Below are 230,686 nucleotides of genomic sequence, written 5' to 3'. Positions count from 1 at the left end.
CAAAATTGGAGCAATACGAATAGTAGTAAATATGATTATATTTATGTATTCCTGAATCCTCAAACATATATGGCGCCGGGATGACCTTCGCTTTGCCAACGACGCTGATCATATCGTCTCCCAATCGCATAACCCTTGCCGTATCCGGTCTCTCGGCTTTACCTTCGGGTATACCGCCTCCAAAATAGAGATAGGCTTGATGATCGTCATCTACGAACACAGCAGGATCGAATAGCCAAGTTACTTCTTCTACTCCCGGAGTCTCTCTTGTAACAAGTGCTTTTCCTATTGGATCTACCCATGGACCTACAGGTGTTGGTGCCGATAATACACCGATTCCACTGGCATTGTTTGCAAAATATAGAAAGAAACAGTCTTCGCCTTCTATTATTCGATGAGCAGCTGCCGGAGCCCAGGATTGGGAAGCCCATTTCGCTGCCCCCTGAGGTCCAGCAACCCTGATCTCACCATGATCGGTCCAGTTAATCAAGTCATCTGAAGAGATCACTGTGATCCGGTTGATTGAATTATAGCTGTTTTTCTGAGGAGTACCGTCCTTACCATATTCGAGCTTATCACTAGTCATATATAAGTAGACTCGATTGTTAAATACCAAAGCATAGGGATCGGCTCCAAACTTGTGGGCAATCAGAGGATTTCCGTTGGGACGAAGCTTCCCAATCTCCTTTGTAAACTTCTCCAGTTTGGCAGACTGGACTGGGTTTTGCTCACCAGCTTGTGATGTAGAATGATGATTCATCGAAAGAATTCCCCCTATAATCGTTATTAGTTATCTTTTTGTGCGAAAGCGTTTGCAATACAAAGGATACCATGATAGGATGATTACATTTTAAGGTAAGCTGAGTACAATTTCATTGCGTTATCCGCTCTATTTATTGCGTGAAATGACGGGAGGTGCTTCATGAGTGGGTCCTCTGAGTATTTTTATGATCCCATCCAGCCAGAACTTTTGTACCTGCATCGAGTAACGACGTATAAGCTGGAAACGATCTATCATCGCCATAATGCATACGAGATCTACCTGTTTCTTCGTGGCAATGTTCACTTTTATGTAGAAAATCGATGTTACCATGTGCAACCGGGGGATTTAATTGTGATATCACCTGCAGAGATGCATCGAGCCTTTATTTTGGATGAATCTGAATATGAGCGAATTACAATTAATCTAAAAAAAACGTACCTTCATCAGTTGTCTACTACATCAACCAACCTGTCGTCTTGTTTTGATCATCGTTCAAAAGGAACAGGCAACATCGTTCACCTCGACGATCGTAGTCTGAAGCAGATATTGCAATGGACGAGCGAGCTGGAAGGATTACTTGCTTCCGATGCTTATGGCGCGGATATCAAAATGAATGCAGTGATAGCCCAATTGCTGGTCATGATTAACGTCTGTTTTCACAACAATTCCTTTGTTCCTCATGACATTATGCCTGAACTGGTACGTGAGACTATGGATTATATTGAGACACATCTGAATGAAGATATTACACTTCGCAAACTTGCGGAAGCATTCTATATGAACAGTACTTATATCAGCCGCCAGTTTAAAAAGCATACCGGATTGACGATCAGGTCCTACATCTTGGGTCGTCGGATTGAACGGGCCAAATTCCACCTGTCTGAAGGAATGAGTATTACGGATGCTTGCTTTCAATCGGGCTTTAGTGACTATGCTAACTTTATTCGGAGTTTTACCAAAATGGTCGGCATCTCTCCAGGCAAATATAGCAAACAACGACGTGACGCCATTGAACTGTTATCATGATAATAACAAGCTAATGTATTGAAAAAGCCAAAAAACATCAAGCCATGCAGGATGGCTCGATGTTTTTTTTATTGCGATCATAGCCGCTCGTTAATTGATCTCTTTTCCCGTCCACAATCGAACGCGATCCTTAATCCATTCCGTATACTGTTGTTCCATGGCTACCGCACCCGCATCATCCAGTTCAGCAATCATATTGTCATATATGCCTTCAAACGCACTTGGAGAAGATGTGATCGCTTCGGCGATCCGTTTCTGAATAATATCCTGCGTTTTCTGATACACCACATTATAATCCCCGCTATCAGATGGAATCGGCATGTTGTAAGCCGCGCCCCACTCTTTCACCGGGAACTCTTCTTCAGAAGGGAACAAATCTTTCCAGGTTTTGATACCATACCCTTTCAGCGCTTCTTTTTCCTCATCGGAATAACTTTGCTGAATCTGTTCAGGATAATTCGTCGTGTAATAGTTGTCCGTTGAATCTTTAACACCATCCCCGTAATGGGCACCAAAAATGTAGTACAAGCCTACACCGGTTTCTTTGGTAAACGTGTTATTGTCTTTGTTTTTACGTTCCTGTACATCTGCCGGAATGGTGCGAACACCGTCTTCCACGTTGTAGTGTTCCCCTTCAACGCCCCAGTTTCTCAATACTTGTCCTTCCTCAGAAGACATCCAGTCCAAAAATTTGATGGCTCGAACAGGATCTTCACAATCGACCGTTATCCCAATGCCATAGCCGTCAAAGCCGATATTCTGAAAGTCTTTGCGCTGAAAACTATCGTCTAGTGTTACCGGATAGAATCCGTAGGTCATGTCGTCTTTCCCTGCACTTTTCAGCGCATTTTCCGCATCACTGAATCCCCAGTTCGGATCAAGCAACGAAAGCACGCGTCCGCTGGCGATTTTGGACTTATACTGATCATCTTTTTGAACAAAACTGTCTTTGTCTAGCAAGCCCTCATTGTACATCTTGTTCAACCAGCGGAAATATTCCTTTTCCTCTGGGCGTTTGTAATGCAGAACGGCTTCATATGTGTCTGGATCGATGAAATACTCGCCATCTCCCGGGCCACCCGTTGACATGGCAGCGGGGTCAGTCACCGTAATCATGCGTCTCCATCCATCCGCACTAAGCGTTAGTGGAATCGTTGGCTGACCATCGTCTGTTGTCGGATGCTTCTCGTAAAAGTCACGTAGTACATTTTCGAAATCGTTTAAGGTTTTGATCTCAGGATACCCGAGTTCCTTAACTACACGATGTTGAATGGCTGCACCGTTCGTGGCGTCAAAGCTGACCTGATCGATCGCACCGTTCGTCGGAATCCAATATATTGAAGGATCATCATTGCTGTATTTCAACCGATTAAAATGCTCTCCGTAAATCTTTTTCAAATTGGGCGCGTGTTCTTCGATCAGATCCGTCAAATCTACCATCGCACCGGCATCTACAAGTCGGGTCAAATTGCCTTTGGGGAAGATCAGATCCGGATAATCGCCACTGGCAGCCATCAGGGAAATGCGGTCATTACCTCCTCCGCTCGAAATATCAAATTCTGCATTAATGCTGACACCGGTTTTTTCCGTAATTTTTTTCCCTACGGCATCCTGCATTTTGTTCCAATTGGGACTTGCGTCTGCTCCAAAGAAAGTAAACGAGATCGGGCTGTTCGGATCACTGCTATTCGACTCGGCATTCTCTGCAGCATTTCCGCAACCGGCGGAAACCAGCACAACACTTGTTACAAGGCATGCTCCTAGCAATTTTGAAACGGCTCTCATTATTTCTCTGCCCCCTAGATGGTGTTAGTCGTGATAAACAATCCAGACATTACGATAACTCGTTTCGGAATAGTATACGCTTACATAATCAAGCGTTAATAAACGATTAAAATCCTGCCTATCCTATTCCATGCTTAAAGTATAAGGAAGTCTTTTAACCCGAACCTTGATTATTAAGCCATGAAAATAGCATGATCTAGACATGATCCACAATCAACTGAGAAGACCAAAAAAGCGATGGTTGCCCATCGCCTCATAACGCCAATATTACATTTCAATAATATAATTCCAACGTAAATCCTTGGATCTCGCCTTCCACATCCCGCATCAATTCGATGACTTGGTCAGCGTAATCTCCAAGAATTTCTTTGCTTTTCTCGAATCCAAGCCATTGAACAGTAAGCGGCATGCTTACAGCCCCAGTCAAGACATCCCATAATGCGTCCAAATTGGCTCCATAGCTCTCGTCTAACTCAAGCTGTTTCTGGAGCACTTGATGCAACTCTTCCTTGGTGTGAGTGTGGTTTCCGTCAATCTGAATGATGCTCATCTCATTCCTCCGTTTGTTTGATCTGTTCAAATGACTTGTAATGATCTGTCGTCTGGTAGATTAGGCCATCATTCGAGTATAGAATTCGGTCGCTTCCGCGTCGTCCTCCTGAATAATGTATATCAGCTTCGTACCATATCCGACCTTTTTTGTTAGGTAATAAGCCTTCCCGGTTCCTAAATACATCGCCGCCGATGCTTTTGCCAGGAGCTACTTCATGCAGATTCCCTTCACTTGGTACCCAGCCCAATTCTCTGGCCTCTTTCTTGGTCATGTAATTTGGTGGGAGTTCATTGTGCTCCGAGATATAATTGGCAACCTCATCAAATCCCATTTCCTCCGATACTGCTTGAGGAGAGCCGGTATCAAACAAAGACTGTGAAGTACAACCTGTGAACATTAATGCGGCAATGATGATAAATAAAGTGTAAGCCATTTTTCTGAAAAACATAATCTTTTCTCCTTTTGATGTTCTTGCTGCTATTCGTATTGTTGTAACCATGAACAATGACTCTAATGTTAACGACTTGTGGTCATTAAATCAATTCTGTTGAGACAAAAAAAGCCGCTATTTAGCGACTTTATTTCCGATGATAACCGATCATAGCTGAGCATAAGATTAATCCAATACATTAATTCAGTGTATCTAGCCATCTTTCCAATGCTACGACAACCTCTTCCAACTGCTTTTCTTCCGTAACTTTAGGCTGAATATCTCCTTTTTGCATGCCGTATGAGCCAAATTGACCGTGATTTCCACCCTCAATACTCACATATGTCGTGTCTTCCGGCAGATTAGCTTTGGAGTTCTCCCAGTCTTCCCTGTTAAGCACTCCGTCATCCGAGCCTGTAATCTGTAAGATAGACAAGTCTGTATTCTTCAAGCTACCGCCTTCATCAGCATAGGATGCCAGGAAAAAGACGCCTTTCAACTTCTCCGTGTGCTCGGCAGCATACCGTGATGCAAATGATCCTCCCAGTGAATGTCCGCCAATAACAAATGATTCATCAGGATGTTCCTCGATAAAAGAATCAGCCTTGTTCTGACCGAAAATGGCCAAGTTTATTGGCATCTTCGCGATGTATACGCGATGACCCTCTTCTGCCAGTTCTCTGGCAAATGGAGAATAGCTTTCAGGTTCGACTAGACCGCCGGGATAGAAAATAATATTCGGCTTTGTTACCTCTGTACCCACGGGTTCAAACCGGTAACCATCCTTAATCTCGGTGACATTAACCTGACCATCACTTGTAAACGCCGCTTCCGCTCGCTCAGACGGACTATACGTGACTGATTGAAGATATACGAAAACTCCGGCCATGATGATAATGATGGCCAAAATAGTCCACATGATTATCTTTTTCCATTTGTTTGTACGTTGTGCTGTGTTCAACTCTAAAACCACCTTGTCATGAGGATAATGTTTATGTTTTTTCAACCCTCAATAATTATACTTACCAGTAAGTATAATTATAAGATGATTTTGCTTACTATCGTTATTTGTCATAAAATATTCATGGAGGGAAGTCCAATGACAGAAAAATCAACGAAACGTTTACTTGGAAGACCCAAACATGCAGACGAAGATATCTCTATTCAACAAACCATCATTCAAACGGCTTCAAAGCTATTCATGGAGTACGGATACGAAACGGTCACACTTCAGCAAATTGGAAAAAGTTGTAGCGTATCCAAACCGACCATCTATTATCATTTCACCAGCAAACCAGAGCTATTTAAGGTTGCTTTTACAACCATGTTACAGAATGTTAGCCGTTTAACCTCGCATATGCTTGATCAAGCTGAAGATCTGGAATCAGGACTTGTATGTTTGGCTGAGGCCAGATTGGGAAATCCACATGCGGAGATTGAAACGATGCTCAGAGAGGCTGAGCCTTTTCTTGACCACGCTCAGATTCAGGACATACGTGCAGCGGAGCATGGTATTCACGAAGTGTTAGCCACCCATTTCCAGCGGGCAATGGATCAAAACAGACTGCAGACGGATGATCCGTTTTTCCTGGCAGAGACCTTCTCCTCCATGATGCTCATGGGGAATCGGGAAGATAACCTGCACAAATATGGTTCCAATCTTTCATTAGGAAAAAAACTAGTAGATCTCTTCCTTCGTGGGGCGCAGTAAAAATTCAGGGTAACAAGGAGAACTGATATGAATATTCCCAGAGGAACCTATGGTTTTCGGTTCGCTGAAGACAAGGAGCTCCAACTATGTTCACTATTTGCGGCCGGATCTGATTCTATAACGGACCCTTCTTATCTCTGGGATGGACTCGAACGTACGGATGGGCCTCTCCTGTTATTCCAGTATACGATCTCGGGTGAAGGTGTATTTGAGTCAAATAATTGCATCCACCATGTCACTGCAGGACAAGCTTTTTTGGCCGAAATCCCAGGTCCGCATCGCTATTACTACCATTCGGAATCGAAAGAACCTTGGGACTTTCTCTTCCTGTTGTTCCGACCCACGCTTGTTCTGCCCCATTGGCGAAAATTCCTTCGCGAAGTTGGAGAAACACCCTATCTCCCCGCTGACAGTACACCAATCCGGTTGTTGCGAATGATCGTGACCGATGCGGCGACAGGCAGAATCACGGATCCTCTAATTGCATCATCCAGTGTGTATCAGTTCATGACAGAACTGGTTAGATTGCAGAAAACAACGCTGAGCAACAGAGAAAACTGGTCGGGGAACATCCAACGGGCCGTTGAATACATAGAAAGCAACTATTCTAAGATGATCAGTATGGATCATCTTGCGGAACATGTTTGCCTTTCCAAATATCACTTCATACGTCGTTTCTCTTCCAGTACAGGTCTGACCCCGGGCGCTTATCTGACCCGTGTGCGCACTGAGAAAGCGATGGAATTGCTGCGTGGAACTGTTCTTAGTATTGAAGTCATTGCCGAACAAGTCGGGTATTCCAGTGGAAGTTATTTTATCAAAGCCTTTCGTAGTATAACTGGTTTTACGCCAGGTGAATTCCGCAGTGGTGGCGAAAGCCTTGTGTATCGTAAATTGTTCTTCGACTAACCGCAATATTATGCTATTCCACATGTAAGATTACTGTAGATATTAATAAAATCCTTTATTATGATGAATTTAGCGAGAGCAATAATTAATCAGTAGAGGAGTATTCCCATGAATCATACGCTTGCAGCATCAACTCCACCGCTTGGCTGGAATAGCTGGGATTGCTATGGCGCGGCCGTTACAGAAGACGAAATTCGTGGTAACGCCGAGTACATGGCAGAACATCTTAAAGACTTTGGCTGGAGCTACATTACGGTCGATATTCAATGGTACGAGCCTTATGCCAATTCTTCTCAATACCGTCCGTTCGTTCCACTAATTATGGATGAATATTCACGGCTTATGCCTGCCGAGAACCGCTTCCCCTCCGCTGCGGATGGACAGGGATTTAAGCCATTAGCCGACTATGTTCATAGTCTCGGACTGCAATTTGGCATTCACATCATGCGCGGTATTCCACGTCAAGCTGCACATGCCGGGACTCCGATCCTGGGCACAACCGCCACTGCGCGTGATATTGCTCATCCGAACTCCATCTGTCCGTGGAACACAGATATGTACGGTGTTGATAGCTCAAAAGAAGGAGCACAGGCATATTACGATTCGCTCTTTGAACTGTATGCACAATGGGGCGTTGACTTGGTGAAGGTGGACGATATTGCCGCTTCCAGACTCTATGATACCCATCAGCCCGAGATCGAAATGATATCCAAAGCAATTGACCGCTCCGGTCGGCCTATGGTACTTAGTCTGTCTCCTGGACCTGCTCCCGTGGAATACTCGGAATTCTTAGCAGAACATGCGAATATGTGGCGTGTCACGGATGACTTCTGGGATCTTTGGCCGCTGTTATTGGATATGTTCGACCGCTGCCGGACATGGCAAGGTGTCCCCCAAGCAGGTTGCTGGCCAGACTGTGATATGCTGCCTTTAGGTCATATCGGTATCCGTTCTGTAGACGGAGGTGGTGCGGATCGCTGGACTCGGTTCACACCTGACGAGCAGTTGACCATGATGTCGCTGTGGAGCATCTTCCGTTCCCCGCTTATCTTCGGTGGTGAACTGCGAGATAACGATGATTGGACACTGTCCCTGTTAACCAACCGAGAGGTTCTTCGAATGCATCGCGAGAGTTATGGAGCCAGAGAAGCCTTACGTCAAGAAGAACTTATCGTATGGACAGCTCAACATGGTGATGGCTCGTCCTACGTCGCTGTATTCAATACTGGCGAGAAACCTCTGCCCGTGGATCTCAATATAGAGGAAATCAGCCTATCAGGCATTACTGAAGGGACCGAATTGTGGAGCGGAGAAGCAGCTGGATTCACAGAGAACTCCTTAATTGCTAATGTACCGGCGCATGGTGTACGACTCTATCGGTTTTCCTAGGCTTACAAAAGACAAAGAGAGGTCTGTCATTAATTAGACAGACCTCTCTTTCATTTCGGTTTCATCGTTAAGATTGGTTACAAAAGATATCTTTCTACCATTTAAACGTCCCTTTTTTTGATGGAAACGATGACTTTTCCTTTCACACGACCTTCTCCAAGATCTTGAATGGCCTGAGCTCCTTCACTTAATGAGTACTCCTGATCAACAATCGGTAAAACTTGGCCTGATTCAACAAGTTCTTTCCATACCTCTTGATCTTCATGATTCGGTTTATGAACGAGAAGTTTTATTTGCTTATGCTCAAGCCGCGCAATAATCGGTGCCCACAGCAGATTGAGAAGAATACGCCGCATTGGACCTCCGACCATCACATATATGCCTCCGCTGACTAATGCACGCTTCAAAGCAAAAACAGAATGCTTACCGATGACATCCAGAATAAGGTCGTATTGCACTCCCCTTGCAGTAAAATCCGCTTTCCTATAATCCAACACATGGTCAGCTCCAACAGCGTTTAACATACTTAGCTTGTCAGCGCTATCAACGCCAGTCACCTCTGCCCCAAGCAATTTGGCATATTGGATGGCAAATGTTCCGACTCCGCCACCGGCGCCATTAATCAGAACACGTTGCCCCTTTTGCAGATCTCCCCGATCACGCAGGCCTTGCAACGCCAGTACGGCTGCCTGAGGGATGGCTGCTGCCTGCACATAGTTGATACCCGCAGGTTTTGATGTCAAGGCACTTTCCGTAGCACATACATATTCAGCGAATCCGCCCCAGTTGCAGCCGGAAAGATCTCCGAACACCTCGTCTCCTGGTTTGAATCGTGTGGCAGCAGCCCCAACGGCGATTACCCGACCTGCTACATCTGCTCCAAGAATTCGATAACGAGGCTGCCGGACCGCGCCGATGCGGGTAACGAATGGTTTACCACGAAGGAGATCCCAATCCCAGGAGTTTACCGAGGTTGCATGGACCTCAATTAATACTTCATGATCCTTGGGCACAGGGATGGCTACTTTTTCTAATCGAAGGACTTCTGGCGTTCCGTAAGTATCATATACCAATGCATTCATGCTGTTATTACTTTGTTCGCCGGGCAATCCAGCATCATTCGTTTTTTCTCCCATGATCATTCTCCATTCGACAGACGTATGTGTATCCATGGTCATTTACCCAGTGTTCCCGTCAAAGTAGGCAGACTGCAGAAATGAATAATTAATTTTCCAGATCATCCATAGCTTGAACAGCTAGATGAAATGCTTTAATTCTTCTTTCCAGAAGAGTTTTTTGAGGGCTACCTTCTTTGGATTTAGCATACATGCTCTCAAGAGATGGGAACAATCCAATCAAAACAAGGCGAGCCCCTGCTATGTCTTGTTCGGTGTACGGATGAGATTTTCGGTTCCAGACAAATTCCAACATGGCTAAGCCGATGTATAAAGCTTTGAAGCGTTTCTGCACTAGAGTCGTGTTATTACCTTTCTGAGTCATATTCGCTAAGGCATTTTCTGATTTGCGGATTGTTGATTCAAAGGCTTGGATGGATTGCAATTGTTCTTCATGAGACATCATCTCCATGGAGTATGGACCTCCTTTTTTCCCTGAACGATTTCACTTGAACACTTGTATTCATTCCACTTATTGAATATTATCTTACGCCACTTAAAGAGATCGAGCAATTAGAACAACAATCCACTACTCAGAACCAGTTCTAGACAAAAAATGATTTGTTTTCGCTAACCCATTGAGCAAACGTTGAATTGATTCAGCCCAACCATAGAGGGAATTTTTTCTCCTGAGATTAAAGCTGATAATGGATACAGATACTATTCGATGAATCAAATGGATGTCTTTAAAGTCATCACCATTCTTAAAGAATTGGATATGCCTTTGAAGGAAATTAAGAATTATCTGGATCAAAGATCCCCAGAGAAACTAATCACTTTGCTTGAGGATGAAGAGGCTCTTCTAGAATTGAAAATTAATAAACTGATTAAAATGAAACAACTAATCTCAGAGAAAAAAGAAATCACTGCTTCTGCGTTAAAAATCAATCCAGCCTTCATTGGTTTTGAAGACATGTCGGCGGAAGCCCTGGTTATTACCGCGGCCGACCCTTACACCAATGACGAGAGCTTCTATGAATCAATGCTTAAGCATGACAAGTATTTAGAGAGTCATAATCTGAACGCATCTCATACGGTAGGCTGGATGCAAGATACCAAAGCGGTATTAGCCAATGAAGCGTTCAATTACGATTATCTGTATACCCGAATCAGTAACGATTCAATGCATGCCAATTTCAAAAAGGAGAACGGTACTTACTTAATTGCCTATCATACGAATGGGTATTCCAGTGTGGAGACAACCTATGACCGAATGCTAGAACACTGTTGAACGTAAGGGTTTAAACCTTACTGGATATTTTTATGAGGATGTTTTGTTAGATGATCTTTCGGTGAGAGGTTATGAGCAATATACGATTAAAATTTCTGTTCGCATTTCAAAATAAGGAGTAAACCATAAAACAAAAAAAGCCGCTTAAATAGCGACTTTCAATGTTTTACCTGTATATGTTCTAGAGTACTTTTTCCAAGAAGCTGATCGTCCGCTCATTCTTCGGATTCCCAAATATCTCTGCAGGAGTACCCTGCTCGACAATATAACCACCATCCATGAAGATCACGCGATCAGCTACCTCACGGGCAAAACCCATCTCATGGGTAACGATCATCATCGTCATGCCTTCGCTCGCGAGGTCTTTCATAACACCTAGGACTTCTCCTACCATCTCAGGGTCCAGCGCCGAGGTTGGTTCATCAAATAACATGACATCCGGATTCATGGCAAGTGCACGAGCGATAGCTACACGTTGTTTTTGTCCACCTGATAGTTGCGTTGGATAGCTGTCTGCTTTGTCAGACAGACCCACACGTTCAAGTAATTGGAGTGCTGTATCACGCGCCTGCTGTGCATTTAATATCCCGAGTTCTCTGGGTGCAAACATGATGTTCTTAAGTACACTAAAATGTGGGAACAAGTTAAAATGTTGAAATACCATTCCAATATTTTCACGAGCTTTGTTCAAATTGGTTTTAGGGTCATTTAGATCCTGATCATCCACGATCACTCGGCCTGCCGTAATGGCATCTAATTGATTGATGCAGCGCAAGAAAGTACTTTTCCCTGAACCGGAAGGTCCGATGACACAGACGACTTCTCCTTCGTTGACCGCCACATCAATTCCCTTAAGGACCTGATTCGTACCGAAACTTTTTTTTAAACCTTCAACTTTTATTTTAGCCACGACGAACCTTCACCTCCAGATAATCAGCAATTTTGGTCAATGTGATGATAACAATCAGGTACATAATCGCAACCGTTAACCAAATGTCAAAAGAGGAGAACGTTCTTGCAATTACGATTTTACCCGATTGTGTCAACTCTACGAGACCAATAACGGACAAGATTGACGTATCCTTCAATGTGATAACCATCTGGTTAATGAAAGAAGGTATCATAACCCGTACAGCCTGCGGAATGACGATTTTTATCATTGCTTTACGATAAGGAAGTCCCAATGAACGGGCAGCTTCCATCTGTCCACGATCAATCGATTGAATACCGCCACGAATAATCTCGGTGACATACGCTCCTGCATTCAAACTAAGTGTGAGTATCGCTGCCAAGAACAACGGCATCGTGAATCCCATAGCCTGTGGTATCCCGAAATAAATAAAGAATGCCAGGACAATCAGCGGAATGCCGCGGAAGATATCCACAAATACGGTGGCAACACCACGAAGGAATTTGTTCTGTCCTACCTTCATAAATCCGAAAATCAGACCAATGATAAATGCGAAGAACAGTGATACTATTGTGTATAAAAGGGTATTTCCCAACCCTTTAAACAGGGCAGGAAGAGATTTCTGAATGAGCTCCCAACGACCCTGAGTAGCAACTTGGGCATTCTCTCCAACATATTCCTCTATAATGCGCTCATACTCACCGTTAGCTTTGATATTCACAAGGCCAGCATTGAACATCTCCAGAAGTTCCTGATTTTCACCCTTACTTACCGCAAATCCGTAGGAAGCCCCGTCTTCTTTGTCGGTAACGACTTTTAAACCATTATTCTGTTTTACCCCAAACCTTAGAACAGGTTCATCTTCAAAACACGCGGCCGAATTACCGGTCTTAACATCATCATACATTTGTGAAGAATCGTCGAAAGGAACAATGGTAAAGCCATATTTCGAGGCGATGGACTCAGCAAAGCTGTACCCCTCTGTACCCGTTTTGACGGCGACCTTTTTACCGCGAAGATCTTCGTAGCTTTTAATGGTGTCATTACTGGCGCTAATCCCCATAACTACACCTGAATCATAGTATGGCTCTGAAAAATCAAATTTTGCTTTTCTTTCATCCGTAATACTCATCCCTGCGATCACACCATCGACCTGGTTGGCCTCAAGCGCTTGCACAGCTGCATTAAATCCAAGAGCTTTAATTTGGTACTTGAAATTCTGATCTTTGGCGATTGCTGCCAATAGATCCATATCAATACCTACATAATCACCATTCTCATCTTGATATTCAAATGGAGCAAATGTGATATCGGTTCCAATAACATACGTTTTACCGGAATTGGATGTTGCTTCGGCGGACCCCGCCCATCCTGACAGACCGCTCACCAGGAGCAGCATCAGTGAAAGTATAAAAAATGAGATCTTCGTTGTTTTCATGTGTCCTCCCTGTCTCGGTGTGTCCGAATAATCATTATTTTCTTTGGTATCGGTATTACTGCCCTGCTTTTAATCGATCTTTTGCACATTTGATTGTTATTATTTACTGTATATTAACAATCAATGCTCTGCCTTTCCACTTGCAACATTTTCCTCCGCAAAATTTTTTCCAACCAGTAAATGCCCTCATATACTTACCCTTAAGGTAAGCTTTACGAAACCTAATATTACATCGCAAATCAGAAAAAAGGTACATTTATTTTTAAATAATATCATTTAAAATTTAAAAAAAACGCGTTTTTCCGCGACTTTTTATAGTACAGATTTTTTATTTGACGGATTGTCAAACCAAGTGCGAAAGTGGAATACGGATCAGCGAATTAAACGTGCAGGTTATGCGTGGTTTCCAGACTGCCGTAACAGGCAAACTCCTTTCCTCGGTCGGTCAGTCGTGGCTGTGAGAAAGGTCCCTGTGGGTACTGCGAGATCGCTACATCGAGCACAATCTCCATCGACAACACGGTACAGTCGGGCATGTGGACAGCGGTATAAAGACGTGTATTACGTTCAATCAAAGTGTCCCGGCAGCCTTTCTTTCCCACGACCCGATACGACGGTATCCAGTTTCACATTCCCAAACGTTTCACGGGATCTTACTCTTTGGGGCGATCAGAACCCTTGTGCCGAAGAAACTGTGATAGCCTTGAACCAAGCGCCCAGTTCGAGTCGGGGATGTCGTGAAGCGTTCCCATGCTCCATGTTTTCTTCTCTCTGCATCAAGCGCAAGTGGCGACCTCAAATCGCTTCTCGCTTCCGGATTGACTTCAGGCAGTTACATTCGACGAATGAACCTGTTATCCTTCAAACCTATTACCCGATCTACCTTTATACAAAAAAAGCAGTCTAAGCTAGACCCTTGAATTAGATATAGAAGCAAGTTCTGCCCTCTTATTTTCAAGCTCCAGCTCAATCCGATGTAGTTCATCTTTCGCTTTCCGATATGCTTTCTCAGCTTGTTCAATCTGCTGCTCGTATTCCTTCCTGCGCAGTATGGGAATTAAGACACAATCGTAAACCGTCTCCTCTCCCCGTTCTCGAATCACAGCATTTAAAAGAACAGGAAGTTTTCCGTTGCTAACAGTTTTCAATATTAAATACATTTCATCAACGTGGTGATTAAGATTAATCAACGACAAAAAATAGATCCGAAAGAACACTTGGCTGGATCGGGTCAGCAGGGATTCAAAGCTGATGCCGATTATCCCTTGTTTTTCATATTGTAGCAAGTGACAAAAGGTATCGTTGACGTTGCGTATCGTCCGATTTTGATCCATCGACAAATAACCGCAGGGGGCGTAATCCAACCGTTCGTCCATATTATGTGTACATCTCGCTTTCCTGTATCGATTCGATTGAGGTGATATATTCTTTGATGTGTCGAATGGTTTCATTTGGATGACTAAGGTGTGGACAATGACCGGTTGCTTCCATCAGTCGGAATTCGCTCCCCTTCACCCTCTGATGGACGTAGGCTCCAGCTTCCAGCGGAGCAATTGCATCATCGGAGCATTGCAGGATCAAGGAAGGCACCACTACCTTGTCGAGTTCCTTACGATAATCAGAGAAAAAAGTTGCCTCCGCAAAACGACGGGCCACCTTAGGATCGGTTGCGCAAAAACTAAGCTCCAGCTCTTCGGATAATTCCGGCCGGTCTGTATTTCCCATGATGACAGGAGCCAGATAACTCGCCCAACCTTGAAAGTTTTGATCCATCATGTCCATTAAAGCAATCAGATCTTCCCGATCAAATCCGCCGATGTAATCCGGTAGATCGTTCAAATAGCATGCAGAAGGTCCGATCAGCACAAGCCGCTCAAAGTATTCTGGTCGTTGAATAGACGCCAGCAAAGCGATAGTTGCACCAACGGAGTGACCTACTAGAATGGCATTCTCTAATTCAAGTGCTGAACATATGTCCAAAATATCCTGGGCATAACCGTTCAGATCATGATAACGACAAGGATCATAGGCTTGAATGTCGGACTTTCCCGAACCTACAAAGTCAAACAATACCACCTTGTACTTCTCTTCGAAAGCTGGCACGATAAATCTCCACATATTCTGATCACACCCAAAGCCATGGGCGAATATAAGAGCCTTGGAACCATGGCCTGTTACTTTGACGTTGTTTCGGATGAGAATCTGTTGATTATCCATTGACTCTTCCTCCCGGTTATGCTGAATTTATAATTACAATCTAATACATCATACAACTATATCATATATAATGTCCTGAAAGTCTAATCGACCTTCTTCATTTGCAGCAGAACCTTCGCGCTATCCGTTGGCCTCCCTAGGTCATCTCCAATGTAATGACTATGAAGTCAATATGAACCTTTTATGAACCAGCCTATAATTAAAGAATCCATTAATAAAAAAAGCCGCTAAATAAGCGACTTTTAATGAAAATACACGAAACCTTACATTCTGTACTAATTAAGGCTAATCATTATTTATTCGTTAACATTTTCCTTGGTTACCAGTTTCAATTCAGCGGGGATCGATGGCTCCACCTGCTTACCACTGAGCACATCCAGAGCAGCTTGCAATGCCAATTCGCCAATCAGTACGGGCTGCTGAGCGACCGTAGCCGTCAACTTTCCATCCTGAATGGATTTGATTGCATCGTCATTGCCGTCAAATCCGATGACCGGAATGTCCTTACCCGAGCTTTGGATCGCTTCAATCGCACCAAGTGCCATCTCGTCATTATGAGCAAATACAGCCTGTACGTCAGGATTACCCTGAAGCAGGTTCTCCATGACATTTAACCCTTTGGACCGATCGAAATCGGCAGACTGTTTGGAAACCACATCGAGTTTCTGGTCAGCCACTTCATGGAAGCCTTTACCCCGCTCTCTTGTTGCGGAAGCACCAGGCACACCCTCAAGTTCAATAACTTTTGCTCCCTCACCCAGTTGTTCCACGAAGTATTCTGCTGCCATGCGTCCGCCCTTAACGTTATCAGACGCCACTAATGCCGCTACTTCGCCTTTATCTGCGGAGCGATCCAGCGTGATCACGGGAATGCCCACGCTGTTGGCGGATTGAACCGCTGTAGAGATCGCTGCGGAGTCTGCAGGGTTAATCAGAAGTGCACTAACTCCCTGTTGAATGAGATCATCCACATCATTCGTTTGTTTGGCAGAATCGTTCTGGGCATCAACCACGATGACCTGTATTCCTTGTTTTTTAGCTTCAGCAACTACCCCGTCCTTCAATGATACGAAGAATGGATTATTGAGTGTTGATATCGATAAACCTATTTTCTTCTGTCCGTTACTTTTGGAAGGGTCAGGTTTCGCCCATTCCGGTGGCTCCAGAGAGCATCCGGCCAGAACGATGATCATCAGCATGCTTACGAGTGTTATAGTCCACTTTTTCATATTCGCTTCTCTCCTTATGCTGTTTTCTTGCGGTCCAACAGGACAGCAATAGCAATTACGACGCCTTTCACAACCATTTGGTAAAAGGAGTTTACTTCAAGCAAGTTCAATCCGTTATTCAATACGCCGATAATCAGAACACCGATCAGTGTACCGACGATACGTCCGCGTCCTCCAGCGAGGCTTGTGCCACCCAATACAACGGCTGCGATGGCATCCAGCTCATAGGATGTACCTGCTGTTGGTTGTGCTGAGTTCAAACGCGATGTCAGAATTGCACCCGCCAGAGCAGCGAGCATACCTGTCAGGGAGTAAATCATAATTTTCACGCGATTTACTTTGATACCCGAGATAATGGAAGCTTTCTCATTACCACCAATAGCGTACGTTTTGCGGCCAAAAGCCGTTTTATGCAAAATAATCCACAGAATCATAAAGGTAATCAGCATGGTGATTGCAGGAACCGGAATGCCCAGCAGGTAACCGCGGCCAAACAGTTGGAACAATAGATTATCGCCGAGTCCTGTAATTGGATTACCATTCGTGTACACCAATGTTAATCCCCTGAATATGGTCATGGTAGCGAGTGTAGCGATAAACGGAGCCATTTTGCCTTTGGTAATCATCAGTCCGTTCACCATACCCATGACACCACCGAGCGCTACACCGATAATGATGGACAAGATTGGATCCAGGCCGGACAACATCATATTCGCTACAAAAGCACTGGATAAAGCCAGGATCGAGCCGACCGACAGATCGATTCCGCCCGTCAGGATAACAAACGTCATACCGAAGGCAATTAGTGCATTAATCGAAACTTGTCGTAATAAATTCAAAATATTAAGCGGTTCCAAGAAACTTGGATTCAACACCGATACGATGAGAATAAGAATGATCAAGCCGAGTAGCGGTCCCAATTTTTGTATCACATTTGAGAAACGGAAGCCGCTTTTAGCCGTTTTGTTTTCCTGCATTGTTGTCATATCACTGTCCCCCTGTGGCCAATGTCATAATGTTCTCTTGTGTTGCTTCTTCCCTCGAAACCTCACCACTGATGTGCCCTTCATGTACAACCGCAATTCGGTCACTCATGCCAAGCACTTCAGGCAGCTCTGACGATACCATGATGATGGCGACACCGCGGTCTGTCAGCTCATTCATCAATTCATAGATTTCTCGCTTCGCGCCGACATCCACCCCTCGAGTAGGTTCATCCAGAATTAGTACACTTGGACCGATTCCAACCCATTTGGCGATGACCACCTTCTGCTGGTTGCCCCCGGACAGATTCCTAGCTGCCGTTTCTGAGGATTGTGTTTTGATCTGTAGACGTTTGATCAGTGTATCTACGAATTCTTGTTCTTTTGGAGCTGAGATGAATCCTTTGCTTGAGAAACTGAACAGATTCGGCAATGCCATATTCTCGCGAATCGAGAAGTCTAATACCAGGCCCTCATCCTTGCGGTCTTCTGTGATAAACCCAATACCATGTTTCACGGCATCCGCCGGTTTACGGATGTTCGCCTTTTTGCCACGAATGAAGATTTCACCGCTATCCAACGTATCCAAACCGAAGATTGTTCTCATAATCTCTGTCCGTCCAGAACCCATAAGTCCTGAGAAACCGAGTATTTCTCCCGCTCTAACAGTGAAGTTGATATTTTCGAATAACCCTTTGCTGCTTGCATTCCTTACTTCCAGAACGACATCACCATAAGAAGGTTTCCGAACGGGATAACGCTCCGTAAGTTCACGACCTACCATTTTTCGCACCACTTCATCAAAGCTTGTCTGCGGAATGGGCTGGGTGTCTACCGTTCTGCCATCACGCATAATGGTAATCCGGTCACAGATCGTGAATATCTCCTCCATCCGGTGAGAAATATACACAATGGATACTCCGTTTTTCTTTAGCGAGGTAATTACACCAAACAGCTTCTGTATCTCACGCTCCGTGAGAGCTGCCGTTGGTTCGTCCATAATGATGACCTTGGCATCCGTCATGAGTGCTTTTGCGATTTCAATCATCTGTTGCTGCCCGACGGAGCACTCTCCAGCAGGACTTTCGAGCGGAATGTCTACGGAAAGCTTCGCGAACTGTTCTTTGGCGAGCGCTTTCATTTGTCTCGTGTTGAGCAATCCGAAGGATGACGTCAGTTCTTTACCGATGAATAGATTATCCAGCACCGTCATTTCAGGCCATACGTTCAGCTCCTGATGGATAAATGTGATACCCAGCTTCTCTGCTTCCTTCGGACTCACAAAATAGTTTTCTTCTCCGTCTATGGTGATGGTTCCCTGATCTCGCTGATGGAGACCAATCAGAATGTTCATCAATGTGGATTTGCCGGCTCCATTTTCCCCCATCAAGGCATGAACCTCACCATCTTTTAGTTCAAAATCCACTCCGCTCAGCACCTGATTGGTGCCAAATGCCTTATGAATGTTTTGCATCTGAATGTGCATCATGCAACCTCCTTTTAACCGAAATGGACTCCCGATTGTAAAATGCAATTGGCATAGGGTGTGGCTTCGCCAGTGCGAATAACCGCCTTCACCTGCCGGGTTAATACTTTAAATTGTTCGTGGTTGATGGAAGCATCGATTGCTTCTCCACCGAATCTCTCCGTAATGAATTGCATGGCTACGGGATTACCTTCATGAATTTCTTCTGCCACAATGACTTTCTCAATGACCATATCTTCAGCGATCAATTCCACAACTTCGCGGAAACTTGGTGTGCCCAGTTTGAGGGCCAGATCGATTTTGAGCACGCCGTCTGGTACGGGTAGACCCGCATCCGCAATCGCAATCATATCCGTGTGACCCAGATCAGACAAAATCTTGGAAATGTGACTATTCAGTATGCCATTTTTTTTCATTACAAGCTCACCTCTACTTCATCACGCGTTGGCATGCCGCCCTGTGCTCCGAACTTGGTCACCGACAAAGATGCAGCCCGATTGGCGAAGCGTATACTCTCTTGCAGCGGTTTGCCTTCAGCCAAAGCGACTGCAAATGCGGCGTTGAACGTATCCCCTGCCCCAGTAGTATCGACAGCCTCCACTTTATAAGTTGGGACTAGAATTTCTTCTGTACCATCAAAGTAACGTACACCCCTACTGCCCTCCGTAATGAATAACTTGTTCGGATATTGACGCAATGCCTGTGCCGGACTCATGCCCTGAAACAAAATCTCGGCTTCATGCTCGTTCGGCGTGATATATGCGGCGTTGTCGATCACTTCTTGCGGCAATGTTCTCGCCGGAGCGGGATTCAGCAGCAGCGGTGTTCCGAATTCTGCACACAATGCGCTCACATGAACAACCGTTTCCTCCGGAATTTCCTGCTGAATCAGCACGATATCTGCATTTCGAATGACCTCAGCCGCCTCATCGACATATGCAGGAGTGACTTCACGATTCGCCGCTTCAACAACTATGATACTATTATCACCTTCTGCCAGAATGATATGAGCCGTTCCACTTTCTAAATGTGTAACCGGTTTCACATTTTGCGTATTTACAGCATTTATTTTGAAGTTCTCTAAAATATCTTTGCCAAAGGCATCGTCGCCTACCCGGCCGATCATCGTAACCTCGGCACCCAGCCGTGCAGCGGCAACAGCCTGATTGGCCCCTTTGCCCCCAGGAACCGTTTTGAAACTGTCGCCTAGAACGGTTTCACCCGCTCCCGGCCGTCTTGCAGAAGTAACAACCAAATCCATTGAACTGCTTCCTATTACACATATTTTAGCCATCTGATCTCACCTTTCTCGTAGTGCCCCGTTCGATGAAGCTGACGGGCAGTTGTATGTTTTTGTTCTCTATTGCAGCTTGTTCCACAAGCTGTATAAGTAATCCCGCTGCTTCTCTTCCCATCTCGTATGCTGGCTGATGGATGGTGGACAATGCCGGCGATAACAGGCTGCTCATTGGAATATCATCGAAGCCGATCACTTGTACATCATCAGGAACTTTTCTTCCGATTCTTGCTGCCTCATGCAGTACCGCCATGGCTGCAATGTCATTGCTGGCAATGACTCCGTCCGTATCCGCATATTCCCTGAATAACTCCTCAGCCCATAACCCGGCCTCGTTAAACGAAAATGAGGTCGTCTGGATTACCCGGTAGTCTAGCCCGGCTTCACGTATAATTTCAATCGCTCCTTCGAAGCGATCCTGAGCGGGCCTGATCTGTGACGGTCCTTGCATAACCGTAATCCGGCGACTACCGCGGTTGATGATCTCCCTTGCAGCTAATCTTCCACCTTCCCTGCCATCCGCATACACGGATGGACGATCCAGTGAAGTTCTGTCCAGAAACACCACGGGAATCTTCAGGTTTTCATATATAGAAGAATGAGGGTAGTTCGTTGAAGAGATTACACCGACCACGTTATTCTGGATAAACGTCTGGATGTAATCCTGCTCCTTCCGTTCCTCCTCATCACTATTTCCGAATATTAATCTGTAATCCTGCTCCTGCATCCGATCCTCTACGCCGCGGGCTAACTGCGGGAAGTAAGGGTTTGCAATATCCGGGAGCAACAGGCCAATCAGTTTGGACTTGCGCTTATATAATGAGCGGGCCACTTCATTCGGCGAAAAGTTAAGCGCCTTCACAGCATCTTCCACTTTCTTGCGTGTGTCCGCATGAACATAACCTCTATCGTTAATGACCCTTGATACGGTGGCTACGGATACGCCAGCCCGTTGAGCTACGTCTTTTATTGTTGTCATAAGATGCTCTCCTCTATGTGTAACCGGTTACAGATATTAAATTATCATATTCTTTTCAGTTTGACAAGCGTTTTCATTCTGGAAATTACTCCAAGTCTATTGCTAATGTACTGAAATACAGGCATATCCAAGGTTTAATGCCAATCAGACGTCCCCAAATTGCATGCTGTTAAACATAGAAAATGACGAGATCGTCAGATAACGCCCTCGTCATTTCTTTATTTCAATTACATTATTCACCGTTTATTTTGTAGCATCTCCGTACACTTCATCTGTCACAGGTTCTAACCACTCCGGTGTACCTGCAGTGATTGCAATGTGTTCAAACCAACTATCTTTAGCGGCTCCATGCCATTGCTTTACACCATCATGAGTCACAATAACATCGCCGGCTTTTAAGAACTGAGCAGGTTTGCCTTCTTCCTGATACCATCCTTCCCCACCTGTTACTAACAACAGTTGAAATCCACCACGATGGATGTGCCAGTTATTTCTGCATCCCGGTTCAAATGTAACATTCCCAACACCCACGTTCACTTTGGGATCAGCAACCAAGGTTTGGAGATAACTTTGTCATTTCACCTCCAATATATTACACACATACGTGCGATATCGCACATTCGTGTATAATATAAGATAATTGTACTTCGTCTGCAAGGATCATAAGAATCTGACCCTTATTGAACAAGGTGACGATATCTGTGCAATTACTCCCTGGAAAGAATGGTGATTCGTATAAAGCCTACCCTAGATCGAAGAGTTCTTAAGTCTCAGGAAGCGATCAAATCCGCCTTTATCAAACTCATGAACGAGAAACATTTTGATACCATTACGATGCAAGACATCTCTGATTATGCGAATGTCGGCCGCAGAACAATATACCATCACTATTCGGACAAATTCGACTTGTTGGATAAGTTAATAGAAGAACATATCAATGAACTGAGGAGATTGTGTAAGCATGCATCCGATCTGGATCTTATAGAAAGCAATGTACTTTGGTTCGATTATTTTGAATTTCACTATTCCTTCTTTTCGGCTATGTTACAAAGTAAAGGAGCCCCTTTTTTCCGCAGCCGCTTCCTCCCTCTGGTCATCGAAGAACTGGAAGATGAGGTGAATGTATCGGAGGGTAAAAATAGAGGACTAAATAAAGATGTTATTCTCATGTTCTTTGGTACAGCAATCGTTGGTATAGTGGAATCCTATTTCACAAATGGGTTACCCCGGCAACCTCACATTATGGCAGAACAAGTAGGAATATTGTTGGAAAGGAACCTATAACAAAGACATCTCAAGAACCGTTTCTTCATCTAAACGTACCTTCCGGAGAACGGTTCATTCATTTTTCTGATACAACGAGTGATGATATGTGATATGGTCAGTGAGGATATTAGATTCGTACATATATATGTGCAAGAAATGCGAGGAGAAGATCGAAAGTGATAGAGAGAAATACCCTTGAGAAACCGAGTAAATTCAGTGACCCCATTTTTGTCATGCTCATAGCAAGCCTTTGTTGTTTGTTATGGGGTAGTGCGTACCCGTCCATTAAACTTGGATATATCGCATTTAACATTTTGCCAGAAGAAATTGCTTCCAAGTACGTATTTGCCGGATACCGATTTACGTTGGCGGGCTTGATGCTCTTGCTTCTGTCTCGTGTTATCAGAAAACAGAAGCTGCAATTGTCCAAGCCACAGTGGACAAGTCTCATCATGCTAGGTGTGTTACAAACCGGCTTGCAATATATGTTTTTCTATGTGGGCGTAGCCAATACAACGGGTGTCAAAGGCTCGATTATGAATGCAACAACGACCTTTTTCAGTGTTGTTCTGGCCCATTTCATCTATAAGAACGATAAATTAAGCAGGAATAAAATCGTTGGCTGCTTGCTGGGATTCGTCGGTGTGATCATCGTGAATTTCCATACGGATCTGCTTGCATTCTCCTTTTCATTCACAGGCGAAGGCTTTGTGATTATAGCAGCACTTGTTTTCTCCGTCACAGCCATTTACGCCAAACGTCTAACCGCCACCATCGATGTTCTAATTATAACGGGAGTCAGCCTGTTCGTCGGAGGGCTGGTACTTACTCTGTTAGGTTTATCGCTCGGCGGCAGGGTCACCCATTTTACCATGGAATCCACCAGTAACTTGATCTACTTGGCTTTGCTGTCATCCGTCGCATTTTGTCTGTGGAATATGCTTCTCAAGTACAACAAGGTCGGAAGAGTGTCTGTCTATAACTTCCTTATCCCTATATTTGGCGCATTGTTATCAGCGTTATTCCTGGGGGAAACGATTTTGGAAATGAAAAACCTGGCCGCATTGCTGTTCGTGTCAGTTGGTATTTACCTAGTCAATCGTGTGCGTTCTGTGCAAAGCTCTAATAACACTCCAATAAAATAGACTACCCGTCCACTTCGATGGATAACAAAAAAAGCCGCTAATTAGCGGCTTTTTTTGTAAGTTCGTATACGAATACGTTCAGTTCTCGCGATGTTATACCTTAATATATATTTGTAAAGTCAATTAAGTCTTCTTCTTCCAAATAATTAAAAACTATAGTGTGCTTACCCAGCTCATATACCATCTCATAACCACCCACAACTTCATTATAATATTCCGAGGTGGGTTTTCCCATCCATCGTTTCACATTCCATGGTGAGAGATACTGCTTTTCATTGTACAGCTGGATAACCGCAATACGTGATTTCTTGCTAAGCTCGTGCATGTATGAATCAAACCCGATGCCGAATTTAGAATAATAATAGTACGCTCCCCATTCCCCGTTTGAACGAGAATTGGGTTTCCCCAACTTTTTTTGCATAGTTTGAAGCGTCATGCCAATCTTGATGTCCGTCCGACCTGGCAATACACCCTTTAAAGCAGCTTCCTTCAGGCTTTTCAGGTAAGCGCGATCGCCAACACCCGAGTTCGGCCAAGCTTCTGAACGGAGGTTACGTGTATCTTCCAACCGCAATTCCAATTTGTTCACATTCAGCTTAAACGTATCAACTCCATAGACGAATTGAAGGTTGTTGTAATTTTTGAACTGCACTCGGGCACCTGGAAGAGTACGAATTCCACCATCTCTGATCGCAGAATAGGAATCGTCGATTTTTTTACCCTTATTATCGACATATGTTACACGGCGCAATTCCCCGGAACGAACAATATACGTTTTCACCTCATTGAAATTAGAAGTTCCCCAATCGGTGATCATCAGCATATCTGGTGTACTAGCCTCTTTGCTTTTCACAACGAAGTTCCAGGTTTGAGGCAAAATAATCGTATTCAGATCCAGTTTTGCTGCCTGAACAGTTCCGTATGCTGCACCTTTTTTTAGTAAGGCTGCACGATACGTGCCTGAATAACTCTTGTCGCCTTTTTTATTGTTGGTCCAACCATTTTCTTCGGTCAGCGTGCTCTTCTGTTCATCATAAGCAAAAATATAAACGGTGTAAGCCGTTTGCTTGGCATCACGAAGCGTAAATGAAAGCCGGCTCATACTTTCGAGCTGTTTGGCGGAGATTTGCTCTCCTTTGGCAGCAGCATTGGGTGGTAGCAGAAGCACTGCGCTCAGAACATAGGCGATTAAGGTAAGTAAGGCCAGAGAAGCCCATTTTGCATTGTGTTTAGGGTGTATCATCGTTGACTCTCCTTTGAGTAAAAAAAATAACAATCTAACAGTTCTTTTCTAATTTTAAATTGTGCACAATCTCAACATTCAAACAGGTACTTGCTAGCGTGTAATCTTGATCAAACTATGTAATTAAGTTCATGTTCAATAAGCACATCCTCCTACTAGTACTATTTTCCTAAGAATGATAACATACCCTTTCTAATAAAGAAATAACAATCTAATGAATAGATTCGACTCATATAACATAAAAAAGCCGCTATTTAGCGGCTCTTAAAGTAACTTTGAATACGATATGATTTATAGACAGGAGTAAACCACGTTACGTAAACGTCGTTGAACGTACGGCTCCTGACTGTTCAGCAGATGCTGCGCATACATGACCGTAAGCTCTGAATCCGGATCAATAATAGCCATACAACCAGCAGCGCCACTCCATCCAAATTCACCAATGGGGCTCAGCGAGCCGCTTCCTGCTTTGGAGATATGTGTGCGAACACCCAGTCCATAGCCGTATCCATACATATGATCCCAGGAATAATCAGGACGAGTCATCTCGTTCAAGTGATCCGTCCGCATCAGTTCCACTGAAGCTTGTGACAGAATGCGCACGCCTTCGGGACTCGTACCACGCCCAGTAAGTGCGTTCAAGAAAAGTGCATAGTCACTAACAGTTGACAACAAGCCTGCACCGCCGCTTTCCAACTCCGTACCTACCCGGAATCCGTTGCCGTCCAGACGTACAGCCTTCTCAAGCTCATCATTATAAGCATACTGCGGAATCAGGCGTGTCTGCTGCTCATCATTCAGATTGAACGCTGTATCGTTCATGCCAAGTGGTCCGGTGATTTCGTCACGCAGATATGTACCAAAGCGTTTACCACTTACAACTTCCACCAAGGCCCCCAGCACATCATGACACATGCTGTAGTTCCAATGTGTTCCTGGTTCAAACAGCAGTGGTTCTTTGGCAAGCGCTTTCGCGAAGTCTCGTGTCGGTAATGTTCCGTCGGTGCTTTTTACGGCTTCCTGAATGCTTGGAGAACCAACGTCATAGGAGAACCCGGCAGTCATGGTGAACAAATCGCGTACTGTAATAACTCTTGTCGCCTTCTCCAGTCGGATCTCCCCGTTCGCCATCGTTTTCTTTACCGTCATCTCAGCATACTCTGGGAGATAATCGGACAACGGATCGCTTAACAGCATCTCCCCTCTCTCCACCAGTTGCAGAGCTGCCACGCAAGTCATAATTTTTGTCATGGAGTATAGATTGAAGATCGCTCCATCACCAATAGGTGTTTTCTCTTCCAGATTGGCGTATCCATTACGATAATGGAAAACGGTATCATTTCGATGCATCACCAGCACCTCTGCCCATGGAATGCGCCAGGATGTAATGCGGTCAATAAATGAAGCAAGTGGTTTAAAATCCATATTTTTTTCCTTCTTTCTATGTATACTCATTATATTTCGAATGTGATCTACGGTATGTCCCATAATCCACATACTATTAATATACGACCATTTGCTTGCGCTGACTACCACCAGGTTTGGTAATATAATCATCTTCGTTGCTACATTAGAAAAGAACAAGCAGCCAGAGTAGCGACCTATACAACTATAAAACATAAAAATCCCCTTTCGCTCAACAAGAATAAATCCATCGGAGCCGATGGAAGTACTTGTCTACTGAAAGGGGATCAAACAACGTTATTTCGATCAAGCCCGCTTGTTCTCAACAGACTTCATCCGGTTTTGGTTATCAGGCTCTCGATCATTACTGAATTCCTGACCAGCTTCAATCTGGCCATTGCCGGAAACGGCTCGTGAGAAATTAGTGAATTGACTTTTATGCTCATCCTGCTCATGTTTTTGCTGTAGAAGCTCTTGCGGGTCCTGTTGTGGCATCCATTAGCCTCCTTTGAAATCAAAAATAACTTCCGAGTTTATTGTTGATGTTTTGCTTCATCTTTAATTTCTTCACGAAAGCCGGAAATACTATGTTTGCGTCGTTCATTTTTTTCCTCGATTTGAGTCTTTTCGCGTTCCGGGATTTCATCTCCAAATTCCTCAAGATAATCCTCTGCTTCCCGGTAGTTCTCGATTGTGTTCACCACTGCATTCTGCAAATGATCCACGTTATCCTTACGATTATCCGGTTTGCTCATAATAGTCACCTCCCAAAATGGAATCATGCAATATATATGCACTACAGAAGTTTTCCATAAGTAAGCTTGGCTTATGCACTTCGATCAAAATCAGCCTTTTTCCATGATCCACAAGGTAAAAAGCTAAGTGATATTCCAATAGACGACTTTATTTTTACTCATCCAACAATCATCGATATTCCCAAAAGTTATGATCCAACTGATCACCAAAGCTGATCAGACATCGGTGTTGTCTATGCTGTGCCTTTGTTTATTGATGCACTCTGGAATCGCCATTAGGTTTCCCTTCTCACACAAACATAACCTGTATAAAAAACGCGCCAGAGAAGTTACTCTCTCTAGCGCGTTTTTTTGTAGTGAGTAAGGAGTTACTCAGTGAATATCTTTCTTTTTGAAATTGCCGCCTCTCACTTCTGCTACATCGTATACAACTACAAAGGCAGTCGGGTCAATCTCATGAATGATATCCTTGATCTTACTCTCTTCCATTCGGTTGATGACACAAGTGATTTCCTTGAATTGCTCATTAGAGTAACCACCGTATGCATCGGTATACGTTGCTCCACGACCTAATCTGTCCCGAATGGTTTCAACCATGATCTCAGGCTGATTCGTAATGATTTTAAACGTTTTGGAGCCGCTTAAACCCTCTTCTACGATATGTATTACTTTGGAAGCAATAAAATATGCAAGCCCTGACAAGATCGCACCTTGCAGACCGAACACGGTAGAAACGACAATAAATACAAACATGTTAAGGAACAGGATGAGATCACTGGTTCCAAAAGGTACTTTTCGTGAAAGTAGTACAGCCAACATGTCTATACCATCCAATGCCCCGCCGTTACGCAATGCAAGTCCCATACCAAAACCGATGATAATCCCGCCGACAACCGTAACGAGTAAGGTATCACCTTCAATGATGGTTGGTACATGGTGCATCAGACTCGTGCTAATCGCCAATGAAGCAATACCGATAATCGAATATAACGCGAAACTTTTACCGATTTGCTTATACCCTAGCCATACAAATGGAATGTTAATAATCCCAATGAGCATCCCGAGTGGTAACCCGAACAGCTGTGAACCCACGATACTCAGTCCTGTCACACCACCGTCGGAGACATTATTCGGAATTAATATGGCTTCCAGACCATATGCCGTGATAAATCCCCCAATGATAATCAATAATACTTTGGAGAGGATCTTCAGCTTGTTTGATTTTTGTTTCCTGATTTGATTCATTCCATTTCCCCCTTGGTGAACAACCGATAAAAAACAGTCTATAATAAAAATCACTGTTTTGGCAATAGATCGTCATTTGTGCATTGCATCATTGCCCGATGAACGTTCGATACGACGCAATTTTATGCTCAAGCATCTCATCGGCTGTGTTAAGCATTAAATAATGTAAACAAAGTTCGGGCACGACTTCACAATCATATCTTGACATGTTGTGCTCTGTACTGACAACTCACCTGAATACAAATACTGGGGACGTAGCATATTACAACAATTGATCGATATCAAGAAGGGAATAGTTATTGTGATTAATAAGTTTAGAAATTGGTTATTTAATCAACCTTCACGATCCAAAACTGAAGGGAAACATAAGCAAGTCGATAACGGAAAGTCAGCGATATTACCGAAGGCGCTGAGTTGTACGCTTGAGAACAACGTGGCCATGCTGAAGCAAGAGATGGGACATAGTACAGATTACGTACTTCGTTGTTGGAATAATGAACACGGCCATCCAGTACTGGCTGTAAGTTTCTTTGATGGCCTGGTCGATCAGCAACTACTAACAGCTCTGCTGGAGGAGCTTACTGCAGGTATTCGAAATGGCGTTATTTCTGATCAAAATGTCGAAACCTGGTTGATGGATCATATTCCTATTGGAAGTATAACCTGTCTCGAAAACGAGGAGACACTTATCCATGCTGTTCTTCATGGACAAGTTGCTCTTCTCGTCGAAGGAAGCCCCAAGGCCTTTGCTGCTTCGATCAGCGGTGGCGCTAAAAGAGCAGTTGAGGAGCCGTCATCACAAACAGTGATTCGCGGCCCTAAAGAGGGGTTTACTGAGGATATATCCACTAACATCGCACTTCTCCGGAGAAAGATTAAATCAACTGAACTCCACATTGATTCTCGAAATATAGGAACATACACTCAGACGAAGGTATCAGTGGCGTATATACGAGGCATTGCAGACCCGGAGGTTGTCATGGAAATATCTAGACGATTAGACTCCATCCACACCGACAGTATTCTCGAAAGTGGATATATTGAGGAATTTATTCAAGATGGTGTATGGACTCCATTTCCAACTATGTACAACACCGAGCGTCCGGATGCAGTAGCTGGCAGCTTACTTGAAGGGCTGGTGGCCATATTAGTTGACGGTACCCCATTTGTGCTGACTGCACCCGTAACTTTTTTTCGGTTTATGGCATCCAGCGAAGACTACTACCAGCGTTATGATTTGGCATCTTTCCTTCGGATCCTTCGAATCGCATCCTTTTTCCTGGCATTGCTGTTGCCCTCGTTCTTTATAGCAACAACTACTTTTCACCAGGAAATGCTGCCTACAACTATGCTTATTACTCTGGCTGCACAGAGAGAGACCACTCCACTGCCAGCACTGCTTGAAGCGATAATTATGGAATTGACCTTCGAGGTTATACGTGAAGCAGGAACGCGGATGCCGCGGGCCATTGGGCCGGCCATCTCGATTGTTGGTGCGTTGGTCATTGGACAGGCAGCAGTTCAGGCGGGAATGGTTTCCGCTGCTATGGTTATCGTGGTGTCCTTTACGGCCATCTGCAACTTTGTGCTCCCTGCTATCAATATGTCGGGTACGGTTCGTTTACTCCGGTTTGTTCTTATGCTGTTGGCAGGTTCCTTCGGATTATATGGCGTATTGGCTGCCATGGTCCCCATTCTCGTTCGATTGGTATCTTTGAATTCGTTTGGTGTTCCTTATATGATGCCGATCGCACCTTTCAATAAAAGCAATTTGAAAGATCTGTTTATACGTGTACCTTGGTGGAAAATGAAGAATCGACCTGTGATGTATGGTGATGCAAATATAATGAGGCAGACCACGGAACACGAGTCCTTTGCAGAACAGGCAGGGGAGCACGGGAAAGATCCTATGGCATAAGGAGGTAAGATGTGGCTCGATTAGGTAAGTACATGATGATTATAGCCTTGTTATTCGGTTTGACGGGATGTTGGAACCGTGTCGAACTGAATGAGCTGTGGGTAACTGCTGCTACTGGAGTAGATATGATGGATGATGGCCAGTGGTTGGTGTCGTACCAGATTATTCTTCCATCCGCCATTTCAAGTGGAACAGGAGGAGGAACGGGAGGGTCATCACAACCGGCATTTCATGTCTACTCTGTAAAAGCCAAAACCTATAATCAGGCTTTATCTTATAGTAATTTGCAAACATCAAGACGAATTTACGTAGCTCATAACCGTGTTATCTATATTGGGAAAAAAGCGGCTGAAAATGGGATGGACCGGGTAATCGATTTTTATTTGCGCAATACGGAAGCCAGAGAAATGGTATCTATGATTGTAACCGACGGCCTTGCATCCAATCTAATAAAGAAGTTAGCCGTGCCAGAAAAAATTCAAGGTGCTGCCATGTCCGATATGATCGACAAAGAGAGCGATTATCTATCGTTATTTCCAAAGGTTAGAGTTTATGATTTCGCATTGAGCATGAACTCGGATTCCAAATCCATCGGAGTACCGGTCGCAGAGCTGGTTGGAGAGAAAAATCCTAAGAATGAGAAGGAAGCAGAGAATATGGACGCTTTCAAGACAACATCAGCCCCGCTCAAATTGACGTTGACTAAACTGGGAGTATTCCAAAATGGAAAACTCAAAGGGTTTCTCGACAAGCAAGAAAGTCTTGGCGTTTCTTATCTCTCACAGAAAATTAATAGAACCGAAATTTCATTCCCATGCAGCGAGCAAGCCGGCAGGAAAATGTACTCTTCCCTTAGAGTGGACTCAGCAGATGTAAAGCTTACACCTAGAAAAACGAATTCTCATTACACCATGCAGGTTAAAGTGAAGTTAAGTGGAGGGTTAATTGATACTACCTGCACTAAGGATATTTCCAAGACAAAGACCATACATGAGATGGAAAATGAGATTGCAAAGGAAGTAACCAGTACGATTAATGAAGGCTGGGTTAAACTCCAGGAACTTGGTGTGGATGCAGTTGGATTTGCTGATCGGATTCATCGCAAGTTCCCGAAAGATTGGAAAAATAAAGAAAAAGAATGGGGTCAGGAATTCAAGAAGATGGAGCTGGACATTCGAGTGGATGCACGAATAGACCGTCCTGGACTTCTACAAAACCATATTGGAAGTGAAAACTAATCCATTTGTAATGAAGGGGATCAATTATATGGATAAAACAGTTGCCCGGGTATCCGGGTTAGCCATTGCCTTCTCCCTGTTTCAGGTTGGCAGTACAACGTTATTCTTGTTGGGAGCTACAGCCAAGCAAGATGCTTGGCTGGCCATGACGATAGGTGCACTTGCAGGGTTCGTACTCCTGATGATGTACCTATCCATTCACAGTCTTGACCCGGAGCGGGATTTGTTCGAGCTCCTATGTCATTATTGGGGCAAATGGATTGGCAAACTAGGTGGACTGTTGTTCATCGGTTACTTTACATACGAAGCTTCCAGGACAGTCAGGGACATTGGCGAGCTCGGAACACTGACATTGCTGAACAGGACACCAACTGAAGTCGTTACGTTGATTGCATTGGTTGTTTGTGCCGATGTAGTTCGGTTTGGACCCAAAGTCTGGTTCCTGTTATGTCATCTATTCTTGATTCTTTTAGCGTTTGGCTATGGCGTTATCCTAGTGCTTACCCCTTTTACGAAACTCATTCACTTTGAATTTTTGTTCCCTGTATTAGAGAATGGCCTAACTCCCGTAGTAAACGCTGCTATTCCCGAAATCATGTCCTTTCCCTTCGGCCAGACGATTCTCTTTCTTGTGTTGTTTAAGATTGTCACGAATAAACGTAAACTAAAGCGGTCGATCATTATTGTCTACTGGAATCACTGCGGTGTTCCTAGTAATTATGAATGAATTAACCGTTCTGGTTCTGGGCCCAGAATTGGCTGCATCAATCACCTATCCTTTATTTGCAGTCACTCAAATGATCCAAATCCCGAAGATCATTGAGAGAGCTGATGTCCTGTTTACGTTGGTTCTATTTATTGGGATCGGAGTCAAGACAGCGGGCTTTATGTTCGGTGCCGTCATCGGGCTGCAAAAGATCTTCCCCTTGAGATATAAGCCTGCGTTGCTGTTATTAAGCATAATCATATACGCGCTTACGTTTCTCAGCCCAAGGTTGACCGAATTTTTGTGGTTTGGTTTAAGTGTAGCTTTGGTTTATGTCTGGCCCATCTTTCAAATAGCTCTTCCTGCCCTTCTTTTCCTGACCATGCTAATTCGGAAGAAAAAAAGAAGGGCGTAATGCGATCCCCCGTCGTGTCGCGCTTGGAGCATGAGCTACGGTTTATCCAAACTATGAAATCGCTATACATTCAGTAGTACACTTGAAGTTGCACAAAAAAATACCGGATTCCTAATAGCGGAATCCGGTTTAATATTCAAACATATAAATAAACAGATAATTAGGCCAACCTCATTTTGAAATCCTGATATCCGAACTCGCGAACAACTTCGCAATCGCCGTCTTTTCTTTTGACAGCAATCGCTGGAAGCGGCATTCCGTTGAACGTATTGGTTTTCACCATGGAGTAAATCGCCATGTCCTCGAATACCAGACGGTCGCCTTCTTGCAAAGGCTGATCGAATGAATAATCCCCAATCACGTCACCAGACAGACATGTTTGTCCACCAAGACGATACAGATGAGCTTTCTCGCCCACTTCTCCCGAACCGATCAGCGGCGGGCGATATGGCATTTCAAGCACATCCGGCATATGACACGTTGCGGAAGTATCCAGAATGGCAATGTCCATACCGTTTTTATGGAAGTCCAGTACAGATGTCACCAGATAACCCGCGTTCAGCGCAACAGCTTCTCCCGGCTCCAGATATACTTCCAGGCCATAGTCGTTCTGCATACGCTTGATGCAAGCTTCCAGTCTTGGAATATCATAATTTTCACGCGTGATATGGTGACCTCCGCCGAAGTTGATCCATTCCATTTGCGGTAGCCATTTTCCGAATTTCTCTACAACTGCGTTCAACGTAGTCTCCAGATCATCGGAATTTTGCTGACACAGTGTGTGGAAGTGTAGTCCGGAGACGCCTTCCAGCAGCTCTGCTTGGAAATCTTCTTGCTTCGCGCCAAAACGGGAACCCGGAGAGCACGGATCATATATCTCGTGCCCCTCCTGGGTAGAGCATTCAGGGTTGATGCGCAAGCCAACCTTACGACCAGCCTGAAGCGCCTTATCCTTGAATTTTGCAAGCTGTGAAAATGAATTGAAAATAATGTGGTCGCAGATGGAGAGAATCTTGTCAATCTCTTCTGCGCGGTATGCCGGAGCAAAGACATGATTCTCTTTGCCCATTTCCTCGTGACCCAGGCGTGCTTCATACAAGCCGCTCGCCGTTGCACCGCTCAGGTATTCTCCAATCAGCGGATACATCGCAGTCATGGAGAATGCTTTTTGAGCGAGCACGATTTTGGCACCTGTACGCTGCATAACACCGTTCAGGATTTTCAGGTTTTTCTCAATAAGCCCCTCGTCAACAACAAAACATGGTGTCGGTAATTGCTCGAACTTCATTTTAACGAACAAGCTCCGATTCTTTAACTTCTTCTGGCAGCTCATCAACGAGTACCGGGTTGAAGTCTTCTACCCATGGGAGGCCCCATTTGTTCAACTCTTCCATGAATGGATCCGGGTTAAACTCTTCTACATTGTATACGCCTGGTTTGTTCCATTTGCCTGTCATGACCATTGCCGCACCAATCATGGCTGGAACGCCTGTTGTGTAAGAGATCGCTTGGGAACCAACTTCTTTGTAGCACTCTTGGTGATCACAGATATTGTATACATAATATGTTTTGTCTTGACCATCTTTTTTACCTTTGAAAATACAACCGATGTTCGTTTTACCTACAGTACGTGGTCCAAGGGATGCAGGATCAGGCAGTACTGCTTTCAGGAATTGCAGTGGAATAATTTGTTTTCCTTCATATTCGATAGGCTCGATTGAAGTCATGCCTACATTTTCAAGTGCTTTCAAGTGAGTCAGGTAGCTTTGACCAAATGTCATGAAGAAACGGATACGTTTCAGACCTGGCATGTTTTTCGCCAAAGATTCCAGTTCCTCATGGTACAACAGGTACATGTCTTTCTCGCCAACTTCTTTGAAGTCGTAGACACGTTTGATTTCCATCGGTTTCGTTTCGATCCATTCACCATTTTCCCAATATCTTCCGTTCGCAGAAACTTCGCGAATGTTGATCTCAGGGTTGAAGTTGGTTGCGAACGGATAGCCGTGGTCGCCGCCATTGCAGTCGAGAATGTCGATGTACTCAATTTCGTCAAAGTAATGCTTCAGGGCATAAGCGGAGAATACGCCTGTCACGCCTGGGTCAAATCCACTTCCAAGCAATGCAGTAATGCCTGCTTTTTCAAAGCGCTCTTTGTAATCCCACTGCCAGCTGTATTCGAATTTCGCTGTATCATGTGGCTCATAGTTCGCAGTATCCATGTAATTCGTTTTGGTTGCAAGGCATGCATCCATGATTGTCAGATCTTGATACGGCAAAGCCAGGTTCATTACGATATCCGGTTTAACTTCGTTGATCAGGGCGATCAGTTCGTCAACATTGTCAGCATCTACTTGCGCTGTCGTAATTTTCGTTTTTCCGCCGTCCAGCTTTGCTTTGAGTTCATCACATTTGGATTTTGTACGACTCGCGATGCAGATTTCCTCAAAAACTTCGCTATTTTGAACGCATTTGTGTACTGCCACGGAAGCAACGCCGCCGGCGCCGATGATTAGTGCTTTTCCCATTTTACATTCTCCTATCCCAATATGTATTTTTTTTATTGGATTAATACGGTGACAACAAGACAACAAAAAAAGCAAGGTGAAAAATGCCCGCAATCGCGCATCATCACACTTGCTTGTTGATATACATCATAAAAAAGACGTGAAGTCTCCATGACCAAAAAAGTTCATAAGAATTCCTTTGGCGGGAAGCTCCTTCATGTATATCAATATTGGATCAGAGTCTATATAGCAAATAATTCGCCTTTACCACTCTTATTGACCGTTTCACAAGTTGATGTGCAATTGCACTGGTTGTAAAGTAACCAACTTATAAAATTTGAGCTTTGAACTCAATCAATAAAGCAACGTAAGTTGCCAATCGGCGTTTGACCCGGCTGTCCGTATGGCCTTAACTTCCTAGTGAAGTGGTCAAAATTATCTGCTGGAAAGCTCTAATTCATATTGATAAATCAACTTCCCAAAATCACAGGTCTTACACTATCAGACGTTGAAAAAAAAATCAAGCAATAATTAAAAATTAATTTTTTTGTCCGAATGAGGACGTCTCTCAAATACTTCTTCACACGCGATCATAATGTTGCTGCCAGCAATTTCCGCTAATTGATCATGGGCCAAATGGTTCGTTTCCTTCTTTGCGAGCTTGCGGAGCAATTTCAATGGCTTTATGCATAAAAAGTTCATCTTTATTCATTAGCTTTACCTCCACAACTAAAATTATGTATCCAACTTCAACGTCGTATTAAGCGTTTTAATTCCTTTTTTGTACCTCTTCTTCATTCCATTCTATCATCATTACAAATAAAGAGTATGACGACAAGTCGTCATACTCCAGTGAGTCATATCCAGATAAACGATTAGAATTTTACGGGCAATGCTGCCAAACCCTGTGATGACAACGCGGAGTGCCAATGAATCTCTTCCTGAGGAACACTCAGATGAAGACCGGGAAGCCGACGTAAAAGCGTAGTGAACGCTACATCCCCCTCCACCCGAGCAAGCGGAGCGCCAAGACACATATGAATACCGTGCCCAAAGGCCAGATGTCGTTTTATTTTGCGTTCAATATCCAATTCTTCCGGATCACTGAATTGCTGTTCGTCCCGATTCGCTGATTTCAAAAGAGGAATCACGACATCTCCCTTTTGAATCGATTGTCCATCCAGTTCCGTGTCCTGCGTTGCATAACGAGGACCTGAAGAAGTGGCGGGTCCGTTATATCGTAGCAACTCCTCCACCGCAGAAGGAACCAGATTGAGATCTTGTTTAAGTTGTTCCAGTTGTTCGGGATGTGTCAGAAGAAGATAAGAGCCGGTTGCAATCAGATTGGAAGTTGTCTCATGTCCAGCAAATATTAATAATGTGATCATGGATATTAATTCATCTTCATTCAGTCGATCTCCCTCCTCCTCAATCGCAATTAATTGACTGATAAGGTCATCGGAGGGTTCCTCTCGTTTGTTCGCCACAAGCTGTGAGGTGTACTCTGCGAATGATCGCAAATGCTGCGCTACTGCAGGGTCCTGTTTACCAAAACCAAGACCTTTGGCAATGGCTTCGGACCATACATGGATCTGAGGTCGGTCTTCCTGAGGTATACCCAGCATCTCGGAAATGACGTTGATTGGGAACGGATAGGCATAGTCTTTTACAAGATCCATCTCTCCTTTCCCTTCAATCTGATCGATCAATTCATCTGCAATCTCTTGAACACGTGGACGCAGGCTTTCCATATATCTTGGCGTGAACGCTTTGGAAACCAGACTACGCAGCCTCCGGTGATCCGGTTCATCAACAAAGAGCATCGACTTTCCCGTAAAAAAGGTCTGGGGTTCCGAAGAACCAAGATCTTCTGAGAGATTCTTTCGAATATCATTGCCACTATCCATAGAGTTCAGATCTACCGTGAACCGGGAGTGATCTTTCAGCACTTCCATGGCTACATCCATACGGGTAACAATCCAGGTCTGCCCTGCTCCACCCATCGGATTAGGAATAGGGACAACGGAGCCTTTGGAGCGCATCTGTGCAAACATGGCAAATGGATCAGTAATATTTTCTTCGCTAAACAAATTAAATTCTGCTTTTTCGGATGTTTGGTTACTCGAATGATTCATAAAAATCTTCCTTTCGAAGTGAATTTTTTCAAATCTATGGAAATTTATGTGCAATCCGATTATATACTACTCGTATATTTAATATCAAATTTCACTATTTAAATTACAATAAACAACCGCTATAACAACTTATTACTAATAAACGAATCGTATATTAATATTTTAGATAGAAATAAAAAGAGGCCGGCTTTAGGCCAACCTCCAATTTAATGCCGTTGTTTTACAAGTTCCAAATACCACCAACAGGTTTCAGTCAGCCTATTCGCTTCCGAGTGAAAAGCACTGGATTTGTACTCTTTGTGAAATGCTTGAAGTACCACTTCTATCACAGAAATATTTAATTCCTCTTGATCCTGTAATAACGCTAAAAGCCCTTTCGAAAGTTGCTTCAATGGTGCAGATTCCTTGGATTTTTGAACACGTTTGTTGAACTCATTAAATTCCTCCAATAGAGTGTCGACGTCCATACCAAAATCACGGTTACGCTCATCCGCATTCAGGAAATAGAGAGACTGAAAGTCAAAAATATGTTCATTCCTTTGGTGCATTGTTTTTAATATCACTTCAATATATGTTAAAACTTTTGGAACCACTTCGCTCCATATCGGTTTTTGTGTATTTAGACTTCTTGCTGTGTTGGCAATCTGATGCAATATGCCATAACACAATATGGCGCCTTCGTTGGCATATAAGCTGATGTCTTTTCCGTACACCTGAATCAATCGTGTAGACAACCATTTTAACTGAACAGTAGCCAGTTTGGCTGAATTGATCTCTCCTGAATAAAAGCCAGTCCAATATAATTCCCATACTCGCTCTTTATTAGGTACAGACATAGGGATGGCAATCTGATCAACGAGCAGGTCATAATCCGATGTGTAGTGATTTTGTTCAAGCTCTTTGCGAATGAAAACATCCTCTTGCATACGCTGATCAATAATTGAATATAAACAGTCTTCTTTCGAGCTGAAGAATTTGTAGAATGTGCCTTTGGATACACCCGATTGATCCAGAATCATCTGGATTGTTGTATTTGCATAGCTATGCTCTAAAAATAGAGCAAGTGCTGTCTCCAATAAACTTTGTTTCCGGCTACTCATGTCCCGTCATCGCCCCAAGTTTTTCTATTGATTTTAACATTCATTCCTTTGGAGTTGAAGCATTGATTCGCAGTATGGCCGTCACATAAAATAATTGCACAATGAGTAAATTTGCACAATGTGCAACTTGTTGTTATGATAAACCTCACAGAGTGCATGCTTACGAGTATGTTCTTCATTAAACTACTTTAACCATCGTCATTGGTGTTGGAGGTGAACGCTTAAGCGGAGAATGATGATCAAACGAAACTTGCGACATTTGAAAAAAGAAGCGACTGAAAAAGCGCTTGCTGGTGCTGCATTTGAACTGACTCTTGAACACGGACTCGATGGTTTTACGGTCGAAGATATCGTGCATCAAGTGGGATGTTCGCGCAGAACATTTGCAAACTATTTCACATGTAAGGAAGAGGCTGTAGCCAGAGGCGCAATATCTGTCCAGAATACAACCGAACTAGAAGATTTACTTACCGAAATGCCCGACCATGCCTCTTTGCTTGACGTACTGTATAGCCTGATCAAGATGCAGCTTACAACAGAACTCTTAGGAAGGCTTCACCAACTATTATCACTATCTCATACCTATCCCGTGTTAGAACCACATTATCTTGGAGCCATGCACCGAATGCAGACGCAGGCACAAGACACCCTATTAGACCTATCTAACGGAAAGTATGACGAGATCTATACTTATCTTTTGATTAACGCACTATATGGAACGATACTGCCATTAATTGATGGAAGACTCAATGTGTTGCTGCCCGGACAAGTCATTACTGAAGATACCAAGCCCGGTGCTATCACCTTCGATCAATTTTTGGAGACCACGTTTGGTCATTTGCGGGCAGGATTCGAACATGCCAACCATCCACATTCATCATAGAGGGAGTGTAAAATAGAGAAATGTCTACATTATTATACAGAGTGGGGAAAACCGCTTTTAGCAAACCTGCAACCTTCATCATTGGCTGGGTATTCATTCTGGGAATTGTCATTTCCATGATCAGCATCAATGGTATTCACATCAGTTCTGAAATGAAGATTGAAGGCACCGAGTCACAGAAGGTCCTGGATCAATTAGCAAAAGAACTGCCAGCCGCTTCCGGTGGTCAAGGAAGTGTTGTGTTCAAGGCACCAGACAACGAACGTCTGGATACACCTGAAAATATGGCTGCTATGATGAAAGGTGTTACTGAGGTTTACGGATTAGATAAAGTCATTAACCCTGCAGACTATGCAGCTGAAGCGGGCAATTCGGGTGCTGCCGCTGAGATGGCCCAGAATGCTCAGTCTACCGATATGGCGCAATCCTCAACAACCACTCCTCCACCCTATGGACCTTTGATGGTGGATGGGGTTCCAGTACCAGGCATGCTGATCTCTTCGGATGGAAGCATTGCACTGTTCCAATTCCAATTTACAGTGGAGCAGTCTGCCATAACCCAAGATGTGTTTGATTCCGTTATTCAATCCGTTATGACGGTTGAGCAAGGAACCCATATTACGGTATTGCCAGGCGAAACGCTCAAAACGGTATCCATTGGGGTCGGCTCGGCAGAGATTGTCGGATTGGTCATTGCTGTCATTGTATTGCTGATCACTCTTGGCTCCGTTGTTGCCGCAGGTCTTCCTCTCCTCACTGCACTCCTTGGTGTTGCAATCGGAGTAGGTGGAGCATTCTCCATCTCCAAATTTATCGAAATGCCTAGTGTCACTTCCGTGCTGGCTCTCATGGTTGGATTGGCGGTTGGAATCGATTATGCTCTCTTCATTGTTAATCGCCAGCGCCGAATGATTATTGATCAGGGCTTGAGCGCAAAAGAAGCGACGGCAAGAGCTATTGGCACATCGGGCAGCGCAGTATTTTTTGCCGGATTAACCGTCATTATTGCACTGTGCGGTATGCTTGTCATTGGTCTTACATTCTTGTCTACGATGGCTTTGGTTGCAGCAGCTACCGTGCTCATCAACGTGTTCGTTGCTTTAACCCTGTTGCCAGCTTTGCTGGGATTGGTAGGAGAACGTATCTGTTCCGCCAAAGCTCGTGAGAAAGGCGCACAACATGCCAAAACCGCTAATCGTGGATTTGCAGACAAATGGGTGAAATTCGTTATCAAGAATCGTTGGGCTACCATTATTGCCATCATCGTCATTCTTGGGTTCGCCGCAACGCCGATCACCAAAATGGAAATGGGTATCCCTGGCGCTTCCTCAGCGAATCTGGATACAACCGCAAGACAAAGCTATGACGCCATCTCCGAAGGCTTCGGAGAAGGATTTAACGGACCCCTTATTCTGGTCGCAGAGCCTAATCAATCTTCCGCAAAAGTTACACCGGAGCTCTTGGGCGGTCTGGTGATGGAACTCCAAGGTCAAAATAACGTTGCACAAGTCACACCGCTTGGTATGACAGAAGATTTAGCTATTTTCAGTCTCATTCCAAAAACAGGTCCTAACGATCATCTCACTAAAACACTGGTCACTGATCTGCGCGCGGCTGATTCCAGCATTGCACAGACCTATGATGTGAAACTCGGAGTTACGGGACTTACAGCTGTTAACATTGATATGTCAGCCAAACTGGCGCAGGTGTTCCCTATTTATGTAGGCATCATAATCCTGCTCTCGCTGATCATCCTGTTACTCGTATTCCGTTCGATCATCGTTCCAATTAAAGCCACCATCGGGTTCCTTCTTAGTATCCTCGCTACATTCGGGATCACTACTGCTGTATTCCAATGGGGCTGGCTGCATTCGCTCTTTGGTTTCGATACCGGCGGTCCGCTGCTTAGCTTCATGCCAATCATCGTGACAGGTATCCTGTATGGCCTTGCGATGGACTATCAGGTCTTCCTGGTCAGCTCCATGCGCGAATCCTATGTTCATGGTCATCGCGGAACCGAATCCGTTGTTCATGGGTACAATCAGGTAAGTCGCGTGGTTGTTGCCGCAGCAGTGATCATGGTCTCTGTATTTGCAGGATTTATCTTCACTGATGATGTCATGATCAAGCAGATTGGCTTTACCTTGGCGGTAGGTATTCTGATTGATGCGTTCATTATCCGGATGGGATTGGTTCCAGCCATCATGGCTATTTTCGGTGACAAAGCTTGGTCTCTTCCGAAATGGCTGGATCGTATTCTGCCGAATCTGGATGTTGAGGGCGAGAAACTGATTGCTTCCCTTAATGCAAAAGATCAAGTCAACACCAAGTCAGGGTTAAAATAATACTACGCTAGCATGGTGATATCACGACTCCATTCACCACGACAAAGACCTCCTCTGTTTGTATAAACAGGAGGTCTTTTTTCTGTTCCATATCTTATGCAGTTATGTCTTCAATATGGGTATCATAGCGTGGGGATTGAGCAGCATGAACAAACGCCGAAAATAACTTTTGACTATAATGATCCACAGTGTAACTGTACTCCGGGTGCCATTGTACCGCCAAAACAAATGTCTGGTTCGGCATAACCACCGACTCAACGAGTCCATCTTCGGCAACTGCCACGGCAGTTAACTTATCGGATAACATCTTGATCCCTTGATGATGATAACTATTCACTTTTATCGTGTCTGCTTGCAAGATATCGTATAGTAGATTATTTGTCTCAATATGTACATCATGTACAAGATTCGTATACGGCGGGTTTTGCTTATGATTAACGATCTCGTTCACATCAAGTTGAAGGCTGGTAGGAATATCTTGATACAACGTACCACCCAAAATAACGTTGAATAGTTGGAGTCCACGGCATATGCCAAAGGCAGGCTTATCAAGCTCAATTACCTTTTGTAATAATATCGACTCCATCTTATCGCGTTCAATACATAACTCCCCACAGGTATCCTCTGTCTGCTCATGATATAGATCAGGATTGAGGTCATGTCCTCCTGTGAACAGGAACCCATCGAACTCATGAGCCAACGTAGCAAGGATCTCGATATCCGTTGTCAGAGGTAGCATGATTGGAATCCCACCAGCACCCTCGATTGCGTTCATATAATCCGGAAGCATCCAGTAACTTTTTTTGTCAGTATCATATAAAGGCAGTACACCGATCATGGGCTTTTTCATGGCTTTCCCTCCTAATGAATTCATTTTATCAGATCTCCTTATATATAAACTCACTAAATTGTTGCATTTTCCTACCTCTATCATCTGTGAATCCGTTTCATCTGGAGCGCTGTAAACTAAAAAAAACAAAGCCACTGGAACAGCGACTTTGTTTGTAATTCTATTACCATCTATATGGATTCATCCATTTTAATAAAAAACATCTGATCTAGGCTGCGTTCACAGTGGTCACTTCATCCGAATTCAATTGAATGGAACGTTGGCATATCCGGGTAATGACAAAAGCCAGCAAGGCAAGCATTACAGCAACTGGAGGCACCCACTGTACACCACCTATATTGACGGCAATCCCCCCGACACCAGAGCCTAGCGCTATCCCCACATTGGCCGCCACAGGCAGCAGTGTAGATGCGAATGCTTTGGATCCCGGCGCGATCGCTCCAGACACATCAAACAAATATAACTGGGACGCCGCGCTCATGGAGGATGACAGACATCCAATCAGGAACAGGAATGCCAAGCCGATCCACAAGTTGGAAACGGCAAAACTCATGCCCAGGAATAGGATCGCTTGGATTACGAAAAGCCGCTTGAGCTTGGGCAGGAAATCACCCTTGGCTATTTTGGCACCAATCCAGTTACTCAGGATGCTGCAGGCACCATAGATCAGGAGTATGGCACTAATCCACTGTACAGGCACACCCATTGTCTCACTTAGGAGTGGCGTAATGTACGTAAAAACGACGAAAATACAACTGTTTCCCAACACCGGGATCAGACAGGCGAGCAATATCCGCGGCTTCAAAAAGAGAGACATCTGATCACTGAACGAACCGGCGATCGTTGTTGTTCGGCGTGGCAGAATACGGAACATAAATACCAACGGCACAAAACCTATGCATGCCGTAACGACAAAAGTCATGGACCAGCTCAGATGTTGTCCGATAAATGTACCGAGCGGAACACCCAGTACATTCGCGATTGAAAATCCACCCAGAATCCAAGCGATAGCTTCCCCTCTTCGCTCCCGGTTCACTGCGTCGCTTACGATCGAGATCGAAAGCGATATCGTAAGTCCACAAGCAACGGCCGAAACGATGCGAATGGCCATCAGAGAAGAGAACGTTGTTGAGAACACGGTCAATAGATTTAATGCCAACACGATCGTGAATCCAATCAATATGGAGCTTCTTCTGGATATTTTGGCCAAGAAGGCTACGGCAAATGGTGTACCCACTGCGTATGCAATAGCAAAACCGGAGACGAGCATACCCGCGGCAGCAAGCGATACTTTCATGTAACTTTCAATTTCCTTCAACACACCCACAATGACATACTCGGTTGTTCCCAGTACAAAGCTAACTAGCGTAAGCGTTAAAATAAGTAGGTTCTCTCTATTTCTAGTCATAAATCAATACTCACTAATCCTTTCTATTGTTGCAAGCGCTTCAATTCTTTTTACGATCAGTAATCATGTATTTTCTGCTTTCCCATCCCTTCACTTTCGATATATAGTTACATTTTGGATAGTGAAATTGTACTGTCAGATACGCCATGGCGACAATCAAGGTTGTTGTGCTTTTATTGCAAAACATTATGTATGTTGTCATTTCAGCACAGACTATCATTACAATTCTGAAGGGAAGACATAGATGAATACACACCACGAATCCGGCCAACTGCATCCAAATCGAGATTGCACCATTATTTATGTAGGAAAGCTGGCAGACAATCCCCATTGGAGTTTTCCGACGCATAAGCATGACGATCTGCATGAAATTATTTACGTAACTGAAGGCAAAGGATTATTCACCATTGACGGTACCAAACACTGGGCTGAAAAAGGTGATTTGCTCATTTATAACAAAGGTACTCTTCACGAGGAGAAGTCCAATCCTGAATTCCCGTTATCCACCTTTTATTGCGGCTTTCGTTTTATGGAAGATACTCAGCCTCATAAGGATTGGGTCATCCCTCCCTCTAACAAACCGATCATTCGAGCCAACCGATATTCCGATGAGCTCCATTCGTTGATGCAGACTCTCTTCAATGAATTTTCAATCCGAGAACATGGATACGAGTCGATCTCTGGGCATGTGCTGAAAGCTATACTTCTGATCATCGATCGACAGTCCCGTCAACAACTTCCTGATGGGGAGAGCGTTGGGAGGAATACCCTTGCTGAGAGCATTAAGGACTATCTGGATACCCACTATCGGCAGAACATTAAACTTAAGGAATTGGCAGATCAATTTCATATCGATTTTTATTACTTAATTCATATGTACAAAAATCACTATGGCACTTCTCCATATCACTACCTGATCCAACGAAGAATGGGTGAAGCTACCCGATTATTAGTCTCAACCAATAAAAAAATATGGGAAATTGCCAAACTGGTCGGGTACGATAACCCCAATTACTTTACGATTCTATTTACAAAAACCGTCGGTGAATCACCACGAAGTTTTCGAAAGAAGAATCAAAAGGATATGTTCGGAGATGATGCATCACATTCTTTCTAACCTCACTAATATCATTAAACGCAAAAAGGCGCTCCATTGGGGGAGCGCCTGGTACTTTACACGTTTCCTTACACACATACAAACTTACTCTAGAGCTTAAACCGCTGTTGTTTATATTCCGTAGGACTGAAACCCGTATATTCCTTGAACACCTTCGAGAAATAGTGCTGGTCACTGAATGACAGCAGGTCGGATACTTCCTTGAACTTCATGTCCGGTTGGCATTCCATCAGTCTGCATGCTTCCTGTATGCGAAGCCGTGTGTAATACTGAACAAACGTTATTTGTGTGGCATTCTTGATCACTCTGCTGACATACGACGGGCTGACGTGGAACTTTATTGCAATGTCATTAATCGATAATTGAGAGTATTTATTCAGTTTTACGTAATCGTCAATCTGCTCGAACAGAATCGCCTTGCTTTTTCGAACGTGGGATTGCAGCATATCGAAGCACTGCCCCGTCCATTCCGTCAGTTCCCGGCAAAAATCAGCGTAGGACTGTGCCTGAGTTAATTGTCTTGCCCGAAGCTCCAGACCCAATCTCATGCCCGATCCTTGTTCCTCGTACAGATGAGCAAACGTGTCTACGACCAATCCGATAAACCGCTCCACCTCGGTCATAAGTGCATTGTCCTCTGCCCATCGGTCCAGCAGCTCAGACAGCTTGAGAGCAAACTGCTCTTTCCGCCGATCCTGTATCATCTGTACAAAAGTAGATTCAAGCACCGAATCCAGACAACCTGTCTCGGATCTCGCCATCGACACCGGATTCCCGGTATCGAGCGCTATGCCTTGTTTCAACCGTTGGTGCTCAGACACTATGGACGACATGCGGTGATAGAGTTCTGGCAGATTACGAGACTCAGCGTACAGCAATTGTCCTCCGATTATCGCATCATAGTTATGTGCAAGCAGATGCCGACGCAACGATTCAAGACATTCATGTATGGAAGAGTACAAGTCAAGTGCACTCTTGTTGACGAAAACGACATATTGATAAGGGGTTTGACTTGTGTATACACGACATGCATGGGATGTAAAAAAATCCTGCATGATAGCCTCAAGTTCCACCTGCATCCATCGTTCATGTCCTGCGGTGAAGGATTGTTTGTTCATAATAATCATCATCTGGCTGAATAAAGGAGGAAAATCATCCGCTTGTTTCGGTGTAGTCTCACATTGGGGATGAATAAATTCTTTCAAATCCAGCAGGTCCTTGGACATCTGTTGATCGAGTTGCTCAATTACCCGACCCATGACCTCTTCTAATGCGTCTCGCTCCACGGGTTTTAATAAATAGTCAAACACTTTCAGGTTCAACGCTTTTCTCGTATATTCAAAATCACTATAACCACTAATCAGAATGACCTTCAGATCTGGGTTGGCAAGCTTGGCTTGCTCAATCAACGATAGGCCATCCATTTTCGGCATCCGAATATCTGTCAATAGCAGATCAATCGGTTGCTGCTTGATCGCTGCCAAGGCTTCCTCTCCATTCGTTGCCGTAGCCGCTACGCGAACCGGGAAGTTGAGCGTTTCCAAGAGCATTTTAATATTGCGTAATATCGGTTTACTATCCTCAACGATCATAACGTTATACATCGCCTGTTCCTCCTAGTTAGTAAAAATCTCTCGTCAGTGAGCCGATGATCTGAATCGTTGCTCCATGTTCCTCTTCCGCATGATTGTTAAATATATTAATAAAAAGCCGGTTGTTATACATGAGTTTGAGTCGATTGACACTGTTGAGAATCCCCATGTTACCCAGGGCTGTTGGTCGATTGGACGTTGAATTTATTCCCGATCCAGATGACTGGATATTGGCTAAAATCTCCTGGATCTTATCCGGTGGAAAGCCTTCTCCGTTATCCTTAATCTCCAGAGCCCATAATCCGTTATATTGCTTCACGGTAATCCGGATACGCCAAGGTGGTGCGGTGTTGGCAAAGGCATGTTCGATGCAGTTTTCCACAAATGGCTGGATGACCAACCGTGGTAACTTAATTTCACTCGCCAGCTCGTCCGCACGGATGTCCCACTCCAGATCCTCTTCGTACTTTTGTTGTACAAGCGACAGGTAATGTCTTGTATGTTGAAGCTCATCAGCCAAGGTCACATGGGCGTAGGGCGAAGAGACGATGTAGCGCAGACTGTCCGAAAGATGTTTGCACATATCCGATACGACTTTGGTCTTCCCCTCTTGTGCAGCAATACTGATCAGATACAGAACGTTATGAATAAAATGTGGAGCGATCTGAGCTTGCAGCGCTGAATTACGCGCCTTTACTTCTTCATGAAGTGCTGATTTTTCGCGGTCAATGGATTGCTGCAGCCGCTCCATGAGATCCTGAAAGGCTTCGTTAAGCAATAACAGATCGTTGTTCTTCGGCGTTTCATCCACTTTCAGATTCATATTGCTGTAGTTCATACGCCAGATTTGACTGCGGAGCTTACGGATTGGAAGCAGCAGGTTACGCGTTGACAGGAAGATATACACAAAGGAAACCAGCATCAGCGCCGTTATGAGCAGGATGGACATGGTCTGAACCGAATGGATCGAACCCAGAACGGATTTTTTGGGTGTTATGATATACGTGATCCAACCTGTACTGGGTGATGTGGAATGCGTGATATAATTGTCGTCTTTGTCGACTACCAGTCCCTCGTCTGATGCAGGCTTCGACCAATTGGCAAATGTCACCCCCGCTTCCGAACCTGTCATCTGCTCCCCTTGTTCATTCAGAATATAGACATCTCCAGCAGTAATGCCTTCTGTAAGATTCTGTATATAGGCCTGTTCCATCTGAATGCTAAGATAACCGTACACCTTGCCGTTCTGATCATTGATCGTTCGCACAAAGGAGATCGTATCGAGTTGGCGCAGCAAGACAAAACCGCTTTCCGTCCAATCCCGCCCGACCTGGCTACTCTCCATCATCGTGTTCAAAATCGCCGGAGGATTGCCTGAACCCAGATATGACGTAAGAAGAACACCTTGCCTGTCATAGATGGACATGTCCTTGATATTCATGCTTGGCCCAATCGCCTGAAACATGATGTCTTTGATGATTCGAATTTGCTTCAGTCTTTCATAGTTACTATGAGCTGAGGAGCTCTTGTCCATGGCTGCAAAGATATTCTTGCTGGACAATATTCGCTGCGACATTTGGTTCTGTTGTTCTACGTATAGATCGACCTGCTCTCTCACCTTCGTAGCAGTCACGAGCGTATCTTGCTCCGTTTTCAGTTTGAGCGGGCGAATAACAATCACATTTACATACACGATAAAACAGCCCAGCACGAACAAAAGCAGGGCCAGAAACGTCAAAAGCACCTTCGTCTGCAAACTGAATTGAGTTGCCTTATGTATGAGCTTCGCCATTCTCAGAGTTACCCTCCTGTTCTGACATGATGTGAAATCCCTTAGATTTATGTCCTACTGTATCACGGTACTCCATGAAATGATAGCGATTTCAAGTTCAGGATTTTACACATCAACGTTCAAGCACAGACATGTACCGGGGCGATAAAAGAATCTATAATCGAACTTGTAAACGGATTCACTAAACGTTTTAGAGGGGGATTTGCATTGAAGACAATAAATAGAAAAAAGGCTGTATCCATTATTCTGGCTAGTCTATTATCGATCTCGTTAACCGCTTGTGGATCAGGAGGTACAGACTCCGGTGCTGCTGGCGGGGACAGCAAGAGTGGTAAGGTCACACTGGAACTGGCGATCTCTAAAAGTTCTCAGGACTCTGCCTTCATTCAGCAAGACATTCTCGATGAATTCGAAAAACAAACGAATATCCGCGTGAATTTGCAGCTGATTCCAGCGGAACAAACAACAACGGTATTGCAAACCAAACTGGCTGTAGATGAAACACCTGACATTATTCAATATAATCTGGCGAGCGCAGTCACGGACCTGAACCTAGAACGTAACTTCGAGATTCTCGATAACGAACCTTGGGCGAGCAGAATCGTGAACAAAGATGTCCTCTCTTCTGGTGGTCACCTCTACAGTTTCCATGTTAGCCAGGATACAGGCATGCAAGGGGTCGTTTATAACAAACAAATCTTTGAAGAGCTCGGATTGTCGCTTCCAACCAACTACGAAGAATTCTTGGCAATCTGTGAAAAAATCAAAGCGAGTGGCATTACACCTGTATTCATGCCTTACAAAGATGCCTGGGCTGCCAACATCTGGCCTGCTGCAGCTTTTGCCGATTTTGTAGCCAAAAATGAACCGACGTTTTTTGATGACTTGAACAACAATAAGAAAAAATGGTCCGATATTCCGGAATTCAAAACATTCATGGAACAACAGTATGAAGTGTACACCAAAGGTTACACCAACACAGATGTGCTTAGCGACAGCTATGACATGGCAGTAGGTAAATTCCTGAACAAGGAAGTGGCCATGATGTTTATGGGCGATTGGTTAATTGAAGGCGTTGCCGAGCAAGATCCAAGCATGGAACTGGGTGTTTTCCCGATTCCATCGTCGGATAATGCCAGTCTGGGTGCAAGTCCACTGGGTGGACAACTGTTCATTCCGAAGAAATCCAAACATTTGGAAGAAGCCAAACAGTTCCTGGACTACATCGCTTCCAAGGATGTCGCACAACAGATCGTGGACTCCAAAGGCTACGTATCCAATTTAAGTGACGTCACAACACCGGAATTGCCAGCCTACAAGCAGGACATTGTAGACAACTACATTACGCCGAAGAAAACCGTGCTGACCACGGATGCATTCATGCTGGTTGATCGCAGTGAACTGTACCGATTGTTACAGGATCAATTTGCAGGCGGATTGTCACCGGAAGAAGTGTTGAAATCCTGGGATGAGAAGTTCAGTCAACTGATGCAGGATAAAGGTGTAGCGGGTTTCTAAGAAATAGGAGTGAAATACAAGGCAGCATAACACGGATGATTGTTGTGCTGCCTAGCTATAACGGAGTGTGAGACATGAAAAGGACTAAAAATTTGTATTCGTATTACATGATCTTTCCCGCACTGATTATCTACTCCATCTTTTTCGTCGTGCCTGCTCTTGCCGCCTTCTATTACTCATTCACGGATTGGCGGTTGGACCGGCTGGAGTTGAAGTTCATTGGGTGGGACAATTTCAGAAAAATTTTCTCGGACAAAACGCTTATTCTGGCATTGCAGAACACAGCAATATTTGCAATCGTCACTGTAGTGGGCAAAAACGTTATCGGTCTATTGCTGGCTGTAGGACTTAACATGCGATTAAGAACCAAGAATCTGCTGCGTGCCATCTTCTACTCCCCTTCCATACTCAGCATTCTTGTGATCAGCATTCTGTTCACTCCCATGTTGCGTACCGAAGGTACAATTAACAACCTATTGGAATCTGTTGGCTTACATTCGTTAAGCCAAGCTTGGCTGACCAACCCATCCATTGTCATCTGGACGATTGCTATCGTCTCGATCTGGCAGAGTGCCGGTTTCCAGATGGCCATCTATCTGGCCGGCCTGCAGTCCATTTCTCAAGAGTATTACGAGGCAGCCAAGATTGATGGCGCAAGCTCGTGGAGAAGTTTTTTCAAAATTACACTGCCGCTCTTGCTGCCAGCCATTAACATTAACCTGATGCTGACATTAATCGGTGGACTCAAAGTATTCTCCGAAGTGTACGTCATGACCGGTGGTGGCCCGGGTAACGCTTCCCAGGTCGTTGGTACGATCATTCTACGATCTTTCGGTGAAGGCAACTGGGGACTCGGTACCGCGGTCAACACACTTCTGTTCGTCGTCGTTACCATTATTGCTATACCGCTATTGATCTTCATGCGGCGTAAGGAGGTTACGGAATAACATGGGCTATACACGCAAACTCGCCATCCGCAACTATATCGTGGAAGGTTTCCTGATTCTGGCCTCTCTCATCGTTCTGTTGCCGCTTGTCATTCTGATCTTTGGTTCATTTAAAACCAGCGCCGAGGTGCTCAGCTTCTCTCTAAGTTTGCCTGAAACATGGCAGTTCTCGAACTATGTTCGTGTCTTCCAGGAAGGCGGTCTGTCACGAGCATTCTTCAACAGCATCTTGATTACTGGCGTCTCATCCATTATTAACATCGTTGCTTCTTCGGCAGCGGCATTCATTCTGGCACGTCGGGAAACCAAACTATCCGGCACCATCTACATGTATTTCTTCATGGGATTGATTGCGCCGATGTCGATTATTACGACCATTCGGGTTGTACAGGGATTAGGATTCTACGGCAGCATCACAAGTGTCATTCTGATCTACGCCGCGTTAAATACAGCCTTCAGTGTATTCTTGTATAGTGGATTCATCAAAACCATTCCACGAGCGCTGGACGAAGTGGCATTTCTGGAAGGTGCAAGTGTGTTCGGCGTGTTCTTCCGCATCGTCACACCGCTCATCCTGCCCGTTAACGCAACGGTAGCGATCATGGTGTTCATGTCCGTTTGGAATGACATCACAATTCCGGTGTACTTCCTGACAGACAGCTCCACCTGGACGATGCCACTATCGATCTACAATTTCTACGGCAAATATAGCCGGGACTGGAATCTGATCTTCGCCAATCTCGTGCTTACTTCACTGCCTGTATTTATCCTGTATCTATTCGGGCAAAAATATATTGTCAGCGGCCTTACTGCCGGTGCAGTTAAAGGCTAAACCTCATATTCTCACCGTTCTTAAGGGAATGGAATTGGAGGATTCATGACGAACTTAACCCCCGCCAGATCTGGTGGGGGTTGTTTTATTTATAGCGTGAAAATGCATCTACACTTCTCTATTTTTGAAACAATTGCGGGTAAAGGGATCGTCTCGTAACTCCCAATAACAATCTAACAAATTGGGAACGATCAGCATAAAAAAGAAAGATGCCCGTTAACCTTTGAAAAAGGCTATGAGCATCTTTCTTGGTCCTTCATTTAAATTGGATTTACTTATGGATTATGATCTTATGTCATACAGATTCGCAGGTAACGCCTGCACAAACGGTGACCAGTCACTCGTTGTATATAGATGAAGTCGGTGCATGGCTCGTGTGCAGGCCGTATACAGAAGCTTGCGGTCATATTCCTGGCTGTAGGCGTCTGGTGAAGCATCATAGACCAGGACAGCGTCGAACTCGACGCCTTTGGCGAGGTACACAGGAATAACCATGATTCCTTTTTCAAAAATCTGTGTGTCCTTCGTTATGAGCTGCAGCCCTTCGCCTCCTTGACTACGTAACCATTCATGGGCTTCCCGGCTTTCAGCCGCCGTCTTCGTAATCACAGCGATGGAATCGAACCCCTCCGCCTTGAGTGCGGTAATATCTGCGAGAATCTGAGAACCACGCAGCGTATTGTCCTTCAATCTTGTTAAAAGAGGCTTCTGATCTCCCCGTTCAAACGGTCTGATCTCTTCTCCCCCTGGCAGCATGCATTTGGTGAATTCAACAATCTCCCTGGTTGAACGATAACTGCGTACTAGGCGTATTAATGTGGTTTCGGCTTCTCCGTAAAGGTGAACCAGTGGCGAGTTGGATGCTGCTAAATCCGTAGCCTGCATAAAGATCGCTTGCCCGAAATCACCAAGCACCGTCATGCGGGCACGAGGAAACAGCTTTTTGAGATATTCATATTGAAACGCCGAATAATCCTGGCCTTCATCCACGAAGACATAACGGATATCCGTGTTTGTCCGGACGCCTTCGATCATCTCTTTTACATATAGAAAAGGAGTAGCATCCTCATGGAACAGCTTGTTCTGAAGGATCATTGCCTTGGTCTGTTTACAAATCTCAGGCCAGTGCTGTGGGGGGATTGCCCCATTCGTTTGTTCCCGATAAGCAACTTCATCTGCAAATAGTTGTTCATATATACCTTTCACATCCACGAACTGGAATTTCCGCACACTCTTTCTTAAAGGTTTAAACATGTCTTTCACCAGTTTCTGACGAAGCAACCCCTCTTCCCGCACTGCAAAGTTAAAGGCACCCTCGTCTTGCACTGCCTTGTTATTTCCGTTCTCGCGGGCTGCATATTCTTCCGCCACATCAAACACAGGCTTTTCTTTGTGCAACATGCGGAAAGCTTCCACGTACTCTTCTGTGTCCAGATAATTCAACTCCTCCAGAACCCAGTCTGCTTCCCGCTCCAGACGTTCCAGCGCAACGAGTTCTCTCAGCAACCATTCCTGCACAAGAAGAATTCGGTTGGACAATGTAAGATTTTGATCTAAACTGTAAAATTTAGTCTTGATTCGGTCCGCAGAGATGAATTCACGGTCCCGAAATTGAATCCCGTTGAACCGCATGCCCTTTCTTTCCAGCCACGTGCCGTAGTTTTGGAGCACTTGAAGGAACGTCTCGGAAGCTTTGTACTTGATCGCCTCCAGGCGAGCTTCATAACCTGGGTCTCCTTGGGCTGTCAGCACATATTCAATCTGATCAAAGGCATCCTCTGGTCTTAAGGAGGAATCCAACCAATAGTTCAGATATTCCTGAAAAGTGGTTTGCTGCATGTTCTCTTCACCAAGTTCCGGGAGTACGGTGGAGGTATAGCTGGTAAACATCGGATTCGGCGAGAAAAGCACAATCTGATCTGCTTTGACGGTCTGGCGGTGTTTATAAAGTAAGTAAGCGACTCGCTGTAACGCTGCCGACGTCTTGCCACTGCCAGCTGCCCCTTGAACGATGAGCATCCGGCTGCGGTCATCGCGAATAATCGCATTTTGTTCCTTCTGAATGGTTGCTACAATGCTCTTCATTTGTGAGTCTGCACCCTTGGCGAGTACTTGCTGCAACAACTCGTCACCAATGGTTTCATTCGCGTCAAACATGCTATGAAGCTGCCCATGTTGGATCTGGAATTGACGCTTGAGCTCCATCTTTCCCTCGATTCGTCCTGAAGGTGTGTCATAGCCTGCTGGCCCGGGAGAGTGATCATAGTACAGACTCGCAATTGGTGTTCTCCAGTCATAGATTAGAAAGTTCAGTCCATCCTCATCCATGAAAGATGATACCCCGATGTAGATCTGTTCAGTAATTGTCATGCCTTTTTCCTTATAGTCAAAACGACCAAAATACGGCGTTGGAAGCAGTCTCTTTGTATTTTTCCATTGTTGTGTTAATAGCTTGTGCCCGCGCTCCCTCTCGGCCAATACCCTCGACTGCTGATTGATGGTATAGAATGCATCTTCAAAATCCGTGTACGAACCCGTGTTAATCGTCACGTCTTCCCAGAACCGTTTACGAATTTCGGCAGCCTGTTCATGCAGTCCGGCAACCTTCGGTTCTAACTCGTCGAGTCGTGCCTGAAGTTTGTTCCTCACCTCCACTAGTCTTTCCTCTTCCAACTTCCATTCAACTGTTTTATCCATGAATAAGTCCACTCCCTTTTCCATTTATTAGGACCCAAAAAAAGAGCATTGACAAATCGGAATGTCGGATGTAAAATTAAATTAGGAGAAATAATGATTAACCCTTTACATTCAAATCAAATGTCAATTGCGCTATAGATTATATCATGGCTTTTTTTTGCGTTCAATCCTTTTTTTTCTCTTCTCTGTCTGAGTTGAACCATACTTTATATGGAGTAAGATGTCCCTTGAGCTACACTCGGGGCATTTTTTTTATGTTCTATATCCAACCGATTTGGAGATAATGATAGGATTAGGCAAAAGTTTGATAGAAATGTGGTACAGGCTGGTTCGTTCGTTATGACATAATAAATGAAAATAGGTCACCATACAGGTGGCCATAATAAATATTAGAAAGGATTTGAACATCATATGGAATATACAAAACTTGGTAACACAGGCTTGGACGTATCTCGATTTTGCCTGGGATGTATGGGATTCGGGGACGCCAGTAAGTGGGTTCATCAATGGGTATTGAATGAAGAGAACTCCCGCCCTGTCATCAAAAAAGCGCTAGATTTAGGCATTAATTTCTTCGATACAGCGAATGTATACTCTTTGGGTACAAGTGAGGAATATCTTGGTCGGGCATTAAAGGATTATGCCAATCGCGATGAGGTTGTCATTGCAACCAAGATACACGGACAGATGCATGAAGGGCCTAACGGTTCTGGCCTTTCGAGAAAAGCCATCATGAGTGAAATAGACAAGAGTCTGAAGCGTTTGGAAACGGATTATGTTGATCTGTATATCATCCATCGTTGGGATTACAATACCCCTATTGAAGAAACCATGGAAGCTTTACATGATGTGGTGAAGTCCGGTAAAGCGAGATACATTGGAGCTTCAGCGATGTTCGCATGGCAGTTCCAAAAAGCATTGCATGTGGCCGAGAGAAATGGTTGGACCAAGTTCGTTTCCATGCAAAACCACTTAAACCTCATCTATCGCGAAGAGGAACGCGAGATGCTTCCTCTGTGCAAGGAAGAAAAGATTGGAGTGACTCCCTACAGCCCTCTGGCTTCAGGCAGGTTAACCCGTGACTGGTCTGTAACCACGCTTCGTTCCGAGACAGACGAAGTGCAAAAATCCAAGTACAATGGAACCAGTGATGCGGATCGGCTTGTTGTCGAGCGGGTTGCATCCATTGCAGAAAAGTATGGTGTACCTCGCACACACATTGCACTTGCCTGGTTATTACTAAAAGATACCGTAGCGGCTCCGATTATCGGTGCCACCAAATTATCGCATCTGGATGATGCTGTAGGTGCTCTGTCTGTTAAGTTGACCAGCGAAGATGTTACGTTCCTTGAAGAACCATACGTACCTCACCCTGTAGTAGGTCATAAATAATACTGTAATATACCAAAGACCCTTAACTTCCGAATCTGGAAGTTAGGGGTCTTCTTTTTCTATCGTGATTTATTTACGCCAAAATGTTGAACAGTCTGCCTTATCCGCGATATTGAACTCAATCATTCGCTCAAGTAACGAAAAATCAATTTCCTGTTTCCACTTCATCCGAACCAATTCTTTGGTGTGATCATAACCCGCCTGAGTGATCTCTTCCGAAAAGCGATTAATTCCTGCCTTCTCGGGAGCAACAGCCAAATGTTGCTTGGATACACTAAAACCAATGATAAAAGTCTCGTGATCGGTAAACATCGGTTGATTCCATGCTATTTTTTGCTTTAGATTCGGGAATTTTTCAGTAACCCAGTTCAAGACTTCTTCCGTTCGTGCCTGATGTTCCGGATTATCGATGCGTGCTATAAATTCTGCAAAGGTCTCCATTGCTTTCCCCCTATATCAATAAATATTCTACTTCTTTTGCCCCATTAAATCTCATTCTATCATGAATCCATCAACCGAATCTAACCAGATCATAAGAAAACAAGCAAGCAATTGACCTTGGTGGCCAGCTGCTTGCTTGTCTACTTATGCATCGAGTTATATTACTTACTTCACAATTACATTGTGTTGATATCAATAACAAAGCGATATTTCACATCGGAAGCCAGTACACGTTTGTAAGCTTCGTCAATCTGGTCAGCCGAGATGACCTCAATGTTAGGCGCAATATCATGTTCTGCACAGAAATCGAGCATTTCTTGCGTCTCACGAATGCCACCAATCATGGAACCTGCGAATGAGCGGCGATGACCGATGAGAGAGAATACATTAACAGCTAATGGCTCTGCAGGAGCACCCACGTTCACGAGAGTACCATCCAGCGTGAGCAGTGAGAAATAAGCGTTAATATCAATATTCGCACTTACTGTGTTAATCATCAGATCAAAAGTCCCTGCAAGTTTTTCGAACGTTTCCGGTTCGCTTGTTGCGTAGTAGTGATCTGCACCAAATTGCAGTCCATCTTCTTTTTTGCTCAAGGACTGGGAGAGAACCGTTACTTCGGCACCCATCGCATGTGCAATTTTAACAGCCATATGGCCTAGACCACCCATACCTACAACGGCAACCTTCTTACCTGGGCCAGCTCCCCAGTGATGCAGCGGTGAATATGTCGTAATACCTGCACATAGCAAAGGTGCAGCAGCGTCCAGTGCAATGTTATCCGGGATGCGAACGATGAAGTCCTCGACTACAACAATGTGGGTAGAATATCCACCTTGCGTAGGCTCACCATATTTGTCTACCCCAGCGTAGGTAGGAATATTTCCTTTGAGACAGTATTGTTCTTCACCTTTGCGGCAGTTATCACATTCTCCACAAGAGTCGACCATACATCCAACCCCTACTCGGTCACCGACCTTGTATTTGGAGACTCCTGTTCCTATATCGGTTACAATCCCGGCAATCTCGTGTCCAGGAACAAGCGGATAATTCACAGGACCCCATTCACCGTGGGCAGTATGGATGTCAGAATGGCAAATACCGGCATATTTAATCTCGATTAATACATCATTCGTATCCAGATCACGTCGTTTAATTTCAGCACTTCGGAATTGTTGGTCTGGTCCGTCAACTGCTCTGGCTTTAGCTATAATCAATGTAATAACCTCCTAGTAATTTAAAAGTTCAAAATAATCTTACCCCCTCTAGTTAACTCTAGGTCAAATATTATCTTACTTTTTTATCTCCACCCCACTTTGACATGTTGTAATGCAGCATGGTAGAATTTCACTCGGATCAATCCTAGAGTTAACTCGAAGTCTACCCCTAATAGAAAGGAATTCATTCTAAATGACCTATTCAATCGGTGAAGTTGCCAAAAAATTAGACCTTACGGTATATACATTGCGTTACTACGATAAGGAAGGACTTATGCCTTTTGTAGAACGTACCACGAGCGGAACACGTTTGTTCAAAGATTCTGACATTGACTTTCTAAAGATCATCCAATGTCTGAAGCTGACCGGGATGCCTATAAAGGATATCAAAGACTTCATTGAATGGTGTTCTGAAGGGGACTCCACCCTGAAGCAGAGATATGACATGTTCTCGGAACGAAAAGCTAGCGTAGAAGAACAGATGGAGGAATTACGAAAGACCATGGAGGTCATTGAGCACAAATGCGCATACTACGAGACTGCTTTGAAAGCCGGGACTGAAGAGATTCACAAAATTAAATCAATAGAAAATGCCATTACCAATTGATTGATCAGTCTTTTTTCTTATAAAGTTGTGCAAAAAAAGTAGTAGCTTGAAGTCCTCTAACGGATTCGAGCTACTACTTATATGTGTAAAATGATGCATCAATTTCCCAAAAGTTTCATTGATACATTGATAATGCGATTTAATTTCTCTTTATCCATCGAAGTTCTTGCCATGGCCCGTATGCCCACGGAAATATTGTGCAGGTACTCTGCCATTTCCTTCGCATCCTGAGTTGAGGAGAACTCTCCATCCCGCTGTCCCCATTCAATAATCTGCTCGAACATCCGCTCTGTTACATTAAAAGATTCAAGAGATCGGGAGTCCACATCCGTATCACGGGGGCCCAGCTCCACCGCCGAGTTCACGATCAGGCAACCCGATGGCGTATCCTCTGATTCGCTGATCATTACTCCGAAAATTTTTTGGAGTGCTTCCACTGCCGTCTTGGACGCTTTGATCTCTGCGAGCAATGTGTTGCTGACCTTTCCATTGTAACGATCCATTGCCTGCAAAAACAACGAATGTTTGTCGTCAAACGTATCATATATACTTCTGCGATGAATCCCCATATGTTCAACCAGGTCACTCATCGACGTCTTCTCGTAACCTTGTTCCCAAAAGATCTTCATTGCTTTATCCAATACTTCGTTCACTTCAAACTCTTTACTCCTAGCCATGTTGACTTCCCTCCCAAAATCAATCTAACACATCGGGAACGATCAGTAAATAAAATAAGGACTTGTGAATATTCATCCGGCAAGTAACATAACTTATCCATTCACCTCAAATGTTTGCCTATTCCTATCTGTTTTCTACCGCCTTGGGTCAATATACGATAGAATGTGGTTATTATGTTGTGAGGAAAAAAGGAGAACTTCGCATGTCTGATCAAATACAAGAACAACAGAACGAATTAGCCACACTCATTGACCGTTATTCTGACAAGGACGGAGTGCATTCTACGGCTATCCCCTCATTATTTTTAATCCGCGAATCCGTCGTTACGGAACCCCTATTCAGAGTTAATGAACCGTCCTTCTGCACTATCGTTCAGGGCGAAAAAGAGGTACTGCTGGGACAGGATCGTTTCCGTTATGGTCCAGGAAGTTATATCGTCGCAACCGTTGATTTGCCAGTTAGTGGACAAGTCATTCAGGCCTCGCCTGAAGCTCCTTACCTGGCGCTAAAACTTGAGTTTACATCCAGTGAAATTCTGGAGGTATTAAACCATTCCGACTTCCCTACAAAACCGCTGAAAAATGCGAGAAGGGCAATGTTTGTCAGCCAAACCGAACCGTCTCTGCTGGACGCGGTCGTCAGGTTGGCCCGACTACTGGAAGAACATTCGGAAGATATCCCACTACTCGCACCTTTGTTCAAGAAGGAAATTCTCTATAGAGTATTGAAAGGTCCCCATGGGGTCGCCCTGGAACAAGCTACAATGGAGGGCAGCCACACATATCGAGTCAAAGACGTCATTCAATATATTATGAATCACTCTGATCAGAATTTCAGGGTTGAGGAATTGGCCGACTTGGCGAATATGAGCACTGCCTCGCTGTATAGACACTTTAAAGAAGTGACTGCCATGAGTCCAATTCAGTTTCAAAAACAACTGAGACTTCAGGAAGCTCGGCGCTTGTTATTATCAAAATCCACCGATGCAGCAGATGTAGCATATCAGGTAGGTTACGAGAGTCCTTCCCAATTCAGTCGTGAATATTCCCGCATGTTCGGTTTTCCGCCAAGAGAAGATATTAAACGTCTGAGAGGTAAAACCGATGAATCGACTACCCTCTCCTGACTCTTACTCGTTAATATCATACCTTCACTTCGTTTAGTTTAACCATAAAAAGGACTCCTTCTGTTTTGTCAGTCGGAGTCCTTTCTTATCCATATATTTAATGCTGAACATTAAAAACCAGTTGTATATTGTTTTGGAACGTCCGTTGTCTTGCGCAAAGCAGACGCTGCTTCCAATGCCCAGTAAGGATTTCTTAACAGCCCTCTTCCGACTGCAACGAGATCAGCTTCTTCATTTCCAATGACTGCATTCGCTAATTTCGGGTCGTCCAGTCTTCCAACAGCAATCACGGGCACATCAAGAGCTTCTTTGATTGCTTTAGCGAGAGGTACTTGATAAGCTGCGTGAGTTCCTGGTCTGCCCGATGCACCAATAGGTCCCTCGCCACCAGATGAGATATCGAATAGGTCCACGCCTGCCTCTTGATATGCCTTGGCAAACTCGGAACTTTCGTCAATTCCATAGCCACCTTCGACGTATTCTTTTGCTGAAATACGCATCATCAGGGGCATGTCTTTTGGCATCTCTGCCTTTGCAGCCTGAATGATCTCCCGGCCGAATAACGTTAAATCTTGTCCATATTCGTCTTCTCGCTTGTTCGTTAGTGGAGAATGGAACTGATGAATCAAATAGCCATGTGCGCCATGAAGCTCAATCGCATCAAATCCAGCTTTCACAGCACGCGCTACTGCACTCCGGAATTTCTCAACCATTCCTTTTACTTCATCCGTTGTAAGCGCACGAGGTTGCTTGGAATTCTCATCAAAGGCGATTGCGGACGGAGCTACTGGAACTTCGGCATCTTCTGCTTTGCGGCCCGCATGAGCAATCTGAATGCTGACCTTGGCACCATAACTGTGACACGCATCTACGATCCGCTTCAGAGCTGGGATCTGTTCATCTGACCATAACCCAAGATCATAATCTGAAATTCGGCCATCCGGTTCCACATCTGTCATTTCAATGATAATAAAACCTGTTCCCCCCACAGCACGACTAACGTAGTGCATATAATGCCAATCTGTTGCGATACCATCTTTTTGCTCAACTGAATATTGGCACATTGGAGCCATTACGACACGGTTTTTAAGCTCTAGGCTTTTAAAAGAATATGGACTAAACAAATCTGTCATCAAAATAAAACTCCCCTTTTCATGAATCAAGTTTAATAAAATGCATGCGCAAGCATCGAAACAGCCCATATTTAGAACTCACACGTAACTTTACTTCATCACATAAAGACATTCAAATCCATGCTTTCGCAAAATACGTACAGCCTTTTTGGATTGAAGCATACCAGGAGACATTATAATTACGTTATCTTCTCGAAGAAGGTATTTTTCCCAGGTGAAAGCAAGACGTCCCAGTGAGATGTTAATCGTATCCGGAGTGGGATTAGCCATATAATCCGTTGCATCTCGAATATCGATCACTTTATACTGCCGAAAATCACGCTCTTGTCTAAGAAATACTTGATAATCTATATATTCAAGATTACGCAGTGGCCAAAATTGACGTACAACGATGAAGATACCTAATATGAAGGTCAAAAGCATCAACATGATCATTGTATAGCCCTCTCTTAACTCATCTGATTTCGTCGAAAATTTCGTTTTGGATCAAAGTCTGCTCAATGCCTCAGATATTACATCCTCACCAGCAGAAACTTTACCTATCCCTGGTTCATTTATTAGTATCCCGGGGCGTATGATGGTATATGTTAATCCACTGATCTCTAACAATTTATCAGCATAGTGCTTGGCTGCATAATATGGAAGGATGTTATCATGCCAGTTCTCACGATTATTGGCTTGAATCGCACTCACCATGATATATCGATCAATACCCGCTTTTTGAGCCGCTTCAATGGTTTTCCCGGCACCATCCAGATCAATCAGAAGTGTTTTGTCATATCCCGTTGCAGCAGCTACAATTGAGTCAACCGTCCCTTCCAAGTCGGTAAGCACCGTTTCTACACCCTGTGTTGCAATTCACAATAAAAGCATGCGCATGCATTTAATTTAACGGATATATTAATGAGTGTCAAGTCTTCTTATAGGGTAAATGACTACATTACCCTATATTCACCCTAGCCTTAGAACAATTTTTTAGTGAGGTTCTCTAATCGAGTCTCAAATCCATCCTGTTCCAATTCAGTTTGCAAGACCTGATTAAACGTTTGAAGTGCTTTCTTGTATTTATTCTCTCCAAGCTCCGTAATACGAGTGTAAATGCCACGCCGGTCATCTTCACATGCATGTCTTTCCAGAGCCCCACAGTCTTTGGCTTCCATCCTAACGACAAGCCTGGAAGTAGCACTTTGGCTCAACCCCACCAGTTCTTGAAGTTGCTGTAGGCGTAATTCCTTACCCTCCGCATTATATATGAAGTTTAACACATAAAATTCCTTCAAAGATAAGTCATATTGTTGAAGCAGAGCTTGTTCCAGCTTCTCGTTCAGATGGGTATGCATGTTAGAGAAAGCCAACCAAACATTCAAACGTTCACTTTTTTGCTGCAATTTAGATCACCCCACTTGATATTTAATGTTCATCAGCAGTTATCCTATTGTATCAAGCTTAATTACATTGGTCAAAATCCATCCAAGATCGACGTATATAACATTCTACGCTCATAAGAAGAGCATTTCCCCGTCTTGTAACGACGTTTTGGAAATGCTCCAGTATTACCATGTATATGGTTCGATGTTACTTCGCCGAAAGCAGGCTGTCCGTAATAAACTGCAACTGACCTTCCAGCGTTACCGGATCGTTATACGTATCAGAGGTTGGGTCAAGCTGGAACACATGATTTGCCTTCAACGCAGGCAAGGTCTTCCATAATGTATTATCATATACGATCTTGGGATCGGTTGTATCTCCCGACCACGGACTGGTGAAGATAATATCACCCGCATACTCCGGCAATAGTTCCATGGAAATCGAAGCCCATCCGGTCCCGCTGTCAATTGCTTCAGCTTGAGCCTTGGCTGGTGCCTCGAGGCCAAACTCCCCGTAAATAATCTCACCGCCTCTACCGTAGTTATGACCGAATACAAATAACCCTTTTGCGTACGGATTCAGGATAGAGACTGTCCGATCACCGACAACCTCCTGAACCTTAGGCTTCAGTTCATTGATGCGCGCTTCCCATTTAGCATTCCAGGCTATAGCTGCATCTTCTCTATTGGTCAGCTTACCCATTTCGAGCATTAGATCTTTGAAATCACGCTTGCCAAATGTAATCTGTACGACAGGCGCAATCTGCTCCAACTTATCGATGCCCTCTGTGCCCGTATATACGATAAATAGGTCTGGTTTTAAGCTGATTAGCTTCTCTGGAGTAGGTACTTCACCCAAGTCACTGGTGCCCGCTGCTGCCAGTTGATCCTTGATATACTTGTTGTTCATCGCTCCGGATAAAGCACCGACTACCGGTGCATCCAGGGCAACAAAGTACCCTGTCGAGAATGACGTCAGATCAACGATACGTTGTGGATTCTTGGGCACCTGTACTTCGCCGGCATCCGATTGATATGTAACGAGTTCCTCATCAGCAGTTGCATTGGTTTCAGGAGAAGCAGCTGCATCCGAGTTATTCTTGGATTCTGTCTCTAAAGCTGCATTCGCGCTATCAGCGGTTGTAGTATTAGTCGTGCCTGACTGTCCACATGCACTAAGTACAAGCAGCAAGATGAGTGCCATCATAATCCATATTGGTGTTTTCTGTTTCCGCAAAATAAACCCACCTCTCCATTGATATTGATAATCGTTATCAACGATATCATGCTCTGAACGACATGACAAGACAAGTTAATTTCACTCTCTCTATGAATTCTAACTTGCAAGTCATCTAGTTAAACAGCTATCATCTATAGAGTAAATAAAAACTTCAAAAAAGAGAAACACATTGGAAAGCCAATGAAACTTATCCAAGGAGGACAACATGGAAGAGATTATATTGTGGTTAAAGTATTTGTTTTTAGGTATTGTTCAGGGGGCAACCGAACCGATCCCTGTCTCCTCAAGCGGTCATCTGATCATCGCCCAGAGACTCATGGGCATGAAGCAGAACGGATTGTCATTTGAGATTTTAACGAACACGGCATCGCTTATCGCTATTATTTTTATATACCGGGAAGATATCAAAAAATTGATCATTGGTGCACTAGGTTACCTGCGTACTCGTAAAGAAGAATATAGAGCTGACTTCATGTTTTGCTTATACATAATTATTGGTACGATCCCTGCTGGGGTCATTGCGGTCCTCTTCAAGGATCGGATTGAAGAAATCTTCTCGTCCGTATATACCGTTTCAATCGCGCTATTGATCACCGGGGTTGCCTTATGGCTGATTCGTAATCTCCGTGGTCGCAAGCAAGATGGAGATCTGTCTACGAAAGATGCATTACTGGTAGGTCTGGCTCAGGCGGTCGCTCTTATTCCAGGGATAAGCCGTTCAGGAGCGACTGTAATCGCCTCGATCGCTGTTGGCATGAAACAGGAAACGGCTCTGAAGTTCTCCTTTATGCTGTATATTCCAATTAGTATAGGCGGACTTATTATGGGTGTATCCGACATTGCCAATGATCCGAACCGGTCACAGTTGGCTATCCCTTATCTGATTGCATTTCTCACAACGCTCTTTGTCACCTATTTCTCCATGAGATGGTTTATGGGCATTATGGCCAGAGGCAACCTGAAATACTTTTCGTATTACTGTTTTGCCGCAGGTACCTTGTTACTGATCTTTTTATAAAAATAAGCATGTATAACAAAAGGAACAACCAGCGATGGTTGTTCCTTTTGTTATGTAATGAGGGAACCACCTTCCGTGACCGCAAGGGCTAGAGTGTCAGGCGGGCATCCTTGTTGCTTCTGTTAACCAGCTCTGTAGCCACGAACATGACACTGAAGAGCATAAGAAGAATCAGGGGTACCATCGACATTCCCCAGTGGCTTGCAATCAGGCCCATACCTAAAGGAATTAATGTTGAACCCGTATAGGCACTTGCCATCTCAAGTCCAGTTACACTTGGGGAGGCCTTCTCTCCGAACCGTTCTGGTGTCGCGTGAACAATACTCGGATAGATCGGTGCTCCACCCAATCCCACAACAAACAGCGCGCCTGCTGCAATCCAGTAAGGAATCGGCATAACCAGGATGACTAATCCCAAACATCCAACGATTCCACCATACCTGATGAGATTTTTGCTCGATACATGAGTCGATAGAAACCCTGAGATTACACGTCCTACGATGATTCCGATAAAGAACAAGGAAGATAACGCTGCAGCAGTGCCCGGAGATACGCCTTTACCACCTATGAAGAAAGAAGCCATCCAAAGACCAGCAGCTGTCTCCGATCCGTTGTAACAAAGCATGGCTAGCATCGACATCTTCACACCGGGTATGCGTATAGCCTCCCTGTTGCTCACACGTTTCTTCTCATCGCCGGATTCTTCTATTCTCCCCTTCTCGAAGATCTTCCATAGAGACAACGTTGACAATAAGATCACCGCGATCCCAAGGAGAATCAACCCTACAGTAACGTATCCTGCACGCCAGTTGTTTGCTTGATTCAGCCAATATGCCATTACGAGTGGACCTGTCACCGCGCCAATTCCCCAGAAACAATGCAGCCAATTCATATGCTTCGCCTTGAAATGTAATGCTACATAATTACTAAGTGCCGCATCCACCGAACCTGCACCTAAGCCGAGAGGGATCGCCAGAATCAGGAAAAACACAAAATTCTCAGAGATCGAAAAGCCCAACAGAGCAACGGTTGTTGAAAGGATACTGAATAATGTGACCCTGCCCGTTCCGAATCGGTGTAACAATCGACTGGCCGACAGACTGGACACTACTGTACAAAATGAAATGATTAAGGATATGTAACCTGCCATTTCTGTCGTCGCATGTATATCGTATTTCATCATGGACCAGGCACTGCCAAGTAAGGCATCTGGCAGTCCCAGTCCTATAAATGCGAGATAGATAAGGATTAGCAATAACGTGACCATCTGGGTGTACTCTCCTCAGTTTGTTTGAATTCTGATTCGCATTGAACCACCCATATAATAATATTGATATTTCCATCGCTGATCTTCCTCAATATTGACTTATTATATCAGTATTCTGATATATTAGGTGGCGACTTATAACCTATTTCACTGGTTCAAAATGGGAATTTCTCCAAGCAAATTCTTCAAGTTAATGGCATCCCATGGCATATGCTCGGTTATCCCTAATCCAACTACATCTGTTTCTTCAGACAGTTCTTTGATCAGATGAAGCAAGTGAGGTATTTGCATGGTTCCCGCTGGTGAAAACACATAAGGTTCCCCTGGTTTGGCGAATAACAATGAACGAAACATGTTGGGATCAAGCACATCCAGATCAAGGTGAATTGCCAGGTGTTTGATACCATTTTCTTTAATCCACTCCTTAATCGAATCCGTGCCATGGGTTAATTCTTCAGTTCCAGCCGTTCGGATACCCAATCTTTGAATCACTTCGGTTTCCTGTTCCGTGGGGGTCGTCAACCCGGCCATGAAGACATGTTCCGGCTTCAAAGGGACTCTCACATGTTTGGCAAACTCCGGATCGCCTTCCCCAAGAAGGTTCCCAAGCGGTAAAGTATGACCGTTGTCATAGCCCTCGTATCTAACCAAATCACCGTGCGCATCAATCCATATCAAACCAAGTTCTCCGCCATATCGTTCATTTAAATAAGCAAACGGGGCTTGTTCTACCAAACAGTCACCGCCAAACATGACTATGCGATCAGGCTGGTGAGCTTGAATAATATGATGGGCCGCCTGCAATTGCTGAAGAAGCTGTGTTCTGCCTTTTATCCCGTTCTCGCCTACCAGAAGTGTTCCATCATAAGCCTCAACAGGAACATGAATGAGAGGTTGATTATTGTCAGGTGCGAGCCAAGCAAGCAGCTCTGCTCCAAAAGAGTAGTTTGGATTATCCCCACCTTGCCATTGTGGCATGAGCAAACGTATTGTTTTTTGAGTCATCGTAATTCTCCTTTACTTCAAAGTAAGGTTAGTATAAACTGAGCCCAAACAAATAAATAGTACGGTCTTTTATGATAGGTACTACCCGGAAGGATAGTGTAAATGATGAGTATGGCTGAATACCACGGTAAAGTTAAAAACATTCAAGATACCCCTTTTGGATATACGTTGTCTGTTATTGGTGGCAAATGGAAAATGGTGATTATGTATCTTCTGGCGGATAACCAGCCCGTCCGCTTCAATGAGCTAAAAAGACAGATCGGAGCCATCACGTATAAAACGCTGAGTTCACAGCTCAAAGAATTGGAAGCAGATGGTATGGTTGAGCGAAAAGAGTATCCCCAAGTCCCTCCTAAAGTTGAATACCGTCTGACAGCCAAAGCTGAAACGCTATTGCCCGTTTTGGAAGGATTATGCGAATGGGGTGTCCAACATCAAGACCCTTCGATCATTCATTCCGCAAAGGATTAAATCTTTGGTCTATGCCTTTAGAAAAGTAGGATAAGTTAAAGCGTAAAAAAAGTCGCCCATAGGCGACTTTTCTTGTATCTTCTTATGCTCATCTGTCCGTTCAGTTGTCCGTTCAGTGAAAGAGGCTTTAATTCGTTCGTAGATTTATACTTTCTCGTGCACCAGATCTTTCTGGTAGGCTAACACGCTGTCCCAATTACCACTAAAAATAGGGATTCGATAATATCCTACCCGCTCATAGAGTGCTGCCGCTTCCGGCTGCAAGGGACCTGTTTGCAGTTTCAGATTAGTGTATCCAAGTTCGTACGCAAGACGCTCCGCCTCAGCCAAAATGGCCTGAGCAATGCCCTTCCGACGGTAGCCACTGCGTGTATACATGCGTTTAATTTCTACAGAAGTTTCATCAAGGGGCCGAAGTGCTCCGCAACCAACCGGATACCCATCGATTCTGGCGACGATAAAGGCCGCACGTGGTACTTCAACGTCTGACAGTTGAAAACCCGCCGTCCCATCACCACCATAGAGCAAACCGAGTTCTTCGCTCAGTTCCTTAATTAATTGCAGCGAATCCTCGCTTCGAATATCTTCAGCTGCCGCATGCACGATGTGTGTCATCCCACATACCCCCTTTATCTTATTGGACTTGTTGGTTTTTATGATATATATAAATTATCATTCCCAACATCAAGCGTCAATTCCCCCATCCATTGAATATTTCTATACGTATCTTTTTGCAGTCTTTATTCGTTTACCTAAGAAATGTAATGACCCATTTTGTATATCAATTTATTTTTGGAGGTCGCATTATGGAAATTTCAAAAGGAATAGAGATGCATCAGCTCGATTTTGAAGGGAATGTGATTCACCCTATTCTGATACGGGATGAAGAAACAGCTGTGTTAATAGACACCGGTTTCCCTGGGCAGTATGACGATTTACGTATTGCGTTCGAAAAGATAGGCATGCCGATCAGCCAGCTTAAAGCAGTGATTTTGACGCATCAGGATATGGACCATATCGGGTGTCTTCCCGAGATTTTGCAGGAGTGTGGCTCGCAAGTCAAGACATATGCCCATGAGCTGGATAAGCCGTATATTGAGGGACAGCTCCCTCTTCTCAAAGACGGTCACCTTGAGCATCCTCCAAAGGGCAAAGTAGATGAAACGGTGACTGATGGTCAGGAACTCTCGTTTTGCGGTGGAATTCGCATTATTCACACACCTGGTCATACGCCAGGTCATATCAGTCTTTATCTGAAGCAAAGCAAGACACTCATTGCAGGAGATTCAATGTACAGTGTAAACGGCATGCTTGGAGGCATTCATGAACCAACTACACTGGATATAGAGACTGCCCGGTTCTCTTTGAAAAAATATACCGAACTCGACATTACATCTGTGGTTTGTTATCACGGAGGACTAAGTCATAGGAATGTAAACGAACAGATCTCAGGACTATATAAATTGAACTAACGAATATTTACACTGCACACTCCGATGACAGAACAACCTTCCGATCGCTGTTATCCCCAGATTTTTTTGATTCCTTTTATTAAGGTTAAATCCGGGGATAGCGTATGCTTCCGATGTAGCTTTCTTGCAGAAAGCTTGTAGGCGAACGCTCCGCTTCTTCAGGTTCTTTCTGTCCTCTTCGTTTTGTGTAAATGTTTAGTTCAATTTATATAGTTAAGGGTTTATAATATTTTGAATTTGCTGTTGCGCGAATAATTCCTGTACATGCCACTACAATTCTCTATCATTATGCATAGTTCTATGATTTGGCATACTGCAAAATGGCTGTAGCCGCACGAATTCGCAGCTCTTCTTCTTCACTGTGTAACGCTTCTCTAAGCACATGGAGTGCGGTTTGAATCGTCGCTTCATCTACCTTTACTGGGGGAGGACTAGTTGCACCCGATGCTGCGGTGACTGCAAGTCCGCGATCCAGTTCTGCTAGTGAAACAGGATACTCAAACTTCGCAAGAATGGATGAGTCCTTTTGCAATGCTTGCACTTTGTCATTTAACTCAGCAAGTGGTATACGCCCCAACCATGTAACTCCGCGACGATGGCAGATCAAGTCCTCATCAGTACCAGCGGAATCGTCGTAATAATAATCCCCGATATCTCCCACGTACGTCCACTCATCATCACTAATTAAGACATAATCTCCATCCTGCATGAGGTTAACAAACATATGTAGTATCGCTAGTGTGTTCGCCAATTCCCATTCATCAAAACCATAGTGCTGGACCAACTTTTCCTTCCATAGCTCCGGGGGCGTATGCTCCAGATCCCCTGTACCTGACCATGCGATACCAATAAAATGTTCTTCCAAAAAGGACTTTACTCTGTTGATTCCATGCACGGTCGACTGGATATGATACAGATTCACGAGTACCACCTTCCTTTCAATCATTCGTATGAACATAGTTAACCATTGTAACATTAGTGGTGTCTATTTCAAACGTAATGACTTCTTCAAGTTCTATGCTTCATGCAAAAAGATCCTTTTCGATATAGCCCCAGGCTATAACTAGGTATAATTTAATGGAATTACATTATAACTCCGGATCTGTGATAAATTTTGTGTAACATAAAAGCAGAGGGGTTTTAAGCGATGACGAAAAGTAGTGTATTGGGATATCCGCGTATTGGTGCTGATCGGGAATGGAAGAAAGCGTTGGAAACGTTCTGGGCAGGCAAGCTGGAGGAAAATGAATTTCACGCACGTTTGCAAGAGATTCGTATCGATCATTTGCGCAAGCAGCAAGCGAAAGGCATCGACCTCATTCCGGTGAATGATTTCAGTTATTATGATCATATCCTGGATACGGCCGTGATGTTCGGCATTGTTCCCAAACGATTTGCTTATACTGGCGGTTCCGTTCCGTTGTCCGTATATTATGGCATTGCCCGGGGAACGAAAGATGCCGCAGCAAGCGAAATGACGAAATGGTTCAACACTAACTATCACTACATAGTGCCTGAACTGGACGGGGCTTCCCCAACTCTGACGGAGAACAAACCTCTTCTCGCTTATCGTGAAGCAAAAGAAAAACTCGGTATTGAAGGCAAACCGGTAATCGTTGGACCGCTAACCTTCCTGAAACTCTCCAAAGGTTATGACAAATCCGAGACGGACGCTTGGCTGGACCGCTTACTGCCACTTTACACTCAATTGCTTCAAGAACTTGCAGGCGAGGGCGTTCAGTGGGTGCAGATCGACGAGCCTATTCTGGTAACCAAATTAATCGATGAAGATGTACAGCGTCTGAATAAAATATATGAGACATTTGCAGCAGCCGTTCCAGGCCTGAATATCATGTTGCAGACGTACTTTGAATCTGTTGAAAATTACAAGGATATTGTTGCACTGCCAGTTCAAGGTGTCGGACTTGATTTTGTACACGGACTCGCTGGTAACAGCCAATCCATTCAAACATCCGGTTTCCCGGCGGACAAAGTATTGGGGGCAGGTATTATTGATGGGCGTGGAATCTGGAAAGCTTCCCTTCAAGGAAAACTGAAATTGCTGAATGAACTTGCTGAAGTCGTGACGCCTGAACGTATTATCGTGCAATCGTCCTGCAGCCTGCTGCATGTGCCAGTAACGACAGAACGGGAGACAAAACTTACATCCGAACTCAAAAATGCTCTTGCATTTGCAGATGAAAAGCTGGATGAGATTGTTCTTTTGACTACAGCCTTATCTTCACCAAATGCAGAAATCACCGCTTCCATAGAAGAAGCAGAGCTTACCCTTCAAGCCCTTCAGCAATCTGAAGATCGGAATCGTACCGCAGTTCAGAAAGCCGTTGCTTCCATTAGTGTTCAACAGCCGGAGCGCTCCCGTCCTTTTGCCGAGCGTCATGAAGCCCAACAGGCCAAATGGCAATTGCCACTCTTCCCGACGACAACGATTGGCAGTTTCCCGCAATCTGCTGAAGTCAGAAAAGCACGTCAGTTGTGGCGCAAGGGCGAGTTGAACAACGAACAGTATGCTACCTTTATCCGGGAGCAGATTGATATCTGGATTAAGATTCAGGAAGAGATCGGAATTGACGTGTTGGTGCATGGTGAGTTTGAGCGTACCGATATGGTTGAATTCTTTGGCGAGAAACTTGCCGGTTTTGCCTTTACACAGTTTGGCTGGGTACAATCGTATGGTTCACGTTGCGTGAAGCCACCTATTATCTTCGGCGATGTTGCATTTACGGGTGAAATGACGGTGGAAGAAACGAAATATGCCCAATCGCAAACAGAGCGCCCTGTCAAAGGCATGCTGACTGGCCCGATTACAATCATGAACTGGTCATTCGTACGCGAAGACATTGCTCGTGAGCAGATCGCCTATCAATTGGCGTATGCACTGAGACAGGAAGTCGAAGCACTTGAACAGGCAGGCATCGGCATGATCCAGGTTGACGAGCCGGCTGTTCGCGAAGGGCTTCCACTGAAGGAAAATGAACAAGCCGATTACCTGGCTTGGGCTGTTAAAGCTTTCCGCATCTCCACGTGCACAGTGCACGAAACGACCCAAATTCATACTCACATGTGTTATTGCGAATTCCATGACATGATTGATTCCATTGAAGCCATGGATGCCGATGTTATCTCCATTGAGACATCCCGTAGTCACGGTGAACTGATTCACAGCTTTGAAGAAAATACGTATGAGCTTGGTATCGGTCTTGGCGTATATGATATTCATAGTCCACGTGTTCCAAGTGTGGATGAGATGAGCAGCATGATTGAACGCGCCCTGCGTGTTCTTGATCCGAAGCTGTTCTGGATTAACCCGGACTGCGGATTGAAAACCCGCGGACAGGAAGAAACGGTTGCTTCCTTGCGCAACATGGTTGATGCAACCAGAATCGCTCGCACCAATTATGCTGCAGCTGCTGTACTGTAATCGGCTGTGAAGTCGCATATTATTCAAAAGCAGAAGCCGGACACCCTAGATTTAAGGGGTGTCCGGCTTTTGCTTTTGTTACTTTTAACATACATCCGTTACGCTTGGAAAATGGGCACCCCCGGCATCCCTGCCCCTTCTCTCACCACCAAACGCTTACGACTAGATACTTTCTTCGAGCCATTGCTGTAACGGGATATCCTCCGTCAGTTCGCCAAGCAGTATGTGACGGAACTCCCCTTCTTTATCAATAACCATCGTTGCAGGCAAACCCGTAATACGATACATGGCTGATATGTTGCCCGTCACATCAATGATCACCGGAAAATTAAACGCTTGCTCATCCATAAACTCACGGATCGTGCCCTTCGACTCCCCCACGTTAACAAACAGGGTTTCCACATCGTTCTGATAGTCTTGAGCGATCTGGTGAACGAGCGGCATCTCCCTTACACAGGGCGTGCACCATGAAGCCCAAAAGTTAATCATGACGGCTTTGCCTCGATAATCGGACAGTCTGACTTGTTCGCCTGCTGAATTAACCGCTGTGAACTCAGGGGCTTTTGCACCTGCTTGAATAGTGTTGCCTCGTTGCGCATCGGGTGTCGATACATTTTCGAAAATGGCCCATGCACCTGCGAGCAATGCGACCAAACCAATCAAAATTGTAAGTGTACGTCTGCTTTTAAAACTCTGCTTCTGCAATAAACTCACCTTCACTTTAGGCCAAGACTTTGATGAAATGCTGCATGGAGCGAACCGAATTGATCACGAAAGTCGTGAGTCGATCCCTCTCCAACATGACGTCCTTGATTCATGAATATCACCTGATCCGCAATATCGTCTGCGATCTCCAGCTGATGGGTCGAGAACACGACCATATGGCCATCCTGCTTGATTCCCTTGAGCAGCTGAGCTAATTCTTGCATCCAGAATGGGTCCAATCCATTCGTTGGCTCATCCATGATGAGCAGTGGAGGTTTGGACAGCACAGCCTGAGCGAATAACACACGTTGGCGCATGCCTTTGGAGAAGGTCGTAACCCGCTTGTTCTTTTGTTCCTGCAACCCTACCATGGTCAGTACTTCTTCTACCCTCGCCTTGGGAACTTTCCTCAGAGAAGCCCAGAACAGAAGGACTTCTTCTGCACTCAGCCCCTGGTTAAATTGATAATCGTCCGGCATATATCCAATCTGTTGCGAATAACGCTTACGCTCCTTCAACCATCGCACATTGTTCACCACAACCTCACCGGAGGTAGGCCGAAGAATTCCCGCGATCATACGCAGCACTGTGCTCTTCCCTGCGCCATTCCCTCCACAGAGGGCAAGCACTTGGCCTGAAGTTATGCGAAAGGAGATATTCTCCACAATCGGTTGCTTTTTAATGGATTTGCACAATTCCATCACTTCGAGTTCCACCTTATGCATGGGAACGCCCCCTCTCCCAGATCGCGTATACCGCCAGAACAGAGCAGATAATCCAGAACAGGCATATCCCGATGAAAATCCAACTGCCACTGGGTTGCTGCACCCACTCCACCCATCGATAATATTCCGGTCCCAGAATGGAGCCGCCCCCCAGTTTGATCACTACATACAAGCGCACCAACTCAGCCGGATTGATAAGAGTCAGTGTAATAAGCAGTGGTTTGACCCATAGATAAGGCATCAGTCCCAGCACAGAGAGCAACAGCGTCGGCCATCCAATGACAGCGAAGAACCACACGGTAACGGAGATCGTTAACGCCTGCCACCGATTGCCTGACAATGAACCGATAAATAGAGCGAGTGTCAAGAATAACAACACCAGTCCACAGGAAAATGCCAGAAAGAGAAGGTATGTCATGGCATCCAGTGGATTCCCGATCAAGCCGCTAATTACCCCCATCAGGCCGTATCCAAATGCAACAATGGTTATCAAGACAACCGAGAGCCCGAGATACTTCCCAACAATAAAGGACATCGTGCCGATGGGATACGTGGACAGCAGTTGCCAGCTGCCGTCTTCTTTTTCGGATGTTAACGAGAAGGAACCCAGAAACAGCGTCATTAATGGCATAAGGTAGAGAATGAGATTCAACATGGAACCTGTGGTGCCCGAATATCCTTCAACCAGATTCTGTGAATTCAGAAGTAACAAGCTTAAGCTAAAGAGGCAAAACAGGATCAGAAACGAATACGCCCAAGGATTGCGAAATCCCATTTTCACTTCTCGTCTTGCAATCTGTATCATATCTGACATCATTGATCACCATTTTCTATTGTCATTCCTAGTGGCCTGACTCTTCTTTCATCTCACCTTCCTGATGCATCTCATTACCGTCTCCTTCTTCACCATGCCCATGATGCCCATGTTCACCCATCATGTCCATATTCTCTGTATTTTGTTTCCAGTCATGAGAAGCAAGATCCTCAGCGGTCATAATGGTTCCCACACCTTGCTCTGCAATGAAAGCTTCAGCCGAAGGCTTGTCCTTAAAGTTAAGAATGCCGTAGGCCATAGGCGTTCGCAAAGAAGCGTCGTACACGTACGTGGCTTTGCTGTATTCAATCCATTCCTTATCATTGTAATCACGCACATAGTCCATGCCGATGTTATCGGTGCCATTTTCTGTTTTCCACTGGTTCATGCAGCCGATATCATCGAACTTGTAATTTTGACCGTCTTTGGTTGTGAGCTGCGTTGCATACGCATCATCCTTCACCTGCATTTTACATATCACGCAGATATCCACGTCTTCATTGATCGGCAATGCCGCGTATTTTGGTCCGCAAGCTGTTAACAGTATAATTCCAAACATAAGTACCATGACCGTTGTCCATCTTCTTCTCAAGCTTTTGTTCATTTTCGCAATACCCCCATATAGATGATTATAAAAGTTGCCAGACCCAACAGAACTAGCCCAAACATCCACACCATATTGGAACCTGTAGCCGTTTCCACTGACATGTGGAGATCAGATTCCATATCCATGCTCATTCGTGGCGACTTGTCGGTAGTCCATTGATCTCTGCCCTCCGTAAACAAGTCACTCAGAAAGACCATGCCCGGTGATTGAAAAAAGAGCTGATACGCTGAATTTCGACTAACCAGTTGCTCATAAAATGGATTGATGGCATAGGAAATTTCACTGATCCCATCCTGATTCAGGTCGAGTCCCTGAAAAGAGTCCCAGTAATTCTCCATCATGACATTATTCGGGCTATCCAGTGCGGAAGCCTCAATGACGTTAGAAACCAATCGGTTACGTGTAAACTCATTAGCTTCTGCCAGGACCAGCTGGATTCCAACAAAATTCCGAAGCACCGCATTGCCACGGATCTCATTGCCTGAGGATTCTGCAATATTCATGCCGACACGATTACCCTCCACTACATTGTTGTGAACAGAGGACTGATGTACGTCATACAACAGAATTCCTTGGGAATGAACATTGCTACTCTGTTTGCGAAAAGAATTCCCCGAGATAACCGTATTCTTGACGCCCATAATCATGGCACCTGTCATGTTCTCTTCTCCTGTATTATCCATGACAGAAGAGCCGTCAATGTACATACAATGAATGCCATACCTTGTATGTAACAGCCTGTTATTTTGCACCGTAGACTTGCGACTGTTCTCCAGATAGATTCCATCTCTCATGCCGGTAATCTCATTGGCTTCAATGTAGCTGTCATGCGAGTTGTACAGATCGATGCCATTCCCCTTCTGGCTGCTGGAAGCAGTATTCGCCCCGATCCAAGTAATGTTGTTCCGCTGAATCGTCGCCTGAATCGAATTCCGGATAATCATTCCAAAGCCTTGGGTCTGAATATGCAGATCGGTGATCTCACTGTTTTTTGCTTCCACCTGAATCGCTGCGGTCGCTTCATTTGCATCATGTTCAATCGTAAACCCACTCAACTTCACCCCATCCGAACGAATGGTTACCGTAGAAGTGGCCTCCGTATTCATTACGATGACCGTAGAATCGCCCTGAATGGTAATGCTCTTATCAATGATTACAGGGCCCGAATAGCGACCTGCTTCAAGCTGAATGACGTCTCCAGGGACAGCACGGTCAATCATCGGTTGCAAGGGAATGAGGTCCCGATGTCCAGAAGAGGCCTTGATCGCACCGTGCGGAAGAAAGAGTAGAAGTATCATCATTCCTATCAGAAAAATCAAAACCAGAACCCTTCTTTTGTTGCATATGCCGAACTCATCTAGCTCTGTCCAAGGATTACCCATGAATCTTCACGCGCAATTCTGGCTTCTTGTTACAGTTGCTTATTGCTGTGGCAATGCATTCAACGAGTCTTGCGTTAATCCCATATATACGTTGGTTGTACACACCATCCCTCCATTCCACTTAAAATCTAACATCTCATGACTCTCATCCATTGAAGCTCAGCAACAAATGAAGCGTTACCACATTCCTGATCATAGTGTACTTAAAACGATATTTTTTCCATATAGCTCAATTAGGCTATAGACGCCCCATTTATGTGTCGATATTGTGATGTAAACCAAAAAAAAGCCGCCATATAGGCGACTTCTAAGCAATTATATTATTCAAATGGATAGGTCCAAAATGTTTCTTTGCCAAAACGTTTCTTGATTTCTTCATTATTCAGCTCACGGTCTCCTACAAGCTCTGCTGCCTGGAACTGTGAACGATGGGCACGAATGGATGCCATTTTTTGGTCCAAAAATCCAGTTACGTCAACGAATACATCCGCTTTGCCAATATACTGTTCCTGATTGTTAGCGAACGCCGCACAGTGAACCACCGGACGCTCAGCCACAGGAAGTTGAGCAATGGTACGAATGACAGCGGCTCCCGTCGCATCATGGTCGGGATGTACGCTGTACCCTGGATAGAAAGTGAAGACCAGCGTAGGGTTTAACTCCTTAAGTAGCGCCATGATGGTGCCTTCCAGTAACTGTGGATCTTCGAACTCCAGCATTTTATCGTGGAAACCCAGCATCCTGAGGTCCTGAATACCTATCGCTTCAGAAGCTGCGATGAGTTCCTGTTTACGGATGGCAGGCAACGTTACTCTGTTGGCAAATGGAGGAATCCCCATGTTTCGCCCCATCTCGCCAAGTGTTAGACAAGCATAGGTTACATGGGCACCGCCATCTATGTATTTGGCTAACGTTCCCGATACAGAGAAAGCTTCATCATCTGGATGTGGATACACTACCAAGATGCGCTCATGCTCGTTATGTGTAGTATTCATGGTTATTCCGTCCTCCGCTTTCATTAGAACATCTCCCGACTCAGTTGTAACGCCACAACCAGCTTGCCTTGGCTGTCGTGACCAGCTAGAATCAGTCTTTCTTCTTCCTGCTCATCAATGTGTGTAAGGCCTTCGGCGTAGATCCAACCTTGAGTTGTTTTCAGACCAACCCGGTAAGGACCTGTACCTGAGATGGAACCCTTCGTATATCGAATGGCCGCATTGGTAATGAATGCCGATGCTGGATGTCTTGTACTGTCCATGTGTTGTGCGTAAGCACCTGACGTGAGTTCTAGATGTACGTATAAGTCCTGATCAGCAAGATTATTGATCCGGAGCTGAATGTCTTGAGGTTTTATCGGTTGCATGGCGGCCTCCTTGTCTAATGTAATTGTTCGAATTTCATTTTAACATAACCACGAGAGAATATACATGGAAGGACCATGCCACCTGATCATAGAGCCTTCTATTAGAATCGGGCAACTCTGGGATGAACTACCTATAGTCCTTGTTCAGAACTGCCGCTGCCTGTCTTCACCGTCTGTACCTGATACATATTTACAGTTGTGCTTATCAGATAATCCGGTTTCTCCTGTGTTCTTTTCTCACGGTGGCCTTTGAGATGTACATCACTTTTCTCCCAGTTCTTCCATGCTTCTTCCGATTCCCAGCGTATGATGACCATCACTTCTTCGTTCTCTGCATTTTTCTTGTTAACCATGACACTGAAATCAATCAGACCGGGCATGTCCACAACCGGAGTTGGACCACTGAAACGTTCCACGACCTTATCGCTATTTCCCTTTTTGACAATGATGCTTCGAGTTTGAATCAACATAATAACTCCTCCTGATAGTCGCATGCCTCACATTATGCAAGACATGATAACATGTTTTATTCTCTTATTTTAATCTAAATGAAAATCATTATCAATGAAGAGGGTTCATTTACATTTGAAAACAAGAACAGATCAGCGTGTTTTTTTCTCTTTTTATTCATCGATGATCTCTATATGATGGAGTGTAGGCAAAAAAACGCCCATGATGAACACCCTTAATTCATATCATTAAATTGTGCTCAAACATGTTTGGAAAGGAGTTAAACTTGACTTGAAATCTCTAATACAACTACTTCATTTCGGCTATCATCAGGCGATGAGCTGCATATTTCCCGTAGCGATCTTTGGAACACTGGCCCTATCCAGCGTAATTCCGATCCCTTTCCTTCATCGATATGATGCCATTCTGCTTGTATTGCTCGCTGTGCAGTACCTGATGTATCGAAGCGGCTTGGAGACTCGGGATGAAATCAAGGTCATCTGTGTATTTCACATTATTGGCCTGGTGCTGGAGATCTATAAAGTATGGATGGGATCTTGGTCTTACCCTGAGCCAGCTTACACCAAAATCCTGGGAGTCCCTCTTTATAGTGGATTCATGTATGCAAGTGTAGCCAGTTTTATGTGTCAGGTGTGGCGAAGACTGCGAATGGACATGACCGGATGGCCTGGTTTTGCACCTTCCATTCTGCTCGGAGCAGCGATCTATATCAACTTTTTCACCCATCATTTTATTCCTGATTTTCGCTGGTGGCTGACTGCGCTTGTATTTATTGTCTTCTGGAAAACCTGGATTATCTACCGGGTACGAGCAACGACCTATCGAATGCCGTTATCGCTCGCTTTTATCATTGTCGGTTTCTTCATCTGGACTGCAGAGAACATCGCTACATTCTTCAATGCCTGGAAATATCCAGATCAGCATGATGCGTGGCAGCTGGTTAGCTTTAGTAAGATCAGTTCGTGGTTCCTGCTGGTCATCATCAGCGTCATCATCGTTGCTCAGCTCAAATATGTGAAGGCCAATCGAACCGCAGGTGATTCAAAGTCCAGTTAACTATTCATTCTCTAACCGTAAAACAGCAGCAATCTTAGACTCGTACATAAAGTCTTCGAATGCCGCTGTTTTTTTGCTGTGCTAATGTACTCGTCAACTGCTCACAACCTTAAAAGTATCCTAATCAACTATCAACCTACACGTAGAAAAGGCTACCAAAATGGCGACTCTTTATACGTCTTATGCATCAAATACTGCTATCTGTTCCAGCACTAGTTCCCCTCCAGCTTCAATTTCAAGCTCATAGATGCCATTCTCATCAAGTTCACATAGGCAGGCAGTTCTGCTGAGCATCTCGCCTCCTTTCACCCATTCAGGAATATGAAGCTTCGTATTGATCCGCCGATCCGCGACAAGTTCTGCCCGGAAGAAGCCCGAGCTCCGATTCCATGTACAGGATATTCTACCTCCTGGTAAGCACCAGTCATGAATGGAACCTCGTACCCACCGTTCTGGCAATGCCGGCAGCAGCTTGATGCGATGTTCTGACACATAGAGCAGCATTTCTTGTACTGCATTAACCCAGCCCATGTTGGCATCCAGCTGAATCGGAGCTGCAGGCATGGACATACATACCCCCATATTGCGCCAGTCATTATGCAAGGTATACCCATTACTCAGTACACAGGAGCGCGCAAGAATATCGAGACTTTCCAGCGCCCGCTCACCATTGCCAAGTCGAGCATATATGGACGACATATGTGCAAGGGACCAGCCACTCTGAGCACCAAGCCTTCGCTGATCAACTGCTATCTCGAAAGCCTGAAACAATTCTGGCTGTTCTTCACGGGTGACCTCCTGTCCTGGAAATACAGGATACAGGTGCGATAGATGACGATGATCACGTCGATCTTCAAAAGCAGGATGCAGCCATTCTTTCACAGCTCCCTCCGATTGAAGAAGATAATCAGGCATACGCTCTAGCATGGCTTCCCAACACGGAATCATAGTCGTATGCACACTGACTAGTCGGCTGGCTGCAATGACATGCTGTAGCAGTTCTTTAATAATGGCAACGTCCATAGTCGCATTGATGGCTGTAGGCATAGGGTGGGCCAGTGGCTGTCCATGCTTAGGCATAAAATTCTCAGGTGTATTCTCTGGCGAAACAGACGGGTATATTTTATACTTTCCGTCTTCACCCAGCACCAGAAAATCTTCATAGAACTGAAGGGCCTCCTTCATGAAGGGCAAGGCTTCCTCCAGCAGAAACTGCTTATCCCCAGTGAACTGATAATGTGCATAATAATGTCTGGCGATCCATCCTGCTGCTCCCGTCCAATTCATGATTACCGGAACAATCTGGTTAGGCACCCCGATACCCGGTGTTGTTCCAGCGGGAATGTAAATCCCGCGGCAGCCATATAGCTTGCGGGCATTGTCCCGAAAGTCATCCATTAATCCGTTGTAATAGCGGAACAACGAACGATTCAGATTGGATAAACCACCTACCGCAGTGTGCCAGTACATCATTTGCACATTCTCATTCGCCATATTGTGGCCCCAGATCAAACGATAATCTCCACCCCACAAGCCGTATAATCCAAATGGCAATCCGCTATGTTCAGAGGTTCCGCTGATAAATAGATATCGACCATAGGCCCACATTTTGCGCACGAACCCTGTAGGTGCTTCACCTTCATAGGCTTCCAGAAGCAAGTCTTCATTACAGCGCCCGTCATCCGTTTCATCATCCAGATCAAGATCAGCGGACCGAAACAACGGTTGATGCAGTGAGATATGCCGATTCAGCAACGTATTGTAGTCGCTCTCAAGCGATGCGAGTTCCTGCTTCAACCGTGTCCATTCCTGCGCTCGTCTGCCCGTAGCAAACATTTTAACAAGTACAAGCACTTTTCCAGAGGTATGGAAATGAAGTTGCCTGCTAAGCATGTCTTCGTTAGGTTCGCTTTCCTTTTGTTGATCATGACTCGCACCAGGTATTTCGTTCAATTGGATCAGTCGCAGCACTGCTCCGTAGTCCTGTCCATCGTCATTCTGCCCGCCATAGCACAGGTATTCTCCACGATCATCCTGGTCGTTTCTCATTGTAATAGACGACTTTAGTACGTTGAACTCATCGTCTTCTCTCACCCGGTCGCCCTGTGGGAATAGCAGGCCTATCGTCCCCGACAGCAATGAATGCCCAGCCGAACCTGTTCCCTGCGCACTTACTCCATCTTTCACTCTATGAGTCTGGATCTCATAGACAATACAATCGTCTGCACGTGAGACGAACAGACTTCTTGTATAGTTGTGACTTCCGTCCTGCCAGCGCACATGAACTTCCCCTGTGTCCATATCCAGTTCCCGGTGATATTTGCGAAAAGCGTTATTACACGTCATGCCCACCGTCATTGTAGCCAGTGGATATCGGGAGGACAACCTGGACGTGTAACCTTCTGCTTGCAGTGTACGGGTCAGATGCCAGCTTGCCTCCAAATATTGTTCCTCATCCATTAACTTACGGGTTTCTGATAAGGTATGACTGACATCGGGCAGCTCATCTTTGCGCCCCCAATGCCATAATTCACTGTGCTGCAAGAGAACGGTCTCCGCTTGAATTCCGCCTTGCACTGAAGCACCAAGTTTACCGTTTCCGGAAGGTAGCGCTTCTCGCCACATCCCTTTCCACCAGGAAGAGGGATATTTCAGCAACATCTTGTTCCTGTCCGACCGTATGCCTGTTGTATCTGTATGGTCTGTGTGTTGATTCACGCTTCTTCCGCCCCAAGTCTCTCCATCTCAATACTGGCTAGCAGGAATGGGGCTACGCCCATCTGCACATCGCTAACGACCTGTTCACTGATGTAATATTCATAAGAACCGTCCCGATACTTCTTCCCACCGAGTCCGGCACCATGACAGATGTGGTGCAGATGCACCCCTTTTTCATCTTCAGTGACCAACCGCTTCAATATGCCTGCATAGGCATGATCAACGACTTCACGGTCCAGTTCAGCCAGATAATGTAATCGGAGGCCTTTGGCGAGTGCATAGGTCAGCATACAGGAAGCAGAGGCTTCCAGATAATTTCCTGCTCTTCCGTTCTGATCCATCACTTGGTACCAGAGTCCACTATCATGATCCTGAGCATGAGCAATCGCATGGGCCATTCGTTCAAATATGCCCATGATCTGTCCGCGCTGTGGGTGATCCACGGGAAAGTGCTCCAGTGCATCCACCACGGCCATTGCATACCATCCCATGGCCCGGCCCCAAACATGAACGGATCGACCAGTATCTTGAGCGCACCAACGTTGTTCCCTGCTCTCATCCCAGGCATGATGGAGTAGGCCATTACGCGGATTACGAGTCTTTTGCTCGATCAACAAAATCTGTCGTGCCACTTCATCGAAGCTCTCGGGATGATCGAAGGTGCTCGCATATTCCGCCAAAAAGGGTGAAGACATATAAATGCCATCCAGCCACATCTGAAACGGATATATTTTCTTATGCCAGAATCCACCTTCACTTGTCCGGGGCTGTCCTTTAAGCTGGTCAACCAGGTGCTGAATCGCCTTAACATATTTGTCATTGCCGGAATTCTTCCACTGGCTGAACAGATTTTTGCCTTCATTGATCATATCCAGGTTGTAATCATTCAACCGGTAGGTCCGAATGGTGCCGTCATTCTCGATGAGCTCATCCATGTGACGCGAAACAAGTTCCGCGTAGCGGGATTCTTGATTCCATTCGGCGGCGCGTTCCAGTGCCATCAGCGTCATTCCGCCCACATAGCCCCATTTGCCTGCAATCTTGGGATGATTGCCATTCTGACATTCGGAAAGCAAGGTATCTGCTATTTTGACAGACATTCTTCGTTCCTGTGTCACTGACTTTGTCGAAGTTCCAACCATATCGAAATCCTCCTTCTGATGGATTAGGCCATCTGTACCGTTCTTTCGGGGTTTAACGTTCTGATGATTACATCAAAGGATGAAGACCTTCCCACTTCACAGTCCAGCTTCCATCCCGTGGAAATCCTGGATTCGCTTGTTCTCCTGCCCCTGTCCAGCCGGCAGCCATCATGGCGACAGCGGTTAGGAGACCTCCGTTCCCGGGAAGATATGCCCACAACCCCGCTCTCTGATAGTTGTGTCCATTAGGCAAATACGTGTTCTTCGTGGCATCCATCAACAGGAAATCCACCGCAAGCTCTGGTTCATTCAATCTGGCTGCGGTCATCGCGCACATTGGAAAATCCCAACCCCAGGCGGATTCCCAGTCCCAGCACTCTTTGACCTTGAGCAACGTATTTCTCATGATTTCCGGATCGATTAATGAACCTGGCAATAGTCCAAGTGCTCCAACCATCGAGGGATGATCGTGGTTCTTAACGGTGTAAGTGTCCGGACAATTCTCGTGTGCGAGATACACGCCGTTCTCATGTCGAGGTTTAGCCATGTGCGAAGCCACTCTTCGCCAGTCTGGATTGACTGGATGATTCAAACGCTCTGCCCACAAGATGGCTATCTCCAAGCCGAATTTCCAGTACTCCAGTTCATAGGGTGGATTCAAACTATCGTTCATGGCGTGATTCTCCTGCGCAGGGATAAGCGGCGGACCTAGCACATACGCTTGCCTTTTCCCATCCCAGTGGGCATAAGACACCATAAAGTCAGCCGCTTCAAATACGATATCCTTATATCTTGTTAACATGGCAGGATCAGGCCGGGACAGATAACACATCTCAGCTAGTGCCGTGGGATGTGGTTGTTGCCAAATCAATCCCGGAGCTACCGGCGACGGAGTCTGATGCCCGTTATAACCCACCATTTTGGGCCATCGCGCGCCGACATAACCTTGAGAGCGTGCCAGTTCGCGGGCTTCTGGCAGGATGGTGAGGTACCAGTCCATACTCTTGCACAACAAATCGGTCCGATTCCAGAGCGGAAAATGCGCTGCATGCCACCAATGCATCTCCAGATGCATTTTGCCGAACCAGCTGTTGTACATATATCCGGTCTCCTGTGGCGGCAAGGAACCACCGCTGTGCACCGCACTCAGGAACTGGGATAGGACTACTCTGCGCTCCAGTTCGGCGGCACGCGGATCTGAACTGCCTTCAAAATTAATCACTCCGCCATCGTTCCAGAACTGATTCCAGTGGACCGAGCTTGATCGCAACACTGCATCTGCTGGCAAGGTTTCCGGCTTATGTGCAGCAAAAGATACACTGCACGACCAGATGTCCGAGTCTGGTACGGCCTCGGGAGATAGTGTGAATTCATGAGTTCCCGTCTGTTCCAGCTTGCCTGCGTCCCAGATCCATTCCAATGCATACTCATCTTCATCCAGCACACGTTTCAATGATGCGGAAGTCGAAGTGACCGGTGTCAACACAGTAGAATGTCTGTCATGTTCATTCCAGTCGGGGAATACTGATTTTGACCAGCTCCGGTGTGTCATATCAGGGGATGGAAATACAATAAACAGTTGCAGACGCTGTTTACGGATTAAGCCGGATTGTACACGAATGGCGATACAATCTAACCGTGGGTCACAGGCTGTCTCTACACGCACTTCTTCCCCCTGCACGGTAAATTCACTGTGCAGAATTCCAGTCCATAGATTCAGTTCCTGACGTACCGGGAGGACATGGGTGACGTCCGTCTCCCGGCCATCTTCTCCTAGCAAACGAAATGAAATGCGTCCAAGCTGAAGTCGATGCGGGTTCTGCCTAAGCCAGTGATAGGCTTCATCCTTGTCTTCCGGCTTCATGGGATATAAGACTTTGCGGCCATATGTCTCAAATACCTGATAGACAATATCCTCATCTCCGAATACGTGATGACCGCCTGTATAATGCCAACCCCAGTTGGATTGTGTACCGAGAGGTATTTCATACAGATCTGGAAACGTCTGAAGTCCCGTAAAATCAGCGCTGAACGCAAATTCTCCATTACCCACCGATAAAGGCGATCTCGGCTCAAGCTGCGTTAATACCGGATGATTTCTTCTGACAACTGATTGTCGATCCATCAATGGGTCTGCCTCCTTGTCATTCTATGGGTTCAAGTATGGGTCAAGATTCCCGTAGTACACCGCTGCGGCTTCGCATTATTTCTCTGTACTTACCTGGTGTAATGTCTTTGTATTTTCGATACACACGAATAAAGCTGTTCTCATGCTGATAACCCACCATCGTTGCGATCTCGGAAATTCTGTAATCCGTATCCAGCAATAGTTCACAGGCACGTTCCATCCGAAGTTTAGTGAAATATCCGTGGATGGTATCACCCATCTCCTGCTTGAACAACTGGCTTGCCAAACTGCTTCCGATCCCGGCATGCTCGGCAATCTCCTGAATGCTTACCGGGTCTTCCAGATGCTTGTTCATAAACGTAATCATCTGTTGGCACAGTATGAAATCCTTGCTGAGCATAAGGCTACCGAACCAATCAGCCAAACCTTCGATCTGGCTTCGCAGCACTTCACAGACAGCCTCCAGATGCATGGTCCGCATATCCACCATTTCGAGTCCGCAACCTTCTGTCTCCCGCTTTAGGCGAATTCGTTCAAGTGTAGCTGCAACAGCTTCAAGAAAAGCCAGCGCTGATGAAGGTTGCCATTGCTCGTGCGTCATTCGACCGATTATTTTGTCAAAATTCCTTAGGGCTTCTTCGCCTCTGCCTGCTTCAACGGTCTCCGTCAGTTGAGTCATGAATTCATGTTCTTCCGATGTATTCCCGGTCGGTTGCAGACCCGAGATCTCTTCAAACGAAATAACTCGCTCATACCCCCGGTACAATCTGTAATCCAGCGCACTCTCCGCCTCATGCATGGCTCGCTGAAGTCGCATGAGTCCGTCGTGCCCCCCGCTTACACCGCTCGACACCTGAAACTTGAGTAAGCGGGGAATCATGCCAATCGTCTCTCGTATTGCTGTCGCTACGCTCATTCCCCCGCCAGAATCAAGTGGTTGCAGCATTACGAGCATCCGGTCTCTGCCCAGATCGGCAGATAACACTCGCCACTGTCCAGACAACAGTTCAGCAATGATGTTACCAATGGCAAATTTCAGCAGGGAGTGATCCGACTTCGTAAAGCGTTCACACCAAGCCTGATAATTGTCAATCGACAACATGGCAATAGATAGTGACTCATCGCTCCAATCCTTGAAGTAACGGCACCATTTCTCGTTAATTTCCCGACTTCCTGTCATATGTCCGTTATAAATATCCGTCAGAAATTTGGATGAAGCTTCCGGAAGGGTCTGCCTGAGATTAATGGCCTGCTGAGCATGATCCGTTAACAATTGACCCGTTATTTTCTCCAGATCGATCTGTTCCGGATGGATTCTCTCCTGGTCGTACCCACTCAGTAATTGCCTCATGCGTCTTACCGGTCTAAAAGCAGCTGCATTGTAAAATGTGATCGTAGCCGCTCCTGCTGCAAGAGCCAACAGAGATACGATAAAGACAATATTGCGGATCTTCTGTGCATTAGCCAGCAGACTGTCTTGTGATATCACGGACAGATAGCGCCATCCGGTGTACGGTGAAATGACCTGTGAAGCCAGTAAAAGCTTACCTTCATGCTTAAACTCACCAAGCTTTTCACCGTCCAGTTGGGTGAGCACATGACTGACCGCTTCCTCTCCAACAGCATAGTTGCCGAGATCATATAAAGGCTGGTTGTTGGTGTCGAGGATGAACCGATGGCTGTCAAGGTCGGAGACGGATGAGAGCAGCATGTGCTCGAACATCTGCTCTGTCTTGAAATTGACTGCGATAATCCCTTTCAACTCGCCAGCGATCATTATTTTTCGGTAAAGTGTAATTTGCGGCATGGACGCACCAGAAGAAGTGGAAATCTCACGTTGCTTGACCAGCATGGGACGCTCTTCAAGTTCATCCGCAACGCCAACCCAATCCGAATCCGGGAAATAAACCTTGCTGGAGCTGTAACCTTGTGGGAAGGCAACGATGCTCTCCCGATTCATATCATAAATGTAAGCGCTCTTAATAAAGGACGTACTACTGATTAAGGTTTCCAGAAATTGTACCAGTTCCGTAATATTGCGGTATGATCCCTGTACTTCATTGGTGAGAAATCGGTATACATTACTGTTCAGTGCAATTTTCACTGCAATCTGGTCACTTTCCCGGATCACTTCATCAATATCATTCATGCTGATACGCAGCATCTGGTGTTGCGGCTCACTTAATTCTTGCTGTAACACCGACTTGGAAGAATAATACGTCGTCATCCCCACCGCAATAATAATCATGAAGACAACAACAGTCAGAATCAGCAGCAGCCGGGTCTGGGTATTAGTGACATTGAATTTTAGCCACTTCAAGAAGGAAAGGGTCACAATTATCCCACCTCATATGCAATATACCGATATTATACCGTTCCCATATGCCCAATACGACCCGGTCCAACAGCCTATTTTCTCCCTCTAAAAAGATGATTCCTCCAATTTCTCCGGTGTTCCGACCCTTTCCGCTGCGAAAATCGGCGTGTTTGTCTGCCATTCCTGCATGGAAATAGTTTCAAGCCCAGCAAGAAGTACAATGCCGATCCCATGGGTATCATTCAGATTCCATCCCAGTTCATGCTTGTAATAGTGATTCGTGAAGGAGTAGCTGGAGCCACGACATACGCCGTATACATTGCCTCTTTTATCAATTGTGCGCTCTGAAAGCCCCTTCCACCCTTGATGCGCCGCTTGTGCATACGGTTTCGGATCTAAAAGCCAGCCCATTCGAACACCCCGGGCATATGCATAGATGAACATGGAGGTACAGGATGTTTCCTCATAAGACTCCGGGTCCGTTAATACCTGATGCCACAATCCGTTTCTGCCCTGCAATGCCAAGTACCCTTCACACAATTCCCTGTAAAAATGAATGAGAGCTGTATACGATGAATGCTCTTGAGGAAGCACCGTCAGCAGCTCCGACAAAGAGAACAGCACCCAGCCATTGCCACGGCCCCACGGGGTCTGTGTTGGCTCACCTCGCTCCACATCGAATACATGAGACATGATTTGACGTTCTGGAATGTACAGATACTTTTTATACAAAAGAACCTGTCTTGCCGCTTCATCCAGCAGCTTATCGTCACCCGACCATTCGGCGTACCTGCACAGGAACGGGGTGCTCATATACAGATCATCACACCACATCGTGTTATCCATTGATCTGGAGACACCAATCTTGCGGTATAAAGTGCCATCTTCCAGACGGGACTGTTGATGCAAAATATAGTCAGCGATATGAGCTGCCGTCTCTGAAACGCCGTCCAACTTGCGTTCCCGATCGGCAAGCAGCATGGTGGCACCGAAAGAACCACAATCGTCCAGGCTGTCGATATGGGAGAGCTGATTATTCAGCCCAGCTGCACCATAACGTTCTCTGTCCCATAAGGAGTAGCTGAAACGTGAAGAGGCAAATTCAATGTGATTCAGCACGTAATCTCGAATATCCGATCGCTGACCCACTTTGCCAAGCTGAAGTAATCCGTATAACGTGACGCCTAGAGGATAGTTCCATCGGCCGAACCATTCATTTTCCAAAAATGGACGTACCTCTCCGCCTGGTAGCTCTGTTCGCCAGTATACGTCTTCACCTGTTCCACTAAGAATAGTCCGTTTCATTTTCTGGCAGGAACCCAGATCAATCTCCTGTTCCGCTTGAAAAGGACCTATGAAAAGCCACTTGCCTCTGTGCCCTTTCACATCCAGTGCAGGCATCAACATCTCATCTGTAGTTGTATCCATACGGAATCCCCAATCCCGATCTCCACATGTACAGTTCGCTGTCAGATCTTGCACGGCAGCAGACAATGGCAGCTCGAAACGGAAGCGTCCTGCCTGCTTTTGATGGAATACTACCTTGCCGTCCACCGAGAACTCAATCGGGCTGTAGGCCTCGCCGGAGATTAGCACAGTCTCCTTGCCACAATTCCTACCATTTATCTTCGTCCAAGCATAAGCAGACATGCCACTCGTCAGTCCATACATCCGTGCCAACTGTCCATAAGACGATGGCTTCTCGGGGTCTTCCTCCCGAGGCAACCAGTTAACGCCAGTGGCCTTCTCTCGCATGGGGCCAGATGGGATTTCCGACAACGGAATATCCAATGGCGCTGTGTAAAGCCAGCCTTCTTCCCCATCACGTTCGAGTGTAGGCACAATAAAGTGAAGTGGTCTGTTCTTCCGGGAGCCGGTGCCAAACTGGCCACCTACCCCTATTTTGCCTGATTTGAATTCAAGAACGAAATGATTCCAGCCTCTGACCAGTCCACATTTCAGTTTCAGAACAGGAACCGCTGGATATTCCTCTTCAGGTGCAGAACCATAGATCAGCACCCCATTATGATATAGCCTAACAGGTCCGAAGCAGGTGATATGAAAAACAAAATCCTGATCACTGTCGCTCCAAAGTTTCGCCCAAGTATAGACCTGTTGACCTTTCCTCATGTTGGGAAACATATCCCCCAGTGGGAAGACGTAGCGGTGATCCTCACACTTACGCACCGGTCCTGATCTGCTTACTCTGTAGACCGGGGGATGCGGAGGATTGGCTCCAATATACCTTCCCGCAATGCTCATCAGGGCGTGCATAACGTCTTCACCACTCTGATAAGCCATACTCTCCTCCGGTTCGAAATAAACATGTCTGCTCATGTCACTTCTCCCTCCCTTTGTGCGTGGGCACTCTGCTGTTCCAACCACCCAGCACTTCGTCTATGGAAATAGGCCGATGCTCTTCCACAGATCGCCATACTGCTTCTCCAGCGGCAACGGAATAAGCGCCGTCTTCAGCACCAGACAGAATTCGGTAAGGGCGTCTCTTATCTTCGCCGAGGAAAATATCCTCCAGCAGCAGTGGATCTCCTCCTCCATGTCCGCCTTCACGATGAACAACATGGATCGTTTCTTTTGAACCAAAGAGCGGAAAGTAATCGATCGTCTGGACAGGTGTGGGAAAAGGCGTCCGGGCCGGCATATGATACTCCAATGTTTCTAGCCTGCCCTTCGTGCCATTTACCGCCAACCGGTACCCTTCGTATGGAAGGGAGAAATTGACCGAATAACTCATCAGCGCGCCGCCGCTATATTTCACGGTTGCGGCATACGTGTCTTCAATCTCAATGGTGGAATCGAAGATACACTGGTCGGGACGGTATGAAGTGTACGGAAACTCCTGCTGGCTTGCTGTACCGAGTTGGTTCAGATGGTCATCCGGTACCCGGATCTGACGACTGCGGGACGTCCATCGGGAATAATAGGCGCAATCTTCTGAGACATGGCATGTACGGCAATGTCTTCCGTCCTCCTGTGCCGGATTCCATTCGCCTTCAGCCCCGTAATAGTTCAGTGCTCCATAGGCAAAAACTTCAACTGGCTTTTGATTGATCCACCACTGGACCAGATCAAAGTGGTGGGTACTTTTATGGACCGACAGACCGCCCGAGAATGCCCGCTCACGGTTCCAGCGTTTAAAATAACTGGAGCCGTGATGGGTATCGATATACCAGTTAAGGTCTATGGAAGTGACGCGACCGAGTTTCCCCTCCTGAATCAATTCCTTAATGCGCATGTGGATCGGCATATACCGATAATTAAAAGTTACGATGACTTTGCCCTTACTTCTTGCTTCTGCTTCCAGAATGCGTCTGGCATCAGCGCCTGTAGTCGTCATTGGCTTTTCGGTGATAACATCGAGATCCTGCTCCAACGCGGCAACAATATAATGGGCATGGGTATCGTCCCTGCCAGCCACGATGATACAGTCTGGCCGAGTCTCATCGACCATGACCCCAAAATCCGATGCGCCATATACCGCTACTTCTGTATGCTGAGGGAAACGGGTACGATAGACTTCAAACCGTGCAGGATCGGTATCCAGCAGAGCGACAACCTCTGAATTATGAGAGAACAGCTCATGAATTGGTTTCGCAAATTGTCCCAATGCTCTGCCGCTGACCCCGCATAGGGCATATCTCTTTTTCATTTTCTCACCTTCTCATACCATTCCTGTACACGCTGGGTGACCACTTCGCCCCCGGAAGCATTCCATTTCTTCACATATTCATCATAAGCCTCGATCGGCAGCTCGCCGATGACAATCTTGGTCAATACCTCCTGGAACAGCTTGTGGGATTGAATATCAGGAAAGCCTTCATACACAGAGGCTGGCAGACCGTCACCTGCAATTTGCCGTGCATCGGCAGTACTGACTTCGAACATGTCTTTGACCATCTGTTGCTGATCTTCCGGATATGTCTCTTCAATCCGCTTATTCATGTCTTCTGCTGTAGTGAGATTCTTCATACCGAGGGCAAGCGGTTTGTTGTCAGCAGGTGGAAGAATGACTTTGCGTCCATCCTTGACTACATGCTGCTCACCTTCAATACCGAAGCGACCAAACTCATCATTTTCAGGATTATAAAAGAAGTCCAGTAACTTCAGCGCATTTGGCGCATTATCCTGTTTGGTGGCCGGAATCATCCATTCCGGTTCACCCATGCTCTTCTGGGTGACAAAAGCTTCAAATCCTTCGGCTTTGGGCAGCGGCATTGCTGCAATGTAAGCATCTGGAGCCTGGGTCAGCATCGCATTGTACCGATCTCGCACATTTGCAGGCAAATGGTACCAGCTGCCTACGAGGTTGTTATTGATTTTGGCCTGCCACACTTCCCCTTTGTTCAGGAAGGTTTCATTGTCCAGCAGTTTTTCCACATATAACATGCGAATGAACTTGATGGCTTCCCTCATATTGTCGGTAGTCCCTGCGTACTGGATTTTTCCATCGTATTCATCCCATTCGGGATACCCTTCCCACATCGCTACCCCGAACATCGCAAACAGATGGTCCATCCATCTGCCGAATTCCCTGCCGCTTGTTGGCAGTTCATCCGGTTTGCCGTTGCCATTCGGGTCCTTGTCACGGAAAGCTGTAAGTAGCTCGACATATTCATCAGTGGTCTTTGGCATCTCCATGCCCACCTTATCCACCCAATCCTGACGAATTAACGGTGAACGTTCAGGCACAAGGAATACCTTGGGCACATAATAGATTTTGCCATCAGGGGAAGCAGAGCGTACGATATCCCAAGCTTCCTGAGGAATACTTTCCCACACATGGGGTGCATATTCAGGCAGCAGTTCATCCAGTGGCAACGCGCCTCCCTGCTGAATCAGTGTCTGCTCAATGCCTCCAATCGGACGCAGGATATCTGGCAGTTCATCCGAGGCAATCATCAGGTTCAAGTATTCGGATGGCTCCGAACCGGGAGGCGTTGTAATGAGTTCATACTGGACTCCCGTCTGTTCAGCGATGTATTTCACATGCGGATTATCCGCAGTTGGCAAGCTACCAACGCCCATATGGCTTTTGAATACTTTGACTTTTACAGCTCCACCACTGCCTTCGCCGTTACCAGCGTCATTTCCGGAATTCGTAGTAGCGGAGCCACAACCAGCGACCAACAGCATGGCTAGACTGAGCATTAGCGGCACCATCTTGCGACTCAGTTGTTTTCTCATGGAATCATCCCCCTGGACATGGTTTATTCTTTCAGTGATCCGAGCAATGAACCTTTCACAAAATACTTCTGTAGATAAGGATACACCAAAATAATGGGAACGCTTGCAAAAAGTATTGTCGCTGCCTTTAACGTGGTTGTATTGAAGTTGTAATCCCCAAGAAACATATTTACCTGGGCCAGTTCCTCCGGGCTGGTTAAATACGCTCGCAGCTTCATCTGCAAAGGCCAGAGCCCTGGATCACGGAGGAACAGTACCGCACGCTGGAACGTGTTCCAATATCCCACCGCATAGAACAGACTGACCGTAGCCAGAACCGGCTTGGATAGCGGCAGATAGATCTGAAACAGAATCCGGAAGTCATGGCAACCGTCAATTCGGGCTGTGTCATCAAGTTCCTTGGGTAAGCTCATGAAAAAGGTACGCAGAATGACCATATTAAATGTACCAATTACACCAGGAATGATCAGGGACCAGATGGAATTCATCATGCCCAGCTCCCTTACCGTCAGGAAGAATGGAATCATCGGGGCATTGAAAATCATCGTAATTACGATGCCCAGCATGACTTGTTTGCGAATCATGAATTCTCTGCGCGACAACGGAAAAGCGGTCAACACAGAAAATAACATACTAAGCGCAGTACCCACTACCGTAATGAATACGGTTACACCAAACGATTGCCATAAGCCTGAGCTCTGAAGGATGTGTTTCCATGACGCGAAAGTAAAGCCGACGGGCCATAGAAATACTTCTTTGGAGTCTGCCGCAACCGGCGAACTCAGGGAAACTGCAAGCAGATGTAGCAATGGAAGGAGCATCGTAAAGGCTGCAAGCGTCAGGAAGATATAGTTGGCGGTTTGGAACAGCCTTTCTCCAATCGTCTGCTTGATCATTACCACAACCCCTCTCCTGATTTTCTCGCAAGCCGATTGAAGACCCAGAGCAGAATGAAGCCAATCACCGATTGAAATAGACCAATCGCTGTTGTTACGCTATATTGCCCTTGCAGGACACCAGAGCGGTATACATATGTTTCAATGATATCCCCTACCGAGTAGGTCATCGGTGTCAGCAGGTTATAGATCTGATCAAAGCCAAGTTCCAGAAAATTGCCAATATTCAGCAGGAACAGGGTTAAGATCGTCGGGAACAACGCAGGTAATGTAATGTAGAGCGTCTGCTTCCAGCGATTCGCTCCGTCCATCACTGCCGCTTCATATTGCGTGGGATCAATGCCACTTACCGCAGCGAGATATATAATCGTTCCCCAACCTACCTCTTTCCAGATAGAGGACAGCACAACAATAGGTCGGAAATATTGCTCCTGCTGCATATACAGGATCGGTTCGAACCCGAACCATCCACGGACAGCGTTTACAAAACCACCTGAGGCCAGCACCTCAAACACGATCCCCCCGACAACGACCCAAGAGAGAAAATGAGGCAGATAAAACAGACTCTGCAAAAAGCGTTTGGCAAGCATTTTTCTCACTTCGTTGAACAATAGCGCCAGCAGGATGGGAGCCGGAAATCCGATCACCAGTTTGTATAAGGCAATCAGAGCTGTGTTCCGAAGCACATGATAGAAATCCTGATACGTAAAAATAAACTTGAAGTTATCCAGGCCTACCCATGAGCTACTCCATATACCTTTCATAATCTGAAAGTTCTGAAATGCGATTACGCTTCCGCCCAGTGGAATGTACTTGAAAATAATATAGAACAAAATACCGGGCAGGATCATGACATACAGCATCCAGTGTTTTCGAATGTTACGCAGATAACTTGGTTTGACAGGTCTATTGACTGTAACCCCGGGTTGCAGCTTTGATGTTTCCGACAGCTCAGCCATACGATCGCGGGCCCCCTTTGACAGAATGATGGTGAATGACGAGCAGGCTCCTCTGTTCACATGTTAAGCGAGAGCGGGGTCAGCAACAATCGTTCAATCAGCCACAGCATGAGCCAATCCCTTGCGTGACACGGGTTTGCAGGATCGGTTCATTCGCTGGCGGAATGGTTGGTACTACATTGGACAAAAAAAAGCCGCCATAGGCGACCTCAGAAGTGATTATGCTGTTGTTTACATTTCACTTTATGTCTTTGAGAGTCCCTATCTCATTTCCCAGAGTTAACGATCCGCTGTCATTGGCATCTTTAATTTGTTCATGGGTAATGAGCTTCTCTTCTTCGTTAAATCCCTTAATTATATATGGGATAGCCGCTGACGAAGGAAGGAAAACATACCAGATTAAATGTCCCGGACTCACCTCAACCAGTTTTGCTTCGGTCGCGATTACTGTTCCATTTTCCTGGGTCTCTACGGATACACGTTTAATGGATGAATCTTGAATATTACCAAATAACATGGGAAACGGAGTGGAGACTTGCTCCAGTTTCGGTATACTCATATAATGCAACGCAAACTTGGATTCAACTGATTCTTCAATGAAGTATCCTCCGCCCCATACCCATTTCCATCCGAAAATATTCTTTCGAACATACTCCATCTGAAGATTACTGCTATTTTCCCGACCCTTTTTGTGCGTAAACAAAATCACGCCCCCGTCCACAGCCTCCTTATGAATGAATTGGGAGGTATAAAATTCGCCTCTAAATTCTTGAACGGCCCCTTCAGGACTGTTCGCTATAGGAATATGTATAGGTTCACTCAATCCCCAAACTTCGGATATCCGTTGATCGGCTAGTCCTCCAGCTCGTTCATTCATATACATATAAGTACCAACTAACAGGGGCGACAGTAAAATCACCATTGCAGTGATTAGCAAAATTCTTCGCTTACGCTTAAACATCTCCATGTACACTCCCTTATGATAACGATGAAATATTACTAAAATCATTCTAATATTACCATAATTAGGATGTGAATACTTGTTTCAGTACCATTCCCACACGTAAAAAGGCCGCCAAAGGCGACCTCCTAATGATTCCAATAAAATTATTCCCCCAAAAAGATCACTTCGGTTTCCAATTCAACATGGAACGTATCATATACTTTCTGCTGAATAAATTGGATCAGGTCCATATAATCCTGGGCAGTAGCGTGATCCACATTCACGATAAAACCTGCATGTTTCATGGAGATTTCAGCGCCTCCAATACGAGTGCCCTGCAAGTTACAGTCCTGAATCAGTTTACCGGCAAAATGTCCTTCAGGTCGTTTAAATACACTTCCACAAGAAGGGAACTCAAGCGGCTGCTTGGATTCTCTCAGGAACGTTAATTCCTTCATTTTGCTTGCAATCTCATCCTTATTACCTTTTTGGAGTTCGAATTCGGCCTCCAGTATGATATAGTGATCCATCTTGAAGAGACTATTTCGATAACCAAATTTCATCTCATCTCGAGCGATCTCCACTACTGCGCCGTCTTTGTTGATTACAGTCGCACGTTTGACCACATCGGCAATCTGACCGCCATACGCACCCGCATTCATATACAAGGCGCCTCCTGTACTGCCAGGAATGCCACATGCAAATTCCAAACCGGTCAAGCTGTGGTCCAAAGCAAGTCTGGAGACATCAATGATGTCAGCGCCACTTTGCGCAATGATGTTGTCCTCACTAACATTAACCTGATCAAAATGACTTAGCGAAACAGTGACTCCTCTGATTCCCCCGTCTTTGATAATGACGTTTGACCCTTTGCCAATAACCGTCAGAGGTAATTGATGTATGTTGGCAATCTCTACGATTTTTTTAATTTCGTCTATCGTCGTTGGATGAACGAGAATATCTGCGTTGCCCCCAATTTTAATATACGTGTGTTCTTTTAGCGGTTCATTAAATTTCACTTTTTCCATAGGTATCTGATGCTCAAAAATATTCATGATTTTCTCTCCCTGCGTTCTCAAAAGAACATGATTCTTCTATTGTAAATGGAAATGTACCCTCATTACAATCCATCATATCTTTTTTACTGTCCAGACCAGCAGTTTGCCGCCTTACTTTCCTGTAGTTTGATATATGATATTCATCTAGCCATTAGGGATGTGACTAGTGGTTATTGGGGTCACAATGCTCCAGCTTGTACAAATGCACCTGTCGTCTCCAGCCCCAGTTGATGTTGCCTCCCTATTTCTGCGTGCAATCTGCTAAAGCAAAAAAGTCGCCAAGTTGGCGACTTTCATGGATCTTACGTATCGAGCTGAACGGTAGATAAGGTCACAAGAACCGGACTGGCAAAATCAGAAGCTTCTTCTCCTTTGGGGTTATGAAGATGGAATAGAAAAGCATCTCCTTCTTCTGATTTCCAGACCATATAATCACGGACCCCTTCTTCACCAGAGGCCTGAAGATATAGCTCGGCGGAACCAAGCGGGTGCTCCACCAGCTCTCCGCTATAGTCGGATACCTTACCAGCGTTTTCTAATTCTTCCTTGCCCGCAGTCTCCAGTTCTGCCAGATTATAATCCGCAGGCAAAGGTTCAATATCCACATAGTAGTCAGAGTTACTGGTTAGTGATAAACGGCCTTGAGCAGCATCAAATGTGAATTTCTCGAATACGTACAAGGAAAACCCTTCTCCTTGTTGTAAGGACGCCTCTAGTGATTGATTCCCATCTGCGGTCATTATTTCAAAACTCTCGGTTTGCGGACGCTCCGTTACATTTTCTTCTGTTCCATTTGTTTCAGATGCTTGCTCACTTTCTGTTGAAACTGCTGGTGTCGATGGCTCAGGGCTAGCTGAAGGTTCATTACCACCTGAGCAAGCTGCAAGTGCAAGAACCATAACGATTAGCGAGATACTCATCATAATAGAACGTGGTTGAAACATCAGCTTCATTCCTCCCTGTCTTGATTCTCTGCTTACATGTTATTACCCATGGCAGAGACTCGGAACCTATAAGTCCAACCTATGAACTTATCCATAATCGATATTTCCCTTGATCTCTTCCAGTTTGTAAAATATGGAGAAAACCTCAAGGAGTGATGAGCCTATGGAATTCTCAGTAAAGCAGCTGTTTGATAAGGTAGCCCAAGATTATGATGTGCAGCGAAAGCAGCTTATCCCTTGTTTTGATGATTTTTATGGAATGGCTCTGGATCTAATGGAAAGCCCGCTCGATTCTCCACGTATTCTTGATCTGGGTGCAGGAACGGGACTGCTCTCCGGATTGGTCCTGCAAAAGTATCCCAACGCGCGACTAACCCTGATTGACATTAGTGATCAAATGCTCGAAGGAGCACGCCGAAGGTTTGCTGATGCTAACCAAGTACAGTATGTGGTCGGGGATTACTCCAAGTACGATTTTAACAGTTCCTACGATATGATTATTTCCTCCCTGTCCATTCACCATCTCACCCACGCTGACAAGAAAAAGGTGTTTGAAACTGTACATCAGCTATTAGAACCAGGTGGGCGCTTCATTAACGCAGACCAGGTTCAGGGAAGAACCCCCGATACGGACACCTATTACCGCAAGCGTTGGTTAGAAGTGATTCATCGGAGCGGTTTGTCTGAGGAAGCCATCTCGGCTTCGATCGAAAGACGCAAGGTCGATATCAATGCCACGCTGGAGGATCAATTGGTGTGGTTGGAGGAAACTGGATTTCGTGTGGTTGATTGCATATACAAACACTTGGACTTTGCGGTGTTTTACGCGCAAAAATAAAAAAGTCCGGATCATGAGTGAGTTATGCCATGATCCGGTCTTCTCACATGATTTTCGTACGGCGCCAGATGCAGCTTAAACTAAAATCACTTATTTCAGCGATGCTGGCAGCTTCACGCCGAGTAGTTTGCCTTCGGCTTGGATAATGATCATTCCGTTTGTCTTCAACGTCGTGTTGTGCAGATCTCCTTCGGTGGAGACTCGAAAGACGGGTTGACCCGATAACACATTGATGGCAAGCAGAGTCCCGTTACGTTGCGCTCGATACATTCCTTTTCCGTAAACATCCATCTGAGAAATGGGAGAATCCCCATGCCATTGAACCTCTTGACCATTAGCCAACTTGATGCCTGTGAGTTCACCGGTGTCGAGGTTCTTGTATATCAGTCGTTCCTGTACAATGCCAAGCAACGCCATCTTGTCCCCGTAAGGTCGCTGAAAAGTTCGAAGGGGCGCTGTTCCCGACTTAGTCGAATTCAACGGATACTCCGCTATCTTGTCTCCCTGTTCAATGTACAGTTTGTCTTGATGAACAAGTATCTCTCCTCGACCATTCGTATACGGCGGGTCTCCCGGCATTTTCCACGTATACTCCTGACTTCCTTTTAACACACCGGTCTTCAGGTTGTATGCATTGATCTTCCATTTGCGTTCAGGTGACGAATCGTATTCCTCCAGCATTGGAGAATAGGTGTCCACCGAATACACAAGACCGTCTTTGATCTGAAGAGCTTGCCCCTGACCAAAATGATCCCATAGCTTTTTGCCCGTTTTCTTGTCATATGCATTAAGCTGAATGGATGTAAGTGCCCCTTGGACAAAAAAGCTTCTCAGCACCACACCATTAGATTCTTCAAGATATTCAGTACCGTGACCTTCGCCTAATGGTTCATCTGCTTTCCAGCGCAATTTGCCTGACTTGATATCCAGTGCAAACGTTGTACTTCCCTTAATCACGTAGAGAGTGTCCATCGTTGGAATCAGAGCTTCAGTACGTTGATACGTATCAATCCAGGTGGATGTGACAGATTGCCATTTTGCTTTTCCTGTCTGAGCATTCAAAGCATAAGGTTTATGATCGCTGCTCATACCGTAAAGGACGCCGCTTTGATAAGTGATATAAGGTGTCAAATTTTTGCCGTAAGTCCACAGCCGTTTACCTGTTTTGGCATCGAGTGCAATTAACTTTGATCCTGCGAACGTGAATACTTTCCCTTCTTCCGCAATGGCATTAACTAGGGCGTACGTCTCGTTCATATCTAGATAGTTATCTACTTTCGCCGTCCATGAAGGTTTCATCTCAGGTACAGTGATTCGATGATACGAATACCAGTTACGGATCGATACATCCGATGCTTCTGCATGTGCCTGAGACGGAAATACCCCTATGACTCCATGAACCATCAACATTCCAGCAGTAAAGCCTGCAACAACGGGTCTGAATGCTTTTCTTTTCCAATCTGTATTCGTTTGGCGTATACGTTTATTAAACATGGTGAGTGAGTCCTCCTGTGAAAATTATCCTGATATATAACTACATAAACATAACGTGCAATCAGGTCAAATAGTTACCAAATTTCTAAATTTATTATGAGGAAATATCAAAAAAGCCGCCATAAGGCGACTTCTTGATAACTGTATTGTTTCTGTGACATGTTGCGAACGAGACTTTGTTATGAAGCCACTACTTTACTTTAATTCAATCTGAAATACATCACCGGCGTCACCACCAAAAACGATAAAACCATCTTTCGGAAGCTGCGTCGACTCCTGATTGGTTGCAACAGAGAAGTGAACCACCTCGCCTTTCTCATCATACACCGCATAACCTCCGTTCTCCGGAGAATCTACTCTGATGGATTTGTTCGCCGAACGGGCGTCAATTGCATACCATCGGGCCTGACCGTTAGCCGGAATGGTTGTCATTCCTTTTTTCCCACCAAAGATTGGAGTAATGGCATCCTCTGCAATGTATTCCTGCCCATCCTGCATCAAAATCTCGGCGCCACTCTTCGTGGAGAATTGCAGATCAAATGCGTCTCTTCCGTTCATGACTGGAATCTGGGCAACATTCTCTGCGTTGTTCGCATCCATAATTTGCGTGCCATTAGCGTAACCATTCTCGGCATCAACGGAAAGGTTCTTGATCAGCATCGATGGAAGCAGATAGAAGATCGACGTTATTTTTTCATCCAGTGCGTAATATTTCGCTTCGTTACGAGCTGCCCATTTCTTTTTCGTTGCTGCGTCCAGCGCGTTATGTTCCAACTTTTGATAATCATACGTGTTCATCACCGTTTGACCTAAACCAGGTAACGTAATCATGCCCTGAACTTTAACATATACCTTGTCATTACTTTCCTCCACAAAACTGACCTTCGCACTGCCATCCGCACTTGTAAAATGTTCATCGCCTGTGTACACATAGTTCTGCTCCGGAATAATTCCTCCCAGCAAGGCGGGCAGTTTGATCTCGTCATCCTTGATTGTTATATCCAGTGTTGCACCAACCGTACCATATAGACCTGAATATGCATTCAACTCCGTCGGCATCTTCACCTTGACAGGTGGTGAGAATGTTTGATCAGGCTGAACATCGTCGATGATGCCCTGATCCTCCAGAACTTTCAGCAGCACTTTGCTGGCAAACATCTGATTGTAGACCGAAGATCCGCCAGATGATAGGACCGCCATTGAAATATCATGTTCCGGTATGGTGATTAACACGGCATGATATAGCATGGTGTCTCCACCCTTGGCAAGTGCGGTAATCCCATAATCGCTGAAAGGTGCAAGGTCAACCGCATCCCAACCCAAGCCATAATTAATCGTATTTTGTTCATCAGATACCCATATGCCCTTACGATACTCATGAGATTGCATGGCCTTCACAGCAGATTCGGACAGAATATCCGGTCTGTTCCCCATTAAAACCTCTCCGAATTGACTCAATTCCTCTGCGGTGGAATATACTCCACCTGTACCGATAATGTTTGCATTCTCAGTAGGCATCTTCATTTCAAGTGTAGGCCAATACGTTTCGGATAACTGATCTCTGTCAAAGGAATCCTGTGGCGTCTTCGTTGATTCCAACTTCAACGGTTCGCTGAAGAACTTGGCGATGTATTCGCTGTAGCTTAACCCACTTACCTTTTCCACCAGAAGCTCGAGCAACTGGAAACCATCATTGCTGTAGACAGAAAAGGCTCCAGGCTTGGATTTCAGTTTTTCGGACTGAAGTTTGAGCAATAGCTCATCATGATTGCGGCTATCATTATCGTCAAACAACATGCTGTTCCCATAATGTGAACCGTAAAGACCAGATGAATGATTCATCAGCATGCGTGGTGTGATTTGTGTATAACGCGCATCCGCCATCTTAAAGTCTGGTAAATACGATGTAAGCGGCTCATCCAGATCTACTTTACCAGAATCGACCAGCCTCATGGCAGCTGCCGTAACAACCATTTTGCTAACCGAACCTATGCCATACATGCTATCCTTGTCTACTGGCTTCTGTGATCCCTTGTCGTGCAGTCCGACGCTATCTGATAAAATGTATTCCCCTTCATCCATAATGGCATATTGCACACTGGTGACACCGTAGTTTTGTACCATTTCTTTGGCAATCTGCTCCGCCCGTACCTCGATCGTTACACTGTTATTCGCCTCTGCGCTGACAGATGTCAGCGGTGTAATTACAAGCACCGCTGTACATAAAAGACTGATAAATTTTTTCATGCTCATGTCCTCCCTCAAATATCTTTTGATTGAATTCATCATATCTGGGAAAAGGCAGTTCGAACGCAAACGGACCCTGAATGGAAAAAAATAATCCCCGAACGGTATGTTCAGGGATTATTGGTGTGAAACGGAAGCACGACCATGTTGTTAAACTTCCGATGCTGATGCTCAATACTCATATGTCCACCATATTTCTCGCATATTCTTGATATGTTGGTCAGACCGATCCCATGATACTCCGGATTAGGCTTCTCACTTTTCAAGTCAGCTATAGGCTTCTCAACATCGTTCATAATCTGGATGACAAGTGCAGATGCCGTGGAGTGGATAGCAATCAGAATATATCGGTCCTCCGCTTGTCTGATCTTCTTGGAAGCCTCGATTGCATTATCGAGCATGTTACCGAGCACCACACACAGATCATATCGATCAATCTGCACATGTTGCGAGTGGAGCTGGATTTTGGTGTCGATTTTGATCCCATTTGCCTGCCCCATAGCAAGGGTGTTCGTAACAAGAGCATCAATGACCAGATTGCCGGAGTTCACCCTGTGGTATGCACCTTCAATTGTACTCAGTGTAGACTTGATATGGTCACCTGCCGCCGCCAGTTCGTTACGTTTGATACATTCATCAATATAGAGAAACTGCTGGTTAATATCATGGATGATACTTTTAATGTTTTTGAAACTGTGAACGGTCTTCTCATAGTTGGCATCCTGGTGATCCATCTGACGCTGTAACTGGGCATTTGCATGCGCGAGCTGTACCTTTTCCACCATATTATCAAATACATAGACAATGAACACATTGAGAAAAAGAGAACCCAGTACAGAAAAGACGTAAAATATGTTCTTTTCACTGTATATGGAGGCCACATTGATCTGGTAGATCGTAATGATCGGTACGATGAGAAACAGCAAATAATACCGATAGTGAACGGCAAAACTTCTACGTTTGGCGACTAGACGGACAACTTGAATGACAACGAACATGATGCTGCAACCAAGCAGCATCACCTTGGAAAGAACCCAGTGGTCTTCTCCGTTGAACTGATCCATTGAACTGTAATCCGCGGATTCCAGAACACCGAGAATATATACAGCGATGGCATTTGCCATGGTAATTAGAACCCCATACAGGATGGTGAAAACAAGTTTGATTTTGAACTCTACTTCATAGGATTGTGCCAGACTGAAGATTAATAGCAGAGCAACCGCAGTGGAACCGATGTCAGAGAAGGAAGAAACCCAATAAAAATAACCCAACAAGACAAATACCAAGAAATAGATCGCTCTACGCGGCTTCCGGCTGGACTTGCCCAACACAGAATCAAAATAAAAATTCGCCTGAAATGCCATAAGCAATGTCACGAAGATGATGGAAAAAATCATATAGGCATCCATATCATTGAATCCTCATAATCATGTATTTGGTATAGGCATCCTTGACTTCCTTGACCTTGGAGCGGCCAATGGGGAGTTCCGTCCCATTTAACATGACGACTTGTGTGCCTGCAAACTTCTGGACATGCATCAGGTTAATCATAACCGAGCGATGAATTTGCAGGAAACCATGGTCTTTCAATGCAGTCGCATAACTGGATAGAATCCCTTTGGTATCATGCACATTATCCTGGGTCACAAACTTCAATTTGTTCTTGATTGTCAAACTTTTGACGACCTCAATCCAGAGAATATCATCATATTTTAACAGCAGTTCATCATAGTCTGACTTGATTAGTACATACTTTTTGTCCATCGCCTGAAAATATTGACACAGCTTAATCATCTTTTCCTCGAAAACTTGCGGCTGGATGGGCTTGATCAGATATTGAAAGGTGATAACATCGAAGCTTTCCACCATATATTCGGGGTAACTGGTCAGGAACATAATCTGTACATCCAGAAACTTCATATCCCTGATCTCTTTGGCGGTCTGGATCCCGTTCATTCCACCCATCTCCACATCCATAATGAGAATATGAAATGTATCTCCGGCGTCTCTATAATGCGAAAGTAGTTGTTCACCAGATGTGAATAAGCTAATTTGAAAATCAAAATTGGTTTTTAGGGATAAGGAGATCAGCATTGATTTTACACGTTCTCGCTGCTGCTCCTCATCATCACAGATTGCAATATTGAACATGGGGGGACATCCGCCTTTCATCGACATCGACTCTGAATTTCACTCTCGAATATACTATTTTATCATAGGTTTCGGAGTCGAATCGGGATGAAATGCATAATTTCAACCGTGAAATGCGACAATCTGAACAGCTTATACCAAATAACCTGACACACAAAGCCCCTTCCGTGGACGGAAAGGGCTTGTTTAAGACGCTTAATTACATATCTATTGATGGCTGTTCATGATCTGCTTCCGCTTACCTAAGCCACCTAGACCTGAATAAACAACTGGCGAAGCTCCTCCTCTTCCAAGTGAGTAACTGGCTGGTATGCCGGACTCTGTACATAACGCTGGAAGCTGTATAACAACTGTCTTCCCTCCAGCGTAGTCATTAGGCTCTCCAGATTCAGAGCACCCATCAGGACTCTACCATTCCGCACCCGGCACTCCATCAACAGTCCGAGCTTATGGTTCCGTTCAAAATTATCAATGGTCTGCACGATCGGTTGCAGATCTTTACTCAGCTCATCCAGAATGATCGATGACGATTCGGAATTAATGCTCCACCATGGATAGGTCGAGAACTCCTCTGTGTCAAAATGTTCGAAGGCCGGATGGTCCTGTTGAATCAACAAACCCATCGTGCCGACTGGAACTTCTCTTTTCATATTCTCTGATATGGAACGGAACATGGGATAAGACCAGAAATCAGTGCTATAGAAACCTTTAATAGCGTGTGAAACATTCTCTGGTGTCGGGAAAAGTAAAATATCCTCGCCTTGCTCAAGCAGCTCAAGTGCATGCTCCGAGAGTTCGGTAAAAAGATTCAAACCGCTCAGATCCACTTCCTGTTGAATCGGGTAGATCCACAGGTCGTAAGACTTACGAATATCCGTGCCCGGAATGGACAGTCTCAGCTCCACTTTGGTCATATTGGAGACTTCAGGGATACGAATACTGAGATCCGTGATACTCACATAATGTTCTTCATGGAACGCTGGCAGGTCTGCTTCCCCTTCCACAAGGATGCTGCATTCGATCTGCTCGTTTTTCAGTTCCCACTTCAATTGAAGTCCATCCAACGCTTGTCTCCGGAAGTAACTTAGTTCAATGCGTGCTTCGAACAATTCACCAGCCTGATAATTATATTTGGGGAACCTTGCCAACAACACTGCGTCTGAACAGAACGTTCTCCATTCCTCAGGTGTAATCATGCCCTTGGAATCCATGAATGCGTCCAGTATGCCTACGAGCGCTGTTCCCTGACCACTGAAATCCTGGAGATCAAGCAGGTGGAAACCGGCTAGATGCTTCGAACGAAAAGCAGCTTCCAGTTCTTCCTTGTAACATTCGACAGCAAGTTTGCCAGAGGCTCTGAAGTAGGCTTCCGCCAGATGTCCCATTCCCTTTGCTTCCAGACGTTCTCTAAACACTTCAAAGTTTTTGGCTTTGAGAGAACCCGTATACTTGTGGATCTCCTCGAAATTAGGAAACGTGGCGTACTGTCCAATTTCATGCGAGATGATCGGCACATGTGAGACAAGTTGATCACTTCCAGCTTCGGCCTGTACCGTTTTGGAACCTGTGCCATACTGGATCTGAATCTCTTGACCCTCCGCCTGGCCAAAAGAATCAGCGTCACTTCCTTGCTCCGGTACAATGTTTGCATCATAATCCTTCAATGTGTTCGGTAAGTCGGTCTGTACGTGACCAAGCGGAGCATCACACATGGCATACGAACCTCTGAACAACCGTTCTTTGGAGAAACGTACCCCGCAGAAGAATTCACTTTCCTCCAGAATGTCTGGTACAAACTGAAAATTATTGGAACCTTCGGTGTACAGATGACGATGATCATATGCTTTGTATGCTTTCAGGATCGAATTCAGTCTGTCCTTGCTGCCCCATAGTTCATTCCCCATGGACATCATGACAAATGAAGGATGATTACCAAAAGCTTTCAGCATCGCAAATCCCTCACTAATCAAGTAATCCTGCTCTGCTTGATTGCGACCATCCGCAGATTCGTCCGTAATGGTTCCCCAGAACGGAAGCTCAGGCTCCATGTAGATGCCGAGCAGATCCGCTGCAATGAAAGCTGCCTCCGGAGGACAACAGGTATGAAAACGATAGTGATTAATGCCGTAGGACTTGGAGATGGCGAGAATGCGAATCCATTCGTCCACATCTGTTGGCGCATATCCCGTGAGTGGGAAAATCAGACCATCATGCTTGCCTCGAAGAAAGGTTTTGTGACCATTAATGGTGAATTTGTCTCCAGCTGCCCGGAATTCGCGCAGGCCCGTCCATACTTCGGTGGAGTCTAGCACTTCACCGTTCTGATCTTGCAGTTGAATGTGAAGTTGGTACACATTAGGTTCATCATCACTCCATAACATGGCATGTTCGCCAATGCTGTACGTCAGCCCAATCTCCTGCGAATCCGGGATGAAGATCTGCTCCTCCGTCGTATGAACCGGGTCTGCACTGACAGCGACAGCAGATACGACAATTCGCACTCCTTGCAGGTCGCCGACATGTTCTGCTTTGATCTCGAAAGATCGAGTTGCAAGATCGGGATAGACCTGAACATTATCCAGGAAAACACGCTCGAAAAATTGGAGTTCCATCTTCCCGGTGATCCCGTTCCAATTCGTCTGTGTGTCTTCAGATGTAAGGTGTCCTCCTTTCGTTGGATAATCGGTATTGTCCACTCGAATCGTAATCGTATGTGTCCCAGCGGTTAGCCCTGCCTCCATCTCGTAAAGGTGAGGTGTATTCAGACTGTTTTGCGTGCCCCATTCCACCCCATCAATCCAAAGCGTTGTAACTCGTGTTCGTTCCAGATGCAAGAAACAACGTTTGCCAGCCAAGTGTTCGGGAATCTCAATCTCTCGTGAAAACCAGGCGTAACCTTCAAATAAGTACTCATCCGTCAGCGCGCCGATTAACACATGTTCGTTTATCTTGCCTTTGGCCGCATGAGATGTGGTATTGGGCAATGAAATGACGTCTGAGTAATTCAGGCCACGTTCCACCTTATGTTCATCGAGCTGAAGTTTCCAGATACCTTCCAGATTTAATGCAGCTATCATGATATTTGTCTCCTTTTTGATTCATCGAATGGATTTTAAGTAATCGCTTTCACATATAGAAACCGTTTTCGTAATCATACACGTATTATAAACTCGATGGGTGCCAACCGCATAGTTAATTTAGAAATAAAAAAGTCGCCAATCATGGCGACTTTCATTGTTTGATATCTTTTATCCTGAAGACGTTTAGAAAATAGTCGGAACCATCCCCCCGTCCATACGGATCGGAGAGCCTCGAAAAGCTGATGCATACGGGCTGCACACAAAAGTCGCGAGTCTACCTATTTCACTTGGCTTGATGAATCGTTGTAATTCAGACTGCGGCAGATTGCTCTTCATAAAATCATTCTCTTTTTCCTCAAAAGTCAGCGCCTCATCCGGGTATATGCCCTCAATAATCTCACGTACATTTTCAGACAATGTCGGCCCTGGCAGAATCGTATTAATCGTAACTTCTTTCCCAGCTGTCAGTTTGGACAGACTTTTGGATAATGACAGCAACATTGATTTGGTCATGCAATATTGTGGCATCTGGCCTGAGGGCATAAGCGCTTCTTCACTTGCTATGAAAATAATACGCCCGTCATTGTTCTCCATCATTTTAGGTAAGTAAAATTGGGACACGCTATTGGCTGCCAGAACATTGGTACGGAAATATCTCTCCCACACTTCATCATTCACATCTTCATAACTCATGATCTCATATATGCCCATGCTATTAATTAAAATATCAACTTCGGGGAATTTCTCGAACATAGCTTGGCGTTGCGTCTGATCCACAAGGTCAGCCGTGGCCTTTTGCGGAGAGGTATCCGGAAAATTGGACTTGATTTCACGAACTGTTCGTTCTACCTCTTCATTATTTCGTCCATTAATCAGAACGTGAACACCTTCTCGGGCGAGTTCAATGGCAATCGCTTTTCCGATCCCTTTTGTCGATCCTGTTACTAAGGCTGTTTTTTCTTTCAGTCCCATATCCATCCTGCATTTCTCCTTCTTGATTATAACTATCCGGTAGCTGAGTCTTGAAGATTGCGAACACCTTTATGCTCCCGATAGAAATAATATTACGCAGTCTGAACGGCCTAGTAACTAGCACATTACGCCAGAATTATTGCCTGACACGCCAATTCGAAGGTGTATCCCCTTCCCAAGTCCGGAACGCACGATAGAACGAATTTTGATCTTCATATCCCACGAGGAATGCCACTTCTTTGATATCGAGCGAAGGATCCGCCAGATACTTTCGTGCCTGCTCATGTCTGGCTTCAGTCAATAACTGTTTGAAGTTTGTGTCCTCCTCAGTCAGTCGGCGCTGCAATGTACGGTCGCTTATGCGAAGCTCTTTGGCAACAGTTTGGATATCAGGGCGCTTGCCTGTAAGGCTGCGTTTCATAATCCATTTCACCAGATCAGTAACGGAACGACTGCCCTGCCGTTCATCCAATGACCGATCCAGCACTGGAGTCAGAATCTCAATTAACTCTTCATTATATGAGAGAAAAGGAAGACTCAAATCTTTTCGATCTAGCGTCAGCCGATTATATGGTTTCCCCGTCTCCACTCGGCAGCCGAAATAGGTTTCAAGGATGTCTACATTACCCATAGGACGTGAGAATTCAACCCGCTTTGCATTTAAGGGCTGGCCCGTTCCCCGACGTCCGAGTTCGAGCAGAAAAGCTAGGGTAATGCCTACCAGAAGTGGCGGGCCTGGTTGCTCCTTATGTAACCATTCGAGTTCAATGATACATTCCTCCCCTGCTTCGTTAATCTGCAAGCTCTCGGGAGGACACATTTGCTTATAACGGACCATTCGATTTAATGCATCGCGATAATCACGTGCATGGTACATCGCCAGAACAGGCGGAGGGTACTTCGATATTTCATATCCCGTTGCAAGTTTGATGATACCCTCGGCCGTGTCCCCAATGAGATCAGAGTAAGCCTGCCAGATCGCAAAATAATGAGCTTGATTCTGTACAGGTTTATTTATTGTTTCAAGAGATAGTTGTGCCGTCCGTGCGATGTCGTCCATACTAATCCCTAATTGATGCAAGCCAGCCCAAAAGCCTGGATGAACTTTAATTCGATCATTCGGTTGAGATTTCATGCATACTGACTCCTTTAGCTTGTTCCATTTTCATTCTGCTTTCTTATTATAGAACAGAAAACACGACTGACCATAGTGGTTAGTCGTGTTCAAATTAATCATTTTGTATATATATGAAAAGGTGAATTTAATATAGGCGTCTACTCGTTCAACGCGGTTTTGATCAAGGCGTTTACCCGTGAATTAAACAAGAGGCCGATATGAGATACGAGGGATACCGAAATGTTGTTCGCCCCGTTCAACCGGGAAAGTGCCGGGGACACAATCGTATCGCTGGTGGAATAAATCGAAGTCACCTTTATTCCACTCGGAGCTGTAGTTGTTGTCAATCGATTAGCCCCACCAAGGGTTATCAATTTGTCTACTTTGGAAGCGCCACCCCGGTTAAGTATGTAATACAGACTATTGGCCCCGCCCATGCTATGAGCTATAATGTTAACTTTTGTGTGACCCGTTTCGCGCAGAACATCATCTACAAAACGACTGATCGCCGCAGAATTCAACAACTGGTTTCCTTGTTTACTAGGGAGGTCAATCGCGAATAGTTCGTCTCTCGTCCAACCTTGGCTGCGTAAATAACTCTCAATCGCTGTAAAATTACTATCTGAACCGGTTAATCCATGAACTAATACAATGGGTGTACGTGCTGTTGCTGCAGAAGCCTTTGAACTTGAGCCTATTCCAGGTACCGATAAGGCAAGGATCATGCTCATGAATACAAGAAGTAATAATTTTGTCTTTTTCACTTGTTTCACTCTCCTGTAAAATGATTTATATTCCATATATTACAAGCTAACATATGGAATATAAATGAACCTTTTGTCTCATTTTTTACAGGAATATCCATGGAAACTATGGCTAACTTGATCATATTTTATCGAAGTCTGGTTCTCTACTCCTGTTATCCTTCAACAATATCTGCGTGCAGATCTGTTGCAATTTCAATCATTTTGGGTACAATAGCTTCGTTAGAGATAGCTACATATACATCTCCCATGTACAAACGAAAAGCGATCTGTGTTCCTTCAAGGTCCCACATAAAAAAGTCCCCATCAATGGACATGGTGCTCTCAGCTCCGACAATGTTAAGAATTGTTGAATACGTAAAATCGGGTTTGGATGCAAAGTAGAGTTTGCACTCTTCCAAAGAGATGGATTGCTCCGCATTGTTTTCTTGCATGGATCGGGTAATTCGAAAACGCTGATTCATAGCTATGCCTCCAACATGTATTAGTTTGAATATTTTCAAGCATCATATTTTCTCATGTCCTTCAACTACTGTCAAAACCATGTATGCCCTATTCTAGGAATTCATATATACTGGTACATATAAGTACATAACGAATCTCTACCATCAGGAGGCGTCAAATCAATATGTTGAAAACAGAATTCATTGATGTACTATCCATTGTCTCACAAAAATTATATGATTCGGCTGCTAATGTAATGGATACGGCAAGCAGACTAATTCCTGCAAATACGTTTTGTATAGCCCAATTGGACCATCTATCAACCAAAGTTCTCAATGTATATAATCGTGAAAAACTAATATTAGGTGAAGGGCTAGTCGTTGACAACGCCGAGTCGTACTGTGCCCTTGTGACCGAACATACCCAAGGCCCGTTGGTGATCAATAATAATCTAACTCATCCATTAACCAGACATATGGACGCAACCGAATTCGTAGGTGGATGTTCATTTGTAGGTGTTCCCATACATGATCAGTATGGGGAAATTTATGGCTCCCTCTGCTCATTTGATCAGGATTTCTATGCCTACCAACAGAAGGACATAGATTTGCTGCTCTCCTTGTCTTCCTTTTTCACGGGTCTGCTAGAGATGGAAACGACCTTGCAGCAGTTAAAACGTGCGGAAGAAACTACTGCGAAAATGCTAGAAGAGAAGAAAAATCTGCTTGCCATCCTCAGCCACGAAATCCGAACCCCAATGAATGGTGTTCTTGCCATGACAAACCTTTTGCAATCTACAACACTAAATGAGGATCAATCATTGTATGTTAATGTCATTGAAGAAAGTGGCACCAGCCTTCTATCTATGATGGATCAAATTCTCGATTATTCCAAGATGGAAGCCGGCGCGATTTCTTTGGAGATCAGTCCATATAGTGTCACTGAAACAGTTGACCATGTGTTACAATTGTTCTCTTCCGAAGCACAGAAAAAAGGAATTCACCTATATGCTGAATACAATATTAATGATCATCTGATGCTTTTAGGCGATCAGCATAAAGTCCGTCAGATTCTAATCAATCTCGTTGGAAATGCGCTTAAATTCACTGAAAAAGGAGAAGTCTGTATCTCTACTCAGGTATCTGCTGATCCAGCAGGCACCCTACATGTATCCTACGAGATAAGGGATACGGGCATCGGCATCCCGCAGGATCGCCAAGATCTGTTGTTCAAATCCTATTCCCAAATTCATGGAGATTCAGGAAAGTATGGAGGAGCAGGACTGGGTCTGTCCATCTGTAAACAACTCGCTGAATTAATGGGTGGCGTGGTGTGGCTTAAAGAAACCAGTCACTTAGGCAGTCGATTCGTTTTTAATATTTCCAGCCCTGCACCCAACGTTCATACGCATGTCTGAACGATGAATATATTATTCTATCTGAACGGATCGGAGGTATATTCGATGACAACGCTCGGAAGCAGATTCTATTAAATAGCGATATGGTATGTATGACTAGACTTCCGACTCTTATATTGGAACTATATGAAAATTTTGTTATGCTACATATGCTAGATTACTAGATTCTGTTAAAACATGATTCTACTATTATGTACAGAGTTGGAGGAAACAAACAATGCTTAATAAACGAGCAGGAAAAATTGCTGCGGTTACTGTAATTGCTCTCTCTATTCTTGGAAGCACCTCCAATATTGGTGGAGCCTATGCTGCCCCGTCCATTTCAGTGCACTTGGATGACGTTCCCCTGAAGTTTGATGCAGCTCCACGAGTTGATAAGGGTGTCACTTATGTTCCATTCCGAACGGTTGGACAAGCTCTTGGTATCGATATTATCTGGAACAGCAAATCACAGACTGTAAAAGCGACGAACACGGTGAAAGGACAAACTACCGAGGTACTATTACAAGTTGGCAGCACCACAGCAACCGTTAATGGGAGAAAAGTTACACTTGCTGCAGCACCCGTTCAGCGAGAAGGACGCGTGCTCATTCCACTCAGTTCTTTTAGTAATCAATTTGGCGTAAGTGCAAGCTGGAATCAGGCAACCAAAACGGTCTCCCTCGTCTCACCACAACGCGAGATGCACCTGAGAGCCTTCTATGCATTGCAATCCTTTCAAGAAAAGGATCTTGTTACTTCCATGAATTCCGTAGCCTTTGGCTGGAGCCGCATTGATCGTGAAGGTCAGTTTACGCTCCAGGGGGATGAGTACCGTCTCCCTGCTGCTGCGGGTGATATTACGCCGCAGTCCATCGTTGCTGACGCAGCGGATCAGCAGATCCAACCACAGCTCATGGTGTATGCGTTGGACGGAAACGGCGAACTGACCAAAGTGTTGAGTGATAGCAGCCTGCGGCAGAAATCGATTGAAGGTATAACTGCTGCGGTAGCAGAGCATGGTTTTGGTGGAGTTGTTCTGGATTTTGAAGGACTGGGCTTTAAACTGGATGCAGTAGAACAACAGAAGCTGCTCAATGCTTACGTGAAGCAATTAAAGAGTTCCTTGCCCCAGGACACTGCCTTATCTCTTGCGGTACCCCCGCTAAATAGTGCTTATAAAGGATATGATTACAAAACACTTGCATCTATCGCAGATGATCTGATCATTATGGCCTATCAGTATAATCCGGTTGGAACCAAATCCCAGGTACCCGAACCAAATAGCCTTGTGGATCAGGCGATTCAGCTAGCTCTTCAAGCTGGTGTTCCGAAAAATAAATTGCTGCTCGGTATCAGTCTAAGCAGCGAAACGCCCTCCTCCGTTGATGATAAACTGGGTCTTGCCAAACGTTATGATCTTAAAGGAGCCGCCTTCTGGCGCCTGGGTCTGTTCCGTTCCTACAATACAAAGATGGAAGATGCCGTGAATGCCTCTGTCATCAAAGAGTAGTCATCTTTGAGTGGATGCATCTCACTTAAAGTAGAAGAAGGACCAAATCTCTGTTGTCAGAGACTTGGTCCTTCTTCTATATCTTTTTCATTTCATAAGTTTATCCACACTTCCAAATACAAGCTTTACAATCTGGGTGGGACCAGGCAAACGGGGCTGGAAGAGAAGAATGCTACCAATTCCTGTCGCCAGCATACTAAACCTTGCAGCAGGTGCAAGGACTTCTTTGACATGACGCCTCCCCTTTCCGTGCATATTCCTACCCTTTCACTGCTCCCAGGGCAACACTTCCGATAATCTGTTTGGAAAACACGGAGAATACAATAATAATAGGCAAGATGGAGATCGCAACACCCAAATACAAGAGTCCATAATCCATCCCATAGTATCCTTGCACTAGCGCAACCAGTACCGGAAGTGGGTATTTATCCAGGGAGAAAAACAGAACGAGCGGTGTAAGAAAATTATTCCACGATCCGATAAACGTGAATATACCGAGGGCCGAGATCGCCGGCCCCAGAATGGGCAGTACAATCTGATTGAACGTCCGGAACTCGCCAGCACTGTCCACCCGCGCAGATTCAATAATCTCATCCGGGATGCTGCTCTCCATGAACTGCTTGATAAAGAATACATTAAAGGCGTTAGCTGCAGCAGGCAAAATAATCGCGGCATAACTGTCCAGAAGCCCCAACATACTGAATAGTCGATATACGCCAATCAGGGCCAGTTGACCCGGTACCATCATGGTCGCTAACAGAAACAGAAACAACCCGTTCCGCCCTTTGAATTTAAATTTGGCAAAACCATATGCCGTCAAAGCACCAATATACAGAGATAGCACGGTCGATGTTCCAGCAATGAAAATGCTGTTGGCAAAACCACGCCAAATGTTGATTTTCGATACCATGTTCATATAATTATCGACTAAAAATGATCCGGGAAGAAAGGTGAACGTTGAAGCAATCGTTGCATTGTTATGTGTTGAATAGATGAGCATCAGATAAAATGGAATTATGCAGAGTACGGCTAGACCAATCAGTAACAGATAGATGATGATCTTGCCTGCCGTCAGCCCCCTTGTATTGGCATATTGCTGAATCGCCGCATTTGGTCGTTCGACTGATTTTGCAGTTTGCATAAGAACTCCCCCTCCCTATGAACGGCTCTTCCGCTTGGTCATGATGAAGGATGCAACAGACAACAATATGATGATAATAAACAGACAAAATGCTATGGCAGCGCCGTAACCAAAACGTGTGCTCTGAAATGCTACATTATAGAGATACATAATACTGGTCATGGCTGATCGGTCAGGACCGCCATTGCCATTGGTTAGTGTAAATGGCTGATCGAAAATCTGGATGCCACCAATAATGGATGTAATCATCTGAAACAGAATAATTGGGCGGAGCATCGGCACGATGATATGAATGAAAATATGTTTCTTTTTCGCGCCATCCATCTGGGCAGCTTCCAGCAACGACGGATCAATGCCCTGAAGACCTGCAAGGTAGATGACCATGGAATAACCGAAGTATTGGAAAAACAAAATGGAGGACACAATCAACCGCATAAACCATGGGTCGTTTTTCCAATTAATTGGATCTTGAATAATCCCTATCTGCATCAAAAAATGATTCAGTCCCCCGGACTGCCAGTCAAAGATCAGGCTGACAAGCAACCCGAGTGATGCAGCCGTAACGATATTCGGGAAAAAGTATACAGCTCTGAAAAAGTCCCGGCCTTTGAGCAGCTTGTCGTTCAGAATAAAAGCTAACACAAGTGAGATCGTCAACTGCGGAACCACGGAGACTCCCCAGATAAATAACGTATTAAACAAGGTTTTGTAGAACAACGGATCTTGTAGTACGGCTACATAGTTACCCATCCCTACAAAGTCAGGTGTCGTGATTCCATCAAAGTTGGTGAAACTGATATAAAGCGAATACAAAATGGGATAGAGTCCAAAAATCGTAAAAATAATAAAGAACGGAGCAATGAAATAGTAGCCGTAATGGTCCTTTCGAATCGTTTTGGCAAACATATTCTGTCCCCCCAGTTATCATCGGATGTGTCCAACCGTTCGCTTACTTCTAAGCTACTCCACTTCCAGCTCCGGAAATCTCAAGGCGACATCCCGCTTTATCCGTTTCACTACTTCATCTTTGGTCTGAATGTCCTGATTGAGATACAACTGAAGCACATTTTTGTAGATATCATTGTTAATCGTTGCATCATATTTGGTACGCTCATATACGGGAACCCGCTTCGCGGCCTCTGAGAAAAACTCAAAATGCTTCTGCCCTCCCAAATATGGCGATGAGAGCGATGGCGCAAGTTCATCATTCACAACCATATTGCTAGTAAAATAATCCTGCTCCTTTGCTAACACGGACAGAAATTCGTGGTCAAAATTATAGAACTCAATAAACTTCCAGGCCAGATCCTTTTTCTCACTCTTACTGTACATCGCGATATAGGTTCCACCTGCACTAAAGGCTGACGGTCCCTGGGCCAGGCCCCACATACCCCCGGTATCCGGAGCGTTCGCCTTGAACGTATATTGCAAACCCCAGGTTGCCCCAGGATAGAACATGACCTCTCCTTTTTGCATGGATGCAGCGTAACCGGCACTTCCATCTTCATACTCGGCAAGTACATGTCGCTCACGTGCTTCACGCACAAGATCCAGCACCTCCATATAGGTTGGATCGATGACGAGCTTGCCGTCCTTCACCCAGGGCATACCGTCATATGAGTTCGATATGGCATTCCAGTTCGCCAATGCATGTACTTTATTCCCGCTACTTTGCTGTACCTGTTCACCAATCTCGAAGATCTTCTCCCATGTATCGATCTGTGAACCCACCTTCTCAGGAGCATCGGTACCCAGATATTTCTTCGCCAAATCCCGACGATAATAGATGCCACCAGGTGTTCCCTGATAACCTATAGCTCTGACATTCCCCTCACTGTCCTTTTCATTGGCCTGCACAAAAGCATATTGTTGTTGAATAAGTTCATTGGCGTTATACGGCGAAGCCGATAAATTCTCCAGATATGGAACGTCAATCAGTTCTCGAATATTGGCATTTTCAATCATAAATACATCCGGAGCTTTGGAGGTCGTCTGGAGCGCAGATTTAAGCTTGGTGATATAGAAGTTGCCGGGGATGTTGACAAAGTTCACTTTGATGTCCGGATATTTCTGCTCAAATTTCTCGATGGCATACTCTGCTTCATCCGTAAAACTCCACACAGTAATTTCCTGCTGCTTGGTTGGCTTGGACGGGCTAAGCTGACAACCCGTTAACAACATGGCTACACAAACGAACACAATAGTTGGCTTAAACCACTTCTTCATAGGCCCCCTCCTTCTAAAAGGAAACGCTTACATTTTATTAGAGTATATTGATTTCGGAGAGGGCTTTCTCCACAAATATTGTGCATTATCCTTCATATTTTGTGATATTCGTACGGTGCTTCTTGCGAAATTCGGAGGGTGTGCAGTCATTATATTTTTTGAAAAGTCGATTATAGGAGTTCACATTGTTGAACCCATGGCCGATGGCTATATCCAATATGGAATCCTGACGGAATAATAACGCCCACTCGGATTTGATAATTCGAAAATGATTCAAATATTCCATCAGTGTCACTCCTTTGATCTCTTTGAATAACTTGCAGACATGGAACTTGCTGAATTTAATATGTTCCGCCACCTGTTCCAGCTTGATCGGTTCAGCATAATGATCCTCCAGATATTCACAGACCGATTCGAGGAATTCAAATTTTTTGGACGAGGTACAAGGCCATCCTGAAGCCGTTAGTTGATCCGTTACTAGGGGCTTTGTACGTAACAAAAGAACCATGAGATCATATAACCGGGATACCATTAACCATCGATATCCCGGCTTTCGATTTTTTTTCTCGGCAATGATGGTATCTATATACTGAACCACGTTGCTGCGACTCCCTGCATTCGACGGAATAACGGTTGTTTTGTTGAAAAGTTCGCCGAGATCCTGAATTTCCGCTTCAGTCGTGAAGCTTCCTGTTAACAATTCGAGGCGGAACAAGATAATGGTTAAGTGTTCGGTCCCTGGCAAAAAGCAGTGTACATCTCCGGGTTTGATCAGCAGCATATCCCCTTGCGCCAGCTCACGGACATGGTCATTCACGCCAATTCGTGCGCTCTTTCCACTAACAACAACCAATTCAACCTCATCATGCCAGTGTGCAGCATAATTAAACTGATCACCTGTATGAATCACCCGAATGGGAAAACCTTCTTCCATATGGCCTGTCTCCAGAAACGTGGGTACGCCCATCTAATCACCCTCCATTTATTTCCTATGCAAGAATCTCTCGTCTTTATTATTATGCATAAATCGCCACACTCCTTTCTTTTTTTTGAGTATTTAAAATTCTATTGAACGAAAAAAACTCCTCAACTCAGGTTGAGGAGCCGAACGGAATCACGCATTGAGGTAACCTTGATATCGCTGCAGGTTACATTCCGAATGAGCCGGGCCGCTAATATAGGCAATCGTCCGATGTCCTTTCTCGATCAGATAACGGGTAGCCAGGTACCCACCTTGCGTATCACTCATCAAAACCTTTACAATATGTTGAGCATCCAGATCCCGATCCACGACGACAATCGGAAATCCTGCTTCAGATGCCTCCATGAGCAACTGATCTTCAATATTTTGAGCGATGACAATAGCTCCATCTATTCTTCTTTCACGAATGTAACGATGGGCTGTCGACTTCTCTCCACCCAGGGAGCTGCACACGATCATATCGTATCCATGGCTCATCGCAATGGACTGTATTCCATTCATCAAATCGGAGAAATACGGACTGGACATGTCATGGACAATTACACCAATCGTTTGTGTACTTTGCCGCTTCATTTCAGATGCAGGGCCGTTCTTCACGTACTCCTCAAAGACAGTTTCATCCGTTTATTTCAATATGACAATAATACACACGAGATCGTTCACTAGCATTTTATCACGTCAGTCCAGTCATGTCTCTTTCCAGGGCGTCGACTGCTAAAAAACACATTAAAAGAACCCGAGGTGCCTTCATGAGATTCAGTGAATATGTAATAGGTCAGCGCTACGAAACAAAATCCTTGGCATTATCCAAGAGCGATATTATTGATTTTGCCAGAATCTATGATCCACAGTACATGCATTTGGATGAAGAAAAGGCCACCCAGGGCCGCTTCGGCAGTTTGATTGCTTCTGGCATGCAGACGATGAATATCTCCTTCAAGCTATGGATTGAGGTCGGGATCTACGGGGAGCATGTTGTCGCGGGAACCGGTATGAACAACATTCAATTCCTGAAGCCTGTCTTTCCTGAGGATGAACTTCATGTGATTGCAGAAGTCATTGATCTGCATCCCAGACGTAAAGGTAATGGAATTGTTACCGTGCTGTTGAGTACATTCAACCAGAAGAATCAAAAGGTATTCCAGGCAGAATTAAGTGCCCTCATTGATAATTAAGGACGATAAAAGACCAAAAAAAGCCACCAATGGGCGGCTTTTTGTAGATATATCGCAGTGAAATATTTTAAACGGTGTACCCTTTCAAGACCCTACCTAAAATCTCAATACCTTTCACAATTTGTTCGTCTGACGGCGTTGAAAAATTAAGTCTGATCGCATTACAAGGGTCTTGCTCGTTCACCAGGAAAGCATTTCCCGGCACAACCGCAACCCCCTGGGCTGCTGCAGTCTTGGCATAATCAAGCATTGGCACATGCGCTGGCAGATCACACCAGAGGAACAATCCCCCGTCCGGTTGAGTATACGTAATGGACTCACCCATATACTCTTGCAGCTTGTCCATCATCAATGTCGCTTTTCTCCGATATACCTCACGAATGCTGTTGATATGCCCTGCGTAGTCATACTCTGTCATGAACTTATATGCCAGAATCTGTGGAAGCATGGCCGTATGTACGTCTTCTCCCTGTTTGGCAACGACCATCTTCTCCACCACTTCATGAGGAGCTTGTACAAAACCGACGCGCAGTCCTGCCGACAGAATTTTGGAGAATGATCCAACATAGATGACCAAACCCTCATCATCCATAGACTTGATGGTCGGCACATTATCTCCATTGAATCGAAGTTCTCCGTACGGATTATCTTCCAGAATCATAACGCCATACTTCTTCGCCAGCTCGTATATGGCTTTACGTTTCGCCAGGCTCGTCGTCACACCGGTCGGATTCTGGAAGCTTGGGATCACGTAGATCAGTTTTACATTGGGCTCCGTTTGCAGTGCCTGTTCCAGCTTCTCGATATCCATACCATCCATCTCCATCGGAACACCCGCAAGCTTCGCACCGGATGCCCGGAAGGAGTTCAAGGAACCGATGAAGCTTGGACTCTCACAGATAATCGTGTCACCCTCATTACAGAACACTTTACAGGCAAGTTCAATGCCCTGCTGTGCTCCAGATACGATGAACAATTGATCGGATGCCTTCCCCGTATCAAATCCTGTCTTCAGATGTTCAGTCAATGCTTCCCGCAAAGGAACATAACCTTCCGTAATTCCGTATTGCAGAGCCGTGATCGGGTCCTGTTCCAGAATGGATTGGGTAAACGTACGAATCGCCTCAATAGGGAACGTCTCTGGAGCGGGGTTTCCCGCAGAGAACGGAATGACATTTTGACCCGAAGAAGCCTTCAGGATCTCACGAATAATGGATGGTTGCAGTGCTGCGATACGATTGGAAAATGAATAGTTCATCTTAAATAGTGCCTCCCGACATTTCATCTGAATTAACTCTCTATCATTACATTAGATTCTATTATACGAGCATTTACCGAATTTCCAAACTGTCTCTACAAAATTAATAATTAGATACCAAAAAAGAGGCCGCCATCAGCAACCTCTTCCGCATAAGTATTGGACAAAATATCAATCTTTTAGCGCACTGCATTCATTTCGGATAACCGTGTGGCTTTCACGACATAAGCGGCCAGACCGGGGATCATCCGGGCCAGACCAGGATAGAATTTATTGGTTTTGGCAAAGGCCAGCTTCTGAATTCTTCTTGCCCGCCTGAGCAACTGGGTGAATTCGCGGCTCGCTTCAAGCGTATAATTACTCTGCCAATCGGCATGCTCAATATCACCTCGGAGATATTTGTCAGTCCAGCGGGCGCATAAGAGCGAGGAGCGCAGCGCAATGGACATCCCGTCTCCGCACAGCGGAGGAATCATCAGCATCGCATCACCAATGTGCGGATACTCAGACCATGGCTCAGGTACATTGGACAGATGCAGCGGTGCAATCGACACCTGTGTTCCCTCTACAGGACTACCTTCCGCTAACCGGGTTGCCAAGCTCACGTTCGTCAGCGATGCCGCCTGCAAAATGTCGTTCACAGACTTGCCGCTTCCCTGCACAGTATCCAGCGTCAACAATGCGGCGACATTCACAGTGCCGTCCTCAATCGGGGAAATCCCCACATAACCACCTTCGCAAAAATATAACTCCACCCGCGCGGGAATTTCAATTCCGCTGAAGTGGGATTTAACGCCGACATATACGGTTTGATCTCGCAGATCTGGGTTGGAAGCCATTCCGCGCGGCTTTATGGTACCATGTGCACCAATGACGGCTTTTGCCTTATATTGAATCCGCTCGTCTCCCTGTTTCACCTTCACCTCATAACTGGCATCCTCGAGCTGTTCAACGCTCGTTATGGTCGCTTTGGTAACAATCTGGGCTCCTGCGTCCAAGGCCTTCTGATGCAAAATCTGGTCCAGCTCATATCGACTTATGCCATAAGCGAATCCCGGCAGAGGTGCTTCAATCACGCCGCCTTGCTGCATAATGATTTTGGCATGATCCATGGTGCTGGGTTTCTTGGCTTGATCCAGAAGGCGTATGTCCAGAACCTCCAGCATCTCCTTGGTTTCTGGTGACATGAACTCACCGCAGGTTTTGTGACGCGGAAACTCCTGCCGGTCTAACAAAAGGGTCCGATGGCCTTGCCCTGCCAGTTGGATTGCGCAGGTACTGCCGGCAATTCCAGCTCCGACAATGATGACATCTATTGATCTCGACACGTAAGATCACCTGCCTTTCGTGGGGATAACAACAGAGTAACGGAATAAAGGCTTCCATTCATAAGTCATCGTATCATGATTTAGCCGTTGTTTAAGTTCCTTCCAATCTCTTCCTGTAAATCCTTTGGCGACGGAAAGGGGTCCATCATGACGAATATACCGATTACGAGAGATCATGCGTGTTGTAATCCAGACCGCCTTATAGGATACAGGATGACGGTGAATATCATTAATGACGACACCGTAGCTGGATGCTCGTAGCATATGAGAAACCATATCAACCAACTGATCTCCGTCAAAATGATGTACAAATTGGGAACCTGTCACGATATCTGCGGAAGCATCCGGCAGCTCTGTAAGATCAGCACGTTGCACCCGGACTCGGGGTTCGTCACGAAATAGTTGCCTCGCTTCCTCACACGCCTCTTCCGTCAGATCGACTAGCGTAATCTCCAGCTGAACGCCCTGACGATCTGCCCATTGTAGTAGTTTCTGGTTCACATCTCCTGAACCTGCCCCCACATCCAGAAGGGTCAACTTATCTGGTCTTCCGACAGAGTTCCATAACTTCTCTACACCAGCCAGAGTTGGGCCAGGTGCAGCGAATATTTTGTTAAGGCGTCTCAGATGTCTGAGTGCTTCACGCAGCTCCTCCCCACCCAGAGAGAAGTCGTCCATCAGTTCATCCTCTTTGGCCCGTATAGACAACGTTCTAAAGAAGGACATGATCCGGCTCCTCGATCACTGAAGATAATGACGGTACATAGGTAAATTTCATCAACTCCGCGGTGAGTCCCGGGCCAAATGCCATAGCTACACCATCTGTTGTTGATTGATCCTGTGCCTTCATGTCCTCACGCATCGCATTCAGTACAAACAGGATCGTATTGGATGACAAGTTACCAAACGTTCTGAGGATATCCCTGCTGTACTTCGTTTGCTCATCTCTCAGCTTCATCACATCCTGCACAGAATCCACAATTCCCCGTCCTCCTGGATGGATGGCCCATAGTTCAGGAAGCTGGTCACTTTGCAGTAACAGACGTAGTTCCTCTTCCAGATGAACACCGAGCAGCTTCGGAATACGAGGTGACAGATACAGATCATACCCCAGGTTCCCTACCTCCCAGGTCATGTCTTCAGTCGAATCCGGAAGAAGTACAGAATAACCGGTTCCGAGACTCAGATAATCCGTTTGTTGAGGTTCAGGCGTACCGACCACACAAGAAGAAGCCGCATCTCCAAAGAATGAAGCTGCAAACAGCGCTTCCCGATCTTGAACAGGCTGAAAATGAAGTGTACACAACTCCACACAGACTACAAGAACCTGTGATCCGGGAGCACCCTGCACGACATCTCGTGCCATCTGAATGGCTTTCAAGCCTGCGGCACATCCCTGAAAGATCAGCGGCAATCGATTCACACGGGCAGACAAACCCAGATGACGGATGAGCATAACATCCAGACCTGGCAGGTATTGACCGGTGCAGCTGACCGTGATGATATGCGTGATGCTCTTAGGAGACACACCTGAATCCTTCAGGGCTCTCTCAGCTGCCTCGATGCCAAGCGGAAGCGCCTCTCGCTTGTATGTATTCATTCGTTCTTCGGTTGTCGGGATGTCTGATACATCACCAGAGGGCAGATAACGGCATTCTTCCAGCGAACCTAGATAGCTCGGTTCCACCGTATATCGTGTTTCAACACCACAGGACTTGAATATTCGCTTAGCAAAACGTGCCAAATCTGGTCGACCCTGAAGAGAAGAAGCGATCAATTCCGCAATATCTGACTGTGCTACGGCGTGAGCAGGCAGAGCCGTTCCCATGCCAAGAATCGCGATATCGGATGGACTGTTACTTTGGTTCATATCATTAACAACCTCCTGGTATTGGTCATTATTTCCGCTAATTAACAACTCTTACCCTTAACGATATCGTTATAATCTTAAGAACGGTCCTAATCTATTTTATTATCACAACCGCAAGCTCAGAAGCTTGGTTTCACCAACGGATTGAACCAATACACAGATAAGCCAAAAAAGCCGCCATTAGGCGACTTCAAGGTAGTATCTATAGGTAACTTCTTACATCATTCTGATCCAAGTTATTTGGAAAATGCTTCTCTGATCTTGTCACTCATCCGATACCAGGCATCCTCTGCCATCTGGAGATCTCCAGAATGCGTAAATCCATGAGCGGCGCCCTCGTACTCCTTAAGCGTCACCTTCACACCGCTCGCTTCAAGCCTTGCTGCATATGTTCTTGCTTCTTGAGCTAGTGAATCTTTCTCCGCGGTAATAATCAATGCTTCCGGGAGTTCCTGTAATGATTTTGCGAGTACAGGTGAAGCTAACGGGTCATGGGCGTCTTCCTGCGTTTCAAGGTACATGGCGTTGAACGTTCTGGCGATATCAGCTGGAATAGCTTCTTCAAAACTCGGTTTCTCGGCCGGATCTGTGGCCACATCCAACACGGCATAATCGATAACCTGTAGAACAATCGGCAGCTCGCTTCCACGTTGCTGATTTAATAAACACACTGCTGCAGCAAGATTACCACCTGCACTATGTCCGCCAATGGCGAAGAGAGTCGGGTTAACCGAGAAAGACTCCGGATTGGCGTGGACCCACTGTACAACGTCGTAGCATTCATGCACAGCAGTTGGAAATTTATGCTCTGGTGCAAGGCTGTAATCAATATTTATGACCACACAATCAGCACGATCAGCGATCAGGCGACACCAGGGATCATCCATCTCCGCTTGTCCCAAAATGAAACCACCTCCATGCATATTGAAGAAGACCGGCAGTGGTGTTGAACGTTTCTCATCCGGTGTATACACTAGCACACGCGTATCGCCTTTTGTCGTAGGAATCACAACTTCTTCCACTGTGACGGCATACGTGGAACTCGGCTGAAGGGCAGCACCTGTGTCGACGACATTTTCACGCATCCGTTGTACCATTTCTATTTGTTGTTGTTGATCCATAGATATCACTCCTTTAGATGATTGCCAATACTCCTTCCGTTGTCCCGTATGCTCTTGTGAGATCTCGGAAATAAAATCCACTTGTGTCACTTAAGTATAGATTACACTCATCTATTTCGTCATGTACAATTCCTTCGATATGTATTTATCAACAGGCTCAAACGTGGACCAAAATCCCCTCCCCTGCCCTTGATGCTTCAATGTTAGCATTCAGTGCCAGGAGATCGGTTTGGATCCGCGCTTTTTTCCTTCTTCTTGTGGAACATCATCCAGACCCCCATCAGACAAAATAAAACGCTGCACCCCATGCCAAACAAACTACTGGTTTTTAATGCAAGAGGTGAAGCTTGCATAGTAAGTAATGTCGCTTGGGTCACAACAATGGATACCATCGCATCGGTGAAGTTAATCATTTTCAATGTAGATATAATCGGGTTATGGAGATGACGGTTAGCCCAGGTGCCATACACGGCAAAAGCCAGCTTGGTAAAAGCGACTGTAGCTACGATATACACGATGATACCCTCGTATATGAAGGCATCGCCGATCAGATACATTCGCAGGCAGACCAGTGAATAGGACACGCCCAGTAAACACAGGAACAGACCTCCACGCTTATATACCGTAAGCTCCAATGTATATCTTTCTTCTGAAGACTCCATCCTCTTGGCAACTTTATATTGTTGAAGCACTTGGCCTTTCGCCACACACAGAATCAGATAATATACAGCATTCGTAATAAACCATCCGGAAAGTAGATATATCCCCAGAATTAACTTGCCTATACCGATCAAAGCGTTGATGATAAGGGATGCCACGTTGATGATGGCCGTTCGATCTTGCTTATTGCCAAGGTAACGGAACCACATGGACTTCAAATATGTCTTCATTTTCATAGGATATTCATTCTGTTAGAGAAGCAGACCATTAGCCTTTTCACCCACCTTTTCAATGTTAATGACATGATGAATGACGTGTAGAGAAAGTTGTGTTCTTTCTTCTTATTCGGCCAGAGATTCCCGAACTTTTTTCGGTAGAGTTTTCACAACCACATCATAGGAATGATCGATCATGACCATGACATCCTCTTCCGACAATGAACCATCGAGCGTAATGGTATTCCAGTGCTTTTTGTTCATATGATATCCTGGTCGAACCGCTTCATGCTGCTCTCTCAAGTTCTCTGCAATAATAGGATCACACTTCAAGTTCAATAGACCATTTTCTTCTTTGTCTTCGAAAAGTAACGCGAACATTTTCCCTCCAACCTTAATGACTACAGGATCAGGTCCAAAAGGGTACTCCTTCGTCGCACCATTCTTATTCAAACTGTATTTTATCATCGCATCCTTCAAGTTCGTACCTCCCTTTCACCAATGGACGTTATAATAATACCGAATGTAAGTTCGTATGTAAATAAGCTCGCTGCACATCATAAAACCTCCTCCACATCGTGGAGAAGGTTTCATTGGGTTTATCAAGGACTTACTTAATTGGCTCGATCGTTCCTTGTTTTGCTGCTGCGATTAAATTGGCTACTGCTGGATTTGCTGCTGCTTGTTCTACTGCTATTAGTTCTGCTGTCATTGGATCGACTACTGTTTGATTTACCACTCTTGGCAAACCATTCGGATTTGGGCTTACGTGCCGGATTCGCTTTGGACTTCGCCGGTTTGCCCGTAGCCGATTTGTTGAACGAAGGTTTACTACCTGGTGCTTTGCTGGTTTTATCAAACACAGGCACACCTGTCATCGGATACGGATGACCTTTCACTTCAGGAATCGTCTTCTTGATCACTTTCTCGATATCCTTCAGGAACGGAAGTTCATCCTTCTCGCAGAACGAGATTGCCATCCCGCTTTTCCCTGCTCGGCCTGTACGACCAATGCGGTGAACGTAGGTTTCAGGGATATTAGGCAGGTTGAAGTTAATAACATGGGTCAGTTCCTCCACATCAATTCCTCGTGCTGCAATATCCGTCGCAACCAATACACGTGTTGCTCCGCTCTTGAAATTGTTCAATGCCCGTTGTCGCTCGTTCTGAGACTTGTTACCATGAATGGCCTGTGCTGTAACATTCACTTTGGCCAAATCTCGTGTAACCCGGTCAGCGCCGCGCTTCGTGCGTGTGAACACCAGTGCGGATACAATGGATTTATCTTCCAAAATCTGGTTCAACATATGCTGCTTCTTGCCATTTTCCAGCAAGTATATAGACTGCTCAATGCGTTCTACCGTTGAAGATACAGGCGTGATTTCTACTTTGACTGGATCGACCAACAAGGTTTTAACCATTTTGGTGATCTCAGGAGGCATCGTAGCTGAGAAGAACAGAGTCTGCTTTTTGTTCGGCATCTTGGCGATGATTCTTTTCACATCATGAATGAAGCCCATGTCCAACATCCGGTCTGCTTCATCCAGAACGAGAATCTCAACCATCTTCAGGTCAATACGCTTCTGATTGATCAGATCGTTCAATCTGCCTGGTGTTGCAATAATAATATCTGCACCTTGATTCAGCGCCCGCTCTTGCACTTTTTGCGAAACACCACCAACGATAGCTGTACAACGGATGTCCGTATACCGGCTATATACCTTGATGTTATCCGCGATCTGAATAGCCAGCTCTCTTGTCGGCGTTAAAATCAATGAGCGAATATGTCTTGCGGACTTTGGTCCTTTGGACCTTTCGCTTAATAATTGAATGATTGGCACCGAGAATGCTGCCGTCTTGCCTGTTCCTGTCTGTGCACATCCCAGCAGATCTCTGCCTGCTAATACAGCTGGAATTGCCTGTTCCTGTATAGGCGTAGGATTAGTATAGTTTGCTTTGCTTAACCCTTCCAAAATGGGGGGGATAATATTCAAGTCCTTAAATGTCATGTTGTCTCCTTCATTTACGCACATCTATCAATAAGACGTATCTTTTATTTCACACGTAACGTATAAGGATAACATTAAAAACGTAATCTGTACATTATCTTTTTATTTCCACTTGTTCAACTGACCAATTTAAGACCTACTGCCGATCCGAGCACCATGGCGATAAACAGAATTCTTAGGGCATTTCGAGGTTCTCCGTAAAACACCATGCCCAGAATGGCACCGCCGGAGGCTCCTATTCCCGTCCACACCGCATATGCTGTTCCCATCGGAAGAGTTTTCATCGCCAGAGATAGGAACATAAAGCTCAACCCAAACCCAGCTAATAATAGAACCAGTGAAATTAGATTACGGTCTTTGTGCAACTTGTTTATCATAAGCACACCAATCATCTCAAATACCCCTGCCAAGATAAGAAATACCCAGTTCATTATAGCTGCACCTCCTTATTCTTCTCTTTGCTCAGCAATTTAAGACCGATTACGCCGAGTAGGAGTACACCAATAAGTACCATTTTTCCGGCTTGGACAGGCGCATTAAACAAAATAATCTCAGCAAGTACCGTGCCAGCGGTACCCAGGCCAACGAATACTGCATACACGGTTCCCACAGGCAGTGTCCGCGAAGCTGCAATCATCAAGGAGAAACTAATGATAATTGCAATCAGAGTAAGCCCCCACTCCAGCAAGCCACTGGCGTGTTTTAGTCCAATGACCCAACCCACTTCAAACAAAGCAGCAATCACAACCGACATCCAGGTTTTATTCATACCTGTAACACCCCTTCTCTAATTCATTTTTTACACCCAGTATGGGTACATTAGCGGAAAAATAAAAAAAGCCCGGGAAACAAACTGCATATCGCAGTTCATCTCCCAGGCTTTTATCCCTCCGTGGCACAACCAACAGGTTGCGGGTTTTCTCTCGGACCAGACCGACACATGCGCCTCGCGGAACCCTAGAAAACCTGTTTTTATTCTAATGTGTCTCCAATTATACACACTTCTACTATCTTGGCAACCCCATGAATACGTTCATGTCATTTATTTGATAATGATGCCCATTAATCCTACAAATGTTGCTGCTTGATGGGGTGAAATCACACAACCATTGAGGTCTTCCATGGTTAATATCAAGGAATCAAATTGGCAATCGCTAAGATCCAAATCCTTCATTTTGGTCCCCGTCATCGAAGCTTGGTCGATATTACATTGATTGAACTCCATTTTTTGCAGTGCCAGATAGGCGAAGTCCGCACCAATCAAGGTACATTCCGAGAAGGAGACCTGTTTGAGATGAGCAAAGCGGAAATTGCTGTAGTCTCCTACCCCATGAAGGAAACTGACATTTTGCAATCGGCTATTGGACAAATCCGTTCCGACAAACTTGCAGTTATGCCATTCGATCCGGTGCATGAATGCACTTGAGAGATTGACATTGGAGAAGTCGCAGTGTTCAAACCGAACATCTGTGAATTCAAATTGTTCCAGCGTAGACTCCGAGATCGTCACATGTCTAAAAACGACATTTTCAAATGAAACCTTGCTCGCTTCCTGGTGATCCAGTGTGATATTCTCAATCAATTTGTGTTTGTACTCGACTTTGGATTCGAGAAATGCAATGGTTTCTTGTTCGAGTAACTGCTCCTGAATCTTGGGTTTGTCCATTTTCATCCCATATTCCCCTATTCCTTAATAGCTACGACTCGCAGTCGACTTCTGTCCAGATACCATTGTCCATCCTGCATTAGTTGTGGCTGTACCTTCTTCTCAACAGTATCCATAATAACTTCCTGTTCTGCAAGCGAGATGCCCGTGAATAAATACTCAGCGAAGCTATTCAACCACTTTCTGACACCTGGCTTGAACGGGGTAAATTGGTCAACGTGCTGAGCCAGACTAATGCGGAATCCGTTCTGCTCCAGCAGACTCGCATATTCACCAATGGTCGGGTGATACCACGGATTCCGTCCTTCCCATTCGTATCCACGGGCATCCAGTTCTTCCCGTACCGCCGTAATCAATATAGCTGTATTGCCACTTCCGGCAAACTCGGCCACGAACCTTCCGCCCTTCTTGAGTCCTAACTGTATCGATTGAACTACAGCTGAAGCATCCGGTATCCAATGCAGAGCCGCATGAGAGAATACTGCATCAAACGGTTCTTTTGTCCGATAATGACAAGCATTTGCTACTTGAATATTCATATCCGGGTATTTTTGTCTCGCTTGCCTAATTGTCTCCTCTGAAAAATCTATACCTGTTGGCAGTGCTCCCGCAGCTGCAATTTGTGCTGTCAGATCACCATTGCCGCAACCTACATCAAGAATCCGTTCTCCATGAGACGGCTGGAGCAATGATAAGATAGGTGTTCGCTGTAACGCTGTAAATGGAGTGGAATGACTATTCCACGATTCGTTCGTTTGACTGGATGAATGTCCGTTATTCATAGATTATAATCTCCTCCTCAATTAAGGATCTAATATATCTATAATAACCTTAATGTAAGAAAACTGTCAATTCACTCTTCAGATCATTATAAAAAAAGCCGCCGAATGGCGACTTTAGAGGACTCCATGGAATAACACCGACTCCTTCTTCCTGACATAATGGCAGCCTTTCACGCTCTTCTTCACGATACATCAGGTTATTATGATTCTGCATGGAGATGAATTTCGTCCATCCATGACGCTCAGCTACATCATGAAGAGCTTCCATGGTTTCCTCACGGTATATCCTAATTTCACATATTCCATATTTCACACTCTCCTTGAATTTGTTCTGTAAACTGATGTTGTCTCGACCTCTTCGGAAACTAGCTCTAACCAGCATTTGAAGTATATATCTCGATGTACTGAATTCTCTTCCAACTTGATCTGTGATTCGAGCCTGTCAATCAAGATTCGCCTCACATGATTCGATATCCACTTCATCACTTTGTTCCCAACTTTTTGAATAAACTTCTTTGCTTGGCTCTGTTAACATGTTCTTAGTATGCCGAGTTATGGGTAGCACGCGGTATATCAATTGTCTTAATTGATTGCCTGATCCTCTCAAATCCACTTTATCCTTCATTTTGTGTGATTGTTCAAGGGTTGAAAGAAGTATTGCTCACACAGGAGCGTTATGAGTATGGACATCCTCACAAAAGGCAAACCAAAAAGGACAACGCAACGGGTTGTCCTTTTTTCAGTATCAGCATTTTGCATAATCGCTTTTTGAATTTATCCAAAATACTCTTATATATGAACAGGAAATCGGAACCGTTTCCTTAATTATTGTACAAGATTAAACCAATGCTTCGACACGCTGTGGAACCTGAATTTCCTCAAGCAATAATTGAGTGATATCGCGAGTCAAAGCATCCACATTCTCCTGCCGAGTTGCCCAGCTGGTACAGAAACGCACCGCACTGTGCGTATCGTCAACCTTTTCCCAGAAGGAGAACGTATAACCGCTGCTTAATTTCTCAAGCAAACGATCAGGCAGTATCGGAAACTGCTGGTTGGTTGGTGATTCGTACAGGAAGCGTACACCCTGCTGTTCGAGTGAGTCATGAATTCTCAAGGCCATATCCACGGCATGGCGAGAAATATCGAGATACAGACTATCTTCGAACAACGTTTCGAATTGGATTCCCAGCAATCTGCCTTTGGCAAGCAGACCACCTTTTTGTTTGATCATATAACGAAAATCTGGTTTCAGGGCATCATTCAGAATGACAACCGCCTCCCCCATCAATGCGCCAATCTTGGTTCCCCCGATGTAAAATACATCGCACAAACGCGCAAGGTCAGCAAGTGTCATATCGCAATCTCGGGAAGCAAGTGCATATCCAAGACGTGCTCCATCCACGAAAAATGGCAGACCACACATTCTGCTCACTGTATGCAATGCCTGCAGTTCTGCCTTGCTGTACATCGTTCCATTCTCCGTTGGTTGGGATATGTAGACCATTCCTGGTTGAACACAGTGTTCCGGTGACGACTCATTCATGTGCGCATCGTAGACTGCTCTAACCTGCTCAGCCGTGATCTTTCCGTCCTCGCTTGGAACCGTGAGCACCTTATGACCCGTAGCTTCAATAGCCCCGGTCTCATGAACCGCAATGTGTCCTGAGGTCGCAGCAATCACACCTTGATATGGACGCAAAATAGACGCAATCACCGTTGTATTCGTCTGTGTACCGCCAACCAGGAAATGAACGTCAGCCTGCTCGTTGTCACAAGCCTGACGAATAAGCATTCTCGCACGTTCGCAGTGACCATCCGTGCCATACCCGCTCGTCTGTTCCATGTTGGTTTCCATCAGTCTTTGTAAAATGCGTTCATGTGCACCTTCGTTATAGTCACATTCAAATCGTATCATCGTGTTGTCTCTCCTGACTTCTTGTTCAACTTCTCTTGTATGTTCATCATGGAGGTGTATACCTCTTGAATCTCTTCTTCATTCAATTCTTGCATCAGCTTCAGGATCTGTTGATCGGATCGATCATTCAATTCCGCATACAGTTTCTCGCCCTTGGCAGTCAAACGAATCAGACTGACCCGGCTGTCGGCCGCAGAATTCACTTTCACCAACAGCCCTTCCTTGGACAGCTTGTTCACGATTCGGCTCATGTAACTACGATCAATGGTCAGTGTATCTACCAGATTGTTCGCGATGCTTTCTCCCCGAATTCCAATCTCAATGATGACCCGTACTTCAGCAAACGAATACCCTGTACCAAGAATATGCTTGTCGAGTACACCGAGTATGTTCGTATAAAAACGGTTAAAACGTCGCATGTCAGCCAGAATATCTGGATTTATGTACTGAGAGTCGATGTCAAACCCTCCTTTTTAGTGGACATTGTCAACATTATAATAATCAGGTTAGTGGACGTTGTCAACATTATCTTTCCCTAGCCTCATTTTAAGTCCGTACAAAAAAGCCGCGCATTTGCGCGGCAAGGTTGTTCTGTCATCGGATTGGCAAGTGTAAACATTCTATAGCTCAATTTATATAGATTAAGAGTGACTATATTGCACTTGATGAAGACGGCTATATATTCCCCCAGCGGCTACCAATTCCTCATGGTTGCCCTGCTCAGCGATGCCATCTTTGTTCACTACGATGATGCGATCTGCATTTTTGATGGTCGTCAAACGGTGAGCAATTACGAGTGTCGTTCTGCCAACTGACAATTCAGCGAGCGATTGTTGGATCAGTGCTTCTGTTTCCGTATCCAGAGCAGAGGTTGCTTCATCCAGAATAAGAATGGGTGGATTTTTCAAGAACATACGGGCGATGGATAAACGTTGCTTTTGCCCTCCGGATAGCTTGACTCCACGCTCCCCAATAATGGTATCCAACCCATCCGGCAACGTGAGGATTAATTCTTCCAATGAAGCACGACGGGCGGCATCCCAGATTTGTTCGTCCGTTGCACGCAGATCACCATAGGCAATATTCTCCTTAATCGTACCCGAGAACAAAAATACATCCTGTTGAACAATTCCGATATGCTTACGCAAAGATTGAAGCTTAACGTCCCGAATGTCGACACCATCTACGGTGATTCGGCCCTCTTCTACCTCGTAGAATCTTGGCAGCAGGCTGCAGATGGTCGTCTTGCCTGCACCCGATGGGCCAACAAAAGCAACGGTTTCTCCTGGTCGAACGGACAGGGTGATATCACTCAGAATACGCCGACCGGATTCATAACCGAACGAGACGTTCTCGAAGCGAATGTCACCTTTCACACTTTTCAGTTCAACGGCGTTTTTGTTATCAGCAATTTCAGGTTCTGTATCAATGATCTCCAGATAACGCTTGAAACCAGCAATGCCCTTCGGATAACTTTCAATGACGGCATTGATTTTCTCGATCGGGCGGAAGAAGATATTGGACAGGAGCAGGAAGGCCATAAAGTCACCCATATTGATTCTGCCATCGATATAAAACCAGGCCCCGCTGATCATGACAAACACCGTAACCAGTCGCATCATCATATAACTGACCGATATACTTTTCGCCATCGTTTTGTAAGCAAGCAATTTGGTTTTACGGAAATTCTCGTTGTCCACGGCAAAAAGTTCTTTCTCATGTTCTTCGTTGGCAAACGATTGCACAACACGCATGCCACCAACGTTGTCTTCTATGCGCGCATTGAAATTGCCGACGTCTCCGAAGAGTCTCCGATACGTCTTCGTCATCCGCCCACCAAACACGATAATGACCCAAGCCATAATTGGGATAATGATAAAGGTAAGCAACGCAAGCTCAAGATTAATGTTAGCCATCAGCCAGAACGATCCGATCAGAGTCATCACGGCAATGAACACATCTTCAGGTCCATGGTGAGCCACCTCGCCGATATCATTCAGATCATTCGTAAGATGACCAATTAAATGACCCGTTTTGCGATTGTCAAAGAACCGGAACGACAACTTCTGCAAGTGAGCGAACATCTTCTCACGCATGTTGGTCTCAATATTAATGCCAAGCATATGTCCCCAATATGTAACTACATAGTTCAATACAGTATTAAGTGCATAGATGGATAACAGCACAACACAGGCGAGCATAATGAGAGGCCAATCCTGACCTGGCAACAACTCATTAATGAATTTGCTCACGGCAAGGGGGAAAGCCAGCTCCAATAATCCCGCGAGTACAGCACATCCAAAATCAATTAAAAACAGTTTTTTATACGGACGATAATATGAAAAAAACCGACGAATCATACTTGTTCACTCTCACTCTCCAGATCCTTATTGGGGTTTACATCTTCATTTTGCAGCTCGAAAAGATGGATATACTCGTCGATGACCTGATCAATGGCTTTTAACTCCCCACTGATCATCGGGCGAATATGTTCGTACTCCTCCTGTCCAAGTTGTCTGACAAGTGTCTTTCTTCGATTCTGCATCTGCTCCAGAAATACAAGAATTCGGCCGCGACGGAATGTTTGCGCACCACGGCCCCGTTTTCCCTCATGTTCGCCATGCCCTCTTCCGCGTCTGGAACGCTCACCACGTTGCTCATTGTCACTCATATCACGTCTCGGATGCTCATCATAACGCACACTTCGATCCGTTTCATTCATATCACGATCTCTCATCTTTGCCACCTCCATTACGCGTATACGTTTGTATACAACGTATTCATGTATACGATTGTATACGCGATGATAATGGTTGTCAACCTGAATTTTCCAGCAAAACAATTAAGCATTTATCATCATTCTTTAACAGAAAAAAAGCCGCGATTTCGCGACTTCTTTTGTTGGCGGTACTACTTTATCATATTGGTGTATAAATGCTGTGAAACTCATGCCGCTAACACGTTCAACCATAATCTCGGCTAACGTAAAATCGTCGTGACTATACACCGAGATTGGCCTTCAGGTTTTGATTCGCTGGTTGATTAGAGTTCTTCCGGGTATGTTACACACGGCATTAGAATTCGGTTTAGATACTATTCTTTATTAGCTAACCTGTGAGACTAACTATTCGTTGGTGGATGGAATGGCAACGTGATAATAAAGGTCGTGCCTTGACCAGGTTCGCTTTCCACTCGGATTTCACCCTGATGAAGGGATACGATCTGTTTAACGATTGCAAGTCCCATACCACTCCCGTCATATTTACGACTGTGGGAACGATCTGCCTTGAAAAAGCGCTCGAATATCCGCTTCTGGTCTTCCAGGGGAATACCAATACCCGTGTCGGATATTCGGACAGTCACAGTTTTAATATCCTCTTCAATACTGACTTTGATCATGCCGCCATCTCTGGAAAACTTGATGCTATTTCCGAGGATGTTCGTCCATACCTGATTTAACTGGTCGTGATCCGCCGTTATCATAACGTTCTCTAGATCAAGCTCGAAATGAATGTTGCGCGCAGACCATTGCGGCTGTAGCGCCACGATGACCCGCCTGATCTGTTCATCAAGGCTTAAGGAGCTCAGCCGCAGTTGCTGTGACTGCGATTCAAGCAAACTCAGCTTGAGCAGGCTATCACTCATTTTGGACATTCGTTTTGCTTCAGAGATGATAATATCCAGGTAACGGTTTCGCTCGTGTTCTGAGAGGTTTACTTGCTTCAGTGCCGAAGCGTAACCGGATATCGAGGTGAGCGGAGACTGAACCTCGTGCGACACATTCGTAACGAACTCCCTGCGCATCTGCTCCAACTGCTTCAGATCATGCATCATTTCTTCAAAGCTGCGGGCCAACGTACCAATCTCAGTCGTTTGCTTAATGTTTAGCTTGACGTTGAAATCTCCAGCTGCAATCCGTTTGGTCGCTTGGGTCAATTTCTTGATCGGTCTCACCAGATATATAGAAGCAACCAGAATAAGCAAGCTTCCTGCAATCAACGAACAGCTTGCAAAGATTAAGCCCCACTTGACCACAAAAGAGGCTGAAGGTGGTGAGAGTGTTTCCAAAAACATCGCTTTCGTTCCCATCTCCGTCTTCAACGGTAACCCCAAGAGCACTGTACCAATCCCATCCCTGGTGTCTTGTACAACGCCCCCAGCTAATACTTTCTTTAGTTGCTCACTCGTCACAACAGCAGACTTATGCCCGTTAGCCTTTCCATAAGTTGTAAACTGACCCGTAGCTTCGTAAATTCGAATATGATAGGAATTGAGCTGCTTCATTCCACTCACGTACAAGTCCGCTTCACGTAAAGGCAGGGTCTTATATATCTGCACAACGTCTTGGCCAAAATTACGCAAGTTAATTTGAGCGTTTTGGTTCAATTTGTCCTCAAATATCCAGGTAGACACAAAAAATGAAATGACCGTACCAGCAATGACAGACACCAGAAAGGTCAGAACCACACGAATATATAAGGATCTGATCATTCATGGACCTCAAGTCGATAGCCTAGCCCACGGACCGTTTCAATCCGAAAATCAGGTGTAGTTACGAACCGTTCACGCAGGCGCTTAATATGTACGTCAATCGTCCGATCATCTCCGGCGTAATCAATACCCCATATCTGATCGATCAACTGCTCACGTGTATAGACTTGTCCGGGTGTTCCAGCAAGCTTATACAGCAATTCGAACTCCTTAAGTGGCAACGTAAGCGACTCTGCGCCCCTCATCACCTTATACGTCTGACGATCCAGAATAACATTACCGAACTGGATCGTGTGTGTGGAGCCAATCTTGTATCGTTTCAGTAATGCTCGGACACGAGCCGTGAGCTCCAACGGATCAAACGGTTTTGTCAAATAATCATCCGTGCCCAGTTCGAACCCTTTCACCTTCTCCCAAGTCTCTCCTCTCGCCGTCAGCATGAGTAACGGGAGGTCGGGATTGGCTCTTCGGAGTTCCTTGCACAGTGCCCAGCCGTCCATGACAGGCATCATAATATCAAGCACAACCAGATCAACTGCAGTTTCGCCATAAACGGTGAGAGCTTCCTTACCGTCCGCAGCTTCTACCGTGGTGAATCCATCATTTTTGAGAAATAGACAGACGAGTTCGCGAATGTTCGCATCGTCGTCAGCAACGAGTATAGTAGCCATAGGTTTTTTCTGTCCTCTCTGCTTATCGTATATCTACGGCAAACATCGTATGTTCTTTCAACGTTCCCTGGATTGGAATGGATTGCGAGCCATTCTCCTTGAATCCTGCCTTTTGAAGAACGCGGATGGAGCCTGTATTATCTGGCACAGCGCCAGCTTCAATTCGAGTAATCTCAGTTTCATGTTTGGCAAATTCCAGCACACATTGCAGGGCTTCACTCATATACCCTTTGCCTTGATGCAGAATATCCGTTACATAACCAACGATCCATTTTGGAGCAGCATCCAGTACGATCTCGAATACTGAAATCTCACCGACGAGTTCATCCGTTGTATTCAGAAAAATGACGAAGGAATATCGTTTCCCGTCTTCTCTTTTCTTGTTCCAGCTCTCAATGAGTGACCTTTGTCCTTCCAAGCTGTAGAAAGACTCTTCCCGATTACTTGCAGAGATTCTCTCGATTTCCGCACGATTGCGAACCTGTAAATCCAGCAGTAATGATGTATCGTCCACCTTCCAAAATCGTACATAGATACGGTCTGTGCTATATTTCATTACATTAGTCCTCCTCTATTTATGTATAGGCGCAAAGAGCTGTCTTTTTCTATTCATCTAACCCAGTTTACCGTCTGAGTATTGTAGTCTAATTATATCAGGTCATTATAGGAGTACGAGCGAATCAACGAGAATTGTTTAGCCAGGAAATGGGGTGAATAAGGCATATCATTGCGCAGCCAGGCAACAATGGTCCCAATCAGGGCCGAAGAACCGTACCATATTGCGATTTCTTTGTGAATGCCGGACTCTTCCAGTTCATCCTCCATCTCCACCCGATCAATCTTGGCTTTGACCAGCGTACTCAACAATTTCAGCAGCCGTTCGGTAAAGATCGGTGTGCGCTTCGTAGCAAGGACCACCTGATAGAATGATGCGTTCTCCGCAAAATGCTCCAGCAACTTGACCAAAACAGGCCAAGCCTCTTCCGTTCTTTGTTTCTCAAAATGAGGGGCATATTCATCCACGATCCGTTCAATATGCTCGATCATCTCGTCAGCCATCTTCTCCATCATATCTGTAATATCCCGATAATGCAGATAGAAGGTTACCCGATTGATCGTCGCTCGTTCTGCAATTTTGTTCACTGATAACTTTTCAATATCCATTTCCTGTAGCAATTCTACAAATGCACCTCGGATTAACTGACGTGTTCGTAAAATCCTTGGGTCTACGGCCGATTTCTTCTCATCTTTCACGTGTAATCCTCCTTTAAATTTTAAACATTACAATTTTGAATGATAAGTCGTTTATTTTTGATTTACACAACAAATTCATTTTTTTTGTAAAATAAACAACGAAAACCATCCATAACGTAAATTGTAATCTGCCCGAATATGTATATAATTCAATAAATACAATGTAAACTATACAACACGTTGTAAATTTAGTCACGTGTGGATTGAAAGGATGAAAAGGATTGAGTCAGGCTAGAGTACAAGATGAATTATCCGTAAAGAAAGGCCCCATCCTGTTTATCATGATTTTGGGTGCCTTCCTTGCAACGTTGAATCAAACGATCATGAGCGTAGCTACACCGGAGCTGATGGGTGATTTTAACATCTCCGCCGCAACAGCACAATGGTTAACGACAGGTTACATGCTGGTGAACGGGGTGCTTATCCCCATCACGGCCTACTTCATGCAACGCTTTTCAACCAAGCAATTATTCCAGGCTTCGATGTTTATTTTCCTGATCGGTACCATTGTATCCGCTCTTGCTACCAATTTCGGTACATTGCTGACAGGACGCATGATTCAGGCAGCAGGTGCCGGTATTATCATGCCACTCCTGATGCACGTTATCTTGACCTTGTTTGCTCCTGAAAAACGAGGATCAGCGATGGGTATGGTTGGTTTTGCCATCATTTTCGCCCCTGCAATCGGGCCTACCCTCGCTGGTTATATCCTGGAGAACTACTCTTGGCAAACGATGTTCTACGGCATGATTCCATTAACTCTTATTGTCATTGCCTTTGCGTTTGTATACCTGAAGAATGTATCCGAACGGGTCAACACGAAGTTCGATACGATCAGTGTGGTGCTGTCCACTATCGGATTTGGCGCATTACTGTATGGCTTCAGCAGAGCAGGAAGTCTGGGATGGTCAAGTGCAGAAGTCCTTATCTGTATTACTGCAGGAATTGTTTCCCTTGCCCTGTTTACATGGCGTCAGCTCGTTTCGGAGACTCCCCTGCTTGATCTGCGGGCTTTCAAGTACAACATGTTCTCCCTGACCACGGTCATTAGTATCGCGATCACAATGATCATGTATGCTGACATGATGCTGCTTCCCCTGTATCTCCAGAACGCACGTGGTTACACTGCGCTGGAGTCCGGACTATTACTACTGCCGGGTGCCCTTGTCATGGGCTTCCTGATGCCTGTAGCCGGAAAATTGTTTGACCGATTTGGAGCGAAATGGCTCGCTGTTATCGGAATGGTGATCACCATCGTGACAACAATTGGTTTCATCGACTTAACGGATTCAACCAGTTATGGTTACCTGGTATTAATGTCAACCGGACGCCGAATTGGTATGGCTTTGCTCATGATGCCGATTCAAACTGCGGGTCTTAACCAATTGCCACCAAGACTCGGTGCACACGGTACAGCCATCTCCAACACCGTCAGACAAGTTGCTGGCGCTGTAGGTACTTCATTGCTCGTGAGTGTCATGACGAGCCGTACTACAGCACATGTACAGGATATGGTAGCTACGGGTGCAGCCAATGGACTCAGTCAAAAGCAGTTGGCTACAGAATCTATGATCCAGGGTATTAATGATGCTTATGTTGTTATCATCGGCATTGCTGTCGTGGGCTTGGTTCTTTCCTTCTTTATCAAACGTACCAAACAAGCGAAAGAGGAAGAATTCAAACAGGTTGTAAGACAAAAAGTTTCCATGAATTCGAAATAATTCATCCTGCCTTATACACTTGCATACCAAAGCGGCAGATCTAGACGTATACGTCTGATCTGCCGCTTTTCGTTTGTATCCTCTGTATGAACCTCTCTTCTACCCTATGATCTTCACTGGCAGATGGGTCAACGACTGTCCCGGAGCTGAAGTGGCCAGATTATTCTCCAGATCAAATGACTCCACTGGTTCAATCCGTGCAATCTTCTCCACAAATGCCGTCAAGGCAATGCTTAATTCCATTCTTGCCAACGGGGCACCTAGACAAAAGTGTGGGCCATTGCCAAAGGTAAGGTGTTTTTTGTTATTACGACGATGAATGTTTAACTCAAACGGGTCTTCAAACATCTGCTCGTCCATATTGGCTGCACTCATCCATGAGATCACAACATCACCTTTTTTCAAATCCACTCCGAGCAATTGATTATCCTGCTTCACTGTCCGATGCCGCTTGGCATTGTGGAACCGATAACGAAGCATTTCTTCGACTGCGAGCGGAACCAACTCGGGGTTCTGTCTTAGTTGATTATACAAGCTTGGATCATCGTATAGGAATGAATAAAACGTATTTGAAACCATATGGCTTGTTGTCTCAATTCCGGCTCCGAGCAACAGCATCGTCGTTCGAACAACTTCATCATCCGTGAACTTCTCACCCTCCACATCGACGGTCAACAGATCCGTAATGATATCCTCACCAGGATGGGTCCGTTTATGAACTACAATGGGGTATAGGAATTGATAATACTCTTGCGCTGCAGTCTGCTTTTTCAGTTCACTCTCCTCAGCAGTCTTGGGATTGGTGGGCTGAAATAGAATATCTACCCAGTTCTTGAATCGATGGCTGTCTGTGAGAGGGATGCCGAGCAGATCTGCCATAACCATGGAAGGCAGCGGCGCAGCTAATGTTTGTACGATATCAATGGTCGTATTCGGCTCAATATCTGCTACCAGTTGCTCTGCAATGTTGCGAATTCGTGGCTCCCAGTTCTTCAGACTACGTGGTGTAAAAGCAGCGGATAACAATGAACGACTTTTTTGATGACGGGGAGGATCGATACTTGAGATGTTTAATTTGTCCGGAGGTGTACCTTCGTTGTTCTTCGCTCCAACCGCAATGGTTGTCCGAGTTCCTTCGGCTGAAAAATATTCATGATTGCTCAGGACCTGCTTCACATCATCGTATCTGAACACATTCCAGGTGTCTGTATCTTCGTGATAGTACACAGGTTGCTCGGACAACATTTTTCGAAACCAGTGAAGTGGAAAAAACTCTTCAGATCTGGACTGGAAGCCTGTAATGTCCTCAACGCGTATCACTTCTTTGTACATTTTGAATCCACCTCTCAGCATCGTTTTGTGATTGGTTACTTGGTACCTGAATTGACAGTTCAGCACCTGATTCCATTTTATACCACTCGTTCATTTATTGATATAATTCATTTGAACCAAATCAGAAAAACCCCTTATTTAAAAGGGGTTTTCTTTTATACGTATCGTATATTTATTTTCTATCATCGGTTCAGAGAGATAGGCGATATGAACCAATCAATCGCCAAGTTTCGCCAATGCTTCCTGTAGTTGCAGCAGCTGTGCCGACAGGGTTTCAATCAAGTTCTGCGTTTGGCTCGACTTTTCCATTAAGGCTTGCTCATCCAAGTCATCTTTCGATGCATTGCCAATGGATGATGACTTGAGATGCGCCAATTCGCGTTCGTATTTTTCTTGTTTCTCCAGAGCTATTCGCAATTCTTCTTTCGTAGTACCAATCTGATGCTCCAGATATACGATATCGGACGAGTTCGCTCCATCGGATAAACGTTGTGAATATGTCATGGTTCACCTCTTTCAATTTCATCCATTGCTTTGCCAATATGGTAGGGCTCAATATCGATATCCAGCTCCATGCCAAGAGCCAATTTGGCCAGTTGACTCCCGATAAAAGGCCCCATGGTTAAGCCAGAGGCCCCAAGTCCATTGGCTGTAATCAGACCTTGCCAGCCTGGGACAGTTCCCATTACAGGCAGAAAGCCAGGTGTGAACGGACGGAATCCAACTCTTACTTCCTGGAATGTGCTATTTGCTAGCCCTGGTGCCAGTTCCAGACCTTTATTCAAAACTTCCTGCATGCCCCCTGCAGTTACTCTTGTATCATAACCTTCCACATCATTTTCATGAGTTGCACCAATCACAATCTTCTGTCGATCAAAGGCCAGCAGATATTGATCGGAAGGTGGCATGATCACAGGCCAACGGCCTGTATCCTCCCCATCCGTGACATGTAGATGCATAATTTGTGCCTTTTGATAGTGCACTTTAAAGTGGATGCCGAGCGGTTTCAGCAATGAATTGGCCCAAGCACCTGCGCAGACAATGACTTCATCTGCCAGGAAACTTTGATCATTAACACTCACACCAATGACCCGATCCGCTTCGAATTGAAGCGTAGCATCTCCATGAATCAGGGTAGCGCCATTTCGCTGTGCAGACCGGATCAGGGCATCACGCAGCGCTCTTCCGTCTATACGTGCAGCACCGCTGATATGTACCGATTGATAGCTTTCATCGAGTAGAGGAAATCGCTCACGGGTTTCTTTTTCATCCAGAGGTGTAATGTCGCCGATCTCCGGTGCATCTGCTTTGCGAAGGTGTGCCCGTTCTTCCATCTTGTTGATTTTGTCCATATCCGTATGAATACTGAGCGCACCTACTTGAGCATAACCGGTTTCCGTTTCTCCTTCACCTTCAAGCTCCGCTATGATTCCAGGATAGAACCGCGCACCTGCCTTGGCAAGCTGATACCAATCCTGATTGCGTCGCTGTGACAGCCACGGACAGATGATCCCAGCAGCTGCATCCGTCGCCTGCCCTATATCTTTTCGATCTATGATGATTACCTCTGCGCCCTGTTTGGCTAATTGATAGGCTGTTGATGCCCCCAGAATACCCGATCCGACTACGATGACTTTCTTCATGTTTTGCATTCCTTTCCTTAATCACTCATTCATTATAGCGTATACCGTTTCGCATGAAGTTGGCAAGGCAGGCGCACCTTTAGATTCATTAACAGAGAATGATCGGGCCACGGTTCACACTCATCCATCCCATACATAAATGTTGGAGCATTTTTTGAAAACGTTTTATTATCAGATGCCAATCAATTAAAATAATTCCATTTATGTAATATAATTCTCTCTAGGTTTCTTTTAACGCTGTAACCACGCCACTTACGCACATGATCCTTTAACGAAAAGAGGAATAACACGACGATGCCGAAACCTAGCATGGGGAATCCACTGGATACCGATATGCCGCTCATGATTACAGGGCAAAACCAGTTGACCGTTGATGAATTGATGAATTGGAGCGACCATTCACGGGATTACAGCATTGTACAGTGCATCGGAGGAACAGGGCGAATCGCCGCAAAGAATCATGAGTTTTCGATCAAAAAAGGGACCGCTCTCATTTTATTCCCGGAGGTAACGTACCGTTACCACAATCTGAGTGATTCATTACGATTTGATTGTCTGTCTTTCAATGGCTATTTATTGCCACGTTTCTTGCATTCCTTGCAGATCGGGGAGCTGCGCGCCTTCAAGCCGGATGGAATGCTTCATATCCTGTTGCATGAAATTACGTTGGCGCTGCAGTCCCGGCACAAGGATCAGATCTGGCACGTATCTGCGTTGCTGTACATGCTTTTGGTCAGATTAACCATTGAAGGTGAACGCTATAGTGCTTACGAACGTTCTGATGCCCGATTAAGATTGGATGAACTCATTACTTTTATCAAACAGAATTATCATCAGGATATTTCTCTCCCCATGTTGGCCGAGCAGATGGACGTTACCGAGCAGCATCTCAATCGGATATTCAAAAAAGAATTTCAAATGACTCCACTGGAGTATCTGACGCGATATCGGTTGTTGAAAGCCAAGGAAATGCTCATTGAAAATGATGCCACCACGGCTCATGAAATAGCCAAAGCAGTTGGTTTCAACAGTGCCAGTTACTTTGGATCGGTGTTCAAAAAATACGAAGGGATCTCCCCTATCGAGCTACGCAAGCAATACCTGGATTAAAGAACCTCCACATTGATCTCGGCCAGCGAGGATAACCGCAGTTCATGCATGGCGAATTCCAGACCTCGCGTTACCTCGTTCGGCACAATGATACAACGAATACCTGCCGCATTGGCTGCCTTCAGCCCGTTAGGCGAGTCTTCGAATACGATCGCTTCGGAAGCCTCGATTCCAAGACTTTGGAGAGCAAGAAGGTACAGTTCAGGATCAGGTTTGACTCGCTTCACATCCTCAGAAGTATGAACGACTGTAAAATAGTCGAAAATGCCTAATTTCTGCAAGTAACCATGTACCCAGTCCCGGGTGGAACTGGAAGCAACCGCAAGCTGAATCCCCTTTTCCCTGGCAGTCTGAAGCAGTTCATATACCCCTGGAAGAATGGAAGCTTGTCCCAAATAAGCTTCGTATTTCTGTTCAGAGAGCAGTTTGATATGATCATGATCTATCTTTTTTTGGAGGGCCTGCTCCAGATATAGAAACGGATGGAACTCATCAAAGGATGTCCCCACATTTTTCGACCACAGCTCCAGACCCAGTTCGAGTCCGTGCTCTTCATATATATCGCGAAACGCATAGTACCAAGGCGTCTCCGTATCCACAATGAGTCCATCAAAATCAAATATAAATGCTTTTACCATGAATCTATTCTCCCTCCAATGGTTGGCCGGGGGAGCGGATTAGAAACGTGCGGTCAAGTCCGGATGGGTGACGTTCACAGATAAAAAGTGACACGAACAGCCCGTTCCAGTCGGTGACTGTGCAACTAATCCAGCTCGAATATCCCCCTGTATCGGCATGCCGAAATATCGAATTAATTTCCACTCATCCCCATCGGGTGAATAAAAGAATGATATGCAGTCCTCTACTTTGCGTATACGCAGGTAGGGATTAGGAACGGAGACTTCAACTGAATTGCAATCATCAGATGAACCATCACGTGTCACCACGGACACGATGGTAGGCACTTTTCCATCATATTCAAAACAAATTTTGCACCAGTTACGATCATCAGCCATCACCATCAGACAACCGGAATCATATTGATTTTTCATATCCACCGTTAACTGGGTTGTGATTTCGAAGTCTCCAGGCACAGGCATGGACAAAAACGGTGCAGTTGCACGAATGTGCTTCCCTGCTGGATCTTGAAAAAAGTCCGTATCCGCCTGTGCTTCCACAATTACACCTCCCTGATCCGTATAGGACCAGGTCTCAGGCTCGTTCATCCAGCTCCATTGCTTCCGTGCTTCTGATGTCATTACGTTAGTCATTTTCCTTAGCAGCCTCCCAAGTTATAATATAATCTAGTTTTTTCTGTACTACATATTCGCTCCATATACAGAAAACCCCTTCTTCTACATATTTTTGTAAGGCTCCAGCACTTGGGAGTGCTTCTGGGGATCAGGCAGGAATAACATAATGACCATCAGCACGACGTATAGACCAAGAATGACACTGAACAACAGCGTTGGATTGTGATGGTAGAGCAAGCCGGTCAGGTAACCGGATGGAATGGCTGTAAGCGTCATGACTGTCTGCACGGCCGAGAACATATCGGCTTTCTCATGCGTACCCAATCGGTTCATCAGCAGGGAATCCCGATATGTCTGCAGAATGAAGTTACCCGCAGCGAGTACGATTAGCGTGAGAAACAACATCGCGATATTCCCCACAGGGATCAATAGAAATAGAATAGCTCCTGCCGTACTGAGTACGATGGAAAAACCAACATACTTTTCTTCCGAACGCCGTTTCAGTCGCGGAATGATCACCAGATAGAGCAGCATAACGGTTACTGCGGTCACAACTGGAATAAACGAAATGACACGGTCATCAAACTTCAACTGTTCTTTGAAGAAAATGACCTGAAAGAAATTCAGCTGCAAGATCAGATTGGACAATACTGTAATCAAAATGATCGGAAAAAGTCTTCGTTTGTAGAATGACTTGCCGAACAGGCGCAGACTTGACCCCAAACTTTGAAGGACGCGGGTTTTGCTATGCAACCCCATAAGCTCCTTGCCGACCTCGGTCTCATCCGTGTATCGGTTACGAATGAAGAACATGGCAGTCATCAGGATGCCCCCGACAAAGTAAATGCTGGCGAGTGTAGGTACGATACCATAATCAGCAATGACTACCCCGGCAATAGGGGTTAATACCCCGGCTCCTGTAATGATCATATTGAGAATGGCAAACACCTTCGATCGTTTGTGTTCCTCCACATCCTCTATGATCAGACAGTTAAAGGCGACCGTTACAAACTTGGATGTTGCGTTCAGTAAATAAGCGATCAGGAACAGCCAGAAGTTCTGAGAGAAGGCCCAGATGAACATGGGAACACTCCAGGCAAGCAGATCAAAGATCAGCGTTGTTCGTTTGCGCCCCAGCTTATTCGTAATGGAACCCGCAAACAATTGAAAGATAAAGGCAAAATAAAGATTCACCGAATTAATTAAACCGATTTCAATATCCGAAAGTCCGGCTTCCTTCATATATAAAGGAGCATAAAAGAGAACGATCGTGCCCGGAATGGCCCATACCGGTTCGAGTAAAATGGAGTACCGTGGATTCTTCGGCAAATCTTGAAGCAGTTTCAATCGATATCCCTTCTTTCTGCGGTTTTCACCGCTGCGATGTCCTACTTCTCGCAGCGGCGAACCCGCTAATGTCTACATGCTTATAGGATCAGAGCTGTTTTCACCGAATTCATGGGCAAAGTCTCTCCGGTACGCAGGTCATAACCAATCGTTCCATTGAAGGCCTGTTCATAATCACTCAACAGTTCCTTCGCTGTCACCATCTGCTCCAGTTCCGGAATACTTTGGGCAAATTTCAGTGCCGTGCTGATCATTGAGTGATTAGCTACCGCACCGATGATACTAATACCATCATTAATTACGGCTGTAGATTTGAACGTCACCTCATAGCTGTCGTCATACCCCATAGGAATGATTTTGCCGCCTTTAGCAATCATCTCAAATCCCACATGAAGCTGGTTACCAACCGCGTCCACCACAATATCAAACTTCTTGTTATTATTGATCTCGTATACTTTATCGAGCGTCAATTCCTGAGGATAGAACACATGATCCGCAATCTCTGAAGCAAACTCTTTGCGGTATGGATCGACCTCCGTGCCTACGGTAAGCCTTGCCAATCTTTTGCTCACAAGCTGACACAGGGAACCGATTGCACCCGAACCGAGGACCAGTACAGAGTCACTTGGCTTAGTCCCTGCTTTCATGAATGTCTGAAGAACACACCCCAGTGGTTCGATCATCATGGCCGTTTCCCAGCTCATAGAATCTGGGATGGCATAGATATACTTCTCATCACCAACAAAATACTCAGCGAAGGTTCCATGCGTGGTCATGCCTACTTGATAGTCATCAAAATTCTCGCAGTAGATGAACAGACCTTCGCGGCAATAGGAGCAGGTACCGCAAGATTGCGTGGGATCAACCAATACCCGATCACCGATCTTGAAACCCCGAACTTCGTCACCCACCTCAACCACGGTGCCCACACCTTCATGACCAATAATCGTTCCTTTATTCGCAGGCACTTTGCCTTTGACAATATTCAGATCTGTACCGCAGATGCCTGAACCATAGATTTTAATTTTTACCTGATTAGGTCTTTGAATGGTTGGCTCATCAATATCCTGGTAAGCCACCTGTTTGAGATCCTGATATACGAGTGCTTTCATTGAATATTCCTCCTAGTCGATTGTCGATTTCTATTTTATGGATTAAGCTTCAAACGTTTTCGAAAGTTGCATCGAATGAAGATGGTCCTGCTTCTGAATCTCTTTCCAGTCGGACAGGATCTGCAACAGAGCTTCCTCGACCCACAGCAATTCTTCGCGTGTATGTGCGTCGGAAAAAATAAAGTAGCCTTTGGTGAAAATGCCGAAGTGAGCCATCTTCTTCACCATGAACTCGCGGAAAGGGTCCGTTTGAAAGTTATCTTCAGCCAAGGATTGAATGCAGAAGCTTGCATATGTCCCCTTCACTTCCAATTGATCCGTCAATCCGAGTAACACAAGTTCAGATTCAAGACGATCCATGATCCGGGTTGCCGGATCACGCCAAGTCGGCCATACTTTCGCATTCTTCATTAATCGTTCACAGGCAATGGCTGCAGCTAGTGCTGTCGTTTCGCTGGAATGGGCATTGCTGAATCTGACCTGTCCTGACAAGGACATTAGGTGCTGAGGTCCCATAACCGCTGCGAGCGGTAAACCGTTTGCCATACCTTTCGAGATGCAAAGCAGATCAGGCCAGATGTCATATTCTCCTGCTGTAGCCTGCTTGCCCATCCGAATACCGGAAGTTACCTCATCGAATATGATAATGATGTCCAGGGACCGGCACAGGGTTACCACTTCCCCCAGCGCTTCCTTTTTCCACTCATTGGGACATAGAACTATACATGCGATATCCTCGGGAGATGAGGTAATCTGGGCCTTAATTCGCTCTGCTGTGGGCTTGTTCACCCAGATCGTTGAACGCTCGATATCTACTGGAATGCCACGTTCTTTCGTCTGGCCGCCATAATAACCATAGGCGGACCAATCATGCCACCCGTGATAAGCTGTCGCAATAACCTTGCTTTTCCCACTTGCAGCGCGGGCTAGACGTACAGCCCCACTCACTGCATCGGCACCACTTTTGGTGAAGCGCAGTGACGGATAGCGACCCTCGAACCGCTCCAGAATCAACTCGGCGCATTCAAGTTCGATGTCGGCAGGAACCGAAAAGCTTGTCCCTTTTTTCAACTGGTGAATGACGGTGAGTTGGACTTCATGCCTGGCATGGCCCCATGGTGCCGTACCCATGGCCATTTCGCAATCCAGCCATTCATTGCCGTCGATATCTGTAAATCGGGACTTGTAAGCCTCTGCACAACACACGGGGGTATGCCCCGGGAATAAACGTTCAGGTGCTTTGGCTAAAGTGCTGCATCCGCTCGGAATTACCTTTTCGACTTGTTCCAACCACTCCAGATTACGGGTAAATCGTACGGCACGATCCAGCGTGCTCTCTTTTTCTTTCACCTTAAGTACCTCCCTGTTTACTTTCGTTGTGAGTGAATTACCGAACTTTCGTTCCAGGCCAGCATCCATCGTATATGCGATCCATTGTAATTACATTGCCATACAGGTCTATGATCAGATCCTTGGCTCGATGAGCGTGTCTCATCTCAATCCAGTAGCGGTTCTCCAACAACCGGGCGAAATTGTCCACTAAGAACAGCAATCTATTCTCACTATGAATCAGTTCCTTGCCCAGGACCTGCGGCAGCCAGATGGCTCCGTTGGAATTGAAGCGGTTCGAATAGTCACGTACTTCCGCTACATTTACAAATTCGGCTTCATGCAGCTTGGTCCAGAACGTATCGGCATCACTGCGAACCTCTGCAAGATCAATGCCGACAATCGGCAGATGCTGATATTCCCCTTGGCTTTCCAGCTGTTCTTTCAGATGACCGAAAACGAAAGGCCACACGTCAGCCTCAATTTGACCGCCCCACTTTTTCCAGAAGCGTGCCAGATTGTTCTTGCGGTTGAAATTGCGGTGAATACCGCTGCTGCGTTCCCAGTGATAGGCTTGAATATTCGGGTTAATGACCGTATCGTATCCCGCAGCCCGTGCTCGCATCTGATAATCAAAATCCTCATACCCGTTAAAGAACTTCTCATCGAGGTTACCGATGGTCTCGTAGACCTCCCGCTTCATGCCGAACATGGCGAACACCACCAGTTGAACAGAGAAGGTTTCTTTCGGGATATCATCAGGGGATGCGTTCAGGAACAGGTGACGGCCGATGGTGTCTGCAAAAGCAATACCGCAGTGCTGCACGCCTCCTGTTTGCGGATACAACAGAACGCCTCCAATCATGCCAATCGTAATATCGCTGTCCAGTGTCTCTTTCATCATCGGTTGCCAGTTCGGTTGAAGAATGGTGTCGGAATCCAGGAAGAAAATGTACTCTCCCTTGGCAAGACTGAGTGCGCTATTAATCGACACGGCGCAACCGAGTGGAAAATCATGCTGAAGAATCTCGATGGTCACACCTTCTCTTACTTCTTGCTTCAGTTTATCCAGATGTTGAAAAACGGCTGAACCGGAACCATCGTTGATGAAAATAATCTGAGTGGATGGACTTACCGTCCGGAGCAACGAATCAGTGAACAGGTTCAGAATGTTATAATCCTGGTTGACTGGTACAATAATGGTGTAAAGCATGGAATCCCTCCTGATTGGGTTGATGGAATGAGTACATTAGCTGATTCGAACTGCACAATTGCAGGTGTTCTGTCCGGCCTCCTCGTTTGAATTTTTTGTCTTTATTTGGTAATGATTTGAATCTACTAGAAATTTATATCATTTTTTGTAAACTTGAAATCTTAAATTCTGAACTCTGTTAATATTTGAATATGTGTTAAACGCAAATTAAACGTGATTTCGCTCTACCAAATGCTGTTGTGAACGCAAAAAACACCCTCAAAGAGTCCTGCGTATCGAATGATACCGTTGACTATTTGGGGTGTTCAGAATTACCTCTGTTATCTTTGGACGTTTTAGCCTGACTCGTACTTAGATTTATCTTATAGTTTAACTTCTACGTTCCGGTCTGGATCACTATATTTATATATACCAGGGTTAAGTTCAATCTTTCCATCAAATGGAATACCTTCGTAGGTATCAATATAAATTCCTGAAGATACCATCCCCTTAGGTGTAACATCAGGTACCACTTCTTTGCCGTTAATACGTAACGTTGTTTGGTTAACACCTTTGAAACCAGGCGTTTTGGAAGATGACTCTACAATTAATTTCTCCCCATCAGTATAGTAAGTGAATTGTATTTCAAGTCCATCGACAGTCAGTTTGGTGTATTGCTTTTCTTTCTCTGGTCTATTTAAACGAATCCAGTTTTTAGTGGTATCTCGTTTCTCAACAACGGCATCTTTTAAGATGAGTTTCATTGGAACATCCGACCAGGTTTGATACCACTCAGGAGATTCAAATTGAAATAAATGCTGATAACTACCGGGATGGTCTCCTTTCAATGTCCTCTCTCCAGTTATTGTGTTGTCACCTATAACTAACTGGGCTGTATTGTATCGAACAATACCTTCTTTTAGCGAACCCTCTTCGTCGATAAAAATCTGGAGATTCAAGGGAGTGACTTGGAGCTGATCTAAAGTGATACCTGTTTTTTCTTGGAATTCAGAATTTGCATCCAATTTCTTAGTGTAAATATACTCACTTGCTTTTTTCCCATCTGCCGCAAAATCAAACTTCCACGTCCCCAATATCCGTTTTGCTTCTTCAGTATAAACGAGATGAAGATTGATTTTTGTCCATTCTTTTTCGGTTATATCAAATACCTGTTCAATCAACAAACCCGTATCTTCGCTGGGCAACCAGGTTGGCATTGCGTCTAATAATTGAGCGCCGTTATGAACTACCAAATGGGGATTACCTCGTCCCATGTCAGATGGGGATGCAGCAACTTTATAACGAATAACGGTTTGATTTTCCGAATGTTTAACGGATTCAATATGGATCGTTGGATATTGCGCAACTCCAGTGACTATCGCATCTCCAACTGCACGAGAAGATTCTAAGGAAACATCTCTATCCCGATAAAAAATAAGATTTTGTGCTTCGAATGTATATTCTTTGCTACCATCCTTTAATGTATCAGGTGTTTCATAGACCCCAATGAGTTTTTGACTCCCAGGATCGTATCCTAAATTACCATATACGTTCGCGTTCGCATCGGACTCACCTTTTAAGATATTTTTCTCCGTAGTAAACCCCGTATACTTTGAAAGATCGGTTGATGTGTCCATAGATATCAGCATCTTCATTTTTTCTCCGTCTGTTACAACCCCCCTCAAATTCATTGTTACACCTGAACTAGATGACTGAAGATCATATTGCTGGCCGACTCCATTACTTATTGCGTTTGCGACGGTGCGTCCTCCAATTCGATCCCAATCAATTGTCACATTTGCGAATACAGGAATAGCAACAAGCAAGAAACAAGAAACAAGAATACTGATGGGAATTGCTTTAGCTCGATATCCAGTAGGCTTGTCTGATGACTGCAGATTGACTCGGCGTTTATGTGCTTCTTTCTCAATGTTTGTCCACATTAAGTCATAATCCGGATGAGAATTACCCTTTTCTTTATTAGAATACTGATTCACTATTACTCATCTCCTTTAGTTGAGGTTCAACCATTTTATTAAGAAGTTTCAACCCTTTGTTCAATCTAGATTTTGCAGTTCCTTCAGGTATATTCATGACTTTAGAAATCTCAGGTACAGTCAAATCATTGATAAATCGAAGGACAACAACCATCCTGATCTTGTCAGGAAGTTCACTATATAACCCTTGTAACTCTTCTTTTGTTTCCCTAAGGTACACTCTCTCTTCCACTGGGTTATAACTCTGGGATTTGGACAACAAATAATGCCGCACTTCTTTCATCCATCCAGATTTACGTCTTCTAATAACGGTATGACACTCATTTGAAGCAATTCGTAATATCCATGATTTCAAGTTCCTTACCTTAGTTCTGTCAGCCAAAATCACTTTAACAAATACTTCTTGGCAAATGTCCTCAGCATCTGCCTGATTTTTCATCAGATAATAACAGAAGTAGTAAACTTGCTCTTTGTATAATTCAAAAATTTCTCTGTCAGTCATTCTATAGCACCCCCTTTTGCTGTGTTTTCATTAATAAGACAAATAATGCTATGTAATCGTTCATTTTGTTATAGTTAGTTTTACTAAATCTCAGATGCCCAGTACAGGTTAGTTCAATGTCTCTGGCTTGAAACAGGTATGTATAACCATAAAGAAACAAAAAAAAGCCGCTAAATTAGCGACTTTTATAAAGTCATTTGGTCATCAAGTGACGTGCTGATGTTGTAAGTTAGTCTCACCCCTAAATTTCACTTCTGCTTAAATCCATGATAAAACGTGTCTACAACAAGCGCAGGGGCGGCTTTTCTCGCGATATGACCACTTACAACCTGCTGCCACGTCAGGAACATGATGGAATACAGGACATCTACAATCCAGGTTTTATCGAGATCGGAGCGGAAATAACCTTTTTGTTGCAACAGACCAACCGCATGCAATACAGGTTCTCTCAGTTTCAGATCTGCTCCCTCAATCTCGGAATTATAGTTAATGGTGGTGTCATGAGCCAGAAAATAAATTTTGTCGCCTAATGGAATAAGCGCTTCAATCAGCTCGGGTATGTACTTTTCACAGTGCTCCTCATCCAGTTGAATTTCTTTCATGGTCTCACTGACCACTTCGATTGCGCGTAATCCCAGATAAACCATGAGCTGCTCGCGGCTTTCCACATATCGATGTAAAGTGGCAATCCCGATTTTTGCAGACTCTGCAATTTCATTCATGGAAGCATTCGGCTTTTCAATCAGCAACTTGGTCGCCTCGTCCAGAATGGAATGTAGCCTGGTTTGTTTGATTGTTGTCATTTCTTTTTTCATAGGTATTACACCTCTTGGCGAATTAGTCTACAATTGATCTGATCATCCATCATATGAGTGGGTGAGATTATAAAATTATAGCATACATTCTCACGATATCGCATTCTGAACGTAACAAACCATTTCTTGTATACATGCTGTAAATATAAAACTTAAAAGCCGCCATTCGGCGGCTCTTAGCTTCGTTATCTTTTATCTCAGTCCGTTGCTTATAGTTCGATGATTCTTGTTGCAATATTTGCGCAAAATTCACTGTCATGCTCTACACCCGCACCTTTAAATCATTGCGTTATCTGCCATACACACCTCTGCGTAAATCTTAATGATGTACTCTTCGGGATTACTTTCCGCGAAATAACTAAGCAGGTCCAGTGCATACACATTGCCACAGACTTGCAGACCTTCTCTTTCTATATATTCTTTCATCATGGAATACGTCTTCGGCATGCTTTCGTATGACCCACGATGATTCATGACGGCATACATTCCTCTAGGCTTAATCAATATCATTTCCCCTGAAATGGGAGCTTTTATTTTGTTGCAAAAGTAATCCGGATAGTATTCCCCTGCCTCAAAGCGCTCCTGACGTAAAATCGTCCATACCGGAAACTCATAATCAATCATCTGTTCATCACAATGGCTCCTATATTCAGTAAACTTACGGGAAAATTCCTTATCCCCATCGCCCTGCTCCAGTTGAACTGCAATAAAATACTCCAGCTCACAATGTTCAATCTTGGGCCCTTCATGCGAAGCATCCGTGGCTTGTTTCGTCATTTCAATGGCACCACTTAGCAGCTTCTGCATACGCTTGATTCGTTGTTGCTCCAGTTCAAGTTCCTTCCATTTCTGTTCAAACAGCTCGATTAGCATGGGCGTATTCTGATCTTCAATAAACGACTTAATCTCCTGAAGTGAACTTCCAGCCTTCTTCAGCACCTGTATGACATCCAGTACATACGTTTGTTGTACACCATAATAGCGGTAACCCTTGGCATTGATAAAGTCCGGCTTTAACAGCCCAATCTCGTCATAGTGAAACAAGGTATGTTTGGTCACTCCGCAGATCTTGGCAAATTCACTGGTGCTAAAGTGTTGTGCGTGATTTTCAGCCATCTTCAGGCCCTCCATGTACATATGTAGTCTAAGTTCTGTCAGTATGACTGCATTATAGTCTGTAAAGAAAAGTTTGACTATAGGGTTACCCGATAGTTTAGTCTGGAATTGTAAGTTATTCATATCGTCGGAGGGAAACATGTCAAAATTCAAACGTTGGATGATTCTTGTTATTGTCTCAAGTGCATTATTACTCATTGTGATGGATATGACCATCCTGTACACGGCCATACCCAGCTTGACCCATGATCTCGGTGCATCAGCTTCGGAGAAATTATGGATTCTAAACGGTTACTCCCTCGTCATGGCAGGTCTTCTTCCTGCAATGGGAACACTCGGAGACCGTCTTGGTCATAAAAAAATATTTACTCTTGGATTGCTCGTCTTTTCTGCCGCTTCTCTTGCTGCCGCCTTTTCTCCTGTGCCAGCTGTGCTGGTCATGAGCAGAATTCTTCTTGCTGTAGGCGCATCCATGATGATGCCAGCGACATTGTCGATCATCAGAGTTACGTTTACGAATGAACGAGAACTCGCACTGGCGATCGGCATATGGGGTTCCATTGCATCAGGTGGTGCAGGACTGGGACCGATTGTCGGCGGACTGCTTCTTCAACATTTCTGGTGGGGCTCTGTGTTTCTGATTAACCTGCCTATCGCTATTCTCGCGTTTGTATTCGCACTGAAAATGATTCCTAATCACCAAGGGGATGCGTCGAAAAAGTGGGACTTCACCAGTTCCATTCAGATCATGATTGCCATGGTCGGAATTATCTATTCCATCAAGGAATTCACAAGACGCGAAGGATCTCTCACACTCGCTATCCTTGCTGCTGTGATTGGCGTTCTGTCCCTTATCATCTTTATTCGCCGTCAGAATAACAGTACCCACCCGCTTCTGGATCTGTCCTTGTTCAAAATCCCAAGATTCAGCACCGGTTTTATTACCGCACTGGTTGGCTTATTCGCACAAATGGGTGTGCAATATATGGTCACTCAGCGACTTCAGCTTGTGGAAGGCATGTCACCGCTTCAGGCTGGACTATTCACCGTATCCATACCTGTTGCAGCACTCATTGCCGGACCTGTTACGGGGGCTATCATGCACCGTGTGGATGTTGTATATATCAAAAGCTTCTCTCTCATGTTCGCCGCCCTTGGCATGGGGACGTACCTGATGTATTTCAATGCTGGGTTTACCGGGCAGATTATCGGTTTGGCACTACTTGGTGCAGGTCTTGGTTCAGGAATGACCGCTGCTTCCCATTCCATTATGAGTTATGCACCACCCACAAAGCGGGTATGGCCGCATCCATTGAGGAAGTAGGTTATGAGCTGGGCGGAGCATCCGGTATTGCCATCATCGGCAGCATATCGACCTTGTTCTACACACTGGCAATGAAGATTCCTGAGGGCATTCATGTGCCGTCCAATGTGAAGGACAGTCTGGATGAAGCGCTTCTTGCCGCCGAAAGCTTGCCTCCCGCGTCTGCTGAATCACTCACAAATGCCGCCTTTGCTGCTTTTGACCAATCCTTCTTTGTCGTCATTGCTGGTGTGACCGTATTTCTGTTCATTGCTGCTTTGATTATGAGTTGGGTTGCCGTGCGCTTGAAACGAACAAAAAAGCACAGCGTTAAAGCATAATCCAATTGAAATTAACGTCAAAAACCATTACCTGATTTGTCTCAGGTAATGGTTTTTTGATACGTCTGATCACAGAAGTTGTCCGCAGTGGGTACACCTTACATAATATAGGCATCCTCTACCTCAACTTTTCGTTCATTCCCCTTCGCAATGTATCTTACGTTAATGATATTTCCTTTCTGGAAGTGGGGAATATGCGTGATCGGGATATAAGTCTCTATTATTGTCGGAAAGGTACGGCCGTCAACTTGGGTTACCGTCAAATCCAGTCGCACGCCTGGCCTTCCATCCATACTGGATGAAGTCTGTACAATATCATGAATGATTGCTTCTACTGGAATTCCGTCCATCAGAATGCTCTTGCGAAGGTGATGTTTCTCTTTATTGTTACGTAGCAGTTTAAATGCCATAAGCGTAGTGATCGTGCCTGTTATAAGCCCAAAGACAATAATAGCAACAAAAGTAATTAATGTGACCGTCATGATGGCCTCCTTTTATTTGAAACTTATGTTGACTACTTCTTGTTTATATCTCTTTTTCCTGCCTATTTTCTTGAATAGGAACGCTTTAAAGTCAAAAAAACCGCCTTAAAGGCGGCTTCTTGCTTCGTATGTTCAACTCAATCTACTTTCGCACCATACGAGCGTACAAACAGAACGGCTTGTTCGCGATCCAAACGTACGCCTTTGATATCCAGTGATTTCAGATCAATTCCTTCCAGATTAGCCCCTCTTAGATCGGCCCCTTGCAGCTTAGCTCTGCTCAATACGACTCTGGTAAGATCACAGTCTCTCAAATCCGCTTTGGTGAAATCCGTGTCTGTAAAGTCGGCTTCAAAGAAACGAATTCCTCTCAAATCCTGTTTTCCTAATCGGGTATGTCTCAGATTCGTATAAGACCAATCGCCTTGACTCAGGGTAATGCCATCCATTTGCGCACCTGAGAAGTCTGAGCCTGTCATCTTGCAAGAGCTGAATTTGGAAGCAAAGAGATTCGCACCACCGAAGGTACAGTTTTCAAAAGCCGATTCCGTATGAATCGAACCATTCATGGAAGCCCCTTTGAAGTCACACTCGATAAAGCGGCAGTTACTTGTCTCGATCTCTTCCATGGAAGCATTCATGAATGTACATTGTTTGAAAACACAGCTTATGAGTTCTCCGTATCGCAGATCACGTCCCTCAAAATGTACTGCATCATATTCCTGATCCTTGTATTGAAACACCGATTACACCCCATCTTGTTTGTTTATCCGTCTTTCTTCATTTAAAGAACTTTTTATACTATACCACACCCCTGTCAAGTACCTGCTTAAACACAAAGGAAAGTCAAGTACCTTTTTTCATGAGAAAAATCTGAAAACCAAAAAAGGAACGCATAAAGCGTCCCTCCAGCCCAAACTTTTAACTGTTCCGATGTTGGCTTATGTATATGGACCTTCCAGTTCCTTCATCTATTCGTATTAGACAACATTACACCAGTTTTTTGGACATCCTGTACAGGGATAGCGCAGGTTTATTGATTTCCCCTACTCTCTGGTATCCCAAACGTTCATACAGTTTAATAGCCAATGCATTTTCCTGTTTAACCGTGAGCGAAGCTTTGGACAGACCCTGTATTACGGCTTGCTCCTCGGCAAATTGAATAAGCTGGGTCCCCACGCCAAGTCCTCTGCTTTCGGGCAATGTAGCCAAGGTTCCGATATGGTACTCATCGTTTTCTGCTTCTTTCAATGTCACCATGGAGTAAAACTCTTTCCAGTGTTGGAGATTATACTTAATCAGGCACCATTTACGAAGTTCAAACAGCTTGGAGAACGTTGGCAAAGCAAGTTTGTTCATTAAAGTGGTCGGATAACACATAATCATGCCCAGCGTTTGGCTACCCATTTTGGCTTCATAAGCGTATTGATGACTGAATCGGTTCTGATTTGAACGCCATAACGTGTTGAACGTTTTTTCTATGATGCCTTTATCTTTGGTACCTGCAAGCGAAAAGGCCATATAATCAAGTGCCATCTGATTCAATTGCCCTCCGACTACTGATTGTGGACTGGCTTTTATAATGGAAATCTTATTCATCGCTGTCACTCCTATAGGTAGCTGAAATTGAACTAAAACCTCGCATCAGGTTGATTCAGTGAAATGCCCTCAACGATCACGTTCACCGTATCAATGGTTAAGCCGGTCAGCTGTTCAACATGCACTCTCACATTGTTTTGCAATTCCCTGCAGACCTCATGCACTTTCGTTCCATAACGAACGACAACCTTTAAGTTAATCTCCAGTCTGGATTCTACCTTGCGGATAGCTATGCCATTTTGCAGACTTTTCCCGCTCCACTTTTTGGTGATTCCTTCTACAAGTCCTGTCGACATGGAGGAAATCTCACTGGTGGTATTCGTGATCTTGCCGACAATTTTGGAGATCACATCATCCGATATTTGAATTTTTCCCAGAACATTTTGAATGGACATTCCATGTCCTCCTTTGTATCTTCATATTTATGATAGAAGTTAATATCATTTAATATAAATATAAATCATTATGAGTTCGATTTCAACTTTTGAATTCAGTCGTCCACATTTCTACCTGTACATAGCAAAAAAACCGCGATCATCGCGGCTTTTGTTGGTCATATTAAGGGAACTTCAATTGAATACGGACAGGAAGGTGAGAGGATAACTCGCTCTCTCTGCTGTGTTCTTCCACTGCTTCTGTTTCTTCTGCTTGCACGGTCCATTGTCTGCCAATTAACGATTGCAGCAATTCAATCTCCTGTGCAGTCAGATGTATGTGCCTCAGTGACAGATCCTCCTGAACATAATCCCGATCCACCTTACGGTCAAACCGGAAATCGAGCAATCTCTTCAAGCCGTTAATATGCAAAAACTTGAACTCATAACCGTGACGTATGGCCTCTCGCCAATCGTCTCCGATATCAGCTGCTGTCTGTAGTCTTTCATCAAAATCCATCGCGGATTCCTTAACCAGAGGCAGCAACTGGGCGTAGTCTCGACGTTGTAACCATTCAATAATTACTTCTTCAGGTGCTCCACTTGTCAGAACATTCTCTACAAGAAGGCCTACAGGAATGGACAGCTGAGTTCGACTCATTGCTCTTCCTCCTCATTCCCAAGATATTGATTGAACCAGGCATTCACCTGTTCAAAGCTATCGATCCGAAGTGAAGGTTTACCGCTTTTGAGCAAACTGTGGTTGGAGCCCGGATAACGAATCAGTTTGGTCTTTTTGCCGTATCGTTTTAGCGTAGTATATAATTCTTCCGCTTGCGCAATCGGTGTCCGATAATCCTGCTCTCCGTGCATGATCAGAAGTGGCGTCTCAATATGATGTGCATGGGCTAGAGGTGAGCGGGACCATAGGAATTCAGCATTTTCCGCCGGATTGCCCCCAACAACGCCCTCCACATAGGAAATTCCGATATCGCTCGTTCCATACATGGACAACCAGTTGGAGATGCATCGCTGGGTTACAGCCGCCTTGAAACGGTGGGTATGCGCCACGATCCAGTTTGTCATGACCCCGCCATAACTGCCACCTGCTACACCCAGACGTGATGCATCAAGGAAATCATAGGTAGCCAGGGCATAATCAACAGCTTCCATCAGATCCCGGTAATCTCCTCCGGCAAAGTCACCACGGCATGCTTTGGCAAATTCCTGACCGTATCCCATACTTCCGCGAGGATTGACCCATAACACAGCGTACCCTTGTGCAGCGAGTGTCTGCATTTCATGACTAAATGTTCCCGTATACATCGCATGAGGTCCGCCATGAATCTGCAAAATCAGCGGGAGTTTCCTATTGGATGCACGTACTGCCGGTGTGGCTAACCAACCTTGAATCGGCCATCCATCTGAAGATGTAAACTCAACACGAACAGGCACATTTATGGCTAATTCGGCCATGAATTCGTCATTTCGGCGGGTGAGTCTGAACATTTCACCACTGTCGATATCCACGCGGTATAACTCTCCAGGATGCTCAGCGGTCAAGGCAGCGATAACCAGCGACGTACCATCTGGTGTTAAGGTATACTGATACACATCCTTCTCACCATCGCTCGTAATGGATTGACACTCTCCATTATCTTGAATACGGTACACATTAACATTCCCGTTCTTCGTCCCAAGTACATATACACCACGTTCCGGATGCTTATTATCCGAGAGTGGAGAAGAAGAAGCACCTGCTGACTTCATATCACCAAGCGCCGCGTTACCAAGCTGCATATCTACTTGGGGTGCGATTGGCCTGGGTATACCTCGATGAACGGGGACTGCGTACAATCTGTTGTGACTTCCACTTCCGTACTTGCGATCACTGGCGATCAGAATCAACTGTTGTCCATCGGGTGAATAGGAGAATTGGCTTACCGCCAGGCTGGAATCCGTCACTTTGAAGAGGTCACTTTCTCCCAATCGAATGCTGTATACATCGGTAAAGTACAGCAGATCCGCATCGAGTTCCTCATCCTCCACTTGCTTGGATATGAAGGAAAGGTTCTGGCTATCTGGCGACCACGCCGGAGAACTGATATTCCATAGCCCGGAAGTCACCTGCGTGATCTTCCCGCTTTCGATCTCATATACAAACAAATGGCTGTACTGACCATCCCACCATCCGGAACCTTCCGCCTTCGGCGTTGTCCGCTCGAAGACCTTACCTCGCAGCAGGGGTGCAGACTCTTGATGCACTTCAGCCTTCTTCTGTTGGTCCTCGGGTTGAACTTTACTGGTGAACGCAATGTACTTACCATTCGGAGACCAGATATAACTCAAAATTTTACGTGCGGGAGATATCAGCATGACAGGCTCTTTTTTATCCGAATCGAGCGTCCATAGTCCTTTACCCCCATCCACTGAGCGAATGAATGTGAGCTGTGTTCCATCCGGCGACCACGCAGGCGAGGAATCCTTCGTTCCATCGGAAAATGCAATATCTTCATCACCATCGAGGGAGATTCCCCGAATCTGTGTTTTATATTCGTTTTTATCCTGATCTATGGTCTGTTCCACATAAGCCACTCGTCCGTTCGAACTGATTACTGGCTGACTGATCCAACGATAGTGACGCAGATCCTCCGGCATAATTGGTCTTTGATTCATATTCATGGCTCCCTTCTCCGTTTATTTATGGGTTGTCTCCGTACGTGGATCAAGCACATCACGTAGCCAATCTCCAAGGAAAATAACACCGAGTACGGTAAATGTAATGGCTAGTCCCGGGAATGTAGCGACCCACCAGCTTGTTGCAACGTATTGTCTGCCATCACTGAGCATACCTCCCCAGGAAACATCGGGTGGTTTGATACCCAGACCCAAGAAGCTGAGTGAAGCTTCCATAATAATCGTCGTGCCGACATTCATACCGCAGATTACGATAAAAGATGAAAGGATATTGGGCAGAATGTGTTTCAGAATCAATCTTCCGTTCTTGGCTCCAATCGATCTGGCCGCATGAACAAAATCACGCTCTTTGATACTCAGAACCTCACTTCTCACCACACGGGTGAATGGAACCCAGTTCGTCACACCGATCACAAAGATCAGCGTCGTAATACCTGGGCCAACAATCGCCATTACAACAAGCATGAACAGAATAGTTGGAATCGCCATGAATGCATCACCTACGCGCATGATGACGGCATCCAGCCATTTCCCGTAGAACCCGGATACCAGCCCCAGAATCGCGCCAATTATTCCTGACACAATCACCGCACCCATACCCACAATTAAGGAAACCCGGGCACCATATACAATTCGGCTCCACATGTCTCTGCCCAGATTATCTGTTCCCAGCCAGTATTCAGCCGTTCCGCCCTCAAGCCATGCAGGAGGTTTGAGACGGTTGAGCGGATTAACCGCTGCCGGATCATGACTCGTCAGGAGAGGTGCACCTATGGCGATTAACACAACCAACAATACAAGCACAGCACCAAACATTCCGGTCTTGCTGATGATCAGTTGTTGCCAGATATAACGAAATCCCGTTGGTGCACGCCCATTGTCTTGTTCCTGTTCTGTACCCGGAATTGGCATTTCATTGCTGCCTGTCATATGATTGCACCTCCTTCTAGTCGTATTTGATGCGCGGATCAAGTAACCTGTAGGCTACATCCGTCAAGATATTGGTTACTACAACGATAACGGCAATGACAAACACCGCTGCCTGTACAATCGCCATATCATGTGTGTTCACTGCAACGACCAGCAATTGACCCAGTCCGGGCCAGGAGAATACCGTTTCCGTAATCAAGGTGCCCCCGATCAGACTTGTAAACTGCAAACTCATAATCGTCACAACCGGAATCAGTCCATTGCGAAACGCATGTTTTACAATGACAACCATCCGGCCAAGCCCCTTACTGCGGGCTGTTCGAATATAGTCCTGGTTCAGAATCTCCAGCATGCTGGAACGAATCAGCCGGGTCATCTGCGCAGCCAGCCCAACGCCAAGCGTGAATGCCGGCAAGATCAGATGTGACAATCCTCCGCGACCAGATACCGGCAATACACCCAACATGACGGAGAACAAGAGGATAAGCATTATCCCCATCCAGAAGTTTGGCATCGCCTTACCAATAACGGATATTCCTGAAATAATGAGATCGGTAAATGTATTGCGTTTGACAGCTGAGATGACGCCAAGTGGAACAGCCATTAGCACGGCAAAAAACATAGCCGCTACTGCCAGTTCAAAGCTGGCAGGCAATCTTTCCAGTACAAGCTCTAATGCAGGCTGATTGTAGCGAAAAGATTGACCAAAGTCTCCCTGTATCGCACTGCCCAGAAACTTCACGTATTGCGTATATAAAGGCTGATCCAAACCAAGTGCCTGTGTCAAAACAGCACGATCTTCAGCGGTAGCCGTTTCTGGCAACATTAGCGCAACCGGATCACCGGTGACTCGGACCAAAATGAACACAATTAATGAAACAATGAACAGCACCGGAATGATCTGCAGCAGTGACTTAAGTACGTATTTGCCCATTCCTTGTTCACCTCCCTTATTAAAAAGAACGGCAGGAACATGGTTATCCAGTCCCTGCCGTTCACGGCCTATCTTTTCAATGACCGGTGTTATACCCGATGTTACTGTGCAACAGGTGTAATCTCGTCAGCATAGAACATCTCGTCACTGCGCGGCGCGAAGTTCACTTTAGCATTCGTTCCGTATACACCTTCCATTTGGTAGAGATATACGGCTGGACGCTCTTCAGCGAAAATTTGCTGTACTTGCTGATACTCTTTCTCACGAGACGCAGGGTCCATGTTCACCAATGCAGATTGAAGCAGTTTCTCTACTTCAGGATTGTTGTAATCCGACTCCCCTTTTGCTTCTTCCAACATATAACGATTGTAGTTATTCGAAGCATCGAACAAGGAGTTACCGATACCGATCATGAAAATTTCTTTGAATGATTTGGAGCTGTAACGTTCACTGAATGCACTTGCTTCAAGGACATCCAGGTTGATTTTGAATCCGGCTTGTTCCAGCATGGCTGCAACAACTTCAGCTTGTTCTTTGTATTGTGCAGAAACGGAGATGGTCATCTCGGCTTCACCTTCTGCATAGCCAGCTTCTTGCAGGAGCTGTTTTGCTTTTTCCTGGTCATAGAGTGACATTTTGTACAACGAAGGATCAGCACCGAAGTTACCCGGAGTTACAGACGTGCGGGTTACGATACCCGCTCCGCCGGCAATGCTGTCCACAATGCCTTGTTTGTCGATAGCCAGGTCAATTGCTTCGCGAACTTTCGGATCAGCTGTGATACTGCCTTCTGTCTGGCGGAAGATCAACTGAAGCACACGCTGGATTGGTGCTTTGACAATCTTCTTGTCTGCTTCGCCTTCGATCCGGGCAATGTCAGTCGACGGTATGGAAGACGCAACATCTACACCACCAGCAAGCAATTCGGATACACGTGTAGATGCTTCAGGAATAACGCGGAATACTACTTCATTCCATTTTGGTTCACCATCAAAGTAGTTCTCGTTTTTCACCAGTTCCACACGATCATCTTTGGTCCATTTACTGAACTTGTAAGGACCTGTGCCTACCGGTTGTTTCAGGAAAGCATCAAACCCGTTGTCTGCAATATATTTTGCTGGCAGAATGCCTGCTCCCATTTTGGACAAACGATTCAGAAGTAATGGATCTGGACCATCCGTGATGACGTCTACGGTATATTCATCCACCGCTTTAACTTCTACGATATTTTTGAAATAGCTGTACTGCTTGAGTGTCTCATCTTTGGCTACGCGCTCCAGCGTGTATTTTACATCTGCTGAAGTCAATGGATCGCCGTTGTGGAAGGTCACACCTTCACGCAGCTTGAATCTCCATGTTGTATCATCAACCTGATCCCATGAAGTCGCAAGACCCGGAACTTTCTTCTGATCACTGTCATTTTTGATCAGATAATCAAAAACGTTGACCAGAACTGCCTCACTGGAGGTATTGTTGTTGTTGTGCGGATCGAAACTCTCGATATCTGTAGCTGCGGCAACGGTCAATGTTGTACTCGCACTTCCACTGCCTGCTCCTTCGGATACCGAATTATCATTCGTGTTTGTCGTTTTTCCTCCGCAAGCGCTGAGTACCATTACGACTGCCAGTAATGTAATCCACATGCCTGTCCATTGTCTTTTTTTCATTGTGATTGCTCCCCCTCAGAAGTTGTATTCCTTGCCAAAAACTCCAGTGCTACTGCGGACAGCATACCAACACCATAAGGCATCGCTGTCTCATCGAGATCAAACATGGGATGGTGGAGTGGATAGCGAGTACGTTCCTCATCATTCCCGGATCCTAGTCTGAAAAACACACCCGGAATCTGTTCACAATAAAACGCGAAGTCCTCGCCCCCTGTGGAGGGTTTGATATAGCTCCATCCCTTCTCCGCATTAACCTGATCACAAGTCTCTGTTAACAGGTCAACCATGCCGAGATCATTCACAACAACAGGGTAACCATCGCCGTAGATGACCTCGCATCCTGCTCCAAAAGAATCGCAGACCCCTTTAACAACCTGCTCGATCAAAGCTGGCATCTGTTCACGAATGGCAGGTGATAGCGTACGAACCGTACCGATCATCTCCACTTCCGGGGCGATGGCTGTTCCCATATAACCTCCAGTGATTTTGCCAATCGTGACTACAGCGGGTTCAAGTGGATCCACCATCCGACTGACGATATTTTGCAATGCGGTGATGACCTGAGCGGATACCGCAATCGCATCAATGCCCTCATGCGGACGAGCTGCGTGGCCACCCTTTCCGAGCACCTTGATAATCAAGGGATCAGCTGACGCGAACGCAACGCCCTGACTTACGCCCAAGGTTCCCGTGTCCTGTCCAGGTGCCATGTGTAACCCCGCTATTGCATCGACCTTCGGATTCTCCAGAACACCATCCTGGATCATGGCTCTTGCACCTGCGAGTCCCTCTTCCGCTGGCTGGAAGATGAATTTGATATTGCCTGATTTCGGTCTTCCAAGGCCAGTGAGCAGCTGGGCTGCTCCCATCAGGATGGAGGTGTGAGCGTCATGTCCACACAAATGCGCTTTGCCTTCTACTTGCGAGCGGTATTCCACCGCTTTCTGATCCTGGATTGGCAAGGCATCCATGTCTGCGCGCAAGGCAAAGGTTGGTCCATCTGTCTCTCCGCGAAGCAGGCCTGTAACCCCGGTCTTTCCGACATTGCGTGTAACTTCGAGTCCCAGGCTTTCCAGATGCTCGGCTACGATGGAGGATGTGCGATGCTCCTCATAACCGATCTCCGGATGCTGATGTAAATCTCTGCGCCAAGCGCTTAACTGAGCTTGCAGTGGCTGAGCCAGCTGTATTAGTTCTGAACGATTCATTCGCTGTCATTCCCTTCATTTTCCTCCGATTCAGAAACCAAACGGGCATAGATCGCGTCAGCCGAGAATTCGATATGTCTTTTCATCGTCTCCCGGGACTTGATACTGTCATGTGCTTTCAGTGCTTCAAGAATCTCCATATGTACACCGTGATTGACGGAACGTATCCGGTCATCATAAGGCATCAAGTCCAGCGCCGGATTAATTTTGGTCCGGATCTGTCTGACAGCTCTCTCGCAATACGGATTGCCAGACGCTTTGGCGATGGTCAGATGGAATTTCACATCCAGCGCCCTGAACCATTCCCTTGTACACCCTGGCTCGATACTTTGTTCCATATAACCTTCAAGCAGTTCCAGTTCGCCTGCGGTGATCCGCTCAGCAGCCAGAAAAGCTCCCTCTGGCTCGATGATGGTTCGAAATTCAAACACCTTCAGCATCTGTGACCAATCTCGTTTAATTTCTTCTCTCGTGCGCTTATGCGAATTGGCTGTCAGAGGCAATACAAACGTACCACCTTTGGCACCCACCCGTTTCTCAATCAATCCTTTGTCTTCCAGTGAAGAGAGTGCCTCGCGAACGGTAATACGGCTTACGTTAAAAATCTCTGCCAGATCTCGCTCGGCCGGAAGTTGTTCTTCACTCATTAATTCTTTCAGAATAATGGCCTCTTCCAGTTGTTCTCTTATGAATTCACTAACCTTTTTGGTGGATACTTTCTCAAAACGAAATGAAAACGTACTGGACATCTAAACACTCCGATCTGTATATGGTCTAGACCTTATACCATTAATATAATTCCGACTAAACTTATATGCAATACTTTTTTTCAAGTAAATTCATAAAACTTTTTTCACCACCTCCAAATTGAACCATCTTGGCGCAAACTGGACAAAAAAAAAGACGCATCTGCATTCGGCAGAAGCATCTCCCCCTTAGTTGATTTACACCGTTCACTACGATGACAGAACAACCTTCCGATCGCTGTTCTGAAACTCCTCTATAACTTCTTATTAGCATAGGGTCTGAAATCCTCCGTAACTGCAAGTTTCGTGCTTCCCTCCAGATAAAAGCTATCATCCGCTCTCCACGTATGACTTTTTTTGTTCTGTCTGCGGTGATAGACATAATTGTATGGAGAGGTCGCGTACGCTTTGAATCCTCTTTTCCTGCATTGTCTCAGGAAGGTTACATCTTCCCCAATAGAACGGTCCGTGAAGCGGACTTTTTTCAAAACCTCTCTTTTGAACAGCAAGGTACCGCCTTGTACGAATTCAACCGGTTTATTCTTTTCTACGGGAGATCTGACCAACAATGTCTTGGACGCGCCCAAATAGACGAGACACGAATGTTTGCCTACAATATCACTTTTGGTCCGTTTAAGTTCTCTCACCTGTTCTGTCAAATAAAACGGCGAGTAGTAGTCATCATCATCAAATTTCGCAATCAGCGAACAGCGAGCCCTTGTCATGCCGGCGTTCAGACTTTGTCCTAGCGAAATGCTCTCCGGAACTTGGTATACATGAACATTGGCATGTTTTCGAACCCGGTTTTGATATAATGCCAGATTCATACTGTCATGATTCAGGACAATGATCAGCTCTTTGCTTTGATAACGCTGGCGACTGTAATTTTGCAGGATGTTGTCAAAAAATTGCGGTCGATTGGTACATACAACAATGGAAACACCGTGACTCGTTTTTTGTTTAGTCAAGACATACCCTCTTTTCAGCTCATTTTTCTCTCATCATATGTGCTGAAATAGAGTCTGGTATGGACCAATAGCTAGTATCCATAACACCAAAAACCCTCTGTCCCCAATAACGGGACAAAGGGTTCTGTAATCCAATGCAATCTAATCTATCCTTTTTTCTGTTCTGTTCTATGCTTCGCTAGCGTTATTCAAGTACACAGCTTTACCTGTGCGAGCAGATTCATAGAGTGCTTCCAGGATTTGAGATACAACCAGCGCTTGTTTCGGTGTGACCACCGGCTCTTGATCATTCTCAATCGCTTCAATCCACTTTCTCATCTCGACATCCGGTGCGCTCTCGCTCTTACCATCGTAGAAAGCTACCCCGCCTGCACTCAGTTCAATCTCGTTGGTATATAGACGGCTGAATTTCTCACCATTGATGCGCAGTCCGTTCTTCATATCCGCACCCGCTTCGCTGCCGCTCAAGCTACATTTGGCCTCATCCACATCCAGTGAGTTCAGCGCCCAGCTGGATTCCAGCATGATCGTTGCTCCATTCTCCATCACAATCATGCCGAAGGCCGAGTCCTCTACCGAGAATTGTTTCGGGTCCCACGGGCCCCAGGCATTGGCCGCATTTTCACGTTGCGAAAGCTCATGATAGGTCGTACCCAGTACAACCTTCGGCTGATAGTTATCCATCATCCAGAGCGTCAGATCGAGTGCGTGCGTACCAATATCAATTAATGGACCGCCACCTTGCTTCTCCTCATCCAGGAAAACACCCCAAGTTGGTACTGCTCTACGTCTAATTGCATGTGCTTTGGCAAAATAGATATTACCCAGTTCACCAGCTTCGCACACTTTCTTCAAGTACTGACTGTCTTCTCTGAAACGGTTGTTGTATCCAATCGTCAGCTTCTTGCCAGTACGCTCTGCCGCTTCCAGCATGAGCTGCGCTTCAGCAGATGTCTTTGCCATTGGTTTCTCACACATGACATGTTTGCCTGCTTCCAGGGCAGCAATGGAAATCTCGGCATGAGAAATATTCGGCGTAAGTACATGCACAATATCCAAAGACGCATCCTTAAGCAATTCCTGATAATCCGTGTAGACTTCAGCATCAGTAGAGCCATATTTCTGCTTGGCTTCATCTGCACGTTCCTGAACGATATCGCAGAAAGCCACCAGTTCAACATTATCCAGTTTACTCAGACTCGGCAGATGTTTGCCATTCGCGATTCCACCACAGCCAATAATTCCGATACGATATACTTTACTCATATATATTCACCCTCACTTAAGTATTGGTTGTTTCATTTTACGAAAAGCCGACGGGGTCATCCCCAGACGTTTGCGAAATACAGCATGCAAATAGTTGGCATTATTGAAGCCTGAAGCGAGAGCGATCTGTTCAATGGATACATTACTTTCCTCCAGATTGCGGCACACAGCGCGCAGACGAATATCCTCCAGTACGCGGCTGAACGGCATCTCCGGCTGTACTTGATAGAAGATTCGCTGCAATTGTCTGCTGCTGATATGCAGTTTTTCCGCTACATGCTCCAGCGTGACCCCTGTAGGGTGATTCGCCTCCATATACTGCACTGCATACTCATAGCGATACACCGACATATCCCGGACAGGGGCTTCCGGTCGATCCCCCCCGGTGTCGTATGCTCGCACGGTTTTGAGTAATATGCTGATAACCAGTTGCTTGATCGACGTATAATAACCTAACCATTTCTGATCACATGCCTCATAGGCTTCCAAAAAGCAATGCATCGCCCGATGATAATCATTCACCGGAGTAAGCGGAAGCGTTCTCAGCTTTTCAATCGTTTCCTCTGATTCTGCTGCTTCCCAGGGATCGACATGCTCTCTTGGCTTGTGAACGATATCCACATGAAGACATAGTTCATCCATATCCTCTTTGGCATCTGCCTCCTGATAATGAACGACACCCGGTCCAGTCAAATACAACATCCCTTCCGAGAGTGCATGTGTCTGATCATCTAGAATGACTTTGCCTTTCCCTCTCGGGATAAAATGAAACTCGAACTCCGCATGATTATGGAAATCCACAACTCGGCCCGCTGGAAATGAAGTCAGATGAAATCGCATCACGCGAATCTCATAATGTCCCCATACCATTGAAATATCCAATCTCTCCAGGAGATCCTGCCGTTCAAGCATTTTCTCATAAGGATACAGGCTCAAGAATGCTTACCTCCTTAATAAAACTTAAGCCTTCAACTCATTCAGGGCGATTCTGCGTCCTTCCTTCGCAGAGAGATTCGCAGCTTCCATCAACCGGGTCAGTTCCATAGCGATCTGCACATTTTCAGTTGCATCCGTATCATTTTGTATATGTGCGACCCATTGATTGAATGCGCTTTCTCTTTGATCAGCCAAAGGAAGTTCAGTCCAGTCATCATATTGTCCCTGTGCTGCTTTCGTACGAATCAATAGCTTTTCTTCAGGTGTCCCGTATAGAAGCGTACCTTCCGTACCATGAACCTCAATCGTAAACGGAGAATGGTTGTTCACAAAACCAGCTTCGACAACGCCGACTGCTCCAGAATCCGTAAACAAGGTTGCGACTACATTATCTTCCACTTCTTTGCCTGTAATATATCCGAAATTCGCATTAACCGCTGTTACTTCCTGACCCAGAAACAGTTTGGCCAGATACATCGGATGGCAGCCCAGATCAATCAGCGCACCGCCCTGACAATCCTTCAGATCATAGAAGTGTTCAGGTAACCAGTTGGAAATTGCTCCATCATGCGATAAACGCGCTCTAACATAAGTCACTTTACCAAGTAATCCCTGGTTAAGCACATCCTGAATCGTTAACGTATATGCTGCATTCAGACGTGGTAAGGAAACTGTCATTTTGACCTTGTTTGCCTTCACCTCATCAAGGATTCTGTTGGATTCCGCCTGTGTCGACGCAATAACCTTCTCTGTAAAGATGTGTTTACCTGCTTTTGCAGCAGCGGTAATCACCTCTTCATGGATGCGGGTTGGCGCATCTACAATAACGGCATCGATGTCATCCTTGGCCAGCATATCTTCGAGTGAAGCATAGTATGGTACGTTTAAGCGTTCAGCGGCTTCCTGTCCACGCTTGGCTTCTTCATCCCACACGGCTGCGATGACCGTATCCTCATGTTCCTGTGCCTGCTTGATGTAATCCCATGCATGAACATGCCACATGCTAATTTTTCCAATTCGAATGGTCACGGTTGTCTTACCTCCATACTATATAATATTCTGACATTTATCTATAAGTTATCACAGACTTAATCTATTTTTAATAGGAACTCACGACAATTAATGTATAAAATCACGACATGTTTAACTTCTCCTAATTCATCCAATAAAAAAACCAACTCATATGATGATGATTACTTCTCTTCTATCCATCCTTTTCTCGAAAAGCAAAAAAGCGAAATTCCGTAAAGGAATTTCGCTTTAGCTATCAGTTAACTTTCCAACAAAATCTTTAAGAGTTTAAGGGCTACGGCGTACAGTTTCACCGTATAATAAATTAACTTTTTGATCATTAATTGAAATTGTATGGTTATCGACCCATTCCAAGTCTACCTGATCCGTCTTTCCCTCATAGTAAAATACTCTTTTAAACCAAAGAGGTCCTTTTAATTCCCCCACAACTCCAAACGATCCCATGGCACCAGCGTCAGTTTTAAAGAAATTTATTGTATAGTGCTTATCTGGTGAATGCGTAGTCGTAAGTAATTCTTTTGATCCTGAAAACATCGATGTAAATGACACAGCACCAATAAGTATGAAGATCAATACTACAGAGAGAACCATCGAGATCCAACTTCTTACCTTAGTAGACTTGTTCGATTTATCTTTGAAACCAAGTAAAGCTAGAGCTAGTCCTAAAATAGAGAGAATTAGAATTACATAGTTGGGAGGGCTAACTAGCCATTTATGATTCATATTAGAATATAGTGAATACATCGAAACAAAGTACAAAAATAGGACTAAAAACAAAGCAGTCCAGCTCATTTTTTTCACTAAAATTGTCCCCCTCTTCCCACATACAGATCCGCTTAGTAAACCTGAACGAGTCACCCATCTCCATTCCTATAGAAAGACAGACTTATTAGATTATGTATGAACATTCACCGGAATCATTCATTTTAAATAGGACACTCGTTTGTTGATCAATTATCACAAAATCTACTGAATAGCACAATAATACCACATTTTTCTATCTTTGAAATTAATTATTTCATTGGATAAAAAGAACTTATACCGAGTAATTAAGCTGCTATAGCACCCTTCAATAAGACAATGTTTTGACTAACAAAAACCTCCTGTCCACGCTACCGTGAACAGGAGGTTTCTATAGTTATGATGTTCAAAAATCAACTCAACGTAACGCATACCCTTGTGTAACGATTTTGTACCCAGGTACCGTTTGGCTTTGACCCTGCAACGTACGCTTAACTCGTTCCAGCACATCGCTCTCATAGACGGAAGCACATTCGAATCCAGTTTGCACGTTCAATTCACTGGGTTCAGAGTTCAAATTATACCAGCGAGCAATCAGATCTCCGGTTTCCTCTGCGATCTTCAATATGGAGAAGGCTAGTGTCGAACCTTGTGCATTCCATGCTAACCATTGCTTCGACAGAGGCAATTCAACCTTGTGCCCATCAATTCCGGCAAGACTTTCCCGCTCAAACGTACGTGCTAATGCCCCTACTTGTACCGTTGTCCACGGAATCGGATACACATATGCGGAAGAGCATGCTCCTGACTGTGCAGCATCACCTGCAAATGGAATAATTGCATATTCCACACTCTGAGGTCCCAGACATTGGGCTTCAGGTGTTTCGAACACACCCCAATCTCCCAGTTCCGAAGAGGCACGTAGCAGCGTAACCGCAATCGTACTGCCCTCTTCATGTTGTAAAATCTCGTACTCATTCAGCCCTTTGTTCGCAATCATCAATCCATGATCACCATCGGTCACATGTACAAACGCTTGCTGATGCTGCGCATTACTCGGATTCACCCATTCTTTTGCCGGTGTATTGGAACGTTTGGCGATTTCAAAGATGGAATCCGCATAATGTTCGTCTGTCACCAGTCCTGATGGGAAGAGTGCGCGCAGTCGATGATCCTTGGCCTGATTGTTAAAGTCGGATTTTACCTTGACCATATTACTGCCTGCTTCCAACGTATACGTTGTCGTAATCACAAGCGGAACGGTGTTCGGGGCTCGCTGCGCCTTCCGTTCTGTAAAAGGAACCATTTGGCGCTTCTCCAGCTCGAACAGTTCATCTGCTCCAGCCGGAATATCCCAGCGTAACACACTCTCCATGACCACCCGATATGGAGACTTCTCCACGATCCGCAGGTCTGCCTTCAGATGCTCAGTGCGGGTCACCATCTCACGGTGAACCTCATCGACACTGCATCCACAGATGCTATCATGTGGGTGGTTCTGCATCAGCATCTTCCATGCATGTGTCAACAGATGGTGCGGATAATCTTTCACCCCGGCTATATGGGCCATGGCGGCCAACGGTTCGGCTACTTTTTCAAGCAACGTCTGCCCCTGCTGATTCATCTGTTTCAGATACACCCGTGCGGATGCCGTATTCACCAGTGTTCCCCAACCGTAAGGCTCATTATTAAATTTATTTGGTGTAAATAACCATAGCCGAGAAATGATTTATAACATAACCACCGTTAGAAACGACTACTTGAGAATACTTGATATCCACTACATCCACACTATTAATCCCGTTTAAAAATTCATTCATTTCTTTCTCTAACTCAATAGCGCTTGCATTTTCAAATATTTTCACTTGTGTTCTCATCATTCATCTCCCTATCCATCTGATATAGACTTAAGGGATATTATACGTCTTTGAGGCATTTAGGTCGCATAAGTTACTTTTAATCACTTCATTTCATCGTAGCTGACGGTAATATCGAATCACCTTGCGATACATCGTCTTGTCCTTTAACTGATTGAAAATATAGGGATCTGGCTTGGCATTCACCTCAATAATCCATGGCGTTAAACTTCGATTAAGCCCGATATCCACCCCAATGCTCTTCAAACGCGTGTATTTCTTCCTCATATGTCGGGCTATGTCGATACCCAAGCGGTTCATCTCCCGGATTAATTCATTGATGCGTTTGTCGGAAGCATGGGATTTCAGTAAAGTGTGAATGCTCATTGGCTTAGCACCACTATGGTAGTTGGTCACGATTTTCTTCGGATGACCCAGTCGGCCGATGACCCCTGTCGCTTCCCATTCCTGTTGGGGATTCAATTGGACCATTACCCTTATATCAAAGCGCCTGTTGTTATGTTGAAGCAGATGAATACCTCGCTGAATAAGGTAGCTTTTATGCTTAATCACATGGGTCAGACTTCGATGGAACGACTCGAAGCTGTTGAACGTCAGACGCTTATGATGGATCTGGTAGGCAAAATGGTGATGATTGTCCACCTCAGCCTTAATTACCCCCATTCCAAAGGTGCCTATCTCGGGTTTGATATATACCATTCTATATTTGGCTAGCATGGATTTCAGGTTGGATTGGCTAAATCGCTGCGTGTCGGGGATAAACGGTTGGATAGCCGAGTTATTCAGCAACATTTTGGTTTTGAGCCATTTACTTCGTAATGGTTGGGATCGCAGTGATGCATCAACTCCCACAGTTCACTCCTCCTCTGATCTTATTTTATTAATCCTGATGCTTTAAACCATGCAGTATATGCAAGTTTCTTGAACTACTCTTAGGCGTCAGTTGCGAAAAGAGATACACAAAAAGCCGACAAGCCCTGATACTTCGGCTTGTCGGCTTCTTGCTTGAATCTTCAAAACACAGTTATCATCCGTGTCACACTTCGAATAATTATGATTGCAGACCTTCAGTGGACGGTGGACTAGATTCGCTCGATTCCGTTTCTGCTGGGCTCGAATCTGGTTCTGGAACTGATTGTTCTTGTGCTGCGCTTACGAACAATCGTCCAGCTGCTTCAGCCTCTACTTTATTCCCGGCTGCATCCTGAGCACGAATCACGATAACTCCGCCCTCAAGAACAAGGGATGAAGGTGTCGTGTATGTGCCTGTGTAACGGCCAGGTTCGGTCTCCACCAATGGAATCTCTCCTGCCCCCTGGTCATTCAGATTCAGCGGTAACTGAATTCGGAAAGATGCCTGCAGACCAGGTTTACTATCAAATGAAACGGTAACACTCTCCCCTGATGTGATTCGAACATCTTCAGCCGGAGTAATATTCGTAAGTTCTGGCAATGCCGTTTCCACGTAGACGGTGCGGGTTACGGTTGTTTTGTTGCCAGCGATATCGGTTGCTGTAATGGTAATCGTGTTCTCGCCTTCATTGACCAATAACCGTTGACTGAAACTTCTGTCTTTGCCCACTTGTACGGTTTGTCCGTTAACGGTTACCTTATCGAGGAATTGTTCCACGACGTTACCCGTTACGTGAACAACTTCTGCATTGATGCGATCCCCTTGAGCTGGCGTGAGAATCGTCAACTGCGGTTTGGTCTGATCCAGAATGATGACGACGGGAAGTGAACGGTCGGTTGTTTTCCCGTCCACCACGGCCTCGGCAGTAATCGCATTAATTCCTGAACGGAGTTTCACACCGTATGAGAACTTCCCATCTGTCACGGTTGTGGTGCCAGCCAGATCCTTGCCGTTGTAAAGCTTGATCTGAGCTCCGGATGCCGGAGACGTTCCCGACACAGTGAAAGTCGATTGATTCGTATACGTGTTCGCAGGTGCTGTAATTACCGGTGCATTCACCGGATATCTCACGACTGCACGAACCATGTAGTTACCTTCTTCTTCAGGTGCAGTGCTCCAAGCCCCACCTACACGCTGCCAGCTTCGACCTGCATTCACACCATTCTCATCGGTAGCCAATCCCGGAGCGCTTGTTCCGGCTACGCTTTGTACATACACAATATAGAAATCACCCGTTACAATCACTGGTTCCGGGAATTCAACAGTTGTCCATTGGTCGTTACGAAGTGCAGTACCATCGAATGGTCCAGCCAACTGTCTTCCCGGCGCTCCGCCAGCGCCCGATGCATCATAGACGGCATATTGGAACGCTGTACCTCCAGGTACAGGCCATTCGGTGTTCCAGAATCGGAACGATGCGCCTGTAAGCTGTGCAGTTTCCAGCTCTGGTGTCATTCGAACCGCCCAGGCATTGTCAGCAGCTACAAAAGCTCTTGCATTCTCTGCTGTTCCATCATCATAAGCAATTTCCCCAGGGAAACCGATGAATGGTTTCAAGGCAACATTTGCCTCTGCCGTTCCATTACCAGGTACAGTTACAGTGACGGTTTTATTGTAATAATCCGCAGCCCGGATGGATAGGGTATAGCTTCCTTCCAATACCTGAATATCGAAGCTGCCATCTGAACCTGTGCGAACTTCACCTACCTTGGCATCTTCCACCACGAGGACGGAAGCATCAGCCAATGGTTGGCCTGTCCGCTCATCGGTTACTACACCTTCAATCTGTCCATGCGGGATTGCCTCCAGATTAAAGTTGGCTTTCGCCCCACTGCCGTCTGTGATCGTTACCTGCTGAGTTCGAGGATAGTATCCATGTGCCTCCGCTTTTAACGTGTAATCACCAGCTACGTGTGTGAAGCTATACTTGCCCGTAGCCGAATCCGTCTTCACTGAACGGCCTGTTTCGAGCACGGTTACCGTTGCACTTGCAGGCAGGCTTTGCGGATTAACCGAACCTGTTTCTGGTTTTTCAACTTCCGGTTGCTGCTGTTTCGTTTTGTTGAATTCCGCTTTGTCTGTCCGTGAAATTTTGTACCATGGGTTATCATAGGACGGTTTCGGTTTGTCACTGTTAAGCACAACCGCACTGTCCTCGGTTACTGTCTCCGCAGCAACTCCCAGTACACGGAAATCATCAATGAACCAACCTGTCTTCACGACACTGTTGTCTGAGGTCAGACGGAACCGGAATTGAACTTCATTGCCGGTAAGTGCATTCAGGTCATAAAATACGGGTGTCCATTGTTTTCCATTTGTACTGTGTGAAAATTTGCCCAGTTCTGACCATGTGGTTCCACCATCCTTGGTGACTTCCACATATCCGTAATCGTATCCACTCTCAATCTCGTACCAATGATTAAACGTGAGCGTTCCTTCGGACACATCGGTCAAATCAATGACTGGAGATACGAGTGAATAGTTGGAGCCATTCTCGTACGTATTGTCGAGATCAGTCGCCCAGACATTCGGCGGAGAAACGGCGCTGGCAGGTCCCGTTACCGGAGTACCGCGTTCCCATTCATCTTTGGTCCCCGAATGAGTCCAGCCATGATCATCACTGCCATCGAAATGATCGATGTAGATATCCTGAGGCACCTCTACTGTAATGGAGACCTCGTTCGATTTGTCGCTTTCATTGCCACTATAATCAAGTGCGGCAACGGTATAGTAATAGGTCGAATCCGTCACCGTAGCCGTATCTGTAAACGTTGTTCCTGTTGCACTTCCAATGGATTCATATCCTGTCCCTGTGGTTGTGGAGCGATATACGACATAGGATTCGAGATCCTCATCGCTCGGACCAGTCCAGCTCAAGGCTACATTACCCAGAATATCGGCGGTCGCAGACAATCCGGCAGGAGCGCCCGGAGCAATCTCATCCAGTTCTTCTACAGCGAAATCATCAATGTACCAGCCAGCCTTTTGCACTGAATTATCGCTCGTCAGATTGAACTTGATGAACACCTGCTGTCCCGCGTATTCGCGAAGATCCACATATTGCGTCTTCCAATTGCCACCTGTACCCGTGAAGGTTAACCGTTCTTCGAACACATAATCGCTATCCTCGGAAGCGATGTATACCTTGCCGAAGTCGATGTTATTCTCCAGGTCATACCAGTGCTTGAAGGATAATAACGCACCTTCTGGACTCTCGGTTAGATCAATAGGTGGCGCAAGCAGATATGCGTTGCTATTCGCCACATAAGTCCCTTGCAGATTGGTTGCAATCACCTTGTCACCGGAGTATGCACTTCCAGGACCACTGGTTGGTGCTCCCCATACCCAAGTACTTCCTGTCCCACCAGTCGTGAAGCCCAGTTGATCTTCTTCAAAATCCTGAAGATATCCTGGCTGAACACCATTGGACACAGCCACTTTGTATACCTGACTTTCGAATCCGTTATTGCCGTAATCGTTCACGCGGATATAATACTCTACACCTTGCGGTTCAATAAGAAAAGCGGGGATTGTCGCTGTATACGTCCCATCTTTGTTATCTCCGGCAATCCGATTCATCGGCAGATAAACGTACTGGTTGGTTCCTGACGTTTTGGCAAAAGCCTCGACGGAGACTACCGCGACGTTATCTGTTACATGAGCGGTTAATGGTATATCGATGCCTGTAAAGGCAGAATTAACAGGGGTATGTGCCAGTACCGGCTCTTCCAGATCATCTCCGGCTGTAACCACTCTGCCGGATACTGTGCCGATTCCTTCGAGTACCGAACCCACAGCATCGAGGGCATTAATAATGCCGTGACCGTACCCATTATTAGGGGAGGCCGGATACTGACTGTCCGTTCTCGGCGTCGCTGTATCTATAATAATCTGCTCCAGCTGATCCACCGTAAGGGAATGGTTGGCCTGAAGCAGTAGTGCAGCAAGTGCTGTCGTATGCGGGCCTGCCATTGAAGTGCCGTTCCAGCCTCCCTCATATACACCGCCCGGAACTGCTGAACGGATGTTTACCCCAGGAGCAGATACTTCAGGCTTGATCTCACCATACGGAGATGGACCCAGCAGCGAGAAGGAAGCCAGATTACCATTAATATCCGTGGCTCCCGTAGCGAAACTTTCGGGGTAATTGGCAGGATTTGCGACAGAGCCCGGACCACCCGGATTCGTCAGTCTTACATTACCCGCGGAGAACTCGGGAAAGATCTGCGCATCTCGCCAAGCCTGGACCATAGGCCGGAACCATTCATCTAGTCCTGCGCCTCCGCCCCATGAATTGTTCACGACATCCGGCGCAAGTTCAGGATGCAGATTGCCTTCCGCATCCACCGGAGCAATCAACCACTGGCCGCCATCGAGAATAATGGCATCTGTTGTTTCAGGATTAAATATCCGCACACCAATCCATTTTGCACCGGGAGCAACCCCGATCTGGTTGGTGCCATCTGCTTCGGAGCCAACCATCGTACCCATTGTGTGAGTACCATGTCCGTCTTCGTCCGCAGGAAGGGTAGCATTACTGTGCGGATCATACCAGCTCAGTTCGGGATCAACGATGTTGCCCGAGGCATCCAGTCCCCGCCATTTGCTGCGAAGCGCCGGGTGGGTATAGTCCACACCGCTATCCAGATTGGCAACGACAATACCTGTTCCGTCGATGCCCCGATCCCACACCGCTGGTGCGTTGATGTAATCAAGGTTCCATTCCACGTTCTCGGTTGTTAGATTGTCTTTGGCAACAGGTTCCTTATCTTTAACACCGACTGCTGCATCTTTAGCCGGGGTTTGCACGGAATCCTTGGCTGGCGCGCTCGCCGCTTCTTTACTCACTTCCGCTTTCTGTAAGTATCGCGTCTCATTCGGTAGAACCTTCTCTACCTCAGGCAGCAGTGCAATCTGTTCCATGACTTCTTTCGTACTCGTTACTGCCAGTGAATTGACGATAAAATAGCTTTTATATTCTTTGACCTTACCCAGGTCAACTTCCTTTTCCAGATAACTTTCCAATGTATATTGTGTACGTGAGGCCGTTTCACGCAGAGAACTGACGACCGAATTACGAACGGACAGCTTCGTGGCTGAGGCCGTTTGTTTGGCGATGGTCGCTTTTTCCAGGGCCTGTTTGGAGACTGCTGCTGTATCCACCTGTTCCTTCATTTTCACCAGATAGGTAACATATTCACTACCTTCGAATTCCTTGGTCAACTTGGCGTTTACTTTGGACTCCGTAACTTTGGCAAGTCCAGATTTCATATCCAATTTGGATGATGTGGAGTTTTCAGCTGAAACCGGATGAATGATCGAAAATGCAAGGAGAAGCGAGAGCCCCATGGAGATGGGCTTGCGTAACCGATTAATCTTTATCAAACTTTTCCACTCCTTTTACCCGGTTTTGTAATTTAGTCTGGTACATATGCCCTTCTCTGCAGAATAACACGGTAAAATAACCTTTATTGCGAACGAAATAGACGTCCTGGGTTTCACATAAAGCCTCACCTCCTTTACAGGTCTGGTTAGGGAACAATATGAGTCAGAAAAGATAGCTGGATCAGTCTATGATTTTTCACTTGGAAGTTTAGGAGATTTTGAACGACTTAGGTTAAGACTTGAGAATGAAAGGTTTGGGTGTTTGAGTCATGCAAACGAGTGTGAATGTCTATAAGCATTCATGTGGAAGGGTGATCTGGAGCGTTAGCAGAACGCTTGCTAAGGAGTAGTGAATCAGAATTTCGATCGTGGTTCGAGTGAGTTGGAAAACATTTAAATTACATATACTAGTCAATTAGGAATTTAATTGTATTTTATTGGTATAGTATAGAATCATTATTCGATATATACAAGCACTTTTATTGAAAAATATAGAAAATAAGTCTATTTAATGCTTTTATGTGTCTCATGTCGCTTGTACCCCTAATTGCAATTTTCGCATTCACGCAAATTCAACCATAAAACACGGTTCAAACAGACCAATAGACCCTATATTACTATCACTCCCCTCAGATAATAGTCCACTTATGAAATCACAAACAAAAAAGAACCGGCGCTTTTGCCGGCTCCCAGGCTGTCGAGAAAGTATCGGCAGCCTTTTCATGCCTTTCTAATTCATGACGGCACCGCGTTAGTGTTATATAATATAGGTAACTTTTAAGGATTGGATGGTGTTCGCATGTTGCGTAAAAGTCGAGAGAAACAACAAACCTACGAGTTCGTCTCGATCGAAGATCTGGTTCCAGAAAACCATATGCTACGTAAAATTGATCGATATATCGACTTTTCTTTCATCGATGAAAAAGTACGCCCTTTGTATTGTGAAAACAATGGTCGTCCAGCCATTGACCCAACACTCCTTTTTAAGATGATTTTCCTTGGTTACTTTTATGGTATTCGCTCTGAACGTCAGCTCGAACGCGAAGTCCAGACGAATCTCGCTTACCGCTGGTTTTTGGGACTTGGACTGACGGACAAGGTTCCAGACCATTCGACGATAAGCTGGAACCGTCGGACTCGGTTCAAGGATACGTCGATTTTCCAAGATATTTTCGATGAAATTGTGTTACAGGCAATCTCGCACAAAATGGTGGGCGGGCGTGTGCTCTTCTCCGATTCCACACATATAAAAGCAAGTGCCAACAAACATAAGTACATGAAACAAGAAGTACTGCAAAACACAAAAGACTATGTAAATGAACTAAATGAAGCGGTAGAAGCAGACCGAAAAGCACACGGAAAAAAGCTCTGAAAGAACGAGAGGAGGTGGAAGAAACGAAGGAAGTGAAGGTGAGCACAACCGATCCCGACAGCGGCTACATGGTACGTGACGGTAAGCCGGAAGGTTTTTTCTATCTGGACCACCGCACGGTGGACGGCAAGTACAATGTGATTACCGATGTGTATGTAACGCCAGGAAATGTGCATGATTCCGTGCCGTACCTCACGCGCCTGGATCGACAGTGTGAGCGATTTCGTCTTCCCGTGGAAGCTGTGGCACTAGACGCCGGTTATTTGACCAACCCAATCTGCAAAGGCTTGGAAGAACGCCAGATTTACGGCGTCATTGCACACCGAAGATTCATGCCCGTGAAAGGTTTATTTCCCAAAACAAAATTTAAGTACAATGCCCACTTAAATACCTACACCTGCCCGCAGGACCAAGAGCTACCTTACCGCACCACAGACCGCCAAGGTTACCGACAGTACGCGTCAGATCCAGCGATCTGCCGGATTTGTCCGTTGCTTACCTCCTGCACACGCTCGGCGAACCAGCGAAAAGTGGTGACCCGCCATGTCTGGGAAGACAGCAAAGAAAAAATACGGGAAAACCGTCTGAGCCGCTCGGGCAAGCAGTTGTACCGCAAACGAAAAGAGACGATTGAGCGAAGCTTTGCCGATGCCAAAGAACTGCATGGCTTTCGCTATTTTAGGCTGCGTGGACTCGTGAATGTGACAGAGCAGGCTCTCCTAACCGCTGCCGTACAGAATATGAAGAAGGTAGCGAACCACCTCGACCGGCAGGCCAAGAAGACCTAAACGGCCTTCTTGGCCTGCCGGTCGAGGAAAGTATGTCTACTTGGATAACAAAGAAACCCGACTCTCGAAAGAGAACCGGGTTTCTCGACAATCTGAGAACCGGCGCTTTTGCCGGTTCCTTTTCACATCTAATCCAGTTTAATTTTGAAAACGACAGGTGCAATACTCTTCACATTGGTTGTTGTGATCGTCAGAGCGTCCGCTGTTCTTTCCCATTCCGGTTGTTCCTCGTAGCCAAGTACCTGAATGTCCTGAATGACTCCTTGAAAATGGTGAGAGTTATCCTTCAGGGATTTAATGTGGACCACTCCGTTATCCGGGTATGCAAGTACCGTGGCATACAGATTGCTCTCTTTTACCGTAAACCGTATATCTTCACTCGTGAAAACCTTGGTATCCCCATCCGTGAATTGTCCTTCCTTCACCTTTGTCGGACCTTCGCCATACGTGCGCCAGAATGTTGTATCATAGATCGCTTCGCCATTCACTTCCATCCATTTGCCAATCTTCAGCAAGATATCCCGGTCTTCATCTGGTATGCTGCCATCTGCTTTGGGTCCTATGTTTAGCAGCAGATTGCCATTTTTACTTACAATATCGACGAGATCTCGGATGATCTCTTCGGCCGTTTTGTAGTTGTTGTTTTCCGTGTAACACCATGAGTTTTTAGCGACAGCCGTATCCGTTTGCCAAAAATAAGGCTTGAGATCAGCGAATTGTCCCCGCTCCACATCCGGAACAGCAGAGCCAAACATATAGGCCTCATGTTTATAATTGATGGCTACAGGGATGCCCCATTCTTCGCCTTTGTTATAATAATAGGCAGCGAATTTCTTAAGATAGGGTTTGAACGCAACTGTTTGAACCCACCAATCGAAGTAGAAGACACGCGGCTGATATTGATCCACCAGTTCACAGCAGCGAATCAGCCAGTCTTCCAGATACTCCTCGGTTGGAGGTGAACCATACAGATCATGATGATCCGGTTCCGGCATGGCAGGCCAATAGAAATCTCCACGCTTCAAGGGTTCCTTAATATCTGAATCGAATTCCTTACCGTGAGACATGAAGAACCAATGCTCGGCACGGTGGGACGATACACATAAGGTCAGTCCTTGCTTCTCGTAGGCAGTCTTCATCTCACCAAGAAGATCCCGTTTGGGGCCCATTTCATATGTGTTATAGTGAGAGATAGCGCTCTTGTACATCTGAAAACCATCATGGTGCTCAGCCACGGGCATAACATATCTGGCTCCAGCTTGTTTGAATAGCATTGCCCATTCGTCTGCATCGAACTTCTCTGCACGAAACATCGGAATGAAGTCCTTATATCCAAAGTCCTTATGAGGTCCATACACCGCGAGGTGATGTTCATATGCTTTGGAGCCCTGGATATACATATTACGCGAATACCATTCGCTATCATAAGCTGGGACGGAATATAACCCCCAGTGGATGAAAATGCCAAATTTTGCTTTTTGGTACCATTCAGGAACTTGAAATGCGCTAAGCGAGCTCCAGTTATCCTTAAATTTCCCGTTGGCAATTGTTGCTTCGATCTGTTGTAAATATCCGTTTTTGTCCATGATATGTTCTCATCCCTTCCGTTATCGTCTGCACTTGTATTGTAGTGCTACGGCCCATGGATAGACATGTAGAACACTAACTTTTAGATGGACAATAATAACCTTGTATGGAGATGAGGATCATGAATCACCAAACTTTGCTTACGAATTACCTGTCCAATCTGCAAGTTGATTTATTCATGGTTAATTACAATCGGTGCAACACCGATTGGCGGGATCTGGATTACACGCCCGATTACAGCAAGTTTTACTTCATATGCGAAGGTGAAGGTTGGCTCAAGATTGGGAATGAAGAGTACTACCCTGCGCCTAATCAACTTATTTTAATGCCGGAGGGAATCCAGCAGTCCTACTCAGTGATTAACGATCATCCTTTTCTCAAATACTGGTGTCACTTTAGCGCGAAGGTTGGGGGAATTAATTTATTCCAAATCCTGAAGTTCCCGCACATCTGTACGATAGATCAACCTGAGTTGATTCAGGGGATTTTCAGCAGCATCCTTACATATGCGAAGTCCGATGAAGTCTATGCCCATATGATGGCCAAGAGCAAACTGACCGAGTTACTGTCTCATTACATCATGGGTCTTGACCTTAATCAGATCTCCTTTATTAACGTGCCTGTCATGGAGAAGCTGTCTGCCATTCTGGCTTATATTGACTCCAACATCGAAGAGAATATTTCGGTTCAGGATCTGGCCCAGATCGCCTACATGCATCCGAATTATTTTATTCGATTTTTCAAGCAGCAGATCGGCATTCCACCAATCCTCTACATCACAGGCAAAAAAATCGACAAAGCCAAGGAACTGTTAACCTGCACACCGAACACCATTACAGCCATTGCCGAGAATCTCGGATTCAGTGATTTGTATTATTTCTCCAGACAGTTCAAAAAGCATACAGGGCTCACGCCTACGGAGTTCCGCAGACAAACTACGGTTCGGACTTCGTAGGGCGTAAGCCCTGGTACTCTGTTTTTACGTATTAGGATGAATTAAAATGGACATGGCACCTTTACTCTCCAATTGGAAACATAACAACTCTTCATTTCGAAGTTTAACCTTCACATTGCCTACCTCTTCACCATCGTTGAAGAGGACTAATGCGACGGAACCGTCTATATTTTTGAAAGCCACCGAAAAGATGGAATCATCACTGGACGTTGATTCAATGCGAACAGCCTTTGGACGGATCACAGCACTGAAATGGGCCAAAGTATAATAATCAAGTGTATACGTAAGCTCCTTCGTCTGCTGATTCACTTGCACGATACCACGGCACGTACTTCGGCCAAAACCAGGAACCGTAGGCCCGTTGTTCTCATCCAATGCCATATTCCAAAGTACAAAGGACTTGCTGTAATTGCGAAGAATCTGAATTCCCGTTCGCATTACATTGGAGAAGGCCTGCTCGAATGGCGGAATCCACTCCCCGCCTGAACCTTCAGTGAAATGCACTTCTTTACCTGCAAAAGCTTCATAAACCTTCGTTTGAGCAGATGCATCGCCCCCGTACCAGTGCCAGGCTACGCCGTCCACTTCTTCTCCCGCTTGTTCCAGCACGGTCAGCGGATAGTCCGGTTGATCCCAGTTGTGATCGTAACAGAGAATTTTGGTTTGAATCTTATTTTGCACAAAGGCTGGTTTGAGATGGTTTTTGATAAAGACTGCTTGGGCTTCGGCTGGCATCAACATACCAGGATAGTGCCCCGGTTCATAAAGCGCCTCATTCTGTGGTGTGATGGCATGGATCGGTAATCCATGCTTAGCATAGGCTTGAATGTATTTCACAAAATATTCGGCATACACGGGATACCACTCAGCCTTCAACTGTCCGGTAATCATCGATCCACTCGTTTTCATCCATCCCGGTGCACTCCATGGTGATGCAAACAGTTTCATGTCAGGATTCAATGCCAAAGCCTGTTGCGTTAAAGGAATAACATCCTCTTCATCATGTGAAATGCTGAATTGGGTTAATTCTGCGTCTGTCTGTTGTTCGGGCATATCGTTATAACTGTATACCGTTCTCGCATAGTCCGAAGCGCCCATTGGATTACGGATGACTGACAGCCCGATCCCATGCTCAGGATGGAACAGTCGGGTCATGACCTCATCCCGTTGCTCCTCATTCAAGATTTGGTTGATTAGATAAGCAGATGAATCGGTAAAAGAAGCACCAAATCCGTCCATCTCCTGATACGTTAAGTGATCATCCAAATGGATGGTCGTTGTCTCCTTATTGGCATCCAGTGGTTTCAATTGCTCTTGGGATAGAGATACGAATATATCTTCTTCACCCGTAGATTTGTACATTTTGAAAATCGTCATATGATTTTCCTCCACATTCCTATTATTGAATACCTAATTTTTCTTTGTTCAGTTTCATCTTCTCACTACGCACCTTCACAATCTCTTCCCAACGGTTTTCACCTAAAAATGACTTGTAAGCAGCCAGTGCATTGTCATACGAGGCATCATCCTTGGAACGTACCATACTGACCAGTGTTGTATTCCACTTTGTATTGATCGCTGACAACGCACGAGCTTCAGGTGTACCTTGATCCGGACTAATATTCTCCAGAATAAAGTGTGGTTTCAGCTTGCCTTTGCCCCACTCCTGCATCTGTTTAATGGCTTCCGGAAAAGCATCTGCACTGAGTGCTTTGTGGCGGTCATGACCAAAGAACATAAATTCACCCATCCGATAATCCTTCTTAAATCGATCTGCGTTATTGAGTTGCAGGTCTTTCACCGCTGGCAGCAATTCTACGCTACCGTCGGCTTTGGTTTGGTAGGTTTCCCCCTCGATCCCGTAATTCATAAGCGTCTGGCCTTCTTCACTCAGCAAGTATGTGAATATCTGAATGGCCTTGGCTGGATCTTTACAGTCCTTCGAAATAAAGTTGATCATCCATCCTGTAATCCCGGATTGATTCAATGTCGGTGCATTGCCTTTAGTGCTCTGCGGTCCATCAATGGCGACGTATTCTTTGCCCGGATTGGCGCTCATATAGATCTGCAGGTTCCCTCCTTGTTGAGGTGTACCGTCGAGCAGCAGGGTTGCATATTTACCGGACTTCACTTTTTCTTCAAAAGCCGTGCCATCATCCGCGAAACTGTCATCACTGATATTGCCATCTCTGTATACGGTGTTCAATGTCTTCAACCATGTGAGATAATCTTCATCCAGATTGCGATCATAGAATTCTCCCGATTCGGTCTCCAGCGGAACGCCGATGAAATCTTGCAGCGTATCCCCGAGTGAACCTGTACCTTCACCAATGGAGTTGAACCCAAACGGAATCAGCGCAGGGAACTCTTGCTTAATTCGTTTCATCACACTCTGGAATTCTTCTGGTGTTCCAATGACCGGACTCCCCAAAGCCTCGTACACATCCTTACGAATGATAAATGCCGTTTTGGCAGGAATGTTACCGCTATCATAATCCTTCTGCGTATTGGAATAGTTCGGATAACCATACGTTTTACCATCTGCCAACTGGAACCAGTTCAACGTATCGGCAGCCGCAACTTTATTGAAGTAAGGATCATATTTCTCCGCCAGATCATTCAGCGGCATAGCCCAGGTTGCAGCTTTTTGAACCACCGGAGAATTCGAGTCAAACACAGTCAGCAAGTCAGGCATATCTCCACCGGCGAAAAAGGTATTTAACTTGGTATCATCACCCGTGATAAATTTAATATTGATATTCAGGTCCTCTTTGATTTTCTTGGTAACAATATCCTTGCCAAAGTCGGTGTTCCACCAATCTGCATTGACGTACCAGGTCAGTTCGGTAGCCTCTTCCTTTTTATCCAACTGCCAAGCCGGCTTTTCCGGATCAACCGTATAGCGATCTTCAATGGATACCCAGTTCCCTTCACTGGAGCCCCCCGATCCACCGCTGCAACCTGTAATTATAAGTACGGCTGTGAGCAGTGTTGCGAGCAATTTAATCCCTTTTTTGCCTGATGCCTTGTTCAACTTCAACATGTTTTTGTTCCTCCTCAAAATGGGGTATTTGGTTCTCTTATTCCTTGACCGCACCCAGCATCATTCCAGAGATAAAATATCTCTGAACAATGGGATAGATCAGTACGATAGGTAGTGTCGTAATGACAATGGTGGCTAACTGCACGCCTTTGGTCGTTGTTTCGATAACAGCCGAACCCCCGACATTTTGCATGGATTGTGTCTGGGACTGGACGATAATCTCATACAGCATCATCTGAAGTGGATACAGTGACTGGTCGGTAATATATAACTTGGTCGTCATGAAATCGTTCCATTGCCCTACGCCATTGAATAGCGCAATTGTGGCCATGGCAGGCATGGAGAGCGGAATGAAGATTTTCAGGAAAATGTGCCAATCCCCTGCGCCGTCAATCTTGGCCGATTCTTCCAAAGAATCCGGGACATTTCGGAAGAAATTCATCAGAATCACGACATCATAGAAGCTGAATAACGCCGGGATAATGTACACCCAGAAGCTGTTAAGCAAGCCAAGTGATTTGATTAACAGATACGTCGGGATCATGCCGCCCGAGAAGAACATTGTAATAACACCCATGGCAACGTATAATTTACGGCCTCTTATGTACTTTTTGCTCAGACCATAGCCAACCATGGCACAGAAGAACACATGTGTAACAACGCCAATCGTTGTTTTGGAAACCGATATGAAGAAGGCCTGCCAGATGCCCTGATCGTTGAATACAGCTCTGTAATTCTCCAGCGAGAATTCCGGTGACCAGAAGATGAACCCACCTTCCGCCAGCGCTTTGCCTGAACTAAAGGAAGAGATGATAACATTCCAGAGAGGAACCAGAATAACGACCGTACAGATGATTAGCAATATCATGTTTAAGGTATCAAAGATCCGACTATCGAGATCTTCTTTTGCCACCTTTCCATTCACGCGGGTACCTCCTTCTACAACACAGATTGATTATCGTTTAATTTGCTTGTGATTTTGTTCGCCATGACGAGTAGAATGACAGAGATGATTGAGACGCCCAAGCCAACGGCCGTTGCATATGAAAAGTCACCCTGAGACATCCCCATACGATAGACGTACGAATTGATGACTTCCGCTTTGTCGCGGTTCTGGGAGTTCATGAGAACCAGTGTCTGATCCAGATTCGAGCCCAATAAACCGCTTACAGTTAGAATCAGATTTAAGCTGATGATCGATTTCATGTTGGGTATGGTGATATTCCAGATCTGTCTAAGACGGCTTGCACCATCGATTTTGGCCGCTTCATAATACGTAGGATCAATCTTCGCCATGATTGCCAGATACAGAATTGTTCCCCAACCTGCTTCTTTCCAGATATCCGATAACGTAGCAATCCACCAGTACTTGCCTGCATCCAGCAAGATGTTCTGCGGTTGAGAGATCACTCCCAGGCTAAGTAACAATTGATTAAATAAGCCCGTTGTTGAAAACCAGGTAATCAGCATTCCCCCAAGTACGATCCAGGACAAAAAGTGGGGTAAATATGAAACCGTTTGCACAAATTTCTTGAATCGTCCGCTGTTTAACTCATAGATCATGATCGCGAGAATGATAGGAATCACGAACCCGATCCCCAGTTTCAAAAAACTGATTCCCAGTGTATTCACGACTGCATCCCAGAAGTATTTATCTGACAAAATGATTCTGAAATTATCCAGCCCTACCCAAGGAGCGGTAGCAAGCGTATCAATGACCGTGTAATTTTTGAAGGCAATCGTCAAACCGTAAATCGGGATATAACAGAAAATAATCATAAAAATAATGCCAGGGATAATCATCGATTGAATCTCCCATTGTCTTCGATAATCGACTATGAATTCTTTGATCCGTTGTCCGATGGGTTTCTTTCCATTAGGATTGATCGCATTTTTACCGGTTGATGTCTCTACGGCTAATTTATCCACGTTCTTTTACTCCCCTCCAACTGCTATATTGTATAAAAACGTTTTTATTTTTCGACATAAAAAACCCCCTTGGTATAAGGAATTCAAAAAAAAATTGGGGATAACAGCGATCGGAAGGTTGTTCATCGGAGTGCCAGTGTAAATCTTTCAGTCGAACATATTTGTACGATAATCTTTCCGGTCGATCTTCACATGGCTTGAACCTCTAACCACCAGCTCACCCGCCAATTTCTGTGCAGCCCCTTGTTCGTTCTCCTTGATCATGCCCACCAGTTGATTGATGGCCAGGATACCCTGTCTTGCAATCTGATTTCTTACCGTTGTGAGCGGTGGAGAAAAATACTGTGCGATATCAATATCGTCGAAACCCACGACACTAACGTCTTGAGGCACTTCAAAGCCCTCAGACTTCAACGCATGCATACAGCCAATTGCACTCAAGTCATTCCCTGCAAGGAATGCATCAGGCCGCTTCCCGGGATGCAAATGAAGAAAAGATTTTATAGCACTATATGTACTATCCTCCTCGAAATACCCCTGTATAATGTAATCTTCATCGATTGGAAGCTGGTATTCACGCAGGGCAGCCAGATAGCCATCTCTACGCTGTACACTGTCAAACATCGTATCCACACCCGAAATATACGCAATGTTCTTGTGCCCCAGCCCAATTAAATACTTGGTAGCTTCGTAAGCCGCCACGTACGAGTCAAAAATGACACTTCCCATCGTATCGCTCTGATAGACCCGATCCAGAAATACAGCCTTGATCTTGTCTTTCTCCATGGCGATAATATCTTGCTCATCGATCCGAAGCTCTTCGTAGATAATGACGCCATCCACCCGCCGACCCAGAATATTACTCATAATAACGTGTTTATCCTTGGTCACAAATACATTCAGCCCGTACCCAAGACGATCACATTCACGAGACATCGACTCCACCAGCTTATAGAAATATGGACCCGATACACTTGTGGTAAAAAAGCCCAGCATCTTGGTTTGACCTGACTTCAACAGCTTACCGTTCAGATTGGGCACATAATTCAATCGCTCTGCCACCTTGAGAACATGCGATTTGGTCTCCGGGTTCAAGACATCCACACCATTCAGGGCGTTAGAGACCGTCGATATGGATACGCCAGCTTCCCTTGCTACATCTTTTATTGTTATCTTTGCCATAAGTTTTGTTCCTTTGCTATAAAAACGTTTTTATAATGTTTAAATTATCATAAAACCGTTTTCATGGCAACACTTTAATTTGTGAGTTCATGCATCGCGTCCTTTATGTATAACCATACGTTACTGTAGGCGCAAAAAAACGGCTCACGTATGAGCCGCCGTTCATGAAGCTTTAGATTTCTATTCCCCATCCTGGATATACATGGAGTGAATCTGTTGCAGTTGTTCCTCCAAACGTTCCAAGCGAACAAAGCGATCTGCTCGAATATATTCCTTCTGCTCCACAATCATGATCATTATTGGAACGGTAAAAATAAGAAACTTGGACGCAACCTCTTCCACTTCGTTAGCATTAATGTGACCCAGGTATACCGATGGATAAAATTCCAGCAACGCCGTGATCTTGGGAAGTAAAGCATGACATACACTGCACTCTGGCCGAGATACATACAAAAAAACCAATTCATGTTGTTGAATAGCCGTTTCAACCATTTCTATAGATGTTAACTCATGAATATCTTTCATAGAAGCTCAACCCTTCCGTTATTCGATGCTTGCTCACCTAAACTTTCTCTTACCAAGTATAGCTTATCTGCGTTAGAATAAAATGGAATATATATCCATATAAAACTCGCACAGAACTCAGCAGGCGACCTGTTCGGATATGATCCGTAGTCGGTCGCCTGCTTTAATTTTATTCAATTGGATGTTTACTTCCAATCTCTCTTCCGAAGATAGGATTCGAATACGAAAGTTCCAAAAGGCAATAGACCAGCCAGTCCACCCATCAACCAGCGCGTGATCTTCCACTTTTTGACCACAGCCAAATGCACTAGCGCAATAAGGTACAAAGGAAACAAAATACCATGAATCATGCCCATTACGGCTACAGCGGAAGAGATATCTGCAAAATATTTCAGAGGCATAGCAATAAAAATCAACAGAAGTAATGATACGCCCTCCCATATGCCCGCAATTCTGAATCGGCCTGTCACTGTCTTCATAAAGTCCATTCTCACCTTTCTCGCAGATCGTTTGTGAAATATGTAACTTGTAACATGATACGAAAACTTCACGCCACATCTCTGTACAGATATGTCGTTCTGAAGCACATATTCAGTATAACGTATGACTCGGGATCGAAGATGCTTCAAATTTGAATAATTATTGAATCCCTAACACCTGATTCCCACATCAAGCGTTAGGTTTTCAAGTCGTCTCACGCTCAATCAGCTGATATGTCAGCTGTTCGGTCTGCAACTCCGTTTTACCCAATACGGCCCACAATTGATGAAAAGCCTGAGTAGCCTGCTCCGCAATGGGATTGTGAATGGTCGTGAGTCCGAGAACACGGGAAAGCTCGATATCATCGAACCCAACAATGGCGAGTTGTTCCGGTACCCGAATATTCCTTCTGCGTGCTTCACACAAAATACCGATGGCTGCATAATCATTCGAACATAATACGGCCTGTGGAAGTTCTGGCCCCTCTGCCATTCTTCGCATGGCTTCTTCACCATCTGAGGAGCTAAATACGGAATATTGATACGCTTCAGTCCACACATGCATACCTCTGCTCTTCATGAAAGATTCATAGGCTTCACGGCGGCTCTGGGTATTCAGACTTTCAGCCCTGCCGAATGCATTCGCAATCCGGGTGTATCCTCTAGAAAACAGATGCTCCAGAGCTAACTTATACCCTTCTGCCTGATCCATAGCAACAGACGGAATCTCGTTATTCCCCATTCGCTGCCAGGAGACAATGGGTCCATACTCACGATATGCCTTCAATTTGCGAGGGTTATTGACACATGCAATAATAACCAGCCCATCCACTCGTTTGCTGCGCAGATCTTCGAACGCCTGCAATTCAATCTCCGGATCTCCACGGGATGTATAGATAATCGTTTGAAACCCGAAATCCATAGCTGTATCTATGAATTGATTCATGAATGTAAGAATGATTTCACTCGTGGTTGAAGTCACAATTCCAATCTGCTTCGTCTGCCCTGTAGATAAAGATACTGCATTTCGGTTGGGAATATAATTCAACTGTTTCATAATATCCGTTATGATCTTTCTTGCTTCATCACTAACATGCGGTGAATGATTAATCACGCGTGACACTGTCGCTTTTGAGTAACCGGACCGCTTCATAATTTCATCGAACTTGGACATCGGAGACTCCCTTCTTGCTAACTTACTTAGAATAATAGTATGCATTAAATTGAGGTCAAAAGTAAAACTTGACGTGTAACCCGTTACAACGTTTAAGCTTTTTTTATGTCATATATGAATTATCTTAAAGTGCGTGTTCAAAAAGACCGGTTTTCAGTACCGAGAAGATGGGATGAAGCTAGAAATGGAGTAGCAGAGCGTAGGGAAAACTACGTGAGCAACCGCAATGTTTCCGAAGGAAACATACTTCGTAAGCCCCCACTTATTTCGGCTGAATTCCATATTCGATGCTGATGATGCCGTTAGGCATCCTTTGTAATCAAAAGCGGGCTTTTGAACAACCTCTTAAAATCAATTTGATGAATGGAGCGATACACATGAATAACTCTCAAAATCAAACCTATCAATTCCCGGAAAATTTCCTGTGGGGTGGCGCAATTGCAGCCAATCAGGCTGAAGGTGCATACAATCAAGGCGGCAAAGGGTTATCCACACAGGATGTAGCTCCCAAAGGCATCATGGGTCCAATCACAGAAGAACCGACTGAAGATAACATGAAACTGATCGGTATCGATCTGTATCATCGCTATAAGGAAGATGTGAAACTGTTTGCAGAGATGGGCTTTAAAGTGTTCCGCACTTCCATCGCTTGGTCCCGGATTTTCCCGAAAGGGGACGAGCTGGAACCGAATGAAGAAGGATTGCAGTTCTACGACGATCTGTTTGACGAGTGTCACAAATACGGGATCGAACCACTGGTTACGCTATCCCACTATGAGACGCCCCTTCACCTGTCCAAAGAATACGACGGCTGGGTTAACCGGAAAATGGTCGGATTCTATGAGCGTTATGTAACTGCCGTGTTTAAACGTTATAAGAACAAAGTGAAATACTGGCTTACTTTTAACGAAATTAATTCGATTCTTGAAGCACCATTCATGAGTGGAGGCATCTACACACCGAAAGAGAAGCTTAGCAAGCAAGATCTGTATCAGGCGATCCATCATGAGTTTGTAGCCAGTGCTTCTGCCGTGAAGCTCTGTCATGATATTATTCCTACGGCACAGATTGGTTGTATGATGCTCAGTATGCCTACCTACCCGCTGACACCGAATCCAGACGATATGATCAAAGTCATGGAATTCGAGCATAGCAACTATTTCTTCGGTGATGTGCACGTAAGAGGTCGCTATCCTGGATATATGAAACGTTATTTCCGTGAAAATGGGATCGAGATTCAGATGGAAGCTGGCGACGAAGAAATGCTGCTGAATACAGTGGACTTCATCTCCTTCAGTTATTACATGAGTATCTGTCAGACGGCAGATCCGGACAAACAAGTCACAGGTGAAGGTAACCTGCTTGGTGGTGTGCCTAACCCTTATCTGCCAGCAAGTGAATGGGGATGGCAGATCGACCCGCAAGGCTTGCGTTATGTCCTCAACATGTTCTATGACCGTTATCAGAAACCATTGTTTATTGTAGAGAATGGCCTGGGAGCTGTTGACGAGTTGATCACGGGTGCTGACGGCGAGAAAACAGTTGAAGATGACTACCGAATCCAGTATCTGAATGATCATCTGGTTCAGGTTGGCGAAGCCATTGAAGATGGCGTGGAAATTATGGGGTATACCTCATGGGGTTGTATCGATGTCGTCAGTGCGTCTTCTGCCCAGTTGAAAAAACGTTATGGTTATATCTATGTTGACCGTCATGATGATGGATCAGGCACACTCGAACGCTACCGTAAAAAATCCTTCCATTGGTACAAAGAAGTGATCGGCAGTAACGGAAAAAGCTTGAAACGTTAAGATTTTTTAATTCGCATGTTGCAGAAACATCCCTACTATCCTCCAGACAAGTCACATGAAAAAGTGTCGGTTATACGATACCTTGGCATGTTTTCTGTCTGGGGGATTTTATTTTTTTATAAAAAACACCCGATGATACACATCGGGCATTCTCATTGGCTACTATCATCTGTCTATTCACAAAATCAAAGCTCAATCTCTCTAATGACTCTAGCAGGGTTGCCGCCCACGATCATATTATCCGGAACATCCTTCGTAACTACCGACCCAGAAGCAATGACCACGTTGTCTCCAATGGTAACCCCCGGATTAATAACTGCTCTACCACCAATCCATACATTATTTCCAATCGTGACTGGCTTGCCATATTCTGCACCCGTATTACGTTCATGCGGATGTAATGGATGAGAAGCCGTATAGATATGTACATCTGGCCCCATTAAGCAATGGTCACCAATACGAACTTCACACACATCTAATATTGTACAGTTAAAATTGGTATAAAAATGATTGCCTACATGAATGTTATATCCATAATCCACATGAATATTAGGTTCCATGCTCAAGTGTTCACCTGTAGATCCCAACAATTCCTTCAATAACTTGGTGCGAAGCTCGCCGTCAGTTTCCGTCGTTTGATTAAATGTCCGCGTCATTCTTCTTGCATACTCTCTGTCCTGGGACAATTCCAGATCCGAAGCCATGTACAGCTCGCCATCCAGCATTTTTTGTTTTTCCGTCTTCGTAGTCATGGTCACACTCCTTTGGTACACATCATGTATTCAACAACATTAGATAATACTTTTTAAAACTATTTTAATTATATAGAATACCATGAATAAAACAAGTCTTCCTCTATATGAAAATGGAATATTGTACTCTCGCGTATTCTAACGAAACAGCAAAAAACCTCTACACCCCATTCGATTATGGAAATGCAGAGGTTCAAGCTTTTGTACGTATTTATTCTAAGCGACCGCCTGAACAGTTTTGTCCTTGATGCTAATCGCATAGATGGCAGACACCAAACCAAGCAGAATCAGAACAGAACCAACCCATCCGGTATTCAGTATCGATGAATGATCAATCACCATGCCACCGATATAGGTGCCCAGTGCAATACCTGCATGTGCAATTCCTGAATTGGTACTGATTAGCGTTTCGGCTGTTTCCGGCGAAGTTTTGATAATGAGACTATTCTGAACGGGTGTAACCGTCCAGCTCAATGCACTCCAGATGCTTAACAATAGCAAGAAGGCGATCAAAGGTAATCCTACGCTGAACGGAATGACAGCCATACTCACAATAAAAGGAATCAGCACAATAACAATAGCTTTAGCAGGGTGCAGACGATCGGATAACATGCCCCCGATGCCTCCCCCTGCGACAGCGGCAATCCCAAACATCATATAGATAAACGTAACCATCGTGGCACTGGCACCCAGCGTTTCTTGCAGGAATGGCGTGAAATACGCATATAAAGTCAAGTGACCCGCCAGCACAAGCAAAGTCGTAGCATGGATCGCCAACATTTTCGGATTCCACAGAGCCGTAAGCTGTTTCTTCAGGGATACAGCAGGAATAGGCTGCACACGATCCATTGCAATCCAGATGGCTACCATAACTACTGCTGTCAGAATGGCGATCAACATAAACACCTCACGCCAGCCTGCCAAGTTGCCTACAAAGATGCCCAGAGGTACACCCAGGATAAGCGATGCACTGCCTCCCATGGTAATGATCCCCACGGCGCGTCCTTTATATTGTGGTTCCACAATACGCGCTGCAAGGGTTAGAGAGAGTATAAAAATAAGTGAGCCCGTCGCGGCTCCAAGTGCTCTGCCCGCCATCAACATGTAGAAGCTGGTACTGAATGCAGAGATCAGGTTACTGATTAAAAATACAAATAGCGTACACATATATACCTTTTTACGTTCAAATCTGGCTGTCATATTTAATAAAATCGGCGCAGATAACGCATAGACAAGTGAGAAAATAGAGATTAAGTACCCGGCCTTCGCCAGGGAAAGATGAAGATCCGTAGCAATCAGGTCCAGAATTCCGCCCAAGATCAGCTCAACGGTTCCGACCACAAATGCTGCGATAGCAAGCACATATACTTTCTTATTCATGTTGTATCCTCCTCAAAAAGTTACAACTACGATAGTAACCTATAAAAATGAAAGTTTCAACACTTATTTTCATAATCGTTTTCATACGAAGAGATAACAAAAAAACTATTCTCCGAGAGAATAGTTTTAATAGATCAACCTGGTAAGCAGTCGCTCGATCTCCGCATCCTGTAACAGTTGGTCACCGTATTTTTTGGTAATTTGAGTAAGGGCAACATCATGGTAGAAATAATCGGTCATCGCTTTGACGATCGGTTTGGACATCGTCTTGATCGCTCTCCAGGAATCATGCTCTACACCGGCAAACAGCAGATAGGCATGATCCACAATGAGCAGCTGTGAAGGTTCTGGCGCGTCGAGCAATGGAATCAACGAGTATTTCCGGCTTAAGGATGTCTCCATTCCCCCAACGGCAAGCACTTCAACGTACACGCCCTGCTTTTCCTTCTGCTCCAGCAGTTCACGATATTTTTCCATTCGTTCATTCCAGGCCAGAAAAAGAATCGATGAGTCTGCTTCCTCGATAAGCTGTTCAATATTCGATGCGATAGATGATTCATCTTTTAACGTCCAGATATGCTCGTCCGTGAATGTACGTTTGATTTTGTAACGCTTCAGTTCCTCAATATCTTTCTCGAAATCTGCCTTAATCTTATGAATAATGGACTGAAGATCAACGGCCATATATAATTTTTTCTTCCCATCCATCGTTGTTAGCACCGTTCCCTTGTCGATTAGCCGGTTGAGCACTTCATAGATCTTGGCTTTGGGGACGTTGGAGTGATTAACAATGGATGTGGCATCAAGCGGTTCATCCTGTGCAAATATAGCTTCATAGACCTGACTCTCATATTGGGTAAAACCGAATTTCTGCAACATGTCTGGATAGGCCCATCCCTTCTTATTATGTCTGGTCTATCTAGTTTAGACGGCTATACTGCCCATGTCTAGTATGTCCCAATTGATCTTGGTGAAAGTCGTATCGCAATAAGCCTTAGCGATGTACCTCAAATAAAATTACTTTTCAATGGTTATATTAAGAATCGGAATACACATTTCCCTTATGAAAGGAGTTGTAGGAACAGATGGAGAGTACTCAAGATTTTGTGAAAAAAGTCAACGAAAATGCGGAAAAAGCACGCCATAACAAAAACAATGGTAAAGGAACTCCGGCGGACAAGTTACCATCGAAGCAGCATTCCACGAATAAGTAGGGTCTATTTATTAAACAGCATGTCTATGGTCTAGCACATTTTCATCCTTTTTTATCTTCTATTAAGAACCTTAATAGAAAAGAGATGATTAGGATGGCTTGTGTCAATACGCAGATAGTCAGAATCAAAAATGGTGCCTCTCCTTAGGGGAGCGCACCATTTTCTATTTTTTTATTCTTCGATCATATGATATTCAACCATTTTATTGGTTAGCTGCGATGGTATCGTTCACTTCTTGTGTGATCTGATCCCCGCCAAGTTTCTTCCAATTGGCTACAAAGTTATCGAACTCGTCAATCGACAAGTTACCATAAATGATTTTCAGAAACGTCTCGGCTCTCAGTTTATCGAGTGTTGCCTGTTTGGTATTCATCGTTCTCGTTGGTGCATAGATGAATTCATTCATGACAATCAGGTCATTATCCCGATAATATTTAATCACACCTTGTGAACTCTCTGGGCCAAAGATACGCTCCATATGCCACTTATCGAGATTCCCATTCCGATAATCCATAATATCGTCATAGAACAGCTTCGCTTCCAGTTCCAATCCGGAGGTATCTCCTGTTTTGAGCGCCTGCTCTACTTCATCCTGTGCTTTCACATTTTTGTTAGCAGGCAGATTCCAGACTGTCGCATTATGAAAACCAAGACCCGTCAGTCCATTCAAATAAGCAGCCCGTTCTTCCTTGGCAGACTCACCGAACATTTTTTCAGCCTGGAAATTAAGCAACTTGATTAACGCTTCCGGATGCTCGTAGCCTTTGCGGACGGCAAATATACCGCCCAGACTAAGATGATTCTGTGTTTTGGCTGGCTGATCATCAATCGATTGAACCGGGTAAGCCATCCAGTCGATGTTCTTGTCTTTTTTAATCATGCTACTAACCTGAAAAGGTGCCCATTGTGGCAGGAAGAACATGCCAGACTTGCCTGCATTCACATCCTCCATCATTTTAGCAAAATCCTTAACCCCAAACTCGGGATCCAGCACACCCTTCTGATACAGAGTCTGAAGCTCACGCAACCCTTCTTTCACTTCCGGTTGGATCGTTCCATTCACGACTTGACCTGAAGCATCCTTAATCCAGGTTTCGAGATAACCATGATAGCCGAGCAAGAACGCGTTTATAGGCAAATCCTTGTTTAAGGCAATCCCGTATGTGTCATCTTTGCCATTTCCGTCTGGATCTTCGAAGGTAAAGGCTTCTGCAATCTGGATAACATCCTGCATGAATTTGGGTGCCTCAAGACCAACCTTTTTCAGCCAATCCTGACGAATCCAGATCATATCCGAGGAATCCAGTGAGCCTGGGAAGCTCACCATGGCGTATATTTTCCCATCCTTCGTTACTGGCTTCAAACCTGCTCCATCTTCAGCGGACATGAACTCCTTCACCAGTTCGGATGCGTACTTGTCATATACTTCGGTCAGATCCTCCAGCATTCCCGCTTCATGAAGTTGTTCGAATTGGACTGCGCTCACTTTCAGTACATCCGGCAGATCACCACTCGCCAGCGTGACATTCATCTTATCGTTATAATTGGCATCCGGAACTATCCACTCGTACGTTACATCAATACCGAGTTCATCCTTGTACCCTCTGGTCCAGATGTTGTTGGCGTGTGTATCCCCTTGGGCGAGCGATTCTTTCCCCGTTTCATTCATGGTGGAAGTCAATTTAATGGGTGGGTCATATTTCGTAAGTGGTCCTCCCGCATCCTGCTGTATGTTCGGCGCAGTTTCATTCTCGGCACTTCCCGCACCCGACGAACAGGCAGCAAGCGTGGTGGCCAGCACCATGGTTAATGTTAACAATGAGAACTTCTTGAATGATATATTCATGCGAATCCCCCTTTTTTCTCCTCCCGTGAGGTATATAAGATGAACTTTAAATATTAAACATCCACTCCGATAGCAGAATAACCTTCCGATCACTGTTATCCCCAGATTTCCTTTTCCCCTTTTTCCAAGGGAGAAATCTGTTTATAAAGGTGAGTTTATGCTTACGAAGTAGCTTTCCACGGAAAGCTTTTAGCTCCACTTCTTCAGGTTTTTTCTGCTCTCTCCGTTCATGGTTTAATTTGACTCATCTTATATATAATTTTATTTTATAAAGAAAGCGCTATCAATTCGAGTGTACCCCGTTGACATCTGGTATCTTTGATTTACCATTTGAGATATCATCTAACTTTTCTGATCCCGATACTCTTGAGGGGTGCAGCCTGTCGCTTTTTTGAAGAAACGATAAAAATAATGCTGATCACTAAATCCAACCTTCGCAGATATTTCATGCATCTTGCAGGTCGAACCCAGAAGCAACTCTTTGCTTCGCTCCACTCTGCGGTCATGGATGTAGTCGGATATGCCTTTGCCTGTAATTCGTTTGTACCAACGCGACAGATAAGAAGGGTTAAGAGAGACTTCCTGTGCGATCCGTGTGAGTGAGAGGTCGTCCTCCAGATGATGCTTAATGTATTGATGGATCGTGATCAGAATCTGCGATTGGTCGTTCAGACGGGCATCGCTTCGTTTGGAGATCATCCATTCGTATGCTGATTGATAAAAGATGACCAGATCGGACCATGCGGTATGAATGTCAAAATGCAGCATTCGGGACAGCGATATTTCTTCCATTGCCGATTCATATAAGCCCAGTTCGTGCAGGACTTCAATGAGCACACTTGCTGCACCCGTATACGTTTTCATACGAAAGAACGGATCTTGAAGTCCCTCCTTCGCCGCCTCGGTCCATTTATGGAATGACTCTATCCATTCCCGATCCCCGGCGGTTATTCGCTGTTTGATCTGATCCAGATGCAGCGCTACAATACCCTGTTGATTCATAATGCTAGGGGTGTAAGGCAATTCATCCTGAATATTTACACGCAGGAGTTTCTCCATCCCAAGCCCGGGACTCTCATGAATCGACAGACGCAACTGTGCGATCGCCTGATTAACCCTGCTCCACTCTACCGCCTGCTCGCTGACCATGATGGATACAGACAGGTTCAGGCAGACAGCACAGGATTGCTGCACAGACTCCAATGTGCCATAGACAAAACGAAGGGTCTGTACCCAGCTATCCAGCTGACGCCCTCGTTCCCCTTGCGTATTAGATACGTGTGACGGATGCGCCTCTTGTGATTGAATAAAGCACGCGATGACCTGAGCGTCCAGATCAATCGCCTTCACCTTGGCCTTGTCCTGCAACAGCTCCTCCGCAACATTGGCAACGGCATAGCGGATTAGACTTCGATCCGCCTGGGACTGATAGTTGTTCCATTCTTCTACCCGGATGATCACTGGAATAACAAGTTGATCGGATTCAAAAGGTAGCTGCACAGCATCCAGTTCTTCTTGAAGTGAAATGATGTCTTGTCTATCCGTTCGCTTAAGCAAATCCAGCAGTAATTGACGCTGTAACTGGGGCAGCGCTCGCGGCAATTTACTGCGAAACCATGCAGCTTGGTAGCGAAAATCATTCTCTTCCGAGATCTGTGTTAACGCCCGCTCTACCGCAGCCCGAATGTGATTCATGCCCTCTGTCTTTAACAGGTAATCAACAACACAAGGATTTCGAATAGCTTGGTGCGCATAATCGAATTCGTTATGTCCTGTCAGCAAGAGAACTTTGCATCGTGGCCACCGATCCATAATCTGCTCAATCAACTGCATTCCATCCATGCCGGGCATACAGATATCGCTGAGTACAATATCAATCTTCACCGAGTTCAACCAATCAATAGCTTCATAGGCAGAGTATGCCTTGATTATCTCCATGTCCTGAAGATTTGCTTTTTGAAAGAACGCATACAGTCCGTCCAGAATAACGGGTTCATCATCGACAATAAGCATCCGCTGCATAACGCTACTCCCCCTCCCATGGAATCTTCACTATAATGCACAACCCACCGAGCTCACTTCGCTGCGCTGTAAGACCATAGGCAGCCCCGAATTTGATTCTTAATCGCTGATTCACATTCATAAGCCCGGTTATCTCTTCGTTTCCATGTTTCCGCTCTGTTTCCTCAAAGGCAGATTGCAGGTAATTCAATGTTTCGTCGGTTAACTGATCCCCATCATCCTCAATGCGAATGGACAGGTTGTCCAGGCCCTTTTGGTACGAAATCTGTAGAATACCTCCCTGGCTTCGTTTGGCTAGTGCATGCTCAAACACATTCTCTACGATCGGCTGAATCATGACTCTGGGAACGGAAATGACCCTGTACCTTGCATCCACATCCTCTAACTCCAATTGAATCCTCGAACCAAATCGGATTTTCTGAATGGAGGCATAGACCAGCGCATGGTCAATCTCAGCCCCTAACGATACCTCCGTATGAGAATCCCGAGACATATACCTGAAATATTGACCCAGGTAGTCGGTGAATTCCTGAATGAGCTCCACATTCTCCACCTCAGCCATTTGCTTGATGCTGAACAGACTGTTGTATAAAAAGTGAGGTTGAATCTGGGATTGCAGATGTTTGAGTTCCGCCTCACTTGTTCGAATCCGTGCAACATAATTCTCATCGATCAAAATATGTAGGCGCTCTATCATATGGTTGAATCGGGAGTACAAATAGCCGAATTCATCCCTTCTGGATGAAGGAATATGGACGCTTGTCTGGCCCTGCTCTGCCATCCTGAATCCTCGAATGAGCACCGCTAAGGGTTGGTGAATCGATCTGTAGATTGAAAACGAGAAGACAATAATGATCACAACCGACATGAAGGTCACCATCCATAACCATACGTTGTATTGTTTCAGCGGCGCGCTCAGAACATCCTGCGGAATAGTGGCTGTCAGCGTGAACGAGTGATCCTTATCATGTAACGAATAATAGAGATAGGGATCAGATTGGAACTTCGTAACGGACTCGGATGGTTCAGTCGAGACTGTTCGAATCGGTATTACAGGTGCTGGCTGCTCTGAAGAAGAGATCACTACATTATGCTGATCACCAAAACTCAGTGTAATGTCACTTTCACCCGTTTCCGACAGCTGCTGCAAACGGTGTTTCAGTTCTTCAGCAGACAAGCGTATCCCTAATATAAAATTGGGTGGCTCCTCATGGTTCATGTTATACGGATTACTTTTCAGGAAATAGAGATCATTATTGGAATGCGATAATTCGCCATTCAGATTCCCCATCGTCGCGAGCAGACTCTTCCACTCGATATCCTCTACGTCCCGAATCCCGTCCGCCGCACTGACTCGTTTATGCAGAGCGGGAACATAGTACACAACATCACTAATGTAGGGACTCGTCACCATGATCTGACCCAGCTTATTGTGAATGTTGTTCAGGCTGGACGTGACTTCATACCTGCTCATAATCGCGGCTCGTGTACTTAGTGTGGACATGGGTTCATCAAATGAAAATTCGGTAACCAGCGCACTCATTCGCTCCAATTCGAATTGCAGATGATTATGGTAGAAGTACAATTTGGACTCATGTGCCTTCTCCACCTCCGTCTGCATTTGTTTGGAGCTGAGTTGCGTGATCATAATGCTTATCCCGTACAAGGGCAGAATGACCAGTACAAAAGCAATCATCAGTTTGACGACAATGGATGACTCTCTCCATCTCCCCCGGATGAATCTCAATATTCCATCTCCCCTCTCCTCAATAGCAAATCAATAGCAAAAAAGGAGCCAGAAATCGGCTCCTTCCATCGATCGGTTTTCCTCCTATCGATCTTATCCCTTTACACTTCCGACGACAAGCCCATGGACGAAATACCGCTGCAGGAACGGATACACGAGTAGAATCGGAATAACGGACAAAAAGATCTGGGAAGCTTGGGTTGTTCTATCCGATACCTGACTTAAGAGCGTTGCATCCTCCAGCGTCATCATCTCGCTCTGAATCATCGTCACCTGCTGTAACATGGACTGAAGATATGTAGCAAGCGGATAGCCTTCCGGGCTCTTCATGTAGATCATGCCATCGAACCAGGCATTCCAGTGTCCCACCATGGCGAACAGCGTAATAGTGGCGATACTGGGGAGTGAAATAGGAAGGTAGATGCTGCATAGGGTGCGGAAATGTCCTGCCCCATCCATCCAGGAGGCTTCTTCAAGCTCCTTCGGTAATCCCCGGAAGAAATTAAGCATTAACAGTACATTAAAGATCGGAACAGCGCCTGGCAGAATTAGAGCCCAGATGGAATCCAACAGCCCCGCTTCCTTAACCACCAGATAACTCGGGATCAATCCTCCACTGAATAACATGGTGAATACGAAGACCCACGCGTAGAACGTTCTTGAACGGAACTTGGCAGCCTCTTTGGAGAGCGGATAAGCTACCAGAATCGTGAAGATCAGATTGGTCGTAACCCCCAGAACTACACGTAGAAGGCTCGTGCCGAATGAGTTCAGGAATTGCTGATTTTCCAGAATGTATTGATAGGAGGACAACGTGAAATCGACAGGCCAGAATGTGACGCTTCCCGCTTTTACCGCATCACTTGAACTAAATGAAATCGCTAATATATTCACAATCGGGAACAGGCATAACAAGGCAAGAATCGTCAGGATGACGTAGTTAAACCCTAGGAACCACCGATAGGCTCTTGAAGCGTGGTGCATGATTCTGCCTCCTTTCTAGAATATCCGATAATTCGCGAACCGATAGGCCAAGAAATAACCAAGTCCGATAAAAATGAAGGAAACGACGGATTTGATCAGACCCAGTGCTGTCGATACGGAATACTGTGCATCCTGCAATCCGATCCGATAGATCATCGTATCCAGAATATCTCCTGACTCATATACCAATGGATTATAGAGGTTGAATACTTGGTCAAAGCCACCGTTAAGTACATTTCCCAGACTAAGCGTTACCATCAAAATGACGATCGGGCGAATGCCTGGCAGTGTGATATGCCATGTCTGCTTCCATCTTCCCGCACCATCCATAACAGAGGCCTCATACAGAGACTTATCAATATTAGTAAGGGCAGCCAGATAGATAATGGTCCCAAATCCGAATTCTTTCCATTGGTCTGTAATGACAAGTATGTAAGGGAACCACTCATTACTGGCCAGGAATTGAATCGGGTCAATACCCACAGCTTTCAGCAACATATTAACGATCCCTGTGCTTGGAGATAACACATCCACGATGATTCCCGCCAGAATAACCCATGAGAAAAAGTGAGGCATATAGATCACCGTCTGAATCGTTCGTTTAAATCCTGTCTTGCGAACCTCGTTAAGCAATAAGGCTACAAGTACCGGAATCACCAAGCCGGACACAATTTTCATCGTCGATATAAATACCGTATTCCATACAACCTGCGAGAACCCCGGCAGATCGAACAGATACCTGAAATTGTCCAAACCCACCCAATTCATATTTTTGAATCCGGCAATGGGAGAGAAATTCTGAAAAGCAATAGACAGCCCCGCCATCGGAATGTAACCGAATACAATAATAATGAGCAGTCCAGGCAGAATCATGAGATGAAGCGGAACGTTTCGGATAAATTGTTTGTAGTTGGAACGCATAAGCTGACTCCTCCTTCAACGTTTATTATAGGAGCAGCCAGATCAACGCAATAGTGTGGGCTATTTACTTTGGGTATCTTTTGTTGACTGCTTTCCACAGTTCGACAGCATACCAAAAAAAGAAACGAATCAGTTGCAATTCGATGCTTAAACCATTAGAATGAACTCTTTTGAGATATGCATAGACATAGCCATTTTGGGTTATTCTACCAAGGTTTGCTAACTACGATATGAAACCTTATAATCCTGTGTACGTAATGTAATATTTACCTATTAAGATGTAGAGGAAACCATTATTTATTTTGATTACAATGAGGGATATTATGAAAAAACAGTTTATGGTACTTGGCCTTGGACGATTCGGTTCAAGCTTGACACACACACTCATTAAAAATGGACATGAAGTGCTCGCTGTAGACAAAAGCGAAACTCTTGTTCAGGAGATTTCAACGGTGGCAACCCATGCGGTGCAGGCAGATTGTACTGACAAATCAGTCCTTATCGAGCTTGGAGCAAGCAACTTTTCTCACGCCATTGTCGCGATCGGCGAAGATCTGCAAGCAAGTATACTGACCACTCTGTTATTGAAAGAACTTAATGTACCCAAAGTAACAGCCAAAGCCAAAAATGATAACCATGGCAGTGTGCTTAGCAAGATTGGTGCTGATCAGATCGTTTATCCTGAACGTGACATGGCCACAAGGCTGGGGAATCAGCTTAGCTCAGACAACATCATTGATTCCATTGAATTGTCTTCAGATTATAATCTGGTAGAGATCAAAGCTCCCGAAAGTATGAATCAGAAGACGCTGTTAGAACTCAACGTTCGCGCTAACTACGGCTGTACCGTGATTGCCATCAAAACTGGAAATAGTCTTAATATATCTCCAATGGCAGAAGATAGAGTCCATTCAGGAGATATGCTCTTGTTAATTGGAAGTAATGAAAACATTCGGAATCTGGAGAGTGACTATGAACAAAAGAAATAAAAAAACACCGGGAACTTCAGCTCTACATAACATTGAATTGATTGTAAACAAGCTGAAAAACAATATGAGCCCTCCTCAACTTATCATGATCATCTTCTTCGCTCTCATCTGGATCGGGGCCTTATTACTTGCACTGCCGGTATCTTCGAGTACCGGGGCATCTATTGGTTTACTTGATGCCTTGTTCACAGCAACCTCTGCTATATGTGTAAACGGGCTGATTGTTCTGGATACAGGGACTGTCTTTTCTACATTTGGACAGATCATCATCATGATTTTGATTCAGGTTGGCGGGTTGGGGTTCATGACACTAGGTGTAATGGTAGCCATAATTCTAGGGAAACGGATTGGCTTGAAACAGAGGCTTATTATTCAACAAGCCACTAATACATCCTCTGCTCAAGGTCTGGTTAAGCTATCAATGTATATTGTGCTTATAGCCTTTGCATTTGAAGCTCTGGCTACAGTGGTTCTTACATTGCGCTGGCAGAGCGATCTGGGGTGGGGACAAGCTTTCTATTATGCCATATTCCATTCCATCTCTGCCTTCAATAATGCGGGTTTCTCCCTTTGGACTGACAGCCTTACTCCATTTGTTGGCGACCCGGTTGTTAATCTTACGGTCATTACGCTCTTTGTCATTGGCGGCTTGGGTTACATTGTGGTTGTGGATGTTTTCCGCAAGCGTTCATGGAGAAAGCTCTCCCTGCATTCAAAGATTGTATTGATCGGCAGTTTTTCTCTATACTTGTTTGGATTCATCACCATCTTCTTAATCGAGAGTTGGAATCCTGCTACGTTCGCTGATTTATCTTTCGGCGAACGCATATGGGCTTCTCTATTTCAGGGTACTGCCCCTCGAAGCTCCGGATTTAATACCATTGACATTGGAAGTATGTTGGCAACATCCCAATTTTTCATTATTATCCTGATGTTCATTGGAGCTTCTTCCGGCGGAACAGGTGGAGGAATTAAAATCAATACTTTTGTTGTCCTTGTTCTTGCGACCATTCAAACATTTCGGGGTGGTGGGCAAATTCATGCTTTTGAGCGTAAAATTGCAGAAGAAACAGTGATGCGCGCACTCGCTGTTGTCTTAAGTGCCCTTGCCTTTGTACTGGGAATCTCCATTTTGTTATCCATATCCGAAGGCATTCTTGAAAATCATTTTCTGGATGTTCTGTTTGAAGCCACTTCGGCTTTTAGCACCACAGGACTATCGATGGGTCTGACAAGTGAGTTGAGTGTTGCCGGTAAAATTATAGTCACCATTACGATGTTTGCAGGACGATTGGGACCACTAACTCTGGCTTTTGCATTGGCGCAGAAGAAACGTACATCCAAAATCGGTTATGCAGAGGATCATGTCCTCATTGGTTAACATACGGACTAAGGACATGTTAATCCTATTGCGGAACAGTGATTGCTTTTATTTCAAAACAAGTTCCATAGCAAAACGCCCCCTTATCGCAAACGACAGATGTCTGCATAAGGGGGCCTTATTTATATATTTTTCTTATAGAAGATTCATAATGAGAACATTTACCGAATGAGCGGGTAAACAAACGGTCGCTGATTCACCATTCAGCTTTATCTCCTGTTCTTGGGGAACGACCTTCTCATCATTCTTCTGATTCACATTTGGAACATGCACCAAATGATCTTCTCCAGTAAGCGTGATCAGTCTGGCTGAAGCATCAATCTTCAGATCCTGAAGGCAAATTTGGGTTGATTTATCCACACCATCTGCATTCACCAGTTTCACATACACATGGTGTGCGTCCTTCGTAACGGAGTGGAATACTTCCCGGTTGTAGGCTTCCAGCTTGTAATCCAGAACCTTGCTGGTGTTGTGCCCGTCCGTATAGGAACAGATCAGGTTCTTACCTGTGTCCCCACCATAGTTAACCGTGATCGCATAATTGGTCCCATTCTCGAGTGGTTCATAGTTGGCCGCTCTCAGGTTACCTGCTGCCGAACTGGATGAATAGTCTCCTAATGTATACCCCTCAATCCCTTGTTTATACACCTTCACTCCTGTGGCATTTCCCCCGTAACTGATTGCGTATTCAATGACATCCTTGTTCTCGGGGGAAATATCCGTCAATCCAACGCCGATGTAAAAACCATCCTCACCTGAAATTCTTTCAGCTTCAACCTGCACCTTGTAGTTAGTCCATTCGTCATTCAGCAGGTACAATCCATTCAATCCACTTGATTGTGCGCTCAAGATGAGCCCTTTCCCTGCCGTTAACGTATATCCTTCCGATCCGGGAATCTGGCTCCATGCCTCGCTAAGCTCTGTACGTTCTCTGAAGTCTTCATCTAGCAGTATGGTGTCATCCACATTGGACGTGACCGTGACTCGTTTCACCACGATGTCTGCATGACCTGTTGCAATTTCGATGCCGCCACGCGGAATGAGATTCAGCGGTTTGCCTTTGCTATATGTGGAGAAAGAAGTCTCAAGCACCTGATCTCCTACATATTTTGCAAAAAGCTGCTGTACATAATAATTCGGTGTATACCACACGGTTTCATCATCAAACCAGATGCAGTCCGGCGTCCAGCGGTAGGTACCGTCCGTTAGTACTTTGTTGAACAATGGCGCATAGGCTGCCAAACGGACAACGTCTGCATTGTTCTCAAATCCGGTCATGATCGCCGCTTCTGCGACCGCTCCTGCCAGCGTATTTTTGTCCGTGGAAGCATATTCACCCACAAATACTTTGGATGTCTCTTTCCAATCGATACTTCCATCTTCATGATAAGCCCGGTCATAATAGTTGTACCGATCCACGTTATTCAGCAAATATTCGTTGGATCGGTAGTAGTGCTCATCTGCGATGGTATCCATATAATTGTCCTGGTTCTCATACCAGGTTACCGTCTCCTCAATCACCTCAGTACCATCTGCAAAAGCAACCTGAGCTGACCCGGTGAGGTTCCCGCTGAGGAATTTCCATCCTTCCTGGTACGCATCATCATCCGCCTGAGCACCAACCGTCGAGATAATGTGCAGCTCATGATCAGGATAGTTCTGTTTCATGTAGTCATCTATCGAGCTTTTGAATACTTCGAAATTGGCAAAAAATTCAGTGCCCCAGTTCTCATTACCTACACCCAGATAACGAAGATCGAACGGTTCAGGATGTCCCATCTGGCTTCGAACCGCCGCCCATTCGTTGTGTTCGAAGTCTGTACTGAGCGCAAAATCAATCAGGTCTGTGAAGTTCCGGATATAATAATCCCTTAAAGCGCCACCCGCAGGGTGAGCATAATCCGAGCGTGCCTGACATAACACACCACAAGCCATGACTGGAACCGGAGCGGCATTGAGATCTTCCGCCAGTTGGAAGTACTCCATGTAACCAAGCCCCATCGTCATCATGTAACCCCAGACATTATAATTCTCTTTGCGCAGCTCAACCGGACCCACAGAATCCTTCCAGTCATATACGTTATCCCAGATAAAAGACCCCTCCGAGATACATCCTCCCGGAAAACGCAGGAACTTCGGATGCAGATCTGCAAGTGCCTGGATTAGATCTTTTCTCAATCGATAGTTGGGATTGCCCGTGTAATTGGCATGTGCAGTAGCAGATATTCCTTCTTCTGTCGGATCAGCTCCCCATACATTCTGAGGGACCAAGGACACCATATCGATGGAGATGTCACCTGCAAAAGTAAGTACCAGCTGACCGAGCGCCGTCTCCGCGCCGTTCACAGTTAGACCATACTTCTTCCATGTGTTACTGCCTTCAATCTGCAGCGTTACCGAATCACTGATTGAAATGTCACTTCCATCCTGCAATTGAACGGTGATCGTTCCTGCCGATTCTGCTTTTGCCCATACGGTAAAATCATACGATTCACCCTGCTTGATGGACATGGCACAATGCTGGTTGGAGTCGGAGAATCCGCGATTTCGAATCGTTGCCCCATCCTGAACCGTTACATAATAAGCATTTACTTCAGGATCCTCCACGTTAAAGTGGACGTTCAGTCCATCCGTATGCTGTACGTGCATTTTCTCCGTATCGCCTGACCAGGCAAACAATGGCTCACGATTTCGACCTGTCGAACAACCACATTCTCCAGAGTCATGCGAGTACGTATCGAATGCAAAAGATTCAAATGATCGATTCTGGACGAGCTCTGCATAGATTCCACCATCTGCCGCATTGTTAATATCCTCGTAGAACAGCCCATACATGACTTCACTGATGTCAGCCACCTTCTGATCTCCATGGATGGTGACCGTATAAGGCGGGAGATGCGCTGGCACAACAGATACGTCAAAGCTTTGGCTCAGCTTACTATCACCTCTGTTCAGAAGGGCACCGAGCGTAACCTCCTGTGCCGATGTGATTGCCTGAACCTCTCCGTTCTCGGACAGAACTTCAAGATCACTGGAACTCCACTGTACCGTCACTTTACCACCCAGCAAATCTGCGGGCAGTGACACATCTTTGGTGATGATTCGGTTCGGGAAGGACAAGTACTTGTCTGCCGCTAGCTTCACAATCGCTTCATCTGTGAGTGATTCACACATGACTTCAATGACTTCATCCATGGTAAGCGCTGCTTGATAGATCCGAAAGTCGGATAACGAACCTGCAAAATCCACATCAGCTGCATACTGGGAACGTGCAATATAATTCTGGCTATAATTCTCAGGATCGGTGAAAGAGTCAAACCATTCGCGCAATTTGGCATAATTGCCACTGGACGTCTGACTGATCGAACCATCTGCCGCCTTCTCCCCGTTCACATATACAATGGGCCCCGCACTGCTCAACGTCCCTCCTTGGCTGCCTGTTACGGAGAGTGCAATATGCATCCATTCTCCACTTGCAACTCCTCGACTTGGGTGGACAACCAGATTATCACCAGCATATAACGTACCCAGGAGCTGACGTGTCAGAAATAAATACGGTCCCTTCTCTCCTTTACCAAAGTCAAAAATGCGTTCCCACACATTAGACCCCTTGCCGAGAAACACCCAAGTGGAAATCGTAATTCCTGTGTTATCGCTTACATCACGAAGCAGATCCGAAGGTAATTCCAGATAAGAAGTTCCATTCGCTCCCCCGTTGAAAGTCACCGCCGATCTACCTTTCACCTCGGATATCACAGGTAGGATCTTACCTTTGGCTATAGCATCATGTTCCTTACCGGAGCTGTCCTTCCCGATCTGAACGGTATCTTCGAACGTGTATTGTGCGATTAATTGATTTTGATATGTGCTCATGTTCTTACCTCCTATGTAGTTGTGAATTGTCGGTCCACACTTTGATTCGTATAAATATGAAATGATTGATAAATAGTTAAACACATTACTTAAACGTAATAATATCGCATCATAGATCCCAATTTCAATCCTAAATTTGAGAAAGACAACTGGTTTATATGAATGTAGTGAGCCTTATCAGCTCTTTACGTCTCTCTTTAATTATTCATTTTAATCTTATAGCGATTATATTTATGGTTTACAAACATATAAACCAATTGATAATATAACAAATGAAAGCGCTTGATATGATGAGATACTCAAAGGAGGTCTGCCGAACCTTATATCGTGTGTTGCCAAGTATCGGTTGATTTTCATTCCGGGAATAGGAAAGGGGAAACGTATGAAACGTTATTGGGTAAGCGTACTTAACATTTCTGTACTAAGCACCGCATTACTTACTGCAACAACTTTGGCGCCGGTCTCGGTGTTCGCAAATGGTTCAGGAACAACTGTGGGTAACTCGCAGACTTCCACCACATCTATCGCAAATCCTGCTCCATCATTCAAAAATGTTTCCGTTCATGACCCTTCTGTCATTAAGGTGGATGATACATTTTATATTTTTGGATCTCATCTGCAAGTGGCCAAGTCTAAAGACTTTCTGAACTGGGATCTAGTCGCCTCTGGTGTTACGGATAACAACCCTGTTGTCCCCAATGTAACCAAGGAATTCGCTGAAGCGTTGGAATGGGCGCAGACGGATACGTTATGGGCAGCAGATGTCATTCAGCTCGCGGACGGCAAATTTTATATGTACTACAATGCTTGTAAAGGGGACTCTCCCCGATCAGCGCTCGGCATTGCTGTCGCAGACAACATCGAAGGGCCATACAAGGATCAAGGTATCCTGTTGAAATCCGGCATGTGGGATCAGATCAGTGAGGATGGTACCATTTACGATGCGAACATTCATCCCAATGTCGTTGATCCTGATGTCTTTTATGATAAAAACGGTAAGCTATGGATGGTGTATGGCTCCTACTCCGGGGGGATTTTCATTCTGGAGATGGATGCGACGACAGGTATACCGCTGCCAAATCAAGGTTATGGCAAGAAGCTGACTGGAGGCAACCATAGTCGTATTGAAGCACCTTACATGCTCTATAGTCCCGAAACCGATTATTATTATCTGTATCTGTCTTACGGCGGACTTGGTGCTGATGGAGGATATAACATTCGCGTAGCCCGCTCCCAAACGCCCGATGGTCCTTTCCTCGATGCCGAAGGAAACGACATGATCAACGTTAAAGCGGACAAGGATAAACCGTTGTTTGACGATCGTTCTATCGAGCCTTTTGGGGTCAAATTATTGGGGAACTTCCTGTTCGAGAGACAGATCGGTGATCCGGGTACTGGTATAGGAACCGGCTATGTATCGCCAGGACATAACTCTGCCTACTATGATGCGGAGACCGGAAAACAATATCTCATCTTCCATACTCGCTTTCCAGGACGTGGCGAAGAGCATGAAGTCCGCGTACATGAGATGCATATGAATGCGGATGGGTGGCCTGTTGTTTCTCCGTATCGTTATGCGAATTTGGAAGCGGATACAGCACAACTGACAACACAGGATATCGCTGGCCAGTACCAATGGGTGAATCATGGGAAGGACATCACGGCGGACATCAAGCCATCCCAGACCGTTCAGTTCACGGCAGATGGGCAGATTCATGGTGCCGTGACAGGAACATGGAGTCTTGGTGCAGACAACCAGGTTCAGATCACTTCGAATAACGTTGTGTACAAAGGTATATTCACACATGAATGGAATTCGGAATTTCAAAGTACCGTTCTGACCTTTAGCGCTCTCTCCTCCTCCGGGATTGCCATCTGGGGAAGTCAAGGTGTTGAACGGAGTGATCAGGACATTGTTGAGTCGGTAAAAAAAGATCTAAGTATTGGTAGTACAGATCATGTGTTCTTCAATCTGTCTCTGCCTACAAAGGGAACAAGTGATGCAGACATTACGTGGAAAAGCTCTAACACGTCGGCTCTATCCGCTACAGGTGTAGTGCAGCGACCACGCGCTGGTAAAGGCGATGCCAAAGTGAAATTAACCGCCACCATTCGTAAAGGAACTGCGGTAAGCTCCAAAACGTTCAATGTTATCATTCCACAGCAAGCGGTCAGCCCATTGCTTGGAGAGTATACTTTTGAACACAAGAAACTTGCCAAAGTCGCTCAGGATTACAGCAAAAACGAATATCATGGACAAGCTTTTAACGTGGCCAGCTCTACTGATGTAGGTAAAAATCAGGCTGCCACATTCAATGGGACAGACAGTTTCATCCAGTTACCTGGAATCGTTACGGATGCAACAGACTACACGTTTAGCGCCTGGGTCAATTGGGATGGCGGCGAGTCCTGGCAACGTATTTTCGACTTCGGAAATGGCTTGACGAGGCATATGTTCCTCACGCCCTCCCAGCATAATGGCGCATTCCAATTCACCATTCATAATGAAGGACGGGATCAAAGCCTGATTGCTGCAGATCCACTGCCTTCCAAAGAGTGGGTTCATGTTGCTGTAACCCTTCAGGGTGATGTGGGCACTCTATATGTGAATGGCACATCGGTCGCAAGCAGCTCCGAGATCACCTTTAACCCGAAAGATCTGCATGTGACAGAAGCTTATGTGGGCAAGAGTCGTTATGCGTCTGATCCGTTCTACAAGGGCAGTCTGGATAACGTGAGAGTGTATGATAAAGCATTAACAGCCAAGGAAATCCAGCGTCAGGCCAAAGAAAAGCCTTAACTCAGAGTCCGCTATCGCAAGCGGTTGGGCTCCATAGTGCACACATTAATAAAGCAGCCAATGTTTTGAACTGAACCCTTTGTTAGACATGACTATCAAGGAGTTGAAGTTCATTACATCAGGCTGCTTTATTGTCATTCCATTCATTTTTCAATCCACATTCAGCACTTAAAGAAGATTCCACATCCATCTCATCATGTACATCTCAAACCGGCGTCCTTCTTCAACAGTGACATACGCACTTATCATACATTTCTATTCGGGTATACCCTGCAAAATCCATGTCCAACTGATCGTATTTTCCTTGCTGCTCACCTTCATCGGCATTAGTGCCAATATGACCCGGGCGTTCGGTGGTCTGTTATTCCAGAGCTTTCTATTGAGATACGAGCGTCCTGTTAATATCGTCATGGGTATGTTGTTAATTTACAGTGCACTATCGATCCTATTGTAAAATGCAATAGAAAAAGCGTCCACTCATTCGATGAGCTGAACGCTTTTATTTTTATCCTAATTCCGGTCTCCACCACGGATGTATAGGGTAATCCTCCGTATGAAGAACAACCTTCTCGCCGATTTTGGGTGTTGCAATCTTGACTTTCAAGGCCTGTGCAGCCTTCGTGATTCGTTCGACCGGTTCATTCCAGGCATGATAAGCGAGCGTAAATGCGGCCCAATGAATCGGGATGAGCAACTTACCACCTACATCCAAGTGTGCTTGTACCGTTTCTTCCGGCATCATGTGAATGTTGGACCAACGCTCGTCATATTGCCCACATTCCATCAAAGTCAGGTCAAATGGACCGTATTTACTTCCGATCTCCTTGAAATGAGGACCATATCCGCTATCTCCACTAAAGAATACCTTCGTATGTTGTCCAGCGATAACCCACGAACACCATAAAGTAGAATTACGGTCGAATAATCCTCTACCCGAGAAATGGCGCGCTGGTGTGCAAGCGAATATCAAACCTTTGAATGATAACTCATCCCACCAGTTATGCTCAGTAATCTGTTCTGAAGGCACACCCAGTTGAATCAGTCGACGACGGACGCCAAGTGGCACGATAAATCGCTTTGTTTTATCCTTCAATCTGCGGATGGATTCATAGTCCAGATGATCATAATGGTCATGCGATATAATGATTGCATCGAGCGTTGGGAAATCCTCCGGTTGAATTGGTAGATTGGTGCTGTAACGTTTGGTACCCACCCAGGATACGGGGGATGGACGATTGCCCAGCATCGGATCAAAGAGCAATCTGTGACCTTCAATTTCAAGCAAAAAGGCCGAATGGCCGAACCATGTAACCTGTGGATTATCGGACGCATGAAAGGTTTCAGCAGGTTCACATATCTCGATAGGCATCATGCCCGATGGCCTCCGCTCTACATTGCCACGCATGGAATCTCTCAAGATACTGATCAGGGACTTGAAGCTCATACCGGCTGATGTCGGGATCTGGTTTTCGTATTTTGCCATTGTGCATACCTTCTGTTCTATATAATCAATCTGTGACTCAACTTTTGGATAAGAACTATTCATATCGTAGCTTTAGTTTAATACATTGGCTGTTGATATTCAATTTTCGGTAGAATTCAACTATCCCCGCATGATCGAAAGTAGATTCAATTAAGATAGAATTAAGACTCTGTTTTCTCTCGTATAAGATTGGGCATATATGATAGAGAAAATACATGGAGAGTATGTGAGAGAACATGAAGAAATGGCGTAAAAGATTAGTTAAATTTTTGATATTCGACCTGGCGGTAGTTCTGTTGCTTCTGGGTACTGGCGTGATTTACCAACAAGTGGGTTTAAGGCAGGATGCCAAAATACTCGTACCCCCTGGAAAACTGTACAACGTACATGGTGACAATATGCATTTATATACCGGTGGAGAAGGCGATGTAACGGTAGTACTTGCCTCCGGCTGGGGTACCGCTAATCCTTATGTAGATTATTATCCATTATATGGAAAGCTTGCTCCCAACACAAAATTCGCTGTATATGACCGGTTTGGATACGGATATAGTGATCGTACCGATAAGAAACGAGATGTCGATACCGTAGCTGACGAATTGCATGAGTTATTAGAGGTGTCCGGACAAAAACCACCTTATGTTCTGGTCGGTCATTCCCTCGGCTCGTTGGAAACCATCCGTTTCGCACAGAAATACCCGGATCTTGTCAAAGGTATCGTCATGATCGATGGCGGAAGCCCCGAATATTATTCCAATGACGATGATACCTTGGCGGATACAATTGGTGGGTTGGCAAACAAGTTACGTATTCAATCTGGACTATTTCGCCTTTCCATGCAATCTGACTTGGTTGTCGAGACTTCCAATGCCAATCGAAATGAACTGAAACTTGTACCCGACGATCTGAAAAAGTTGGATACAACTGCGCTCTTGCACAACTATGGCAATGCCAACACGTTGGATGAGTTACGTGAAATAGCAGCCAATGCCAAAGTGGTCGTGGATCACAAGCAAACGTTACCGTTTCCTCTCACCATACTGACCGCTGATTACCTTGGTGCCAGTGAACCCAATTGGGACAAAACTCAAGTTGAATTTAAGTCCTGGTCGGATGAATCCAAGCAAATCACACTCAAAGATACGGATCATTACATCCATCAATATCGCCCGGATCTTGTAGCCGATGAAATATTGGCCCTGGTGAAGAAGTAACTTACACTTAACTAAGGTAGGGATACTCTATATTGCGAAAGAAACCCCAAAGATTCTCCAATCTTTGGGGTTTTGGCTGTGAACATTATTGTGCTAACGCCAGTCTTGGTTGCTGGGATCTGAAATCATTGAAGGCTTGTTCGATCTCAGATGACGTGAGCTGGTGACGGTAAAAGTACTGCTGCATCGCGTCCATCTCGTCTCGATCCCCATTGTAGATGTTTTCAATTCTCTGAATTACTTCCTTATACAGACTCTCCCGCCTGGACCTTACAGGTTCACACAACCAAAAGTCCGTTCTTTTCACATCTCCTGTCTCCGTCCAGAGCAAATTCTCATATCGGATGACATCCCAGTCCCAATATCCAGCATGAATCTGCTGAAGTTCCGTTGTTAATATATCGTATATTAAGTGGTGAGGAACGTGTCCATACTTCGCACGGTATTGTTTCAGACTGAATGCTTCAATCCATTCGGTCAGCGTGTACTCCCCTGGTGAATACGCATACAATTTGGGTGCATACGTATTGCCTTGCAATGACCGGAGAGCTTCACTTTCCATTTCTCCATCCAATCTTGCACGTGAAGCATATACCTTGAGACAGTAATCTTGCAATCTATATACAACCGAGCTATTACTGATAAGCGAAGCCTGTAGAGTCAGGTGGCCATTTTTTTCGTAGTGCAACAGCATCTTTTCAATGTTATCGCCAATGGGATTAATGATGATCATAACGATGTCTCCTTGCGTAAAGATAAAATATAAACCGTTTTCGAAATGGTTAAAAATTGCACTAATACATTCTATATTACCCTTTTATATTAATATGAACATATACAATCTTGCCGGAACATGAAGTATTTGCTCTGAAAATTATTCTTTTGAACCACCATCGTCCGGCTATATTCTTACTCTAATTGCTGAAACCCGTTTCACGTCAAGTCAAAAGAAAGACAATATCTAAAAACAAAAAAAACGATGGGTTCCTAAACTAGGAACCCATCGCTCTTATATCATATCAGGTTATTCATGTTAGTTAATGGATTAATGCATAGGACCTTGTTGTCCTGACGTTGATCCGACTTTGACCCGTTTCACGAAGAGTGAAGTAATCAGACCGATAATCGACAGTACTAATGCGAATACAAATGCATTCTGTACACCTGACGTGAAACCTGCCAGCTGATTCTCAGGACTTTCCGGATTCGCCACTCCGCTCAAAAAGCGGGATTGTCCTGCGCTCAGTATACTTACTGCAACAGCCGTACCTATCGCTCCGGAAACCTGTTGCAACGTATTCATGATGGCAGTACCGTGAGGATAGTACTCACGTGGCAATTGGTTCAGACCATTCGTCTGTGCAGGCATCATAATCATCGAGATTCCGACCATCATGAACACATGCAGTGTAATAATTTTGGCCAGGGTCGTTGTTGGTGTAATTCCAGTGTACATGAAGAGTACAACCGTCACGACAGCCAGACCAATAATCACAAGCCACTTCGGACCAAACTTATCAAACAGTCGACCCATCACCGGAGACAGTAAACCGTTGAGCAAACTGCCCGGCAATAGAACCAGTCCGGCAGTTAACGCTGTAACGGCCATACCTTGTTGCAGATACATTGGCAGGATCAACATGGATGACAACATCATCATCATACAGATGAAGATCAGGATCAGACCAATCGTAAACATCGGATATTTGAACACTCGCAGATCCATCATTGGCTGTTTCATTCTCAGCTGACGGATGCTGAATAACAACAAGGACAGTGCGCCAATGACGATCGTGGAGATAACAACCGGACTTGTCCAGCCACCGCCAGTTTCTCCATGTCCTCCTGCACTACTGAAGCCATATACGATACCGCCAAAGCCTACTGTAGATAGAATGATGGAGAATACATCAATTTTGGGCTTGGTCAATTTCGAAATATTCGGTAAGAACAGCAACCCGCATACCAGTGAGATCAGGAAGAACGGCAAGGAAATCCAGAAGATCCAGTGCCAGCTCAGATTAGCCAGAATCAGACCGGAGATACTCGGACCGCTTGCTGGTGCAAACATGATAACCAAACCGATCAATCCCATGGCCGCGCCACGTTTTTCAATCGGGAAAATAACCAATATGGTGTTAAACATCAGTGGCAACAATAGCGCTGTACCTATCGCCTGCAATACCCGTGCCACCAACAGAATTTCGAAACTAGGTGCAAGTGCAGCAACAAACGTTCCTGCAATCGAGAAAATCAAGGATGTTGTAAACAGCTGTCTTGTGCTAAACCATTGCAACAGCATACCGGATACCGGTACCAGGATTCCCAACACAAGCAAGTAACCTGTGGTTAACCATTGAATCGTTGTAGGACCTACTTCCAGTAGAGTCATAAGTGGCGTCAATGCCACATTTAATGCCGTTTCTCCAAACAGGCCAATAAAGCCGCTCAGCAGCATGGCGAACAAAATCGGAAATACCTTGTATTGCTTTGTTTCTTCTTGATTCTGTACAGAATCAGCCTTCATGGAAACCTCCACGATCCCATCCTCCTCAAACGTATCGAACTTTCTTTTTCTCTTGGTATAACTTATTGAATCTGTCTGGCATTTTTCGCCACAACCGACAAATAATCAGCAGCCGTCAGCAGAGGCTGTTTATCCTGATTCGTCAGGCTGATAATCAGTGCTCCCTCCATCAAGGAAATGACCAGAAGTGATGTCTCCCGCGCCTTCTCTTCACCAATACCATCCATAATCAGATGTTTCGTAATGATATCCTGCCAACCTGCAAATACACCCTGACAGGCAATGCGTAGCTGATGGCTGATACAGGATGTCTCCACGGCCGCCCAGAAGCTGAATGGAAGGAATCCGGTAAAACCAGCTGCTTCCGTTTCATGAGCCATATCGTGTATGAATCGCTGAATACCATCTGCTGTATTGTCATGAGCTGCGAAGGTTTCTTCAAACTTTTGCAGGATATGTTCATTGGCTTTTTGAATACACTCGTGCGCGAGCTCTTCCTTGCCTTGCGGGAAATAATGATACAACGACCCTTTCGGCGTACTACTCTCCTTGATGATCTGATTCAGACCGGTCGCATGATATCCTTGTGAAAAAAACAGTCTCGCTGCTGTGCTGACAATGGACTCTCTAGCATTAGACTTTTCACTCAACGAAAGCCACTTCCTTCAAATAATTATAACAATCGGTCTATATAATTAAACTCGTTCAGATAAGGACTGTCAATCATTTTTATTTCAAATTTTAATGTAAACGCCATCATCTTTCTCATATACCAGAGTCTGTATCTATGAGCATATTTTCTATTTTCAGACATGGGCTCTTTTTGCATCGCTTCATTAATAGAGTGCCAATCCACATGAACCTGTAGTGAAAATAAACAGGAGATTGCATAAACAATCCCCTGTAGAACCTGATCGTCTTGTTTTCTTACCAAACTAGTGAATGTTCTGTGCATTCCATGCTTCCACATTCAATTCATGATTCATGCTTACCGCAGACAACGCCCCCAGAGAAGCAGCCGTAATTGCCTGATACAACTCGGATGCTGCATCACCGGCACTGAATATCCCCGGAACGGACGTTTTGCCAGATTCATCGACGATAACCGTCCCTGAATCCGTTATTTCACAACCGATGGCCTTCGGTAGTTCTGATCCGGTAAACAGTTTGGGTTGGAAGAAGATACCTGTACACGGAATCGTTGTACCGTCTTTCAGTACCACTTGCTTTACCATTCCGTCTTCTGAGTCAATAGATTGAACCGGTGCATCGAATACAGTAACATTATGCTGCTTCAGTTCTTCACGCTGCTCATCGGTTAACGAATCTGTTCCATTCGTACAGATCGTATAGCGTTCTGTCCAACCAGATATGACTTTTGCCATATGTAATGCCTTATCACCATTAACGATAATGACCAGCGACTGGTCTCTTAGTTCCCATCCATCACAATATGGACACACAAAAGCACTTTTACCGTACACCTCTGTTAACCCGTTGATATCCAAGGGCAGATCTTTCTTACCCACCGCAAACAAAATCTTTTTCGTACGATAACTTGCCCCCTGTGCAGTCGTGATTCGAAAATCACCATCGCTACCTGTTATCGCTGTCGCCGTATCGGATGCAAATTGAACTGAGGGATACGCTGCAATCTGTTCTTTCGCTGCTTTGCGGAATTCACGTGGACTGGCCCCATCTCTTGTCACAAACCCATGAGTCTCCCTTGTAACCCAGTTTCGAGGTGTCTCATCGTCAATGACCAGCACGTTCTTCCGGGCTCTGCCAAGTACAAGTGCTGCATTCAGCCCCGCTGGTCCTCCGCCAATAATAAGTACATCCAAGAGTTGATTCATATTAATCATATTATACACCCTTTCCAGACATTTAATATCTCTAATTAAAAATAACCTCCGCTTTCTCTAAGAAAAGTAATATCGGAGATTTACAAGAATACATTTAAACAACACTATTAAAGATATCTTATATCTACAATAAACAAAACCTGAGCATTTTGCAAGACATTCTTTATCGGTTCTCTTCAATACAATGTATAGCCGCATTTTTCGATTCCCTCCCGTAACACAGAAATAATTATTTAACAATTAAAAAAAACCTTGTTTTTAAATTGTTCACAATCAAATGACATTATTTTAAATACTAAAACGTTAATTAAATCACATAGTGTATTGAATGGTATAATAGCAACATAATATATAAGTATAGATATAGGAAGTGAGTTCTTGAAAACATTGAATAATGGTTCACAGACCAATATCAGCCTGGAGTATAGCTCGATTCCGAAAGTTTTCTTCGATACGATCAAAATCGGAATCATCAAGTCCAACCTGATCGCCATGTTTGCGGGTTTAAGTTTGGCTTTATATGTATTTGATGCTTCAATCTTAGCTAATATTGTACCGATCATCCTTTCCTTTATTGGTTCTTCCCTCATTATTGGAGCTGCAGGGGTGTTTAACAATCTGTATGATCGTGATATTGATGCGATCATGGAACGCACGAAGAAACGTCCTACCGTTACGGGACGCGTAGATACCAAGTCGGGTCTAATTCTCGGTATTGCAATTACCATTATTGGGGGCATCATGCTGTACATCGCTTCCCCATCCGCTGCTGTATTTGGTATTTTGGGACTGTTGCTTTACGTGTTCCCTTACACGATGTGGACCAAACGGACAACGATCTACAACACGGAAGTGGGAAGTCTCTCAGGTGCTGTGCCTCCGCTAATCGGTTGGGCAGCCATTTCACCGGAACTAGGTCATTTTGAGATCTGGGCATTGGTCGTTACGATGCTATTATGGCAAATGCCTCACTTTTACGGGATTGCGATTCGTCGTTTTGACGAATACAAGGCTGCTGGGGTTCCCATGCTACCTGTCGTTAAAGGCATTAGACGGACATACATTCAGACGAATGTGTATCTGGTACTGTTATTGATCTCCAGCTTTTTATTCTGGCCGATGAGCCCATTTGTCGCTATTGTGGCATTTTTGGTTAGCTTGGCTTGGCTCATTCTTAGTGTGGCTACCTTCGATCGGAAAGAAACCGAGAAATGGTCCAAACGGATGTTTATCTTCTCCATTAACCATATCACTATCATCTTCCTGGTCATCATTGCGTATTCGTTGATTGCTCAAATGATGAGATAAAGATATTCAATCGTTGCACTAGTTATCCGAAAAAAGCCTTACAGACCGTACTCTTTCAAAAGAGTCGTCTGTAAGGCTTTTTTTCGTTTTTCATTGTTTTTCTAAGTTTCTAGAGCTATCCAACTTTCGCAGGAGTTTGCTCCCCTTGCCACAGCAGCTGCATCTCTTCATTGGTGGCAAGCAATTCTGCCAAGCTTCCCTCAGCTTCGATGCGTCCATCTTTCATAACGATAATATGATCTGCTTTGGAAAGTGCTGCTCTACGGTGAGACACCGCGATACAGGTTACATCCGGCTCTTGGAACAGCCCTTCCCACACTTGTTGTTCTGTCTCGACATCCAATGCACTGGACAGATCATCAAAGATAAACAGATCCGCCTCCGTCATCAGCATGCGTCCTGTAGCCGCGCGCTGAATCTGACCGCCTGACAGCATGACCCCTCTCGGACCAACCGAGGTCTCAAGCCCCTGATCCAGATGCTTGATATCTTTTTCCATCACAGCCAGACGAATGGCTTTTTCAAGAGCTTGCTCGATGTTTCCCTGTTTGCCCTGAACGATATTTTCTTTCAACGTATCACTGAACAATCTGGGCACTTGTGGGGTATACGCTGCTCTAGGCGGCATCAGGAACGTCGCTGGATCAACAGCTTCTCCATTCCAGTGTATGTCCCCTTTTTGCTTGGGTAGTAGTCCAAGAAGTGTTCGTACGAGCGTTGATTTACCTGAGCCAATCCGTCCCGTAATGACAAGAAATTGGCCGCGTTTCAGACGGAAACTGATTTCTTGAATCCCATTTGTGGAATTCGGATATTGATAAGTTAGATTTTTAACCTCAAGAGATTGCAATTTCTCCTTGGGATCTCTCTGTTCACTTACCAGTTCCGGCGGATCTTCATACAGATAGATTTCTCTCGAATCCATGATCTGGTCTTCTTCCCCTGGGCGGAATAGCTTACGCATACGATCATAGGACACCTTGAGCCTTTTGTGCTGAAACACCATGTAGCCAAACAGTGAAATGCTAAATCCGATATTGGCAAGATAACTGGTGAATAAGGCAAAATCACCGACAGTAAAGTTCCCTGCTTTCATCTCAGCGGCACACATGAGTAGAATCAATCCGGTACAGATACTCAGAACATGCTGATTCAATGATCTCATCCACTGCTTGAACAGATTATCCCGAAGTGCAGCTTGGCGACGACTTTCATTTAGCTGGTTAAATCGCGTAGAGACATTCTCTTCGGCCTGACCCAGTTTCAGGGCTTGAACGGCTCCAAATGTTTCCGCAATAAAACTGGTAATTCGCCCGGTCGCTTCGCGATTAACCTGAGCATACTTCCGAGCCCGATTCCCGGACAGATTGTTGAGTAAGGTTACGACCACCAGTGGCAGCACGGCAACCATGGTAATTTGCCAATTAATGTTCGCCATGATGATGATGGACACGATAGCAAATACGAGCCGCCCCCAGAAATCCACCCATGATTCTACATACTCGACGACTTCATCCACATCATCTCGAAAGCGACTCATCGCCTCACCTGGTGAAGCCGGAAGATTACGCCCCGGCCAGCGCATGATAGCTGCAAGCATATTGGTTCTTAAAATGGCTTGAATATGATACAAGTAGGTAACCCACGCATAGAACGCTACAAAAAATGTGCCCACCCGCGCCATTCGAACCAGAGCAATAAAGATCAGCGGCACAGCAAGCCACATATAGTCATTTGAACCCGCTGTCGTCCGATCAAAAAACCACTGCATCCCGATCCCGATGGCTAACGGCAAGGAATGAAATATACACCATAACAATCCGTTGATCACAAATAACAAAGGCCTGAATTGAAACAAACGGCCTATAAATCCCGCCACAGTCATGCCAATTCCTCCTCTCGGCCTGTAATCAGCAGTCTGGCATAATGGGATGCCGGGTTACTGGCAAGTTCTTCTCTTGCTCCAAATTCCAGCACCTTGCCATCTCCAAGCACCATAATCCGGTCTACTTTTTCCAGTGTAGCCAGTCGGTGTGCAATGATGACTCCGGTGGATTGTTTCATTAACTGGTCAATCGCAGATTGAAGCATGGCTTCTGTAGCAGCATCCAGACGTGATGAAGGCTCATCCAGAATAACCAGACTGGGTTCGGTCAGGAATACCCGAGTTAAGGCAAATAACTGTGCTTCCCCTGCCGACAATGAAGCTCCACCTGCTGTCAGATACGTATCGAGCCCTGCAGGTTGCGAATCAATCCATTGACTGAGTCCAAGTCGGTCCGTAGTCTCTTTGATCATATAATCCGAGACATCCCCATTGAATAGGGTCAGATTGTCACGCAACGTGCCATCGAACAGCTGCACATCCTGTGTCACCATACCAACCCGGCGATAGAGCGCTGGTAAAGAAAGCTTCGTGATATCTTTTCCACCCACTCGTATCGTACCGCGATCCAGATTATACAGGCGGAGAAGAACACGACTTAGACTCGATTTGCCGCTACCTGTGCGACCAATAATACCAAGACGTTCACCAGGCTTAATTGCAAAATTAATGTCCTGTAATACAGGTTTATCCTGGTTATAACTGAAGTGAACCTGACTGAACTCCAGGCCAAGTGGCCCTTCAGGCAATTGCTCCTCTGTGCCCTCTTCAATTACACTCTGCATGGACAACAGCTCTCTGGAGCGGAGCATACCGGATTTTGCTTTTTGGAACTCTTGCACCTGATCTCCAAGCATTTCAATTGGATCATTCAGCATCTGTGTATATTGGTAGATCAGAAATAATGTTCCGATACTAATCAGACCTTCCATATAGTAATGCACACCCAGCAAAAGCACTGCAGTTACTGCCAGAGCGAACAAAACTACCGTGGTATTCCAGGGAATAACCCGAAGCAGCCAGGCTTTTCTCCCCTTGCGGAATACGGTGCGCATCGTGCGGTAAAAACGGTTCATCACATAAGGCACATGACCATTCGCTTGCACATCCTCAATCCCGGCAATGCGTTCTTCAATCAATCCGAACAGGGAAGCACTGGCCGCCCGCTCGTTTTTGGAAGAGTCCACTCCCAGATTTCGGATGAAGACCATGAACAGGATCGATAACAATGTGAACACGGTCATGACCAAAGCAATGGGCACGTTGACGCTGAACATGAACCCGAGAATTCCGGCCAGCAGCACAAAACTCCCGATCACTTGCACAATGAACATCGCGAAAAAATTGGAGATGCTCGTTACGTCACCATCCACACGTTCAATCATCTCTCCAGGTGTTTTCACATTATGAAAACGCATATCAAGACGAAGGCAGTGCTTCAGCAAATCTCCGCGCAGCTGATTCGTAGCCCGCCAAGCCACGTCATTCCCCAGGTAACTGACCGCTACCGTGATGAGTTGATTAATCACGGCGACCACCAGGAATAATCCTGCGAGTTGAATAAGATTGGTGAGGACTCCCCCACTTGCCGCTGTATCGATAAATCGTTTGATAATCTGTGGATTCACAAGCTGAAGTCCTGTTGACGTCAGCAACATGATCAAAAGTACGGTGAGCCGTCCTTTAACGGGTTTCAAATAGCGCAGCAGCCATGACATGGAGCGTTTTTCTGTTTTGGGCACAGGTCCACCTCTTCATCGGTTTATTTAATTGTTCTTGCCTATTCATATTTGTTAATGATCTTAACGACAGCAATTTTTATTCACTAGGATGAGTCATACATAATGACATTAAAATCGGCATTTCCCGCCCATAATTGATATGTAGAACGTAAGTTGACCATTGTACATTCTCCTTTTTAACATGTTAGTTTTTTATAAAATAACGCTTCAAACGCTCCTTTCCATGTGAACGGATTGGTGGAATGCATGCAAAAAAGCCATAGATGAACTAAATGTTCATCTACAGCTTGTAACCAAAAGAGATCGGATGAAATGCACTGAATTTCCCCAACTCTCCTCTGCATCGCAATAATGATGAGCGTCCACGACAGGAGTGCACAAACATGACTGTCCCAACGCGATCATTGCAAAAAAAATTGGATTAATGTCACTATGCTCATGCGTATTCAGTTATCGATTCGAAATCTGGTTCGGCATAAACATAATCATCATCCCACCCGTTTCACATATTTGTTGTTTATTGTATTCGCTGAATTAACATCCGTCAAGATAATTTTAACTTAATTGTTATTTAATTCATGTCATTACACTTCTACGTTCCTCTACATACTCAATGATGTAGGTTCTGTATGCTTCTCTCTGGCGACAAGACGTCTATGTGCTATCAGGAGAAAAGGTACTCCGAGTGCAGTCGTCAGCGCAATCGGTATAAATACAGCGAGTCCATTCTCCGCTCCAAATTGACTTAACAGCAGCCCGCCCATGACAGGAGCAATGACACTACCGATATTATTGAAGCCGATCGTCCCGAAATACGTTCCTTTCCATTCAGGCTTCGCAATCCGGTCAATGAGCATATCCATCATCGTGAACAACAGTACTTCCCCAATGGTAAATAGTATGACACTCACCATCATCATGAGTACACCCTCAGCAATTCCGACCATCATCAGGCTGGTTGCGACCAGCAGATTACCCAGAATCAGGGGCACCAGAGGTGGAAAGTTTCGGAAAGTTCTCACTAGTGGATACTGAATAATCAGTACCGTCACGGCGTTCAGGGAGAGCATGTAGGAGAACATCTGACTTCCATTCTCAAAAATCGGACTCCTCGCCAAGTACTGTGCCAACGTAGAACTGAAATGTCCGTAACCCAGCACACAAAATGTGGTACCAATCAACACCGGGAGAAATACCCGGTCGCGACCGGTGGTCATCAGCGCTTCACGCAAACGTGGTGCGGTAGCCTGGTGACGCTCAGGCAGATTGGCATGCTGTAGCTTGAATTGCAGAAATAATACAAGTCCATAGGCTATGTATACCATACCGGAAATCACAAACGGAAATGTCGATTCTGACGACCCCAGCTGAAAGCCGATAATTGGCCCAAATACCACACCAAGATTGATCGCAGCATATCTAAGGTTGAATACCAGCAATTTGTTCTGCGGAGAAGTAATATCCGATAATAGTGCTCTTGAGGTTGGTTCAAATACAGCACGGCATAACCCGTTTAATGTATTGGCCACAAAGAACACCCATAGATGCTCTGCCGCTGAGAAAATAAAAAATACACCTGCCCAGCTAAATACCGAGATTAACATCACGATTTTGCGACCGATCCGGTCCGAGATATAACCTCCGTAAAAGCTGACCATCACACCTGCCAGCGAGCTGACCGCAACAGTAATACCGGTCTGTGTTGGGGTCGCCTCCAGTACACGTGTCAGATAGATGGATAGAAACGGGATACTCATGGACGTCACAAGACGTCCAAACATGGTACCGACAATGATCGTCCATGCCAAGGGGTGAATTTGCCTTAAATATTGCTTCATGCGAACTTCTCCTATTCATTCTAAATGCTTCAATGCGTCTTTTTGAACAACCTCTACTAATGTATAATTGTAAGGATAAAAGGGGGAAATAAAAGTGTAAACATATGATCACACTTTTCACCCTTAATAGAGGAGCCGTGACCATGGATACCATACATACTCACTTTGTAAGGCTCGCCGGGGCCGAACAACTTTCTTTCAAACTTCATGAACCTGTAGCGGTGACGATTGACAGCCTGTCCGCCACCTTGTGCTGCACCCCTCGTAATGTAAAATTCATTCTCAGAAAATTGGAGGAACAGGGCTTCATCCATTGGCAACCTGGACGTGGTCGTGGACATCATTCGGAGCTAACGATGCTGCGTAGCATGAATGAGGCGCTGGAAGCGAGTTTTACGGAACTTCTGGGTAAAGGCAAAATGAAAGACGCGATTGAACTCATCGGAAACGTACAGATGGATGATGCACTGCGAGAACAACTTATGGTCTCCCTCCATCAACAGATGGGATTTCACGGTCACAATGAAACTGCTTCAGGTCAGGATATCCTGCGCATCATGAGGTCACGCCAGTTGGGCGACCTGGACCCCGCCTTTGTCTATACTGCATTTGAAACCTATTTGCTGAGTCAAGTCTGTAATACATTGATCACTTATGATGCCAAGACGGAATCATTCCTGCCAGCTCTGGCTCACATGTGGGAGTGCAGTGAGGACCATCGATTATGGACCTTCTATCTCCGAAAAGGTGTACGTTTCCACAATGGCCGTGTTATGACGTCCCGGGATGTACAAGCGACGTTGCAACGATTGTTTGAGGTGAATAGTCCCTCTATCTGGTTGTATCGGGATATCGAACGTGCGGAAGTTGCTGGTGATTACTGCATCAAGTTTGTTCTTCGTCGTCCTAATCGGTTTTTCTTGCATCTGTTCAGTTGTATTCGGATGACGATCCTGCCCTACGATTACAATGTAGCCAATACCTTGATGGGGACTGGTCCTTTTCAGATTACAGAGCAGAATGAAGATGTACTGGAGCTTGCCGCTTTTGATGCATACTACGGCATCAGGCCGCATCTGGATCAAGTCCACTTCTGGTTTGTGCCAGACCTGAGTCCGAATGATCGCTACTATGAGCTACCGGGCACAGATCGATTGAGTCTGGCAACCGGTTGTGATCACACCAATAGCATCAATTATCCTGCGCTGGGTTGTCAGTATATGATGTTCAATTTTCACAAGGAAGGCATCCATCATCATCCCCTATTTCGACAAGCCCTGCGTATCGTCTATGATTCGGTTGCGCTTGTTCAGGATCTCGGTGGGAATCGGATCACACCAGCCAGCAGCTTCCTGCCCTGGAAAAGTGCAGCCCAAGACTGGACAGTTGCCTCTCTTGAGCATGCTCGTGAATTACTCTATCGCAGTGGGTACCAAGGTGAGACGATAACATTATCGTATAAGCATAATAAGGATGCAGACGTTGCGGAGTGGTTCCAGTATCGTGCGCAGTCCATCGGGCTGAACATTAGCATGCAGGCCGTT

Annotated in this window: 197 protein-coding genes, 5 pseudogenes and 1 riboswitch (2 of these 203 running past the window's edge); of the genes and pseudogenes, 43 read left to right on the top strand and 159 right to left on the bottom strand. The window is 45.2% G+C overall.

All coding sequences use genetic code 11. The features are described from left to right. Positions 1–760 carry the 5' portion of a glycoside hydrolase family 43 protein gene (locus M1D71_RS13500; RefSeq protein WP_458126875.1) on the bottom strand. It extends 758 nt beyond the left edge of the window, so only the first 760 of its 1,518 coding nucleotides appear in the window; the start codon lies at positions 758–760; its stop codon lies beyond the left edge, outside the window. Between the two features lie 162 nt (positions 761–922). On the opposite strand from M1D71_RS13500, the gene M1D71_RS13495 reads away from it, so the two are divergent. Further along, on the top strand, positions 923–1,789 hold the full coding sequence (locus M1D71_RS13495; protein WP_458126874.1) for a helix-turn-helix domain-containing protein: 867 nt from the start codon (positions 923–925) through the stop codon (positions 1,787–1,789). Between the two features lie 90 nt (positions 1,790–1,879). On the opposite strand, the gene M1D71_RS13490 is transcribed toward M1D71_RS13495, so the two are convergent. The 4 genes from M1D71_RS13490 to M1D71_RS13475 form a co-directional block, all read right to left on the bottom strand. Then, positions 1,880–3,574 carry an ABC transporter substrate-binding protein gene (locus M1D71_RS13490; protein WP_458126873.1) on the bottom strand — a complete coding sequence of 565 codons (1,695 nt, stop codon included), beginning with the start codon at positions 3,572–3,574 and terminating at the stop codon, positions 1,880–1,882. Positions 3,575–3,848: 274 nt separating this feature from the next. Beyond that, positions 3,849–4,124 (bottom strand): barstar family protein, encoded by a 276-nt coding sequence (locus M1D71_RS13485; RefSeq protein WP_145325942.1) that lies wholly within the window; start codon positions 4,122–4,124, stop codon positions 3,849–3,851. A gap of 1 nt (position 4,125) precedes the next feature. Then, complete coding sequence (locus M1D71_RS13480) at positions 4,126–4,575, bottom strand: ribonuclease domain-containing protein (RefSeq protein WP_458126872.1); 450 nt, start codon at positions 4,573–4,575, stop codon at positions 4,126–4,128. A 181-nt stretch (positions 4,576–4,756) separates the two neighbouring features. Further along, on the bottom strand, positions 4,757–5,518 hold the full coding sequence (locus M1D71_RS13475) for an alpha/beta fold hydrolase (RefSeq protein ID WP_458126871.1): 762 nt from the start codon (positions 5,516–5,518) through the stop codon (positions 4,757–4,759). Between the two features lie 138 nt (positions 5,519–5,656). Here M1D71_RS13475 and M1D71_RS13470 point away from each other — a divergent pair, with 138 nt between their 5' ends. The 3 genes from M1D71_RS13470 to M1D71_RS13460 all read left to right on the top strand — a co-directional run bounded on the left by M1D71_RS13470 (position 5,657) and on the right by M1D71_RS13460 (position 8,566). Beyond that, positions 5,657–6,268 (top strand): TetR/AcrR family transcriptional regulator, encoded by a 612-nt coding sequence (locus M1D71_RS13470; protein WP_458126870.1) that lies wholly within the window; start codon positions 5,657–5,659, stop codon positions 6,266–6,268. Between the two features lie 27 nt (positions 6,269–6,295). Next, a complete protein-coding gene (locus M1D71_RS13465) occupies positions 6,296–7,177 on the top strand; it encodes a helix-turn-helix domain-containing protein (protein ID WP_458126869.1) in 882 nt (293 codons plus the stop codon). A gap of 108 nt (positions 7,178–7,285) precedes the next feature. Continuing rightward, positions 7,286–8,566 (top strand): glycoside hydrolase family 27 protein, encoded by a 1,281-nt coding sequence (locus M1D71_RS13460; RefSeq protein ID WP_458126868.1) that lies wholly within the window; start codon positions 7,286–7,288, stop codon positions 8,564–8,566. Between the two features lie 101 nt (positions 8,567–8,667). On the opposite strand, the gene M1D71_RS13455 is transcribed toward M1D71_RS13460, so the two are convergent. Beyond that, positions 8,668–9,702 carry an NAD(P)-dependent alcohol dehydrogenase gene (locus tag M1D71_RS13455; protein WP_458126867.1) on the bottom strand — a complete coding sequence of 345 codons (1,035 nt, stop codon included), beginning with the start codon at positions 9,700–9,702 and terminating at the stop codon, positions 8,668–8,670. An 88-nt stretch (positions 9,703–9,790) separates the two neighbouring features. After that, positions 9,791–10,153, bottom strand: a complete 363-nt coding sequence (locus M1D71_RS13450; RefSeq protein ID WP_458126866.1) for a hypothetical protein — start codon at positions 10,151–10,153, stop codon at positions 9,791–9,793. A gap of 255 nt (positions 10,154–10,408) precedes the next feature. On the opposite strand from M1D71_RS13450, the gene M1D71_RS13445 reads away from it, so the two are divergent. Continuing rightward, positions 10,409–10,972 (top strand): hypothetical protein, encoded by a 564-nt coding sequence (locus M1D71_RS13445; protein ID WP_458126865.1) that lies wholly within the window; start codon positions 10,409–10,411, stop codon positions 10,970–10,972. A gap of 181 nt (positions 10,973–11,153) precedes the next feature. On the opposite strand, the gene M1D71_RS13440 is transcribed toward M1D71_RS13445, so the two are convergent. The 12 genes and pseudogenes from M1D71_RS13440 to M1D71_RS13385 form a co-directional block, all read right to left on the bottom strand. Beyond that, positions 11,154–11,882, bottom strand: coding sequence for an amino acid ABC transporter ATP-binding protein (locus M1D71_RS13440; RefSeq protein ID WP_458126864.1), 729 nt, complete (start codon positions 11,880–11,882; stop codon positions 11,154–11,156). Beyond that, positions 11,875–13,320 (bottom strand): amino acid ABC transporter substrate-binding protein/permease, encoded by a 1,446-nt coding sequence (locus tag M1D71_RS13435; protein ID WP_458126863.1) that lies wholly within the window; start codon positions 13,318–13,320, stop codon positions 11,875–11,877. Before M1D71_RS13435 ends, M1D71_RS13440 begins: the two co-directional genes overlap by 8 nt. 383 nt (positions 13,321–13,703) lie before the next feature. Then, positions 13,704–13,986: pseudogene (locus tag M1D71_RS13430) on the bottom strand (IS30 family transposase); the annotation flags it as partial. Positions 13,987–14,228: 242 nt separating this feature from the next. Continuing rightward, positions 14,229–14,696: a PAS domain S-box protein gene (locus M1D71_RS13425; protein WP_458126862.1), complete on the bottom strand. Its 468-nt coding sequence runs from the start codon at positions 14,694–14,696 to the stop codon at positions 14,229–14,231. A gap of 1 nt (position 14,697) precedes the next feature. Next, complete coding sequence (locus M1D71_RS13420; protein WP_458126861.1) at positions 14,698–15,537, bottom strand: alpha/beta fold hydrolase; 840 nt, start codon at positions 15,535–15,537, stop codon at positions 14,698–14,700. A 296-nt stretch (positions 15,538–15,833) separates the two neighbouring features. Beyond that, positions 15,834–16,766 (bottom strand): ribose ABC transporter substrate-binding protein RbsB, encoded by a 933-nt coding sequence (gene rbsB / locus M1D71_RS13415; protein WP_458126860.1) that lies wholly within the window; start codon positions 16,764–16,766, stop codon positions 15,834–15,836. A gap of 14 nt (positions 16,767–16,780) precedes the next feature. Continuing rightward, a complete protein-coding gene (locus M1D71_RS13410) occupies positions 16,781–17,743 on the bottom strand; it encodes an ABC transporter permease subunit (protein WP_442956207.1) in 963 nt (320 codons plus the stop codon). A 10-nt stretch (positions 17,744–17,753) separates the two neighbouring features. Further along, a complete protein-coding gene (locus tag M1D71_RS13405; RefSeq protein ID WP_458127236.1) occupies positions 17,754–19,235 on the bottom strand; it encodes a sugar ABC transporter ATP-binding protein in 1,482 nt (493 codons plus the stop codon). A gap of 14 nt (positions 19,236–19,249) precedes the next feature. Next, positions 19,250–19,651, bottom strand: coding sequence for a D-ribose pyranase (gene rbsD / locus M1D71_RS13400; protein WP_145317303.1), 402 nt, complete (start codon positions 19,649–19,651; stop codon positions 19,250–19,252). Continuing rightward, on the bottom strand, positions 19,651–20,529 hold the full coding sequence (gene rbsK, locus M1D71_RS13395) for a ribokinase (RefSeq protein ID WP_458126859.1): 879 nt from the start codon (positions 20,527–20,529) through the stop codon (positions 19,651–19,653). The genes rbsD and rbsK overlap by 1 nt, the downstream gene beginning before the upstream one ends. Beyond that, a complete protein-coding gene (locus tag M1D71_RS13390) occupies positions 20,522–21,511 on the bottom strand; it encodes a LacI family DNA-binding transcriptional regulator (RefSeq protein WP_458126858.1) in 990 nt (329 codons plus the stop codon). The genes rbsK and M1D71_RS13390 overlap by 8 nt, the downstream gene beginning before the upstream one ends. 243 nt (positions 21,512–21,754) lie before the next feature. Beyond that, a pseudogene (locus M1D71_RS13385) lies at positions 21,755–22,084 on the bottom strand (cupin domain-containing protein); the annotation flags it as partial. Positions 22,085–22,234: 150 nt separating this feature from the next. Here M1D71_RS13385 and M1D71_RS13380 point away from each other — a divergent pair. Together M1D71_RS13380 and M1D71_RS13375 are read left to right on the top strand one after the other, a co-directional pair. Further along, positions 22,235–22,795 (top strand): TetR/AcrR family transcriptional regulator, encoded by a 561-nt coding sequence (locus tag M1D71_RS13380; RefSeq protein ID WP_458126857.1) that lies wholly within the window; start codon positions 22,235–22,237, stop codon positions 22,793–22,795. 158 nt (positions 22,796–22,953) lie between these two features. Continuing rightward, complete coding sequence (locus M1D71_RS13375) at positions 22,954–23,922, top strand: DMT family transporter (RefSeq protein ID WP_458126856.1); 969 nt, start codon at positions 22,954–22,956, stop codon at positions 23,920–23,922. 100 nt (positions 23,923–24,022) lie between these two features. On the opposite strand, the gene M1D71_RS13370 is transcribed toward M1D71_RS13375, so the two are convergent. The 5 genes from M1D71_RS13370 to M1D71_RS13350 all read right to left on the bottom strand — a co-directional run bounded on the left by M1D71_RS13370 (position 24,023) and on the right by M1D71_RS13350 (position 28,569). Then, positions 24,023–25,165: a DUF4309 domain-containing protein gene (locus M1D71_RS13370; protein WP_458126855.1), complete on the bottom strand. Its 1,143-nt coding sequence runs from the start codon at positions 25,163–25,165 to the stop codon at positions 24,023–24,025. A 291-nt stretch (positions 25,166–25,456) separates the two neighbouring features. Then, positions 25,457–26,590 carry a serine hydrolase domain-containing protein gene (locus tag M1D71_RS13365; protein ID WP_458126854.1) on the bottom strand — a complete coding sequence of 378 codons (1,134 nt, stop codon included), beginning with the start codon at positions 26,588–26,590 and terminating at the stop codon, positions 25,457–25,459. Positions 26,591–26,875: 285 nt separating this feature from the next. Next, the gene (locus M1D71_RS13360) at positions 26,876–27,064 is read right to left on the bottom strand and encodes a hypothetical protein (RefSeq protein WP_458126853.1); all 189 of its coding nucleotides are present in this window, start codon (positions 27,062–27,064) and stop codon (positions 26,876–26,878) included. 38 nt (positions 27,065–27,102) lie between these two features. Next, on the bottom strand, positions 27,103–27,324 hold the full coding sequence (tlp, locus tag M1D71_RS13355) for a small acid-soluble spore protein Tlp (protein WP_145317345.1): 222 nt from the start codon (positions 27,322–27,324) through the stop codon (positions 27,103–27,105). 372 nt (positions 27,325–27,696) lie between these two features. Continuing rightward, the gene (locus tag M1D71_RS13350; RefSeq protein ID WP_458126852.1) at positions 27,697–28,569 is read right to left on the bottom strand and encodes a YitT family protein; all 873 of its coding nucleotides are present in this window, start codon (positions 28,567–28,569) and stop codon (positions 27,697–27,699) included. Between the two features lie 301 nt (positions 28,570–28,870). Between M1D71_RS13350 and M1D71_RS13345 the strand changes: the two genes are divergently transcribed. The 4 genes from M1D71_RS13345 to M1D71_RS13330 are packed head-to-tail and all read left to right on the top strand — an operon-like array spanning position 28,871 to position 32,846. Then, a complete protein-coding gene (locus M1D71_RS13345; RefSeq protein ID WP_458126851.1) occupies positions 28,871–30,487 on the top strand; it encodes a spore germination protein in 1,617 nt (538 codons plus the stop codon). A 32-nt stretch (positions 30,488–30,519) separates the two neighbouring features. Continuing rightward, complete coding sequence (locus M1D71_RS13340) at positions 30,520–31,725, top strand: Ger(x)C family spore germination protein (RefSeq protein WP_458127235.1); 1,206 nt, start codon at positions 30,520–30,522, stop codon at positions 31,723–31,725. A 28-nt stretch (positions 31,726–31,753) separates the two neighbouring features. After that, entirely contained in the window at positions 31,754–32,452 is a 699-nt protein-coding gene (locus M1D71_RS13335) for a GerAB/ArcD/ProY family transporter (protein WP_458126850.1), read from the top strand. Then, a complete protein-coding gene (locus tag M1D71_RS13330) occupies positions 32,445–32,846 on the top strand; it encodes a GerAB/ArcD/ProY family transporter (RefSeq protein WP_458126849.1) in 402 nt (133 codons plus the stop codon). The genes M1D71_RS13335 and M1D71_RS13330 overlap by 8 nt, the downstream gene beginning before the upstream one ends. A 160-nt stretch (positions 32,847–33,006) precedes the next feature. Here the strand turns inward: M1D71_RS13330 and nspC are convergent, their stop codons facing one another. The 4 genes from nspC to M1D71_RS13310 all read right to left on the bottom strand — a co-directional run bounded on the left by nspC (position 33,007) and on the right by M1D71_RS13310 (position 38,588). Next, on the bottom strand, positions 33,007–34,134 hold the full coding sequence (gene nspC, locus M1D71_RS13325) for a carboxynorspermidine decarboxylase (protein WP_458126848.1): 1,128 nt from the start codon (positions 34,132–34,134) through the stop codon (positions 33,007–33,009). 1 nt (position 34,135) lies between these two features. Then, a complete protein-coding gene (locus M1D71_RS13320) occupies positions 34,136–35,374 on the bottom strand; it encodes a saccharopine dehydrogenase family protein (RefSeq protein WP_105409674.1) in 1,239 nt (412 codons plus the stop codon). An 854-nt stretch (positions 35,375–36,228) separates the two neighbouring features. Beyond that, positions 36,229–37,488, bottom strand: coding sequence for a cytochrome P450 family protein (locus M1D71_RS13315; RefSeq protein WP_458126847.1), 1,260 nt, complete (start codon positions 37,486–37,488; stop codon positions 36,229–36,231). A gap of 206 nt (positions 37,489–37,694) precedes the next feature. Further along, complete coding sequence (locus M1D71_RS13310) at positions 37,695–38,588, bottom strand: TetR/AcrR family transcriptional regulator (protein ID WP_458126846.1); 894 nt, start codon at positions 38,586–38,588, stop codon at positions 37,695–37,697. 232 nt (positions 38,589–38,820) lie between these two features. Between M1D71_RS13310 and M1D71_RS13305 the strand changes: the two genes are divergently transcribed. Together M1D71_RS13305 and M1D71_RS13300 are read left to right on the top strand one after the other, a co-directional pair. Then, a complete protein-coding gene (locus M1D71_RS13305; protein ID WP_458126845.1) occupies positions 38,821–39,471 on the top strand; it encodes a TetR/AcrR family transcriptional regulator in 651 nt (216 codons plus the stop codon). 20 nt (positions 39,472–39,491) lie between these two features. Beyond that, on the top strand, positions 39,492–41,816 hold the full coding sequence (locus M1D71_RS13300; RefSeq protein WP_458126844.1) for an MMPL family transporter: 2,325 nt from the start codon (positions 39,492–39,494) through the stop codon (positions 41,814–41,816). A gap of 94 nt (positions 41,817–41,910) precedes the next feature. Here M1D71_RS13300 and M1D71_RS13295 read toward each other — a convergent pair whose 3' ends face one another. Then, positions 41,911–42,666, bottom strand: a complete 756-nt coding sequence (locus M1D71_RS13295; protein ID WP_458126843.1) for a gamma-glutamyl-gamma-aminobutyrate hydrolase family protein — start codon at positions 42,664–42,666, stop codon at positions 41,911–41,913. 208 nt (positions 42,667–42,874) lie between these two features. After that, a complete protein-coding gene (locus M1D71_RS13290) occupies positions 42,875–44,074 on the bottom strand; it encodes an MFS transporter (protein ID WP_458126842.1) in 1,200 nt (399 codons plus the stop codon). Positions 44,075–44,318: 244 nt separating this feature from the next. Here M1D71_RS13290 and M1D71_RS13285 point away from each other — a divergent pair, with 244 nt between their 5' ends. Next, positions 44,319–45,191, top strand: coding sequence for an AraC family transcriptional regulator (locus M1D71_RS13285; protein ID WP_458126841.1), 873 nt, complete (start codon positions 44,319–44,321; stop codon positions 45,189–45,191). An 89-nt stretch (positions 45,192–45,280) separates the two neighbouring features. On the opposite strand, the gene M1D71_RS13280 is transcribed toward M1D71_RS13285, so the two are convergent. Continuing rightward, positions 45,281–46,795 carry a response regulator gene (locus M1D71_RS13280; RefSeq protein ID WP_458126840.1) on the bottom strand — a complete coding sequence of 505 codons (1,515 nt, stop codon included), beginning with the start codon at positions 46,793–46,795 and terminating at the stop codon, positions 45,281–45,283. A gap of 16 nt (positions 46,796–46,811) precedes the next feature. After that, positions 46,812–48,575 carry a sensor histidine kinase gene (locus M1D71_RS13275; protein WP_458126839.1) on the bottom strand — a complete coding sequence of 588 codons (1,764 nt, stop codon included), beginning with the start codon at positions 48,573–48,575 and terminating at the stop codon, positions 46,812–46,814. Positions 48,576–48,782: 207 nt separating this feature from the next. Here M1D71_RS13275 and M1D71_RS13270 point away from each other — a divergent pair, with 207 nt between their 5' ends. From M1D71_RS13270 to M1D71_RS13260, 3 genes are all read left to right on the top strand, one after another. Then, positions 48,783–50,093 carry an ABC transporter substrate-binding protein gene (locus M1D71_RS13270; RefSeq protein WP_458126838.1) on the top strand — a complete coding sequence of 437 codons (1,311 nt, stop codon included), beginning with the start codon at positions 48,783–48,785 and terminating at the stop codon, positions 50,091–50,093. A 74-nt stretch (positions 50,094–50,167) separates the two neighbouring features. Beyond that, entirely contained in the window at positions 50,168–51,040 is an 873-nt protein-coding gene (locus tag M1D71_RS13265; protein WP_145317392.1) for a carbohydrate ABC transporter permease, read from the top strand. A 1-nt stretch (position 51,041) separates the two neighbouring features. Further along, positions 51,042–51,872: a carbohydrate ABC transporter permease gene (locus tag M1D71_RS13260; RefSeq protein WP_145317395.1), complete on the top strand. Its 831-nt coding sequence runs from the start codon at positions 51,042–51,044 to the stop codon at positions 51,870–51,872. Positions 51,873–52,154: 282 nt separating this feature from the next. Here the strand turns inward: M1D71_RS13260 and helD are convergent, their stop codons facing one another. Continuing rightward, positions 52,155–54,569: an RNA polymerase recycling motor HelD gene (helD, locus tag M1D71_RS13255; RefSeq protein ID WP_458126837.1), complete on the bottom strand. Its 2,415-nt coding sequence runs from the start codon at positions 54,567–54,569 to the stop codon at positions 52,155–52,157. Between the two features lie 411 nt (positions 54,570–54,980). Here helD and M1D71_RS13250 point away from each other — a divergent pair, with 411 nt between their 5' ends. Continuing rightward, the gene (locus M1D71_RS13250) at positions 54,981–55,961 is read left to right on the top strand and encodes an aldo/keto reductase (protein ID WP_458126836.1); all 981 of its coding nucleotides are present in this window, start codon (positions 54,981–54,983) and stop codon (positions 55,959–55,961) included. A 69-nt stretch (positions 55,962–56,030) separates the two neighbouring features. Here M1D71_RS13250 and M1D71_RS13245 read toward each other — a convergent pair whose 3' ends face one another. After that, positions 56,031–56,402 (bottom strand): iron chaperone, encoded by a 372-nt coding sequence (locus M1D71_RS13245; protein ID WP_458126835.1) that lies wholly within the window; start codon positions 56,400–56,402, stop codon positions 56,031–56,033. A gap of 176 nt (positions 56,403–56,578) precedes the next feature. After that, the gene (locus M1D71_RS13240; protein WP_458126834.1) at positions 56,579–57,619 is read right to left on the bottom strand and encodes an NAD(P)-dependent alcohol dehydrogenase; all 1,041 of its coding nucleotides are present in this window, start codon (positions 57,617–57,619) and stop codon (positions 56,579–56,581) included. 193 nt (positions 57,620–57,812) lie between these two features. Between M1D71_RS13240 and M1D71_RS13235 the strand changes: the two genes are divergently transcribed. Then, positions 57,813–58,226 (top strand): MerR family transcriptional regulator, encoded by a 414-nt coding sequence (locus tag M1D71_RS13235; protein WP_458126833.1) that lies wholly within the window; start codon positions 57,813–57,815, stop codon positions 58,224–58,226. A gap of 98 nt (positions 58,227–58,324) precedes the next feature. Here the strand turns inward: M1D71_RS13235 and M1D71_RS13230 are convergent, their stop codons facing one another. Then, complete coding sequence (locus M1D71_RS13230; RefSeq protein ID WP_458126832.1) at positions 58,325–58,903, bottom strand: TetR/AcrR family transcriptional regulator; 579 nt, start codon at positions 58,901–58,903, stop codon at positions 58,325–58,327. 203 nt (positions 58,904–59,106) lie between these two features. On the opposite strand from M1D71_RS13230, the gene M1D71_RS13225 reads away from it, so the two are divergent. Beyond that, on the top strand, positions 59,107–60,030 hold the full coding sequence (locus M1D71_RS13225; protein ID WP_458126831.1) for an AraC family transcriptional regulator: 924 nt from the start codon (positions 59,107–59,109) through the stop codon (positions 60,028–60,030). Between the two features lie 110 nt (positions 60,031–60,140). Here M1D71_RS13225 and M1D71_RS13220 read toward each other — a convergent pair whose 3' ends face one another. The 5 genes and pseudogenes from M1D71_RS13220 to M1D71_RS13200 all read right to left on the bottom strand — a co-directional run bounded on the left by M1D71_RS13220 (position 60,141) and on the right by M1D71_RS13200 (position 63,767). After that, positions 60,141–61,163 carry an NADH:flavin oxidoreductase/NADH oxidase gene (locus M1D71_RS13220; RefSeq protein ID WP_458126830.1) on the bottom strand — a complete coding sequence of 341 codons (1,023 nt, stop codon included), beginning with the start codon at positions 61,161–61,163 and terminating at the stop codon, positions 60,141–60,143. A 90-nt stretch (positions 61,164–61,253) separates the two neighbouring features. Then, positions 61,254–61,598 (bottom strand): rhodanese-like domain-containing protein, encoded by a 345-nt coding sequence (locus M1D71_RS13215; RefSeq protein WP_458126829.1) that lies wholly within the window; start codon positions 61,596–61,598, stop codon positions 61,254–61,256. A 57-nt stretch (positions 61,599–61,655) separates the two neighbouring features. Beyond that, positions 61,656–62,009: pseudogene (locus M1D71_RS13210) on the bottom strand (NAD(P)H-binding protein); the annotation flags it as partial. Between the two features lie 116 nt (positions 62,010–62,125). After that, positions 62,126–62,551: a MarR family winged helix-turn-helix transcriptional regulator gene (locus M1D71_RS13205; protein ID WP_458126828.1), complete on the bottom strand. Its 426-nt coding sequence runs from the start codon at positions 62,549–62,551 to the stop codon at positions 62,126–62,128. Positions 62,552–62,738: 187 nt separating this feature from the next. Next, positions 62,739–63,767, bottom strand: a complete 1,029-nt coding sequence (locus M1D71_RS13200; protein WP_458126827.1) for an ABC transporter substrate-binding protein — start codon at positions 63,765–63,767, stop codon at positions 62,739–62,741. Positions 63,768–63,975: 208 nt separating this feature from the next. On the opposite strand from M1D71_RS13200, the gene M1D71_RS13195 reads away from it, so the two are divergent. After that, positions 63,976–64,788 carry an undecaprenyl-diphosphate phosphatase gene (locus M1D71_RS13195; protein WP_458126826.1) on the top strand — a complete coding sequence of 271 codons (813 nt, stop codon included), beginning with the start codon at positions 63,976–63,978 and terminating at the stop codon, positions 64,786–64,788. Positions 64,789–64,876: 88 nt separating this feature from the next. Here M1D71_RS13195 and M1D71_RS13190 read toward each other — a convergent pair whose 3' ends face one another. Further along, positions 64,877–66,055, bottom strand: a complete 1,179-nt coding sequence (locus M1D71_RS13190) for an MFS transporter (RefSeq protein ID WP_458126825.1) — start codon at positions 66,053–66,055, stop codon at positions 64,877–64,879. A 147-nt stretch (positions 66,056–66,202) separates the two neighbouring features. Continuing rightward, entirely contained in the window at positions 66,203–67,060 is an 858-nt protein-coding gene (locus tag M1D71_RS13185; protein WP_458126824.1) for an arginase family protein, read from the bottom strand. Positions 67,061–67,165: 105 nt separating this feature from the next. On the opposite strand from M1D71_RS13185, the gene M1D71_RS13180 reads away from it, so the two are divergent. Further along, positions 67,166–67,531 (top strand): winged helix-turn-helix transcriptional regulator, encoded by a 366-nt coding sequence (locus tag M1D71_RS13180; protein ID WP_458127234.1) that lies wholly within the window; start codon positions 67,166–67,168, stop codon positions 67,529–67,531. A 144-nt stretch (positions 67,532–67,675) separates the two neighbouring features. Here M1D71_RS13180 and M1D71_RS13175 read toward each other — a convergent pair whose 3' ends face one another. Then, positions 67,676–68,146 (bottom strand): GNAT family N-acetyltransferase, encoded by a 471-nt coding sequence (locus tag M1D71_RS13175; protein WP_458126823.1) that lies wholly within the window; start codon positions 68,144–68,146, stop codon positions 67,676–67,678. Positions 68,147–68,337: 191 nt separating this feature from the next. Between M1D71_RS13175 and M1D71_RS13170 the strand changes: the two genes are divergently transcribed. After that, positions 68,338–69,003: an MBL fold metallo-hydrolase gene (locus M1D71_RS13170; protein WP_458126822.1), complete on the top strand. Its 666-nt coding sequence runs from the start codon at positions 68,338–68,340 to the stop codon at positions 69,001–69,003. A gap of 298 nt (positions 69,004–69,301) precedes the next feature. Here M1D71_RS13170 and M1D71_RS13165 read toward each other — a convergent pair whose 3' ends face one another. Further along, positions 69,302–69,925 carry a hypothetical protein gene (locus M1D71_RS13165; protein ID WP_458126821.1) on the bottom strand — a complete coding sequence of 208 codons (624 nt, stop codon included), beginning with the start codon at positions 69,923–69,925 and terminating at the stop codon, positions 69,302–69,304. Between the two features lie 225 nt (positions 69,926–70,150). Here M1D71_RS13165 and metE point away from each other — a divergent pair, with 225 nt between their 5' ends. Further along, positions 70,151–72,445, top strand: coding sequence for a 5-methyltetrahydropteroyltriglutamate--homocysteine S-methyltransferase (gene metE, locus M1D71_RS13160; protein ID WP_458126820.1), 2,295 nt, complete (start codon positions 70,151–70,153; stop codon positions 72,443–72,445). A gap of 162 nt (positions 72,446–72,607) precedes the next feature. Here metE and M1D71_RS13155 read toward each other — a convergent pair whose 3' ends face one another. The 8 genes from M1D71_RS13155 to M1D71_RS13120 all read right to left on the bottom strand — a co-directional run bounded on the left by M1D71_RS13155 (position 72,608) and on the right by M1D71_RS13120 (position 78,511). Beyond that, complete coding sequence (locus M1D71_RS13155) at positions 72,608–73,159, bottom strand: TlpA family protein disulfide reductase (RefSeq protein WP_458126819.1); 552 nt, start codon at positions 73,157–73,159, stop codon at positions 72,608–72,610. Between the two features lie 2 nt (positions 73,160–73,161). Continuing rightward, entirely contained in the window at positions 73,162–73,875 is a 714-nt protein-coding gene (gene ccmA, locus M1D71_RS13150) for a heme ABC exporter ATP-binding protein CcmA (protein ID WP_458126818.1), read from the bottom strand. Continuing rightward, positions 73,868–74,689: an ABC transporter permease gene (locus tag M1D71_RS13145; protein ID WP_458126817.1), complete on the bottom strand. Its 822-nt coding sequence runs from the start codon at positions 74,687–74,689 to the stop codon at positions 73,868–73,870. The genes ccmA and M1D71_RS13145 overlap by 8 nt, the downstream gene beginning before the upstream one ends. A 28-nt stretch (positions 74,690–74,717) precedes the next feature. After that, entirely contained in the window at positions 74,718–75,293 is a 576-nt protein-coding gene (locus M1D71_RS13140; RefSeq protein ID WP_458126816.1) for a nitrous oxide reductase accessory protein NosL, read from the bottom strand. Then, positions 75,290–76,615 carry a right-handed parallel beta-helix repeat-containing protein gene (locus M1D71_RS13135; RefSeq protein ID WP_458126815.1) on the bottom strand — a complete coding sequence of 442 codons (1,326 nt, stop codon included), beginning with the start codon at positions 76,613–76,615 and terminating at the stop codon, positions 75,290–75,292. Before M1D71_RS13135 ends, M1D71_RS13140 begins: the two co-directional genes overlap by 4 nt. Before the next feature lie 383 nt (positions 76,616–76,998). Continuing rightward, positions 76,999–77,673, bottom strand: a complete 675-nt coding sequence (bshB2, locus tag M1D71_RS13130; RefSeq protein WP_458126814.1) for a bacillithiol biosynthesis deacetylase BshB2 — start codon at positions 77,671–77,673, stop codon at positions 76,999–77,001. A 23-nt stretch (positions 77,674–77,696) separates the two neighbouring features. Next, the gene (locus tag M1D71_RS13125; RefSeq protein WP_458126813.1) at positions 77,697–78,041 is read right to left on the bottom strand and encodes a YojF family protein; all 345 of its coding nucleotides are present in this window, start codon (positions 78,039–78,041) and stop codon (positions 77,697–77,699) included. A gap of 131 nt (positions 78,042–78,172) precedes the next feature. Beyond that, positions 78,173–78,511 carry an antibiotic biosynthesis monooxygenase gene (locus M1D71_RS13120; RefSeq protein WP_458126812.1) on the bottom strand — a complete coding sequence of 113 codons (339 nt, stop codon included), beginning with the start codon at positions 78,509–78,511 and terminating at the stop codon, positions 78,173–78,175. Between the two features lie 271 nt (positions 78,512–78,782). On the opposite strand from M1D71_RS13120, the gene M1D71_RS13115 reads away from it, so the two are divergent. Continuing rightward, positions 78,783–79,568 (top strand): DUF817 domain-containing protein, encoded by a 786-nt coding sequence (locus tag M1D71_RS13115; RefSeq protein WP_458126811.1) that lies wholly within the window; start codon positions 78,783–78,785, stop codon positions 79,566–79,568. A 180-nt stretch (positions 79,569–79,748) separates the two neighbouring features. Here the strand turns inward: M1D71_RS13115 and M1D71_RS13110 are convergent, their stop codons facing one another. The 12 genes from M1D71_RS13110 to M1D71_RS13055 form a co-directional block, all read right to left on the bottom strand. Then, a complete protein-coding gene (locus M1D71_RS13110) occupies positions 79,749–82,286 on the bottom strand; it encodes a glycosyl hydrolase family 95 catalytic domain-containing protein (protein ID WP_458126810.1) in 2,538 nt (845 codons plus the stop codon). Next, entirely contained in the window at positions 82,283–83,428 is a 1,146-nt protein-coding gene (locus tag M1D71_RS13105) for a glycoside hydrolase family 88/105 protein (protein WP_458126809.1), read from the bottom strand. Before M1D71_RS13105 ends, M1D71_RS13110 begins: the two co-directional genes overlap by 4 nt. 67 nt (positions 83,429–83,495) lie before the next feature. Beyond that, a complete protein-coding gene (locus M1D71_RS13100) occupies positions 83,496–85,553 on the bottom strand; it encodes a glycoside hydrolase family 65 (protein ID WP_458126808.1) in 2,058 nt (685 codons plus the stop codon). Positions 85,554–85,596: 43 nt separating this feature from the next. Continuing rightward, positions 85,597–87,891, bottom strand: a complete 2,295-nt coding sequence (locus M1D71_RS13095; protein WP_458126807.1) for an AraC family transcriptional regulator — start codon at positions 87,889–87,891, stop codon at positions 85,597–85,599. Positions 87,892–87,978: 87 nt separating this feature from the next. Then, entirely contained in the window at positions 87,979–90,210 is a 2,232-nt protein-coding gene (locus M1D71_RS13090) for a glycoside hydrolase family 88/105 protein (RefSeq protein ID WP_458126806.1), read from the bottom strand. A gap of 1 nt (position 90,211) precedes the next feature. Next, positions 90,212–91,540: a Gfo/Idh/MocA family protein gene (locus tag M1D71_RS13085; protein ID WP_458126805.1), complete on the bottom strand. Its 1,329-nt coding sequence runs from the start codon at positions 91,538–91,540 to the stop codon at positions 90,212–90,214. Beyond that, positions 91,537–93,075, bottom strand: a complete 1,539-nt coding sequence (locus M1D71_RS13080; protein WP_458126804.1) for an extracellular solute-binding protein — start codon at positions 93,073–93,075, stop codon at positions 91,537–91,539. Before M1D71_RS13080 ends, M1D71_RS13085 begins: the two co-directional genes overlap by 4 nt. Before the next feature lie 23 nt (positions 93,076–93,098). Then, the gene (locus M1D71_RS13075) at positions 93,099–93,968 is read right to left on the bottom strand and encodes a carbohydrate ABC transporter permease (protein WP_458127233.1); all 870 of its coding nucleotides are present in this window, start codon (positions 93,966–93,968) and stop codon (positions 93,099–93,101) included. Positions 93,969–93,970: 2 nt separating this feature from the next. Beyond that, positions 93,971–94,930 carry an ABC transporter permease gene (locus M1D71_RS13070; protein WP_458126803.1) on the bottom strand — a complete coding sequence of 320 codons (960 nt, stop codon included), beginning with the start codon at positions 94,928–94,930 and terminating at the stop codon, positions 93,971–93,973. Between the two features lie 238 nt (positions 94,931–95,168). Continuing rightward, positions 95,169–95,891, bottom strand: coding sequence for a hypothetical protein (locus M1D71_RS13065; RefSeq protein ID WP_458126802.1), 723 nt, complete (start codon positions 95,889–95,891; stop codon positions 95,169–95,171). 146 nt (positions 95,892–96,037) lie between these two features. Beyond that, a complete protein-coding gene (gene murB, locus M1D71_RS13060; protein WP_458126801.1) occupies positions 96,038–96,928 on the bottom strand; it encodes a UDP-N-acetylmuramate dehydrogenase in 891 nt (296 codons plus the stop codon). Positions 96,929–97,233: 305 nt separating this feature from the next. After that, a complete protein-coding gene (locus M1D71_RS13055) occupies positions 97,234–97,875 on the bottom strand; it encodes a hypothetical protein (RefSeq protein ID WP_458126800.1) in 642 nt (213 codons plus the stop codon). Between the two features lie 163 nt (positions 97,876–98,038). Between M1D71_RS13055 and M1D71_RS13050 the strand changes: the two genes are divergently transcribed. Beyond that, complete coding sequence (locus tag M1D71_RS13050) at positions 98,039–98,713, top strand: class I SAM-dependent methyltransferase (RefSeq protein ID WP_458126799.1); 675 nt, start codon at positions 98,039–98,041, stop codon at positions 98,711–98,713. Positions 98,714–98,803: 90 nt separating this feature from the next. Here M1D71_RS13050 and M1D71_RS13045 read toward each other — a convergent pair whose 3' ends face one another. From M1D71_RS13045 to M1D71_RS13005, 9 genes are all read right to left on the bottom strand, one after another. Beyond that, a complete protein-coding gene (locus M1D71_RS13045; RefSeq protein ID WP_458126798.1) occupies positions 98,804–100,207 on the bottom strand; it encodes an outer membrane protein assembly factor BamB family protein in 1,404 nt (467 codons plus the stop codon). A 195-nt stretch (positions 100,208–100,402) separates the two neighbouring features. Beyond that, positions 100,403–102,454, bottom strand: coding sequence for a serine hydrolase domain-containing protein (locus M1D71_RS13040; RefSeq protein ID WP_458126797.1), 2,052 nt, complete (start codon positions 102,452–102,454; stop codon positions 100,403–100,405). Positions 102,455–102,564: 110 nt separating this feature from the next. Beyond that, positions 102,565–103,863, bottom strand: a complete 1,299-nt coding sequence (locus tag M1D71_RS13035) for a GHKL domain-containing protein (protein WP_458126796.1) — start codon at positions 103,861–103,863, stop codon at positions 102,565–102,567. A gap of 1 nt (position 103,864) precedes the next feature. After that, positions 103,865–104,605, bottom strand: coding sequence for a LytR/AlgR family response regulator transcription factor (locus M1D71_RS13030; protein ID WP_458126795.1), 741 nt, complete (start codon positions 104,603–104,605; stop codon positions 103,865–103,867). 251 nt (positions 104,606–104,856) lie between these two features. After that, the gene (locus M1D71_RS13025; RefSeq protein WP_458126794.1) at positions 104,857–107,682 is read right to left on the bottom strand and encodes a beta-glucuronidase; all 2,826 of its coding nucleotides are present in this window, start codon (positions 107,680–107,682) and stop codon (positions 104,857–104,859) included. Positions 107,683–107,868: 186 nt separating this feature from the next. Next, complete coding sequence (locus tag M1D71_RS13020; RefSeq protein WP_458126793.1) at positions 107,869–108,663, bottom strand: SDR family NAD(P)-dependent oxidoreductase; 795 nt, start codon at positions 108,661–108,663, stop codon at positions 107,869–107,871. A gap of 130 nt (positions 108,664–108,793) precedes the next feature. Then, complete coding sequence (locus tag M1D71_RS13015) at positions 108,794–109,792, bottom strand: helix-turn-helix domain-containing protein (protein ID WP_458126792.1); 999 nt, start codon at positions 109,790–109,792, stop codon at positions 108,794–108,796. A 140-nt stretch (positions 109,793–109,932) separates the two neighbouring features. Continuing rightward, the gene (locus M1D71_RS13010) at positions 109,933–110,505 is read right to left on the bottom strand and encodes an alpha/beta fold hydrolase (RefSeq protein WP_458127232.1); all 573 of its coding nucleotides are present in this window, start codon (positions 110,503–110,505) and stop codon (positions 109,933–109,935) included. 188 nt (positions 110,506–110,693) lie between these two features. Further along, positions 110,694–111,002 (bottom strand): hypothetical protein, encoded by a 309-nt coding sequence (locus M1D71_RS13005; protein ID WP_458126791.1) that lies wholly within the window; start codon positions 111,000–111,002, stop codon positions 110,694–110,696. A 164-nt stretch (positions 111,003–111,166) separates the two neighbouring features. On the opposite strand from M1D71_RS13005, the gene M1D71_RS13000 reads away from it, so the two are divergent. Together M1D71_RS13000 and M1D71_RS12995 are read left to right on the top strand one after the other, a co-directional pair. After that, positions 111,167–112,399: a GAF domain-containing sensor histidine kinase gene (locus tag M1D71_RS13000; protein WP_458126790.1), complete on the top strand. Its 1,233-nt coding sequence runs from the start codon at positions 111,167–111,169 to the stop codon at positions 112,397–112,399. Positions 112,400–112,616: 217 nt separating this feature from the next. Next, complete coding sequence (locus M1D71_RS12995) at positions 112,617–113,891, top strand: stalk domain-containing protein (protein ID WP_458126789.1); 1,275 nt, start codon at positions 112,617–112,619, stop codon at positions 113,889–113,891. A gap of 259 nt (positions 113,892–114,150) precedes the next feature. On the opposite strand, the gene M1D71_RS12990 is transcribed toward M1D71_RS12995, so the two are convergent. The 5 genes from M1D71_RS12990 to M1D71_RS12970 form a co-directional block, all read right to left on the bottom strand. Beyond that, positions 114,151–115,032: a carbohydrate ABC transporter permease gene (locus M1D71_RS12990; protein ID WP_458126788.1), complete on the bottom strand. Its 882-nt coding sequence runs from the start codon at positions 115,030–115,032 to the stop codon at positions 114,151–114,153. Between the two features lie 15 nt (positions 115,033–115,047). Continuing rightward, the gene (locus M1D71_RS12985) at positions 115,048–115,938 is read right to left on the bottom strand and encodes a carbohydrate ABC transporter permease (RefSeq protein ID WP_458126787.1); all 891 of its coding nucleotides are present in this window, start codon (positions 115,936–115,938) and stop codon (positions 115,048–115,050) included. A 54-nt stretch (positions 115,939–115,992) separates the two neighbouring features. Beyond that, positions 115,993–117,258 carry an ABC transporter substrate-binding protein gene (locus M1D71_RS12980; RefSeq protein WP_458126786.1) on the bottom strand — a complete coding sequence of 422 codons (1,266 nt, stop codon included), beginning with the start codon at positions 117,256–117,258 and terminating at the stop codon, positions 115,993–115,995. Between the two features lie 85 nt (positions 117,259–117,343). Beyond that, positions 117,344–118,225, bottom strand: a complete 882-nt coding sequence (locus M1D71_RS12975; RefSeq protein ID WP_458126785.1) for an AraC family transcriptional regulator — start codon at positions 118,223–118,225, stop codon at positions 117,344–117,346. Between the two features lie 147 nt (positions 118,226–118,372). Then, on the bottom strand, positions 118,373–118,837 hold the full coding sequence (locus M1D71_RS12970) for a LacI family DNA-binding transcriptional regulator (protein WP_458126784.1): 465 nt from the start codon (positions 118,835–118,837) through the stop codon (positions 118,373–118,375). Positions 118,838–118,989: 152 nt separating this feature from the next. On the opposite strand from M1D71_RS12970, the gene M1D71_RS12965 reads away from it, so the two are divergent. Beyond that, the gene (locus M1D71_RS12965) at positions 118,990–119,415 is read left to right on the top strand and encodes a MaoC family dehydratase (RefSeq protein WP_458126783.1); all 426 of its coding nucleotides are present in this window, start codon (positions 118,990–118,992) and stop codon (positions 119,413–119,415) included. 67 nt (positions 119,416–119,482) lie between these two features. On the opposite strand, the gene M1D71_RS12960 is transcribed toward M1D71_RS12965, so the two are convergent. The 21 genes and pseudogenes from M1D71_RS12960 to M1D71_RS12860 form a co-directional block, all read right to left on the bottom strand. Next, positions 119,483–120,673, bottom strand: coding sequence for an aminotransferase-like domain-containing protein (locus tag M1D71_RS12960; protein ID WP_458126782.1), 1,191 nt, complete (start codon positions 120,671–120,673; stop codon positions 119,483–119,485). A 179-nt stretch (positions 120,674–120,852) separates the two neighbouring features. Beyond that, positions 120,853–122,001, bottom strand: a complete 1,149-nt coding sequence (locus M1D71_RS12955; RefSeq protein WP_458126781.1) for an NAD(P)/FAD-dependent oxidoreductase — start codon at positions 121,999–122,001, stop codon at positions 120,853–120,855. A gap of 6 nt (positions 122,002–122,007) precedes the next feature. Beyond that, positions 122,008–122,727, bottom strand: coding sequence for a methyltransferase domain-containing protein (locus M1D71_RS12950; RefSeq protein ID WP_458126780.1), 720 nt, complete (start codon positions 122,725–122,727; stop codon positions 122,008–122,010). Continuing rightward, complete coding sequence (locus tag M1D71_RS12945) at positions 122,714–123,871, bottom strand: type III polyketide synthase (RefSeq protein WP_458126779.1); 1,158 nt, start codon at positions 123,869–123,871, stop codon at positions 122,714–122,716. The genes M1D71_RS12950 and M1D71_RS12945 overlap by 14 nt, the downstream gene beginning before the upstream one ends. Positions 123,872–124,107: 236 nt before the next feature. Further along, positions 124,108–124,992 (bottom strand): alpha/beta hydrolase, encoded by an 885-nt coding sequence (locus tag M1D71_RS12940; RefSeq protein ID WP_458126778.1) that lies wholly within the window; start codon positions 124,990–124,992, stop codon positions 124,108–124,110. A 203-nt stretch (positions 124,993–125,195) separates the two neighbouring features. Beyond that, entirely contained in the window at positions 125,196–125,888 is a 693-nt protein-coding gene (locus tag M1D71_RS12935) for a hypothetical protein (RefSeq protein WP_458126777.1), read from the bottom strand. 105 nt (positions 125,889–125,993) lie between these two features. Then, positions 125,994–126,347: an MmcQ/YjbR family DNA-binding protein gene (locus M1D71_RS12930; RefSeq protein WP_145317587.1), complete on the bottom strand. Its 354-nt coding sequence runs from the start codon at positions 126,345–126,347 to the stop codon at positions 125,994–125,996. 134 nt (positions 126,348–126,481) lie between these two features. Next, entirely contained in the window at positions 126,482–127,876 is a 1,395-nt protein-coding gene (locus M1D71_RS12925) for a DEAD/DEAH box helicase (RefSeq protein WP_458126776.1), read from the bottom strand. A gap of 116 nt (positions 127,877–127,992) precedes the next feature. After that, complete coding sequence (locus M1D71_RS12920) at positions 127,993–128,307, bottom strand: DMT family transporter (RefSeq protein ID WP_458126775.1); 315 nt, start codon at positions 128,305–128,307, stop codon at positions 127,993–127,995. Then, positions 128,307–128,645, bottom strand: coding sequence for a DMT family transporter (locus M1D71_RS12915; protein ID WP_458126774.1), 339 nt, complete (start codon positions 128,643–128,645; stop codon positions 128,307–128,309). Before M1D71_RS12915 ends, M1D71_RS12920 begins: the two co-directional genes overlap by 1 nt. A 100-nt stretch (positions 128,646–128,745) precedes the next feature. Then, positions 128,746–128,848, bottom strand: a riboswitch (guanidine-I (ykkC/yxkD leader). A gap of 70 nt (positions 128,849–128,918) precedes the next feature. Beyond that, positions 128,919–129,548, bottom strand: a complete 630-nt coding sequence (locus M1D71_RS12910; protein WP_458126773.1) for a pentapeptide repeat-containing protein — start codon at positions 129,546–129,548, stop codon at positions 128,919–128,921. A gap of 11 nt (positions 129,549–129,559) precedes the next feature. Beyond that, a complete protein-coding gene (locus tag M1D71_RS12905; protein ID WP_458126772.1) occupies positions 129,560–130,324 on the bottom strand; it encodes a class I SAM-dependent methyltransferase in 765 nt (254 codons plus the stop codon). 115 nt (positions 130,325–130,439) lie between these two features. Next, a pseudogene (locus tag M1D71_RS12900) lies at positions 130,440–130,601 on the bottom strand (aldo/keto reductase); the annotation flags it as partial. Positions 130,602–131,162: 561 nt separating this feature from the next. Continuing rightward, the gene (locus M1D71_RS12895) at positions 131,163–132,242 is read right to left on the bottom strand and encodes a threonine aldolase family protein (protein WP_458126771.1); all 1,080 of its coding nucleotides are present in this window, start codon (positions 132,240–132,242) and stop codon (positions 131,163–131,165) included. Next, positions 132,239–132,661 carry a MarR family winged helix-turn-helix transcriptional regulator gene (locus M1D71_RS12890; RefSeq protein WP_458126770.1) on the bottom strand — a complete coding sequence of 141 codons (423 nt, stop codon included), beginning with the start codon at positions 132,659–132,661 and terminating at the stop codon, positions 132,239–132,241. The genes M1D71_RS12895 and M1D71_RS12890 overlap by 4 nt, the downstream gene beginning before the upstream one ends. Positions 132,662–132,883: 222 nt before the next feature. Beyond that, positions 132,884–134,602: an ABC transporter ATP-binding protein gene (locus M1D71_RS12885; protein WP_458126769.1), complete on the bottom strand. Its 1,719-nt coding sequence runs from the start codon at positions 134,600–134,602 to the stop codon at positions 132,884–132,886. Next, complete coding sequence (locus M1D71_RS12880) at positions 134,599–134,979, bottom strand: hypothetical protein (RefSeq protein WP_458126768.1); 381 nt, start codon at positions 134,977–134,979, stop codon at positions 134,599–134,601. Before M1D71_RS12880 ends, M1D71_RS12885 begins: the two co-directional genes overlap by 4 nt. A 383-nt stretch (positions 134,980–135,362) precedes the next feature. Then, positions 135,363–136,733 (bottom strand): sensor histidine kinase, encoded by a 1,371-nt coding sequence (locus M1D71_RS12875; protein ID WP_458126767.1) that lies wholly within the window; start codon positions 136,731–136,733, stop codon positions 135,363–135,365. Continuing rightward, positions 136,730–137,404 (bottom strand): response regulator transcription factor, encoded by a 675-nt coding sequence (locus M1D71_RS12870; protein WP_458126766.1) that lies wholly within the window; start codon positions 137,402–137,404, stop codon positions 136,730–136,732. The genes M1D71_RS12875 and M1D71_RS12870 overlap by 4 nt, the downstream gene beginning before the upstream one ends. A 22-nt stretch (positions 137,405–137,426) precedes the next feature. Further along, on the bottom strand, positions 137,427–137,960 hold the full coding sequence (locus M1D71_RS12865; RefSeq protein WP_458126765.1) for a GNAT family N-acetyltransferase: 534 nt from the start codon (positions 137,958–137,960) through the stop codon (positions 137,427–137,429). A gap of 92 nt (positions 137,961–138,052) precedes the next feature. Continuing rightward, entirely contained in the window at positions 138,053–138,658 is a 606-nt protein-coding gene (locus tag M1D71_RS12860; protein WP_062834267.1) for a TetR/AcrR family transcriptional regulator, read from the bottom strand. Between the two features lie 281 nt (positions 138,659–138,939). On the opposite strand from M1D71_RS12860, the gene M1D71_RS12855 reads away from it, so the two are divergent. Then, positions 138,940–140,379 (top strand): DHA2 family efflux MFS transporter permease subunit, encoded by a 1,440-nt coding sequence (locus tag M1D71_RS12855; protein ID WP_458127231.1) that lies wholly within the window; start codon positions 138,940–138,942, stop codon positions 140,377–140,379. 99 nt (positions 140,380–140,478) lie between these two features. Here the strand turns inward: M1D71_RS12855 and M1D71_RS12850 are convergent, their stop codons facing one another. From M1D71_RS12850 to M1D71_RS12840, 3 genes are all read right to left on the bottom strand, one after another. Further along, entirely contained in the window at positions 140,479–141,711 is a 1,233-nt protein-coding gene (locus tag M1D71_RS12850) for a cytochrome P450 (RefSeq protein WP_458126764.1), read from the bottom strand. Between the two features lie 216 nt (positions 141,712–141,927). Next, a complete protein-coding gene (locus M1D71_RS12845; RefSeq protein WP_458126763.1) occupies positions 141,928–142,215 on the bottom strand; it encodes a hypothetical protein in 288 nt (95 codons plus the stop codon). Next, positions 142,212–143,354 (bottom strand): NAD(P)/FAD-dependent oxidoreductase, encoded by a 1,143-nt coding sequence (locus M1D71_RS12840; RefSeq protein ID WP_458126762.1) that lies wholly within the window; start codon positions 143,352–143,354, stop codon positions 142,212–142,214. The genes M1D71_RS12845 and M1D71_RS12840 overlap by 4 nt, the downstream gene beginning before the upstream one ends. Positions 143,355–143,648: 294 nt before the next feature. Between M1D71_RS12840 and M1D71_RS12835 the strand changes: the two genes are divergently transcribed. Next, positions 143,649–144,464 (top strand): AraC family transcriptional regulator, encoded by an 816-nt coding sequence (locus tag M1D71_RS12835; RefSeq protein ID WP_458126761.1) that lies wholly within the window; start codon positions 143,649–143,651, stop codon positions 144,462–144,464. On the opposite strand, the gene M1D71_RS12830 is transcribed toward M1D71_RS12835, so the two are convergent. The 10 genes from M1D71_RS12830 to M1D71_RS12785 form a co-directional block, all read right to left on the bottom strand. After that, on the bottom strand, positions 144,461–145,102 hold the full coding sequence (locus tag M1D71_RS12830) for an HAD family hydrolase (protein ID WP_458126760.1): 642 nt from the start codon (positions 145,100–145,102) through the stop codon (positions 144,461–144,463). The genes M1D71_RS12835 and M1D71_RS12830 overlap by 4 nt on opposite strands. A 39-nt stretch (positions 145,103–145,141) precedes the next feature. Continuing rightward, positions 145,142–145,735 carry a DUF1349 domain-containing protein gene (locus M1D71_RS12825; RefSeq protein WP_458126759.1) on the bottom strand — a complete coding sequence of 198 codons (594 nt, stop codon included), beginning with the start codon at positions 145,733–145,735 and terminating at the stop codon, positions 145,142–145,144. 84 nt (positions 145,736–145,819) lie between these two features. Then, on the bottom strand, positions 145,820–147,064 hold the full coding sequence (locus M1D71_RS12820; RefSeq protein WP_221819467.1) for an MFS transporter: 1,245 nt from the start codon (positions 147,062–147,064) through the stop codon (positions 145,820–145,822). A gap of 80 nt (positions 147,065–147,144) precedes the next feature. After that, on the bottom strand, positions 147,145–148,176 hold the full coding sequence (locus tag M1D71_RS12815) for a zinc-dependent alcohol dehydrogenase (protein ID WP_458126758.1): 1,032 nt from the start codon (positions 148,174–148,176) through the stop codon (positions 147,145–147,147). Positions 148,177–148,218: 42 nt separating this feature from the next. Continuing rightward, positions 148,219–149,526 (bottom strand): aminotransferase class III-fold pyridoxal phosphate-dependent enzyme, encoded by a 1,308-nt coding sequence (locus M1D71_RS12810; RefSeq protein ID WP_458126757.1) that lies wholly within the window; start codon positions 149,524–149,526, stop codon positions 148,219–148,221. A 37-nt stretch (positions 149,527–149,563) separates the two neighbouring features. Beyond that, a complete protein-coding gene (locus M1D71_RS12805; protein WP_458126756.1) occupies positions 149,564–150,718 on the bottom strand; it encodes a glycosyltransferase family 2 protein in 1,155 nt (384 codons plus the stop codon). A 362-nt stretch (positions 150,719–151,080) separates the two neighbouring features. Then, positions 151,081–152,694 (bottom strand): DUF4179 domain-containing protein, encoded by a 1,614-nt coding sequence (locus tag M1D71_RS12800; RefSeq protein ID WP_458126755.1) that lies wholly within the window; start codon positions 152,692–152,694, stop codon positions 151,081–151,083. Then, positions 152,678–153,196, bottom strand: a complete 519-nt coding sequence (locus tag M1D71_RS12795) for an RNA polymerase sigma factor (RefSeq protein WP_458126754.1) — start codon at positions 153,194–153,196, stop codon at positions 152,678–152,680. Before M1D71_RS12795 ends, M1D71_RS12800 begins: the two co-directional genes overlap by 17 nt. Before the next feature lie 248 nt (positions 153,197–153,444). Beyond that, positions 153,445–154,011: a TetR/AcrR family transcriptional regulator gene (locus tag M1D71_RS12790; protein WP_458126753.1), complete on the bottom strand. Its 567-nt coding sequence runs from the start codon at positions 154,009–154,011 to the stop codon at positions 153,445–153,447. A gap of 276 nt (positions 154,012–154,287) precedes the next feature. Then, positions 154,288–155,127 carry a MerR family transcriptional regulator gene (locus M1D71_RS12785; RefSeq protein WP_458126752.1) on the bottom strand — a complete coding sequence of 280 codons (840 nt, stop codon included), beginning with the start codon at positions 155,125–155,127 and terminating at the stop codon, positions 154,288–154,290. Positions 155,128–155,266: 139 nt separating this feature from the next. Between M1D71_RS12785 and M1D71_RS12780 the strand changes: the two genes are divergently transcribed. Together M1D71_RS12780 and M1D71_RS12775 are read left to right on the top strand one after the other, a co-directional pair. Continuing rightward, complete coding sequence (locus tag M1D71_RS12780) at positions 155,267–156,451, top strand: MFS transporter (protein ID WP_458126751.1); 1,185 nt, start codon at positions 155,267–155,269, stop codon at positions 156,449–156,451. Continuing rightward, positions 156,427–156,771 (top strand): hypothetical protein, encoded by a 345-nt coding sequence (locus tag M1D71_RS12775; RefSeq protein WP_458126750.1) that lies wholly within the window; start codon positions 156,427–156,429, stop codon positions 156,769–156,771. Before M1D71_RS12780 ends, M1D71_RS12775 begins: the two co-directional genes overlap by 25 nt. Before the next feature lie 98 nt (positions 156,772–156,869). Here the strand turns inward: M1D71_RS12775 and M1D71_RS12770 are convergent, their stop codons facing one another. The 20 genes and pseudogenes from M1D71_RS12770 to M1D71_RS12675 all read right to left on the bottom strand — a co-directional run bounded on the left by M1D71_RS12770 (position 156,870) and on the right by M1D71_RS12675 (position 180,526). Next, complete coding sequence (locus M1D71_RS12770) at positions 156,870–157,253, bottom strand: hypothetical protein (protein WP_458126749.1); 384 nt, start codon at positions 157,251–157,253, stop codon at positions 156,870–156,872. Between the two features lie 137 nt (positions 157,254–157,390). Beyond that, positions 157,391–157,996, bottom strand: coding sequence for a pentapeptide repeat-containing protein (locus tag M1D71_RS12765; RefSeq protein WP_458126748.1), 606 nt, complete (start codon positions 157,994–157,996; stop codon positions 157,391–157,393). Between the two features lie 247 nt (positions 157,997–158,243). After that, positions 158,244–158,852 (bottom strand): GNAT family N-acetyltransferase, encoded by a 609-nt coding sequence (locus M1D71_RS12760; RefSeq protein ID WP_458126747.1) that lies wholly within the window; start codon positions 158,850–158,852, stop codon positions 158,244–158,246. 32 nt (positions 158,853–158,884) lie between these two features. Next, complete coding sequence (locus M1D71_RS12755; protein ID WP_458126746.1) at positions 158,885–159,247, bottom strand: Asp23/Gls24 family envelope stress response protein; 363 nt, start codon at positions 159,245–159,247, stop codon at positions 158,885–158,887. A 163-nt stretch (positions 159,248–159,410) separates the two neighbouring features. Next, positions 159,411–159,887, bottom strand: a complete 477-nt coding sequence (locus M1D71_RS12750; RefSeq protein ID WP_458126745.1) for a hypothetical protein — start codon at positions 159,885–159,887, stop codon at positions 159,411–159,413. Next, a complete protein-coding gene (locus tag M1D71_RS12745) occupies positions 159,884–161,902 on the bottom strand; it encodes a prolyl oligopeptidase family serine peptidase (protein WP_458126744.1) in 2,019 nt (672 codons plus the stop codon). The genes M1D71_RS12750 and M1D71_RS12745 overlap by 4 nt, the downstream gene beginning before the upstream one ends. A 21-nt stretch (positions 161,903–161,923) precedes the next feature. Continuing rightward, positions 161,924–162,853, bottom strand: coding sequence for an ABC transporter permease (locus M1D71_RS12740; protein ID WP_091030896.1), 930 nt, complete (start codon positions 162,851–162,853; stop codon positions 161,924–161,926). 16 nt (positions 162,854–162,869) lie between these two features. Beyond that, positions 162,870–163,787 (bottom strand): ABC transporter permease, encoded by a 918-nt coding sequence (locus M1D71_RS12735; RefSeq protein ID WP_145147472.1) that lies wholly within the window; start codon positions 163,785–163,787, stop codon positions 162,870–162,872. 101 nt (positions 163,788–163,888) lie between these two features. After that, positions 163,889–165,454 (bottom strand): ABC transporter substrate-binding protein, encoded by a 1,566-nt coding sequence (locus tag M1D71_RS12730; protein ID WP_458126743.1) that lies wholly within the window; start codon positions 165,452–165,454, stop codon positions 163,889–163,891. After that, the gene (locus tag M1D71_RS12725) at positions 165,451–166,662 is read right to left on the bottom strand and encodes a M20 metallopeptidase family protein (protein WP_458126742.1); all 1,212 of its coding nucleotides are present in this window, start codon (positions 166,660–166,662) and stop codon (positions 165,451–165,453) included. The genes M1D71_RS12730 and M1D71_RS12725 overlap by 4 nt, the downstream gene beginning before the upstream one ends. Continuing rightward, on the bottom strand, positions 166,659–167,411 hold the full coding sequence (locus M1D71_RS12720; protein WP_458126741.1) for a FadR/GntR family transcriptional regulator: 753 nt from the start codon (positions 167,409–167,411) through the stop codon (positions 166,659–166,661). Before M1D71_RS12720 ends, M1D71_RS12725 begins: the two co-directional genes overlap by 4 nt. 251 nt (positions 167,412–167,662) lie before the next feature. Beyond that, on the bottom strand, positions 167,663–168,376 hold the full coding sequence (locus M1D71_RS12715; protein ID WP_458126740.1) for a glycosyltransferase: 714 nt from the start codon (positions 168,374–168,376) through the stop codon (positions 167,663–167,665). Between the two features lie 168 nt (positions 168,377–168,544). Then, on the bottom strand, positions 168,545–169,642 hold the full coding sequence (locus M1D71_RS12710) for a Gfo/Idh/MocA family protein (RefSeq protein ID WP_458126739.1): 1,098 nt from the start codon (positions 169,640–169,642) through the stop codon (positions 168,545–168,547). A 12-nt stretch (positions 169,643–169,654) separates the two neighbouring features. After that, positions 169,655–170,578 (bottom strand): AraC family transcriptional regulator, encoded by a 924-nt coding sequence (locus M1D71_RS12705; RefSeq protein WP_458126738.1) that lies wholly within the window; start codon positions 170,576–170,578, stop codon positions 169,655–169,657. 24 nt (positions 170,579–170,602) lie between these two features. Further along, positions 170,603–171,607: a Gfo/Idh/MocA family protein gene (locus M1D71_RS12700; RefSeq protein WP_458126737.1), complete on the bottom strand. Its 1,005-nt coding sequence runs from the start codon at positions 171,605–171,607 to the stop codon at positions 170,603–170,605. A gap of 270 nt (positions 171,608–171,877) precedes the next feature. Then, the gene (locus tag M1D71_RS12695) at positions 171,878–172,402 is read right to left on the bottom strand and encodes a DUF5412 family protein (RefSeq protein ID WP_458127230.1); all 525 of its coding nucleotides are present in this window, start codon (positions 172,400–172,402) and stop codon (positions 171,878–171,880) included. Positions 172,403–172,769: 367 nt separating this feature from the next. Further along, positions 172,770–174,026 (bottom strand): annotated as a pseudogene (locus M1D71_RS12690) (glycosyl hydrolase-related protein); the annotation flags it as partial. Between the two features lie 19 nt (positions 174,027–174,045). Further along, on the bottom strand, positions 174,046–174,228 hold the full coding sequence (locus M1D71_RS12685; protein WP_458126736.1) for a sporulation protein Cse60: 183 nt from the start codon (positions 174,226–174,228) through the stop codon (positions 174,046–174,048). Between the two features lie 93 nt (positions 174,229–174,321). Continuing rightward, the gene (locus M1D71_RS12680) at positions 174,322–175,080 is read right to left on the bottom strand and encodes a YheC/YheD family protein (protein WP_458126735.1); all 759 of its coding nucleotides are present in this window, start codon (positions 175,078–175,080) and stop codon (positions 174,322–174,324) included. Between the two features lie 199 nt (positions 175,081–175,279). Next, the gene (locus tag M1D71_RS12675; RefSeq protein WP_458126734.1) at positions 175,280–180,526 is read right to left on the bottom strand and encodes a S8 family serine peptidase; all 5,247 of its coding nucleotides are present in this window, start codon (positions 180,524–180,526) and stop codon (positions 175,280–175,282) included. Between the two features lie 799 nt (positions 180,527–181,325). Between M1D71_RS12675 and M1D71_RS12670 the strand changes: the two genes are divergently transcribed. Further along, a protein-coding gene (locus tag M1D71_RS12670; RefSeq protein WP_458126733.1) for an IS1182 family transposase occupies positions 181,326–182,686 on the top strand; the annotation gives its coding sequence in 2 pieces (ribosomal slippage) (positions 181,326–181,893 and positions 181,893–182,686; 1,362 coding nt in all). A gap of 128 nt (positions 182,687–182,814) precedes the next feature. On the opposite strand, the gene M1D71_RS12665 is transcribed toward M1D71_RS12670, so the two are convergent. Beyond that, the gene (locus M1D71_RS12665; RefSeq protein ID WP_458126732.1) at positions 182,815–184,272 is read right to left on the bottom strand and encodes an alpha-L-fucosidase; all 1,458 of its coding nucleotides are present in this window, start codon (positions 184,270–184,272) and stop codon (positions 182,815–182,817) included. 122 nt (positions 184,273–184,394) lie between these two features. Here M1D71_RS12665 and M1D71_RS12660 point away from each other — a divergent pair, with 122 nt between their 5' ends. After that, on the top strand, positions 184,395–185,228 hold the full coding sequence (locus M1D71_RS12660; protein WP_458126731.1) for an AraC family transcriptional regulator: 834 nt from the start codon (positions 184,395–184,397) through the stop codon (positions 185,226–185,228). A 24-nt stretch (positions 185,229–185,252) separates the two neighbouring features. On the opposite strand, the gene M1D71_RS12655 is transcribed toward M1D71_RS12660, so the two are convergent. From M1D71_RS12655 to M1D71_RS12620, 8 genes are all read right to left on the bottom strand, one after another. Continuing rightward, positions 185,253–186,605: a glycoside hydrolase family 30 protein gene (locus M1D71_RS12655; RefSeq protein ID WP_458126730.1), complete on the bottom strand. Its 1,353-nt coding sequence runs from the start codon at positions 186,603–186,605 to the stop codon at positions 185,253–185,255. A gap of 22 nt (positions 186,606–186,627) precedes the next feature. Continuing rightward, positions 186,628–188,271: a sugar ABC transporter substrate-binding protein gene (locus M1D71_RS12650; protein WP_458126729.1), complete on the bottom strand. Its 1,644-nt coding sequence runs from the start codon at positions 188,269–188,271 to the stop codon at positions 186,628–186,630. 37 nt (positions 188,272–188,308) lie between these two features. After that, positions 188,309–189,196 (bottom strand): carbohydrate ABC transporter permease, encoded by an 888-nt coding sequence (locus M1D71_RS12645; protein WP_076211802.1) that lies wholly within the window; start codon positions 189,194–189,196, stop codon positions 188,309–188,311. A 14-nt stretch (positions 189,197–189,210) separates the two neighbouring features. Further along, positions 189,211–190,200, bottom strand: coding sequence for an ABC transporter permease (locus M1D71_RS12640; RefSeq protein WP_458126728.1), 990 nt, complete (start codon positions 190,198–190,200; stop codon positions 189,211–189,213). A gap of 147 nt (positions 190,201–190,347) precedes the next feature. Next, a complete protein-coding gene (locus M1D71_RS12635; RefSeq protein ID WP_458126727.1) occupies positions 190,348–191,382 on the bottom strand; it encodes a LacI family DNA-binding transcriptional regulator in 1,035 nt (344 codons plus the stop codon). 180 nt (positions 191,383–191,562) lie between these two features. Beyond that, a complete protein-coding gene (locus M1D71_RS12630) occupies positions 191,563–191,907 on the bottom strand; it encodes a thioredoxin family protein (RefSeq protein WP_458126726.1) in 345 nt (114 codons plus the stop codon). Between the two features lie 185 nt (positions 191,908–192,092). Beyond that, positions 192,093–192,386 carry a DUF3817 domain-containing protein gene (locus M1D71_RS12625; protein ID WP_458126725.1) on the bottom strand — a complete coding sequence of 98 codons (294 nt, stop codon included), beginning with the start codon at positions 192,384–192,386 and terminating at the stop codon, positions 192,093–192,095. Between the two features lie 205 nt (positions 192,387–192,591). After that, entirely contained in the window at positions 192,592–193,560 is a 969-nt protein-coding gene (locus M1D71_RS12620; protein ID WP_458126724.1) for a LacI family DNA-binding transcriptional regulator, read from the bottom strand. A 377-nt stretch (positions 193,561–193,937) separates the two neighbouring features. Between M1D71_RS12620 and M1D71_RS12615 the strand changes: the two genes are divergently transcribed. Further along, complete coding sequence (locus tag M1D71_RS12615) at positions 193,938–195,371, top strand: glycoside hydrolase family 1 protein (protein WP_458126723.1); 1,434 nt, start codon at positions 193,938–193,940, stop codon at positions 195,369–195,371. A 185-nt stretch (positions 195,372–195,556) separates the two neighbouring features. Here the strand turns inward: M1D71_RS12615 and M1D71_RS12610 are convergent, their stop codons facing one another. The 3 genes from M1D71_RS12610 to M1D71_RS12600 form a co-directional block, all read right to left on the bottom strand. After that, complete coding sequence (locus tag M1D71_RS12610; RefSeq protein WP_458126722.1) at positions 195,557–196,123, bottom strand: sugar O-acetyltransferase; 567 nt, start codon at positions 196,121–196,123, stop codon at positions 195,557–195,559. 216 nt (positions 196,124–196,339) lie between these two features. Beyond that, positions 196,340–197,503, bottom strand: coding sequence for an MFS transporter (locus M1D71_RS12605; protein ID WP_458126721.1), 1,164 nt, complete (start codon positions 197,501–197,503; stop codon positions 196,340–196,342). A 126-nt stretch (positions 197,504–197,629) separates the two neighbouring features. Further along, entirely contained in the window at positions 197,630–198,382 is a 753-nt protein-coding gene (locus tag M1D71_RS12600) for a TrmB family transcriptional regulator (protein ID WP_458126720.1), read from the bottom strand. Between the two features lie 206 nt (positions 198,383–198,588). Between M1D71_RS12600 and M1D71_RS12595 the strand changes: the two genes are divergently transcribed. Then, positions 198,589–198,717: a DUF4023 family protein gene (locus M1D71_RS12595; protein ID WP_458126719.1), complete on the top strand. Its 129-nt coding sequence runs from the start codon at positions 198,589–198,591 to the stop codon at positions 198,715–198,717. Positions 198,718–198,919: 202 nt separating this feature from the next. On the opposite strand, the gene M1D71_RS12590 is transcribed toward M1D71_RS12595, so the two are convergent. The 5 genes from M1D71_RS12590 to M1D71_RS12570 form a co-directional block, all read right to left on the bottom strand. Further along, the gene (locus M1D71_RS12590; RefSeq protein ID WP_458126718.1) at positions 198,920–200,563 is read right to left on the bottom strand and encodes an extracellular solute-binding protein; all 1,644 of its coding nucleotides are present in this window, start codon (positions 200,561–200,563) and stop codon (positions 198,920–198,922) included. A 342-nt stretch (positions 200,564–200,905) separates the two neighbouring features. Beyond that, positions 200,906–202,585, bottom strand: coding sequence for a response regulator transcription factor (locus M1D71_RS12585; RefSeq protein WP_458126717.1), 1,680 nt, complete (start codon positions 202,583–202,585; stop codon positions 200,906–200,908). 4 nt (positions 202,586–202,589) lie between these two features. Continuing rightward, positions 202,590–204,332 (bottom strand): sensor histidine kinase, encoded by a 1,743-nt coding sequence (locus M1D71_RS12580; protein WP_458126716.1) that lies wholly within the window; start codon positions 204,330–204,332, stop codon positions 202,590–202,592. 93 nt (positions 204,333–204,425) lie between these two features. Continuing rightward, complete coding sequence (locus M1D71_RS12575; RefSeq protein ID WP_458126715.1) at positions 204,426–205,316, bottom strand: carbohydrate ABC transporter permease; 891 nt, start codon at positions 205,314–205,316, stop codon at positions 204,426–204,428. Between the two features lie 15 nt (positions 205,317–205,331). Then, positions 205,332–206,237 (bottom strand): ABC transporter permease, encoded by a 906-nt coding sequence (locus tag M1D71_RS12570; RefSeq protein ID WP_047842804.1) that lies wholly within the window; start codon positions 206,235–206,237, stop codon positions 205,332–205,334. A gap of 323 nt (positions 206,238–206,560) precedes the next feature. Between M1D71_RS12570 and M1D71_RS12565 the strand changes: the two genes are divergently transcribed. Together M1D71_RS12565 and M1D71_RS12560 are read left to right on the top strand one after the other, a co-directional pair. Beyond that, on the top strand, positions 206,561–207,226 hold the full coding sequence (locus M1D71_RS12565; protein ID WP_458126714.1) for a potassium channel family protein: 666 nt from the start codon (positions 206,561–206,563) through the stop codon (positions 207,224–207,226). Beyond that, the gene (locus M1D71_RS12560; protein WP_458126713.1) at positions 207,210–208,607 is read left to right on the top strand and encodes a TrkH family potassium uptake protein; all 1,398 of its coding nucleotides are present in this window, start codon (positions 207,210–207,212) and stop codon (positions 208,605–208,607) included. The genes M1D71_RS12565 and M1D71_RS12560 overlap by 17 nt, the downstream gene beginning before the upstream one ends. A gap of 135 nt (positions 208,608–208,742) precedes the next feature. Here M1D71_RS12560 and M1D71_RS12555 read toward each other — a convergent pair whose 3' ends face one another. Further along, entirely contained in the window at positions 208,743–212,480 is a 3,738-nt protein-coding gene (locus M1D71_RS12555; protein WP_458126712.1) for an alpha-L-arabinofuranosidase C-terminal domain-containing protein, read from the bottom strand. A 382-nt stretch (positions 212,481–212,862) separates the two neighbouring features. Between M1D71_RS12555 and M1D71_RS12550 the strand changes: the two genes are divergently transcribed. Then, entirely contained in the window at positions 212,863–215,280 is a 2,418-nt protein-coding gene (locus tag M1D71_RS12550) for a family 43 glycosylhydrolase (protein WP_458126711.1), read from the top strand. A gap of 505 nt (positions 215,281–215,785) precedes the next feature. Here M1D71_RS12550 and M1D71_RS12545 read toward each other — a convergent pair. Then, complete coding sequence (locus M1D71_RS12545; RefSeq protein ID WP_458126710.1) at positions 215,786–216,763, bottom strand: MBL fold metallo-hydrolase; 978 nt, start codon at positions 216,761–216,763, stop codon at positions 215,786–215,788. 236 nt (positions 216,764–216,999) lie between these two features. Between M1D71_RS12545 and M1D71_RS12540 the strand changes: the two genes are divergently transcribed. After that, positions 217,000–217,977 (top strand): alpha/beta fold hydrolase, encoded by a 978-nt coding sequence (locus M1D71_RS12540; RefSeq protein ID WP_458126709.1) that lies wholly within the window; start codon positions 217,000–217,002, stop codon positions 217,975–217,977. Positions 217,978–218,062: 85 nt separating this feature from the next. Here the strand turns inward: M1D71_RS12540 and M1D71_RS12535 are convergent, their stop codons facing one another. The 4 genes from M1D71_RS12535 to M1D71_RS12520 all read right to left on the bottom strand — a co-directional run bounded on the left by M1D71_RS12535 (position 218,063) and on the right by M1D71_RS12520 (position 222,360). Then, positions 218,063–218,710 (bottom strand): hypothetical protein, encoded by a 648-nt coding sequence (locus M1D71_RS12535; RefSeq protein WP_458126708.1) that lies wholly within the window; start codon positions 218,708–218,710, stop codon positions 218,063–218,065. A 312-nt stretch (positions 218,711–219,022) separates the two neighbouring features. Then, positions 219,023–220,504: a DHA2 family efflux MFS transporter permease subunit gene (locus M1D71_RS12530; RefSeq protein WP_458127229.1), complete on the bottom strand. Its 1,482-nt coding sequence runs from the start codon at positions 220,502–220,504 to the stop codon at positions 219,023–219,025. 62 nt (positions 220,505–220,566) lie between these two features. After that, positions 220,567–221,154, bottom strand: a complete 588-nt coding sequence (locus tag M1D71_RS12525) for a TetR/AcrR family transcriptional regulator (RefSeq protein ID WP_458126707.1) — start codon at positions 221,152–221,154, stop codon at positions 220,567–220,569. 285 nt (positions 221,155–221,439) lie between these two features. Further along, positions 221,440–222,360, bottom strand: coding sequence for an NAD(P)/FAD-dependent oxidoreductase (locus M1D71_RS12520; RefSeq protein ID WP_458127228.1), 921 nt, complete (start codon positions 222,358–222,360; stop codon positions 221,440–221,442). Between the two features lie 387 nt (positions 222,361–222,747). Between M1D71_RS12520 and cyoE the strand changes: the two genes are divergently transcribed. Then, positions 222,748–223,677, top strand: a complete 930-nt coding sequence (gene cyoE, locus M1D71_RS12515; RefSeq protein ID WP_458126706.1) for a heme o synthase — start codon at positions 222,748–222,750, stop codon at positions 223,675–223,677. A 115-nt stretch (positions 223,678–223,792) separates the two neighbouring features. Here the strand turns inward: cyoE and M1D71_RS12510 are convergent, their stop codons facing one another. The 3 genes from M1D71_RS12510 to M1D71_RS12500 form a co-directional block, all read right to left on the bottom strand. Beyond that, positions 223,793–225,562 (bottom strand): ABC transporter ATP-binding protein, encoded by a 1,770-nt coding sequence (locus tag M1D71_RS12510; protein WP_458126705.1) that lies wholly within the window; start codon positions 225,560–225,562, stop codon positions 223,793–223,795. Next, the gene (locus tag M1D71_RS12505) at positions 225,559–227,304 is read right to left on the bottom strand and encodes an ABC transporter ATP-binding protein (RefSeq protein ID WP_458126704.1); all 1,746 of its coding nucleotides are present in this window, start codon (positions 227,302–227,304) and stop codon (positions 225,559–225,561) included. Before M1D71_RS12505 ends, M1D71_RS12510 begins: the two co-directional genes overlap by 4 nt. A 602-nt stretch (positions 227,305–227,906) precedes the next feature. Further along, positions 227,907–229,142, bottom strand: a complete 1,236-nt coding sequence (locus M1D71_RS12500) for an MDR family MFS transporter (RefSeq protein WP_458126703.1) — start codon at positions 229,140–229,142, stop codon at positions 227,907–227,909. Positions 229,143–229,285: 143 nt separating this feature from the next. Between M1D71_RS12500 and M1D71_RS12495 the strand changes: the two genes are divergently transcribed. Then, positions 229,286–230,686, top strand: partial view of an ABC transporter substrate-binding protein gene (locus tag M1D71_RS12495; protein WP_458126702.1) — the 5' portion only. The gene runs 366 nt beyond the window's last position; 1,401 of the gene's 1,767 nt are visible here — the first part of the coding sequence; it begins with the start codon at positions 229,286–229,288; its stop codon lies beyond the right edge, outside the window.

This window comes from Paenibacillus sp. Z3-2, assembly GCF_054161325.1.
The sequence above is the reverse complement of the archived record's forward strand: the minus strand, read 5'-3'. Positions and strand labels throughout refer to the sequence as shown.

Bases quoted from the DNA above. Each gene is read 5' to 3' on its own strand.
- M1D71_RS13495 (WP_458126874.1), top strand. From the start codon at position 923: ATGAGTGGGTCCTCTGAGTATTTTTATGATCCCATCCAGCCAGAACTT.
- M1D71_RS13490 (WP_458126873.1), bottom strand. From the start codon at position 3,574: ATGAGAGCCGTTTCAAAATTGCTAGGAGCATGCCTTGTAACAAGTGTT.
- M1D71_RS13485 (WP_145325942.1), bottom strand. From the start codon at position 4,124: ATGAGCATCATTCAGATTGACGGAAACCACACTCACACCAAGGAAGAG.
- M1D71_RS13480 (WP_458126872.1), bottom strand. From the start codon at position 4,575: ATGTTTTTCAGAAAAATGGCTTACACTTTATTTATCATCATTGCCGCA.
- M1D71_RS13470 (WP_458126870.1), top strand. From the start codon at position 5,657: ATGACAGAAAAATCAACGAAACGTTTACTTGGAAGACCCAAACATGCA.
- M1D71_RS13465 (WP_458126869.1), top strand. From the start codon at position 6,296: ATGAATATTCCCAGAGGAACCTATGGTTTTCGGTTCGCTGAAGACAAG.
- M1D71_RS13460 (WP_458126868.1), top strand. From the start codon at position 7,286: ATGAATCATACGCTTGCAGCATCAACTCCACCGCTTGGCTGGAATAGC.
- M1D71_RS13455 (WP_458126867.1), bottom strand. From the start codon at position 9,702: ATGGGAGAAAAAACGAATGATGCTGGATTGCCCGGCGAACAAAGTAAT.
- M1D71_RS13450 (WP_458126866.1), bottom strand. From the start codon at position 10,153: ATGGAGATGATGTCTCATGAAGAACAATTGCAATCCATCCAAGCCTTT.
- M1D71_RS13445 (WP_458126865.1), top strand. From the start codon at position 10,409: ATGAATCAAATGGATGTCTTTAAAGTCATCACCATTCTTAAAGAATTG.
- M1D71_RS13435 (WP_458126863.1), bottom strand. From the start codon at position 13,320: ATGAAAACAACGAAGATCTCATTTTTTATACTTTCACTGATGCTGCTC.
- M1D71_RS13425 (WP_458126862.1), bottom strand. From the start codon at position 14,696: ATGGACGAACGGTTGGATTACGCCCCCTGCGGTTATTTGTCGATGGAT.
- M1D71_RS13420 (WP_458126861.1), bottom strand. From the start codon at position 15,537: ATGGATAATCAACAGATTCTCATCCGAAACAACGTCAAAGTAACAGGC.
- rbsB (WP_458126860.1), bottom strand. From the start codon at position 16,766: ATGAAAAAGTGGACTATAACACTCGTAAGCATGCTGATGATCATCGTT.
- M1D71_RS13410 (WP_442956207.1), bottom strand. From the start codon at position 17,743: ATGCAGGAAAACAAAACGGCTAAAAGCGGCTTCCGTTTCTCAAATGTG.
- M1D71_RS13405 (WP_458127236.1), bottom strand. From the start codon at position 19,235: ATGCACATTCAGATGCAAAACATTCATAAGGCATTTGGCACCAATCAG.
- rbsD (WP_145317303.1), bottom strand. From the start codon at position 19,651: ATGAAAAAAAATGGCATACTGAATAGTCACATTTCCAAGATTTTGTCT.
- rbsK (WP_458126859.1), bottom strand. From the start codon at position 20,529: ATGGCTAAAATATGTGTAATAGGAAGCAGTTCAATGGATTTGGTTGTT.
- M1D71_RS13390 (WP_458126858.1), bottom strand. From the start codon at position 21,511: ATGACAACAATAAAAGACGTAGCTCAACGGGCTGGCGTATCCGTAGCC.
- M1D71_RS13380 (WP_458126857.1), top strand. From the start codon at position 22,235: ATGGTGATTCGTATAAAGCCTACCCTAGATCGAAGAGTTCTTAAGTCT.
- M1D71_RS13370 (WP_458126855.1), bottom strand. From the start codon at position 25,165: ATGATACACCCTAAACACAATGCAAAATGGGCTTCTCTGGCCTTACTT.
- M1D71_RS13365 (WP_458126854.1), bottom strand. From the start codon at position 26,590: ATGGATTTTAAACCACTTGCTTCATTTATTGACCGCATTACATCCTGG.
- M1D71_RS13360 (WP_458126853.1), bottom strand. From the start codon at position 27,064: ATGCCACAACAGGACCCGCAAGAGCTTCTACAGCAAAAACATGAGCAG.
- tlp (WP_145317345.1), bottom strand. From the start codon at position 27,324: ATGAGCAAACCGGATAATCGTAAGGATAACGTGGATCATTTGCAGAAT.
- M1D71_RS13350 (WP_458126852.1), bottom strand. From the start codon at position 28,569: ATGAATCAAATCAGGAAACAAAAATCAAACAAGCTGAAGATCCTCTCC.
- M1D71_RS13340 (WP_458127235.1), top strand. From the start codon at position 30,520: ATGATGATTATAGCCTTGTTATTCGGTTTGACGGGATGTTGGAACCGT.
- M1D71_RS13335 (WP_458126850.1), top strand. From the start codon at position 31,754: ATGGATAAAACAGTTGCCCGGGTATCCGGGTTAGCCATTGCCTTCTCC.
- M1D71_RS13330 (WP_458126849.1), top strand. From the start codon at position 32,445: ATGAATGAATTAACCGTTCTGGTTCTGGGCCCAGAATTGGCTGCATCA.
- nspC (WP_458126848.1), bottom strand. From the start codon at position 34,134: ATGAAGTTCGAGCAATTACCGACACCATGTTTTGTTGTTGACGAGGGG.
- M1D71_RS13320 (WP_105409674.1), bottom strand. From the start codon at position 35,374: ATGGGAAAAGCACTAATCATCGGCGCCGGCGGCGTTGCTTCCGTGGCA.
- M1D71_RS13315 (WP_458126847.1), bottom strand. From the start codon at position 37,488: ATGAATCATTCGAGTAACCAAACATCCGAAAAAGCAGAATTTAATTTG.
- M1D71_RS13310 (WP_458126846.1), bottom strand. From the start codon at position 38,588: ATGAGTAGCCGGAAACAAAGTTTATTGGAGACAGCACTTGCTCTATTT.
- M1D71_RS13305 (WP_458126845.1), top strand. From the start codon at position 38,821: ATGATGATCAAACGAAACTTGCGACATTTGAAAAAAGAAGCGACTGAA.
- M1D71_RS13300 (WP_458126844.1), top strand. From the start codon at position 39,492: ATGTCTACATTATTATACAGAGTGGGGAAAACCGCTTTTAGCAAACCT.
- M1D71_RS13295 (WP_458126843.1), bottom strand. From the start codon at position 42,666: ATGAAAAAGCCCATGATCGGTGTACTGCCTTTATATGATACTGACAAA.
- M1D71_RS13290 (WP_458126842.1), bottom strand. From the start codon at position 44,074: ATGACTAGAAATAGAGAGAACCTACTTATTTTAACGCTTACGCTAGTT.
- M1D71_RS13285 (WP_458126841.1), top strand. From the start codon at position 44,319: ATGAATACACACCACGAATCCGGCCAACTGCATCCAAATCGAGATTGC.
- M1D71_RS13280 (WP_458126840.1), bottom strand. From the start codon at position 46,795: ATGTATAACGTTATGATCGTTGAGGATAGTAAACCGATATTACGCAAT.
- M1D71_RS13275 (WP_458126839.1), bottom strand. From the start codon at position 48,575: ATGGCGAAGCTCATACATAAGGCAACTCAATTCAGTTTGCAGACGAAG.
- M1D71_RS13265 (WP_145317392.1), top strand. From the start codon at position 50,168: ATGAAAAGGACTAAAAATTTGTATTCGTATTACATGATCTTTCCCGCA.
- M1D71_RS13260 (WP_145317395.1), top strand. From the start codon at position 51,042: ATGGGCTATACACGCAAACTCGCCATCCGCAACTATATCGTGGAAGGT.
- helD (WP_458126837.1), bottom strand. From the start codon at position 54,569: ATGGATAAAACAGTTGAATGGAAGTTGGAAGAGGAAAGACTAGTGGAG.
- M1D71_RS13250 (WP_458126836.1), top strand. From the start codon at position 54,981: ATGGAATATACAAAACTTGGTAACACAGGCTTGGACGTATCTCGATTT.
- M1D71_RS13245 (WP_458126835.1), bottom strand. From the start codon at position 56,402: ATGGAGACCTTTGCAGAATTTATAGCACGCATCGATAATCCGGAACAT.
- M1D71_RS13235 (WP_458126833.1), top strand. From the start codon at position 57,813: ATGACCTATTCAATCGGTGAAGTTGCCAAAAAATTAGACCTTACGGTA.
- M1D71_RS13230 (WP_458126832.1), bottom strand. From the start codon at position 58,903: ATGGCTAGGAGTAAAGAGTTTGAAGTGAACGAAGTATTGGATAAAGCA.
- M1D71_RS13225 (WP_458126831.1), top strand. From the start codon at position 59,107: ATGTCTGATCAAATACAAGAACAACAGAACGAATTAGCCACACTCATT.
- M1D71_RS13220 (WP_458126830.1), bottom strand. From the start codon at position 61,163: ATGACAGATTTGTTTAGTCCATATTCTTTTAAAAGCCTAGAGCTTAAA.
- M1D71_RS13215 (WP_458126829.1), bottom strand. From the start codon at position 61,598: ATGATCATGTTGATGCTTTTGACCTTCATATTAGGTATCTTCATCGTT.
- M1D71_RS13195 (WP_458126826.1), top strand. From the start codon at position 63,976: ATGGAAGAGATTATATTGTGGTTAAAGTATTTGTTTTTAGGTATTGTT.
- M1D71_RS13190 (WP_458126825.1), bottom strand. From the start codon at position 66,055: ATGGTCACGTTATTGCTAATCCTTATCTATCTCGCATTTATAGGACTG.
- M1D71_RS13185 (WP_458126824.1), bottom strand. From the start codon at position 67,060: ATGACTCAAAAAACAATACGTTTGCTCATGCCACAATGGCAAGGTGGG.
- M1D71_RS13180 (WP_458127234.1), top strand. From the start codon at position 67,166: ATGAGTATGGCTGAATACCACGGTAAAGTTAAAAACATTCAAGATACC.
- M1D71_RS13175 (WP_458126823.1), bottom strand. From the start codon at position 68,146: ATGACACACATCGTGCATGCGGCAGCTGAAGATATTCGAAGCGAGGAT.
- M1D71_RS13170 (WP_458126822.1), top strand. From the start codon at position 68,338: ATGGAAATTTCAAAAGGAATAGAGATGCATCAGCTCGATTTTGAAGGG.
- metE (WP_458126820.1), top strand. From the start codon at position 70,151: ATGACGAAAAGTAGTGTATTGGGATATCCGCGTATTGGTGCTGATCGG.
- ccmA (WP_458126818.1), bottom strand. From the start codon at position 73,875: ATGCATAAGGTGGAACTCGAAGTGATGGAATTGTGCAAATCCATTAAA.
- M1D71_RS13145 (WP_458126817.1), bottom strand. From the start codon at position 74,689: ATGTCAGATATGATACAGATTGCAAGACGAGAAGTGAAAATGGGATTT.
- M1D71_RS13140 (WP_458126816.1), bottom strand. From the start codon at position 75,293: ATGAACAAAAGCTTGAGAAGAAGATGGACAACGGTCATGGTACTTATG.
- bshB2 (WP_458126814.1), bottom strand. From the start codon at position 77,673: ATGAATACTACACATAACGAGCATGAGCGCATCTTGGTAGTGTATCCA.
- M1D71_RS13125 (WP_458126813.1), bottom strand. From the start codon at position 78,041: ATGCAACCGATAAAACCTCAAGACATTCAGCTCCGGATCAATAATCTT.
- M1D71_RS13120 (WP_458126812.1), bottom strand. From the start codon at position 78,511: ATGTTGATTCAAACTCGAAGCATCATTGTCAAAAAGGGAAATAGCGAT.
- M1D71_RS13105 (WP_458126809.1), bottom strand. From the start codon at position 83,428: ATGGTTGGAACTTCGACAAAGTCAGTGACACAGGAACGAAGAATGTCT.
- M1D71_RS13100 (WP_458126808.1), bottom strand. From the start codon at position 85,553: ATGGATCGACAATCAGTTGTCAGAAGAAATCATCCGGTATTAACGCAG.
- M1D71_RS13090 (WP_458126806.1), bottom strand. From the start codon at position 90,210: ATGAGCAGACATGTTTATTTCGAACCGGAGGAGAGTATGGCTTATCAG.
- M1D71_RS13085 (WP_458126805.1), bottom strand. From the start codon at position 91,540: ATGAAAAAGAGATATGCCCTATGCGGGGTCAGCGGCAGAGCATTGGGA.
- M1D71_RS13080 (WP_458126804.1), bottom strand. From the start codon at position 93,075: ATGAGAAAACAACTGAGTCGCAAGATGGTGCCGCTAATGCTCAGTCTA.
- M1D71_RS13070 (WP_458126803.1), bottom strand. From the start codon at position 94,930: ATGGCTGAGCTGTCGGAAACATCAAAGCTGCAACCCGGGGTTACAGTC.
- M1D71_RS13065 (WP_458126802.1), bottom strand. From the start codon at position 95,891: ATGTTTAAGCGTAAGCGAAGAATTTTGCTAATCACTGCAATGGTGATT.
- murB (WP_458126801.1), bottom strand. From the start codon at position 96,928: ATGAATATTTTTGAGCATCAGATACCTATGGAAAAAGTGAAATTTAAT.
- M1D71_RS13055 (WP_458126800.1), bottom strand. From the start codon at position 97,875: ATGTTTCAACCACGTTCTATTATGATGAGTATCTCGCTAATCGTTATG.
- M1D71_RS13050 (WP_458126799.1), top strand. From the start codon at position 98,039: ATGGAATTCTCAGTAAAGCAGCTGTTTGATAAGGTAGCCCAAGATTAT.
- M1D71_RS13045 (WP_458126798.1), bottom strand. From the start codon at position 100,207: ATGTTTAATAAACGTATACGCCAAACGAATACAGATTGGAAAAGAAAA.
- M1D71_RS13040 (WP_458126797.1), bottom strand. From the start codon at position 102,454: ATGAAAAAATTTATCAGTCTTTTATGTACAGCGGTGCTTGTAATTACA.
- M1D71_RS13035 (WP_458126796.1), bottom strand. From the start codon at position 103,863: ATGGATGCCTATATGATTTTTTCCATCATCTTCGTGACATTGCTTATG.
- M1D71_RS13030 (WP_458126795.1), bottom strand. From the start codon at position 104,605: ATGTTCAATATTGCAATCTGTGATGATGAGGAGCAGCAGCGAGAACGT.
- M1D71_RS13025 (WP_458126794.1), bottom strand. From the start codon at position 107,682: ATGATAGCTGCATTAAATCTGGAAGGTATCTGGAAACTTCAGCTCGAT.
- M1D71_RS13020 (WP_458126793.1), bottom strand. From the start codon at position 108,663: ATGGATATGGGACTGAAAGAAAAAACAGCCTTAGTAACAGGATCGACA.
- M1D71_RS13015 (WP_458126792.1), bottom strand. From the start codon at position 109,792: ATGAAATCTCAACCGAATGATCGAATTAAAGTTCATCCAGGCTTTTGG.
- M1D71_RS13010 (WP_458127232.1), bottom strand. From the start codon at position 110,505: ATGAGCATGATCCTTGCCTTATCGGTACCTGGAATAGGCTCAAGTTCA.
- M1D71_RS13005 (WP_458126791.1), bottom strand. From the start codon at position 111,002: ATGAATCAGCGTTTTCGAATTACCCGATCCATGCAAGAAAACAATGCG.
- M1D71_RS13000 (WP_458126790.1), top strand. From the start codon at position 111,167: ATGTTGAAAACAGAATTCATTGATGTACTATCCATTGTCTCACAAAAA.
- M1D71_RS12995 (WP_458126789.1), top strand. From the start codon at position 112,617: ATGCTTAATAAACGAGCAGGAAAAATTGCTGCGGTTACTGTAATTGCT.
- M1D71_RS12990 (WP_458126788.1), bottom strand. From the start codon at position 115,032: ATGCAAACTGCAAAATCAGTCGAACGACCAAATGCGGCGATTCAGCAA.
- M1D71_RS12985 (WP_458126787.1), bottom strand. From the start codon at position 115,938: ATGTTTGCCAAAACGATTCGAAAGGACCATTACGGCTACTATTTCATT.
- M1D71_RS12980 (WP_458126786.1), bottom strand. From the start codon at position 117,258: ATGAAGAAGTGGTTTAAGCCAACTATTGTGTTCGTTTGTGTAGCCATG.
- M1D71_RS12975 (WP_458126785.1), bottom strand. From the start codon at position 118,225: ATGGGCGTACCCACGTTTCTGGAGACAGGCCATATGGAAGAAGGTTTT.
- M1D71_RS12965 (WP_458126783.1), top strand. From the start codon at position 118,990: ATGAGATTCAGTGAATATGTAATAGGTCAGCGCTACGAAACAAAATCC.
- M1D71_RS12960 (WP_458126782.1), bottom strand. From the start codon at position 120,673: ATGAACTATTCATTTTCCAATCGTATCGCAGCACTGCAACCATCCATT.
- M1D71_RS12950 (WP_458126780.1), bottom strand. From the start codon at position 122,727: ATGTCCTTCTTTAGAACGTTGTCTATACGGGCCAAAGAGGATGAACTG.
- M1D71_RS12945 (WP_458126779.1), bottom strand. From the start codon at position 123,871: ATGAACCAAAGTAACAGTCCATCCGATATCGCGATTCTTGGCATGGGA.
- M1D71_RS12940 (WP_458126778.1), bottom strand. From the start codon at position 124,992: ATGGATCAACAACAACAAATAGAAATGGTACAACGGATGCGTGAAAAT.
- M1D71_RS12935 (WP_458126777.1), bottom strand. From the start codon at position 125,888: ATGAAAATGAAGACATATTTGAAGTCCATGTGGTTCCGTTACCTTGGC.
- M1D71_RS12925 (WP_458126776.1), bottom strand. From the start codon at position 127,876: ATGACATTTAAGGACTTGAATATTATCCCCCCCATTTTGGAAGGGTTA.
- M1D71_RS12920 (WP_458126775.1), bottom strand. From the start codon at position 128,307: ATGAACTGGGTATTTCTTATCTTGGCAGGGGTATTTGAGATGATTGGT.
- M1D71_RS12915 (WP_458126774.1), bottom strand. From the start codon at position 128,645: ATGAATAAAACCTGGATGTCGGTTGTGATTGCTGCTTTGTTTGAAGTG.
- M1D71_RS12910 (WP_458126773.1), bottom strand. From the start codon at position 129,548: ATGAAAATGGACAAACCCAAGATTCAGGAGCAGTTACTCGAACAAGAA.
- M1D71_RS12905 (WP_458126772.1), bottom strand. From the start codon at position 130,324: ATGAATAACGGACATTCATCCAGTCAAACGAACGAATCGTGGAATAGT.
- M1D71_RS12895 (WP_458126771.1), bottom strand. From the start codon at position 132,242: ATGATACGATTTGAATGTGACTATAACGAAGGTGCACATGAACGCATT.
- M1D71_RS12890 (WP_458126770.1), bottom strand. From the start codon at position 132,661: ATGCGACGTTTTAACCGTTTTTATACGAACATACTCGGTGTACTCGAC.
- M1D71_RS12885 (WP_458126769.1), bottom strand. From the start codon at position 134,602: ATGATTCGTCGGTTTTTTTCATATTATCGTCCGTATAAAAAACTGTTT.
- M1D71_RS12880 (WP_458126768.1), bottom strand. From the start codon at position 134,979: ATGAGAGATCGTGATATGAATGAAACGGATCGAAGTGTGCGTTATGAT.
- M1D71_RS12875 (WP_458126767.1), bottom strand. From the start codon at position 136,733: ATGATCAGATCCTTATATATTCGTGTGGTTCTGACCTTTCTGGTGTCT.
- M1D71_RS12870 (WP_458126766.1), bottom strand. From the start codon at position 137,404: ATGGCTACTATACTCGTTGCTGACGACGATGCGAACATTCGCGAACTC.
- M1D71_RS12865 (WP_458126765.1), bottom strand. From the start codon at position 137,960: ATGAAATATAGCACAGACCGTATCTATGTACGATTTTGGAAGGTGGAC.
- M1D71_RS12855 (WP_458127231.1), top strand. From the start codon at position 138,940: ATGATTTTGGGTGCCTTCCTTGCAACGTTGAATCAAACGATCATGAGC.
- M1D71_RS12850 (WP_458126764.1), bottom strand. From the start codon at position 141,711: ATGTACAAAGAAGTGATACGCGTTGAGGACATTACAGGCTTCCAGTCC.
- M1D71_RS12845 (WP_458126763.1), bottom strand. From the start codon at position 142,215: ATGACATATTCACAACGTTTATCCGATGGAGCGAACTCGTCCGATATC.
- M1D71_RS12840 (WP_458126762.1), bottom strand. From the start codon at position 143,354: ATGAAGAAAGTCATCGTAGTCGGATCGGGTATTCTGGGGGCATCAACA.
- M1D71_RS12835 (WP_458126761.1), top strand. From the start codon at position 143,649: ATGCCGAAACCTAGCATGGGGAATCCACTGGATACCGATATGCCGCTC.
- M1D71_RS12830 (WP_458126760.1), bottom strand. From the start codon at position 145,102: ATGGTAAAAGCATTTATATTTGATTTTGATGGACTCATTGTGGATACG.
- M1D71_RS12825 (WP_458126759.1), bottom strand. From the start codon at position 145,735: ATGACTAACGTAATGACATCAGAAGCACGGAAGCAATGGAGCTGGATG.
- M1D71_RS12815 (WP_458126758.1), bottom strand. From the start codon at position 148,176: ATGAAAGCACTCGTATATCAGGATCTCAAACAGGTGGCTTACCAGGAT.
- M1D71_RS12805 (WP_458126756.1), bottom strand. From the start codon at position 150,718: ATGCTTTACACCATTATTGTACCAGTCAACCAGGATTATAACATTCTG.
- M1D71_RS12795 (WP_458126754.1), bottom strand. From the start codon at position 153,196: ATGACTGACAGAGAAATTTTTGAATTATACAAAGAGCAAGTTTACTAC.
- M1D71_RS12790 (WP_458126753.1), bottom strand. From the start codon at position 154,011: ATGAAAAAAGAAATGACAACAATCAAACAAACCAGGCTACATTCCATT.
- M1D71_RS12785 (WP_458126752.1), bottom strand. From the start codon at position 155,127: ATGGCTGAAAATCACGCACAACACTTTAGCACCAGTGAATTTGCCAAG.
- M1D71_RS12780 (WP_458126751.1), top strand. From the start codon at position 155,267: ATGTCAAAATTCAAACGTTGGATGATTCTTGTTATTGTCTCAAGTGCA.
- M1D71_RS12775 (WP_458126750.1), top strand. From the start codon at position 156,427: ATGGCCGCATCCATTGAGGAAGTAGGTTATGAGCTGGGCGGAGCATCC.
- M1D71_RS12770 (WP_458126749.1), bottom strand. From the start codon at position 157,253: ATGACGGTCACATTAATTACTTTTGTTGCTATTATTGTCTTTGGGCTT.
- M1D71_RS12760 (WP_458126747.1), bottom strand. From the start codon at position 158,852: ATGAATAAGATTTCCATTATAAAAGCCAGTCCACAATCAGTAGTCGGA.
- M1D71_RS12755 (WP_458126746.1), bottom strand. From the start codon at position 159,247: ATGTCCATTCAAAATGTTCTGGGAAAAATTCAAATATCGGATGATGTG.
- M1D71_RS12750 (WP_458126745.1), bottom strand. From the start codon at position 159,887: ATGAGTCGAACTCAGCTGTCCATTCCTGTAGGCCTTCTTGTAGAGAAT.
- M1D71_RS12745 (WP_458126744.1), bottom strand. From the start codon at position 161,902: ATGAATCAAAGACCAATTATGCCGGAGGATCTGCGTCACTATCGTTGG.
- M1D71_RS12740 (WP_091030896.1), bottom strand. From the start codon at position 162,853: ATGACAGGCAGCAATGAAATGCCAATTCCGGGTACAGAACAGGAACAA.
- M1D71_RS12735 (WP_145147472.1), bottom strand. From the start codon at position 163,787: ATGGGCAAATACGTACTTAAGTCACTGCTGCAGATCATTCCGGTGCTG.
- M1D71_RS12730 (WP_458126743.1), bottom strand. From the start codon at position 165,454: ATGAAAAAAAGACAATGGACAGGCATGTGGATTACATTACTGGCAGTC.
- M1D71_RS12725 (WP_458126742.1), bottom strand. From the start codon at position 166,662: ATGAATCGTTCAGAACTAATACAGCTGGCTCAGCCACTGCAAGCTCAG.
- M1D71_RS12720 (WP_458126741.1), bottom strand. From the start codon at position 167,411: ATGTCCAGTACGTTTTCATTTCGTTTTGAGAAAGTATCCACCAAAAAG.
- M1D71_RS12710 (WP_458126739.1), bottom strand. From the start codon at position 169,642: ATGAGTAAAGTATATCGTATCGGAATTATTGGCTGTGGTGGAATCGCG.
- M1D71_RS12695 (WP_458127230.1), bottom strand. From the start codon at position 172,402: ATGAGCTGGACTGCTTTGTTTTTAGTCCTATTTTTGTACTTTGTTTCG.
- M1D71_RS12685 (WP_458126736.1), bottom strand. From the start codon at position 174,228: ATGAGAACACAAGTGAAAATATTTGAAAATGCAAGCGCTATTGAGTTA.
- M1D71_RS12665 (WP_458126732.1), bottom strand. From the start codon at position 184,272: ATGGACAAAAACGGATATTTACAACAGATCGAAGCAACAATTGCCAAC.
- M1D71_RS12660 (WP_458126731.1), top strand. From the start codon at position 184,395: ATGAATCACCAAACTTTGCTTACGAATTACCTGTCCAATCTGCAAGTT.
- M1D71_RS12655 (WP_458126730.1), bottom strand. From the start codon at position 186,605: ATGACGATTTTCAAAATGTACAAATCTACGGGTGAAGAAGATATATTC.
- M1D71_RS12650 (WP_458126729.1), bottom strand. From the start codon at position 188,271: ATGTTGAAGTTGAACAAGGCATCAGGCAAAAAAGGGATTAAATTGCTC.
- M1D71_RS12635 (WP_458126727.1), bottom strand. From the start codon at position 191,382: ATGGCAAAGATAACAATAAAAGATGTAGCAAGGGAAGCTGGCGTATCC.
- M1D71_RS12630 (WP_458126726.1), bottom strand. From the start codon at position 191,907: ATGAAAGATATTCATGAGTTAACATCTATAGAAATGGTTGAAACGGCT.
- M1D71_RS12625 (WP_458126725.1), bottom strand. From the start codon at position 192,386: ATGAAGACAGTGACAGGCCGATTCAGAATTGCGGGCATATGGGAGGGC.
- M1D71_RS12620 (WP_458126724.1), bottom strand. From the start codon at position 193,560: ATGTCCAAGTTCGATGAAATTATGAAGCGGTCCGGTTACTCAAAAGCG.
- M1D71_RS12615 (WP_458126723.1), top strand. From the start codon at position 193,938: ATGAATAACTCTCAAAATCAAACCTATCAATTCCCGGAAAATTTCCTG.
- M1D71_RS12610 (WP_458126722.1), bottom strand. From the start codon at position 196,123: ATGACTACGAAGACGGAAAAACAAAAAATGCTGGATGGCGAGCTGTAC.
- M1D71_RS12605 (WP_458126721.1), bottom strand. From the start codon at position 197,503: ATGAATAAGAAAGTATATGTGCTTGCTATCGCAGCATTTGTGGTCGGA.
- M1D71_RS12600 (WP_458126720.1), bottom strand. From the start codon at position 198,382: ATGTTGCAGAAATTCGGTTTTACCCAATATGAGAGTCAGGTCTATGAA.
- M1D71_RS12595 (WP_458126719.1), top strand. From the start codon at position 198,589: ATGGAGAGTACTCAAGATTTTGTGAAAAAAGTCAACGAAAATGCGGAA.
- M1D71_RS12590 (WP_458126718.1), bottom strand. From the start codon at position 200,563: ATGAATATATCATTCAAGAAGTTCTCATTGTTAACATTAACCATGGTG.
- M1D71_RS12585 (WP_458126717.1), bottom strand. From the start codon at position 202,585: ATGCAGCGGATGCTTATTGTCGATGATGAACCCGTTATTCTGGACGGA.
- M1D71_RS12575 (WP_458126715.1), bottom strand. From the start codon at position 205,316: ATGCACCACGCTTCAAGAGCCTATCGGTGGTTCCTAGGGTTTAACTAC.
- M1D71_RS12570 (WP_047842804.1), bottom strand. From the start codon at position 206,237: ATGCGTTCCAACTACAAACAATTTATCCGAAACGTTCCGCTTCATCTC.
- M1D71_RS12565 (WP_458126714.1), top strand. From the start codon at position 206,561: ATGAAAAAACAGTTTATGGTACTTGGCCTTGGACGATTCGGTTCAAGC.
- M1D71_RS12560 (WP_458126713.1), top strand. From the start codon at position 207,210: ATGAACAAAAGAAATAAAAAAACACCGGGAACTTCAGCTCTACATAAC.
- M1D71_RS12555 (WP_458126712.1), bottom strand. From the start codon at position 212,480: ATGAGCACATATCAAAATCAATTAATCGCACAATACACGTTCGAAGAT.
- M1D71_RS12550 (WP_458126711.1), top strand. From the start codon at position 212,863: ATGAAACGTTATTGGGTAAGCGTACTTAACATTTCTGTACTAAGCACC.
- M1D71_RS12545 (WP_458126710.1), bottom strand. From the start codon at position 216,763: ATGGCAAAATACGAAAACCAGATCCCGACATCAGCCGGTATGAGCTTC.
- M1D71_RS12540 (WP_458126709.1), top strand. From the start codon at position 217,000: ATGAAGAAATGGCGTAAAAGATTAGTTAAATTTTTGATATTCGACCTG.
- M1D71_RS12535 (WP_458126708.1), bottom strand. From the start codon at position 218,710: ATGATCATCATTAATCCCATTGGCGATAACATTGAAAAGATGCTGTTG.
- M1D71_RS12530 (WP_458127229.1), bottom strand. From the start codon at position 220,504: ATGAAGGCTGATTCTGTACAGAATCAAGAAGAAACAAAGCAATACAAG.
- M1D71_RS12520 (WP_458127228.1), bottom strand. From the start codon at position 222,360: ATGAATCAACTCTTGGATGTACTTATTATTGGCGGAGGACCAGCGGGG.
- M1D71_RS12510 (WP_458126705.1), bottom strand. From the start codon at position 225,562: ATGACTGTGGCGGGATTTATAGGCCGTTTGTTTCAATTCAGGCCTTTG.
- M1D71_RS12500 (WP_458126703.1), bottom strand. From the start codon at position 229,142: ATGAAGCAATATTTAAGGCAAATTCACCCCTTGGCATGGACGATCATT.